At 66.0% G+C, this 206,385-nt stretch carries 187 protein-coding genes, 3 tRNA genes, 1 pseudogene and 2 riboswitches (1 of these 193 cut by a window edge); of the genes and pseudogenes, 65 read left to right on the forward strand and 126 right to left on the reverse strand.

Annotated features, from left to right (window positions below):
* The 7 genes from DW2_RS03280 to DW2_RS03310 all read left to right on the forward strand — a co-directional run.
* Window positions 1-378: the 3' portion of a glyoxalase superfamily protein gene (locus DW2_RS03280; RefSeq protein WP_038143816.1), read on the forward strand. The gene continues 78 nt to the left of window position 1, outside the view; 378 of the gene's 456 nt are visible here — the last part of the coding sequence; its start codon lies beyond the left edge, outside the window; it ends in the stop codon at window positions 376-378.
* Between the two features lie 104 nt (window positions 379-482).
* Complete coding sequence (locus DW2_RS03285; RefSeq protein ID WP_038143817.1) at window positions 483-1,766, forward strand: NAD(P)/FAD-dependent oxidoreductase; 1,284 nt, start codon at window positions 483-485, stop codon at window positions 1,764-1,766.
* Between the two features lie 149 nt (window positions 1,767-1,915).
* On the forward strand, window positions 1,916-3,346 hold the full coding sequence (locus DW2_RS03290) for a UbiA family prenyltransferase (protein WP_038143819.1): 1,431 nt from the start codon (window positions 1,916-1,918) through the stop codon (window positions 3,344-3,346).
* Window positions 3,343-3,765: a GtrA family protein gene (locus DW2_RS03295; RefSeq protein WP_038143821.1), complete on the forward strand. Its 423-nt coding sequence runs from the start codon at window positions 3,343-3,345 to the stop codon at window positions 3,763-3,765. The genes DW2_RS03290 and DW2_RS03295 overlap by 4 nt, the downstream gene beginning before the upstream one ends.
* Window positions 3,762-5,087 (forward strand): FAD-binding oxidoreductase, encoded by a 1,326-nt coding sequence (locus DW2_RS03300; RefSeq protein ID WP_038143827.1) that lies wholly within the window; start codon window positions 3,762-3,764, stop codon window positions 5,085-5,087. Before DW2_RS03295 ends, DW2_RS03300 begins: the two co-directional genes overlap by 4 nt.
* Window positions 5,084-5,821 carry an SDR family oxidoreductase gene (locus tag DW2_RS03305; protein ID WP_038143828.1) on the forward strand — a complete coding sequence of 246 codons (738 nt, stop codon included), beginning with the start codon at window positions 5,084-5,086 and terminating at the stop codon, window positions 5,819-5,821. The genes DW2_RS03300 and DW2_RS03305 overlap by 4 nt, the downstream gene beginning before the upstream one ends.
* Before the next feature lie 160 nt (window positions 5,822-5,981).
* Entirely contained in the window at window positions 5,982-7,055 is a 1,074-nt protein-coding gene (locus DW2_RS03310) for a site-2 protease family protein (protein ID WP_038143829.1), read from the forward strand.
* Window positions 7,056-7,178: 123 nt separating this feature from the next.
* Here DW2_RS03310 and DW2_RS03315 read toward each other — a convergent pair.
* A tRNA-Ser gene (locus DW2_RS03315) sits at window positions 7,179-7,268 on the reverse strand.
* Between the two features lie 185 nt (window positions 7,269-7,453).
* Between DW2_RS03315 and DW2_RS03320 the strand changes: the two genes are divergently transcribed.
* A complete protein-coding gene (locus DW2_RS03320) occupies window positions 7,454-8,545 on the forward strand; it encodes an AI-2E family transporter (protein WP_081874844.1) in 1,092 nt (363 codons plus the stop codon).
* Between the two features lie 205 nt (window positions 8,546-8,750).
* On the opposite strand, the gene DW2_RS03325 is transcribed toward DW2_RS03320, so the two are convergent.
* Together DW2_RS03325 and DW2_RS03330 are read right to left on the reverse strand one after the other, a co-directional pair.
* A complete protein-coding gene (locus DW2_RS03325) occupies window positions 8,751-9,350 on the reverse strand; it encodes a peptidylprolyl isomerase (protein WP_038143830.1) in 600 nt (199 codons plus the stop codon).
* Complete coding sequence (locus tag DW2_RS03330; protein ID WP_038143831.1) at window positions 9,343-9,849, reverse strand: peptidylprolyl isomerase; 507 nt, start codon at window positions 9,847-9,849, stop codon at window positions 9,343-9,345. Before DW2_RS03330 ends, DW2_RS03325 begins: the two co-directional genes overlap by 8 nt.
* Window positions 9,850-10,031: 182 nt before the next feature.
* On the opposite strand from DW2_RS03330, the gene DW2_RS03335 reads away from it, so the two are divergent.
* The 11 genes from DW2_RS03335 (at window position 10,032) to DW2_RS03385 (ending at window position 22,033) form a co-directional block, all read left to right on the forward strand.
* Window positions 10,032-11,225 (forward strand): phosphoglycerate kinase, encoded by a 1,194-nt coding sequence (locus DW2_RS03335; RefSeq protein WP_038143832.1) that lies wholly within the window; start codon window positions 10,032-10,034, stop codon window positions 11,223-11,225.
* Window positions 11,226-11,229: 4 nt separating this feature from the next.
* Window positions 11,230-12,030 (forward strand): SDR family NAD(P)-dependent oxidoreductase, encoded by an 801-nt coding sequence (locus DW2_RS03340; protein WP_038143833.1) that lies wholly within the window; start codon window positions 11,230-11,232, stop codon window positions 12,028-12,030.
* A 98-nt stretch (window positions 12,031-12,128) separates the two neighbouring features.
* Window positions 12,129-13,022, forward strand: coding sequence for a fructose bisphosphate aldolase (locus tag DW2_RS03345; RefSeq protein ID WP_038143834.1), 894 nt, complete (start codon window positions 12,129-12,131; stop codon window positions 13,020-13,022).
* A gap of 225 nt (window positions 13,023-13,247) precedes the next feature.
* On the forward strand, window positions 13,248-14,345 hold the full coding sequence (dctP, locus tag DW2_RS03350; RefSeq protein ID WP_038143835.1) for a TRAP transporter substrate-binding protein DctP: 1,098 nt from the start codon (window positions 13,248-13,250) through the stop codon (window positions 14,343-14,345).
* 90 nt (window positions 14,346-14,435) lie between these two features.
* Window positions 14,436-15,749: a TRAP transporter small permease subunit gene (locus DW2_RS03355; protein ID WP_038143836.1), complete on the forward strand. Its 1,314-nt coding sequence runs from the start codon at window positions 14,436-14,438 to the stop codon at window positions 15,747-15,749.
* A 3-nt stretch (window positions 15,750-15,752) separates the two neighbouring features.
* Complete coding sequence (locus DW2_RS03360; protein WP_038143837.1) at window positions 15,753-17,108, forward strand: TRAP transporter large permease; 1,356 nt, start codon at window positions 15,753-15,755, stop codon at window positions 17,106-17,108.
* Between the two features lie 253 nt (window positions 17,109-17,361).
* Window positions 17,362-17,658, forward strand: a complete 297-nt coding sequence (locus tag DW2_RS03365; protein WP_038143839.1) for an FtsB family cell division protein — start codon at window positions 17,362-17,364, stop codon at window positions 17,656-17,658.
* Between the two features lie 146 nt (window positions 17,659-17,804).
* Window positions 17,805-18,830 (forward strand): pyruvate dehydrogenase (acetyl-transferring) E1 component subunit alpha, encoded by a 1,026-nt coding sequence (gene pdhA / locus DW2_RS03370; protein WP_038143841.1) that lies wholly within the window; start codon window positions 17,805-17,807, stop codon window positions 18,828-18,830.
* A gap of 13 nt (window positions 18,831-18,843) precedes the next feature.
* Window positions 18,844-20,226, forward strand: coding sequence for a pyruvate dehydrogenase complex E1 component subunit beta (locus DW2_RS03375; protein WP_038143842.1), 1,383 nt, complete (start codon window positions 18,844-18,846; stop codon window positions 20,224-20,226).
* Between the two features lie 12 nt (window positions 20,227-20,238).
* Window positions 20,239-21,552, forward strand: a complete 1,314-nt coding sequence (locus DW2_RS03380; RefSeq protein WP_038143843.1) for a pyruvate dehydrogenase complex dihydrolipoamide acetyltransferase — start codon at window positions 20,239-20,241, stop codon at window positions 21,550-21,552.
* A 142-nt stretch (window positions 21,553-21,694) separates the two neighbouring features.
* On the forward strand, window positions 21,695-22,033 hold the full coding sequence (locus DW2_RS03385; RefSeq protein WP_038143844.1) for a carboxymuconolactone decarboxylase family protein: 339 nt from the start codon (window positions 21,695-21,697) through the stop codon (window positions 22,031-22,033).
* A 72-nt stretch (window positions 22,034-22,105) separates the two neighbouring features.
* Here the strand turns inward: DW2_RS03385 and cysE are convergent, their stop codons facing one another.
* From cysE to DW2_RS03520, 27 genes and pseudogenes are all read right to left on the reverse strand, one after another.
* Complete coding sequence (gene cysE, locus DW2_RS03390) at window positions 22,106-22,912, reverse strand: serine O-acetyltransferase (protein ID WP_038143847.1); 807 nt, start codon at window positions 22,910-22,912, stop codon at window positions 22,106-22,108.
* Between the two features lie 104 nt (window positions 22,913-23,016).
* Window positions 23,017-26,976 (reverse strand): baseplate multidomain protein megatron, encoded by a 3,960-nt coding sequence (locus tag DW2_RS03395; RefSeq protein ID WP_038143849.1) that lies wholly within the window; start codon window positions 26,974-26,976, stop codon window positions 23,017-23,019.
* Entirely contained in the window at window positions 26,977-27,429 is a 453-nt protein-coding gene (locus tag DW2_RS03400) for a C40 family peptidase (protein ID WP_202900080.1), read from the reverse strand.
* Window positions 27,426-28,316, reverse strand: a complete 891-nt coding sequence (locus DW2_RS03405) for a DUF2163 domain-containing protein (protein ID WP_038143850.1) — start codon at window positions 28,314-28,316, stop codon at window positions 27,426-27,428. The genes DW2_RS03400 and DW2_RS03405 overlap by 4 nt, the downstream gene beginning before the upstream one ends.
* Window positions 28,316-28,948 carry a DUF2460 domain-containing protein gene (locus DW2_RS03410; protein ID WP_038143851.1) on the reverse strand — a complete coding sequence of 211 codons (633 nt, stop codon included), beginning with the start codon at window positions 28,946-28,948 and terminating at the stop codon, window positions 28,316-28,318. The genes DW2_RS03405 and DW2_RS03410 overlap by 1 nt, the downstream gene beginning before the upstream one ends.
* 10 nt (window positions 28,949-28,958) lie before the next feature.
* The gene (locus tag DW2_RS03415; protein ID WP_081874845.1) at window positions 28,959-29,612 is read right to left on the reverse strand and encodes a phage tail tape measure protein; all 654 of its coding nucleotides are present in this window, start codon (window positions 29,610-29,612) and stop codon (window positions 28,959-28,961) included.
* 5 nt (window positions 29,613-29,617) lie between these two features.
* Window positions 29,618-29,833 carry a rcc01693 family protein gene (locus DW2_RS03420; RefSeq protein WP_081874830.1) on the reverse strand — a complete coding sequence of 72 codons (216 nt, stop codon included), beginning with the start codon at window positions 29,831-29,833 and terminating at the stop codon, window positions 29,618-29,620.
* Window positions 29,830-30,159 carry a gene transfer agent family protein gene (locus DW2_RS03425; protein ID WP_038143854.1) on the reverse strand — a complete coding sequence of 110 codons (330 nt, stop codon included), beginning with the start codon at window positions 30,157-30,159 and terminating at the stop codon, window positions 29,830-29,832. Before DW2_RS03425 ends, DW2_RS03420 begins: the two co-directional genes overlap by 4 nt.
* Window positions 30,160-30,166: 7 nt before the next feature.
* Complete coding sequence (locus DW2_RS03430) at window positions 30,167-30,580, reverse strand: phage major tail protein, TP901-1 family (protein ID WP_038143855.1); 414 nt, start codon at window positions 30,578-30,580, stop codon at window positions 30,167-30,169.
* Between the two features lie 79 nt (window positions 30,581-30,659).
* Window positions 30,660-31,067: a DUF3168 domain-containing protein gene (locus DW2_RS03435; protein WP_038143857.1), complete on the reverse strand. Its 408-nt coding sequence runs from the start codon at window positions 31,065-31,067 to the stop codon at window positions 30,660-30,662.
* Window positions 31,064-31,402 carry a head-tail adaptor protein gene (locus tag DW2_RS03440; RefSeq protein ID WP_038143859.1) on the reverse strand — a complete coding sequence of 113 codons (339 nt, stop codon included), beginning with the start codon at window positions 31,400-31,402 and terminating at the stop codon, window positions 31,064-31,066. Before DW2_RS03440 ends, DW2_RS03435 begins: the two co-directional genes overlap by 4 nt.
* A complete protein-coding gene (locus DW2_RS03445) occupies window positions 31,399-31,995 on the reverse strand; it encodes a head-tail connector protein (protein ID WP_038143860.1) in 597 nt (198 codons plus the stop codon). Before DW2_RS03445 ends, DW2_RS03440 begins: the two co-directional genes overlap by 4 nt.
* Before the next feature lie 193 nt (window positions 31,996-32,188).
* A complete protein-coding gene (locus DW2_RS03450; protein WP_156102876.1) occupies window positions 32,189-33,388 on the reverse strand; it encodes a phage major capsid protein in 1,200 nt (399 codons plus the stop codon).
* A 38-nt stretch (window positions 33,389-33,426) separates the two neighbouring features.
* The gene (locus tag DW2_RS03455) at window positions 33,427-33,984 is read right to left on the reverse strand and encodes an HK97 family phage prohead protease (RefSeq protein WP_038143861.1); all 558 of its coding nucleotides are present in this window, start codon (window positions 33,982-33,984) and stop codon (window positions 33,427-33,429) included.
* A 10-nt stretch (window positions 33,985-33,994) separates the two neighbouring features.
* On the reverse strand, window positions 33,995-34,228 hold the full coding sequence (locus DW2_RS03460; RefSeq protein WP_038143862.1) for a GTA head formation protein, RCAP_rcc01685 family: 234 nt from the start codon (window positions 34,226-34,228) through the stop codon (window positions 33,995-33,997).
* A gap of 3 nt (window positions 34,229-34,231) precedes the next feature.
* Window positions 34,232-35,411 (reverse strand): annotated as a pseudogene (locus DW2_RS03465) (phage portal protein).
* 161 nt (window positions 35,412-35,572) lie between these two features.
* Window positions 35,573-36,931, reverse strand: a complete 1,359-nt coding sequence (locus tag DW2_RS03470) for a DNA-packaging protein (RefSeq protein WP_051855272.1) — start codon at window positions 36,929-36,931, stop codon at window positions 35,573-35,575.
* A complete protein-coding gene (locus DW2_RS19965) occupies window positions 36,870-37,208 on the reverse strand; it encodes a hypothetical protein (protein WP_238321242.1) in 339 nt (112 codons plus the stop codon). Before DW2_RS19965 ends, DW2_RS03470 begins: the two co-directional genes overlap by 62 nt.
* Before the next feature lie 185 nt (window positions 37,209-37,393).
* Window positions 37,394-38,560 carry an endolytic transglycosylase MltG gene (gene mltG / locus DW2_RS03480; protein WP_038143863.1) on the reverse strand — a complete coding sequence of 389 codons (1,167 nt, stop codon included), beginning with the start codon at window positions 38,558-38,560 and terminating at the stop codon, window positions 37,394-37,396.
* Window positions 38,560-39,822 carry a beta-ketoacyl-ACP synthase II gene (gene fabF / locus DW2_RS03485; protein WP_038143864.1) on the reverse strand — a complete coding sequence of 421 codons (1,263 nt, stop codon included), beginning with the start codon at window positions 39,820-39,822 and terminating at the stop codon, window positions 38,560-38,562. Before fabF ends, mltG begins: the two co-directional genes overlap by 1 nt.
* A gap of 189 nt (window positions 39,823-40,011) precedes the next feature.
* On the reverse strand, window positions 40,012-41,250 hold the full coding sequence (locus DW2_RS18965; protein WP_156102864.1) for a GGDEF domain-containing protein: 1,239 nt from the start codon (window positions 41,248-41,250) through the stop codon (window positions 40,012-40,014).
* Between the two features lie 213 nt (window positions 41,251-41,463).
* Complete coding sequence (gene thpR, locus DW2_RS03495) at window positions 41,464-42,033, reverse strand: RNA 2',3'-cyclic phosphodiesterase (RefSeq protein ID WP_038143865.1); 570 nt, start codon at window positions 42,031-42,033, stop codon at window positions 41,464-41,466.
* Between the two features lie 78 nt (window positions 42,034-42,111).
* Window positions 42,112-42,345, reverse strand: coding sequence for an acyl carrier protein (locus DW2_RS03500; RefSeq protein ID WP_038073067.1), 234 nt, complete (start codon window positions 42,343-42,345; stop codon window positions 42,112-42,114).
* A 216-nt stretch (window positions 42,346-42,561) separates the two neighbouring features.
* Window positions 42,562-43,299: a 3-oxoacyl-ACP reductase FabG gene (fabG, locus tag DW2_RS03505; protein WP_038143867.1), complete on the reverse strand. Its 738-nt coding sequence runs from the start codon at window positions 43,297-43,299 to the stop codon at window positions 42,562-42,564.
* A 95-nt stretch (window positions 43,300-43,394) separates the two neighbouring features.
* Window positions 43,395-44,324 carry an ACP S-malonyltransferase gene (gene fabD / locus DW2_RS03510; RefSeq protein ID WP_038143868.1) on the reverse strand — a complete coding sequence of 310 codons (930 nt, stop codon included), beginning with the start codon at window positions 44,322-44,324 and terminating at the stop codon, window positions 43,395-43,397.
* A 166-nt stretch (window positions 44,325-44,490) separates the two neighbouring features.
* Window positions 44,491-45,897 (reverse strand): type I glutamate--ammonia ligase, encoded by a 1,407-nt coding sequence (glnA, locus tag DW2_RS03515; RefSeq protein ID WP_038143869.1) that lies wholly within the window; start codon window positions 45,895-45,897, stop codon window positions 44,491-44,493.
* A 68-nt stretch (window positions 45,898-45,965) separates the two neighbouring features.
* Window positions 45,966-46,304 carry a P-II family nitrogen regulator gene (locus DW2_RS03520; protein ID WP_038143870.1) on the reverse strand — a complete coding sequence of 113 codons (339 nt, stop codon included), beginning with the start codon at window positions 46,302-46,304 and terminating at the stop codon, window positions 45,966-45,968.
* Window positions 46,305-46,488: 184 nt separating this feature from the next.
* On the opposite strand from DW2_RS03520, the gene DW2_RS03525 reads away from it, so the two are divergent.
* The 3 genes from DW2_RS03525 (at window position 46,489) to tig (ending at window position 49,749) form a co-directional block, all read left to right on the forward strand.
* Complete coding sequence (locus DW2_RS03525; RefSeq protein ID WP_038143871.1) at window positions 46,489-48,054, forward strand: bifunctional ADP-dependent NAD(P)H-hydrate dehydratase/NAD(P)H-hydrate epimerase; 1,566 nt, start codon at window positions 46,489-46,491, stop codon at window positions 48,052-48,054.
* Between the two features lie 87 nt (window positions 48,055-48,141).
* Window positions 48,142-48,226 (forward strand) — tRNA-Leu (locus tag DW2_RS03530).
* A gap of 194 nt (window positions 48,227-48,420) precedes the next feature.
* Window positions 48,421-49,749: a trigger factor gene (gene tig, locus DW2_RS03535; protein ID WP_038143873.1), complete on the forward strand. Its 1,329-nt coding sequence runs from the start codon at window positions 48,421-48,423 to the stop codon at window positions 49,747-49,749.
* Window positions 49,750-49,820: 71 nt separating this feature from the next.
* On the opposite strand, the gene DW2_RS03540 is transcribed toward tig, so the two are convergent.
* The 5 genes from DW2_RS03540 to DW2_RS03560 all read right to left on the reverse strand — a co-directional run bounded on the left by DW2_RS03540 (window position 49,821) and on the right by DW2_RS03560 (window position 52,585).
* Entirely contained in the window at window positions 49,821-50,147 is a 327-nt protein-coding gene (locus tag DW2_RS03540) for a hypothetical protein (RefSeq protein ID WP_038143874.1), read from the reverse strand.
* Between the two features lie 172 nt (window positions 50,148-50,319).
* Complete coding sequence (gene rplI / locus DW2_RS03545; RefSeq protein WP_038143875.1) at window positions 50,320-50,925, reverse strand: 50S ribosomal protein L9; 606 nt, start codon at window positions 50,923-50,925, stop codon at window positions 50,320-50,322.
* A gap of 12 nt (window positions 50,926-50,937) precedes the next feature.
* The gene (gene rpsR / locus DW2_RS03550) at window positions 50,938-51,162 is read right to left on the reverse strand and encodes a 30S ribosomal protein S18 (protein WP_038073027.1); all 225 of its coding nucleotides are present in this window, start codon (window positions 51,160-51,162) and stop codon (window positions 50,938-50,940) included.
* A 23-nt stretch (window positions 51,163-51,185) separates the two neighbouring features.
* Complete coding sequence (gene rpsF / locus DW2_RS03555) at window positions 51,186-51,539, reverse strand: 30S ribosomal protein S6 (protein WP_038143877.1); 354 nt, start codon at window positions 51,537-51,539, stop codon at window positions 51,186-51,188.
* Between the two features lie 164 nt (window positions 51,540-51,703).
* Entirely contained in the window at window positions 51,704-52,585 is an 882-nt protein-coding gene (locus DW2_RS03560) for a DUF1223 domain-containing protein (protein ID WP_238321243.1), read from the reverse strand.
* A gap of 256 nt (window positions 52,586-52,841) precedes the next feature.
* Here DW2_RS03560 and acnA point away from each other — a divergent pair, with 256 nt between their 5' ends.
* Window positions 52,842-55,592 (forward strand): aconitate hydratase AcnA, encoded by a 2,751-nt coding sequence (gene acnA / locus DW2_RS03565; RefSeq protein ID WP_038143878.1) that lies wholly within the window; start codon window positions 52,842-52,844, stop codon window positions 55,590-55,592.
* A 248-nt stretch (window positions 55,593-55,840) separates the two neighbouring features.
* Here acnA and DW2_RS19645 read toward each other — a convergent pair whose 3' ends face one another.
* Window positions 55,841-56,794 (reverse strand): hypothetical protein, encoded by a 954-nt coding sequence (locus tag DW2_RS19645; RefSeq protein WP_156102865.1) that lies wholly within the window; start codon window positions 56,792-56,794, stop codon window positions 55,841-55,843.
* Window positions 56,795-57,165: 371 nt separating this feature from the next.
* On the opposite strand from DW2_RS19645, the gene DW2_RS03570 reads away from it, so the two are divergent.
* The gene (locus DW2_RS03570; RefSeq protein ID WP_202900081.1) at window positions 57,166-57,780 is read left to right on the forward strand and encodes a thioredoxin family protein; all 615 of its coding nucleotides are present in this window, start codon (window positions 57,166-57,168) and stop codon (window positions 57,778-57,780) included.
* A gap of 102 nt (window positions 57,781-57,882) precedes the next feature.
* On the opposite strand, the gene DW2_RS03575 is transcribed toward DW2_RS03570, so the two are convergent.
* Complete coding sequence (locus DW2_RS03575; protein WP_038143880.1) at window positions 57,883-58,089, reverse strand: cold-shock protein; 207 nt, start codon at window positions 58,087-58,089, stop codon at window positions 57,883-57,885.
* A gap of 233 nt (window positions 58,090-58,322) precedes the next feature.
* Here DW2_RS03575 and DW2_RS03580 point away from each other — a divergent pair, with 233 nt between their 5' ends.
* Window positions 58,323-58,901 (forward strand): ImuA family protein, encoded by a 579-nt coding sequence (locus DW2_RS03580; RefSeq protein ID WP_038144036.1) that lies wholly within the window; start codon window positions 58,323-58,325, stop codon window positions 58,899-58,901.
* An 11-nt stretch (window positions 58,902-58,912) separates the two neighbouring features.
* On the opposite strand, the gene DW2_RS03585 is transcribed toward DW2_RS03580, so the two are convergent.
* The 13 genes from DW2_RS03585 to speB form a co-directional block, all read right to left on the reverse strand.
* Complete coding sequence (locus DW2_RS03585; protein WP_038143882.1) at window positions 58,913-59,653, reverse strand: DUF6969 family protein; 741 nt, start codon at window positions 59,651-59,653, stop codon at window positions 58,913-58,915.
* A gap of 71 nt (window positions 59,654-59,724) precedes the next feature.
* Window positions 59,725-60,435 (reverse strand): protein tyrosine phosphatase family protein, encoded by a 711-nt coding sequence (locus DW2_RS18970; RefSeq protein WP_051855277.1) that lies wholly within the window; start codon window positions 60,433-60,435, stop codon window positions 59,725-59,727.
* Between the two features lie 39 nt (window positions 60,436-60,474).
* Window positions 60,475-61,128, reverse strand: a complete 654-nt coding sequence (locus tag DW2_RS03595; protein ID WP_081874831.1) for a DUF6691 family protein — start codon at window positions 61,126-61,128, stop codon at window positions 60,475-60,477.
* Window positions 61,125-61,640 carry a YeeE/YedE thiosulfate transporter family protein gene (locus DW2_RS03600; RefSeq protein WP_038143883.1) on the reverse strand — a complete coding sequence of 172 codons (516 nt, stop codon included), beginning with the start codon at window positions 61,638-61,640 and terminating at the stop codon, window positions 61,125-61,127. The genes DW2_RS03595 and DW2_RS03600 overlap by 4 nt, the downstream gene beginning before the upstream one ends.
* A gap of 322 nt (window positions 61,641-61,962) precedes the next feature.
* Window positions 61,963-63,573 (reverse strand): FMN-binding glutamate synthase family protein, encoded by a 1,611-nt coding sequence (locus tag DW2_RS03605; RefSeq protein WP_038143885.1) that lies wholly within the window; start codon window positions 63,571-63,573, stop codon window positions 61,963-61,965.
* A 77-nt stretch (window positions 63,574-63,650) separates the two neighbouring features.
* The gene (locus DW2_RS03610) at window positions 63,651-64,442 is read right to left on the reverse strand and encodes a cobalamin-binding protein (protein WP_038143887.1); all 792 of its coding nucleotides are present in this window, start codon (window positions 64,440-64,442) and stop codon (window positions 63,651-63,653) included.
* Window positions 64,442-65,188, reverse strand: a complete 747-nt coding sequence (locus DW2_RS03615; RefSeq protein ID WP_081874832.1) for an ABC transporter ATP-binding protein — start codon at window positions 65,186-65,188, stop codon at window positions 64,442-64,444. The genes DW2_RS03610 and DW2_RS03615 overlap by 1 nt, the downstream gene beginning before the upstream one ends.
* Window positions 65,188-66,171, reverse strand: a complete 984-nt coding sequence (locus DW2_RS03620; RefSeq protein WP_038143890.1) for a FecCD family ABC transporter permease — start codon at window positions 66,169-66,171, stop codon at window positions 65,188-65,190. Before DW2_RS03620 ends, DW2_RS03615 begins: the two co-directional genes overlap by 1 nt.
* Window positions 66,168-67,046, reverse strand: a complete 879-nt coding sequence (locus tag DW2_RS03625; protein WP_162178882.1) for an ABC transporter substrate-binding protein — start codon at window positions 67,044-67,046, stop codon at window positions 66,168-66,170. Before DW2_RS03625 ends, DW2_RS03620 begins: the two co-directional genes overlap by 4 nt.
* Window positions 67,033-68,865 carry a TonB-dependent receptor plug domain-containing protein gene (locus DW2_RS03630; RefSeq protein WP_156102866.1) on the reverse strand — a complete coding sequence of 611 codons (1,833 nt, stop codon included), beginning with the start codon at window positions 68,863-68,865 and terminating at the stop codon, window positions 67,033-67,035. The genes DW2_RS03625 and DW2_RS03630 overlap by 14 nt, the downstream gene beginning before the upstream one ends.
* Window positions 68,866-69,003: 138 nt before the next feature.
* Window positions 69,004-69,195: riboswitch (cobalamin riboswitch) on the reverse strand.
* Window positions 69,196-69,224: 29 nt separating this feature from the next.
* The gene (locus DW2_RS03635) at window positions 69,225-70,289 is read right to left on the reverse strand and encodes a DUF475 domain-containing protein (RefSeq protein ID WP_038143894.1); all 1,065 of its coding nucleotides are present in this window, start codon (window positions 70,287-70,289) and stop codon (window positions 69,225-69,227) included.
* Window positions 70,290-70,391: 102 nt separating this feature from the next.
* Window positions 70,392-70,817 (reverse strand): DUF1499 domain-containing protein, encoded by a 426-nt coding sequence (locus DW2_RS03640; protein WP_038143895.1) that lies wholly within the window; start codon window positions 70,815-70,817, stop codon window positions 70,392-70,394.
* Window positions 70,814-71,788, reverse strand: a complete 975-nt coding sequence (gene speB / locus DW2_RS03645) for an agmatinase (protein WP_038143896.1) — start codon at window positions 71,786-71,788, stop codon at window positions 70,814-70,816. Before speB ends, DW2_RS03640 begins: the two co-directional genes overlap by 4 nt.
* A gap of 204 nt (window positions 71,789-71,992) precedes the next feature.
* On the opposite strand from speB, the gene DW2_RS03650 reads away from it, so the two are divergent.
* From DW2_RS03650 to DW2_RS03655, 3 genes are all read left to right on the forward strand, one after another.
* On the forward strand, window positions 71,993-72,481 hold the full coding sequence (locus tag DW2_RS03650) for an RrF2 family transcriptional regulator (RefSeq protein WP_051855282.1): 489 nt from the start codon (window positions 71,993-71,995) through the stop codon (window positions 72,479-72,481).
* Window positions 72,482-72,682: 201 nt separating this feature from the next.
* Window positions 72,683-72,817, forward strand: a complete 135-nt coding sequence (locus DW2_RS20265; RefSeq protein ID WP_272944419.1) for a hypothetical protein — start codon at window positions 72,683-72,685, stop codon at window positions 72,815-72,817.
* 192 nt (window positions 72,818-73,009) lie between these two features.
* Window positions 73,010-73,357, forward strand: a complete 348-nt coding sequence (locus DW2_RS03655) for a TfoX/Sxy family DNA transformation protein (RefSeq protein WP_038143897.1) — start codon at window positions 73,010-73,012, stop codon at window positions 73,355-73,357.
* A gap of 6 nt (window positions 73,358-73,363) precedes the next feature.
* Here DW2_RS03655 and ndk read toward each other — a convergent pair whose 3' ends face one another.
* Entirely contained in the window at window positions 73,364-73,786 is a 423-nt protein-coding gene (gene ndk, locus DW2_RS03660) for a nucleoside-diphosphate kinase (protein ID WP_038143898.1), read from the reverse strand.
* Between the two features lie 271 nt (window positions 73,787-74,057).
* Here ndk and DW2_RS03665 point away from each other — a divergent pair, with 271 nt between their 5' ends.
* Complete coding sequence (locus DW2_RS03665) at window positions 74,058-75,911, forward strand: ABC-F family ATP-binding cassette domain-containing protein (protein WP_038143899.1); 1,854 nt, start codon at window positions 74,058-74,060, stop codon at window positions 75,909-75,911.
* Between the two features lie 19 nt (window positions 75,912-75,930).
* Here the strand turns inward: DW2_RS03665 and cysK are convergent, their stop codons facing one another.
* The 5 genes from cysK to DW2_RS19650 form a co-directional block, all read right to left on the reverse strand.
* Window positions 75,931-76,896 (reverse strand): cysteine synthase A, encoded by a 966-nt coding sequence (cysK, locus tag DW2_RS03670; RefSeq protein WP_038143901.1) that lies wholly within the window; start codon window positions 76,894-76,896, stop codon window positions 75,931-75,933.
* Window positions 76,897-76,927: 31 nt separating this feature from the next.
* On the reverse strand, window positions 76,928-78,394 hold the full coding sequence (locus DW2_RS03675; RefSeq protein ID WP_038143903.1) for a carboxypeptidase M32: 1,467 nt from the start codon (window positions 78,392-78,394) through the stop codon (window positions 76,928-76,930).
* Window positions 78,391-79,545: a heme A synthase gene (gene ctaA / locus DW2_RS03680; RefSeq protein WP_038143904.1), complete on the reverse strand. Its 1,155-nt coding sequence runs from the start codon at window positions 79,543-79,545 to the stop codon at window positions 78,391-78,393. The genes DW2_RS03675 and ctaA overlap by 4 nt, the downstream gene beginning before the upstream one ends.
* A gap of 108 nt (window positions 79,546-79,653) precedes the next feature.
* Window positions 79,654-80,334, reverse strand: coding sequence for an FAD-binding oxidoreductase (locus DW2_RS03685; protein ID WP_038143905.1), 681 nt, complete (start codon window positions 80,332-80,334; stop codon window positions 79,654-79,656).
* Window positions 80,335-80,458: 124 nt separating this feature from the next.
* The gene (locus DW2_RS19650) at window positions 80,459-81,397 is read right to left on the reverse strand and encodes a hypothetical protein (protein WP_051855286.1); all 939 of its coding nucleotides are present in this window, start codon (window positions 81,395-81,397) and stop codon (window positions 80,459-80,461) included.
* Between the two features lie 276 nt (window positions 81,398-81,673).
* Between DW2_RS19650 and infC the strand changes: the two genes are divergently transcribed.
* Complete coding sequence (infC, locus tag DW2_RS03700; protein ID WP_238321244.1) at window positions 81,674-82,165, forward strand: translation initiation factor IF-3; 492 nt, start codon at window positions 81,674-81,676, stop codon at window positions 82,163-82,165.
* Window positions 82,166-82,592: 427 nt separating this feature from the next.
* Here the strand turns inward: infC and DW2_RS03705 are convergent, their stop codons facing one another.
* Window positions 82,593-84,815, reverse strand: a complete 2,223-nt coding sequence (locus tag DW2_RS03705) for a hypothetical protein (protein WP_038143906.1) — start codon at window positions 84,813-84,815, stop codon at window positions 82,593-82,595.
* Between the two features lie 152 nt (window positions 84,816-84,967).
* On the opposite strand from DW2_RS03705, the gene DW2_RS18980 reads away from it, so the two are divergent.
* From DW2_RS18980 to DW2_RS03720, 3 genes are all read left to right on the forward strand, one after another.
* A complete protein-coding gene (locus DW2_RS18980) occupies window positions 84,968-87,286 on the forward strand; it encodes a glycosyltransferase family 2 protein (RefSeq protein WP_051855289.1) in 2,319 nt (772 codons plus the stop codon).
* A 325-nt stretch (window positions 87,287-87,611) separates the two neighbouring features.
* Window positions 87,612-88,649 carry a glycosyltransferase family 2 protein gene (locus DW2_RS03715; RefSeq protein WP_038143907.1) on the forward strand — a complete coding sequence of 346 codons (1,038 nt, stop codon included), beginning with the start codon at window positions 87,612-87,614 and terminating at the stop codon, window positions 88,647-88,649.
* A 184-nt stretch (window positions 88,650-88,833) separates the two neighbouring features.
* A complete protein-coding gene (locus DW2_RS03720) occupies window positions 88,834-89,775 on the forward strand; it encodes a hypothetical protein (protein WP_038143908.1) in 942 nt (313 codons plus the stop codon).
* Between the two features lie 4 nt (window positions 89,776-89,779).
* Here DW2_RS03720 and DW2_RS03725 read toward each other — a convergent pair whose 3' ends face one another.
* Both DW2_RS03725 and DW2_RS03730 read right to left on the reverse strand, forming a co-directional pair.
* Window positions 89,780-90,082, reverse strand: coding sequence for a hypothetical protein (locus tag DW2_RS03725; RefSeq protein WP_038143910.1), 303 nt, complete (start codon window positions 90,080-90,082; stop codon window positions 89,780-89,782).
* A 91-nt stretch (window positions 90,083-90,173) separates the two neighbouring features.
* Window positions 90,174-90,383 (reverse strand): hypothetical protein, encoded by a 210-nt coding sequence (locus DW2_RS03730; protein ID WP_038143911.1) that lies wholly within the window; start codon window positions 90,381-90,383, stop codon window positions 90,174-90,176.
* 173 nt (window positions 90,384-90,556) lie between these two features.
* Here DW2_RS03730 and pyrC point away from each other — a divergent pair, with 173 nt between their 5' ends.
* From pyrC to DW2_RS03745, 3 genes are all read left to right on the forward strand, one after another.
* Window positions 90,557-91,597, forward strand: a complete 1,041-nt coding sequence (gene pyrC / locus DW2_RS03735) for a dihydroorotase (RefSeq protein WP_038143912.1) — start codon at window positions 90,557-90,559, stop codon at window positions 91,595-91,597.
* 109 nt (window positions 91,598-91,706) lie between these two features.
* Window positions 91,707-92,384 carry an orotate phosphoribosyltransferase gene (locus DW2_RS03740; RefSeq protein WP_038143914.1) on the forward strand — a complete coding sequence of 226 codons (678 nt, stop codon included), beginning with the start codon at window positions 91,707-91,709 and terminating at the stop codon, window positions 92,382-92,384.
* A 239-nt stretch (window positions 92,385-92,623) separates the two neighbouring features.
* A complete protein-coding gene (locus tag DW2_RS03745; RefSeq protein ID WP_038143916.1) occupies window positions 92,624-94,123 on the forward strand; it encodes a replicative DNA helicase in 1,500 nt (499 codons plus the stop codon).
* 152 nt (window positions 94,124-94,275) lie between these two features.
* Here the strand turns inward: DW2_RS03745 and DW2_RS03750 are convergent, their stop codons facing one another.
* The 3 genes from DW2_RS03750 to DW2_RS03760 all read right to left on the reverse strand — a co-directional run bounded on the left by DW2_RS03750 (window position 94,276) and on the right by DW2_RS03760 (window position 97,477).
* Window positions 94,276-95,667 carry a peptidoglycan -binding protein gene (locus DW2_RS03750; protein ID WP_038143917.1) on the reverse strand — a complete coding sequence of 464 codons (1,392 nt, stop codon included), beginning with the start codon at window positions 95,665-95,667 and terminating at the stop codon, window positions 94,276-94,278.
* 3 nt (window positions 95,668-95,670) lie between these two features.
* The gene (locus DW2_RS03755; RefSeq protein ID WP_038143918.1) at window positions 95,671-96,867 is read right to left on the reverse strand and encodes a biopolymer transporter ExbB; all 1,197 of its coding nucleotides are present in this window, start codon (window positions 96,865-96,867) and stop codon (window positions 95,671-95,673) included.
* 61 nt (window positions 96,868-96,928) lie between these two features.
* A complete protein-coding gene (locus DW2_RS03760; RefSeq protein WP_238321245.1) occupies window positions 96,929-97,477 on the reverse strand; it encodes a gamma-glutamylcyclotransferase in 549 nt (182 codons plus the stop codon).
* A 51-nt stretch (window positions 97,478-97,528) separates the two neighbouring features.
* On the opposite strand from DW2_RS03760, the gene DW2_RS03765 reads away from it, so the two are divergent.
* On the forward strand, window positions 97,529-98,584 hold the full coding sequence (locus DW2_RS03765) for a DUF2125 domain-containing protein (protein WP_038143919.1): 1,056 nt from the start codon (window positions 97,529-97,531) through the stop codon (window positions 98,582-98,584).
* Here DW2_RS03765 and DW2_RS03770 read toward each other — a convergent pair.
* The 5 genes from DW2_RS03770 to DW2_RS03790 form a co-directional block, all read right to left on the reverse strand.
* Window positions 98,572-99,192 (reverse strand): extensin-like domain-containing protein, encoded by a 621-nt coding sequence (locus DW2_RS03770; RefSeq protein WP_081874838.1) that lies wholly within the window; start codon window positions 99,190-99,192, stop codon window positions 98,572-98,574. The two genes, DW2_RS03765 and DW2_RS03770, sit on opposite strands and share 13 nt — an antisense overlap.
* The gene (locus DW2_RS03775; RefSeq protein WP_038143921.1) at window positions 99,189-100,115 is read right to left on the reverse strand and encodes a prephenate/arogenate dehydrogenase family protein; all 927 of its coding nucleotides are present in this window, start codon (window positions 100,113-100,115) and stop codon (window positions 99,189-99,191) included. The genes DW2_RS03770 and DW2_RS03775 overlap by 4 nt, the downstream gene beginning before the upstream one ends.
* A complete protein-coding gene (gene hisC, locus DW2_RS03780) occupies window positions 100,112-101,212 on the reverse strand; it encodes a histidinol-phosphate transaminase (protein ID WP_038143922.1) in 1,101 nt (366 codons plus the stop codon). Before hisC ends, DW2_RS03775 begins: the two co-directional genes overlap by 4 nt.
* Window positions 101,213-101,389: 177 nt before the next feature.
* Window positions 101,390-102,010 (reverse strand): 30S ribosomal protein S4, encoded by a 621-nt coding sequence (rpsD, locus tag DW2_RS03785; protein WP_038143923.1) that lies wholly within the window; start codon window positions 102,008-102,010, stop codon window positions 101,390-101,392.
* 168 nt (window positions 102,011-102,178) lie between these two features.
* Complete coding sequence (locus tag DW2_RS03790; RefSeq protein WP_038143924.1) at window positions 102,179-102,766, reverse strand: tetratricopeptide repeat protein; 588 nt, start codon at window positions 102,764-102,766, stop codon at window positions 102,179-102,181.
* A gap of 95 nt (window positions 102,767-102,861) precedes the next feature.
* Between DW2_RS03790 and DW2_RS03795 the strand changes: the two genes are divergently transcribed.
* From DW2_RS03795 to DW2_RS03815, 4 genes are all read left to right on the forward strand, one after another.
* Entirely contained in the window at window positions 102,862-103,791 is a 930-nt protein-coding gene (locus DW2_RS03795) for a PHP domain-containing protein (protein ID WP_038143926.1), read from the forward strand.
* 241 nt (window positions 103,792-104,032) lie between these two features.
* Window positions 104,033-105,220, forward strand: a complete 1,188-nt coding sequence (locus DW2_RS03800; protein ID WP_051855291.1) for a sugar ABC transporter substrate-binding protein — start codon at window positions 104,033-104,035, stop codon at window positions 105,218-105,220.
* A gap of 3 nt (window positions 105,221-105,223) precedes the next feature.
* Window positions 105,224-107,314, forward strand: a complete 2,091-nt coding sequence (locus DW2_RS19205; protein ID WP_063137142.1) for an ATP-binding cassette domain-containing protein — start codon at window positions 105,224-105,226, stop codon at window positions 107,312-107,314.
* Window positions 107,315-107,492: 178 nt separating this feature from the next.
* A tRNA-Ser gene (locus tag DW2_RS03815) sits at window positions 107,493-107,582 on the forward strand.
* A gap of 279 nt (window positions 107,583-107,861) precedes the next feature.
* Here the strand turns inward: DW2_RS03815 and DW2_RS03820 are convergent.
* Together DW2_RS03820 and DW2_RS19655 are read right to left on the reverse strand one after the other, a co-directional pair.
* Window positions 107,862-109,067 carry an IS256 family transposase gene (locus tag DW2_RS03820; protein ID WP_038143927.1) on the reverse strand — a complete coding sequence of 402 codons (1,206 nt, stop codon included), beginning with the start codon at window positions 109,065-109,067 and terminating at the stop codon, window positions 107,862-107,864.
* A 192-nt stretch (window positions 109,068-109,259) separates the two neighbouring features.
* Complete coding sequence (locus tag DW2_RS19655) at window positions 109,260-110,177, reverse strand: hypothetical protein (RefSeq protein ID WP_156102868.1); 918 nt, start codon at window positions 110,175-110,177, stop codon at window positions 109,260-109,262.
* Window positions 110,178-110,819: 642 nt separating this feature from the next.
* On the opposite strand from DW2_RS19655, the gene DW2_RS03835 reads away from it, so the two are divergent.
* A complete protein-coding gene (locus tag DW2_RS03835; RefSeq protein ID WP_156102869.1) occupies window positions 110,820-112,085 on the forward strand; it encodes a hypothetical protein in 1,266 nt (421 codons plus the stop codon).
* 645 nt (window positions 112,086-112,730) lie between these two features.
* Here DW2_RS03835 and DW2_RS03840 read toward each other — a convergent pair.
* From DW2_RS03840 to chvE, 10 genes are all read right to left on the reverse strand, one after another.
* Window positions 112,731-113,660: a Gfo/Idh/MocA family protein gene (locus tag DW2_RS03840; RefSeq protein ID WP_202900082.1), complete on the reverse strand. Its 930-nt coding sequence runs from the start codon at window positions 113,658-113,660 to the stop codon at window positions 112,731-112,733.
* Complete coding sequence (locus DW2_RS03845; protein ID WP_038143932.1) at window positions 113,660-114,541, reverse strand: SMP-30/gluconolactonase/LRE family protein; 882 nt, start codon at window positions 114,539-114,541, stop codon at window positions 113,660-113,662. The genes DW2_RS03840 and DW2_RS03845 overlap by 1 nt, the downstream gene beginning before the upstream one ends.
* Entirely contained in the window at window positions 114,538-115,161 is a 624-nt protein-coding gene (locus DW2_RS03850; protein WP_038143933.1) for a 2-dehydro-3-deoxy-6-phosphogalactonate aldolase, read from the reverse strand. Before DW2_RS03850 ends, DW2_RS03845 begins: the two co-directional genes overlap by 4 nt.
* Window positions 115,158-116,057 (reverse strand): 2-dehydro-3-deoxygalactonokinase, encoded by a 900-nt coding sequence (locus DW2_RS03855; protein WP_038143934.1) that lies wholly within the window; start codon window positions 116,055-116,057, stop codon window positions 115,158-115,160. Before DW2_RS03855 ends, DW2_RS03850 begins: the two co-directional genes overlap by 4 nt.
* Window positions 116,057-117,568 carry an aldehyde dehydrogenase (NADP(+)) gene (locus DW2_RS03860; protein ID WP_038143935.1) on the reverse strand — a complete coding sequence of 504 codons (1,512 nt, stop codon included), beginning with the start codon at window positions 117,566-117,568 and terminating at the stop codon, window positions 116,057-116,059. The genes DW2_RS03855 and DW2_RS03860 overlap by 1 nt, the downstream gene beginning before the upstream one ends.
* A 60-nt stretch (window positions 117,569-117,628) precedes the next feature.
* Entirely contained in the window at window positions 117,629-119,380 is a 1,752-nt protein-coding gene (gene araD / locus DW2_RS03865; protein ID WP_038143936.1) for an L-arabinonate dehydratase, read from the reverse strand.
* 14 nt (window positions 119,381-119,394) lie between these two features.
* Window positions 119,395-120,360, reverse strand: coding sequence for an AraD1 family protein (araD1, locus tag DW2_RS03870; protein ID WP_038143937.1), 966 nt, complete (start codon window positions 120,358-120,360; stop codon window positions 119,395-119,397).
* Between the two features lie 4 nt (window positions 120,361-120,364).
* Window positions 120,365-121,600 carry a multiple monosaccharide ABC transporter permease gene (gene mmsB, locus DW2_RS03875; RefSeq protein WP_038143938.1) on the reverse strand — a complete coding sequence of 412 codons (1,236 nt, stop codon included), beginning with the start codon at window positions 121,598-121,600 and terminating at the stop codon, window positions 120,365-120,367.
* A gap of 10 nt (window positions 121,601-121,610) precedes the next feature.
* The gene (gene mmsA / locus DW2_RS03880) at window positions 121,611-123,128 is read right to left on the reverse strand and encodes a multiple monosaccharide ABC transporter ATP-binding protein (protein ID WP_038143939.1); all 1,518 of its coding nucleotides are present in this window, start codon (window positions 123,126-123,128) and stop codon (window positions 121,611-121,613) included.
* Between the two features lie 130 nt (window positions 123,129-123,258).
* Window positions 123,259-124,323, reverse strand: a complete 1,065-nt coding sequence (gene chvE / locus DW2_RS03885) for a multiple monosaccharide ABC transporter substrate-binding protein (protein WP_038143940.1) — start codon at window positions 124,321-124,323, stop codon at window positions 123,259-123,261.
* Window positions 124,324-124,458: 135 nt separating this feature from the next.
* On the opposite strand from chvE, the gene DW2_RS03890 reads away from it, so the two are divergent.
* Window positions 124,459-125,400 (forward strand): LysR family transcriptional regulator, encoded by a 942-nt coding sequence (locus tag DW2_RS03890; protein ID WP_038143941.1) that lies wholly within the window; start codon window positions 124,459-124,461, stop codon window positions 125,398-125,400.
* Window positions 125,401-125,483: 83 nt separating this feature from the next.
* Here the strand turns inward: DW2_RS03890 and DW2_RS03895 are convergent, their stop codons facing one another.
* From DW2_RS03895 to efeU, 5 genes are all read right to left on the reverse strand, one after another.
* Entirely contained in the window at window positions 125,484-127,094 is a 1,611-nt protein-coding gene (locus tag DW2_RS03895; protein WP_202900083.1) for a hypothetical protein, read from the reverse strand.
* A gap of 69 nt (window positions 127,095-127,163) precedes the next feature.
* Window positions 127,164-128,726, reverse strand: a complete 1,563-nt coding sequence (locus DW2_RS03900) for an alkaline phosphatase PhoX (RefSeq protein ID WP_038143942.1) — start codon at window positions 128,724-128,726, stop codon at window positions 127,164-127,166.
* A gap of 171 nt (window positions 128,727-128,897) precedes the next feature.
* A complete protein-coding gene (locus DW2_RS03905; RefSeq protein WP_038143943.1) occupies window positions 128,898-130,193 on the reverse strand; it encodes a Dyp-type peroxidase in 1,296 nt (431 codons plus the stop codon).
* 13 nt (window positions 130,194-130,206) lie between these two features.
* A complete protein-coding gene (gene efeO, locus DW2_RS03910) occupies window positions 130,207-131,412 on the reverse strand; it encodes an iron uptake system protein EfeO (RefSeq protein ID WP_038143944.1) in 1,206 nt (401 codons plus the stop codon).
* 47 nt (window positions 131,413-131,459) lie between these two features.
* Window positions 131,460-133,019 (reverse strand): iron uptake transporter permease EfeU, encoded by a 1,560-nt coding sequence (gene efeU / locus DW2_RS03915; protein WP_038143945.1) that lies wholly within the window; start codon window positions 133,017-133,019, stop codon window positions 131,460-131,462.
* A 340-nt stretch (window positions 133,020-133,359) separates the two neighbouring features.
* Here efeU and DW2_RS03920 point away from each other — a divergent pair, with 340 nt between their 5' ends.
* Window positions 133,360-134,247 (forward strand): Crp/Fnr family transcriptional regulator, encoded by an 888-nt coding sequence (locus DW2_RS03920; RefSeq protein ID WP_038143946.1) that lies wholly within the window; start codon window positions 133,360-133,362, stop codon window positions 134,245-134,247.
* A 67-nt stretch (window positions 134,248-134,314) separates the two neighbouring features.
* The gene (locus DW2_RS03925) at window positions 134,315-134,992 is read left to right on the forward strand and encodes a phosphoribosyltransferase (protein ID WP_038143947.1); all 678 of its coding nucleotides are present in this window, start codon (window positions 134,315-134,317) and stop codon (window positions 134,990-134,992) included.
* Window positions 134,993-135,046: 54 nt separating this feature from the next.
* On the opposite strand, the gene DW2_RS03930 is transcribed toward DW2_RS03925, so the two are convergent.
* Window positions 135,047-135,274 carry a hypothetical protein gene (locus DW2_RS03930; RefSeq protein WP_038143948.1) on the reverse strand — a complete coding sequence of 76 codons (228 nt, stop codon included), beginning with the start codon at window positions 135,272-135,274 and terminating at the stop codon, window positions 135,047-135,049.
* A 207-nt stretch (window positions 135,275-135,481) separates the two neighbouring features.
* On the opposite strand from DW2_RS03930, the gene DW2_RS03935 reads away from it, so the two are divergent.
* On the forward strand, window positions 135,482-136,216 hold the full coding sequence (locus DW2_RS03935) for a Crp/Fnr family transcriptional regulator (RefSeq protein WP_051855294.1): 735 nt from the start codon (window positions 135,482-135,484) through the stop codon (window positions 136,214-136,216).
* Between the two features lie 44 nt (window positions 136,217-136,260).
* Here DW2_RS03935 and DW2_RS03940 read toward each other — a convergent pair whose 3' ends face one another.
* From DW2_RS03940 to DW2_RS03975, 8 genes are all read right to left on the reverse strand, one after another.
* The gene (locus DW2_RS03940; RefSeq protein ID WP_156102870.1) at window positions 136,261-138,156 is read right to left on the reverse strand and encodes a heavy metal translocating P-type ATPase; all 1,896 of its coding nucleotides are present in this window, start codon (window positions 138,154-138,156) and stop codon (window positions 136,261-136,263) included.
* A 176-nt stretch (window positions 138,157-138,332) separates the two neighbouring features.
* The gene (locus DW2_RS18985; RefSeq protein WP_051855298.1) at window positions 138,333-138,752 is read right to left on the reverse strand and encodes a hypothetical protein; all 420 of its coding nucleotides are present in this window, start codon (window positions 138,750-138,752) and stop codon (window positions 138,333-138,335) included.
* Between the two features lie 118 nt (window positions 138,753-138,870).
* Window positions 138,871-139,932, reverse strand: a complete 1,062-nt coding sequence (locus tag DW2_RS03950; RefSeq protein ID WP_038143950.1) for an ABC transporter ATP-binding protein — start codon at window positions 139,930-139,932, stop codon at window positions 138,871-138,873.
* The gene (locus DW2_RS03955; protein ID WP_038143951.1) at window positions 139,929-140,855 is read right to left on the reverse strand and encodes a carbohydrate kinase family protein; all 927 of its coding nucleotides are present in this window, start codon (window positions 140,853-140,855) and stop codon (window positions 139,929-139,931) included. The genes DW2_RS03950 and DW2_RS03955 overlap by 4 nt, the downstream gene beginning before the upstream one ends.
* A 2-nt stretch (window positions 140,856-140,857) precedes the next feature.
* Complete coding sequence (locus DW2_RS03960) at window positions 140,858-141,877, reverse strand: SIS domain-containing protein (protein ID WP_038143952.1); 1,020 nt, start codon at window positions 141,875-141,877, stop codon at window positions 140,858-140,860.
* Window positions 141,874-142,719, reverse strand: a complete 846-nt coding sequence (locus tag DW2_RS03965) for a carbohydrate ABC transporter permease (RefSeq protein WP_038143953.1) — start codon at window positions 142,717-142,719, stop codon at window positions 141,874-141,876. Before DW2_RS03965 ends, DW2_RS03960 begins: the two co-directional genes overlap by 4 nt.
* Window positions 142,719-143,582, reverse strand: coding sequence for a carbohydrate ABC transporter permease (locus DW2_RS03970; RefSeq protein WP_238321249.1), 864 nt, complete (start codon window positions 143,580-143,582; stop codon window positions 142,719-142,721). Before DW2_RS03970 ends, DW2_RS03965 begins: the two co-directional genes overlap by 1 nt.
* 132 nt (window positions 143,583-143,714) lie before the next feature.
* Window positions 143,715-144,953 (reverse strand): extracellular solute-binding protein, encoded by a 1,239-nt coding sequence (locus tag DW2_RS03975; protein WP_038143955.1) that lies wholly within the window; start codon window positions 144,951-144,953, stop codon window positions 143,715-143,717.
* Between the two features lie 220 nt (window positions 144,954-145,173).
* Between DW2_RS03975 and DW2_RS03980 the strand changes: the two genes are divergently transcribed.
* Complete coding sequence (locus tag DW2_RS03980; RefSeq protein ID WP_156102871.1) at window positions 145,174-146,337, forward strand: ROK family protein; 1,164 nt, start codon at window positions 145,174-145,176, stop codon at window positions 146,335-146,337.
* Between the two features lie 55 nt (window positions 146,338-146,392).
* Here DW2_RS03980 and DW2_RS03985 read toward each other — a convergent pair whose 3' ends face one another.
* Entirely contained in the window at window positions 146,393-147,370 is a 978-nt protein-coding gene (locus DW2_RS03985) for a PAS domain S-box protein (RefSeq protein WP_051855307.1), read from the reverse strand.
* Window positions 147,371-147,686: 316 nt separating this feature from the next.
* Between DW2_RS03985 and DW2_RS03990 the strand changes: the two genes are divergently transcribed.
* The 7 genes from DW2_RS03990 to DW2_RS04020 all read left to right on the forward strand — a co-directional run bounded on the left by DW2_RS03990 (window position 147,687) and on the right by DW2_RS04020 (window position 155,492).
* Window positions 147,687-149,297: a BCCT family transporter gene (locus tag DW2_RS03990; protein WP_038143957.1), complete on the forward strand. Its 1,611-nt coding sequence runs from the start codon at window positions 147,687-147,689 to the stop codon at window positions 149,295-149,297.
* Between the two features lie 492 nt (window positions 149,298-149,789).
* On the forward strand, window positions 149,790-150,146 hold the full coding sequence (locus DW2_RS03995; protein ID WP_051855310.1) for a hypothetical protein: 357 nt from the start codon (window positions 149,790-149,792) through the stop codon (window positions 150,144-150,146).
* Window positions 150,147-150,226: 80 nt separating this feature from the next.
* Window positions 150,227-150,646 carry a hypothetical protein gene (locus DW2_RS18990; RefSeq protein WP_051855313.1) on the forward strand — a complete coding sequence of 140 codons (420 nt, stop codon included), beginning with the start codon at window positions 150,227-150,229 and terminating at the stop codon, window positions 150,644-150,646.
* Between the two features lie 140 nt (window positions 150,647-150,786).
* On the forward strand, window positions 150,787-151,080 hold the full coding sequence (gene csgH, locus DW2_RS18995) for a curli-like amyloid fiber formation chaperone CsgH (protein WP_156102872.1): 294 nt from the start codon (window positions 150,787-150,789) through the stop codon (window positions 151,078-151,080).
* A gap of 198 nt (window positions 151,081-151,278) precedes the next feature.
* Entirely contained in the window at window positions 151,279-152,391 is a 1,113-nt protein-coding gene (locus DW2_RS19000; RefSeq protein ID WP_051855319.1) for a helix-turn-helix transcriptional regulator, read from the forward strand.
* A 15-nt stretch (window positions 152,392-152,406) separates the two neighbouring features.
* Entirely contained in the window at window positions 152,407-153,714 is a 1,308-nt protein-coding gene (locus DW2_RS04015) for an autotransporter outer membrane beta-barrel domain-containing protein (protein WP_038143958.1), read from the forward strand.
* 326 nt (window positions 153,715-154,040) lie between these two features.
* Window positions 154,041-155,492 (forward strand): MFS transporter, encoded by a 1,452-nt coding sequence (locus DW2_RS04020; protein WP_038143959.1) that lies wholly within the window; start codon window positions 154,041-154,043, stop codon window positions 155,490-155,492.
* A 133-nt stretch (window positions 155,493-155,625) separates the two neighbouring features.
* Here DW2_RS04020 and DW2_RS19970 read toward each other — a convergent pair whose 3' ends face one another.
* The 6 genes from DW2_RS19970 to DW2_RS04055 all read right to left on the reverse strand — a co-directional run bounded on the left by DW2_RS19970 (window position 155,626) and on the right by DW2_RS04055 (window position 161,579).
* On the reverse strand, window positions 155,626-155,931 hold the full coding sequence (locus tag DW2_RS19970) for a DUF6525 family protein (RefSeq protein WP_051855322.1): 306 nt from the start codon (window positions 155,929-155,931) through the stop codon (window positions 155,626-155,628).
* Window positions 155,928-157,124: a GTP-binding protein gene (locus tag DW2_RS04030; RefSeq protein ID WP_038143960.1), complete on the reverse strand. Its 1,197-nt coding sequence runs from the start codon at window positions 157,122-157,124 to the stop codon at window positions 155,928-155,930. The genes DW2_RS19970 and DW2_RS04030 overlap by 4 nt, the downstream gene beginning before the upstream one ends.
* A gap of 207 nt (window positions 157,125-157,331) precedes the next feature.
* A complete protein-coding gene (locus DW2_RS04035) occupies window positions 157,332-159,476 on the reverse strand; it encodes a pyrroloquinoline quinone-dependent dehydrogenase (RefSeq protein ID WP_038143961.1) in 2,145 nt (714 codons plus the stop codon).
* Window positions 159,473-159,844 (reverse strand): hypothetical protein, encoded by a 372-nt coding sequence (locus DW2_RS04040; protein WP_051855325.1) that lies wholly within the window; start codon window positions 159,842-159,844, stop codon window positions 159,473-159,475. Before DW2_RS04040 ends, DW2_RS04035 begins: the two co-directional genes overlap by 4 nt.
* A 324-nt stretch (window positions 159,845-160,168) precedes the next feature.
* Window positions 160,169-160,909 carry a sulfite exporter TauE/SafE family protein gene (locus DW2_RS04050; protein WP_051855328.1) on the reverse strand — a complete coding sequence of 247 codons (741 nt, stop codon included), beginning with the start codon at window positions 160,907-160,909 and terminating at the stop codon, window positions 160,169-160,171.
* Between the two features lie 4 nt (window positions 160,910-160,913).
* Entirely contained in the window at window positions 160,914-161,579 is a 666-nt protein-coding gene (locus DW2_RS04055) for a TetR/AcrR family transcriptional regulator (RefSeq protein WP_202900084.1), read from the reverse strand.
* A gap of 64 nt (window positions 161,580-161,643) precedes the next feature.
* Here DW2_RS04055 and DW2_RS04060 point away from each other — a divergent pair, with 64 nt between their 5' ends.
* Genes DW2_RS04060 through DW2_RS04075 form a run of 4 tightly spaced genes read left to right on the forward strand, consistent with a single transcriptional unit; the run spans window position 161,644 to window position 165,600 of the window.
* On the forward strand, window positions 161,644-162,963 hold the full coding sequence (locus tag DW2_RS04060) for a flavin-containing monooxygenase (protein ID WP_038143964.1): 1,320 nt from the start codon (window positions 161,644-161,646) through the stop codon (window positions 162,961-162,963).
* The gene (locus DW2_RS04065) at window positions 162,960-163,862 is read left to right on the forward strand and encodes a bile acid:sodium symporter family protein (RefSeq protein WP_038143965.1); all 903 of its coding nucleotides are present in this window, start codon (window positions 162,960-162,962) and stop codon (window positions 163,860-163,862) included. The genes DW2_RS04060 and DW2_RS04065 overlap by 4 nt, the downstream gene beginning before the upstream one ends.
* Window positions 163,859-164,797, forward strand: coding sequence for an SDR family oxidoreductase (locus tag DW2_RS04070; RefSeq protein WP_038143966.1), 939 nt, complete (start codon window positions 163,859-163,861; stop codon window positions 164,795-164,797). The genes DW2_RS04065 and DW2_RS04070 overlap by 4 nt, the downstream gene beginning before the upstream one ends.
* Window positions 164,794-165,600, forward strand: coding sequence for an SDR family NAD(P)-dependent oxidoreductase (locus DW2_RS04075; protein ID WP_051855331.1), 807 nt, complete (start codon window positions 164,794-164,796; stop codon window positions 165,598-165,600). Before DW2_RS04070 ends, DW2_RS04075 begins: the two co-directional genes overlap by 4 nt.
* Before the next feature lie 619 nt (window positions 165,601-166,219).
* Here DW2_RS04075 and DW2_RS04080 read toward each other — a convergent pair.
* From DW2_RS04080 to DW2_RS04095, 4 genes are all read right to left on the reverse strand, one after another.
* Window positions 166,220-167,425: an ABC transporter permease gene (locus DW2_RS04080; RefSeq protein WP_038143967.1), complete on the reverse strand. Its 1,206-nt coding sequence runs from the start codon at window positions 167,423-167,425 to the stop codon at window positions 166,220-166,222.
* Window positions 167,425-168,129 (reverse strand): ABC transporter ATP-binding protein, encoded by a 705-nt coding sequence (locus tag DW2_RS04085; protein WP_038143968.1) that lies wholly within the window; start codon window positions 168,127-168,129, stop codon window positions 167,425-167,427. Before DW2_RS04085 ends, DW2_RS04080 begins: the two co-directional genes overlap by 1 nt.
* A complete protein-coding gene (locus DW2_RS04090) occupies window positions 168,126-169,385 on the reverse strand; it encodes an efflux RND transporter periplasmic adaptor subunit (protein WP_038143969.1) in 1,260 nt (419 codons plus the stop codon). Before DW2_RS04090 ends, DW2_RS04085 begins: the two co-directional genes overlap by 4 nt.
* 283 nt (window positions 169,386-169,668) lie before the next feature.
* Window positions 169,669-172,161, reverse strand: a complete 2,493-nt coding sequence (locus tag DW2_RS04095) for a S8 family peptidase (protein WP_038143970.1) — start codon at window positions 172,159-172,161, stop codon at window positions 169,669-169,671.
* A gap of 411 nt (window positions 172,162-172,572) precedes the next feature.
* Window positions 172,573-172,766, forward strand: a riboswitch (cobalamin riboswitch).
* Window positions 172,767-172,868: 102 nt separating this feature from the next.
* Between DW2_RS04095 and nrdH the strand changes: the two genes are divergently transcribed.
* From nrdH to nrdF, 4 genes are read left to right on the forward strand one after another with little or no spacing between them, the layout of a single operon-like run.
* Complete coding sequence (gene nrdH, locus DW2_RS04100; RefSeq protein ID WP_038143971.1) at window positions 172,869-173,090, forward strand: glutaredoxin-like protein NrdH; 222 nt, start codon at window positions 172,869-172,871, stop codon at window positions 173,088-173,090.
* Between the two features lie 32 nt (window positions 173,091-173,122).
* Window positions 173,123-173,533: a class Ib ribonucleoside-diphosphate reductase assembly flavoprotein NrdI gene (gene nrdI / locus DW2_RS04105; RefSeq protein WP_156102879.1), complete on the forward strand. Its 411-nt coding sequence runs from the start codon at window positions 173,123-173,125 to the stop codon at window positions 173,531-173,533.
* A complete protein-coding gene (gene nrdE, locus DW2_RS04110; protein ID WP_038143973.1) occupies window positions 173,515-175,659 on the forward strand; it encodes a class 1b ribonucleoside-diphosphate reductase subunit alpha in 2,145 nt (714 codons plus the stop codon). Before nrdI ends, nrdE begins: the two co-directional genes overlap by 19 nt.
* A gap of 8 nt (window positions 175,660-175,667) precedes the next feature.
* Window positions 175,668-176,645 (forward strand): class 1b ribonucleoside-diphosphate reductase subunit beta, encoded by a 978-nt coding sequence (gene nrdF / locus DW2_RS04115; protein WP_038143974.1) that lies wholly within the window; start codon window positions 175,668-175,670, stop codon window positions 176,643-176,645.
* Between the two features lie 106 nt (window positions 176,646-176,751).
* Here the strand turns inward: nrdF and DW2_RS04120 are convergent, their stop codons facing one another.
* The 8 genes from DW2_RS04120 to DW2_RS04155 all read right to left on the reverse strand — a co-directional run bounded on the left by DW2_RS04120 (window position 176,752) and on the right by DW2_RS04155 (window position 187,821).
* Window positions 176,752-177,369, reverse strand: coding sequence for a carbonic anhydrase (locus DW2_RS04120; protein WP_038143975.1), 618 nt, complete (start codon window positions 177,367-177,369; stop codon window positions 176,752-176,754).
* Window positions 177,370-177,380: 11 nt separating this feature from the next.
* On the reverse strand, window positions 177,381-178,178 hold the full coding sequence (locus DW2_RS04125) for a peptidylprolyl isomerase (RefSeq protein ID WP_038143976.1): 798 nt from the start codon (window positions 178,176-178,178) through the stop codon (window positions 177,381-177,383).
* A 4-nt stretch (window positions 178,179-178,182) separates the two neighbouring features.
* Window positions 178,183-178,947: a respiratory nitrate reductase subunit gamma gene (gene narI / locus DW2_RS04130; RefSeq protein ID WP_063137143.1), complete on the reverse strand. Its 765-nt coding sequence runs from the start codon at window positions 178,945-178,947 to the stop codon at window positions 178,183-178,185.
* Between the two features lie 11 nt (window positions 178,948-178,958).
* A complete protein-coding gene (gene narJ / locus DW2_RS04135; RefSeq protein WP_038144063.1) occupies window positions 178,959-179,663 on the reverse strand; it encodes a nitrate reductase molybdenum cofactor assembly chaperone in 705 nt (234 codons plus the stop codon).
* Between the two features lie 14 nt (window positions 179,664-179,677).
* A complete protein-coding gene (narH, locus tag DW2_RS04140; protein WP_038143977.1) occupies window positions 179,678-181,201 on the reverse strand; it encodes a nitrate reductase subunit beta in 1,524 nt (507 codons plus the stop codon).
* Complete coding sequence (locus tag DW2_RS04145; RefSeq protein WP_038143978.1) at window positions 181,198-184,926, reverse strand: nitrate reductase subunit alpha; 3,729 nt, start codon at window positions 184,924-184,926, stop codon at window positions 181,198-181,200. The genes narH and DW2_RS04145 overlap by 4 nt, the downstream gene beginning before the upstream one ends.
* Before the next feature lie 69 nt (window positions 184,927-184,995).
* Window positions 184,996-186,390: a NarK family nitrate/nitrite MFS transporter gene (locus DW2_RS04150; protein ID WP_038143979.1), complete on the reverse strand. Its 1,395-nt coding sequence runs from the start codon at window positions 186,388-186,390 to the stop codon at window positions 184,996-184,998.
* Between the two features lie 66 nt (window positions 186,391-186,456).
* A complete protein-coding gene (locus tag DW2_RS04155) occupies window positions 186,457-187,821 on the reverse strand; it encodes an MFS transporter (protein ID WP_038143980.1) in 1,365 nt (454 codons plus the stop codon).
* A gap of 242 nt (window positions 187,822-188,063) precedes the next feature.
* On the opposite strand from DW2_RS04155, the gene DW2_RS04160 reads away from it, so the two are divergent.
* On the forward strand, window positions 188,064-188,774 hold the full coding sequence (locus tag DW2_RS04160; RefSeq protein ID WP_038143981.1) for a cyclic nucleotide-binding domain-containing protein: 711 nt from the start codon (window positions 188,064-188,066) through the stop codon (window positions 188,772-188,774).
* A 285-nt stretch (window positions 188,775-189,059) separates the two neighbouring features.
* On the opposite strand, the gene DW2_RS04165 is transcribed toward DW2_RS04160, so the two are convergent.
* The 11 genes from DW2_RS04165 to uxaC all read right to left on the reverse strand — a co-directional run bounded on the left by DW2_RS04165 (window position 189,060) and on the right by uxaC (window position 200,268).
* Complete coding sequence (locus tag DW2_RS04165) at window positions 189,060-189,938, reverse strand: sugar kinase (protein WP_038143982.1); 879 nt, start codon at window positions 189,936-189,938, stop codon at window positions 189,060-189,062.
* On the reverse strand, window positions 189,938-191,458 hold the full coding sequence (locus DW2_RS04170; RefSeq protein ID WP_038143983.1) for a UxaA family hydrolase: 1,521 nt from the start codon (window positions 191,456-191,458) through the stop codon (window positions 189,938-189,940). Before DW2_RS04170 ends, DW2_RS04165 begins: the two co-directional genes overlap by 1 nt.
* Entirely contained in the window at window positions 191,451-192,641 is a 1,191-nt protein-coding gene (gene uxuA / locus DW2_RS04175) for a mannonate dehydratase (protein WP_038143984.1), read from the reverse strand. The genes DW2_RS04170 and uxuA overlap by 8 nt, the downstream gene beginning before the upstream one ends.
* Entirely contained in the window at window positions 192,638-194,077 is a 1,440-nt protein-coding gene (locus DW2_RS04180; RefSeq protein ID WP_051855385.1) for a mannitol dehydrogenase family protein, read from the reverse strand. Before DW2_RS04180 ends, uxuA begins: the two co-directional genes overlap by 4 nt.
* Window positions 194,055-194,798, reverse strand: a complete 744-nt coding sequence (gene kduD / locus DW2_RS04185) for a 2-dehydro-3-deoxy-D-gluconate 5-dehydrogenase KduD (RefSeq protein WP_038143985.1) — start codon at window positions 194,796-194,798, stop codon at window positions 194,055-194,057. Before kduD ends, DW2_RS04180 begins: the two co-directional genes overlap by 23 nt.
* Window positions 194,795-195,619, reverse strand: a complete 825-nt coding sequence (gene kduI, locus DW2_RS04190; protein WP_038143986.1) for a 5-dehydro-4-deoxy-D-glucuronate isomerase — start codon at window positions 195,617-195,619, stop codon at window positions 194,795-194,797. The genes kduD and kduI overlap by 4 nt, the downstream gene beginning before the upstream one ends.
* Before the next feature lie 11 nt (window positions 195,620-195,630).
* Window positions 195,631-195,936, reverse strand: coding sequence for a cupin domain-containing protein (locus DW2_RS04195; protein ID WP_081874840.1), 306 nt, complete (start codon window positions 195,934-195,936; stop codon window positions 195,631-195,633).
* Window positions 195,937-195,947: 11 nt separating this feature from the next.
* Window positions 195,948-197,228 carry a TRAP transporter large permease gene (locus tag DW2_RS04200; protein ID WP_038143988.1) on the reverse strand — a complete coding sequence of 427 codons (1,281 nt, stop codon included), beginning with the start codon at window positions 197,226-197,228 and terminating at the stop codon, window positions 195,948-195,950.
* Window positions 197,229-197,232: 4 nt separating this feature from the next.
* Window positions 197,233-197,790 carry a TRAP transporter small permease gene (locus DW2_RS04205; RefSeq protein ID WP_038143989.1) on the reverse strand — a complete coding sequence of 186 codons (558 nt, stop codon included), beginning with the start codon at window positions 197,788-197,790 and terminating at the stop codon, window positions 197,233-197,235.
* Window positions 197,791-197,854: 64 nt separating this feature from the next.
* Window positions 197,855-198,835 (reverse strand): TRAP transporter substrate-binding protein, encoded by a 981-nt coding sequence (locus DW2_RS04210; protein ID WP_038143990.1) that lies wholly within the window; start codon window positions 198,833-198,835, stop codon window positions 197,855-197,857.
* A 26-nt stretch (window positions 198,836-198,861) separates the two neighbouring features.
* Window positions 198,862-200,268, reverse strand: coding sequence for a glucuronate isomerase (uxaC, locus tag DW2_RS04215; RefSeq protein WP_038143991.1), 1,407 nt, complete (start codon window positions 200,266-200,268; stop codon window positions 198,862-198,864).
* A 100-nt stretch (window positions 200,269-200,368) separates the two neighbouring features.
* On the opposite strand from uxaC, the gene DW2_RS04220 reads away from it, so the two are divergent.
* Window positions 200,369-201,076, forward strand: coding sequence for a GntR family transcriptional regulator (locus DW2_RS04220; RefSeq protein ID WP_038144065.1), 708 nt, complete (start codon window positions 200,369-200,371; stop codon window positions 201,074-201,076).
* 195 nt (window positions 201,077-201,271) lie between these two features.
* Here DW2_RS04220 and DW2_RS04225 read toward each other — a convergent pair whose 3' ends face one another.
* Both DW2_RS04225 and DW2_RS04230 read right to left on the reverse strand, forming a co-directional pair.
* Window positions 201,272-202,390: a CapA family protein gene (locus DW2_RS04225; protein ID WP_038143992.1), complete on the reverse strand. Its 1,119-nt coding sequence runs from the start codon at window positions 202,388-202,390 to the stop codon at window positions 201,272-201,274.
* Window positions 202,387-203,043, reverse strand: coding sequence for a dienelactone hydrolase family protein (locus tag DW2_RS04230; protein WP_081874841.1), 657 nt, complete (start codon window positions 203,041-203,043; stop codon window positions 202,387-202,389). The genes DW2_RS04225 and DW2_RS04230 overlap by 4 nt, the downstream gene beginning before the upstream one ends.
* Before the next feature lie 509 nt (window positions 203,044-203,552).
* Here DW2_RS04230 and DW2_RS20270 point away from each other — a divergent pair.
* The gene (locus DW2_RS20270) at window positions 203,553-205,697 is read left to right on the forward strand and encodes an OmpA family protein (protein ID WP_051855338.1); all 2,145 of its coding nucleotides are present in this window, start codon (window positions 203,553-203,555) and stop codon (window positions 205,695-205,697) included.
* Window positions 205,698-206,138: 441 nt separating this feature from the next.
* On the opposite strand, the gene DW2_RS04240 is transcribed toward DW2_RS20270, so the two are convergent.
* Window positions 206,139-206,385 (reverse strand): SDR family oxidoreductase (locus DW2_RS04240; RefSeq protein ID WP_038143993.1); only part of this gene is annotated, 247 nt, incomplete at its 5' end.

Below are 206,385 nucleotides of genomic sequence, written 5' to 3' on the forward strand. Positions count from 1 at the left end.
GTCGAGATCTCGCATGCCAAGGCGCTCGAACGCATCGCCCATCGGCTTGGCTTTCGTGACTGGAACGCCTGTCATGCCGCCATCGCCGACCGCACGCCGGACGCGTTCACGCCTGGCGCGCGGGTGCGCGGCCGGTACCTCACGCAGCCCTTCACCGCCACGGTGCGCAACGCGCAGAACCTCGGCGCGGGCTGGTTCCGGATCGAGCTCGATCTCGATGCGGCGGTGGATGTCGTGACCTCCGCGCATTTCTCCAATTTCCGCAAGAGGGTGCGGGGCGATGTCGGGCCCGACGGCCATTCGCGCGAGCGCACCTCCGACGGCACCCCGCATCTCGAGATCGTGTTGCGGAGCCGATCCGAGCGCGCCCCTGATTGACCTGCATCAATCTCATGCCCTGCGCCGGATGGTAGCGTTTCCTAATGCGACACCGGAAATGCGCCTATTCCGGCGCAACCCGGGCAAGGAGGAGAACACAGCGCATGGCACATGTCGTCGTTTTGGGTGCGGGGCTTGGCGGGGTGATCATGGCCTACGAGGCCAAGGATCACCTCGGCGCGCAGCATCAGGTCACCGTCATCAATCAGGGGCCGACCTACAGCTTCGTGCCCTCCAACCCTTGGGTGGCCGTGGGATGGCGCAAGAAGGAGGAGATCGAGGTCGACCTGACCAAGGTCATGGCCAAGCGAGACATCGCGTTGCGCCCCGAAGGCGCGGCGCGGGTCCATCCGGCCGAGAACCGCGTCGAGCTGACCAATGGCGAGAGCGTCTCCTATGATTATCTGGTGATCGCCACCGGTCCCGAGCTCGCCTTCGACGAGATCGAGGGGCTCGGCCCGGAAGCCAATACCCAGTCGGTCTGCCATGTCGATCATGCCTTGCAGGCCAAGGCGGCCTTCGACGAGCTTCTGAAGAACCCCGGCCCCGTCATCGTGGGCGCGGTCCAGGGCGCGAGCTGCTTCGGCCCCGCCTACGAGTTCCTGTTCATCCTCGAGACCGCGCTGCGCCGGGCCAAGATCCGCGACCGCGTGCCGATGACCTTCGTCACCTCCGAACCCTATATCGGCCATCTCGGGCTCGACGGGGTCGGCGACACGAAGGGCCTGCTCGAAAGCGAGATGCGCGAGCACCACGTCAAGTGGATCACCAATGCCCGCGTGAGTTCTGTCGAACAGGGCATGATGCATGTCGAGGAAGTCGGCGAGGATGGCGCGGTCAAGAAAACCCATGACCTGCCCTTCGCCTATTCGATGATGCTGCCCCCCTTCCGCGGCGTTCCGGCGGTGCGCGACATCGAGGGCCTCGTCAATCCGCGCGGCTTCGTCATCGTCGACAAGTATCAGCGCAACCCGACCTACCCGAATGTCTTCGGCGTCGGCGTGGGCGTGGCGATCCCGCCGATCGGCCCGACCCCCGTGCCCGTCGGCGTTCCCAAGACCGGCTTCATGATCGAGAGCATGGTGACGGCCACCGCGGTCAACATCACCGCGCTCATCGAAGGCAAGGAGCCCCACGAAGTCGCGACATGGAACGCGGTCTGCCTGGCCGATTTCGGGGATTCCGGCGTCGCATTCGTGGCGCAGCCGCAGATCCCGCCGCGCAACGTGAACTGGTCGTCTTCGGGAAAATGGGTGCATTTCGCCAAGATCGGCTTCGAGAAATACTTCCTGCGCAAGATCCGCATGGGCAAATCCGAGCCGTTCTACGAACGCGCGGCGATGCAGGCGCTCGGCATCGACAAGCTCAAGGACACCCATAGCGAATAAGCGCCGCCCTACCGGCGATCCGCGCGATTATGCAACAGAAACCAGCGCTTGAAGCCCCAAGCGCTGGTTTTTTCGTCACCTGTCGGGTAGCACTGTGCCCAGATACGAAAAAAGACCTTATCGGCTTGGCAGGAACGAGGCTCCTTCGCGTGCCCGACACATCTCGTGAAATTCTCATCGTCGACCTCGACGGTACCCTTTTGCGCAGCAACATGCTGTTCGAGAGCTTCTGGTCGGCCTTCGGCCGGGACTGGCGCACCCCATTCTTCTCGGCGGCCGCGCTTCTGGGCGGGCGCGCGGCGCTCAAGCGCCACCTCGCCACGGCGGCCGAGGTCGATGCGACCACCCTGCCCTATGATCAATCCGTCGTCGCCTTCATCGAGGAGTGGCGCCAGGCGGGCGGGCGCGCGGCGCTCGTCACGGCCAGCGATCAGGGATTCGCGGAGGCGATCGCCGCCCATCTCGGGATCTTCGACGAGGTGCATGGCTCGGACGGCAAGCTCAACCTGAAAGGCGAGAACAAGGGACGCTTTCTTGAGGAACGCTTTGGCACGAAGGGCTTCGCCTATATGGGCGATGCGCCCGCGGATCTCCCGGTCTGGAAACGCGCCGCGAGAGCGGTGACGGTGAACGCGAACGGCGGGCTGCGGCGCGGCGCGGAAGGCGTGTGCGACGAAGTCGAACATCTCACGACCGGCAAGCGCGCGATCCGACCCTATCTCAAGGCGCTGCGGCCGCATCAATGGCTCAAGAACACGCTCGTCTTCCTGCCGATGCTGGCGGGCCATCAATTCGACGCCGCGACGGTCCTCGCCTCCGTGCTGGCCTTCATCTGCTTCAGCCTCGTAGCCTCGAGCGTCTACGTGCTCAACGACCTGCTCGATCTGGGCGCCGACCGCGCCCATCCGCGCAAGCGCAGACGCCCCTTCGCCTCGGGCGACATTCCGCTCGGATACGGGACGTGGCTGGCGGGCACGCTGATCCTGCTGGGCGTGCTCACGGCGGCGATGATCGGCCGGGAATTCCTGTTCGTGATGGCGGGTTATTACCTGCTTACCACGGCCTATTCGCTCCATCTCAAGCGGCGGATCGTGCTCGATATCTGCGTCCTTGCGGGGCTCTACACGATCCGGATCATCGCGGGCGGTGTCGCGACGGGGATCCCGCTCTCGGTCTGGCTGCTCGCCTTCTCGGTCTTCTTCTTCCTGTCGCTCGCCGCGGTGAAACGTCAGGCCGAGCTGATCGACAGCGCCGAGCGCGGCAAGCTGCAGGCGAGCGGGCGCGGCTATCATGTGGACGACCTGCCGATCATCTCGATGATCGCGATCGGGGCGGGTTATGTCTCGGTTCTGGTGATGGCGATGTATGTCAACGCGCCCTCCACGATCGAGCTCTACGCGCGCCCGGAGGCGCTCTGGGGCGTGTGCATCGTGCTGCTCTACTGGATCTCGCGCACGGTGATGGTCGCCCATCGCGGCCAGATGCATGACGACCCGGTCGTCTTCGCGGCCAAGGACCGGACCAGCCAGATCTGCCTGCTGATCATCATCGCCTTCATCGTGGGAGGGGCGCAGGCATGACCTTGCACGGCCTCATCCTGCGCTATGGCGCCTTCGCGGCGATCGCGACGGCGGTCAACCTCGCGATCCAGCGGGCGGTGCTTCAGTTCGGCGAGGAAGGCCTGGTCTTCGCCGCCGCGATGGGTGCGGGAACCATTGCGGGGCTCGTGGTGAAATACCTGCTCGACAAGCGCTGGATCTTCTACGACCTGTCGGCAGGCGTGAAGGATCACGGCCGGAAATTCACGCTCTACACCGCGATGGGAATCGTCACGACCGCGATCTTCTGGGGCAGCGAAACCGCGTTCTGGCTGATCTGGCGGAGCGATCTCATGCGCGAGCTCGGCGCGGTGATCGGTCTCGCGATCGGCTATGTGGTGAAATACAATCTCGACCGGACCTTCGTTTTCACCGACAGCCGCCTGAGGGCCGCGGGATGAAGCTCTCGGGCTGGGGACGCTACCCGGTTCTCGAGGCCAGGGTCCACGCGCCGCGCAGCGTCGAAGCGCTGCAGGCACTCGTGCGCAGCGAACCCAGCGTGATCGCGCGCGGCAATGGCCGGGCCTATGGCGACAGCGCGATCAATCCCGCCGCGACGCTCGACATGCGTCATCTCGACCGGATGATCGCCTTCGATGCGGGCACGGGGCAGGTCGTGGCCGAAGCCGGGGTCCTGCTGGGCGATGTCATCGCCTCCTTCCTGCCGCGCGGCTGGTTCCCGATGGTCACGCCGGGAACCAAATTCGTCACCCTCGGGGGCGCGATTGCGGCCGACGTGCACGGCAAGAACCACCACAGGGATGGCAGCTTCCGCGAATGCGTCGACTGGATCGACCTGATCGGCGCGGAGGGCGAGATCCGGCGCTGCTCGCGCGAGCAGAACCGCGCCCTGTTCGAACACACGATCGGCGGGATGGGCCTGACCGGGATCATCGCGCGTGCGGCGATCCGGCTGCGCCCGGTCGAAAGCGGCTGGATCCGGCAGACCACGATCCCCGCCCCCAACCTGCGCGCGGCGATCGCCACTTTCGAGGAGTCCCAGGACGCGACCTATTCGGTGGCCTGGATCGACTGCCTGGGGCGCGGCGAGACGCTGGGGCGCTCGCTCGTGATGCTGGGCGAACATGCCACACGCGCCGATCTGTCCCCCGTCCAGGCGCGCCGCCCCTTCGAGACCGGCGCCAAGCGCAAGCGCAGCGTCCCCTTCGACTTCCCTTCCTTCACCCTCAACCGCCTGAGCGTGACGGCGTTCAACAAGCTCTATTACTGGCAGGGCGCGCGCAAGGCGGGCGTCGAGATCGTCGACTGGGACAGCTATTTCTACCCGCTCGACGCGATCCTCGGCTGGAACCGGATCTACGGGCGCAAGGGCTTCGCGCAGTTCCAATGCGTCCTTCCCCTCGCGGAAGCGGAACGCGGTCTGTCGGCCCTTCTCGAAGAGATCGCCGAGACAGGCGCGGGCTCGTTCCTCGCGGTGCTCAAGCGCTTCGGCGCGCAGGAAAGCCCGTTCTCCTTCCCGATGGAAGGCTACACGCTCGCCCTCGATTTCCCGATCACGCGCAAGACCCTCGCCCTGATGGAGCGCCTCGACCAGATCACCATCGATTTCGGCGGCCGGTTCTATCTGGCCAAGGACAGCCGGATGACGGCCGCGACCTTCCGCGCCTCCGAACCGCGCCTCCGCGATTTCCGCACCCAACTCGACGCGCAAGGGGCGGCGCGCCACTTCCGTTCGGCCCAGTCAGAAAGGCTCGAGATATGACACAGCCCCCGGTTCTCATCCTCGGCGCGCGCTCGGACATCGCGAAGGCCACCGCCCGCGCCTTCGCCGCGCAGGGACATCCGATCCAGCTCGCCGCCCGCAATGCCGAGACCCTCGCCGCCGAGAAGACCGATCTCGAGACGCGCTACGGTGTCGCGGTCACCCTGCACGAGTTCGACGCGCTCGAGACCACGCGCCACGAGGCCTTCCTCTCCGCGCTCCCCGAGCTGCCCCGGATCGCCATCTGCGCGGTGGGCCATATGGGCGAGCAGGAGGAAAACGAGCGCGACACCGCCGCCGCGATCCGCGTGATGCGCTCCAATTACGAGGGCCCCGCGAGCATCCTCGCCCTGCTCGCGAACCGCTTCGACGAACGCGGCTCGGGGACCCTTGTCGGGATCAGTTCGGTCGCGGGCGAGCGCGGACGCGCGACGAATTACGTCTACGGCTCGGCGAAAGCCGGATTCACCGCTTTCCTGTCGGGCCTGCGCAACCGGCTCGCCAAGCGCGGCGTCCATGTCGTGACCGTCCTGCCGGGCTTCGTCGCCACCCAGATGACCGAGGGAATGGATTTGCCCGAGAAACTGACCGCGCACCCCTCCGAAGTCGCCGACGCGATCGTGAAAGCGGTCGCGCGCCGCCGCGACGTCATCTATGTCCGCCCGATCTGGCGCCTGATCATGACCATCATCCGCGCCATTCCCGAGCGGATCTTCAAGGGGATGCGGATTTGATCGCCCCGCGCGGATTTACCGCTCGCGCCCGATCGCGCCCTTCCAAAATTTGATTCAGGTCCTGTCCGCGCGCTCCGGAATGTGCACACTTGGGGTCGAAGGCCTCCCGGTCGCGGAGGCATTTCACGGCTTGGGCGCGCAAGGGGGGTCCGGAGAGAACATGAATTGGTCCTATTCCATCGGCAAGGTCCGGGGCACCGAGCTCCGGGTGCATATCACCTTCTTCATCCTGCTGATCTGGATCACGGTCGCGGCCTGGACCGCGGACGGGATGCAGGCGGCAGTGACGAACCTCCTCTTCATCCTCGCGGTCTTCGCCTGCGTCGTGCTGCACGAGCTGGGCCATGCGACGATGGCCGCGCGCTTCGGCGTGAAGACGCCCGATATCACCCTGCTGCCGATCGGCGGCCTGGCGCGGCTCGAGCGGATCCCGGAGAACCCGAAACAGGAAATCCTCATCGCCGTCGCGGGCCCGGCGGTCAATGTCGTGATCTGGCTCGTGCTGACGCTGGTGCTCGGCGCGGTCACGCAACAAGGCGCGCTGCAATCGCTCGAGGACTACACGCAGAATTTCTGGGGCCGGCTGGCGGCGGTCAATCTCCTGCTCGTCGCCTTCAACCTGATCCCGGCCTTCCCGATGGATGGCGGGCGCGTGTTCCGCGCCGTGCTCGCGCTCTTCATGGACCGGGTGAAAGCGACGCAGGTGGCGGCGCGCACCGGCCAGGTCATCGCCTTCCTCTTCGGCTATTGGGGTCTCGTCGGCGGCGGCCCGATCCTGGTGCTGATCGCGGTGTTCATCTTCCTGGCCGCAGGCGCGGAAAGCTCCGACGCGACGATGCGCAGCCTCGCCCACGGTGCGCGGGCGCGCGATGCGCTCATCACCAGCTATCTCTCGGTCGCCCCCGACGACACGCTGCAGACGGCGGTGAACGCGATCCTGCACTCCTCCCAATCCGAGTTCCCGGTTCTCACGCCCGAGGGCCGGTTCGCGGGCATCCTGACGCGCGAGAGCGTCATGGCCCATCCCGAACCCGAACATCGCCAGCAGCCGGTCTCGGCGCTGATGATCCGCGACCTGCCCAGCGTGACGCCCGAAACCGAGATGGAGACCGTTCTCGACGCCTTCACCGGAAAATATGTCCCCGCCGTCGCCGTCATCGACCGGACCGACCGTTTCATGGGATATATCAACCGCGAGAATATCGGCGAGTGGTTCATCCTGTCGCGGAAATAGAGCGCAAAGCGAGCGCCGCCCGCGCGCAGCCTTTGGTGCAAGCCGCCATCGCCCGTTCGCGCAGGCGAGCAAGCGCAGCGGAGCTAGGGTGATGGGACGCAGCCGGGAGAAATCTGGGGGTTGTGGCGGAGAGGAAGGGATTCGAACCCTCGAGACGGTTTCCCGCCTACACACTTTCCAGGCGTGCGCCTTCGACCACTCGGCCACCTCTCCGCCGGCGGGTGTAGCCGCAAATCCGGGGCGGATGCAAGAGCCCTTCCCGAGAAATGCTGCGCAGCACGAAAACGGCCCGAACCGGACGCCGCGCCGCTTGCGCCGGTGCGGCGGGCCTCCTAGCATGTGAGCGGTGCGGCGTCTCCTTGGGGCCGCGCCAGCGACGGATCAGGAGCGCAATGAAGATGAAGGACAATTCCGAACAGGGCAGCCCTGCCCTGCTCGACCAGCCGCCGCGGCAGCTGACCAATGTGCTGCTCGGGATCATCGCCTTCGCGCTGGTGCTGTTCCTCATGGTTCAGGCGCGGTTCATCCTGATCTCGCTCGCCATCGCGATCATCCTGTTCTCGCTCACCTCCGAGGCGATCAATGCGGTCGGACGGCTCCGGATCGGCCCGTTGCGCATTCCGCCGCGCCTGGCCTCGCTGGTGGCCCTCGCGCTGATCGCGGCGGGGCTCCTGACGCTTACCGCGGTGCTGATCAGCCAGGTCAACACGGTGGTGACGATGATCCTCAACTATGCCGGCCCGGCGCAGCGTGCGATTGCGGAGCTGTTCAGCTGGATGGGCCCCGAGGTCGAGCAATCGGTGCTCGCCTCGATGCAGAGCATCCAGGTCGCGGGCTATCTGACGACGCTGGCGAGCCAGGCCTCGAACCTGCTCTCGGCCACCATCCTGATCATCCTCTTCGTCGGCTTCCTCTTCGCCGAGCGGATCTGGTTCGACGCGAAGCTGCTGAGCCTGATCGGCGATTCCGAACGGGCCGAACAGGTGGCGCGGATGGTCGGCACGATCATGCGGCGGGTGAATCACTACCTGCTGGTCAAGGCGATCGTCAGCGCCGTCACCGCGCTCGCGGTCTACGGGGTCTTCCAGGTGGGCGGGTTCAACCTCGCGGTGCCGGTCGCGATCATCACCTTCGCGCTCAACTTCATCCCGTCGATCGGCTCGATCATCGCCACGATCATCGCCGCGCTCGCGGTCTATGTGCTCACGCAAAACCCCTATTCCGCGGGATCGGTACTGATCGCGGTGGGGGTGCTGCAATTCGTGATCGGCAACGTGATCGACCCAATGCTGATGGGCCACGCGCTGCGGCTCTCGAGCTTCGGGATCATCATCTCGCTGGCCTTCTGGGGCGCGGTCTGGGGGCTGCCGGGGATGTTCCTCGCAGTGCCGATCATGGTGGCCTTGATGATCATCTGCGCGCAAAGCCCGCGCCTGCGCCCGCTGGCGGTGCTGCTCTCGCGTGAAGGCCTGCCCGAAACCGATCATTGAGGCAGACAGGAGGGGGGCGCTGCCTCCGTCGCCGGACGGCGACAATTAACAGGAAAAGAGGGGGCGCTGCCCCCGTCTCTTGGCAGAGACTCCCCCGGGATATTTTCGTCAAGAGGAAGGAAAGACAGACTCTTCCTCTTGATCCAAATATCCCGGGGGGTGAATTCGCGGATGCGAAGAGGGGGGCAGCGCCCCCCTGCCCGCGTCAGTTCTGCTCGACCGTCGCCTTGGCGATGTAATCGGGATCGGTCACGACCCCGTTCTTGTTCGCATCGCCCTTCTTGATCTGGTCGACGACATCCATGCCCTCGATCACATGGCCGACCACCGTGTACTGCCCGTCGAGATAGGGCGCGGGGGCGAACATGATGAAGAATTGCGAATTGGCCGAGTTCGGATCGGCAGAGCGCGCCATTCCGACGATGCCGCGCTGGAAGGAGCGGTTCGAGAACTCCGCCGGCAGGTCGGGCAGATCCGAGCCGCCCATGCCCGCCATCGAGGTATCGCCGCCCTTCTTGCCGAACTGCACGTCGCCGGTCTGGGCCATGAACCCGTCGATCACGCGGTGGAAGACCACGTTGTCGTATTTGCCGTCCTTGGCCAGGGTGATCAGCCGCTCGGTCGCCTTGGGCGCGACATCGGGGAGAAGGTCGATCACGACCTTGCCCTGGGCCTGACCCTCGATCTGCAGCACGAGCTTCGGCCCCCCCGTGTCGGGCACGCCGGAATTGCCCTGAGCGAAGGCCGCGGGCGCTGCGAGCGCGAGCGCTGCGGCCAGAACGGTGCGGCGGGCGATGTTACGCATCGGCGGCCACCTTCACCGAGATCATCCGGTCGGGAGTCGCCGGCGGCTCGCCGCGCGCGATCTTGTCGACATGTTCCATGCCCGAGATCACGCGGCCATAGACCGTGTATTGCCCATTGAGGAAATGGTTGTCCTTGAAGTTGATGAAGAACTGCGAATTGGCCGAATTCGGGTTCATCGAACGTGCCGCGCCGAGCGTGCCCCGGTCATGCGGGAGCTTCGAGAATTCCGCCGGGAGATCGGGATATTGCGACCCGCCGGTGCCGGCGCGGCCGGGATTGTAATCCTTTTCCATATTGGCGTTCTCGACATCGCCGGTCTGCGCCATGAAGCCTTCGATCACGCGGTGGAAGGCGACGTTGTCATAGGCGCCGTCGCGGGCAAGCTGCTTCATGCGCTCGACATGTTTGGGCGCGATATCGGGCAGGAGCTCGATCACAACCGGCCCGTCCTTGAGTTCGATGATGACGGTGTTTTCAGGGTCCTTGATCTCGGCCATGAGGTCCTCCTTTGAGATTTGCGCCCGACCATAGGGACGGGGAAGAAGCGCAGCAAGGACAAAGCGCCGCACTCGGCGGGCTCCCGTTGACGCGACCCATCGCCGCAGGGCAAGAATGCGGACAAAGACGGTCGGCGGCGCATTTCGCGCCGCGCGCCGCTTCGATTAGGGAGACAGTGAACATGGCATGGAAAACCCTCGACGAGGTCGATCTTGCGGGCAAGGTCGTGCTGGTGCGCGTCGACATCAACGTACCGGTGGAAAACGGAAAAGTGACCGACGCGACGCGGATCGAGAAGATCGTGCCGACGATCCGCGACATCCTCGACAAGGGCGGCAAGCCGGTGCTGCTGGCCCATTTCGGCCGCCCCAAGGGTCAGGTCGTGCCGGAGATGAGCGTGAAGCCGCTGGTGCCCGCGCTCGAAAGCGCGATCGGCGCGCCGCTCAGGTTCGCCGAGGACTGCGTGGGCGGCCCCGCGAAAGAGGCGGTTCGCGCGCTTCAGCCCGGCGAGGTTCTGTTGCTCGAGAATACCCGTTTCCATGCCGGCGAAGAGAAGAACGACCCCGAGCTGGCGGCCGGGATGGGCGCGCTCGGCGAGGTCTATGTCAATGACGCCTTCTCGGCCGCGCACCGGGCCCATGCCTCGACCGAGGGCATCGCACGGGTCCTTCCCGCCGTGGCGGGCCGGCTCATGGAGGCCGAACTCAAGGCGCTCGAAGCGGCGCTTGGCGACCCCGAGCGCCCGGTCACCGCGGTCGTGGGCGGGGCGAAGGTCTCGACCAAGCTCGACCTGCTGGGCAATCTCGTGACCAAGGTCGATCACCTCGTGATCGGCGGCGGCATGGCCAATACCTTCCTCGTGGCCCAGGGCATCGACGTGGGCAAATCGCTCGCCGAGCGCGACATGGCCGAGACCGCGCGCGAAATCATGGTCAAGGCGAAGGATGCGGGCTGCCAGATCCACCTGCCCTCCGATGTCGTCGTGGCGCGCGAGTTCAAGGCCGGGGCCGAGAACGAGACCGTTCCCGCCGATGCCTGCCCGGCCGATGCGATGATCCTCGATGCCGGCCCGGATTCGGTCGAACAGATCGCCAAGGTCTTCGGCAACTCGAAGACGCTGATCTGGAACGGCCCGCTGGGTGCCTTCGAGATCGCACCGTTCGACGCGGCGACCAACGCGGCGGCGGCGAAGGCGGCGGAGCTCACCCGCGACGGCAAGCTGATCTCGGTCGCGGGCGGTGGCGACACGGTGGCTGCGCTCAACAAGGCCGACGCGGCGAAGGACTTCACCTATATCTCGACCGCGGGCGGCGCCTTCCTCGAATGGATGGAAGGCAAGGAATTGCCCGGCGTCGCCGCGCTCGAGCGGGGCTGAGGCGGTGAGCGGCCCGCGCGGCTGGGCGCTGGTGACCGGGGCCTCGTCGGGCATCGGGCGTGAACTGGCGCGGCTGGCGGGGGCCGAGGGCTACAATCTGGTGCTCTCCGGGCGGGATGTGACGGCGCTGGCCGATCTCGCCCGGGAGATCGAGACCGCCTCGGGGGTGTCCGCCCGCCCCTGCCCGGCCGATCTGTCGCAACCGGGCGCGGCGGCCGCGCTGTGGACGCGCGCCTGCGAGGCGGCGGACGGGCCGATCCATGTGCTGGTGAACAATGCGGGGCTCGGGCGGCACGGGGCCTTCGCGAGCGACGCGGGGGGCGATGCGCGCGAGGACGAGGTGATCGCGGTCAATGTGAGCGCCGCGACCGAGCTGATGCGGCTCGCGATCCGCACCATGCGCAAGCGCGGCGCGGGGCGGATCCTCAACGTCGCCTCCGCCGCGGGCTACATGCCGGGACCGGGCATGGCGGTCTATCACGCCTCGAAGGCCTATCTGCTGCATCTCAGCGAGGCGGTGTCGGAGGAACTCTCGGACACGTCGATCACCGTCACCGCGCTGTGCCCGGGCGTCACCCGCACCGGCTTCTTCGAGCGCGCCGAGATGGGCACGACCTGGCTGATGCGGATCGCCCCGGTTCCAGACGCGGCCCGTGTCGCGCGCGCGGGCTGGCGTGCCTGCATGGCCGGACGCCGGGTGGCGGTCACGGGCATCGACAACAAGATCTTCACCTTCCTCGCCCGGATCTTCCCGCGCCGCCTCGTGGTCAAGATCACCGGTTTGATGCTGCGCCGGACAGGCTGAAAGCCGCGAAGTTTCGGCGTGTTAGCGTCACCAGCGTTGCATCGGCTCCGCGCTGATCCTATGCCTTCGTCCATCCCACATCTCCCAGGAGGACCCCCATGCCCAATGCCAAGCAGACGGAACAGATTCGCGAAGGCAACGGCTTCATCGCCGCGCTCGATCAGTCCGGGGGATCGACCCCGAAAGCGCTGCGGCTCTACGGCATCGGCGAGGACGCCTATTCGAACGAGACCGAGATGTTCGACCTGATCCATCAGATGCGCACGCGGATCATGAAATCGCCCGCCTTCACCGGCGAGAAGGTCGTGGGGGCGATCCTCTTCGAACAGACGATGGACCGCGCGGTCGATGGCGTGCCCACCGCCACCTATCTGTGGGAGACCCGCGGCGTCGTCCCCTTCCTCAAGATCGACAAGGGTCTCGAGAAGGAAGCGCATGGCGTGCAGCTGATGAAACCGATCCCGGGGCTCGACGATCTGCTCGCGCGCGCGGCGAAGGCCGGCATCTTCGGCACCAAGGAGCGTTCGGTGATCTCGGCGGCCAATCCGGGCGGGATCAAGATGGTCGTGGATCAGCAGTTCGAGCTGGGCGCGCAGGTGCTCGCGCACGGGCTGGTGCCGATCATCGAGCCCGAGGTAACGATCTCGATCGCCGACAAGGCCGAAGCCGAGGAGATGCTGCTGGCCGAGATCGTGAGCCATCTCGACGCGGTGCCCGAGGGCCAGCAGGTCATGCTCAAGCTGACGCTGCCCGAGCAGCCCAATCTCTACAAACCGCTCGTCGATCACCCCAAGGTGCTCAAGGTGGTTGCGCTTTCGGGCGGCTATTCGCGCGACGAGGCCAATGCGAAGCTTGCGCAGAATACCGGGATCATCGCCTCGTTCAGCCGCGCGCTGACCGAGGGGCTTTCGGCGCAGCAGCCGGATGCGGCGTTCGACGCCATGCTCGCCGAGGCGATCGACAGCATCTACGCGGCCTCCGTGGCGGGCTGATCCGGCCCGCGAACGGCCACTATTACCGATCTCGATCAATCAGGGGGCGTTCGCGCCCCCTTTTGCATATGAAGGCCCTGCACGGCCCATCCCCGGCGGCCGCGGCCGATCAATTTTTGCCAAAATGTAAATTTTTCTCTCGCTTTCAACACTTTTTCGCGATTTCTATGTGAGGTGGAGGAAGTTCCGAAAATCGCAAGACATACGGAAAAGGGAGGAACACCGATGTCGAAACTCATTTCCCGCCGCAAGGCGTTGAGCGGGGTTGCGCTGGCGGGTGCCGCCAGCCTGGCCGCGCCCCATGTCGCGAGCGCTGCGGCCGAAGGCACGACCTGGAAGATCCAGACCAGCTGGCCCGGCGGCGCCGGCCTGCAGATCTTCAAGGACTGGTGCGCGACGATCCAGGAAAAGTCGGGCGGCGAGCTCGCGTTCCAACCCTTCGGCGCCAATGACGTCGTGGGCGATTTCCAGCTCTATGACGCGGTGAAGAACGGCGTGCTCGACGCGGTGAACCCGTTCACCATCTATGCGCAGGGCATCATCCCGGCCGCCACCTTCCTGACCTCGATCCCGCTCGGCATGCGCAACCCGCATGAATTCGACGTGTTCTATTACGGCCTCGGCGGTATCGACATCGCGCGCGAACTCTATGCCAAGCAGGGCATGTATTTCGTGGGCCCGGTCCATCACGGCCCGAACATCATCCACTCGAAGGTGCCGATCCGCTCGATCGACGACTTCCGCGGCCGCAAGATGCGCCTGCCCGGCGGCATGGTGGCCGAGGTGTTCAACGAGATCGGCGCCGAAACCACGGTTCTTCCGGGCTCCGAGATCTTCCCGGCGCTCGAGAAGGGCACGATCGACGTGGCCGACTATGTGGGCCCGGCGGTGAACTACGCGCTCGGCTTCAGCCAGGTCACCAATTACATCGTGATGGGCCCGCCCGGCTTCATGTCGCTCTACCAGCCGGTGGACATCATGGACATCACGGTCGGCCAGACCGCCTGGGACAAGCTCAGCCCGCAGATGAAGCAATTCGTCGAAATGGAGACCCACGTCTATTCCGACATGCATCACGCGGCGATCCAGAAGGCCGACCAGGAAGCCTGGGGCAAGTTCGAGGCCGATGGCACCGAAGTCACCCGCCTGACCCAGGACGACGTGGAGCTGATGACCGAGGTCGCCGTGCCGATCTGGTTCAACTACGCCAACCGCGACCCGGATGCCGCGCGCGTCTTCAAGATCCAGCTCGACTACATGATGTCGGGTTCGCTCGGCTATGTGGACCCCGCGCTCACCGAAGGGCTCGAACTCAAGCTCTGATCTCGGGCTCCCCGAGTAAGACACCCGCCCGGCGCCTTCGAACAGGGCGCCGGGCGATTGCCGGATTCAGAAAAACAACAGGACGACACCATGCCCGGTCTCAGCTTTACGCTGCCACACTGGCTCTACTGGGTCGGGCTGATCGTCTTTCCCCTCGTTGCGATGGTGCTTTCGCGCCGCCCCGCCCCCGAGGAAAGACGCTACAGCCTGCCCCTGGCCTATCTGATCGCCGTCACAGGCGGCATCCTCGGATTGCACCGTTTCTATCTCAAGAGCCTGCTCGGGCTCGTGTATCTGCCGATCTTCCTTTTCGTGCTCTACGCGAACGGGCAGGAAAGCGCGGCACGCACGCAGTTTTCCGATTACGCCAACCAGGTCCGCGTGGCCGAGCGCACCGTCGCGCGCGAAGAGGAGCGGGTCTCCGAAGCCGAGGCCAGCCTTGACGGGCTCAAGGCGGCGGTGACCGAAGCCGAACCGGGCTCCTTCGCGGCCAAGAGCGCGCAGCGACGCGTCGACCGGGCCGAGGCGGCCATCGAGACCGGCCGCGGCCGCGTCGAGGAGGCGCGCGCCACGCTCGCCGAGTTCGGTCCGATGCAGGGCGAGGCCGCGCAAGAGCGGCAGTTCTGGAACAACATGGCGGGCTATGCCTTCTATCTCATCCTCGCGCTGCTGCTGATCGACTTCGTGCTGCTGCCCGGCATGGTGCGCCGCGCCAACGCCGCCCTGCCGGTGCATGAGGAGATGTCCGAGGCCGAACGCGCCCTGCGCGCCGCCGAGGCCGAGGAAGAGCTCAAGCATGACCGCGACTATGCCGAGAACTGGATCGACCGGCTGTCGCTCTTCTGCGGCGAATTCGTCAGCTACTGGGCGGTGATCGCGGTCTTCGTCTACTATTACGAAGTGATCGCGCGCTACGTCTTCAACTCGCCCACCAACTGGGCGCATGAGGCGATGTACCTGATGTTCGGGATGCAATACCTGATCGCGGGCGCCTATGCGATGCTCACCGAGAGCCATGTGCGCGTGGACATCTTCTACGCGCCGATGTCGCGACGGAGGAAGGCCTGGGTCGATCTCGGGACCTCGATCTTCTTCTTCATCTTCGCAGGCACGCTGCTCTTCACGTCCTGGATCTTCGCGATGGACGCGATCGCCGTGCCCTCGGGCAATTCGGTGGTCTCGGACTGGGCGCGCGGCCAGATCGGCTTCGGCGAGATGCTGGGCTCCTTCGGTTTCAACCAGTGGTCCGATCCGAACATCCGTTGGGGCGAGATCAGCTTCAACGAATGGGAAGTGCCGCTATGGCCGATGAAATGGGTCATGGTGATGGGCGGCCTGCTGCTGGTGCTCCAGGGCATCTCGAAGCTGGGCAAAGACATCCGTGAAATCGCGCGGGGGAACTGAGGCATGGGTATCGAAATCGGAATCGAGTGGCTCACACTCATCATGTTCGGGAGCCTGCTGGTGCTCCTGATGGCGGGGCTGCCGCTGGCCTTCGTCACCGGGGGCCTGGCCTGCGTCTTCCTGTTCATCCTGGGCGACGCGCGCGCGCTCAACATCGTGCCGAGCCGGATCTTCCCGCTGATGACGAATTATCAGCTATCGGCGATCCCGCTCTTCATCTTCATGGCCGCCATGCTCGAGAGGGCCGGGATCATCAACGACATGTTCGATGTGATCTACAAGGTGCTCGGCGGCGTGAAGGGCGGCCTCGCCTCGGCCACGATCATCGCCTCGACGATCCTCGCCGCGATGGTCGGCGTGATCGGCGCGGCGGTCGTGACGATGGGCATCATCGCCCTGCCGGCGATGCTCAAGCGCAAATACGAGCCGAAGATCGCGATGGGGTCGATCATGGCGGGCGGCACGCTCGGCATCCTGATCCCGCCCTCGATCCTCGCGATCATCTACGCGGTGGTCGCCGAGCAGTCGGTGGGCGAGCTGTTCATCGGCGCGGTGATCCCGGGGCTGATGCTCTCGAGCATGTATATCGCCTATGTGACGATCCGCAGCTACATCAACCCCGAGCTCGGCCCGGCGATCCCCGAGGAGGAGCGCGTGACCACCGCCGAGAAGTTCCGCCTCATCGGCAAGATGACCGCGCCGATCACCCTCGTGGTGGTCGTGCTCGGGATCATCTTCTCGGGCGTGGCGACGCCGGTGGAAGCGGCCGGCATCGGCACCTTCGGCGCCTTCATCGTCGCGGCGATCCACCGCAAGCTGGACTGGCCGACGGTGCGCGAAGCCTGCACCACGACGCTCAAGGCCAGCGCGATGGTCATCTGGATCATGTTCGGCGCGACGATCTTCGTCGGGCTCTACGTGCTCGAGGGCGGCCAGCAATTCGTGCAGGAGGCGCTCGCCGCGACCGGCCTGGGCCCCTGGGGCATCCTGATCCTGATGCAGATCCTGCTGGTGATCCTGGGGATGTTCCTCGACTGGGTCGGCATCCTGCTGCTCTGCGTGCCGATCTTCGTGCCGATCATCAAGGCGCTCGGGGCGCAGGCTTTCGGCCTGTCGAGCCCCGAGGATCTGGTTCTGTGGTTCGGCGTGCTCTACCTCGTGAACATGCAGATGAGCTTCCTCAGCCCGCCATTCGGCTACGCGCTGTTCTATCTGCGCGGGGTCGCGCCGCCCGAGATCCCGATGGGGGAGATCTTCCGCTCCGCCCTGCCCTTCCTCGGGCTGCAGGTGCTAGGGCTGGTGCTGTGCATGCTCTTCCCCGAGATCATCACCTGGCTGCCGAGCCTCGTCTACGGTTGATCGTCGCCTCGCGGGCGTGACGCCCCGAGCGGCCCCGCCCTCCCCAAGCCCGCGCAACGCGCGGCGACGGGGTGGCGGGGCCGTTTTCGTTTCGGGGCATGGCATTTGCGACATCGCGCGCGGTTTCGTCGCGATTTGATCGCAAGGGGGATTCCCTTGGCGAATCGCTTGTGTCATGTTGGTCCCAGAACGGCCCGAAAGAGGCCCCGGCGCGTCCGCGCAATCGGCACGACCGGACAGAACGAGGCAGGATATGACGACGCGACGCCCCACGATCGGGCCCCTCATCTTTGTGACCATCGCCGTTGTTCTCGGCGCCTATTTCGCCTTCGCCGCGGTGCAGGGCGAATACGGCATCCTGCAGCGCGTCCAGATCGAGGCGGAGATCGCGCAGCGCAGCTCCGAGCGCGACGCATTGCGCGCCAAGGTGGACCGGATGGCCAACCTCACCCGGCGCCTGTCCGACGACTATCTCGATCTCGACCTGCTCGACCAGCAGGCGCGCGAGGTTCTGGGCGCCATGCGCTCGGACGAAATCGTGATCCGCTGACCCCGCTTTCCAAGCGCCCTCGCCGCCCTAGTTGAAACGTGATCCCCATTCCTGCCCCGTCATGCCGCGGGGTCATTGCCTTCGCCCCGGCTTTGTTATAGGGAATGGTTTAACGTTGAACTATTCCGGCCAAGGGAGGTCTAGCCATGGCAGCACGGAAAGGCTCGGCGAGCGGCGCCAAAGCAGGCGCGAATGTCTCTGCCGACGAACTCAAGAGCTACTATCGCGACATGTTGCTGATCCGGCGCTTCGAAGAGAAGGCAGGTCAGCTCTACGGGATGGGCCTGATCGGCGGCTTCTGCCACCTGTACATCGGGCAGGAAGCGGTGGTCGTGGGCCTCGAGGCGGCGGCGAAAGAGGGCGACAAGCGCGTGACCTCCTATCGCGACCACGGGCATATGCTCGCCTGCGGGATGGATCCGAAAGGCGTGATGGCCGAGCTCACGGGCCGCGAGGGCGGCTATTCGAAGGGCAAGGGCGGCTCGATGCACATGTTCTCGAAAGAGAAGCATTTCTACGGCGGCCACGGCATCGTCGGCGCGCAGGTGCCGATCGGCGCGGGCCTTGCCTTCTCCGACAAGTACAAGGGCAATGACAACGTCACCTTCGCCTATTTCGGCGATGGCGCCGCCAACCAGGGCCAGGTCGCCGAGACCTACAACATGGCCCAGCTCTGGGATCTGCCGGTCGTCTTCGTGATCGAGAACAACCAGTACGCGATGGGCACGAGCGTCCAGCGCGCGACGAAATCGCCCGATTTCTACGAACGCGGCGTCGCCTATGGCATCCAGGGCGAGGAAGTGGACGGCATGGACGTGCTCGCGGTCAAGGCCGCGGGCGAGAAAGCGGTCGCGCATTGCCGCGCCGGCAAGGGTCCCTACATCCTCGAGATCAAGACCTACCGCTATCGCGGCCACTCGATGTCGGATCCGGCGAAATACCGGACCCGCGAAGAGGTGCAGAAGATCCGCGAGGAGCGCGACGCGATCGAGCATGTGCGTCAGCTGCTGCTGACCGGCAAGCATGCGAGCGAGGACGAGCTCAAGGACATCGACAAGGAAATCAAGGGCATCGTGAACGAGGCCGCCGATTTCGCCAAGGAGAGCCCCGAGCCCGCGCTCGAAGAACTCTGGACCGACATCTACACTGACGTGGCGCCGCAGAACGCCTGAGGGGGGAAGTAACATGGCAACGAAAATCCTGATGCCCGCGCTCTCGCCCACGATGGAAGAGGGCACGCTCGCGAAATGGCTCAAGAAAGAAGGCGACACGGTTTCGGCCGGTGACATCATCGCCGAGATCGAGACCGACAAGGCGACGATGGAATTCGAGGCGGTCGACGAGGGCACGCTGGGCAAGATCCTCGTGGCCGAAGGCACCTCGGGCGTGAAGGTCAACGAACCGATCGCGGTCCTGATCGAAGAGGGCGAGGACGCCTCGGCGATCGAGGAGGCCGAAGCGCCCGCGACCGGCGAAAGCGCCGAAACCCCGGCCCCGGCCTCCGTTCCGGCGGCGGCCAAGGCGGACGAGCCCGCCGCGGAGGCGCCGAAATCGAATGCCAGCCCCGACTGGCCCGAAGGCACGCCGATGAAGACGCAGACCGTGCGCGAAGCGCTGCGCGACGCGATGGCCGAAGAGATGCGCCGCGACGAGAGCGTGTTCCTGATGGGCGAGGAGGTGGCCGAGTATCAGGGCGCCTACAAGGTCAGCCAGGGCCTGCTCGATGAATTCGGCGCCAAGCGCGTCATCGACACCCCGATCACCGAACACGGCTTTGCCGGTCTCGGCGTCGGCGCGGCCTTTGGCGGCCTGCGTCCGATCGTCGAATTCATGACCTTCAACTTCGCGATGCAGGCGATCGACCAGATCATCAACTCGGCGGCGAAGACGCTCTACATGTCGGGCGGCCAGATGGGCGCGCCGATGGTCTTCCGCGGTCCGAACGGGGCGGCCGCCCGCGTCGCGGCCCAGCACAGCCAGGATTACGGCGCGTGGTATGCGCAGATCCCGGGCCTCAAGGTCGTCCAGCCCTATTCGGCGGCCGACGCCAAGGGTCTGCTGAAATCGGCGATCCGCGATCCGAACCCGGTGATCTTCCTCGAAAACGAGATCCTTTACGGCCGATCCTTCGAGGTGCCGGATCTGGAAGATTTCACCATCCCCTTCGGCAAGGCGAAGATCTGGCGCGAGGGTGCGGACGTCACCATCGTCAGCTGGGGCATCGGCATGAGCCACGCGCTGGAAGCGGCTGAAAAGCTTGCGAAAGAGGGGATCGAGGCTGAGGTGATCGACCTGCGCACGCTGCGCCCGATCGATTACGACACGGTGCTCGCCTCGGTGATGAAGACCAATCGCTGCGTCACCGTCGAAGAGGGCTTCCCCGTCGCCTCGCTGGGCAACCACATCTCGGCGGTGATCATGGAGCGCGCCTTCGACTATCTCGACGCGCCGGTGATCAACTGCACGGGCAAGGATGTCCCGATGCCCTATGCGGCGAACCTTGAGAAGCTCGCGCTCGTGACCTCCGACGAGGTCGTCGAGGCGGTGAAAAAAGTGACCTACCGCTGAGGAGACGGAAAGATGGCAACCCAGATCCTGATGCCCGCCCTGTCGCCCACGATGGAGGAAGGCACGCTCGCGAAATGGCTCGTCAAGGAGGGTGACACCGTCTCCTCCGGCGACATCATCGCGGAAATCGAGACCGACAAGGCGACGATGGAGTTCGAAGCCGTGGACGAGGGCACGATCGGCAAGATCCTCGTGGCCGAGGGCACCTCGGGCGTGAAGGTCAACGAACCGATCGCGGTGCTGCTGGAAGAGGGCGAGGATGCCTCGGCGATCGACGAGGCCGAAAGCCCCGCCGCCGCGCCCGCGGCCGAAGCCGAGGCGAAAGACGCACCGAAGGAAGCCCCTGCTGCTCCGGCAGTCGCGAGCCCGGCCCCGGCCGCCCCGCAGGGCACCGACGGCAAGCGTATCTTCGCCTCGCCGCTCGCTCGCCGGATCGCCGCCGACAAGGGCGTCGATCTCGCCTCTCTTTCGGGCTCGGGCCCGAAGGGTCGGATCGTGAAGGCTGATGTCGAGGCCGCCGAGGGTGGCAAGGCCGCGCCCGCGAAAGCGGAGGCCCCGAAATCGGCCGCCGCGGCCCCTGCCCCGGCCGCTCCGAGCGTCTCGGCCTCCACCATCGCCAAGATGTACGAGGGACGGGAATACGAGGAAATCTCGCTCGACGGCATGCGCAAGACGATCGCCGCGCGCCTCACCGAGGCCAAGCAGACGATCCCGCATTTCTACCTGCGCCGCTCGGTCAAGCTCGACAGCCTGATGAAGTTCCGCGCTCAGCTCAACAAGCAGCTCGAGGGTCGGGGCGTGAAGCTCTCGGTCAACGACTTCATCATCAAGGCCTGCGCGCTGGCGCTGCAATCGGTACCCGATGCCAATGCGGTCTGGGCGGGCGACAAGGTCTTCAAGATGAAAGCCTCCGACGTTGCCGTGGCCGTGGCGATCGAGGGCGGTCTCTTCACGCCCGTGCTGAAGGATGCCGAGAACAAGTCGCTCTCGGCGCTGTCCGCCGAGATGAAGGACCTCGCCACCCGCGCCCGCGACCGCAAGCTCGCACCGCACGAATATCAGGGCGGCAGCTTCGCGATCTCCAATCTCGGCATGTTCGGGATCGAGAATTTCGACGCGGTCATCAACCCGCCGCATGGCGCGATCCTTGCCGTCGGCGCCGGGATCAAACAGCCGGTGGTGAATGACGCTGGCGAGATCGAAGTCGCGACGGTGATGTCGATGACACTCTCGGTCGATCACCGCGTGATCGACGGGGCGCTCGGGGCGGAACTGCTCAAGGCGATCTGCGAGAATCTCGAAAACCCGATGCTGATGCTCGCCTGATCCCATCGCGGCAAACGCAATTAAGAAGCCCTCCGGATCCGATCCGGGGGGCTTTTTTCGGTCTGCGTTGATCTCGGTCACCGACGCCTGAGATCGGCACGCTACACTCGGGGCGCTCTCATATCTGCAACAGGAGTCGACCATGGAGTGGAAGAAAGAAATTGCGGCAGCCAAGGACAACATGGCCGATTACGGCACCAAGCAGGAAGCGAGCGCGCAAGGCTTCGGCGCCCTGCACGAAGCCGCGCTGGCTCCCGGTGCACTCGACAAGAAGCAGAAGGAGTTGATCGCGCTTGCGATCGGGATCGCCAAGCAATGCTCCTACTGCATCGGGTTCCACGTGGAGGCCTGCATCGCAGCGGGTGCAAGCCGGCAGGAGATCGAGGAGACGGTCAACGTCTCGGTCCTCATGGGCGGCGGCCCGGCGATGATGTACGGAATGAAGACGCTCGAATGCTACGATATCCTCGCCAAGGGCTGATGCAAGCCGGGCTCGAGACATGAAAAAAGGCGGGCACCGAAGCGCCCGCCTTTCTCGAATTTCCTGGAGAGTTTACTTACTGCGCAGGAGCTGATCCATCTCCGACGCCGGACGGTCGCAGCCCGCCTCGCCCACGACCCGCGCGGGCACTCCCGCGACGGTCTTGCAGCACGGCACCTCCTCGAGGACCACCGAGCCCGCGGCGATGCGGCTGTTATCGCCCACCTTGATATTGCCGAGCACCTTTGCCCCGGCGCCGATCAATACGCCATTGCCGATCTTCGGGTGGCGATCCTCGTCTTCCTTCCCGGTTCCGCCAAGTGTCACCGAATGCAGCATCGAGACGTTGTTGCCCACCACTGCGGTCTCGCCGATCACGATCGAATGGGCATGATCCATCATTACGCCGCGGCCGATCCGCGCGCCGGGGTGAATATCCACGCCGAACAGCTCCGAGGCACGCATCTGCACGAAATAGGCCATGTCGCGTCGGCCGTTGGTATAGAGCCAATGCGCCACGCGGTAGGCCTGCAGCGCCTGGAAGCCCTTGAAGAACAAGAGCGGCTGGATGAGGCGGTGACATGCCGGATCGCGCTCATAGACCGCCACGAGGTCGGCGCGCGCCGCCTGCCCGATTTCCGGATCGGAGCGATAGGCCTCATCGGCGATCTCGCGCAGGATCTGTTCGCTCATCTCGCCCGAGGCGAGCTTCATCGAAAACCGATAGGCCAGCGCGCGCTCGAGCGTGGGATGATGCAGCAAGCCCGCGTGAATGAGCGCGCCCAGAAGCGGCTCGTCGCGCACCGCCGCCCGCGCCTCGTCGCACAGACGCGTCCAGACCGGATCGACCGTCGCCACTTTCGCCTGTTGTCTCGTCATCGGGCATCTCCCTCTTCGCGTTCGAGCCTAACACATAGGCTTTTAGTCGGATAGAGGAAGGGCAGCCACTCACTTTCGTACCATCCCGATGCCGCCCGCCGGAGTTAGGTCCCGGCTAGGCTGCGCGCGTAGAGCCCCGGCCCGTAGATATCCGAGATCTGCGCAACCTCGACCGAGAACGCCCCTGGAAGCCCGTCGGCGATTTTCGCGGTCTGGGAATAATGCCATTCGGGCGCGCTCGTCACGATCTCGCGGCGGATCGCCTGCCCTTCCAGGATACGCAGCAGGTAGCGCTCCGAGGCCTCGCCCAGCGCCACATCCATCGCCTCCCAGTCATCGCCGCCGATCCGCGTGCGGCGCACCCAACGGATCTGCCAGCCCTCCGCATCCGGTCTCACCCGCAAGTGACACGGCGAGAGCGGACGCAGCCCGTTGCCGGAAAATGCCTGCACCGTGTGTCGATAGGAAGGGTCATCGTAGGGCCGCGCCGCCGAGCCGATCCGGTAATGACGCGCCTGGTTGCGCGCCGCCGGTGGCAGCGCGATCTGTTCGGGGCTGCCATCCAGCAACACGACGACCGACCCCTCAGGCCAGACGGGCGGCATGAGCGCATCGGTTCCCAGCTGGCCCCGCAGCCTCAGGCTCAGATCCCAAATCCCCGTCCCGACCGGTTCGGCCCGCGCGAACTGAAACACCTCCCAATTGTCCGACGATCCGTCCCCGATCGCCATCGCGTTGAGCCCCGCGAGGACACCCCCTTCGCTCACGCTCTCGAGCTCGCCTGCAACGAGCCGCACTCGAAGCGGTGCCCCGCGATCCCAAAGCCCCGACTGCGCGGCCTCGAGCCGGTTCAGCGTCGCACCGATGACCGCACGCTTCTCCAGCCGCGAATTGAGTTCGTAGCCAGCATCCTGAAGCGCGGAAAAAACTGCGACCGCGCCGGGCCAGGGGCTCGCACTCACCGCGAGATGCGGCGCATAAGGATCCTCCGCCCCGCTCAGGAGTGGCAGGTCGAGAAAAACCGGCGTGACCGGTACAGGCGGGGCGAAGGCAGCAAGCCTCGCCGTCTCCTCGTCCTCCTCGCCCGGCTCATAGATCCCAGGCTCGACCCGCGTCGCCTCGACCGCGATTGCCTCTCCCCGCTCCATCCGGTCGATCCGATAGCGTCGCGTCGCCTCCTCGGTCTCGAGCGCAACGACATCCCCCGACGCAAGCCAGCCAAGCGACGGAGGGAGGGTGAACTGGGCGCTGTCGCGCGCGACCCGCGCTTCCGACAACCAGCGCGAGACGATCCGCAGCCCTTCCGCACGTGTGAGACCCAAGGGGATCTCGCTCGCCGCTGCGGGCCCTCCCTCTTCGTCGGGGAAGACCGTTTCGACCGCGCGGGCCTCGAAACTCCCATCCGCCTCGACATAGGCCAACCGCACCCGCCCCGCGATCTCCGCTTCGGGAACACGGCGCGTTTCGAGGCTCCGTCCCTCTGCGTCCAGCGCAAGCCCCGGCGCCGTGAGCACCGCATCGATCGAGGCATCACGCATCCGGAAAACGAGCTTGCCGTCACGCTCGACCGCGTCGAAGCCATAGGCGAGCGAGAGCGACTGCAGCGCGCCGCGCGGACTCACGCCGCCCTGCACTGAAAATCCGCGCACCACGCCATGAAGGCCGCCCACGTCGAAATCATGCAGACCCGCCTCCTCGCAAAGCTCGGCCACGACATTCGCCAGGGGCTGGGCGCTCGTTCGCCCCGAAATCCAGTGTCCACGCGCATAATTTTCCGCATCGCGCCAGACCTCCGGAAGACCGGGAAATTGCGGATAGGGCCGCGCATCCCAAGCCCAGACATACGCCCGCGACATATCGATCATCGGGCCGCCATAGAGGTCCGAAACCGGGTTACGCGCCGGATCGCTCCAATAGCCGGTCATCGCCCGCAGGTATTGCATCTGGATCGTGTCGTCGCGCCGCCCGTCAGAATAATGCGGGAGCGCACTTTCCGAACTCTTGGGATCGAGGAACTTGTTGGGCTCGTTCGTTCCCTTGTCCACCGCCGCGCACCCCAGTTCGGTGAACCAGATCGGTTTCGAACGCGGCACCCAGGCCGTAGGCGCCTCGCTCCTCACCCCGTCTATTCGCTCGTGATGGTCGTTCTCCCACCAGCCGCGAATATCCTTGTAGCGCCAGATCCAGGGCTCGTCATCGGCACCATCACTGATCGGCGTTCGGATCTGCGCATCGCGATGCTCGCGGGAGGCGTAATACCAGTCGTAACCCTCGCCACCCTCGATATTCGAACGCAGATATTCGAGATCGTAGATCGCGCCCCAATGCGCATCCGCATGATGCTCACCCGCCCGCCAATCCGAAAGCGGCATGTAATTGTCGATCCCGATGAAATCGATATTCTCGTCGGCCCAGAGCGGATCGAGATGGAAGAACCGGTCCCCATTGCCCGGCTGATAACCGAAATACTCCGTCCAATCCGCCGCATAGCCGATCTTGCAGTCGGCACCGAGAATGGCGCGCACATCCGCGGCGAGCCGGCGGAACTCCTCGACGGCCGGGAAGCTGTTGGCCATGCCCCGGATCTGGGTCAGTGCGCGCATCTCCGAGCCGATGCAGAAGGCATCCACCCCGCCCGCGCGTTTGCACAGATGGGCGTAATGCAGGATGAACCGCCGCAGCGACCATTCCTCGGGCCCCGAATAGAGGATGGTCTCTCCCGAAGCCACGAAATCTCCCGGAGCGGCCGCGCCGAAAAACGCAGCGACTTCCTGTGAGGCGATATCCGACCCGTCGGGCGAGCCGGCGCGCCCCGGCGCCTGCGACAAGGAGATCCGCCCCCGCCACGGCAAAGTCGGCTGCTCGGTCGCCTCCCCCCACGGATCCGGCAACCCGTTGCCCGCAAGCTGGTCCATCAGGATGAACGGGTAGAACGTCACCGCCTTCCCCGCCCCCCGGAGCGCCGCGATCGCTTCGATCACAGAAGCATCGGCCGGCGTCCCGCCATAGACCGAGTTCCCCTCGAGCCTAGGCACTTCCGCGACCGCCTCGCGCCCGGCACCCGAGACCTGCCAGCGCATTTCGCGCCCCTCGACCTCGCGCGAGCCGACCTTGGGTTGGACATGGCAACTCGAACAGCGCAGATCGTCCCCGAACCACGACACCACAAGCGAGACCGCGCCACATTCGGGCAACTCCTCATCCAGCATCCGCAGGCTGACGAGAAAATCCGTCTCGCCCCCGGGCGCGTGCTGGTTGACCGGAACCGCTTGTCCGTCGATCCCCCATCCGTTGAACGCCGAGAGCGAGGATCCTTCCGGGTAGACGGCGCCCGACCGCACCGCCGCCTCGCTCACCCGTCGCGTCGCAAGCGCATACTCGCCGGTGCCGGGGATCAGCGCCACCGCACTGATCGCCCGCGTCAGATCAGGAACCGCCTGCGCGCGCTCCCCTTGAGCCGGACGCACCACCTCGAAGGTGAATTGCGGCACGCGGTTTCCGAATGGCGCCAGTTCGAGATCCTCGAAGACGACATAGGCAATGCCGCGATAGCTCGGCGCCTCTCCCACGCCCTCGACCGCCTCGATCTTCGGGTCGGGCAGTTGATCTTCGCTGCCGGAATAGACGCGCATGTTGAGATCGTTCGGGTCAAGCTCCGCGCCATCCGCCCAAACGCGCCCGACCCGGAGGATTTCCCCCTCTCCAAGGGCGATCGCGAGGCTGACCGAGTAGCTGTACTCGACGACCTTCGGCTTGCCCTTCCCGCCGCCGCGCTTGCGCTTGCTCTCGACGAAGCGCGTGGCCCAGATCACTTGCCCGGCCGCGCGCACTCGGCCCCAGCTGCGCATCAGCCCCTCGCCTTCTGACGCACTCGTCAGGCGCAGCCGGTCGACCCGTCCGGTCTCCACCGACCCCGACCCGCCCCCCAGCAATTGCTGGTCGATCACGCGTCCCAGCGTCGCGCCCACCGCGCGCCCGATCACCGCTCCGGAAAGCCCCAGAACGGTCCCGCCGAAACCGGCTCCGAGCGCCGCGCCTGCCGCCGAAAGCAAAATCGTCGCCATCTACCCGACCCCTTCGTGAAATTGAAATCGCGCCACGATCCGACGCTGCCAGGGACGCGAAAGCGGGCTTTCGACGACACCGTGGCCGACATAGGCATGGATGAAGCGCGGCGCGGCCCCGACCTGCGTCACGAGGCCAAGATGCTTGGCAACCGCTCCTTCGCGCATCCGGAAGAGGAGGACATCCCCCAGCGCCAACGGCGCGTTAGCCGTTTTCAGATGCCGCGCGAGCCCATCCCAAAGCACCTCGTTGCGCCCCGCCTCCGACCAATCCGCTGTATAGGGCGGCACGATCTGCGGCTCGCTGCCGTAAAGCTCGCGCCAGACGCCCCGCAGGAGCCCGAGACAATCCGCCCCGCCCCCTTTGCGCGATGCCTGGTGCAAATACGGCGTGCCATTCCAGCGCCGTGCAATCTCGACCGCGCGCAGGGCCTCCTCCGATGGCGGGCTCACCGGAACAGGCTCCCGCCATCATTCGCCCCGCCCTGAACCGGGTAGGAAACCAGCCAATCCTCTCCGGGGATATGCGGAAAGCCCCGGAAATTCGCGAAATTGGCGAATTTCGCGCGGCAGGTCGCGGCTCGCTTGTCGCAGCCCGCCTCGAGCCGGACCTGATCGCCCGGCGCGACCTCTGCCGCGATCCGCTGCCACAGCTCGATCTCACGGATGCCGTCCGTGCGGGTTCGGTCGGCCTTGATCACACCGACCAACCCGGCTGCGGCACCGCTCAGCACCGTCAGTCGCCCTTTCTCGAACCAGCGCTCGGAGAATCCAGCCAACGCTCCAAAGCCGAAGCGCGCAGTCTCTTCGACGAAGGCGACCGGTCCCTCATGGGCGAAACCCGGCTGGCTCAGGTCGAACCGGCAGTCCGCGTCGCCCAGAACCGCCGCACAGCGCGGATGATAGATCCGCCCGCGCTCGGCCCCGAGCGCCTCGCTCAGCCCCCGCAACTCCGCCGTGAAGGCGCCCGCGCCGCGCGTGATCTCTCCCAGATGGCCCCGGAACAAAAGCGCCCGCTGGGTGACATCGGTCCAGTTGACGATCCAGGCGCGGACCTCCGCCCGGTCGTAGCGGCCTGCAAGAATCTCGCTCTCCGAGATCGCCTCGGAGCTCAGCGCTCCATAGACTTCGCTATTGTCGACCGCGAGCCCCGTTCCCTGAGCAAGCGCCTTCGCGGTCATCCCGCTCTCGGGTTCGAAGGCGATCCCCTCGAAATTCAGTCCCGCATCGTGATCGGTGAACCCGAGCACTTTTCCGTCGCGCCGTGTCACCGCCCAGGCCCGCGCGATCGTCGTCGTCCCGGTTCCGAGATGGGCGCGCAATTCCTCCGGATAGCTCATCAGACCCGCACCTCCACCACCGGAACCTGCGGCATCTCGCCCGCCTGGAAGGACTGAACCGAAACCTGGATCCGATCGGTGTCGAAACGCACCGGCACGTCGAATTCGAAGCCTGCCGTGATCGGCGCACCTTCAGCAGGCGGATCGACGAACGTCACCGTCCCCGCCCCGGTATCGAGCGACCAATGCACCGCCTCGGCCTGATACCCGCCCTGCACGCCCACCTTCACCGTGCCCGCGACCGGCTTGGAGACTGGGCGACGATACTCGACGCCCCCCGACACATAGGCTTTCGAGAGCTGGAACACCCGGCGCACGCCATCGCCATGCCCGATCAGCTGATCCTCATACGCGACCTCCTGCGAGGGCGCGCAACTCTTGTAATCGGCCCAGTCCTTCCAGCGAAACCCGTGCAACTGGCCGCCCCGCGCCTCGAAAAATGCCAGCAAGCGCTCGACATCGTCGAGCGAACGCAGCCCCACCCCCGCATCATAGCGGCGGCGCGAATGCGCCCAGGGCGAATTGCGTTCCTCGAACCCGTTGGTCAGCGTCACGATCTCGGTGCGCCGCTCGGGCCCGCCGACCGAGCCGAAACTCAGATTGGCGGGAAACCTCACCTCGTGAAATGCCATCTTCTCCTCCTCAGCGGTTGCGCTCGCCGCGCGCCAGCGCCCGGCTGACCTGCGCCGCGACCTGGCTCGAGCTGCGCTGGAAGCCGGCGATGTCAGGCGTGGAGATGTTCATCACCACATGCACCGCGCGTCCACCGCCCTGCGCCGCGACCCCAAGCCGTCCATCCGCGCCGCGGGTCAGCGGCATGATCGCCTCCGGCCCCGCCTCGCCCATCAAGCCGGTGGCGCCGCGCATCGGAAAAACCGTCGGGCTCGTGACCACGCCTCCCTTGGCAAACGGCATCACGCGGTCCTGCGTGAACGCTCCTCCCTGCGCGAAGGGAAAGACGCCGCCGAGAAGACCGTTGAGCCCATTGGCGAGGGCCCCGCCCGCCGCCTGCTGGACGGGTTTCATCGCGACATTGTAGACGCTGTCGGCCATGCTCTGTACGACCTGCCGGAGTGCATCCGACAGCCTCAGACCGTCAAAGACCACGCCATCGAAAGCCTTGCGCAAGCCATGCCCGAAGGAGGTGCTCAAGCTGTTCACCTCGCGCCCGGTGAAGATCAGGCTCTCTCGCATCGCGGCCAGTTCCTGGTTGAACGCCTCCGCGACAGCTCCCGCGCCGCCCAACTGACGTTCCAGCTCGGCCGCGCGCTCCGCCAACCCGTCGAACCCGTCCATTTCGGTCATCCTTCGCTCCTTTCATCGTCCCGCGCTCGGTCCGGGAACCGCGCAAGCAACGCGTCGAGCCGCGCCCGCACCATCGGTCGCGACGCCGTTCCGCTCTCGCCCGCGATCAGCGCCAGTTCCGCCGGCGTGAGCGCCCAGAAATCGGCGGGCCTCAGCCGCAAATGCTGCAGCCCGAGCCGCATCAGCCCCGGCCAGTCGAGGCCGCCGCTCACGTGCGCTCCTCGCCGGGCATCGAGAAGGCCCGCGCCAGAAGCTCCGCCGCCTTTCGCGCCGCCCCGAGCGGCCCCCCGCCGATCTCGACCGCGCGCAAATCCGCGGTCCGTCCCTGCCAGCCACCGCCGCGCAGCCCGGCCACGATCACCGCAAGCACGTCCCGGCTCGAGAACCTGCCCGCCTCGAACCGCTCCACCAGCGCAATCATTCCGCCCTCCGCACCGATCTCCGCCTCGAGTTCGGCGAGCGCCCCCAAGGTCAACCGCGCCACGTGCTCCACCCCGTCGAGCAGGATCTCGACCTCGCCCGCATATGGATTAGCCATGGCCACCTCAGATCGCCGTGAAGCTCAGCGCACCCGCCGAGGCCATTGCGATCTCGTAGCTCGCCTCGCCGTCATGACTGCCCGCATAGTCGATCGAAGTGATCATGAACGGCCCCTGCACGATGCCGAAATCGGGAATGATCACCTGGAAATGCGGCACTTCGCCGTCGAAGAAGATCTGCCGCGCGCGCTCATCGGTCCCCGCATCCTTGAACACCCCCGCACCCGAGATCTGCGCCGAGCGCACGCCCGCCCCCCCCAGAAGCTCGCGCCAGCGCCCTTCGCTTTCTAGGGAGGTCACATCAACGGTTTCCGCATTGAAGGTGATCCGCGTGGCGCGCAGCCCCGCGATCGTCTCGAAACTCTGGTCCCCGTTCAGGTCCAGTTTGATCAGAAGATCCTTGCCGTTCTGCGCCACCATGGCCAATTCTCCGATATTGGAAAGACTGTCTCCGTTAGGGCGACACTGGCCCGCCGGAATGTTCGATTCGTGAAAGGGGTCAGACCTCGACGCGGGCCCGGAAGGTGAGGTCGATGCGCCGCGAGGTCCCCTTGTCCACGCGCCGAGCCCGGGCCTTGCGAAACCACAGGCCCACGAGCTGGCCGCGCGAGAGCGTAAGCGGGTTGGTCAGAAGCGTGTCCGAGATCGCCTCGCCCACCTCCTTCGCCACCTGGAACCCGGCTGCATTGGTGATCACCGACACGGTGAAATCATGCACCGCTCCGTCGCCCGTCATGTCCGAAGCATCGCGCGCCTCCTCGGGCCCGAGGCTCACATAGGTGCCCGTCAGACTGCCCGAGGGCACCGCGTCGTAGATGGCCGTCCCGACGAGAGCGGCCAGCACCGGATCGCCCTGAAGCCGCGCATAGACCGCCGCCTGAAGGGCCGCTGAGATCGCATAGCTCATGCCGCCACCTCCTCACGCGCGAAACAGGTCAGGTAATGCCCGCCCGGATCTGCCTCGGCCACGGCGAGGATCCGAAACAACCGCGCCCCCTCGCGAAACCGCTGCTCGGCGCGGGGCCGGCGCGGAGATCCCTGCGGCGCGGCGCGCACCGTGATCTTCCAGGGCACCGAGGCCAGCGTCACGAATTCACCCGCGCGCTCGACCCCGGTACCCGGCTTCATCTGCGCCCACAGTTCACCAAGCGCGACCCAGGCTTCCGCGAACCCGCCCGCGCCGTCGGGCACCCGCTCCGGCGTTTCGAGCACCAGCCTGCGATTGAGACCCGGCGCGCTCATGCCCGGCCTCCGATCATCCGGACCGTCCGCCAGCGTTCGATCAGGGCCATCACCCCGAAGGACATCGCGCTCACCTCGGCGCCACCGGCCTGACGGCATTCGTAATATTGCGCGGCAAGCAGAAGGACCGCCTGCGCGAGATCCACAGGGACCTCCGCCCAGTTCGCACCGAACCCCGCGCTGAACCGGATCTCTGCCACGCCTCCCGCGGGGATCTCGGGCAAAGCCGTCCCCCGCGCCGCAAGGCGGGGCCGTTGGAGATCCGCGATCAGCCGGTAGTTTTCGGCAGGAAGCAGCGTGGCCTGCCCCGCCGCGTCGACCAGCCGAAGTTCGGAAACGCTCCGAACCGGAGCCACCGGCAGAGGCTGCTCGCATACCCCGCGCCACGCCGTGAGCGTCAGGGAGTAATCGCGCGCGAGCAGGACTTTCCCCGTGCGCCCCTCGATCGCCGCAATCGCCGCGCGCAGATAGGCCTCGAGCGCACCATCCTCGGCCCCCAGATCGGAAAACCCGGTTCCCAGGCGCACATGTTCGCGGAACGCGGTCAGCGGAAGTGTCTCCGCGCCGACCACCGTTTCTTCTTTCAACATCATGGATTTTCTCCGAAATTCACAAGGCGGCACCCCCAGCTCCAAGGGATGCCGCCCGTTCGGTCGGGCGCAGGCCCGGCCGCCGCTCGAACGGAGGGAGCAGCTAGTCGACGACCTTCAGCCCACGCCCGCCTCGGAACCGGTCTCCCGGCCCAAGCTCCCGACGCCCGCGACACTCCGGCCGCGGTCAGTCGCCTCAGGCGATGGCGAATTTCAGCAGCTTGATCGCGGCGAAGTCGCTTACGTCGCCGCCCACGCGTTTCGAGGCGTAGAACAGAACATGCGGCTTGGCCGAGAAGGGATCGCGCAGCACACGCAGGTCCGGGCGCTCCGCCACCGTGTAGCCCGCATCGAAATCGCCATAGGCGATCGCGAAACTGTCCGCCGCGATGTCGGGCATGTCCTCGGCGATCAGCACCGGATACCCCATCAGGCGCGGAGGCTCGCCCGCAGCCAGCCCGTCGGTCCACAGGAAGCGCCCATCCGCATCCTTCATCTTGCGCACCGCCCCGGCCGTCTTCGAGTTCATCACGAAGCTCGCATTGGCGCGATATTCCGCCTCGAGCGCATAGACCAGATCGACCACCGCATCGGCCGGGCTCGACCCCGCGAAATCACCCGCCGCGCCGGTCGCCACATAGCCGAGCGATCCCCAGTTCCAGGCGTCGTTCGAGATCTTCGGATGGGTCAGGAAGCCCGTGGGTTTGTCCACGCCATCACCCGAGATGAAGGCCGCCGCCTCGGCGCGAGAGAATTTCTCTGCGATGCGCTGCGCGAGCCAGCCTTCGACATCGAAAGCACTGTCGTCGAGCAGGCGCTGCGAGGCTTTCGGCATCGCCGCGAGTTCGTGCAGCGGGATCGAGATCCGGTCGATCAGCGGCGTCACCGTCTCCGTGAGGCTCGCGGTCTCGGTGGCCCAGCCGGTGCCCAGCTCCGAGCGGTCCACCAGCACGTCGAAGGAGGTCGCCTCGACATTCACCACATTCGCGATCTGGCGGATCGAGGCGGTCGCCTTGAGGACCGAGCGGATCGTCTCCGAGGTCTGCGGATCGACGAGGTAGCCCCCCTCGGCAGCCACCGCCGTGTTGAGCGCCTTGCCTTCGAGGCTGAGCCCGCGCAGCGCGTCGTCATCGCCCGAGCGCAGATAGGCCGCGAAGGCCTTCTGATGCGGCGCCTCTTCATGGGCGGCGGCGGAAAGGGCGGGTCGCCCGGCGGTCATCGTCTTGGTCTGCAGCATGGTCAAACGCTCATCCTGTTTTTGCATCTTCACCTTCACATCCTCACGGAAATACTTGACTTCCTTCACGAATCCGGCCAGCGCGGTTTTCACCTCAGCCGCCGGATCCGGGCCGTCGGACATACCCGTCCCGGCCCGAGCCTTGGTCTCGGTCTTCATGCTCACTCCATCTCCATCGGGTCAGAGGCCGCGCCGCGTCAGCGGTCAGCCAGTTCCGCCGCCGCCTCTCGCAAGGCCTCGGCCAGATCGCGCAAGCTGCCCTCTAGGCTCTCGCCCTTGGACGCCACCCGCGCCTCGCGAAGCATCGGAAAGGTCACCAACGACACCTCCCACAGCTCCAGTTCCGCAAGCAGCCGCTGGCCTTTCGCGTCCTTCTCCGCCGCCACCGTGCGATAACCGATCGACAACCCGTCGATCGCGCCCGCCGCGATCAGCGCCGCCGCCTCGCGCGCCCGCGCCACATCCGGCAGCAGCCGTCCCTTCACCCAGAGCCCGCGCGCATCCTCGCGGATCTCGTCCCAGATGCCGATCGGCTCGGCCGGGTCGTGCTGCCAGAGCATCTTCACCGAACCGCCGCGCGCCTTCAGCCGCTCGAGCCCTTTCGCGTAAGCACCCTTGCACACGATATCGCCGCCCTGATCGGGCAGTCCGAACAGGCTCGCATACCCCTCGATCACCGAACCGTCGCGTACCTGAACGGGTTGGGTGTCGCTTGCACAGAACTTCAACTCCAGTCCGTAATCTTCTGCTTTCATGTGATTTTCCTTATCCGGGGGCAAAATCCAGAACGCCCTGTATGGCTTGCGTGAGGATCACCGCGATCACGCCATAGACGGTCATCCAGAGGCGCCGCTCCAGCCCCTCGATCATCTTCTCGATCCGCCCCAGCCGCTGCTCGACCTGCGAGAATTGCAGCTCCATGATCTTCTCGGTCGCCACCATGCGCTGCTCGTGCGCGGCGAAGGGTTCCTTGAGATAGCGCGACCCGCCCGCCGTCATCGCTCAGCCCTCCGCGATCGGCGGCAGACCCAGCAGGCTCCGTTTCTCCGCCTCGGTGAGAAACCCCGCCTCGCCCACGCGCTTCCATTGCTGATCGCGCTCTGCGGAAAGCGCGGGGATCTGGTCGGGATCGGGCTTGAGCAGTACCCGCTCGCCCGCCCAGGTCGACAGCCACCAGGCGATATCGGCGGCGACCTTCGACGCCAGTGGCAGCACGGTGAGCCGGTAGAAGGCCCGATGCGCCTCGGCGTAATTGGCATAGGTCGCGTCGCCCGGGATCCCGAGCAGCATCGGCGGCACGCCGAAGGCCACCGCGATCTCGCGCGCGGCCGCCACCTTCGTCTGGTGAAACTCCATGTCCGAGGGGCTGAACCCCATCGGCTTCCAGTCGAGCCCGCCCTCGAGCAGCATCGGCCGTCCCGCATTGCGCGCGCCCTGATGATGGGTTTCCATCTCGAAGACCAGCCGGTCATATTGTTCGGGGCTCAGCGTGCCCTGCCCGTCCGCCCCCTTGAAGATGATCGCCCCAGAGGGCCGCGCTGCATTGTCCAGAAGCGCCTTCGACCAGGCGCTCGCCGCGTTATGCACGTCGACCGCCACCGCCGCGGCCTGAAGCGGCGAGAGCCCGTAATGATCGTCTTGCGGATGAAAACTCTTCAGATGACAGATCGGGTCGGGACTTCCCGTCATGTCGAAGCGGTGCTTGCGCCCCGCCACCGTGTAGTCATAGGCGATCGGCCAGCCATCGGTCCCCGGTACGATGCTCATCCGCTCCGAGCGCAGCACATGCAGCTCGCGCGGCAGGCCCGGTTCGAGCGCAACCGCCTCGAGATAACCATTGCCCGACAGCAGGATCTGCCCGTAGAGCGCCTCGAAGAAAGCCGCCCGCCCCTGCGACGCATTGGGCCGCGCGATCAGGTCGAGCACGGGATGGATATCGTAGCGCCGCTCCGCATCCTGGCAGACCAGCGGGATCGCCGCCGCGGCCTCGGCAATCAGCTTCACGCAGCGAAAGCCCACCGGATTGCCGGTGAACGCCTGCCGCGTCAGCGAGCCGGTATCGCGCGGGCTCCAGACCACCCGCCCCCCCCCCGCTCGCCATCGCCACGATCCGGCCCGTCGCCGAGGCCTTCACTTCCGGCGCGCCCGCCGCATCGGTCTTGCGAAAGATGTTCCAACCCATTCCCGTCTCCTTCTCGCGGCCCCGCGCGCGGCACCGGCTGGCAAAGAAAAAGGGCCGAGGATGCCCTCAGCCCTTGCTCTCGATGTCGTCTGGCGCGCGCCGGGGGTTTTGCACCCCCGGACCCCCGCAGGATATTTGGATCAAGAGGAAGAGACCTTTCCTCAAAGCCCGCGCAATTGCGGCCTGCGCCAATGTGCGGCGGGCTCGAGGATCAGCTCGGTGATCGCCCAGACCAGCGCATCGACCCGGTCGGGCGACCCCCGTCCCTGATAGCCCTGCAGGCCCATCCGGCACATCTGGTCTTCGAGCGGCCCAAGATCGCTTGCCCGCAGGTGTCTCACCCGCCCCTGCTCGTAGAGCGCCGCGACCGGTTCGGCGCGTGCGCCCTTACCCCGGCTCGCCCGGAGCGCCCGGAACGGGATCAGCGGATCGATCTGGCGCAGCACGCTCTCGATGAGATCGCCGCCCTGGTTGACCTCGGCCACGAGCCTCTCGGCGCCCCATCGCTCCATCGCCGCAATCGCCGCGCGCGCCCAGTCGGTCGGGCTGCCCCGCACGCTCGCATCTTCGAGCACCACCGCGCGCCAGTCCTGCACCGCGCCCTGCAGCCGCGCGCCCACGACCACGATCCCGCATTCGTCCGAGGCCGCCTTGCCGGTCACCGACGGATCGAGCGCGACCACGATCCGGTCGAGCGGGCCCGGCCTCTCGACCCGCGCCCCTTCCAGCATCGCCGTGGTCCAGAGGGCCCCCTCGACATCCTCGAGCAGCACGCCCTCGAGTTCCTGACGCCCGAGCCGCGTGCCCGCATAGCGCGCCTGAACCTCGGAGAGGAAACTCTCGGCCAGATAGGCCCGGTTCGCCTCGGTCGGCGCATGGGTCTCGACCGTCGAGGGGTTGTTCAGGATCGCCTTCAGGACGCCCACATTGCGCGGCGTCGTCGTGATCACCTGCTGCGGATGATCGCCCAGACGCAGCGCGAATTGCAGCATGTCCCAGACCTCCTCCGCCTTCTTCCATTTCGCCAGCTCGTCGACCCAGGCGGCGTCGAATTGCGGGCCGCGCAGCGCCTCGGGCTCATGGGCCGAAAAGGCCTGCGCGCTTGCCCCGTTGGGCCAGACCAGCCGCCTGCGCCCCGCCTCCCAGTCGGGTCTGCGATCCGGCGGAGAGCAGGCCAGGATCCCGCTCTCGCCGAAGACCATCACGTCGCGCACCTGATCGAAGGTCTCGCCCACCAGCCCCACGCGCCGCGCCTTGCCGGGGTCGAGCGGGCGCGGCCCTTCGACCTGCGCGCGCACCCATTCGGCCCCGGCCCGCGTCTTGCCCGCGCCGCGCCCGCCCATGATCACCCAGCTCTTCCAGTCCCCCTCGGGCGGAAGCTGATGCGGCAGGGCCCAGAACTCGAACAGCCACGGCAGGGCCAGAAGCGCGTTCTCGTCGAGCCCCTCGAGAAAGGCGTCAACATCGTCCTGCGTCGCGCAGGCGAGCCAGGCGGCGCCCGATTTCAGCTCGGGCGGCATCGAAATCGAGGGCGGCGGCGCGCCCTGCGGCTGCGCCAGCCAGCTGTTTGCGGAGTTTCTCGACACGAGACCGCTCCTCCATCACCAAATGAAAAGCGGTGCGGAGGTCCTTGACCGCCTGCACCGCTGCCCTGGCCTCGGCAAGCTCGCCGCGCCGCACCCCCTGCAGCGCCATGGCGAGTTCCCCGGCCACCTCCTTGTAGAGCGCCTCGGTCTGATCCAGAAGATCGACCGCTGCGCCGTCCCGCTTGTCCCTTGTGTTCACCTGCGAACCCACCCTTCCAAGTTGGTCCGTCCGAGCGAAACGAAAAAGCGCCGTCGGGTTTCCCCGCGGCGCTTGCCCACTTCTCCTAGCATGCCAAATCTCTACCCTGAAGCGTTCGCAAAGTCAAGCGCTAAATTTCAGGTTGTGCGCCGCGAAAAAATAAAACCCCGGCGCGAACCGGGGTTTTCCATTTTATATCAATTAGCTGAGGACCCGTCCTGACGCTGTTTTTCGAGTTCGCGCCACTTCGCGACGTTCCTGTTATGCTCCTCGATCGTGCTCGCGAAGGCATGGCCGCCGGAGCCGTCCGCCACGAAGAACAGGTAATCCGTCGAATCGGGATGAAGCGCCGCTTCGATCGCCGCCTTGCCCGGATTCGCGATCGGGGTCGGTGGCAGCCCGTCGATGACATAGGTGTTGTAGGGCGTGGCCTTGCGCAGCTCGGATTGCCGCAAGCCGCGGCCGAGCACGCCCTTGCCGTCGGTCACGCCATAGATCACCGTCGGGTCGGTCTGCAGCTTCATTCCTTTCTCGAGACGGTTGATGAAGACGCTCGCCACCTGCGCGCGCTCGCTCGGCACGCCGGTTTCCTTCTCGACGATCGAGGCCATGATCAGCGCCTGTTCGGGGCTGTCATAGGGCAAGCCCTCGGCGCGGCCGTCCCAGGCCGCCGCAAGGATGCTCGACTGGCGGTTCTTCATCAGATCGACCAGCGCCTGACGGTCGGCCCCGCGCTTCACCTCGTAGCTGTCGGGCGCGAGCGAGCCCTCGGCAGGCACCCCGTCGATCTTGCCCGACAGGAAGCTCGCCTCCTTCAACCCCTCGACGATCTGCCAGCTCGTCACCCCGTCCACGATCGTGACGCGCGTGCGCACATCGGCCCGGTCCGCCTTCTCCTCGAAGCCTTCCGGGGGCTTTTCGGTCTCGGGATTGTATTCCGCGACCTTCTGGTAATCGCCCGTGGTCGGATCCAGCTCGCGCAGGAGCACGTCATTGCCATTCACGCCGACCCGGAACACCAGCTCGGTGCCGCAGGTCGAGGGACCGCCCGAGGTGATCTGGTCGACGATCTGCTGCATCGAGGTCTTGGGTTCGATCAGGTAGGAGCCGAATTTCAGCTTCCCCGCCTTCTCCTCGTATTGCGCGCCGGTGCGGAAGATATAGGCGTTGCTCACCGCACCGCGCGAGGCCAGATCCTTCGACACCGCCTGGATGCTCGCGCCGGGAGCCACACGCAGGCACATCGCTTCGGCAAGCGGACCCGGATCGACATATTGCCGCTTCGCCCAGGCCACCAGCCCGCCGAGCCCGATCAGGATGACGATCAGGAGGGTGAGGAAATTCGAGACAATGTTACGCCACATCAGCCCTGCACCTTGCCCAGCACGAGGCTTGCATTGGTGCCGCCGAAGCCGAAGCTGTTCGACAGGGCCACGTCGATCTTGCGCTTGACCGCAGTTTTCGGCGCGAGGTCGATCACCGCCTCTTCGGGTCCGTTCTCGAGGTTCAGCGTCGGCGGCGCGATCTGGTCGCGGATCGCCAGCACGCAGAAGATCGCCTCGACCGCTCCAGCCGCCCCCAGAAGGTGGCCGACCGAGCTCTTGGTCGAACTCATCGTGGCGGTCTTCGCCGCATCGCCCAGCAGGCGCTGAACCGCACCCAGCTCGATCACGTCGGCCATGGTCGAGGTGCCATGCGCGTTGATGTAGTCGATCTGCGAGGGCGCGATATCGGCCCGCTCCAGCGCCGCTTTCATGGCCCGGAACCCGCCATCGCCATCCTCGGAGGGCGCCGTGATGTGATATGCGTCACCCGAGAGGCCATAACCCAGCACCTCGGCATAGATCTTCGCCCCGCGCGCCTTGGCATGCTCGTATTCCTCGAGCACCACGACACCCGCGCCCTCGCCCATCACGAAGCCGTCGCGATCGGCATCCCAGGGGCGGCTCGCCGCCTCGGGTTCGTTACCGCGCTTGGTCGAGAGCGCCTTGCAGGCATTGAAGCCCGCGATCCCGATCTCCGAGATCGGGCTTTCGGCCCCGCCCGCGACCATCACATCGGCATCGCCCAGCATGATCAGCCGCGCCGCGTCGCCGATCGCATGCGCACCGGTCGAGCAGGCGGTGACGACCGCATGGTTCGGCCCCTTGAAGCCGAACCGGATCGAGACCTGCCCCGAGACGAGGTTGATCAGCGCGCCCGGGATGAAGAACGGGCTCACGCGGCGCACGCCCTTTTCCTTGATCAGCACGGCCGTGTCCGCGATCGAGCTCAAGCCCCCGATACCCGAACCGATCATCACGCCGGTACGCAGGCGGCCTTCCTCATCCTCGGGCATCCAGCCCGAATCCCGCACCGCCTGATCGGCCGCGGCCATGCCGTAGAGGATGAAATCGTCGACCTTGCGGCGCTCTTTCGGCTCCATCCAGTCATCGGGATTGAAGGTGCCGTCCGAACCGTCGCCGACCGGGATCTCGCAGGCATATTTCGTCGTCACATTCGCAGCGTCGAAACGCGAGATCGGACCCGCGCCCGACTGTCCCGCGACAAGCCGGCTCCAGGTTTCCTCCACCCCGCAAGCCAGCGGCGTGACCATACCAAGACCCGTGACAACTACCCGGCGCATGCCCGACCTCTTTCGCTGATAAATCTCAAAGAGACCTGATACACGGCGTGGCGCATCGGCGCAATCACAACGGCTTGTTATTGCAGGGGGACAGGCGGCCCCTGCCTGGCCATCGGCATGGCTTCGCCACCGATCCGACTTTTCACCGCGGCATCCCTTGACCCGGACATCCGGCCCGGCGCCCCGATTTCAGCGCGAGCGCGGGTCTCCGACGATCCGGGTGGGCAGCCCCAGATCCTCGCAGGCATCGGCCACCGCCAGCATCACCCGGTTGCGCCCATGCTCCTTGGCCTCGTAGAGCGCCGCATCGGTTCGCATGTAAAGACCCTGAAGGCTTTCCCCGGCATGCCATTGCGCAAGCCCGACCGAAACGGTGAGCGGAAGCCGCGCGCGTCCATGCACGACCCGCATCTCGCTGATCGTCTTCCGGATCCGCTCGGCCACCTCGAACCCGCCCTCCAGATCCGCCCCGGGCAGGATCACCGCGAATTCCTCCCCGCCCACCCGCGCCAGCGTGTCGTCAATCCGCAGGTTCTCCCGGATCGTCAGCGCCACCTGCCGCAAGGTCCGGTCGCCCAACTGGTGTCCGCCCAGATCGTTGATCCGCTTGAAATGGTCGAGATCGAACATCAGGAAGCTGAATGGCACCCCATATTTCGCCCCAGACTGCGCCGCTCGCTGAAACCGCTTTTCCAGCATCGACCGGTTGAACACTCCCGTGAGCCCATCCCGAAACGCCTGACGGGTCAGGAACCGCTCGAGATTGCGCCGCGCCCGGTCGGTTCGCTCGATCGAGACCGCAATGAGCGAGATCAGCCCGGCATTGAACCCCGCGATCGCCATCACGATCAGCAAGGCCTCCGCGCGCGCCTCGGCCTCGGCTTCGACGACAAGAAAGAACAGCCCGAAGCACAGGGGTCCCAGGACGCCGATCACGGTGAGCATCCGCGCCTGCCGTCCGGAGGCATAGGGATTGAGCAGAACCCGCATCACGCCGCGCTCCGCGCGCAACACCAACCCCGCGGCCGACAGGAGCAGCACCATCAGGGCCGTGGCCACCGACATCGCGCCGGTGATCGTAGGGATCTCGAAGACATTCGCCATCAGCTGCATCAGCGCAAAGCCGAAGGTGACGAAGAAAGCGCCGATCGCGGGCGCCGAGTATCCGGCCTCCTGCGAGAAGATCCCCACCGCCAAGATCCCGAGGATCGCGGCCGAATGCAGCGCCATGCGGTAGGGACCGCCCGCGCCGTAGAACTCCGAGAGCCCGGAGACGAACCGCCCGAGCACGATGATCAGCGCAAAAACCGAAAGGGCCATCGCAACATGCGGGGCGCGCCGCGCCAGCCCGAGCGCCGCGGCCAGGGCGAGCACCGCCAGAGAGGTGGTCTCATGGGTGCCGTAGCTCCAGGGAAGCAGGCGGAACATCCAGACCTGCTGTCCCAGATGCCCGATGAGCGGCCACAAGGCCAGCAAGGCCGCTGCGAGAGCGCAGGGCCGGATCAATTGCTGGGTGGCGCGAAACAGCGTCAGAACGAAACTCCCTAGCGGGCAGAGATTCCCCTGTGTCTTCCGACACGCGAACGCGTGAGAGCCTAGCCCAAAACCCCACGCGAATCCCGAAGATTTTCGCACCGGCGCCTAGGGCGCGCCCGGCTCTTCCGCCTCGGGGCCGTAGAGCGCGAGGACCTCATGCCGCGGCGGCCCGGAACCGAGGGTCGAACGGATCATCGCCACACGCTGCGCGGCGAAGTCCGGCAGCGCCACATCTCCCGCCCCGCTCAGGAACCGTCCCACGCGCGCAAGCTCCGCGGGGCCCGCATTGCGCCCGAACCGCGCGAGCGTCACATGCGGCCGGAAGCGTCGGCGCGGCAGCGATATCTCCGCCCGGCGCGCGGCGCGCATCACCGCCCCGTGCCAGCGCACAAGATCGGGATCGGGTCGGACGCCAAGGGCCAGCGCCTCGGGGCGTTCGGGCGCGCCGAACAGTTCCAGCCCCGCCAGCCCCACCCGCGGACCGGGGTGCCAGACGATCGCCTCGAGCCCATCATGCAGCGCCATCGCCTCCGCCTCGTCGATCTCGCCGAGAAAGGCCAGGGTCAGATGCAGGTTGTCGCGCGCGACGAGACGCCCCGCGCCCAGCTCGCCCTGGAGACGCTCCACCGCGTCGCAGACCGCCTCGGGCAGTTCGATCACCACGAAAATCCGCATCGCGCCCTCCCCGCCGCACAAATGAAAACGGCGCCCCGGTTTCCCGAAGCGCCGCCCGCAAAAGCGATCTCGAAAGGCTTACGCAGCTTCCGAGATGAATTTCACCGCGTCGCCAACGGTCTGGATGTTCTCGGCGGCGTCGTCCGGGATCTCGATACCGAACTCTTCTTCGAAGGCCATGACCAGCTCGACCGTGTCGAGGCTGTCGGCGCCCAGGTCGTCGATGAACGAGGCGCTTTCGGTCACCTTGTCCTCTTCCACGCCAAGATGCTCCACAACGATCTTCTTCACGCGATCAGCGATGTCGCTCATGTCAATTCCTCAAAGTTTCTAAGGGCCTTCGCCCGTTCCTGCTTGCTCGTTCGAGCGTCTCAACCCGCGCGCCCCCGAATAACCCGAAGGACCGCAATCGAAACCGGGGCGTGTCCCGCCCGGCCCGTTCTCTGCGCTCATAGCGACTGCGATGGCGCATGGCAAGCCGTTTCTCTCGCCCCTGACCCGGTGAATTGCCCTCAGGTCACGCGATCGTCAGACCATCGTCATGCCGCCATTCACATGCAGCACCGACCCGGTGACGTAACCGGCCTCGGGGCTCGCGAGATAGCGCACGGCGGCGGCGATTTCCTCGGGCGTTCCCATCCGGCCCGTCGGGATCTGCGTCAGCAGCGCCGCCTTCTGGTCGTCATTGAGCTTGTCGGTCATCGCGGTCTGGATGAAGCCCGGCGCGACGCAGTTCACGGTGATGCCGCGGCTCGCCACTTCCTGCGCGAGCGATTTCGACGCCCCCACAAGCCCGGCCTTCGCCGCGGCATAGTTCACCTGGCCCGGATTGCCCGACTGGCCGACGATCGAGGTGATGTTGATGATCCGCCCCCAACGCGCCTTCATCATGCCGCGCAGCACGCCGCGCATCAGACGCACCGCCGAGGTCAGGTTCACGTCGATCACCGATTGCCAGTCCTCGTCGGACATCCGCATCAGCAGCCCGTCGCGGGTGATGCCGGCGTTGTTGACCAGGATATCGAGCCCGCCCATCGCCTCGAGGGCCGCTTTCGGCAGCGCCTCGACCGAGGCCGGATCGCCCAGATTGGCGGGGCAGACATGCGCGCCCTCGCCCAGCTCCGCCGCCAGAGCCTCGAGCGGCTCGACCCGCGTGCCCGACAGCGCCACCACGGCGCCGCCCGCATGCAACGCTCGCGCGATCTCGGCCCCGATGCCGCCGGAGGCGCCCGTCACAAGCGCGCATTTCCCTTTCAGATCAAACATCTGCAAGCCCTTCCTCTCTCCGGACGCCTGCGCGCCCTCTTCCTCTTGATCCAAATATCCCAGGGGGGTCCGGGGGAGGATCCCCCGGTGCCGCCTCAGGCCTTCAGCGCCGCGATATCCTCGGGCGTGCCGATCGCGCGGCAGCTCGCCTCTTTCGCGATGCGCCGGATCATCCCCGACAGCGCCTTGCCCGCGCCGATCTCCCAGAATTCCTTCACGCCCTGCCCGGCCATCCAGGCGACGCTCTCGCGCCAGCGCACCGAGCCGGTGACCTGCTCGACCAGCAGGCGGCGGATCTCTTCGGGATCGCTCACCGCCGCGGCGCGCACATTGGCCACGACCGGCACCGCGGGCGCCTTGATCGCGGTGCCCGCGAGCGCCTCGGCCATCGCGTCGGCCGCGGGCTGCATCAGCGCGCAGTGGAAGGGCGCCGAGACCGGCAGCAGCACCGCGCGTTTCGCGCCCTTCTCCTTGGCGATGACGGTCGCGCGTTCCACCGCCTCCTTGTGGCCCGAGATCACGACCTGGCTCGGATCGTTGTCATTGGCGGCCTGGCAGACCTGACCTTGCGCGGCCTCCTCGGCGACCGCGGCGGCGGTCTCGAAATCGAGCCCCAGCAGCGCGGCCATCGCCCCCATGCCGACCGGCACCGCCTCCTGCATCGAGCGGCCGCGCAGGCGCAGCAGTTTCGCCGTGTCGGCAAGGCTCAGGCTGCCGGCCGCGCAGAGCGCCGAATATTCGCCCAGGCTGTGGCCGGCCAAGAAGGCGGCATCGGTGATCGCGAAGCCCTCGGCCTCGAGCGCCCGCATCGCCGCGATCGAGGTCGCCATCAGGGCGGGCTGGGCATTGGCGGTCAGCGTCAGCTCCGCGATCTCGCCCTCCCAGATCAGCGCCGAGAGTTTCTCGCCCAGGGCCTCGTCCACCTCGGCGAAGACCGAGGCAGCGGCCGGATAGGCATCTGCGAGCGCCTTGCCCATCCCGATGACCTGCGCGCCCTGACCGGGGAATACGAATGCTCGGCTCATGGCCTGTCCTCCTGAACGTTCTTTCTTTGCGCCTCCCATAGCGCGCGCACGCCCTTGGGGCAACCTGTGCAAGCGGCCAGCCCTCCGGGGACGCCCGGACCCTGTCTATCACAGCAAGAAGGGGCGCCGAAGCGCCCCTTCCAATCCCTGTCCCTTCGTTTCCTGTTCAGCAGGAATAGTAGAGCTTGTATTCCACCGGGTGCGGCGTGTGCTCGTAGGCGTAGACCTCGTCCCACTTGAGGGCGAGATAGCCTTCGATCTGGTCCTTGGTGAACACGTCGCCGGCCAGCAGGAAGTCGTGATCCTGCTGCAGGCTCTCGAGCGCCTCGCGCAGGCTCGCGCAGACGGTCGGGATCGAGGCCAGCTCTTCCGGCGGCAGATCGTAGAGGTCCTTGTCCGAGGACGGACCCGGATCGATCTTGTTCTTGATGCCGTCGAGGCCGGCCATCAGCAGCGCCGAGAACGCCAGATAGGGGTTCGCCGAGGGATCGGGGAAGCGGGCTTCCACACGCTTGGCCTTCGGCGACTCGGCCCACGGAATACGCACGCAGCCCGACCGGTTGCGGGCCGAATAGGCGCGCAGAACCGGGGCTTCGAAGCCCGGGATGAGACGCTTGTAGGAGTTGGTCGACGGGTTGGTGAAGGCGTTGAGCGTCTTCGCGTGCTTCAGGATGCCGCCGATGAAGTAGAGCGCTTCCTGGCTGAGATCCGCGTATTTGTCGCCCGCGAAGAGCGGCTTGCCGTCTTTCCAGATCGACATGTTCACATGCATGCCGGTACCGTTGTCGCCCGCGATCGGCTTCGGCATGAAGGTCGCCGACTTGCCATAGGCATGCGCCACGTTGTGGATGACGTACTTGTATTTCTGGATGTCATCGGCCTGCTTGGTCAGCGTCCCGAAGATCAGACCCAGCTCGTGCTGGCACGAGGCCACTTCGTGGTGGTGCTTGTCGACCTTCATGCCCATGCGCTTCATGGTCGAGAGCATCTCCGAACGCAGGTCCTGCGCGTCATCGATCGGGTTGACCGGGAAGTAGCCGCCCTTGACGCCCGGACGATGGCCCATGTTGCCCATCTCGTAGGACGTGTCGGTATTCCAGGCGGCGTCGATCGCGTCGACCTCGTAGGAGACCTTGTTCATCGAGACCGAGAAGCGCACGTCGTCGAACAGGAAGAACTCGGCTTCCGGGCCGAAGAAGGCCTGATCGCCGATGCCCGAGGACTTCAGGTAGGCCTCGGCCTTCTCGGCGGTGCCGCGCGGGTCGCGGGCATAGGGTTCGCCGGTGTCGGGCTCGACCACGGTGCAGTGCACGCACATGGTCTTCTCGGCATAGAAGGGGTCGATATAGACCGATGCGGGATCCGGGATCAGCTTCATGTCGGACTGATCGATCGATTTCCAGCCCGCGATCGAGGAGCCGTCGAACATGAAGCCTTCGTCGAAGAAATCTTCATCGACTTCGGTATGCATCAGCGTGACGTGCTGCAGCTTGCCGCGCGGATCGGTGAAGCGGACGTCGACATATTCGACCTCTTCGTCCTTCATCAGTTTGAGAGCGTCCTTAATGCTCATGTGACATTACCCTTTCGTTCAGCATGGGTTTTGCCCGGGCCCCGCCGGCCCGGAATGTGTTGCCGCAATTACAGCGCGTCGTCGCCGCTTTCGCCGGTGCGGATGCGGATCGCCTGCTCCATCGGAGAGACGAAGATCTTGCCGTCGCCGATCTTCTCGGTGCGTGCGGCCTGGGTGATCGCCTCGATCGCCGCCTCGACGAGATCGTCGGGCAGGACCATTTCGATCTTCACCTTGGGAAGAAAGTCCACGACATATTCGGCGCCGCGATAAAGCTCGGTATGGCCCTTCTGGCGCCCGAACCCTTTCACTTCGATCACCGAGAGGCCTTGAATGCCGACCTCCTGAAGCGCCTCCTTCACCTCGTCCAGTTTGAAGGGCTTGATGATCGCTTCCACCTTTTTCATGCCGCCGACTCCCCCGTCAGTTCTGGTTCCGACCCCCTCAGACCACTTTCCCAAAGCCCCCGCAATCGGCTAGGGTGAACGGGTGCGGAAGGGGATCGGAAATCCGAAAGCCGCGCCCGTTTTTCGAGCGGGTAGCACAAAAACTGGGCAGTTTGAAAACAATTCGCATCGAGGCTCCGATAGAATGAGCGAAATCCTCACCGCGGCGCAGATGCGCGCCTGCGAGATGGCCGAGATCGAAAGCGGCGCGGTCACCGGACTGGAACTGATGGAACGCGCGGGCGCAGGCGTGGTCGAGGCGATCTTCGCGCAATGGCCCGAGTTCTCGCCGGGCCGCGCTATCGTCCTGTGCGGCCCCGGAAACAATGGCGGGGATGGCTATGTGATCGCGCGCCTGCTGGCCGAACGGGGCTGGTCGGTGGACTGTCACGCCTTTGGCGACCCGTCGGGCCTGCCGGCCGATGCGCGCACCAATCACGACCGTTGGAAGAGAATGGGTGCGGTGCACCCTTGGGATGATTCTGCGATCGCGGCGCGGATCGACTCGCTGGAAGGCGGCCTCGTGATCGACGCGCTCTTCGGCACCGGCCTCACCCGTGCCTTGCCCGAGCAGATGGATCAGACCGGCCGCGCGATCGCGACCCGCCATTCCGCCGCCCCCGCCGATGCACGGCCCCACCTCGTCGCGGTCGATATCCCGAGCGGCATTTCCTCCGATAGCGGGCGCGACCTCGGCGGCGCGCTCCCCGCCGATCTGACCGTCACCTTCCACCGCGCGAAATGCGGCCATTATCTCGACCCCCGCTCCGGCCCCTCCCGCCCCGCGGGCGGCGCGACCCTGAGCGGCAGAATCGCCATCGTCGATATCGGCCTACCACAGACGCCGCTGCCCGATGCGGCGGCGCTGATCACGGCCCCGACCCATTCTCTCGCCAAAGGGTCGGGCGGGCACAAATACGGCCATGGCCACGCACTGGTGCTCTCGGGTAGGGCCGGAAAGGGCGGAGCCGCGCGCCTCGCCGCCCGTGCGGCGCTGCGGATCGGCGCCGGGCTCGTCACCCTCGCCTGCCCGCAAGCGGCCTTGCCGGAGAACGCGGCGCAACTCAACGCGGTGATGCTCACCCCCCTGCCCGACGCCTATGCGCTGCGCGGGCTGATGAAGGACGAGCGGCTCAACGCGCTCTGTCTCGGCCCCGGCCTCGGCGCCGCACGGGCGCAGGAGATGGTGCCGGCCGCGCTATGGGGCAAGCGCGCCACGGTCCTCGACGCCGATGCGCTCACCGCTTTCGAAAGCGATCCGGAGCTTTTGTTCGGGCAACTCCACCCCGATTGCGTCCTGACCCCGCATCTGGGCGAATTCGCACGGCTTTTCCCCGACCTCGCCGGCAAGCTCTCCGATCCGGACCAGCCGGGCTACTCCAAGCTCGACGCGACGCGCGAGGCCGCCGCCCGGGCGGGCTGCACGGTCCTGCTCAAGGGGCCCGACACCGCGATTGCGACCCAGGACAGCCGCGTCGCACTTCATTCGGCGACCGGGGCGCGCGCCGCGCCCTGGCTCGCGACGGCCGGCTCCGGCGATGTTCTGGCGGGGCTGATCGCAGGGCTTCTCGCGCGCGGGGCCACGCCCTTCGATGCCGCCTGCTCCGCCGCCTGGCTGCATGCCGAGGCCGCGCGCAGCTTCGGCCCCGGCCTGATCGCCGAGGATCTGCCCGAAGAACTCCCCCGGGTCCTGCGCGGCTTGGCACTCTGAGAACACGCCCGGCCGCGACAGGAAAGCCGCCCAAAAAGCGCGCGCCCTCTTCCCCCGCCCGCGGGCTGTTGCTATTACGCCTCCGATGCGGGTGTGGCGGAACTGGTAGACGCACCAGATTTAGGTTCTGGCGCCGAGAGGCGTGGGGGTTCGAGTCCCTTCACCCGCACCACTCATTGCATATCGCCCCCGGCGCGCCGCCGCTCGGCGCTCGCGCCATGCGCCGGGCCCCGCTCACTTTCGCCTGTGCGCGCCCCCTGCGCCCCCGATTTCGCCTTGCCACCAAGGCCCGCGCCCAATAGAAGGGCGCCTGAAATCGAGAACCCGGCCGCGATCCGCGCGGCGCCAAGACACAAAGGACATCCAATGCAGGTCACCGAGACCCTCAACGACGGCCTCAAGCGCGGCTACGAGATCACCATCACCGCCAGCGAGCTCGACGACAAGGTCACCGCGAAGCTCGAAGAAGCCCAGCCCGAGATCGAGATGAAGGGCTTCCGCAAGGGCAAGGTTCCGATGGCGATGCTGCGCAAGCAGTTCGGCCCGCGCATCCTCGGCGAAGCGATGCAGGAAGCCGTCGACGGCGCGATGAGCGAGCATTTCGAGAAGTCCGGCGACCGCCCCGCGCTCCAGCCGAAAATCGAGATGAAAGACGGCGAGAACTGGAAAGAGGGTGACGACGTGGTCGTGACCGTCGAGTACGAAGCGCTGCCGGAAATCCCGGAAGTCGACCTCTCGGGCGTCACGCTCGAGCGTCTGGTCGTGAAGGCCGGCGACGACGCGATCAACGAGGCGCTCGAGAACCTCGCGGGCACCGCGAAGAATTTCGAAGCCAAGGACGGCAAGGCCGAGAACGGCGACCAGGTCGTGATCGACTTCGAAGGGTTCGTCGATGGCGAGGCGTTCGAAGGCGGCAAGGGCGAAGGCTACCCGCTCGAGCTCGGCTCGGGCTCCTTCATCCCGGGCTTCGAGGAAGAGCTCCTCGGTGCCAAAGCCGGTGACGATGTCGAGGTGAAGGTCACCTTCCCCGAGCAGTACGGCGCCGAGCATCTCGCCGGCAAGGACGCGGTCTTCAAGTGCAAGGTGCACGAGGTGAAAGCCCCGAAAGCCGCAGAGATCAACGACGAGCTCGCCAAGCAGTTCGGCGCCGAGGATCTCGCCGCGCTGAAAGCCCAGATCGCCGAGCGTCTCGAAGCCGAATACGCGGGCGCGGCCCGTCAGGTGATGAAGCGCGGCCTGCTCGACCAGCTCGACGACAAGGTGAAGTTCGAACTGCCGCCGGCGCTCGTGGAAGCCGAGGCCCAGCAGATCGCCCACCAGCTGTGGCACGAGGAAAACCCGGAAGTTCACGATCACAACCACGGTGAGATCGAGACGACCGAAGAGCATCAAAAGCTCGCCGAGCGCCGCGTGCGCCTTGGCCTGCTGCTCGCCGAGATCGGCCGCAAGCAGGAAATCGAGGTCACCGATGCCGAGATGACCCAAGCGGTGATGAACCAGGCTCGCCAGTATCCGGGCCAGGAGCGCGCCTTCTTCGAATTCGTGCAGCAGAACCCGCAGATGCAACAGCAGCTGCGCGCGCCGATCTTCGAGGACAAGGTCATCGACCACATCGCGGGCGAAGCGACCGTGACCGACAAGGAAGTGTCGAAAGAAGACCTGCAGAAAGAGATCGAGAAGCTCGACGAGGCGTAATCCCCGTCAGCGATCCTTTGGATCGAAAGGCCGCTCCTTCGGGGGCGGCCTTTTGCATTGCGCGCGGGCGATCAGGGCGTGACCTTGAGAAACCGCGCCGAAGCGACCGGGCGTCCATCGACGATCAGGGGAGCCGCGGGCGCCCGCGGCGAGGTGGCGGGAGCGATGGCGAAATCGCGGGGGATCGGGCGCGGAGCCGGCGCCTCGGGCGCGGCTTCGGCCGCCACATCCACGCCAACCCCCTGCCCCTGAACCTGGGCGAGCACGACCTGCGTCACCACATCCCGGGTGAGCGCGAAGCGCGCCCTCCAGGCCTCGGGATCGTGCAGATAGAGCAGGCCCGACGTGACCAGCCCGGTCATCGCGAGCGTATTGCGAAGGATCGACAGGAGCTGCATCTCTTTCCCCTAAACCAGCAGACCGGGGCAGCCTGTCACGCGAAAAGGGCAATTTTGCGACGTCTCCGCCCCACGCCCCGCGCCACCTCATCGCAAAAAGAAAAGCAGCGCGAAGGTCTCCCCTCGCGCCGCGATCCTGTCACTCCTCGGGGCCGGAGCCCGGAGAGAGATATCACTCTTCGGTTTCGGGCGTGGCCACCGGGCCTTCGTCCTCGTCCGAGGTCGCGCCGCCGATATCGTCGAACAGCTCGGCGATCTCGAACTCGGCAGCCGCTTCTTCTTCGGCGGCCAGGTCCTGGATCGACTTGCCCGACGCCTGCAGTTCGGCCTCTTCGGGCGAGCGGGCGACGTTGAGCGTGACGTAGCAGACGACCTCGGGGTGCAGGTGCACCTCGACCTCGTGCAGGCCGAGAACCTTGATCGGCTGACGGATGATGACCTGCTTGCGGTCGATCGAGAAGCCCTCTTCGGTGGCGATGTTCGCCGCGTCGCGGGTGGTGACCGAACCGTAGAGGTTGCCGCCGTCGGATGCCGAACGGATCACGACGAAGGTCTGACCGTCAAGCTTCGACGCCAGATCTTCGGCCTCTTTCTTGGTTTCGAGGTTGCGGGCCTCGAGCTGGGCCTTGCGCTCTTCGAAGCCCTTGATGTTGGCTTCGTTGGCGCGCAGCGCCTTGCCCTGCGGCAGCAGGTAGTTGCGGCCATAGCCGTCCTTGACGGTGACCACGTCACCCATCTGGCCGAGCTTGGCCACGCGTTCGAGAAGGATCACTTCCATCGGTCGGTCTCCTTATTTCACGGCGTAGGGGAGCAGCGCGAGGAAGCGGGCGCGCTTGATCGCGCGGGCCAGTTCACGTTGCTTCTTGGCCGAAACGGCGGTGATGCGGGCGGGGACGATCTTGCCGCGCTCGGAGATGTAGCGCTGCAGAAGACGGGTGTCCTTGTAGTCGATCTTCGGCGCGTTCTCGCCCGAGAACGGGCAGACCTTGCGGCGACGGAAAAACGGTTTTGCCATGGGTACTACTCCTTAGCTCGGGATCAACGGCGCTCGCGACGGGTGTCGCGTTCGTCGCGTTTCTGCATCTGGACCGAGGGGCCCTCTTCGTGGGCGTCGACCTTGATGGTCAGGACGCGCATCACGTCGTCATGCAGACGGGCCAGACGCTCCATTTCCTGAACCGCGGCCGAGGGCGCGTCGGTTTTCAGGAAGGCGTAGTGCCCCTTGCGGTTCTTGTTGATCTTGTAGGCCATGGTCTTCACGCCCCAATACTCGGACTCGACGACTTTGCCGCCGTTATCGGAGAGGACCGTGGAGAAATGTTCGACAAGGCCTTCGGCCTGCGCGTTGGACAGATCCTGACGCGCGATGAGGACATGCTCGTAAAGCGGCATGCGAACTCCTGTTTTTTCAAGGCGGCTTCATAGGTGGGCGGTTCACTCTTCCGCATCCCACCACGAGAGGCTCTGCCGGTTCATGCAAAAGCGGAAGATGGGGCCTTATAAGGGATCAGATCGCGGATGCAAGGAAAAACCCGTGCCCCGAGCGCCCTGCCCGCTCAGTCGAGACGGGTCGCCGCGAGGATCTGGCCCGGCAGCGGCCGGTTGCGGCCCTCATGCACCGACTGGACGATCAGCACGGCGGGCTCGTCCCCTTCGATATCGAGCGCGAGCCGGGTCGGCGACACCCCGTCCCAATTGGCGATGTCGCGCCATTCGGTGACGATATTGGTATATTCGACCGTCTTGCCCGCGTTCTCGCCGCGCAGGATGTCGACGGTGGCCTGCGGCCGGTAGCGCACGAGCTGCACGACCGCGGGATCCGCAAGCGGCTTGACCGGGCGCAGTACCACCTCGAAATGACCTTCGCTGCCGTTGACCTCGAGCGTGACCGGACGCGCCTGGTCGAGCTCGTGCTCGATCGCGGCGACCAGATCGTCATGGCCCGGTCCGACAAGTGCCTCGCGGCCCTCGACGATCATCTGCGGCGTGTAGACGATCCGTTCTCCCGTCGCGAGCGCATAGGCTTTCTGCCGGGCGGTGAATTCGGGCTTCCCGAACGGGTCCTTCCAGCCGAGATAATCCCAGTAATCGACATGAAGCGCGAGCGCGATCACATCGTCACGCTTGGCGATCCGGGCAAAGAGCGCATCGGCGGGCGGACAGGAGGAGCAGCCCTGCGACGTGTAGAGCTCGAGCACAACCGGCCCGTTGGTCGGTGCCCCCGCCGTCTGGACCTGCCCGGCTTCGGCGACATCCATCTGCTCGACCATCGCCGCGCTCGCGCGCGCGCGCATGCCAGGAGGTGCATCCGGAACGCTCACCGCGTTGCCGGAGGACATGGTCGCATCGCCCGCAAAGGCGACCCCGGTGGACACCAGGTCGCCTGCGACCATCAGGCAAAGACCAAACCAGACTCCGGTGAAACGTGCAGCGAACAACTTCGAGACCTCTTTGAACCCCTGCTCCAAGCCTATCGTCGCCCTGCATATCACCGCCAATCAAGGTTTTGCGAGAACCAATTCCTTGTCGCTACGGAAAGCGAAATGCTGTGTCCCCGGTGCATTTTTCCGGGCGTGGCGGCAATTTCAGTGTGCAATGGTATACAAATTTGCGTTCACCCCTCTTGAACGCATCGCCGGCTTCGGGCAAACACGCGCCAGCGACACCCTCTGACCCATCAAGGGAGGCCATCAGATGCCCATCGTTACCGGTAAGGATACCGCCAAGACCCGCCGCGAGCTCAGCGTCGGCGGCAAGAGCTTTTCGTATTACTCGATCCCCGCCGCCACCGAAGCGGGTCTCGGCGACTTCTCGAAACTGCCCGCCTCGCTGAAGGTGGTGCTCGAGAACCTGCTGCGCTTCGAAGATGACGGCTTCACCGTTTCGGTGGACGACATCAAGGCCTTCGGCGAATGGGCCGAAAAAGGCGGCAAGAACCCGCGCGAGATCGCCTATCGCCCGGCCCGCGTGCTGATGCAGGACTTCACCGGCGTTCCCGCCGTGGTCGACCTCGCCGCGATGCGCGACGGCATCAAGGGCCTCGGCGGCAACGCCCAGAAGATCAACCCGCTCGTGCCCGTCGACCTCGTGATCGACCACTCGGTGATGATCGACGAATTCGGCAACCCGCGCGCCTTCCAGATGAACGTGGACCGCGAATACGAGCGCAATATCGAGCGCTACAAGTTCCTCAAATGGGGCCAGACCGCGTTCGAGAACTTCCGCGTCGTTCCCCCGGGCACCGGCATCTGCCACCAGGTGAACCTCGAATATCTCGCCCAGACCGTCTGGACCGACCGCGACCAGGACGGCAATGAAGTGGCCTATCCGGACACGCTCGTGGGCACCGACAGCCACACCACCATGGTCAACGGCGCCGCCGTTCTCGGCTGGGGCGTCGGCGGGATCGAGGCCGAGGCCGGCATGCTCGGCCAGCCGATCTCGATGCTGATCCCGGAAGTCGTGGGCTTCAAGCTGACCGGCGAGATGGTCGAGGGCACCACCGGCACCGACCTCGTGCTCAAGGTCGTCGAGATGCTGCGCGCCCATGGCGTGGTCGGCAAGTTCGTCGAATTCTACGGCCCCGGCCTCGACAAGCTGCCGCTGGCGCAGCGTGCGACGATCGCCAACATGGCGCCCGAATACGGCGCGACCTGCGGCTTCTTCCCGGTCGATGACGAGACCCTGCGCTATCTCGAGCAGACCGGTCGCGACAAGGACCGCATCGCGCTGGTCGAAGCCTATGCCAAGGAAAACGGCATGTGGCGCGGCGCCGATTACGAGCCGATCTACTCCTCCACGCTCGAGCTCGACATGGGCACGATCGTCCCGGCGATCTCGGGTCCGAAGCGCCCGCAGGACTACCTGCCGCTGACCGGCGCCGCCCATGCCTTCACCAATGTCGTCGCCGACTATCGCGGCATCGACATCTCGGACGAGGCCAAGGACATGGCCGACGAGGGCCCGGTCGCGACCAAGCCGGTCACCATCGGCAAGACCGCCAAGGTCGAGGGCGCGGATTACGAACTGCGCGACGGCTCGGTCGTGATCGCCTCGATCACCTCGTGCACCAACACCTCGAACCCCTATGTGCTGATCGGCGCGGGGCTCGTGGCACGCAAGGCACGCGAGCTCGGCCTCACACGCAAGCCGTGGGTGAAGACCTCGCTCGCACCCGGCTCGCAGGTCGTCTCGGAATATCTCGAGGCCGCCGACCTGCAGGAGGATCTCGACGCGCTCGGGTTCAACCTCGTGGGCTATGGCTGCACCACCTGCATCGGCAACTCGGGCCCGCTCCAGCCCGAGATCTCGAAGGCGATCAACGATAACGACCTGATCGCGACCTCGGTGCTCTCGGGCAACCGCAACTTCGAGGGCCGGATCTCGCCGGACGTGCGCGCCAACTACCTCGCCTCGCCGCCGCTCGTCGTGGCCTATGCGATCGCGGGCGACATGAACATCAACCTGACCTCGGAACCGCTGGCGCATACCGAGGACGGCAAGCCGGTCTATCTCAAGGACATCTGGCCCACCGACAAGGAGATCGCCGATCTCGTCGAGAAGGTCGTCACCCGCGAGAAGTTCCAGTCGAAATATGCCGACGTGTTCAAGGGCGACGAGAAATGGCAGGGCGTCGAGGTTTCGGGCGGCGAGACCTATGACTGGCCGGCCAGCTCGACCTACATCCAGAACCCGCCCTATTTCCAGGGCATGTCGCCCGAGGCCGGGTCGATCTCGAACATCAAGGGCGCGGGCATCCTCGCAGTCCTCGGTGATTTCGTGACCACCGACCACATCTCGCCCGCGGGCTCGTTCAAGCCCGATACCCCGGCCGGGAAATACCTGGTCGAGCGTCAGGTCGCTCCGAAAGACTTCAACAGCTACGGTTCGCGCCGCGGCAACCACGAAGTCATGATGCGCGGCACCTTCGCCAATATCCGCATCAAGAACGAGATGCTCGATGGCGTCGAGGGCGGCTTCACCAAGGGTCCCGATGGCCAGCAGACCTCCATCTACGACGCCGCGATGGCCTATGCCGAGCAAGGCAAGCCGCTGGTGATCTTCGGCGGCGAGCAATACGGCGCGGGCTCCTCGCGTGACTGGGCCGCGAAGGGCACCAACCTGCTCGGCGTGAAGGCCGTGATCGCGGAGAGCTTCGAGCGCATCCACCGCTCGAACCTCGTCGGCATGGGCGTCATCCCCTTCGAGTTCACCGAAGGCATGACCCGCCGGGATCTGGATCTGACGGGCGAGGAAGAAGTCTCGATCGAGGGGCTCGAAGGCGATATCAAGCCGCAATCGACCGTGCCCTGCACCATCACCTACAAGGATGGCTCGACCAAGACGATCTGCCTCAAGAGCCGCATCGATACCGCGGTCGAGATCGAATACCTGCGCAACGGCGGCGTGCTGCACTACGTGCTGCGCAACCTCGCCAAGGCCTGATCGGTCTGACAGAATTGGAAAAGGCCCCGCGATTGCGGGGCCTTTTTCGTATCGGCAAATATCGCCGGACTGCTAATACCGCGGGGGGCTCTCCGAGAGCCGGAGCGGGATTGAGCCCAATGGTGCCATTCACTCGCATTCCAAAATGCGTCCGCAGACAACCCAGTTATAGACTGTGTGCGGGTAAGCGACGCTGCCGGCAACCTGCCTATTATTCAGCTTATCGTTATGCCGGGGAATAACACTCACTAATTCCAAATGCTATCGTATGCTGCCCTAAAACTGGGGTCGACTCGTTTCGCAAGAATTTCCATCACCTCATGCACTCTTTGGATGTAATCCTCATCCTTATTGTAATCTGATATGCTCAAACGAACTCGTGACCATAAATGCTCCTCAGATGAATATTTTTCCCAAGAATCAAGAAGTATATCCAATCCTCTATTTACGCTTTCCTCATCAGTGAGGACTTCGTCAGCAGCCACCTGCATGATGCCAGTCGTTCGCCTCTTTTTCCATACGGCGAGTCGCTCCAAAGTTCGGATAGCGGGGGGGCGGCAGTAGTCCTCATAGACCAAAACAGAATATGCAACTAACTTGAGTAATTCATCTGACACCTTGGAGTCGATCTTCTCACCAAACCGAGCACGCGCAGCCACATAGTGACTATTAACAAAAATGTTTCTCCTGCGTGCTCCAGGACCGCCTGAAAGTGTAATCTTGTTTGCAACGGCGTACAGGAACGCTAGCAGCGCGAGCCATAATTCGTTTCCTGCTGTCTCTAGGTCAGGAATTAGTGAGCGATTAGGCAAAATTAGATAAATATAAGCCAATGTCGCAAGCGCTATTCCGAATAACGAATGGAAAATGTACCCCGGCCAGCTTATGAGGCGATGACGATTAAACAGGAATATAATGACGGCGCGCAACACATAGTAATATGGCACCACATTGATTATTCCCAAGCGTAATTCAGGTCGAGAAACAGCTACCGCTGCCGATGAAACAAGTATGATGAAGACCGCCGGAGATAGAGCGCGAATGAAAAAATTTAGAGCAACGCTTTCATTCGGCTCTTCGAACAGAGAGGTGCTGACGTAACCGAATTCTATGGCATGCTTGCCAATCCAGTTGACCAAGAAAAATAACATCAGCGCTAGTGCGACGTGCATCGGAAGCGTTGCCCAAATTACATAGTCCATATTACCTCTCACGGAAATTGACCCACTCGGCGCCCCGGCTGTGGAACTTCAGCAGATCTACTTAACTCATACGGCAGGGTTTTTCTATATCTAGGTCTTGTTAGAGATACTCCTTTCTTGGAACACTGCGCAGCAGCCGTGACCAGCGTCACACCCCGCAATACCAAGGTGTCAGCTTTGCATCGCAAAGTAGATATCTTTCGCTATCCAAATGAACGGCAGCCCCGTCCCGCATAGCAGACCTTCTCCTCAGCAACGGGAGCGTGTCGCCAAAACGGGCATGCGTTACCGGAACGCTCAATCCACCCCAGCATCGCCGATCCCCGCCTCGTTGTGCTATACTTCCCGCCATCACAAGGGAGGACGGCGCGATGAACAGGCGCGAGATGTTGGCCCTGACGGGCGGCGCGATGGTCGCAAGCGGGGCGATGGGAGGCGCGGCGCATCCGGCGCGGGCGGAGGCCGTGATGGGCGATGGCGGGCTTTACCAGCAGGGCTTCTTTCACGACAGTTTCCTCGACCTCGGAGAGGATCTGAGCGAGGCCGCGGATCAGGGAAAGGGGCTGCTGGTGCTCTTCGAGCAGCGCGGCTGTCCCTATTGCCGCGAGATGCATCTGGTGAATTTCGCACGCCCCGAGATCACGGATCTGATCGCGACGAATTTCCTGGTCCTGCAGCTCGATCTCTGGGGCGCGCGGGAGGTTACCGATTTCGATGGCGAGGAGTTGGAAGAACGCGCACTCGCGCAGAAATGGTTCGTGAACTTCACGCCGACGCAGGTGCTGATCCCGGCTCAGAACGCGGGCGCAGCCGATCTGCGCGCGGCCGAGGCCTTCCGCATGCCGGGCTATTTCAAACCCTTCCACCATCTGTCGGGGCTGGAATATGTCGCGAGCGGCGCCTATCGCGACCAGCCCTTCCAGCGGTTCCTGCAGGACAAGTTTTCGGCCTTGCAGGAGAAGGGTATCGACCCGGATGTCTGGTGAGTGACCGCGGCGCAACCAAGCTGATCAAGCAGTCCGGGACGGCGCCCAAACAAAAACGGCCCGCGCGAGGCGCGGGCCGTTCTCGATCTCGTTCGCTCAGGCTCAGGCCAGGGCGAGATTGCTTGCCGACTGGCGGCCGTCACGGCCGGTTTCCAGATCGTAGGTCACTTTCTGACCGTCATCGAGACGGTTGATCCCGGCGCGCTCAACCGCCGAGATGTGCAGGAAGATGTCCTTGCCGCCATCGCTCGGTGCGATGAAGCCATAACCTTTGGTGCTGTTGAACCACTTCACGGTGCCTTCGGCCATCGTGAGTCTCCTTCAAGTAGTGTGCTGCCTGCGGAATGCGTCAGCTCGGCCGTGTCAGTTCTTTAAAGCAAACTGAAGCCGTAAAGGAGACAGTGCATCTGGGAATCAAACGTAGCAGAATGATAGATAGGGCCTCATGGGGAGAAAGACAAGCCCGAAGGTGGAGCGCCCCCCCGGGGAGCCGTGGCGAGAGCCTATTTCGTTCCCTTTTTGTTTCGCCTATGCTGGGCCCCATGTCCACGCCCCTGCCCTTCCCCTTGCGTCCCGGCCGCACCCATGAGGTCTGCGGCCCCGGTGCGACCAGCTTCGCCTGCGCGGTCGCGGCGACGACCACGGGGCCGATCCTGTGGGTCAACGAGCGCCACCGCCGCGAGGGGCTGTTCCCGCGCGGGCTGGCCGCCTTCTTCGATCCCGACCGGCTGCTGATGGCGAGGGGCAAGGACCAGACCGACACGCTCGCGGTCATGGAAGAGGCGCTGCGCGACGGCTCGGTGCCCTTGGTGATCGGCGAGATCCGCAGCCCGATCGGCCTGACCGAGGGGCGGCGGCTGCAGCTCGCGGCGAAGACCGGGCCGGCCACGGGGTTGTGCCTGGTCGCGCAAGGGGTCGGATCGAACGCGGCGGAGACGCGCTGGCACGCCGCTCCCGCCTTGCAAAAGGGGCTGCGCGAGGGTGTCAGCGCGCCACGATTGCGCTGGCGTCAGATCAAGAACAAGTCCGGCCCCTGCCGGGTCTGGGAAGTCCGCTGGAATGCGCGCGACCGGGCCCCGGAGATCCTCGACGTGACCGACAGCGCCCCCGAGCCGGTCTGACCGGCCCGCGTTCAAAGGTCGAGCTGATCCTCGATCGCACCCACCTGAGCCACCGGATCGACGACCCATTCGGTGACGTTCTGCAACCCGCGATCCTCGAGCACCTCGGAGCCCGGATGCTCTGCCATCCAGGCCTCGATCCGGGCGTCGCGCGCGCGCAGGAGCGCCTCGAGCTGCGGCCGGTAGAGCGTGACCATGCCGCTCAGCCACAGGTTCACCGCCCAGTTCGGATGCGCCAGCTCGATCGAGAAATGCTCCAGCAGCCGGATCATGTCCCCGGCGCGGTAGAAGCACTCGTCGGTGACCCAGCGATTGGTGGTGAAGAGGCGCAGCGCGTGCCCCCGCCCGTCCACGCTGATCGCGCCGATATGGGTGAAGCGCTGGCCGCGTTCGGGGATCCGCGCGCCGGGCAGCGCCCAGGGCTCGAGCCCCGCGATCACCGCGTCGGGCCGCATGAAGAGGTGGAAATGCCCGTTCTCCCCCTCGGTCATCTCGCGCGGGTCGTGGGCATGGTAGAAATAGTGGCAATGGGTCTCGGTATCGAAGACATCGCCCTTGGGATAACGCTCCCAGGTCAGGAAATCGCCCTGCCCGCGCAAGACCTCGGAGACCACGCTCATCCCCGACTTCGCTAGCACCGTCTCGCATTCGAGAACCGTCTCAGCGGCATCGTGCATTTCCTCGAGCCGCCCGCGCGGCAATCCGGCAATCGGGATATCTTCGAGAATGGTAGCCTCGGTCTTGAGCGTCATGGGGGCTCCGGGAAAGTGAAAACGGGGCCGACCGGATCGGCCAGCCCCACGAGATCAGACTAGCCGCACGATCAGAGCGGCGCCATGCCCAGCTGTTCGCGCACGGCCGGCTCGCGGCTCGTCTTGAGCCCGATCTGGCGACCTTCCTCGACCGCGATCTCGGGCGGGACCCCCTTCGAGGCCCGGTAGAGCGCCCACATCGCGCCGACCCGGTTGGAGCTCTCGCAATGCAGCAGGATCGGGTAATTCGCCGGGTCTTCGACGATCTTGGCGAATTCGGCGACCTGCTCGGCCGTCGGCGCCTTGGTCGGCACCGAGATCTGGATGTAGTTCATCCCCGATTTCTTCACCAGATCCCCTTCGTTCGGCGCACCCTCGTCCGGCTTGAGCAGGCTCACGACGGTCTTGAAGCCGAGCTGCTTGAGCATCGGGATGCCGGTCGGGTCGATGAAACCGCCGGTGCCGACATAGGGCGTCGCGCGCAGGTAGTTATCGACGATCGGCGGCATCTTGTCGCCATAGGGCGCCTGGGTTGCCTTGACGGTGGTGTCATAAGGCCCTTTCGCCATCGGCGCGGCTTCTGCCGTCGTGGCGGGCGCTGCGCTCGGGGCGCAGGGGTTGGCGGGCATCGCGGCGGGGGCGCAGGGATTGACCACCGCGGCCGGGGCGCAGGGGTTGGTCGCCTGCGCTCGGCTCGCGGCCGGCACTGCCGCCGACATCGCCACCGCCGTCACCGGCACCATCGCGGCACGCAGCAAGCTCTTGCGTTTCTTCGTCTTCATCGAACACTCCTCCCAAAATGTGCTCAGGTCGAAACAGGCTCAGCCATGCATCGCGGAGCGGCCGGAACCGCGCAGCGCATGGTCATCGAGTTCGTCGTCGGGGGCGCAGACCTCCTCGGCGGTAAGCGGACCGCCGCGCGAGCGCTCGACGATCGTTCCGAGGCGGAAACCGACCGCCGCGATGATCACCAGCGCCAGCAGCACCACCCATTCCGGCACCCCGAAGAGCTGCGGCAGGGTCTGTGCATCGGGCCCCTTGGCCGCGAAGTAGAAGCTGGTCAGCGGGTCGAAGACCGCCGCGAATACGGTGGTGCCGAGCACCATGCCGATCGCGAAGACCACCGCGTCGATCCGGCCCGAGGCGATCCCCACGACCGAGGTGCCCGGGCAATAGCCGCCCATCGCGAAACCCGCGCCGATCAGGGCGCCGCCCGCGAGAATGGCCCAGTAGAAGGTGGTCGGGATATAGACCGCGTTCACCCCGATCACGCCCGCGCTGCGCAGCACGTAAAGCCCGATCGCGGCGACGATCACGGCGGTGAACATCACCTTGAACACCGCGAAATCGCGCAGGCTGAACTGCGCGGTGAGCTTGCGCGAACTGCCGAAGCCCGCCGCTTCGAGCGCATAACCGAAGAGCACGCCCGAAAGCAGCCCCGAGGCGATCCCGCTGTCATAGATCGGAAAGGTCATTGCCACATCCTCCGCATCATCATCGAGACCGCGAACCCGGCCGCGAAGAACCCGATCAGGAAGACGAAGCCGGCGACGGCCAGCACCGCGCTGCCCGAGAGCCCGACGCCGCTGGTGCAGCCCCGCGCCATCCGCGCGCCGAAGCCCACCAGCGCCCCGCCCGCAAGCGCGTAACCGATGCGCCGGGTCGGCGTGATGCTGGGCCCGCGCTCGACCTTGACCGAGATCCGGCCCGCGCCGCGCGCGCCGAGCCAGGCGCCGATCAGCACGCCCAGCACCTCCCAGGTGATCCAGGACATCAGCGGCGCGCCCGCCTTCATGAACGGCCCGAAATAGGAATTCTCGGCCGTCGCCTGCGGCGCGACCCAGTCACTCGACTGCGCCGCGAGACGGGTGATGAAGCCCGACGCGCCCAGACCGTGACCGCTGATGACGAAGGTCACAAGCAATGCAAGGCCCAGAACGGTGCCCGCCGCCAATGGTGACCAGAATGGTTTCGGAGTCTCTCTCATGGCAGCCTCCCTCTCTCCCATGAACAAATTCGCAAATGATGATATCAAAAGCGCGAAACCGATCAACGGAGTTGCGCGGCACGCTCCGAAAGGCCGAAAACCTCAACGCAGACACGCGATTTCGTGATTTGACCTTCGCGAGGCGACGTCCGCCGAAGCGCGGACGCCGCGCCCCGGACTCCCCTTCGCGTTGCAAACGCTGCCATCCGATTCGCCCGGATGGCGGTTTTGGCGGATTTCCCCGCGAGGCCCGCGCGCGAACGAAAACCGGGCGGCGCCTTTCGGTCGCCGCCCGGTCGGAAATCGTCAGGCTCAGCCTCGTTCAGACGCCGCTGTCGAAGGGTTCGAACGCGTCCGCGCGGGCGCGTTTCCAGCGCTTGAGATAGCCGAAGCGATCGTCATCCTCGCGCAGCAGGAACCCTTCGGGCATGTAGTGATAGATCTCGTCGCCGACCTTGAAGTCGCGTTCGCGGTCGCGCACCAGCAGATGATGCGGCAGGAACTGGCCCGGATGGGTGAGCCCCGCAGCCCCCGTCATCTCGGCCAGCGCCTTCATCGTGTTGCGGTGGAAATTGGCGACGCGCTGCGCCTTGTCGGGCACCACCAGCGCGCGCTGACGGATCGGGTCCTGCGTCGTCACCCCGGTCGGGCATTTGTTGGTGTGGCAGGACTGCGCCTGAATGCAGCCGATCGAGAACATGAAGCCGCGCGCCGAGTTCGCCCAATCCGCCCCGATGGCGAGCACCTTGGCGAGGTGGAAGGCGGTCACCAGCTTGCCCGAGGCGCCGATCTTGATCCGGTCGCGCAGCCCCGCACCGCGCAGCGTGTTGTGCACGAAGCTCAGCCCCTCGACGAGCGGGAAGCCCATATGGTTGGCGAATTCCAGAGGCGCCGCGCCGGTGCCGCCCTCCTTGCCGTCCACGACGATGAAATCGGGGGTCACGCCGGTTTCCAGCATCGCCTTGACGATGCACATGAACTCGCGCCGGTGACCGACGCAAAGCTTGAAGCCCACCGGCTTGCCGCCCGAGAGCTCGCGCAGCTGCGAGATGAAACCCATCATCTCGAGCGGCGTGTCGAAGGCCGAATGCGACGCCGGCGAGACGCAATCGACGCCCATCGGGATGTCGCGCGCCTCGGCGATCTCGGGGGTGATCTTGGCGGCCGGCAGCATGCCGCCATGGCCCGGTTTCGCGCCCTGGCTGAGCTTGATCTCGATCATCTTCACCTGCGGATCGGCGGCCCGCTCGGCGAATTTCTCGGGATTGAAGGAGCCGTCATGATTGCGGCAGCCGAAATAGCCCGAACCGATCTCGTAGATCAGGTCGCCGCCTTCCCGGTGATAGCGCGAAATCCCGCCCTCGCCGGTGTCATGGGCGAAACCGCCCATCTTCGCGCCGCGGTTCAGCGCCATGATCGCATTGGCCGAGAGCGCCCCGAAGGACATCGCCGAGATGTTGTAGATCGAGGCGCTGTAGGGCTGTGTGCAATCCGGCCCGCCGATTTCGACCCGGAAATCGCTGTTCTCGATATGGCGCGGCTTCACCGAATGGGTGATCCACTGATACCCCGATTCCGAGACCCTCAGCCGGGTGCCGAAGGGCTTGGCGTCCTCGATATCCTTCGCACGCTGATAGACGATCGTGCGGGTGGCGCGCGAGAACGGCACGTCCTCGTCATCGCCCTCGATCAGGTATTGCCGGATCTCGGGGCGGATCTCCTCGAAGAAGAAACGCAGATGGCCGAGGATCGGATAGTTGCGGGTGATCGCGTGGCGGGTCTGGATCAGGTCGTGAATGCCGACCAGCGTCAGGAAACCGAAGAGGATCAGCCCGATCAGGAACCAGTCGCTCAGCAGCAGCCCGAGAAGGGATACGACGGCGAGGAATGCGGACAGGGCGAGCGGCGAAAAGCGAACGAAGCGCGTGAACATGTCCCCTCCCACGGGGTTGTTATCATTTGTTCTTGCGCGGCCAGTCTAGCGCGCGTGGCCTCTATGTCGAGGCCCGCTCATGCATGCAACCCCGGATCGGACCAGAGCGCGTTTTCGATCGCATCGAGCCCGTCGGTCAGGCAGGCGGGCCCCGGCTGGAGGATGAGTGTCGATTTGATCTCGTGGAGCCGTCCGCGCGCAACAGCCGGAATGCTTTGCCATCCCGGACGGGAAGAAACTTTTTCGGGCCGGAATTTCTTGCCGCACCACGAGCCGAGGATGATATCGGGCGCGGCCGCGATCACTTGTTCGGGAGTGGCGATGCGATCCTTCGCCTTGCCTTCGCGGCCGAGCTCGGCGAACACGTCCCGACCTCCCGCGATGGCGATCAGTTCCGAGACCCAGCCCACGCCCGAGATCAGCGGATCGTCCCATTCCTCGAACCAGACGCGCGGCCGTGCGGGGCGCGGTTTGGCGGCGATGCGCGCGAGCCGCGCCTCATATCCCGCCGCAAGCGCATCGGCCTTCTCGGGACAGCCCACCAGCGCTCCGAGCGTGCGGATCATGTCGAGAATACCCGCGATGGAACGCTGGTTGAACGCATGGACCGCGACACCCTCGCGCACCAGCCCCACCACGATCTTCGCCTGCAGATCCGAGAAGGTCAGCACGAGGTCGGGTTCGAGCGCGAGGATCTTCGGAATATCGGCGCTGATGAAGGCCGAGACGCGCGGCTTCTCGCGGCGCACCCGGGCGGGACGGACCGCATAGCCCGAAACACCGACGATGCGGTCCTCCTCGCCCAGAAGATACAGGGTCTCGACCGTCTCCTCGGTGAGGCAGACGATCCGCTCGGGGGGAAAAGCCATCAGGTATCCAGCGTCGAAAGCGGTTGGAAAACAGGTCCTTGCGGGGTGATCTTGAAATGCGCCCGGATGTGGAAGACCTCGGCCAGAAGCGCCTCGCTCAGCACCTCGCCCGGCGGCCCGTCCGCCACCATCCGCCCTCGGTCCATCACCCAGAGCCGCGTGCAGTGGCGCGCCGCGAGCCCCAGATCGTGCAGCGAGGTGACGACCGCGCCGCCCGCGCGCGCATGGGCCTCGAAGACCTCCATCGTCGCGATCTGCGCCGCCGGATCGAGCCCCGCGATCGGCTCGTCGGCCAGGATCAGCGGGCTTTCCTGCGCCAGCGCGCGGGCGATCAGAACCCGCGCCTGCTCGCCGCCCGAAAGCCGCGTGGCGATGCGGTCGCGATAGGTCTCGAGCCCCATCCGGCCAAGCGCCGCCTCGACCGCCGCCTCTCCGGCCGCCGCCTGATCGCGCCCATGCGGCAGGCGACCGAGCGCGACCAACTCGGCCACCGACAGTCCCCAGGCGATCTCGCGCGCCTGCGGCAGCCACGCCGCCGCCCGTGCCCGCGCCAGCGGATCGAGCCCCGCCAGAGAGCTTGTCCCGCGATGGTCCAGAAGCCCGAGCGCCCCGCGCATCAGTGTCGTCTTGCCCGCCCCGTTGGGGCCGATCAGCCCGATCACCTCGCCTTCGCGCACCGAGGCGGAAACCCGATCGACGACCGGGCATGCGCCCCGCAGAACGGTGAGGTCGGCAAGTTCCAGCATCATCCCTCGCGCCCCAGCTTGCGGATCATCGACAGGAAGAACGGCGCGCCCACGAGAGCCGTCAGCACCCCGAGCTTCAGGTCCCGTTCGGGCGCGATGACCCGCGTGGCGATATCGGCCGCCATCAGCATCGCGGCCCCTCCGAGCGCGGAGGCCGGCAGAAGCCGCGAGGGCCGCGCCCCCATCGGCTCGCGCAACAGGTGCGGCACGACGAGCCCGACGAAGCCGATCGCGCCCGCGACCGCCGTCGCCGCCCCCACCATCAGCGCGGTGCCGAGCACGATCTCGAGCCGCAATCGCTTGAGCGAGATCCCCATCGAGGCCGCCGCATCCTCGCCCAGCGAAAGCGCATCGAGCCCCGCGCCGGTGCGCAGCAGGATCAGCGCACCGAGCCCGAGGAAGGGAGCCGCGAGCGCCACATGGGTCACCGAGCGGTCGGCAAGCGAGCCCATCATCCAGAACACGATCTCGGCCGCGGCATAGGGCGAGGGCGCGAGGTTGAGCACCATCGCGGTCGCCGCCGCCGCGAGCGCCGAGACCGCGATACCGGCGAGGATCAGCACCAGCGCCCGCCCCTCGCGCCCCGCAAGGATCAGGATCAGCGCCACGGCGACGCCCGCGCCCGCCAGCGCCGCGAAGGGCAGCGCCAGCGCGAAGGTGGCATAAAGCCCGGTCTGGATCGCGATCACCGCGCCAAGCGCCGCGCCCGCAGAGGTGCCGATCAGCCCCGGTTCGGCCAACGGGTTGCGCAGGAAGCCCTGCATCGCCGCCCCCGACAGCCCGAGTGCCGCCCCGACGCCAAAGCCCAGGACCGCGCGCGGCAGGCGCAGCTCGCGCATCACCAGCCCCGCCGCGCCATCGCCCGAGATCAGCGCGCGCAGCCCCTCGAGCGGGCCGATGCCCGACGGCCCGATCAGCAGCGAGGCGAGAAACAGCGCGGCGCAGGCCAGCGACAACCAGATGAGGATCGCCCGGTAACTCATTGCGTGAGCTTCTCCTTTTCGATCCTGCGCCCGAGCGCGGCGAGGTCCTGCACCGCATTGAGCATCGCCGGCGCGCCGCAGGTCCAGCTCGCGTCGCGCAAGCCCCGCACCACCGGAAGATCGCGCAGGACCGGATGGGCCAGCACCTCCTGCGCGCGGCTTGTCCCGGTCTCGCCCTGCGAGCCGCCGACCACGACCAGATCGGGCCGGTCCATCACCAGATCCTCCATCGGCAGCCGCCCGCCCCAGTCCAGCCCCGGCCCGCTGACGACATTGGTGAACCCCGCCATCGCGAGGATCTGCCCTTCGAGCGTGCGCGGCCCGTAGCCATATCCGCTCGGGCCGATGATCGCCGCGCGCAGCCCCGGCGCGGGTTTCTCGATCGCGGCGAGACGGGCATCGAATTGCGCGAGCATCGCCGCCGCCCGCCCGGGGTGACCGAGCAGCCGCCCCATCGTGGTGATCCGCGCCCGGATCTCGGACAGAGAAGTGCCAGGCGGAAGCTGTTCGACCCGGATCCCCAGCGTCCTGAGCATCCGGATCGTGTCCGGGTTCGACCAGGTATCGGCGAGCACGAGATCGGGATGAAGGATCGAGATTTCTTCGGCCCGCCCGTGGTTTGCGCGGTAGTCTTCAGCCTGTTTCCAATGCACCGACATGCCCGGATCGGTGGCGAAATGGCTCAGCGATACGATCTGGCCCGGATCGGCCAGCGCCAGTGCCAACTGATCGGTGCACAGGTTCATCGAGACGACGCGATCCGGCATGTCGGCATTGGTCTGCGCGGGCGTCTGGGCCCGCGCAGGAACCGCCGCCCAGAGAGCGGCGGCGATGAGGGCGACACGCGCCCCCGCTCTGGGATCAGAACTGCGCACGCAGCCCCACATAGGCCGCCCGGTCCGACGTGCCATAGCCCGGCCAGAGCTGATACTGCGCGTCGAAGAGGTTCTCGATACGCAGATAGGCCTCCTTGCCCTCGCCCAGATCGTAGCGGAGCTGCGCATTGACGACACCGTAATCGGGCTGGCTCTGGCGGTCGGCGACCACGCGCAGATCGGCGCCCGCGGTGATCCGGTCAGTCAGCTTCGCATCGAGCCCGGCGGTCAGAGTATGACGCCCGAAAGCGGTGTTCCAGGTGGAGCCGCTCGACAGACCCGCCGGGTTCGACCAGTCGAGATAGGTATAGCCGAGGCGATAGTCGATCCGGTCGCTCAGCGGCCCTTTCAGGCCGAGTTCGAGGCCCTGCCGCGTCGCGGTGCCCGAGGTCTGGTAGTAGCTGTAGGTGCTCGAGGAATAGTCGATCAGATCCTCGACCTCGATCCTGAACAGCGTCGCGGTCAGGGTCTGCGCCCCGAACTTGCGCTCCACGCCGAGATCGTAGCTGAGCGATTTCTCAGGCTGCAGGTCGGGGTTGCCTGCGCCGTAGCCGGCGTAAAGCTCGTAGCCCGAGGGCGCGCGGAAGCCGTTGCCGATCGAGCTGCGGACCAGCGTCTGCGCATCGGCCTGCCAGGTCACCCCGAGACGGCCCGTGGTGAAGCCGCCGAATTGCGAATGCTCGTCATGGCGCGCCGAGGCGACCACGTTCACGTCCGTCACCGGCTCGAAGGCATATTCCGCGAAGACCCCGGTATCGGCGGTCAGCACCTGCCCGGTGACATAGGTCCCGGTATAGGTCTCGAGCTTGCGGTCGGCGCCGAAGGTCAGACGCCCCTGCCCGAGATCGGTCGCAGCCTTCCAGTCGAGCGTGCGGCGTTTTCCCTGATAGTAAAACGGACCGTAGGGACCGCCCCGGTTATCACGTTTTGTGGTGAAATAGCTCAGCCCAAGCTCGTGGTTGAAGCGTCCTGTGGAGAATTGTCCGAAAAGACGTGCGCCCCGCTCCTTGTGAATTGTGTATTCTCCATCATCCGAGGGGAGAGAGCCTCCCTTGTCAAACTCGCCGCGATCGTTCTGGGCAAAGCCCGCGAAACCGATCAGCAGGCCCTCGCTGACGCGTTTCTGGGCGCGCAGGCTCAGACGCTCGGCGCTGTAGCCGTCGGCCTCGGTATTGCCGTTACGCTTGTCGGCGGCCGAGAAGCCCGCCGTGTAGATCTTCGACAGCTGCACCGCGAGCTCGTCCTCGCCCTGCTTCCAGCCGAAGCTGTAGGCCGCGTTCGCGGTGTGGTAGGAGCCCGCCTCGAGATCGACGCGCTGGCTGAAACCGTCCTTGGTGGGGCGCGGCGTGTCGAGGTTGATGACCCCCGCCACCGCCTGCCCGCCATAGACCGCCGATTGCGAGCCGCGCAGGATCTCGACCCGATCGTAGTTGAAGCTGTTGAACCGGCCCAGATCGGGCAGAACCTGCGTCGCCGAGGGGTCGGAGACGTCGATCCCGTCGACCAGCACCTTGACGTAGTTCTGCGACACGCCCCGGATCGTGAACCCGGTCTGCGCGCCCATCGGCCCGCGGGCCAGGATACCGACGCCGGGCGCCTGGGCGATGAGTTGGGCAAGCCGGGTCTCGCCGGTCTTTTCCATCTCCTTCTTCGAGATCACGGTCACCGATTGCGCGGTCTCGTCGGACGAGCGCGGCTCGAGCGCGCCGTAATAGATGACGATCTCGTCGAGCGCGTAGGGTTGGCTGTCTTGCGCGAAGGCCGGGGCGGCGAGCGCGGTGGTGAAGAGAAGGGTTGCGGCAATTCGTGAGTGCGCCATTTCCAAAATCCCTCGAAACACGGCCTTGAGGCCGTTGAGCTTTTGTTTGCAAGTCTTTGGAAAGATGCCCTTTCCGCCGACGGTGAAGAATGTCACCACTGACGGAAATCCGCCTCTCCCGCGCACCCCGCACGGGCAGAAAGGATGAGCGCCTCGGCAGGTCTCCTGACTCGCGGGTCGTCGCTCTGGCTGGCCTTCCCGGGAATGTCCCAGTGGCGTGTCAGCCGTCGCTCGCCGCTCACAGTTGCGGGGGCAGCCCCGGAATAGGCAGATGCCGCACCGGGTTCCCTTTTCATCCGCTCACGCGGAACCGAAGTGCCGCCGATGTGCCGCGACGGCAACCTCCTGTCAAGGAAAATTCAGCTTTCGTGAGACACCCGTATCCGCTTGTTGAAGCGGATCGAGGAGAGGAGCGCGAGCCCGATCAGCCCCGCGCCCAGGAGGCCGGTGATCACTTCAGGCACCTCCATGAAGGTCTGCGCGAACATCACCACCGAGAGGATCAGGATCGACCAGAAGGCCCCGTGTTCGAGATAACGGAACTCGTTGAGCGTGTTGCGCTCGACCAGCATCAGGGTCATCGAGCGGACATAGACCGCGCCAATCCCCAGCCCGATCGCGATCAGGAACAGGTTCTGGGTCAGCGCGAAGGCCCCGATCACCCCGTCGAAGCTGAAGGAGGCGTCGAGCACCTCGAGATAGAGGAACGCGCCGAGCCCGGCCTTGGCGGTCTCGGCCACCATGCTCTTGCGGTCGAGCACATGGCCCAGCACCTCGACGCCGAGGAAGGTCGCGAGCCCCGCCACCGAGGCGAAGAGGAAATCGCCATCGCGCCCCTCGGGCAGGAACCAGGTGAAGAGCATGATCAAGCCGAGCACGAAGCCGATCTCGAGCCCACGGATCGAGGCGCAGGCGCGCAGCCGGCATTCGAGCGTGTGGATCCAGTCCACTTCCTTGCCCTCGTCGACGAAATAGGTCAGCGCGACCATCATCAGGAACGCGCCGCCGAAGCCCGCGATCGAGAGATGCGCCCCCTCGATGATATGCGCGTATTGCTGCGGGTGGCGCGCGGCCAGCTCGATCGCTTCCCACGGCCCGATCCCCGCGGCGATCACGACGATCAGAAGCGGAAACAGGATCCGCATCCCGAAGACCGCGATCAGGATCCCCCAGGTCAGGAAGCGCCGCTGCCATTGCGGCGTCATCTGCTGGAGCTTGTTGGCGTTGACGATGGCGTTGTCGAAGCTCAGCGAGATCTCGAGCACCGCGAGGATCGCCGCGACGAACAGGAAGGAAAGCGCGCCGCCGAGCGTTCCGCTATGCTGGAACCCTAGGACGAAGGCGCCCACGAGCCCCGCGAAGGTCAAAGCGAAGGCCCAGGAGAAATAACGTAACGGGGTTTGGATGATGGCTCCGGCTGGCATCAGCGCTCAGATAGGGGTCGGGACGCGGCTTCGCAAGGGAGGCCCCGCGCGCAGCCCTGCGCTTTGACGGGACGCAGGCGCGCAACGCGACGTCACGAAGGGTCAGAGCCCGGCCTCGCTCAGCCAGCCCTCGATCCGGGCCTTGTTCACCCCGAGATCGGAGCGTCCGAAGACGAGATGGCCGCGGATCTGAAGGGTCTTCCCATCGACCCAGAGCAGCGTGACATCGGGAAAGCCCCAGAAGGCGGATCGGGTGACATAGGCCGCGCGGCCCTCGGCCACCGAGCCCGCGACGCGCCGGGTGCGGGCGGTGGCGCGGATGATCTTGTCGAGGGCGGCCATCTGCGCCCCCGGGTCGCCCAGCTCTCGCGCGGCCTGGAAGCCCCCCGTTAAAGGGTAGTCCCCCGGTGCCTTGGCGAGCCCTTCGATCTCGTAGCGCTGCGGGTCGATCGGAGCGAGCCGCACCCAGGCATCGGCCGCGACCACGGCGACCGCCACCAGCCCGAGAAGCAGCCCGAGGGTCTTCATTCCGTGCCTCCCGCGCGCATCTTCCATCCGGCCAGCGCGATCAGCTCGGACGCGACATGCGCGCCCGCGATCGCCGTGGCCCCGGTCGGGTCATAGGGCGGCGAGACCTCGACCACGTCGCCGCCGATCAGGTCGATCCCCTTGAGCCCGCGCAACAGTTCCGCCGCCTGCCAGCTGGCCAGGCCGCCCCAGACCGGCGTGCCGGTGCCCGGCGCGAAGGCCGGATCGAGGCAATCGATATCGAAGGTGATGTAGCAGGGCCGATCCCCCACCACCTCGCGGATCCGCGAAAGCGTCGCGTCGATCCCGTCGCGATGGACCGAGGGCGCATCGAGGATCCGCACGTCGAGCGTATCGGGATTGTCGGTGCGGATGCCGACCGAGACCGTCGTCTCGGGCGCAACTACGCCCTGCTTGATCGCCTTGTAGAGGAAGGTCCCGTGGTCGATCCGGCTCATGTCGTCATCGGCCCAGGTATCGGAATGGGCGTCGAACTGGATCAGCGCGACCGGACCGTGCCGGGCGGCGACCGCCCGCAGGATCGGCAGGGTGATGAAATGATCGCCGCCCAGCGTGACCGGCACCACGCCCGCCTTCAGGATATCCGCCAGATGCGCCTCGATCCGGCCGGGCACCTCGGGGACGTTCGCATAGTCGAAGGGCATGTCGCCGCAATCGATGATGGCAAGCTCGGTGAACGGGTCATAGCCCCAGCCATAGGGCGCATCGAAGGCCTGCAGGGTCGAGGCCTCGCGGATCGCGCGCGGCCCGAAGCGCGTGCCGGGCCGGTTCGTCACCGCCTGATCGAAGGGAATGCCGGTGACGGCGATCTGCGCACCGGTCAGGTCCTTGGAGTAGCGCCGGCGCAGGAAACTGGTGGCCCCGCCAAAGGTGTTCTCGAAGCTCAGCCCCCGCGCCTCCTTGCGCGTGAAGGCCTGATCCACCTGTGTCTTCGCGTCTTCCAGAGCCATCGGCTTCCCCTGCTATGTCCGGCTTCAAGATGTGGCTCCCGGCGGGTGCAAGGTCAAGCACGCGACGCGCCCGCCCCTTTCCCCGGCGCAGCGCCGCCTCGGAAAAGCGGAGCCGCGCATATATCCTCTTGCCGAACTGACCTATGTCAATTCGCTGACTGGCGAACTCCTCTATTACGCCTCCAGGAGAGCGAAGGAGATCCCATGCGTCTGACCACCCGTACCAATCTCGCGATGCGCGTCTTGATGTTCTGCGCCGTCAATCCGGGCCGGATCGTCCGCAAGCACGAGATCGCCGAAGTCTGCAATGCCTCCGAGAACCATCTCGCGCAGGTGATCCACACCCTCGCCCAGAAAGGCTATGTCGACACGCAGCGCGGCCGCGCGGGCGGGATGCGGCTCGCGCGCGACACCGACGATATCCGCGTGGGCGAGCTGATGCGGACCTTCGAGGGCGTCGTCCCCTTCGCGGAATGCTTCGACCCGGCCGCGAATACCTGCCCGTTGCGCAAGGTCTGCCTTCTGCGCGATGCGCTCTCCGAGGCGCTCGAGGCTTTCTATGCCGCGCTCGATCGCAAGACACTGACCGATCTGGTGCAGGATAACGGGGGGCTCGAGGCGATCCTGCGCCTGCCGGGCGGGGCGAAACTGTCCTTCTGCGCACCGGGCGGGGCGATCACCACCCCGGCCTGACGCCGCTTTTCTCAGCCGATCTGCCTTGTTTTGCGGGCGTTCGTGTCGCTTGCGTCACAGTTTCATGACGCCCGCTCACGGAAAAGCGAACAAAATTCAGTTTCGCTTGACCCCCCCTTTTCTCCGCGAGAGCCTGTGACTACCTGTCGCAGCACGTCGGGGCGTGACCCCGCGAACGCGACTCACAACGAGGCAAATGAGATGCAACAGCAATCGGGCAGCCAATCGGGCCAACAACAGCAGGGCGGAACGCCCCGTCCCGGCCAGCAGCAGGGACAGTCCGGCACGTCCAACCAGCAGGGCGGCACGGTGTTCAACGACTGGGCGTCGATCTGACCCCCGACCGGCGCGGTTTCCCCGCGCCCTTGTGAAACGACCTTGCGGCGCATGGCGTCATCTGCCGCAAGACCCCGCGCCCCACACCGGGCCGGATCTCTTGCGCCTCGCGTCGGTGTGGCTCAAACTGTTTTGCGGTTCACGGATCTGAGGGCGTCACCCGCGCCTTCCTGAACCCGCGGGACGGATCAGATGACGCAGCCCCTCACCTCGATCAGCGGCATCGGCCCGGCGACGGCCGAAGGATTCGTGCGCGCCGGGATCACCACGGCCGAGCAGCTGCGCGAGATCGGCGCGGAGGCCGCCTATGGCGCCTGGATCGCGGCCGGAAATCCACCCCATTTCATCGGTTTCTATGCGCTGCACATGGCGCTTCAGGGCCGTCCCTGGAACGATTGCCGAGGCGCGGAAAAGGCCGCGCTGCGCAAGCGGTTCGACGCGCTCAAGGCGGGTATCGCCGGCAAGGCCGCGCTCAAAGACAAGGGCCGCGCCCGGCTGGACGCGGCCCTCGATGAAATCGGTCTGCGCGCGAAGCGCTAGATCGGGTCAGCCGACGATTTCGAGACCCGAGAAGAAGAACGAGATCTCCTGCGCGGCGGTCTCGGGCGCATCCGAACCGTGCACCGAGTTCTCGCCGACCGAGAGAGCGAATTCCTTGCGGATGGTGCCGTCAGCGGCATCGGCCGGGTTGGTCGCACCCATCACTTCGCGGTTCTTTGCGATGGCGCCTTCGCCTTCGAGCACCTGAACCACGACCGGCTCGGACGCCATGAACTCGCACAGTTCGCCGTAGAAGGGGCGTTCCTTGTGGACTTCGTAGAATTTGCCGGCCTGCTCGAGGGTCAGCTTGATGCGTTTCTGCGCGACGATGCGCAGGCCCGCTTCCTCGAACTTGGCGTTGATCTTGCCGGTGAGGTTGCGCTTGGTCGCGTCGGGTTTGATGATGCTCAGAGTGCGTTCGATGGCCATGTCTGACTCTTTCCTTGTATATCGCGGCCGGGCGATCCCGGGCCGAAAAACATGACGCGCCTGCTATCACGCGGGGCTTTCGTTGAAAAGCCCTCTAAAACGGCCATGTCCCCAGCTTGCGCGCCCGATATGGCAGTCGCGTGAAACCCGGCTTCGCGCCCCGGATATGCGGCGCCGGGCGGTCGCGCGGGGGCTGCCTCCGGCGGGGGTATTCGGGGCCAGGTGAAGGGAGCGATTGACTGTTCCCCTGCCCTGCGCCAAGTCAGGCCCCATGTTGCGCATTTCCGATATCTCCTTCTCGATCGAGGGGCGTCCGCTGTTCCAGGGCGCCTCGGCGACCATTCCCGAGGGCCACAAGGTCGGGCTCGTCGGGCCCAATGGCGCGGGCAAGACCACCCTGTTCCGGCTGATCCGTGGCGAGTTGACGCTCGATGGCGGCGAGATCTCGCTGCCCTCGCGCGCCAAGATCGGCGGCGTGGCGCAGGAGGTGCCCTCCTCCTCGACCTCGCTTCTCGATACGGTGCTGGCCGCCGACGAGGAGCGCGCGGCGCTGATGGCGGAGGCCGAAACCGCGAGCGATCCCGCCCGCATCGCCGAGGTGCAGACCCGGCTGGCCGATATCGACGCCTGGTCGGGCGAGGCGCGGGCGAGCGCGATCCTGCGCGGGCTGGGGTTCGACACGGAGGCGCAGCAACGCCCCTGTTCGGATTTCTCCGGCGGCTGGCGGATGCGGGTGGCGCTTGCGGGGGTGCTGTTCGCCCAGCCCGATCTCCTGTTGCTGGACGAACCGACCAACTATCTCGATCTCGAAGGCGCGCTCTGGCTCGAGCAATATCTGGTGCGCTATCCGCACACCGTCATCGTGATCAGCCACGACCGCGACCTGCTGAACCGGGCGGTGGGCGCGATCCTGCATCTCGAGGACAAGCAGCTCACGGTCTACCAGGGCGGCTACGACACTTTCGCGCGCACCCGCCGTCTGCGGCGCGAGGCGCAGGCGGCGCAGGCCAAGAAGCAGGAGGCGCGGCGCGCCCATCTGCAAAGCTTCGTCGATCGCTTCCGCGCCAAGGCCACCAAGGCCAAGCAGGCGCAGGCGCGGGTCAAGATGCTCGAGAAGATGGAGCCGATCACCGCGCCCGAGGAAGCGGCGAAGCAGGTCTTCACCTTCCCCGAACCCGAGCAGCTCTCGCCCCCGATCATCGCGATGGAAGGGGCCGCCGTGGGCTATGGTGGACCGGCGATCCTGAAGCGGCTGAACCTGCGCATCGACCAGGATGACCGGATCGCGCTTCTGGGGCGCAATGGCGAGGGGAAATCGACGCTTTCCAAGCTATTGGCGGGCAAACTTGATGTGATGGAAGGCAAGATCACCCGCTCGTCCAAGCTGCGTATCGGCTATTTCGCGCAGCATCAGGTGGACGAGCTGAATCTGGGCGAGACGCCCCTGACCCATCTGCAGCGCGAGCGGCCCGAAGAGCACCCTTCGAAGCTGCGCGCACGCCTGGCGGGGTTCGGCCTTGGCGCGGATCAGGCGGAGACGGCGGTCGGCAAGCTCTCGGGCGGTCAGAAGGCGCGGCTTTCGCTCCTGCTGGCGACGCTCGACGCGCCGCATCTGCTGATCCTTGATGAGCCGACCAACCACCTCGATATCGAAAGCCGCGAGGCGCTGGTCGCCGCGCTCACCGAATATTCCGGCGCGGTGATCCTGGTCAGCCACGACATGCATCTGCTGGGGCTGGTGGCGGACCGGCTCTGGTTGGTGAAGGGCGGCGCGGTGGCGCCTTATGCGGGCGATCTGGAAAGCTACCGGGCGGAACTGCTCGCCCCCGACCCGGAGGAGAAAGCGGCGAAGGCCGCCGCACCGAAGCCGGCCAGGCCGTCACGCGATGCGATGAGCGCGCTCAAGCGCGAGGTCCGCGAGTGCGAGGCGCGGGTCGAGAAGCTGAGCGATATGCTCGAGAAGCTCGACGCAAAGCTGGCGGACCCTGCGCTTTACGAGGCGGGCAAGGCCTCCGATCTCGCGGTCTGGCAGGCCAAGCATGCCGAGGCCACGCAGGCGATGGAGCGTGCGGAAGCGCTGTGGATGGCGGCACTGGAAAAGCTGGAGGCGGCCGAACGGGGCTGAGCGCGTTCGGCGCTTTCGCTCACGCCTCGTCGAACATGCCCTCGAACAGCGTTGAGGACAGGTAGCGCTCGCCCGAGTCCGGCAGCACGACGACGATCGTCTTGCCCGCGTTCTCGGGCGCATGGGCGAGGCGCAGCGCCGCCGCCGTCGCCGCGCCGCAGGAGATGCCCGAAAGGATCCCCTCCTCGCGCGCGAGCCGCCGCGCGGTCTCGATCGCCTCGTCATTGCTGACCGTCTCGATCCGATCCACCAGATCCATGTCGAGCACGTCGGGAACGAACCCCGCCCCGATGCCCTGGATCTTGTGCGGGCCGGGTTTGATCTCCGCGCCGGCGCGGGCCTGGCTGAGCACCGGGCTCGCCTCGGGCTCGACCGCAACGGAGATCAGCGGCAGACCCTTCACCTCCTTGAGATAGCGCGAGACGCCGGTGATCGTGCCCCCCGTTCCGACACCCGCCACGAAGATATCGACCTGCCCGCCGGTATCCTCGAAAATCTCCGGCCCGGTGGTCTTCTCGTGGATCGCCGGGTTGGCGGGGTTCTTGAACTGCTGCAGAAGCACATAGCGGTCGGGTTCGGAGGCGGCGATCTCCTCGGCCTTCGCGATCGCGCCCGCCATGCCCTTCGCGCCCTCGGTCAGCACCAGTTTCGCGCCATAGGCGAGCAGCAGCTTGCGCCGCTCGATGCTCATCGTGTCGGGCATGGTCAGCGTGATCGGGATCCCGCGCGAGGCCGCGACGAAGGCCAGCGCGATACCGGTATTGCCCGAGGTGGGCTCGACGATTTCGCGGCCGGGGCCGAGGATGCCGCGCTCCTCGGCATCCCAGATCATGTTCGCGCCGACCCGGCATTTCACCGACCAGGCGGGGTTGCGGCCCTCGATCTTGGCGAGGATCGTCGCGCCCGCCCCTTCCGCGATCCGGTTCAGCCGCACCAGCGGCGTGTTTCCGATGCTGAGCGAGTTGTCCTCGAAGATGCGGGCCATGCGGCTCTCCTCTCTTGCGAGCGCGGCGCGCTCAGAGCTTGTAGATGGTTTCGAACTTCTCGGTGAGATAGGCCAGAAGCGGCGCCTCGCTCGGAGCTGCGCCGCAGGCATGTTCGATCGTCTCGCGCGGCGGGCGCAGGCCGCCGAAGCGGCGCAGGTTCTCGTCGAGCCACGCCTTGGCCGGGCCCGCATCGCCCTGCGCCAGCCGGTCGTCGATCTCGGGGACCGCCGCGCGCATCGCCTGATTGAGGCAACCCGCATAGACATTGCCCAGAGCATAGGTCGGGAAATAGCCGAAGAGCCCGACCGACCAGTGCACGTCTTGCAGGAACCCGTCGCTGGGCTTGGTGACCTTCACGCCGAAATCCTTCTCGAAGCGGGCATTCCACGCCTCCTCGAGATCGGCCACTTCGAGCTTTCCGGTGATCAGATCGCGCTCGAGATCGAAGCGCAGCATGATGTGCAGGTTGTAGTTCAGCTCGTCCGATTCCGTGCGGATGAAGCCCATCTCGACGCGGTTGACGAGCGCGTGGAACGCCTCCGGATCCATCCCGAGATCGCCGAACGTGTCCGTCATCCGTGTATGCAGCCAGCCGGTGAAGGGGGCCGAGCGGCCGAGCTGGTTCTCGCAGATCCGGCTCTGGCTCTCGTGAACGCCCATCGACACGCCATGGCCGATCGGGGTGAAGCGGTAGGCCGGGTCGATCGCCTGTTCGTAGGTGGCGTGGCCGACCTCGTGGATCGTCGAGTAGATATTGCCGAACGGATCGGTCTCGGAGATCCGGGTGGTGATGCGCGCATCGTCCCCGCCGCCCGAGGAGAAGGGATGGACCGACATGTCGAGCCGCCCGCGCGTCCAGTCATAGCCGAAGGCCGAGGCGCAGATCCGCGCGAGCCGCATCTGGGCGTTTTCGGGAAACACCATCGAGAGCGGCTGCGACGTGACCTCGGAGCCCAGCACCCGGTCGCGCAGCGCCACCAGCGGGCCGCGCATCCGGTCGAAGACCGTGGCGATCTCCTTCGCGGTGGCGCCCGGCTCGTAATCGTCGAGAAGCGCGTCATAAAGATCGCCCTCGGAGAGGCATTCGGCCTCCTCGCGCTTGAGGCGCACCACCTCTTCGAGCGTGGGCAGGAAGGCCGACGCGTCCTCGTTCGCGCGCGCCTCGGCCCAGATCCCCTGGCTCAGCGAGGTGATCCGCGCCAGTTCCGTCGCCAGACGCGCCGGGATACGGGTCGCGCGGTTGTAGCTGCGCCCGATCAGGTCGAGGATACGGGCGCTCGCCGGGTCGGGTGCCTCGGCCCGCGCGAGCCAGACCTCGATGCGCGGATCGGTGCGCCGGGCATGCAGCACGCTTTCGAGCGCGGCGACCTCCTCGGCGCGCTGATCGGCGGCGCCGCGGGGCATCATCACCTCCTGATCCCAGCTCAGCAGGCCCGCGATATTGCCCAATGCCTCGGTTTCGCGCTGATGCGCGAGCAGATCCTGATACGCGGTCATGCGCGGCCCTCCCGAATGGAACGGATGATGGGGTAGCGCGCATGGTGGCGCGCGCGGATCACGAGAACCCAGGTCACCACCGCGCCGAACTGGTGGATCAGGCCGAGTTCCCAGTAATGGACGAGCTCGAGCGCCGTGGTGATGCCGAGGATCATCTGGAAGAAGATCATCGCGGCGGCGAGCGCGAAGGCCTCGCGCGTGCGCTGATGGGCCGAACTGCGCGCGCGCCATGCCGCGTAGAGGCCGGTGAGGAAGACGAGATAGCCCAGCATCCGGTGATTGAATTGCACCAGCGCCGGGTTTTCGAAGAAGTTCCGCCACAGCGGCGTGTAATCGAAGCTCTCCGACGGCAGGAACTGTCCGTTCATCGAGGGCCAGGTCGGGAAGGCGAGCCCCGCGTCGATCCCGGCGGTCAGCGCGCCGAGAAGGATCTGCACGAAAACGAGCCCGATCAGGACCGAGCCGATGCGCCCGATCCTGGGCTCGGACAGGCGCCGCGCCTGCAGGAGGGCGGATTGCGGGCGCGAGAGCTGGGCTGCGAACCAGGCGATCAGACCGAGGATGATGAAGGCGAGCCCCAGATGGGTCGCGAGCCGGTAGGAGGCGACCGAGGTCATGCGCCCGACGAGGCCCGAGGACACCATCCACCAGCCGATCGCCCCTTGCAGACCGCCGAGCACGCCCAGCGAGAACAGCCGCCCCGTCCAGCCCGGCGGGATCTTCTTCGTCAGCCAGAAGCCGACGAAGCCCACGAACCAGACCATGCCCACGAGACGGCCGAGCTGGCGATGGCCCCATTCCCACCAGAAGATGCCCTTGAACTCGGGCAGCGTCATGTTGGGGTTCATGTACTTGAACTGCGGGCTGGCCCTGTAATTGTCGAACTCGGCCTGCCAGTCCGGCGCGGAGAGCGGCGGGATCGCCCCCGAGATCGGCTTCCATTCGGTGATCGAGAGCCCGCTATCGGTGAGCCGCGTGGCGCCGCCCACCGCGATCATCGCCACGACCAGCGTGAAGAGCACGAAGAGCCAGAGCCGGATCGCCCGGCGTGCGCCGCGGGGTTTCGCGTCGATCATGCCGCCCTGCGGCGCCGTCCGCTCTGTGGCGCCGTCCGAGCCGACCTCTTCGAAGATGCTGCGTTTCTGGCTCATGCGTGCGGGCCTCCGGACCTGTCATTTTGCCCGGCAAACTAGGCCGCCCCTTGCCCCGGGGCAAGAGGGCGAGCCCGGCAGGACCCGCATGTCACGCGATCGCGTGGATCAGTCGAAATCCTCGCGGATGATCCGCCCCGCGTCAACGCCGAGATCCTTGAGCGTGGCCTCGATCTCGTCGACCATCTTGGCGGGCCCGCAGATATAGAACTTTCCGCGCTCGGCCTCGACGTAGGGCGCGAGGAAATCGCGGTCGATCTTCGCGCTGCGAACGCCCGCGCCGGGATCGTCCTGATCGGTCACGGTCCACACCGTCTCGAGCCCTGTCATCGCCTCGAATTCGTCGCGCAGGATGATGTCGGCCTCGGTCTTGTTCGAGAAGATCAGCCGGCAACCCTCGAGCGTGCCCTCGCGGGCAAGCCGCGCGCGCAGGATCGCGATGAAGGGGGTGACGCCCGCCCCGCCCGCGATGAAGGTGCCCGCGCCCTTGTCCTCGATCGCCCCCCAGGGATCGGAGATCTCGACCGGCTCGCCTGGCGTCAGCGTCGCGATCTGCTCGGTCACGCCCTCATGGTCGGGATAGCTCTTGATGACGAATTCGAGCGTCTCGCCATTGCCCGGATTGGTGAAGGTGAAGGGGCGCTGCTCGGTCTGCCAGCCCTCGCGGGTCAGGTTGAGATCGACCGCCTGACCGGGCGTGAACGCGAACCCGTCGGGGCGCGCGAAGGTCAGGTGGTGAGTGTCATGGGTGACCGGTTCGATCGCTTTCAGGGTCAGTCGGTTGGTCATCACAAATGCTCCTCTCGTTGTGACGCCGAACGCCCGAGCCGCGGGGCCCGTTCCGAGAAAACCAGCCGCAGCCGGCCGTCGGGGCGGTGCGGAGCGAAAGCCCGCGCAGCCCCGACGGATCCCCTCAGAGGCCGAGCGCGGCGCGCACCTGATCGAGCACTTCCTTGACCTTGTCGGGATTGGCGCGCGCGCCCTCGACGGCGGTCTTGAGCTGCACCCGCGTCGCTTCGGGGAGCGCGGAGGCGTCGATGATCTTCTCGACCTTGTCGGCATCGAAACCCGACACGGTGAGCGCCTTGGCCGCGCCCATCACGCTCTCAAGCGCCCCCTGCCCGGTGACACTGGCCTGCGTCTGCGCATTGGCTGCGGTGGTATCGGCGGTCTGGCTCGCGGTCTGCGCGGCATTGGTCGCGGCGGCAGCGGCATCGGCGGCGGCACTGGCGGCCTTGCTCGCGGCATCGGCGGCCGATTGCGCGGCGCTCGCGGCCCCTTTCGTGGTCTCGGTATCGGCATTGACCTGCGCCTGCGCCGCCGCATCGGCTGCGGCATTGGCGGCCTCGGTCGCCGCCTGGGCCGCCTGCGTCGCTGCATCGGCGGCCCTGGAGGCGGCATCGCTCGCGGCCTGGCTGGAGGCATCGACGGTCGCCTGCGCCGCGTCGGTGGCGGCCTGAGCGGCCGCGGATGCAGCCGTTCCCGCCTTGTCGGCCGCGGCCTTCGCGGCCTCCACCGAGGCATGGGCGGCATCGGTGGCGCTCTGGGCCGCTTCATTGCCGGTCTCGACGGCCTGCGAGACGCCCTCCTGAGCCGCCTGCTTGGCTTTTTGCGCGGCATCCGCGGCGGAGCGGCTTGTTCCGTCGACCGCATCGCTCGCCGCCTGCTTGGCTTTGTCGAGCGCCTCGGTCGCCGCCTGTCCTGCCTGTTTGAGCTTTTCGCCCGCCGCTTGCGTCGCGCTCGGCGGCGCAGCCGCTTCCGGCGCGGGCGTCTCATTGCCCGAGGTCGTGAGATAAATCGCCAACGCTGCGAGCGCGAGTACGGCGACGACCGCGGCTGAAATCCTGTTCATAACCAATCCCCTATGCCTGTTGCCCGAGGACGGCGCCCGGCTGCGCCAGCCCACGCTGCCCGCGCCCGCGCGCGCATCCGCAGATGCCCCGCGAGCCGCGGCTGCAAGATGGGAGGAAACGCGGGAAACATCCGCCCGGTTCCCTGCGCTTTGCGGTTGAAAGAGCGCACCGGCCCGTCTATCTTCTGCGCCTGAATTACTCTTGGCTACAGAAGGATTTCGACCATAGCCCGCAGACCTCACAATGCCCCGCCGACCCGTGACACCGGACCTCGCGTGAACGGACGGATCCGCGCCCCCGAAATTCGCCTGATCGGCGCGGACGGGGAGAATGTCGGAGTCGTGACGCCCCGCGAAGCCATGTCCATGGCCGAGGAGGCCGGGCTCGATCTCGTGGAAATCTCGCCCAACGCCAATCCGCCGGTCTGCAAGATCATGGATTTCGGCAAGTTCAAATACGAACAGCAAAAGCGCGAAGCCGAAGCCCGCAAGAAACAGAAGACGATCGAAATCAAGGAAGTGAAATTCCGTCCCGGCACGGACATTCACGACTACGAAGTGAAGATGAAGAACGTCATGCGGTTTCTCGAAGGCGGCGACAAGGTGAAGGTGACCCTGCGCTTCCGTGGCCGCGAGATGGCGCACCAGGATCTCGGTCTCGAACTGCTCAACCGCGTCAAGGCCGATGTCGGCGAGGCCGGCAAGGTCGAGAGCATGCCCAAGCTCGAAGGGCGCCAGATGGTGATGATGATCGCACCGACGAAGTAAGCTCTTCCGGCGATCCGACAGCTCGAAACCCTCCCCTCAGCGGGAGGGTTTTTTCGTTGTGCTGCGCTTGCACGAAGGCGCGGGAGACCGAAGAGGCGACCGGTGAAAATTAAAGCGCCGCGGGAGGGAGACCCGCGGCGCATTTGGGATGAGACGAGGGAGAACGTCTGATCCTCTGTCCGGGCTTGTTGCGGCTGTGCCGCGTCAGGGAGATCAGAGCCCGGTGCACGTTTCATATGGGAGTATTCGCGTGCTGAGATTGACTTAGGTCAAAAGCGGGTCGGGTTAAACTGCGACATGTTGAACACCCGGTCACGTTTCAGCCAGAAGCCGGTGAGATTTGCGTGATTTTCAAGGGGTTTCGCGCATCTCCAGGGGGCCGCCCGCCGCAGATGCGGCATCGCGCCGCAGTGCGGCACTCGGCGGATCAGAGCCCGCGCAGGGCCTGGCGGATCGCCCGGTTGTCATTGCGCCGCAGAACCGACTCGCCCATCCGCCGCGCGAGGCTCTCATGCCCCCGCGCCAGAGCCCGCTGAAACAACTCGCGCTGGTAGCGCGGGAAATCGCGCCGGGCCCGAAGGTGGCGGTGAAACTCGGCCTCGCTCAGCCCTCCGTCGAGCGCGGTCAGAAGGATCGGGCTGAGGATCCCCATCTGGTGCAGCGACGACCCCAGCCGATGCCCCAGAAGCGGCGTGCGCAGTTTCATCACATTGGGCGCCGTGAAGCGGTTCACATGGCCCGCGTCGAGCGGTTCATAGGGATCGTAGAGGATCGTCACCCGTCGCGCCGCGCGGCTCGCCTCGGCCGCATCGCCGTACCTGCCGGAGAAATCGCGGTCCCAGGCGACCTTGTAGCGCGTCTCCCAGGGCACGACGGACTTGTCGAGCGTCGATTGCGGCGAGATCGCCACCACCTCCGCCCCCGGACAGGCGGCCGAGAAGGCGCAGGCCGCATAGCCGCCCATCGACGCGCCGTAGAACACGACACGGCCGAACTGCGCGAAGAAGCCCTCGGATGCGAGCCGGTCGAATTCCTGCGCCACCCAGTCGTCGCGATACCAGGTCCAGCCGCCTGCCATCGCGCCCAGCATCGACCAGCCCTGTTTCTCGATGAACTCAAAGCCCCAGGGCCGGCGCGTGTCGCGCTTGTTCATCGCGATATCGAGATTGTCGAAGGTCACGACGAGCGTGTCCTTGGCGCGTGGGATATAGAGGAAGCTGTGGCTGCCATTGTCGCGGTAGAACCCCTCCGGCCCGGCCAGCCGCGTCGCGAGTTCCGCCCAGCCCGGATCGCTGACCGTCTCCGCGGGCGGGTCGGGCACGAAGACGATCCGGGTGCGCTTGCCCCCTGCCCCGTCGCCGATCTCCGCGATCACCTCATTGGAGCCGAAATCGCGCAGGAAGGGGAAACTGCCCGAGCCCTTGCGGATATCCATCACCATCCGGCTGTCGGCGTGAAGCGCGCGCTCGAGGATCGGTCCGAGATGCTTGACCTTGTTCACATCCCCGAAGCCCGCGAGGTTGAGCACCAGATCGACGGGCCGCAGATCCTTTTCCGCGCCGACATGGCGGATCCGGGCCGGATCGACGCCGTTTTCGGCGAGAAACGCGCGATAGCCCGCCACCCAGTCCGATTCCGCTTCGGGCCAGGCCCCGTCCGCGCGCAGGTCGATCAAGGTGATGTCGCAGTCCCAGCGGTGATGCGCGGCCAGCACCAGCGCGGGCGCGGTGCCGCCCAGATCGGCGATCGAGGAAAGCTCGGCGATGCCGGCCGCCGCGAGCTGTGAAAGATTGGCCTCCCTGTCCTCGAAAACCAGCTTCGCGCGGCCCTTGATCGGCGCGAATTCGGGGCGGATATCGTGTTTCTTCAAGAGCGTGTCGAGAAAGCTTCCCTCGCGCGGGATGCCGTTGAACCGCAGCCCCAGCTCGCGCTTGTTCGAGGCCCAGAGATGCAGCGCGGTGGTGTTCCCGGTCAGCCGCGCCTCGACTTTGGACGCGCGCCGGATCATCCGCGTGCGTTCGGGGAACGGGATCGGGTAGAAGGCGTCGAGCGGCTGAACCTTGTCCTGAAGTCCGTGTTTCGCGACGAAATGGGTCAGCATCATCGGCCCCCAGACGCCCCAGGGGTGCTGACTGACATGGACCGGGTGACCGGCCTTCGCGGCGGCCGCGTACTCCTCGCGCAGCTTCGGCTTCACGAAGGGCGGGATCGCGTAGCGGTCGGACATGAACTCCAGGATGTCATGCACGATCGCGCTGTCGGCCGGCAGGCCCAGAACCGCGTTGTTCACCCGGTCGCTGTCGGGCAGCTCGTAGCCCAAGACGTAGTCGCTGTCATAGTCCATCGGGCGCCAGCAATAGACATCCGTATCGACCCAGATCAGCCCGGGATTGCGCGCGATCATGTGGATGCGGAAATAGTCGGCGAAGAGGGCGAAGCTGTCCTTCTTCTCGTATTTGATGAAGTCGTCGGTATCGAGCACCTCGCGCCCGTCGCGCCGGATCACGCCCTCGGGGACATTGGGGATCTCCTCGTAGGAATAGAGCGTGATGCGCTGCCCGGCATCGACGAAGCTCTTCAGGCAGAGCTGTTCCATCCAGCTCAGCGCTCCGCCGATCCAGAGCGTGCCGACCTCGCGCACCCGTGCCATTCCCCGCCCCTTGCCGCTTTTCCTTGCTTTTGCCGCATCGTGCCCGAGAAAAGGCCGGTTTCCAATGGAAATCAGGCGCTTCGGCGCGGCGATCCTTCACCGGGCGGAAACGGCGTGCTAGCAGGGACGCAAGGGACAGCGATGAGGAAACAATGGGCGAACGGCAGGTGATCCGGCGGCAATTGCGCGCGCAAGCTGGCGCGCCTGCCCTGCTCGACGCGGTCGGATGGACGCAGGACACCGCCGAAGGCCCGCGCCATCGCCTGCGCGCCTTCTTCGCCAATCCCTCGCACGCCGATCAGCTTTGGCCCGAACCGCGCGAGGGCGTGGCGCGGCTGATCGAGGCGCGCGACGTCTCGGGGGCCGCAATGGGGATCTACGAGACCGACGCCCCCGGCCCGGCCCGGCTCGCGCTTCGCGACGCGGCGGGCGCCGTCACCTTGCGCGAGGTCACCCCCGATGCGCCCGACTGGGCTCTTTTCGAAGGCCGCAACTGCCTCTTCGGCCAGCGGCTGGGGGAAAGCATCGAGACGGTGCTCGACTGGCTGAGCTGGCATCACGATCATCACGGCGCGACCGGCGCGGTGATCCTCAACCGCGCGCCGCCCGGCGACGACGGCGAAACCGGTGCGGAGTTCGCACAGGCGCTGGCCGAGGGCATGGCCTTGCGCGAACTCGCGATGCCGGTCGTCCTGCTCGAGAGCCCGACGCCCCTGGGCAAGCCGGATCTGGGCCCCGAAAACCATATCTTCCTCGCCCCCGACGCGCCGGGCAAGGACCGGATGGAGCCCCCCGCCCCCGATCCCTGGCGCAGTCCGCAGGGGCAGGGGCTGATCTTCGAGATCGTGAAATGGCGGTTCTTCGCCCGCGCCGCCGGCCTCCTGATGCTCGATGTGAGCGATCTTCTGATGGAGCGCGAGCCCGATCAGCCGAGCGCGTTCGAAGCGGTGCAACGTGCCGCGACCGGGGTGATCCTGCTTGTCGGACGGCGCAGCTATCCCTGGCGCGTGCGCAAGGGCGAGCCCGCGCGCTTTCCCGATCATGTCTGCCGCCAGTTCGACGCGCGACGGGGCATCGCGCGATGGGGCTGCGCGCCGCGAAAGGCCGGGCTCGAGAATACATGGCGGATGCTGCGGGTGAGCTATTGCAAGCCCGATCCCGGCCTGACCTACGGGTTCTGGCGCGCGATGGCGCTGCGGGTGCCGGGCCATGCGCCCGCCGAGCTCGCGCCCAAGACCTCGCTGATCGAGGACGAGCGCCTGCTCCACCTGTCGCGCGACATCTGGGGGTTCAAGCCGATCCGCCCGCCGGTCTCGAAACCGAAACCCGCACCGAAACAGGCCGTGGATGCGGGCCGCACCGCGATCGTGACCACGATGAAGAACGAGGGGCCCTTCATCCTCGAATGGCTGGCCTATCACCGCGCGATCGGGGTGGATGATTTCCTGATCTACACCAATGACTGCACTGACGGCACCGACGCGATGCTCGACCTGTTGCAGCGCAAGGGGCTGGTGCAGCATCGCGACAACCCGTTCCGCACGATGGTGGACATGAAACCGCAGCACGCCGCGCTGGCGGCCGCCGAGAACGAGCCGGTGATCCAGCGGGCGGGCTGGTCGATCTGCATGGATGTCGACGAGTTCATCACCGTCAAGATCGGCGACGGCACGCTGGGCGCGCTCTACGCGGCGATGGGCGAGGCGAACATGATCTCGCTCACCTGGCGGCTCTTCGGCAATGCGGACATCCATCACTACGAGGACCGCTTCATCACCGAGCAGTTGACCCGCTGCGCCCCCGAACTCGTGCGCAAGCCGCATCAGGCCTGGGGCTTCAAGACGCTGTTTCGCAATATCGACATCTACAAGAAGCTGGGCGTGCATCGGCCCAAGGGGCTCAATCCCGACCTGTGGGACCAGGTGCACTGGCTCAACGGCTCGGGCAACCGGATGCCGCGCGAGATGTTCCGCAACGGCTGGCGCTCGACGCTCGAGACCTATGGCTATGACTGGGTGCAGCTCAACCATTACGCGGTGCGCTCGGCCGAGAGCTTCCTCGTCAAGCGCGACCGCGGCCGGGTCAACCATGTCGATCGCGACCAGGGGCTCAATTACTGGTTCCGGATGAATCACAACGCGGTCGAGGACCATGCGATCGCGCGCATGCTGCCCGCCGCGCGCGCCGAGTTCGACCGGCTGATGGCCGATCCCGAGATCCGGGCCGCGCATGACCATTGCGTCGCCTGCCACCGCGCCAAGATCGCCGAGCTGATCGCGCGGCCCGATCAGCGCGAATTCTACCGCACGCTCACCTCCGGGCGCTTCGAGAAGCTCTCGCGAATGCTGCATCATTTCGGCTCCGCCGTCTTCAATGCGGGCCCCGAGGTGATTCCTGCCGATCTGCACGAACGCGACCTGCCGCCCGATTTCTTCTTCACCCTGCGCCATGTGGGCGAGGCCCGGCACTGAACGAGCGCGCGCCCGTGGCGGGCTGGGGATGCCTCCGGCGGGGGTATTTTCATCCAGGTGAAAGAGAATTTCCTTAACCCTTCATTTACCCCTCTTTGCGAGTTTGGCCGGGCAGTACAGGCTGGGGAGCCGATGGCTGCCTAGGTGAAGCGCGCCCCGCTCCCGCCGGGGGGCCGGATGCGGGGCGCGTGGACACCTTTTCATCTCGCCGGGACAGTTTTCCTCTGGTCGAGACAACCCCGCCGCAGGCGCCTCCCGCATGAAGCGAGTAAGGGGCCCGGCATTCCCGCTTGCCTGCCATCGGGCGCCCATGCAAAGTCGCCCCATGCGCATTCTCGCCATCACCTCGGTCAAGAACGAAGGGGCCTTCCTGATCGAATGGCTGGCCCATCACCGTGCGGTCGGCTTCACCGATTTCCTTGTTTTCTCAAACGATTGCAGCGACGGGACCGATGCGATGCTCGACCGTCTCGCGGCGCTCGGCTGGCTCACGCACCTGCCCAATCCCGGCCCCTGGAAGGAAGGGCCGCAATGGGCCGCGCTGAAACAGGCCCGGGACCATCCGCTCACCACGGGCGCCGACTGGATCGCGGTGATCGATGTCGATGAATTCGTCGCCATCAAGACCGGGGACGGCACGCTGCAGGCCCTGTTCGACGCCGTGCCCGCCGCGACCGCCTTCGCCCTCACCTGGCGGCTTTTCGGCAATTGCGGCGTGGTGCGTTACGAGGACCGCCCGGTGACCGCGCAGTTCCCGCGCTGTGCGCCTGCAGCGATGCTCTGGCCCTGGCGGGCCTCGATGTTCAAGACGCTGTTCGCCAATGACGGCACCTATGAGAAGCTCGGCGTGCACCGCCCCCAAGCCCCGCGGGAGGCGGGGCTTGCCAACTCTCTCTGGGTCGACGGCTCGGGGCGCAAGCTGCCCGCCCTCTACCAGCGCCAGCGCCTCTTCACCCCGCCGGGCAGCGCGCCCTACGATCTGGTGCAGCTCAACCATTACCCGCTGGGCGCGATGGAGAGCTATGTCGTGAAATGCGAACGCGGGCGCTCGAACCGCCAGCAGGGCGGGTTCGACATGGGGTATTGGGTGGAGCGCAATTTCTGTACCGAGGAAGATGATGCGGTGCGCCGCTATGACACGGCGGCCGGGGCGCTGCGCGCGGAGCTGATGCGCGACCGGGACCTCGCAAAGCTTCATGCCGACGCGGTGGCGTGGCGCCGCGCCCGGTTCGAGGCGCTGATGCGCGACGAACCCTATCGCGCGCTTTTCGGGCGCCTGTTGCTCTGCCCGCCGAGTCAGCCCCTGTCGGAGGCGGCGGCCCGGGCGATGGTCGGATATGGTCAACGCGCGCAAGAGGCTTGAATGGAAACAAAAATCGAGAATGGGTTGACTCGTTTCCAGATCCCGCCCCTGACCGGGAAATTCCCAACCGATCCCTCAATTGTGCCGCTTTCCTCGGGACAAAGGGACCCATATTGATGAATGATGAGCGTTCGCCCCGCAAAGGCCGGGACGGGCGCCAGAAGATCGGGAAATTGAAGCGACCATGGCCAGGCACGGCGACATCGGATGGAAAGAGCAGCTCGGCGAAATCGCCGAGGAGAACGGCTATTACGAGCCGCTCGGCGCATCGCATGAGGTGCTGTTCAACGATGACGGGCCGGTCCTGCTGGTAACCTTCGAGAATAGCGGCGCGATCGAGGCCGAGCGTGCGGATGCGCTGCCGCGCGGCTACCGGATCGCGAACGAGCATGGCTGGTCCTCGCTCACGCTGATCTGCAACAGCGACACCTGGTACCGCGATCCCGCGGTTTATGCCTATTTCGACCGTCTCGTCGACGAGGCCTTCTTCGAGGATTTCGACCGCGTCGTGTTCTACGGGGCGGGCCCGTGCGGCTATGCGGCGGCGGCTTTCTCGGTGACCGCTCCCGGCGCGACGGTGATCGCGCTGCAGCCGCAGGCGACGCTCGATCCGGCGCTCACGGTCTGGGATGACCGCTTCGCTCATATGCGGCGCATCTCCTTCACCGATCGCTACGGCTATGCGCCCGAGATGCTCGACGGCGTGGGCCAGGCCTTCGTCTTCTACGATCCGTTCGAGCGCCATGACGCGATGCATGCGGCACTCTTCGCGCGGCCCTGCGTGACGCTGATGCCCTGCCGCAATCTCGGCCGCTCGGTGGAATGGATGCTGCGCGAGATGGACATCCTCGACGAGATCCTGATCGCCGCCTGCAAGAACGAGTTCGAGCCGGCACAGTTCTGGCCGCTCTTTCGCGCCCGCCGCAACCTGCCGCGCTACGCGCGCAACATGGCCGGCCGGTTGCAGGCCGCCGGGCGCCCCTATCTCGAGGCGCTGGTCTGCCGCAACATCGCCGAACGGCTCAACGGGCCGCGCTTCCGCGCCCGGTTCGAAACGCTCGAGCAGGTGCTCGCGGAACGCCGCATCACCCTGCCTGCCTCGAAGAACCGGTCGGCGCCGGACTAGAATCTCACGCGTTCGACGAGGGCCCGTGCGGCTCGATCGCCTCATCCCCTTCATCGGGAGGAATCGAGCCATGGGTCACGACACGGCGCGCGGGCGCCGGGGTCTCGGTCGGGGTGAAATCTTCAGAAACCGGGCTGGGGCTGAAGCCGAGCGCGCGCAGGGCGTCGAGAAGGGCTGCATCGGCCCGCACCAGGAGCCGGTCCGGGGCGATCTGGCACGGGGCGTGGAAGCGCCCCACGCAAAGCGCGGCGAGGGTCAGGTCGCCGCGAAGTTCGATCAGGGTCGTTTCGTGAGCGTCTTGTTGCATGGGGCCTCCGGCACGCGTTTCATCCAACTATCGCGCCGCGGCCCGGTTCGGGCAAGCCCGCGCAAGCGGGCCCGCCCCGAAAATCGGCCGCTCAGAGGTAGAAGCGGTCGCGGAAGACGTGACGCACGATGCCGTCGCGGGTCAGGCCCATCGCGGCAAGTTGGGCATCGGTCTTCGCCTCGAGACGTGCGATCTCTTCCTGGCGCGACTGGCGCTCCATGAAGCGGGTGAACGCGGCGGCGAGACGCTGGCCGAAGCTCTGGTGATCGGCGTGACGGTGGTCAGCAGTAATGAAAGCCATTGGAAACCTCCTGCGAGAAGATGTGTCAGGTCGTTTCCTCCCTTGCCGCCCAATCTAGGTCAGCATCACTGTCCGTACCACTTCCATTCGCGCATCCCCGCCATGCACATGCTGCAGCGCAGCATGCGCGCGGGTACTGGATTTGCGCCCCGCCCCGCGCTAATGACATCGCCATGAGCACGATCACCATTCCCCGTCCCGACGACTGGCACCTGCATCTGCGCGACGGCGCGATGCTGGAAGGTGTCGCCCCCGAGAGCGCGCGCGATTTCGCCCGCGCGATCATCATGCCCAATCTCGTGCCGCCGGTGGTGACCGGCGCCGAGGCCACCGCCTATCGCGAGCGCATCCTCGCAGCCCTGCCCGAGCGCGCCGAGTTCGAGCCGCTGATGACGCTCTACCTCACCGAAAGGACCGATCCCGAAGACGTGGCCCGGGCCGCCGCCTCGGGGCTGGTGCGCGCGGTGAAGCTCTACCCGGCGGGAGCCACGACCAATTCCGATTCCGGCGTGCGCGATTTCGACCGCGTGCGCGGCGTGCTGGAGAAGATGGCCGAGATCGGCCTGCCGCTCTGCGTCCATGGCGAGGTGACGAGCCCCGAGATCGACATCTTCGACCGCGAAGCGGTGTTCATCGAGACCGTGCTCGACCCGATCCGCCGCGCGACCCCGGGCCTGCGCGTGGTGATGGAACATGTGACCACGAAAGACGGTGTGGATTACGTCAGATCCCAGGGCGACGACATGGGCGCCACGATCACCACCCATCACCTGATCATCAACCGCAACCACATCCTCGTGGGCGGGATCAAGCCGCATTACTATTGCCTGCCGGTCGCCAAGCGCGAGGAGCACCGGCGCGCCCTCGTTGCCGCCGCCACCTCGGGCGATGCGCATTTCTTCCTCGGCACCGACAGCGCGCCCCATGCCGACCCGGCCAAGGAAAGCGCCTGCGGCTGCGCGGGCTGTTTCACCGCGACCCACACGATGCCGCTTCTGGCCCATGTCTTTGAGGCCGAGGGCGCGCTCGACAAGCTCGAGGGTTTCGCCTCGCGCAACGGGCCGCGCTTCTACAAGCTTCCGGTCAACGAGACGACGCTGACGCTCGAGAAAACCGATGAGCCCGCCAGCTGGCCCGCCAAGATCGAGACCGGCGCCGGCCCCGTCACCCTCTTCGACCCGGGCTTCCCGGTCCATTGGCATGTGAAACGCTGATCTTCCTCTTGACCCAAATATCCCCGCCGGAGGCTCCCGGCCCAACCGATGGCAGCTCCGCGGGGAAGATTTGCCGCAGTTGGAAGCCAGACATGATAAGGACGAACCGATGATCCCCAACTCCTTCCCCAGCAAAGACGAAATCGCCCGGCTCACCGCCCGGATGCTTCTGGAAATCGGCGCGGTGCATTTCAATGCCGACGAGCCCTTCACGCTCGCCTCGGGCCTGCCCTCGCCCACCTATATCGACTGCCGCAAGCTGATCTCCTACCCGCGAATCCGTTCGACGCTGATGGATTTCCTCGCCGTCACGGTGATGCGCGAGGCGGGCTTCGAGGCATTCGACAATATCGCGGGCGGAGAGACGGCGGGCATCCCCTTTGCCGCGATGGTCGCCGAGCGCCTCGCGCTGCCGATGACCTATGTGCGCAAGAAGCCGAAAGGCTACGGGCGCAACGCGCGCATCGAGGGCGCGATGAGCGAGGGCCAGCGCGTGCTGCTGGTCGAGGATCTGACCACCGATGGCGGCTCGAAACTGAGCTTCGTCGACGCGATCCGCGACACCGGCGCGACCTGCGGGCACACGGCGGTGATCTTCTATTACGGCATCTTCCCCGAGACCGTGCCGAACCTGCGCGACCATGGCGTCGAACTGCACCACCTGTGCACCTGGTGGGACGTTCTGGCCGAGGCGCGCGAGCAGGGCAGCTTCTCGAAGGAGACGCTCGACGAGGTCGAGGCCTTCCTGAACGCGCCCCGGCCCTGGCAGGAGGCGCGCAAGGGCTGAGCCGCGGGCTCACGGAAATTTCTGTGGATGAAGCTGTGGATGGGTTGGGGAGCATTTTCGCTCCCCGCTCGCGCCGCTCGAGCCCATGGTCAAGATATGGTAGGCTCGCCCCGTCGAGCCCACCAGATTCCCTGAAACACGGCATGAAACAGTCCGGTTTTCCCCGGACTTATCCAGATTCCGTTCACCCCCGCCTTCCGCTAGAAGAGCCAGGGGCGGACAGTTGAAAGAGGCAGGATATGAACGATCAGGCACAACGTCCCGACGAGGGTCAGCCGGGCAACCTTCCCGCCGAAGGGACCGCGCTGCCGCACAATATCGAGGCCGAGCAGCAGCTTCTGGGCGCGATCCTCACCAATAACGACATCTATGACCGGATCGCCGCGGTCATCAAACCGGAGCATTTCTACGAGCCGGTCCACCAGCGGATCTACGAGGTCGCCTCGGCCAAGATCCAGAAGAACGCGCTGGCCTCGCCGGTCACGCTCAAGGCCTATCTCGAGGACGATGCGGGGCTCAAGGAACTGGGCGGCCCCGCCTATCTCGCACGGCTCGCGGGTGCTGCGATCTCGGCCTATGCGGCGCGCGACTACGCGCTGATGATCTATGAGATGGCGGTGCGGCGCGGGCTCATCGAGCTCGGGCAGGACATCTCCACGCGCGCGTCGAAACCCACGATCGACGACGACCCCAAGGAACAGATCGCCTCGGCCGAACAGCGGCTCTACAACCTCGCCGAGGAAGGCCAGGCGCAGAAAGGCTGGACCTCGTTCCTCTCGGCCGTCACCGATGCGGTGCAATCGGCCAACGCCGCCTATCAGCGCGATGGCGGTCTCGCGGGGGTCTCGACCGGCCTGACCGATCTCGACAAGAAGCTGGGCGGCTTCCACCCTTCCGACCTTCTGATCCTCGCCGGCCGTCCCTCGATGGGGAAGACCTCGCTCGCGACCAACATCGCCTTCAACATCACCAAGGCCTACAAGCGCGGCATCCGCCATGACGGCGTCGAGGGCGCGGTCGAGGGCGGTGTGGTCGGCTTCTTCTCGCTCGAGATGAGCGCCGAGCAGCTGGCCGCGCGTATCCTCTCGGAAGCCTCGGAGGTGCCCTCGGAACGCATCCGCCGCGGCGACATGACCGAGAGCGAATTCCGCCGCTTCGTCGAGGCCGCGAAGGCGCTGGAAGCCTGCCCGCTCTATATCGACGACACGCCCGCCCTGCCGATCGGCCAGGTCGCGGCGCGCTGCCGGCGCCTCAAACGCACCCACGGGCTCGACGTGGTGATGGTCGACTACCTGCAGCTCCTGCGCGGCTCGGGGCGCGGCGACAACCGGGTGCAGGAGATCGGCGAGATCTCGATGGGCCTCAAGGCGATCGCGAAAGAGCTCAACATCCCCGTCATCGCGCTCTCCCAGCTGAGCCGGACGGTGGAAAGCCGCGAGGACAAGCGCCCGCAGCTCTCGGATCTGCGCGAATCCGGCTCGATCGAGCAGGATGCCGACGTGGTCATGTTCGTCTATCGCGACGAATACTACCATGAACGCCTCAAGCCGCCGGAAGACGATCCGAAATTCGCCGAATGGATGCAGAAGGCCGAGCGCGTGCATGGCAAGGCCGAGGTCATCCTCGGCAAGCAGCGCCACGGCCCGATCGGCACGGTCGAGCTCGCCTTCGAAAGCCAGTTCACCCGCTTCTCCGATCTCGCGAAACCCTGGCAGGGCGACGGGTCCGAAGGGTTCTGAACCCGCAAAGGGCGGGGGCGCCGCCCCCGTCGCCTCCTCGGCGACTCCCCCGGGATATTTACGCAGGCCCGAAGACCGGATTCGGGCCTGAAAAATATCCCGGGGGTGAATTTCCGTCAGGAAAGAGGGGGCAGCGCCCCCTTTCCCCGCTCTCAGCGTTCTGTGAGCTTCAGCTCGATCCGGCGGTTCTGGGCGCGGGCTTCGGGTGTGTCGCCGGTGGCCACGGGATCGTATTGCCCGAAGCCCGCGGCGGCTAGGCGCTGCGGCGGGAAGCCCAGATCGTCGACCATGTAGCGCACCACCGAGAGCGCGCGGGCCTGGCTGAGCTCCCAATTGTCCTTGAACTGCCCCTGCCCCGAAAGCGGCGTGTCGTCGGTATGGCCGTCCACGCGGATGATCCACGGGATCTCCTTCGGGATCTCGCCGCGCAGCTGGTCGAGCAGGTCGGTCACCTGCTTGATCTGCGCCTTGCCGGCATCGGAGAGCGTGGCGGAGGCCGGCGGGAAGAGCACCTCGGAGGAGAAGACGAAACGGTCGCCCTCGACCTTCACGCCCTCTTTGCCCTTGAGCACCTGCGACAGCTTGCCGAAGAATTCCGAGCGGTAATTCTGCAGATCCTTCGCCTTGGCCTCGGCCTCCTTGCGCATCTGCTCCTCTAGATCGGCGCGCTTCTTCTCCTCGGCGGCGGCACGCGCCAGCGCGGCGTTGAGCTGCTGGCCCAGATTGTCGATCTGGACCTTGGCATCGGCATCCTTCTGCTGCGCCTCGTCGAGCACGTTCTGGAGCTGGGCAAGCTGCGTGCGCAGCGCCGCGACCTGCTGATTGAGCAGGGCCACCTTCTTCGCGCCCTGATCCGAGATCGCTTTCTGCTGCTCGAGCGCCTTCTGCGCGGTCGCCTTCAGCGCGGCCTGTTTCTCCGCCTCGCTCAGCTGGCTGTCGAGCTGCGCCTGGAGGTCCTTCTTGGCGGCCTGCGCGGCGGCGAGCAGGGTGAGCGTCTCCTCGGCCTGCTTGCGCGCCTCCTCGAGCTGAAGCGTCATCGCCGCCACCTCGTCGCCGGACTTGGTCAGCTTGTCGCGCAGATCGGCGATGGTCTGCTTGCTCAGGCGGATCTCGTCGGCCCTGGCCGTCGCATCCTGCCGCGCCGCGTCCCGCTCGCCGATCAGCTGGGCCACGCGGGCCTCGAATTCGGTGATCTTCTGGGTCGCGCTGTCGAGCGCGGCCTTGCGGTCCTGCAATTGCGAGGTCAGCGTCGCGATCAGGGTCTGCTGTTCGTCCGCCTTGTCCTTCGCATCCTCGAGCTGGCCGGTCAGCGTCTGGCTGCGGGTCTGCTCGAGCGAGAGCGCCTTGGCGAGGTTGGCGACCTGCTCGTTGAGCGAGGACAGCTCGGTTTCCTTGGTGCTCAGCGTGTCGCGCAGCACCGATTGCACGATCATGAAGATCGACAGCACGAACATCAGCACCAGCAGGAGCGCCGTCATCGCATCGACGAAACCGGGCCAGATATTCGTCGAGAAGCGATTGTTGCTGCGACGGGCGAGCGCCATGGATCAGTCCTCGATGCGCGGCTTGTAGCCGAGAATGGCACGGGTGAGCGCCGCGAAATCATGGCGCAGGTCGGCCATGCTCTCCTGTCGGCCGGCCGAGACCTCCTCGAGCATCCGCATCATCTGCTGGTCGATCGAGCGCAGCCGCATCCGGGTCTCCATCAGCGCCTCGGCCTCGGGCGCGCCCTCGGCGGTGCGCGCGGCGAGCATGTCGAGTGAGCCGATCAGCCGCTCCTGCCCGTCCGCCATCTGCTGGAGCGCGTGATATTGCTGCGCACGCGCGTCGAGCTCGGAGCCCAGACGCTCGGACAGGTCGTGGATCGCATTCGACAGATGGGCGATACGCGCCTCGGTCTGCACCCTGCCCGCATCGGAGCGCACGAACAGGGTCTGGATCTGCTCCATCTGCTCGGACATGTGATCGAGGATCCCCGCGATCATCGAATTCTCGCCCTCGTCCCCTTCGAGCGCGGTGAAGCTCAGCCGGGTGATCGAGGAGATCCATTCCTCGAGCTCGCGGTAGAAACGGTTCTGCCCGTGGGTCACGAAGAGTTCGAGAAGCCCGACGACGAGCGACCCCGCAAGGCCCAGCAGCGAGGAGGAGAACGCCGTGCCCATGCCGCCCAGCTGCGCCTCGAGCCCGGTCATCAGGTTGTCGAAGACGCCCATCGCGCTCTCGCCCGGCTTGGGTGCGAGCGCGCGGATCGTCTCGACCACGGCGGGCACGGTCGTGGCGAGGCCGTAGAAGGTGCCGAGCAGACCGAGGAAGATCAGAAGGCTCGCGATGTAGCGCGTGATGTCGCGCGCCTCGTCGATCCGGGTCGCGACGGATTCGAGGATCGAGCGGCCCGAGGAAGACGACACCGCGCGGCGTGCCTCGCGCGAGCCCAGCAGGGCGGCAAGCGGGGCGAGCATCGAGGGGGCGGTGTAATGCGGGCGCCCCGGGCGGTCGGCCGCGAAGCTCTCGATCCAGTTCACCGCCTTGACCAGCTGCACCACCTGCCAGAAGCAGGCGAGGATACCGATCACGAAGACCGCCGCGATGACCCCGTTGAGCCAGGGATTTGCGAGGAAGATCGGGAAGATGCGGGAATATGCGAAATAGCCGCCCGCGCCCACCAGTCCGAGGACCAGCAGCATCAGGAGAACCTGACGCACGGGTTGCGAAAATTGCGGCTCCAGCCGGTCCGGCTCGTGCATGGATTGTCTCTCTTGCCTGTTTCGACGGGAGCCTAGCCGCGCACTCCCGTTTCGCCAAGGGTTAACGCATCAATTCGCGCACCCGTGCCGCCAGTGCATCAAGGCTCGGATCGGGAATCCCCAATTCGTGCAGATGTGCTGCCGTATTGAACAGATATTCGTGGTTCGGACCGCGCCCGCCATGGGCCTGGGCGATGATCGCGGCCTGCTCCTCATGGGTGAGCCCGCCGCAATACTGGTCGTGATGGCGGTCGATCACATAGGTCACCGCGTGCACGCGCCGCCCATCCGCCAGATCGAGCGCCACCTCGCGTTCGAGATAGGCCGCGGTCACGAGTTCGCGCTTGCGCAGATAATCCATCACCTCGGCTTCCTGCCCGGCGCGCACCGAGAAGGCGAGCCCCGCGCAGGTCCCCTCCCCCTCGTCGAGCGCCAGAACCAGACCCGGCGCCTCGGGCCTGCCGCGATGGACGAGCGAACGCATGCAGAAAGACCGCTCCCATCCCGGCGCGCGGGCGAGAAGACGCTCGGCCGGGTCGAAGCCCGGGTCCCAGATCAGCGAGCCGTAGCCGAAGATCCAGATCGTGTCTTGCATGGACTGGTTCTGCATCGCGCCACGCCTTACATGGGTGACGACGTTTTTGCAAAGGGGCCGCAGGCGATGCGCAAACTGATCTGGCTGGTGGTGATCCTGACGCTTGCCTATGGCGGGTACTGGTTCATGGGCGCGCGCAAGATCGAGGCGGGCGCGCAGGCGATGGTCTCGCAGGCGCGCTCGGAAGGCTGGGGCGATGCGAAATCGGTCTCGCTGGCGGGATTCCCGTCGCGCTTCGATCTGACCTTCGACGAACCGCAACTCACCGGGGGCGACGGGCTGTGGCACTGGCAGGCGCCTTTCGCGCAGCTCTTCGCACTCGGTTACCGCCCGAACGAGGTGATCGCCTATCTGCCCTCGGGGCAGGAACTCGACATCGGCGATCGCAGCTACCGGCTCGACCTCGCCGATATGCGCGCCTCGGCACGCGTGAGCTATTCCCCTGCCCTGCCTCTCGAAGACGCGGTCGCGGTGCTCAGCAAACCCGTCCTGATCCCGAAAACCGGCAGCACCCCCGAGGTCTCCGCCGACCAGATCCGCCTCGCGATCTCGCGCGAGGACAAGGCGCAGGGCGCGCTCGGCTCCTCGGCCAGCGCGAGCGATCTGGTGATGCCGGGCGCGGCCTACCGGCTCGGCGCGGAGGCGGTGAACCTGACCCTGCCACCCGAGATCGCGCAGGATCTGGAAACCAAGGCGGGGCTGCCCACCACGCTTGCGCGGCTCCATTTCGACGCGGTCACCGGGCTGCAGGCGCCGATCACCCGCGCCGCGCTCCAACGGGGCCTGCCCGGGGTGATGACCTTCTCGCTCTCCGACCTTTCGCTCAGCTGGGGCGGCAACGACCTCTCGGCCAAGGGTGACCTGCGCATCGACGCGAGCGGCTATCCCGAGGGCACGATCGAGATCCGCTCGGCCAGCTGGCGCAAATGGGTCGAGGTGGCGCAGAAGCTCGGGCTGATCGGCCAGGACGAGGTGAAGGTGGTGACCAGCGTGGGCACGATGCTGGCCGCGCAGGACCCGGGCAATGCGGTGACCGTGCCGCTGATTTTCCAGAACGGGATGATGCGGCTCGGGCCGATCCCGCTGGGCGCGGCGCCGCAGCTCCCGGTTCAGCGGCAGTAAGGACCCGAGCGGTAACGCGCCACATCGACATGGATGTGGTCCTGATGGAAGCGGTCGGATTTCGGCCCGAGCACGGTGCCGAAGGGGCCGCAGGCCGAGCGGTGCATCTTGCGCATCACCCGCCGCCCGTCGCCGCGCCAGTTCTCGAGCACGCTCAGCCGTGTCCCGTCGCGCAGGATCACCCCGGAGACGTCGATCGCATTGCCCTTCGCGTGCTCGGAAAGCTTCGCGCCGCGCTGCGAATTGCGCGACCGGCAGGAATAGGAGGCGGCGATGCGGATCGCCTCGATGCCGCCGCCGCGCCGCCCGACCGCCGGGCGGATCCCGCGATCGACCCACCGCTTGAAGGACCGCGCCGCGGAACAGTTCACCCGCGCGGGCGTCGTCAGCCGGATGCCCGAGACGGCCGTGATCTGGACGGGGTTCTCGATCCCGCAGGCGCCCGGACCGTCGATCGGCGCGATGACCTGCCCTTCGAGGCCGGGAATGCCGCACAGGCTGCCGGAAGAGGAATAGCGCGCCGCGCGCGGCTCACGCTCTTCGCCGCCACGGCCGCACGAGCCCAGGGCCACCAGCGCCGCGAAGGCGATGAGCGCGCCCGCCCTCATCCCTCGCCCTTCTTCGGCACGCGCCCGAAATCGGGTGCATCGGTATCCTGCCCCGCCTCGATGATACCGCGCCGGATCTCGCGGGTGCGCGAGAAGTAATCGTGCAGCATCTGCCCGTCGCCCATCCGGATCGCCCGCTGGAGCATGAAGAGCTCCTCGGTGAAGCGCCCGAGAATGTCGAGCGTGGCTTCCTTGTTCGTCAGGAACACGTCGCGCCACATGGTCGGGTCCGAAGCCGCGATCCGGGTGAAGTCGCGAAAGCCCGAGGCCGAATACTTGATGACCTCCTGCTGGCTCACCCGGCGCAGGTGATCGGCCACGCCCACCATCGTATAGGCGATCAGATGCGGCGTATGCGACACGACCGAGAGCACGAGATCGTGGTGATCGGGCTCCATCTCGTCGACATTCGCCCCCATCGCGGTGACGAGCGACTTGAGCCGATCGAGCGCGGCCGGATCCGTCCCCTCGAGCGGCGTGAAGAGCCACCAGCGGTTCACGAAAAGCGAGGCGAAGCCCGAGCGCGGGCCCGATTGCTCGGTCCCGGCCAGCGGGTGGCCCGGAATGAAATGGACATGGGCGGGCATATGCGGCCCGACCGCGTCGATCACCGCACGCTTGACCGAACCGACATCGGTGACCGTCGCGCCCTCGGCCAGATGCGGAGCGATCTCCTCGGCGATCTGCCCCATCACGCCCACGGGCACGCAGAGCACCACCAGATCGGCGCCGTCCACCGCCTCGGCGGCCGTGTCGAAGACCTTGTCCACCAGCCCGATCTCGAGCGCGGTCGCGCGCGTCTCGGCCGAGCGGGCATGGCCGGTGATCTCTCCCGCGAGCCCGTGCTCGCGCATCGCGCGGGCCATCGAGGAGGCGATCAGCCCGAGCCCGATCAGCGCGACCTTCTGGTAGATCACGCTCATTCCTGCGGTCCCGCGCCGCCCGCCTTGAACACGCCGATGAGATGCGCGACCCGGCGGCAGGAGGGCTCGTCGCCCACCGTGATGCGCAGGCAGTTGGGCAGGTTGTAGCCCGCGACCCGGCGCACGATGATGCCTTCGGTCTTGAGATAGGCGTCACAGGCCGTGGCCTCCTCCTCGGAGGCGAAGCGTGCGAGGATGAAGTTCGCCGTCGAAGTATCTGACGGAACGCCCTTTTCAGCCAGCGCCTCGGCCAACCACGCGCGCAGGCGGGTGTTGTCGTCGCGGCACTTGTTGACCCAGTCCTGATCGCGCACCGCGGCCTCGGAGGTCTCGAGCTGCGCGGTGGAGAGGTTGAACGGGCCACGGATGCGGTTGAGGATGTCGATCACCTCGCGCGGGCCGTAGCCCCAGCCCACGCGCAACCCGCCCAGCCCGTAGATCTTCGAGAAGGTCCGGGTCATGAACACGTTGGGCAGGCGCGTGGCAAGTTCCGCCCCGCCATCATAGCCCTCGACATATTCCGCATAGGCCCCGTCGACCACCAGCAGCACGCCCTTGGGCAGACCGGCGGCGAGATGTTCGAGCTCGGCCAGACCGATCATCGTGCCGGTCGGGTTGTTCGGGTTGGCAAGGAAGACGAGCTTGGTCTTCTTGGTGCAGGCCGCGAGGATCGCGTCGACATCGGTGGTGCGCTCGCGCTCGGCCACCTGCACCGGGGTGCCGCCCGCCGCCTGCGTCGCGATCCGGTACATCAGGAAGCCGTGCTCGGTGAACACGACCTCGTCGCGATGGCCCACGAAGGACTGGCACAGCAGGTGGATGATCTCGTCCGAACCCGCGCCGCAGATGATCCGGTCGGGATCGAGCCCGTGCACCTCGCCGATCGCCGTGCGCAGCCGCGCGTGGTCGGTCGAGGGGTAGCGATGCATCGTATGCGCGCATTTGACGAAGGCATCCTTGGCCTTGTCGGAGGGGCCGAACGGGTTCTCGTTCGAGCTGAGCTTGATCGCGTCGGTGCGCCCCGCCACATGCGAGGCCCCGCCCTCGTAAAGGGCGATGTCCATGATGCCGGGCTGGGGACGGATATGCGTGGTCATTGAGCTCTCCTGAATCTTGACCGACTTCTATCCGCCAAGCCCGCGCAGGGCTAGTGAGAAGATCACCCGTCCGCGACGACGCGGCAGGGATGCAACGCCGCCCGCCTGTTGGTCCGAGAATCGAAAAAGGCCGCACCCGGAGGTGCGGCCTTTCCCGAAGATCGGCGAAGAACGGGATCAGTTCTTCGCGTAGAATTCGACGACCAGGTTCGGTTCCATGACGACCGCGTAGGGCACGTCCGACAGAGCCGGGGTGCGCACGAATTTCGCGGTCAGCTTGTTGTGGTCGACTTCGAGGTAATCAGGAACGTCGCGCTCGGCCGACTGGACGGCTTCGAGAACCAGAGCCATCTGCTTCGACTTCTCGCGAACCTCGACCACATCGCCTTCTTTCAGGCGGTAGGAGGGGATGTTCACTTTCTTGCCGTTCACCAGCACGTGGCCGTGGTTGACGAACTGACGCGCGGCGAAGACGGTCGGCACGAACTTGGCGCGGTAGACCAGCGCGTCGAGGCGGCGCTCGAGCAGGCCGACCAGGTTTTCACCGGTGTCGCCCTTCACACGCTCGGCTTCGGCGTAGATGCGGCGGAATTGCTTCTCGGTCAGGTCGCCGTAGTAGCCCTTGAGCTTCTGCTTGGCGCGCAGCTGGATACCGAAATCCGACAGCTTGCCCTTGCGGCGCTGACCGTGCTGACCGGGGCCGTATTCGCGGCGGTTCACCGGCGACTTGGCGCGGCCCCAGATGTTTTCGCCCATGCGGCGGTCGATTTTGTACTTGGCAGACGTGCGTTTGGTCACGGCTGATCTCCTTCTTAGCGTGTCGAAGGGCGTTGTCCTCCTCCCTCAACCCCATCCGAGAGGTTTCGGGCGACAGGTTTCCCCTCGCGGGGTCCACCAACACCAATGAATAACCCCGGCAACTCTCGTCACCGGGATGGCGGGCTTATACAGGCTGCGATCGGGGTGTCAACCGCTCTGGCCCCCGTTTGCCCCGGCGGGCGGAAGATGCATCGGCAGCTGGCCGCGCGCGACGCGGGTGAGCGCCTTGAGCGCAAGCGCCCGGTTCGCGGGATCGTGCAGCAGGGAGGCGCGTAGATGGGCCGCCTCCTCGTCATGGCCCAGCTCGCAGGCCACGCGGTAGCGGGCGGCGAGCGCCTCGGGATCGGCGCCGAGACGATGCGCCGCCCCCGCCGCTTCCTCCCAGTGGCCCAGACGCAGCGCGAGCCGCATCAGGTTGCGCGCCGCATCGCCATCCTGCGGGTCGAGCGCGAGCGCCTTGGCGAAAGCCGCGCGCGCCTCCTCGAGCTGATCGGCGGCGAGCCGCACGCGTCCAAGCTCGAACCAGGCGATCGCGTAGCGCGGATCGCTCTTGACCGCCCGGGTGAGCCAATGGCCCATCTGCTCGGGCCGGCCCGCAGCTTCGAGAACCTTCGCCAGATTGTAGAAGATCGGCGCCGAGGCGTCCTTGCGCTTCGCCTCGCGGCGCAGCAGCGCCTCCGCCCCCGCCCAGTCCTGCGCGGCAATCAGATGCCCGAGTTTCGCCAATCCGCTCATGCGCGCACCATCCGCGAAAATCGTTGCGGATGCACGCGGATTGTCACATCGCTGTTGCGCGATCCTGCGAAGGGGTGCGCGCAAACTGACGGAGGATGCTCTTGAACGCTCTTTTCGATACCGGCCTGCCCTTCTGGCGCGGCAACCTGCATACCCATTCGAACCTCTCGGACGGCTGCCTCGACCCCGCCGAGGTCTGCCGCCGCTACAAGGCGGAAGGCTATGACTTCCTCGCGCTGACCGATCACTTCATCGGCCTCTTCAACTACCCGATCGCAGACACCCTGCCCTTCCGTGATGACGATTTCACGACGCTTCTGGGCGCGGAGCTGCATTCCGGTCCGATGGAGAACGGAGAGCTTTGGCATATCCTCGCCGTCGGCCTGCCGGCCGATTTCGAGCCCGCCAACGCTCCGCATTTCAACCCGGTCGAGGGGCAGGAAACCGGCCCCGAGATCGCGAAACGCGCCGTCGATGCCGGGGCGTTCGTCGCGATCGCCCACCCGCAATGGTCGGGCATGACGATGAACGATGCGCGCTCGATCGAATCGGCGCATGCGGTCGAGACCTACAACCACGGCTGCGCGACGGGCTGCGACCGCGCGGACGGGTTCCACACGCTCGACCTGCTCCTGAGCGAAGGCAAGCGGCTGAACCTGGTCGCGACCGACGACGCACATTTCACCGAGCCCGACCATTTCGGCGGCTGGGTGATGGTGGGCGCGGCCGAGAACACCCCCGAGGCGCTGCTCGAGGCGCTCAAGGCGGGCCACTACTATTCGAGCCAGGGCCCGCAGCTGCGCCAGATCAGCTGGGACGACAAGAAGATCACGGTCGAATCCTCCTCGGCCGCCACGGTGATCGTTCAGGGGCACGGATGCGCGGCGGTGGCGAAACACGGCAATTCGCTCACCCGTACCGAGATCGCGCTCTCGCGCTTTGCCAAATCGCCCTGGATCCGCGTCTCGGTGATCGACGCAGCCGGGCGCCGCGCCTGGTCGAACCCGATCTGGCGCGAGGCCTGATCGGGCTGCGCCCCACCTTCAACAATCGATCGCGCCCGCGTCACACGGGCGCGATCAAAATTGATCCCCCGCCCCCTGTTCAGCCCGGTCCGGCGCACCATGATTGCGCTAACGGGATGCGTGCTCCGGGCGGCGCATCCTGCCCTCCCCGACCTGCGGTATTGCGCGCAGGACGGGCGATCGGCGGCAGGTCACGATCCTGAGGCCGAATGGAGGAGACGCCCGGTCCAGGAGGATCCAGATGACACATTCCAAACGCCCCTCGGCCGCGATGAAAGCGGCCGGCTTCGCGGGCACCAGTCTTCTCGCGCTCGGCCTCGTCGCGGGCGCGGCGCAGGCGGCCACCATCAAGGCCTCGGATTTCGGCGCCGATTTCGCCGCGATGGCGAAGCTCAAGGACATCACCGCGAAGGGCAAGGGCAAGGTCGGCGTTCTGCTGCCCGACACGGCAAGTTCGGCGCGCTACACCTCGTTCGACGCCCCCTATCTGAAGAAGGCCTTCGCCGCGGCGGGGCTCGCGGCGAGCGACCTGATCATCACCAATGCGCAGGGCTCGGAGGCCGATCAGCTCACCCAGGCCCAGACCGATATCAGCCAGGGCGCGACCGTGCTCCTGCTCGACCCGATTTCCTCGGGCGGCGGCGCCGCGGTCGAAAAATATGCGAAGGATCATGGCGTCGCCGTGATCGACTATGACCGCCTGACCGTGGGCGGCCAGCGCGACTACTATATCAGCTTCGACAACGTCTCGGTCGGCAAGCTGATCGGCAAGGGCATGGAGCAGTGCCTCGCCGACTGGAACATCAAGAGTCCCGACATCCTCGTGATGGCCGGCTCGCCCGACGACAACAACGCCACGCTCTTCAAGCAGGGCTACATGGACGTGCTGCAGCCGCAGTTCAAAGGCGGCAAGTACAAGAATGCGGGCGAGCCCGCGGGCACCTGGGACCCGTCGGTGGCGCGCACCACCTTCGAGCAGCAATTCACCGCCCATCCCGACATCAACGCGGTCGTGACCCCCAATGACGACAACGCGAACGCGGTGATCTCCTATCTCAAGACGCTGCATGTCCCGGCCAAGAGCTTCCCGACCACCGGTCAGGACGCCACGCTGACCGGTCTGCAAAACGTGCTGAGCGGCTATCAGTGCGGCACCGTCTACAAGCCGATCTATCTCGAAGCGCAGGCGGCGGCCGCGCTTGCGGTCTATCTGCGTGCGGGCGAGACCCCGCCGGCGGGCCTCGTGAACGGCAAGACGATGGACAGCTCGCAAAACAAGGAAGTCCCCTCGGTTCTCGAGGTGCCGATCTGGGTCACGCCGAAGAACATGGCGAAGACGGTGGTGAAGGATCACTTCGTCGATCAGGCCAAGCTGTGCACCGGCGCGACCGGCAAGGCGTGCAAGGCCGCCGGCATCGGGCAGTCGTAAGCGATGCGCGATATGGGTAATGGCACCGGGTCCCGCGATGCGATCCTCCGCATCCGGGGCCTGGAGAAGCGTTTCGGCGCGGTGCAGGCGCTGAGCGGGGTGGATTTCGAGGTCCGCCCCGGCGAGGTGACCGCGCTGGTGGGAGACAATGGCGCGGGCAAATCCGTGCTGACCAAGACGATCGCGGGCATCCACGAAGCCGATGGCGGCGAGATCTTCTGGGAGGACGCGCCAGTCCGCATCCGCAGCCCGCGCGAGAGCGCCGAACTGGGGATCGAAGTCGTCTATCAGGACCTCGCGCTGTGCGACAATCTCGACGTGGTGCAGAACATGTTCCTCGGCCGCGAGATCCTGACGAACGGCACGCTCGACGAGGACGCGATGGAACGTGCCGCGGCCGAGACGCTGGCCGGGCTCAGGGTCACCACCCTGCGCTCGATCCGCGCGCCGGTCTCGGCGCTCTCCGGCGGTCAGCGCCAGTCGATCGCGGTCGCCAAGGCGGTGATGTGGAATTCAAAGCTGGTGATCCTCGACGAACCCACCGCGGCTCTGGGCGTCGCCCAGACCGGGCAGGTGCTGCAACTGGTGCGGCGGCTGGCCGATCAGGGGCTCGCGGTCGTGATGATCTCGCACAACCTCAACGACGTCTTCGCGGTCGCCGACAACATCGCCATTCTGCGTCTGGGCAAGATGGTCGGGCAGGCCCCGGTCGAGGAATTCGACACGCAGCGCGTGGTCGAACTGATGACCACCGGCAAGTCCGACCATGTCGTCGAACCGGGCAAGGGTCGGGCCGCGCCGTCGATCGCGGCCGAGAACGCCCGGGAGGTCGCGGCCGAGCGCGCGGCCTCGGGCGAGGAAGGCCCCTCCGCCGTCGTGGGCGCGGGCGAGAGCGAAAGCTTCTCCAGCTACATCGCGCGCAGCTGGTCGCGCATCAAGGCGGGCGAGAGCGGCGTGCTGCCGGTCGTGCTCGGCTTCGTGCTGATCTCGGCGATCTTCCAGATCGAGAACGCGAAATTCCTCTCGCCCGGCAACCTCGTGAACCTGCTCGTGCAGGGCTCGGTCTTCATGATGATCGGGATGGGCCAGGTCTTCGTGCTGCTTCTGGGCGAGATCGACCTCTCGCTCGGCTTCGTGGCCGGGATCGGGGCGACGGTGGCGACGCTTCTCGTCGCGCCGGGGATCGGCTGGCCCTGGTGGGCGGCGCTGATCGTCGCGCTCGGGGTGAGCGCGCTTCTCGGGCTCGTGCAGGGCTCGCTCATCACCCGGCTCAAACTGCCGTCCTTCGTGGTGACGCTGGCGGGCCTTCTGGGCTTCAACGGGTTGATGATCCAGCTTCTGGGCGCGGGCGGCACGGTGCCGATCGCGGACGAGACGCTCAACAACTTCGCCAATGGCACGCTGAGCCCCACCGCGGGCTGGGTTCTGACCGGGCTCGTCGTGGCGGTCTATGCGGCGCTGATCTACCGCAAGGACGCGGTGCGGCGGAAGCACGGACTCGTCGCGCCGCCGCTCGGGCTGACGCTGATGAAGATCGGGGCGGCGGTGCTGGCGGGCGTGGTGCTCGTGGTGATCTCGAACATGAACCGTGGCATCGCGCGCTTCCCGCTCTCGGGCATGCCCTGGGGGATTCCGATCGTCTTCGCGGTGCTGCTGGCCTGGTCCTTCCTGCTCGGCAAGCTGCGCTTCGGGCGCTATGTGCTCGCGATCGGGGGCAATGCCGAGGCGGCCCGGCGCGCAGGCATCAACCTGCGCCTGATCCGCACCGCAGCCTTCACGCTGGCCGCGACGACGGCGGGGCTGGGTGGCGTGCTCTACGCCTCGCGGCTGCGCTCGATCTCGACCAGCTTCGACGGCGGCACGATCGTGCTCTATGTCGTGGCGACGGCGGTGATCGGCGGCACGTCGCTCTTCGGCGGGCGCGGTCATCCGCTCCATGCGGTGCTGGGCGGCGTGGTGATCGCGGCGATCGTCAACGGCATGGCGCTTCTGGGGCTGCCGGCGGCGGTGCAGCTGATGGCGACCGCGCTGGTCCTGCTGGCCTCGATCACGGTCGATGTCGTCGTGCGCCGGCGCGGTGAAACCACGCGCTGAGACCGAACCACCGACCCTCAAAGGCGCGCGCGGACACCCATCCGCGCGCGCCTTATTCATTCCCGCCCCCTTCCCCTCACCCTGCCCCGGCACCTCCCGCACGGCAATTTGCGAGACCTGCGAAAATCGCTCGAAAAACCGCTTGTTTCCCCCTGCCACGATCCCTATACGGGTCGGCGGAGACGTGGCCGAGTGGTCGAAGGCGCTCCCCTGCTAAGGGAGTAGGCGGGAAACCGTCTCGAGGGTTCGAATCCCTTCGTCTCCGCCATCCACCTAGCGACGAAAACAGCGTAGCATTCTGAAGCTTAGCTGTGGTGCAAATTGAACATCTCCACACGCCATCACGACACGCATATGGGAAAGCGGTGCGGCCCTCGCGGTTCTTCCATGCCTCCGAGCGAGTTCAAGCAGCGGAAATGAAGCGCGGCGCAGCTCCAACTGGGAGCGGGTCCGGGAAGTGTTATCGAAGCCCTGGATAGACTATCGTTGAGTTGGATGGTCACGTCCGTCAAGGTGGTGTAAATTCCCGTGTGGCCTGAGGTCATGATCAGGCGGCCTTCGTTGTTATGCTGAGAATGGGGTCGATCTCCTCCTTGTCGATCTGCGTGAACGCCTCGACCATCATGTAGCGGCTGGCGGTCTGCCATTCGTCGTTCTGCTCGAACAACACCGCGCCGATCAGACGCATGATTGAGGCCTCGTTCGGGAAGATCCCGACGACATCGGCGCGGCGTTTCACTTCCTTGTTGAGGCGCTCGATGGGGTTCGTGCTGTGCAGCTTGGTGCGGTGCTGACGTGGGAAGGACATGTAGGCCAACACGTCGTGTTCACTTGCGTCCATCAGGTCTGCCAACTTCGGCCACCGCGGGCGCAGTTGCTCGGACACCTTGCGCCAAGTCTCGCCGGCATGACCGCGGTCGGGCTGATCAAAGGCCTGCCGGATTGCGGCGGCGACGACGGTGTGCTGGCCGCGCGAGACATGGGCCAGTGCGTTACGCATCCAGTGAACGCGGCACCTTTGCCACGTTGCCTCGAAGACCCGGGCAATGGCGGCCTTGAGGCCGGTGTGGGCGTCGCTGATCACCAGCTTGACCCCGCCAAGGCCTCGGGCGCGCAGGGAACGCAGGAACTCGGTCCAGAAGGTCTCAGCCTCGGAGGGGCCGATACCAAGACCGATGATTTCCCTGCGCCCTTCAGTGTTGGCCGCCACGGCGATTATGGCCGCGACTGGCACGATCCGGCCGCCTTGGCGCACCTTGAGATAGGTCGCATCCAGCCAGACATAGGGCCATTCCCCGGTCAGCGGGCGGTTCAGGAATTCGCCGACCCGTTCATCGATGTCCTTGCATAGCTTGGAAACGGTGCTCTTTGAGATGCCGCCCAGACCCATGGCCTGCACCAGTTCGTCGACGCGTCGGGTGGACACGCCCCCAATCCATGCCTCCTGCATCACGGCAACGAGCGCCTGTTCCGAGGTCTTGCGGACTTCGAGAAAGCCCGGGAAGTAGCTGCCCTGCCGCAGCTTCGGAACCCGCAGGTTCAGTGTGCCCAAACGGGTATCGAGAGCGCGCTCTCGATACCCGTTTCGCCAGGTTGTGCGTTCGCCGCTGCGTTCGTGCCTGCCAGCACCGATCAGGCCATCCACATCCGCCTCCATGATCAGCTGAAGGACGGCCTCTGCAATGTTGCGCAGCAAATCACCCTGATCGTGCTTGGCCAGAAGCGCAGACAGGTCCATGTTGGTCTTGGTCATCGGGGTCTCCGTAAGGTTCGTGGTTGAAGCGTCGAAACTCCACCTCGACCATACACCTCGATGGCCACCCGGGATTACACCTTTGACGGCGCAGAAATTACACCACGTGCGCGGACACTAACAGTTGGATCGCTCAGCGGTTCTTTGCTGGATGAAAGAACCATGGCAGACTAATTGCCTTTTCCCTACGCATTAGTTTCGGTGGCTCTCGAACAACGGAGCAATGCTAGGGTTCCACTTTCTGCGGGCGCTTTCAAAAGAACCGAGGAAGTGCTTTTCAGAGGCCGCATCTAGCTGCAAGGCTATGTGGCGCGATCTCTGGAGTGGAATGCGCCTCGCGATGCGTCCTGCTCTCTTCCACCCAGGGAGACTGCGCAACCCCAGACAGTCTATGATCGCCTTCACGCTGCGTGTCTCCCCTAACAGCGCGAGATTTGAACCCGGCAAGAAACGCAACTCTCCATCATTGGAAACCTTGCTGACATTGGCTTTGGGTAACTGCAATGTCGCATCAAGTTCGGATGATGGGCCAAGAATGCGAGAAAGTGCCATCTCGCTCACCATTAGCAAACGGAAATCAATTAAATGAAGATCGACGCCAAGAGACTCAATGAAAGAGCACAGGGCGTTGTAGTCAAAGCAGTAGGTTCGTCCGTCCCTGGTGAAACGATCGAAGTCGCGCACCAGGTCAAATGGGAGCGAGCGATAGATCTCTTGATAATAAGAGGGAATTGCTTTTCGGGGGTCACGAAGGGCGACAATCACTGTAGTCGGCAATCCTTCGAGAAATGCGACCAATCTACGGAGTTGGTCTTTGATCGTTTCCTCGCTGTCTCCGACGACGAACATCTCTTCCGACACAATGACGGTTTCGCCTCGCGCGACGCGTCCCTCCAGTGAGGCGCGAAGAAGCTGCGCTTCTTCGGTGCAACCGGGGTCCGCACGGGACACACGAATGAGAACATTGCTTTCGGCATTTTGCGCTGGCGATCTCGGCTGAGAGGTCCCGAGGTAAGATGCCCCCTCGATATGGAGTCCCTGTAGCCCGATCTGTAGGGATGTTGTTGCGGTCTTCGGCGGGCCGATATGCAGGAAAATTCGCCCGCTCATCGCGTTCCGAACCCTGTCAGCTGCATCAAGCGGAAAACTTCACTCGAACTAAAATGCGATCTCGTCGGCAAGCTTAAAACCTCGTCGGCTGACAAACTCGCTAGAGGTAGCACTCGCAGACACCCCTGTCTCTAGCGGATGGTGAGGTTGAAGATCTAGCGCACGATGGGCTTATCGTCCATCATGATTTATTCTCTTCAAATGGTTGGCGAAACAGATGGAACTCTGCGGTCCGGACGTGTTCGTCGTGGGGCAGGTCACCGCCCATCTCAGGGTCTTCCGGACGCATCTCTTCCCGCTGATCACGGGCGTCGGAATTTCTGCAAAGCAGAAGGTTCTTGGTCGGGAAATTCCCCGTTCCGGCAGGGTCCCCCGCAGCACGCCCTCAGCCTCAGCGCCTTCAAGCTGTACGCGAGCGCAGATCCGTGCGCTCGAGGCGGGCTTTCGGTTCTCAATCTGATGTGAGCTATGGCGCACGGTTGCCGACCGCTGTGCCTTGATTACACCTTCCGTAGGTTATAAGCCGCTCAGGTACGCCTCCACCTCTATTGGACGTCACCAGTGCTTTCTGTCGAACAGATTGTCATGCTTGCCCGGATTACTGCGAGTCCGTAACATTTTTTGAAGTCTGAGGTACACTGGATGCAAGAAAAAAGAAGTGATCCCGTGAGAGGCAGAGGCAGCGTCTTGCTCTTCAGCGGAGTCTTTTTTCTTTTCGCTGCGATTGCAGTGATCGGGTACGTTTCAGCCAACCCTCACGCATGTTATGGAGCGGGCGATTGCGTCCATTACACTGCGATGACCGAGGCTTTTCGTGCATGGACCCCCACTACGATTCCTTTTCCCTTCAATACGCGGGTACTCGCTCCGTTTCTTGCCTCCTTATTCCCGTACGAAATTACCGACTCGTTTCTGATACTTAATTTGATCTGCGTTATTCTATTCCTTGTGTTCCTGGCGCTGATAATCTGGGAATTGGAACTGGGAAGCGTCGACTATCTTCTGATCGGACTGTGGTTTCTCCTGCACCCGTCCGGATTCCCAACATACTACGCCAATCCGAAGTTAGTGGATCCGCTTGCTTACGCGATTTTTGCGCTGGTCATCCTTTGCTATATCAAAAATTGGCGTTTCTTCTTGGTGATTTCACTCATTGCCGGCTTGCTGACCAAGCAGACCTTCTTAGTCCTCGCACTTCTTATTACCCTAGCGGATCTGATGTTTTCTTCCAAGGTTCGATTCGCAAAGGATTTTGACTGCGACGCAAAACGAAACTTTTGCTTCTTTGTTGGGATCGAGAAACGTACGGTGTATTTCTTGATTGGCCTGTATTTCGCGATCTACTTAACGCTGGATTTCTTGAAGGCGGTAGAAAAGGAAGCCTTTCCGCTTCCGTTTTATCCGGCCCCCTCTTCTCTCGGAACAATTATTCACTTCCTCAAGGAGAGCCTAAGGGAACCCTTCAGAATAATAGTTTGGTTCGGATCGATTTTCTCCGCAACGGGATTCTTTCTCGTTTACGTATATCCGGCGAAGAGGGCTCTTCAGTTCGCCTTGAAAAGCAAGGTGGCGTTTTTCTTATTTATTGGCTCTCTCGCGTTCCTCGTTTTGGGCCTGCTGGGCGGGAGTGACATGACAAGGATTATATTCAACGGGAACCTGCTCATTCTTCTTTTTGTCTCCCTTCTTGCGAAGGCGGGCACATTTTCGAAAACCTTTCATTTCGCAGCGGTTACGCTTTCAGCGGCGATGATGCTACTATATACACACTTCTTTCCGACGGCCTTTGAATACGCCTATTATGTCGGCCATGATGTTTCGGGCATCTCTATATTTCTAATGATAATGAGCCTTTTTAGCCTGATGCTTGTCTTCGCGCGTCATCACCTCTTGGACGAGGCCCAATAGAGATGGATCGGTTTTTTCCCATCACGCATTTGGAAATTCTCCCCTTCTGAGCCCGACGTCCAATAACGGCGCACAGTGCATACGCGAAGGTTTCTTCGAGAAAAGCGATCGCGCGCCGCCCCATCATCGGCACGAACCGACCTCGGGGCGTGTGAATCCCACAGGCGGAGGGGAAGCGCGACGCAAGTTACCCCGCCAACGAGCGCATCTTGGGCATGGCTCGCCCATGTCGCAATCGCGAGACACGTGCCCGCGCCGAAAAAGGCCTCACCAAAGCCTTCCGTTCCGTCCACGCTTTTCCCATTTGCGCCTCCGCTTTCATGCGGCGAGAAGCAACACGCATCCTCTCCACGTGCGAGGCGTGGGGACCACTCCGAAGGTGTTGCCTTGGGTCGCCGCTTTCGCATCAGGGTCGGTTCAAGCCTCGCGCGCCGCTCGCGAAGAAGACACGCCTTTGGTCTGAGGCGATGCAATTTAGACAAGGTCCATTGGCAGAGCGCGTCGGGGCCAGGGCGGGCACCTTCCCGATAGGGTCTCGAGACCGCCGTCGCGAGGAATCGGCCAACTCCAGCGTTCGGTGCCCCAAATCGGTCGGCAGAGCAGAACCTGGCGCACGCGCCCAAGATCAACCGGTGCGCGCTGTGCTCACTCGTGGAAGGGCTCGACCGCGCGCTGCGCGCCGAGGAGGAACGCATCGGCCACGAGCTGCAGGGGCGCGAGGTCGACATCGGAGCGTCCCGCCCCGATCAGTTCGGCGAAACGCGCATAGAGCCTGCGATATTCGCGATCCTCGGCGGCGATCCTCTCCTGCCCGTCGACATAGAGACGCGCCCCGCCTTCGCGCAGCAAGACCTCGGGGCCCTCGGTCTCGACCCGGATATCCCAGGTCTGCGGCCCGGTCTGGCGCCAGTCGAACTCCGCCGCGATCGGCGCGCCCGAGGCGGTCTCCATCGCGAGTTGCGCCGCGATCGGGGCCTGCTTGTTCGAGGGGATCTCGAGCTCGGCGCGTTCGAGCCGCACCGGATCGCGCAGGATCCGCGTCAGCACCGACAGCGCATTGATGCCCGGATCGAAGACGCCGAGCCCACCCGGCTCCCAGATCCATTCCTGGCCGGGATGCCAGTGGCGCACATCTTCCTTCCAGGTGATCTCGACGCGCCGGATCGCGACATCGGAAAGCAGCGCGCGCGCCAATTCGACGGCGGCGGCCTCGCGCGAATGCCATGTCGCGAAGAGCGTCACGCCCTTCTCCTCGGCGAGCCGGGCCAGCGCCTGCACCTCGGACACGCCGGTTCCGGGCGGCTTTTCGAGCATCACGTGACGGCCCGCGCGGATCGCGGCGACGGCCTGGGCGAAGCGGCCCTGCGGCGGGGTGCAGAGCGAGATCGCGCCCAGCCCCGCCTCGCCTGCCAGCATCGCGTCGATATCGTGATAGGAGGGCAGATCGTCGAGCGTCGCGTTGCGGCTCGCGATCGCGGCCAGGCGCAGCTCCGGAACCTCCTCGAGCGCGGGAAGGTGCTGGTTGCGGGCGATCGTGCCAAGCCCCACGAGGCCGAGCTGGATCGGATCACTCATCATTCGTCTCCTGCGGTTGCGATGCGGAAGGCGGGTTCGGCCCGGCCCTGCCCGGCATCGGATAGGGTGAAAACTGCGCCCGAAAGCGGCGCCGCGGCCAGCGCGTCGGGGCCCATCCCCTCCTGCGCGCTGGTGCAGTAAAGCGTGGTAAAATCGGGACCGCCCATCGCCGGGCAGGACGGCTGCGGCGCGGCCAGCGCGATGCGCTCGCCGAGCTCGCCCTCGGGCGAGACCGCGATCACCGCGCCCGCGCCCCAGAGCGCGACCCGAAGCGAGCCGTCCGCGAGCGTCACCGCCCCGTCGGGAGAAAGCCCGTGCGCGGCGAAATCGACGAAGCTCTCGGGCGCGGCTGCGGGCCAGCCCTCCGCATCGAGCGCGACCCGGTAAAGCTGCCCCGTGGCGGTATCGGCGAAATAGGCCAACTCGCGCGCGGGCGAGAAACAGATCGCATTGGGGATCGTGATGCCCTCGACCAGCCGGCGCAGCTCGCCTCGTGCATAGCGATAGAGCGATCCGGCCTCGCGCGCGGCACTCTTGCCCATCGTGCCGATCCAGAACCCGCCCCAGGGATCGGCGCGCCCGTCATTCGAGCGTGTCCCGGGCTGATCCGCCTCGAGCGCGACGAGCCGCTTTTCCAGCCGCCCCGCCGCGATGTCGAAGATCCGGAGCCCGGTCTCGGAGGCCACGAGCAGATGCCCGGCATCGATCCAGGCGGCGGCCGAACAGATCTCGGGGAGCGCGACCTCGCGGGTCTCGTGGGTTTCGGGGTGACGCGACAGCAGGTGCCGGCCGAGGATGTCGAACCAGAAGAGCTCGCCCCGTAGCGGATGCCAGAGCGCCCCCTCCCCCAGTTCGCACAGGCGGGTATCGAAGGGCGTCATCGGGCGATCTCCGCGCGCGCGGCATCATAGGCGGCGACGATTTCGGCGGCGCGCCGGGCGACCTCGTCGATGTCCATTCCCGGCTTGTAGAGCGCCGAGCCGATGCCGAACCCGTCCGCACCGGCTGCGAACCAGGCGCCGAAATTCTCGGGCCCCGCGCCGCCCACCGCATAGACCTGCGTGCCCTTGGGAAGGACCGCGCGCATCGCCCGCAACCCCTCGGGACCGGCCATCGAGCCGGGGAACAGCTTGAGGCCCGTCGCCCCGGCGGCCAGCGCCGCGAAGGCTTCGGTCGGCGTGAAGATACCGGGCCAGGACAGCAGCCCGCGCGACGCCGTCTCGGCGATCACCGCCGGATCGGCATTGGGTGAGACGATCAGCCGACCGCCCCGCTGCGCGACCTGCGCGACCTCCTCGGGCGTGAGCACCGTGCCCGCGCCGATCTCGATCCCGGGGTGCTCCGCGAAGCGCGCGGCCATCGCCCCGATCGAGTCGAGCGGGTCGGGGGAATTGAGCGGTACCTCGATGCGGGTGATCCCGGCCTCCACGAGCGCCTCGGCGCAGGCCACGGCTTCCTCGGGGCGGATCCCGCGCAGGATTGCGATGATATTGCGGCTCATGTCGCCTCCTCCTCCTCTGCGGCCCGGGCGGCGATCAGGCCGCGGCGAACCAGTTCGGCCCCGTCATGGACCGCAGCCGCGATCCCCAGCAGCGCCAGCGCCTCGCGGTAGCGCGCTGCCAGCGCCCCTGCCCCGATGATCGCGACCGCCGCGCCGCTTGCGGGAAGCTGGGCCAGTTCGGCCCCGATCAGCAAGCCCGAGAGGCGCGCGCGCGCCTCCTCGGGCGAAAGTCCTGAAAGCAAGGCCTCGGCCCGCAGCCCGAACAGGCGCGACAACGCCTCGCCTGCCCGACCCATGCGCAGACCTTCGGCAAAGGCTTCGGGCGCCGTGCCGTCGAGCTCGGCAACCGAGTGACGCAGGACGGTATGCTGCGCGAGGGTCGCGAAGAGTTCGCCCGTCATATGGGTGGCAAAGCCCGTCACCTCGCCGCCCGCGATACGGACATGTTTCGAATGGGTCCCCGGCAGGATCAGCGTGCCTTCGAACTCGGGATGGAGCGACAGGAAGCCCGCGATCTGGGTTTCCTCGCCGCGCATCACGTCTGCCGGATCGGCCTGGCACAGCCCCGGCAGGATCGACACGTTCAGCCGAGGATCGCGCGCGGCGACCGGCATCAGGGCACCCGGCGCGACCGGTGCGCAGGGCACCGTGCGATACGGTGCCTCCGCCCAGCCCTGCCGCGCACCGACCATGCCGCAGGCGATCACCGGCGTGACGCCCGAACCCAGCCACGGCTCGATCAGGCGCAGCAGCGCGGGTTCGAAGGCATCGGGCGCAAGCCGCCCCATGCCCTCGTCCGAACTGGCCTCGGCCAGCACGCGCTCTCCGCTCATCGCGAAGGCGCGCAGCTGCGAGGTGCCCCAATCGACCGCGATCCAGTCGGGCGCCTCGTGCATCAGCGCAGATCCTCGGGGAGAAGATCCTCGGCGATGTTCTGGTAGCAGACCGGGCGCAGGAAGCGCCGGATCGCCATCGTGCCGACCGAGGTCGCCCCGAAATTGGTCGAGGCCGGATAGGGCCCGCCATGCACCATCGCATCGCACACTTCGACGCCGGTCGGGAAGCCATTTGCCATGACCCGGCCCGCCTTGCGCTCGAGCACCGGCATCAGACGGCCCGCCAGCGCGGCGTCGCCCTTGTCCATATGCAGCGTCACCGTGAGCTGGCCGCGGAAGCTTTGCGCGACCTTCGCCATCTCGTCGACGCTCTCCACGGTCACCAGCAGGCCGAGCGGGCCGAAGACCTCGTCGCTCAGCACATGGTTGCCCAGCCAGTCCTTGCCCGAGACGACGAAGAGATTGGGCTGTGCCTCGCGCCCCGCACACATCGAGGTCAGCACCTCGCGCACGCCCGGCGCCCCGGCGATCTGGCCGGTGCCCTTGCGGTAGGCCTCGGCGATGCCTTCGGTCAGCATCACCTGCGCCCCGGTCTTGGCGAGCACCTCGCGCGCGCCTTCGATCACCGCCTCGGCCTGTTCCTCGAGCACCACGGCGATGCCGGGATTGGTGCAGAACTGGCCCACGCCCATGGTCAGGCTGCCCGCCCAGCCGGCGCCGAGCTCGGCACCGCGCGCGGTGACCGCCTCGGGCAGAAGGAACATCGGGTTGACCGAGCCCAGCTCACCGAAGAAGGGGATCGGCTCGGGACGCTGGGCGCACAGATCGAACAACGCGCGCCCGCCCGCGAGCGAGCCGGTGAAGCCCGCCGCCGCGATCAGCGGATGGGTGACGAGCGCCCCGCCGACCTCGCGCGAGCCGCCCTGAACGAGGCTGAACACGCCGCCCGGAAGGCCGCATTTCGCAACCGCCGCCGCGATCGCCTCGGCCACCAGCTCGCCGGTGCCCGGATGCGCCTCGTGGCCTTTCACGACGACCGGGCAGCCCGCGGCGAGCGCCGAGGCCGTGTCCCCGCCCGCGACCGAGAAGGCCAGCGGGAAGTTCGACGCGCCGAAGACCGCGACCGGGCCGACCGGGCGCTGCATCAGGCGCAGATCGGGGCGCGGCAGCGGCTGACGGTCGGGAAGCGCGGGATCATGGCGCCGATCGAGATAATCGCCCTTGCGGATATGGTCGGCGAACATGCGCAACTGGCCGGTGGTCCGGCCGCGCTCGCCCTCGAGGCGTGCCTGCGGCAGCCCGCTTTCGGCCATCGCGATCTCGGTGATGTCGGCGCCGCGCGCCTCGATCTCCTCGGCGATCGTCTCGAGCAGGACGGCGCGGTCCTCGCGGCTGGTATAGCCGAAGGTCCAGAACGCCTCCTCGGCGGCCTGCACCGCGCGATCGACCAGATCGGCCGAGCCGCAGGAGACCTCGAGCCCCGCGCCGGTCACCGGATGCGAGGTGAAGCGGGTCTCGCCCGCGAGGCGTTCGCCGGCGATGAGATGCTGTCCGTGAGGTTGATAAGTCATGCAAAATTCCTTTCCTGTCTGTGCGGCCCCGCGAGGGGGAGGATGCGGGGCCGCTTCGGATCAGTGGCTGTCGCGGCCCACCGGGTTGCCGCGGCACCCCTTGAGGAAGTCGAGATCGGCGCCGGTATCGGCTCCCTCGACATGTTGCTGGTGAAGCCAGGCATAGCCGCTTTCGGGCCGCTCGTGGCCGGGCTGCCATTGCTCCAGCCGAGCGGCGAGCTCTTCGTCCGAGATCTCGAGGGTGATGCTCCGGTTCGGCACGTCAAGCGAGATCATGTCGCCATCGCGCACCACCGCCAGCGGGCCGCCGGCCGCCGCCTCGGGCGAGGTATGCAGCACCACCGTGCCGTAAGCCGTGCCCGACATCCGCGCATCCGAGATCCGCACCATGTCGGTGATCCCCTTGCGCAGGACCTTCGGCGGCAGGCCCATATTGCCGACCTCCGACATGCCCGGATAACCCTTGGGCCCGCAGTTCTTCAGCACCATCACGCAGGTCTCGTCGATGTCGAGATCCTCGTCGTTGATCTTGGCCTTGTAGTCGTCGATATCCTCGAACACGACCGCGCGACCGCGATGGGTCAGCAGATGCTCGCTGGCCGCCGAGGGTTTCAGGACCGCCCCTCTCGGCGCGAGGTTGCCGCGCAGCACCGCGATCCCGCCATGTTCGGTCAGCGGCTTGTCGGCGGGCAGGATCACGTCCTCGTTCCAGTTCACGACGTCCTTGACCTCGTCCCAGACCGCGCCGCCCGAAACGGTGAGCGCATCCTTGTGAAGCTGTCCGGCCTCGCCCAGACGCTTCAGCACGACCGGCAGGCCGCCTGCATAGAAGAACTCTTCCATCAGGTATTTGCCCGAGGGCATCAGGTTCACGATGGTCTTCACATCGCGCCCGCAGCGGTCCCAGTCGTCGAGCGTCACATCGACGCCCACGCGACCGGCCAGCGCCAGCAGGTGGATCACCGCATTGGTCGAGCCGCCGATCGCGCCATTGGTACGGATCGCGTTCTCGAAGGCCTCCTTGGTGAGGATGTCGGAGGGCTTGAGGTCGTCCTTGACCATCTGCACGATGCGCCGGCCCGAGAGCTGCGCCATCACGCGGCGGCGGCTGTCGACGGCGGGGATCGCGGCATTGCCCGACAGCGCCATGCCGAGCGACTCGGCCATCGAGGCCATCGTCGAGGCGGTGCCCATCGTGTTGCAGGTTCCCGAGGAACGCGACATCGAGGCTTCGGCCTCGAGGAATTCCTCCTGCGTCATCTCGCCCGCCTTCACGGCTTCGGAGAATTTCCACAGATGGGTACCCGAGCCCACGCGCTCGCCGCGGAAATAGCCGTTCAGCATCGGCCCGCCGGTCACCACGATCGAGGGGATATCGCAGCTCGCCGCCGCCATCATCAGCGAGGGCGTGGTCTTGTCGCAGCCCACCAGCAGAACCGCGCCGTCCATCGGCTGGCCGCGGATCGTCTCCTCGATCGAGAGCGCGGCGAGGTTGCGAAACATCATCGCGGTCGGGCGGAAGGTGTTTTCCGAGGCGGAGAAGACCGGCACCTCGACCGGGAAGCCACCGGCCTCCCAGATGCCCGCCTTCACCTTCTCGGCGAGTTCGCGCAGATGCCCGTTGCAGGGCGTCAGCTCGGACCAGGTATTGAGGATGCCGATGATCGGGCGCCCGTCGAACAGGTCGTGGGGGTAGCCCTGGTTCTTCATCCAGCCGCGATGATAGATCGTGTCGCGGCCATTGCCGCCATACCATTCCTGCGAGCGCAGTTTGCGCGGCCAGGCGGCAGGGGTGAAATTCTTCGCGGACATTGGGGAACTCCGGGTCACAGGGTACGGACCGTGGCGGGCCCCTCATCGGGCGCCACGGCAAGCGGGTTACGAAGGGCAAGGCCGAAAGCCGGGCTCGAGATCTCGAAGATGTCGCCCTGCTGCGGCTTGATGCCGGCGGCGAAGCTCAGCGTCGCGGTGCCGAACATGTGGACATGCAGGTCCCCCGGACGCCGGAACGGCGCGTATTTGAAATGGTGGTGTTCGAGGTTCGCGATGGTGTGCGACATGTTCTCCTCGCCCGACAGGAAGGGCTCGTCGAAGATCACCTCGCCACCGCGCACGATGCGCGAACGGCCCTCGATATGCGCGGGCAGTTCGCCGATCAGCAGTTCCGGGCCGAACGAGGCCGGGCGCAGCTTGGAATGCGCGAGGAAGAGGTAGTTGATCCGCTCCGTCACATGGTCGGAAAACTCGTTGGCGAGCGTGAACCCGATCCGGCAGGGCACGCCATCGGCCCCGTTGAGATAGAAGCCCGCGATCTCGGGCTCCTCGCCGCCATCGAGCGCGAAGCCCGGCGAGGTGAGCGCATCGCCCGGCGCGACCGCCTCGGTGCCCGGCCCCTTGTAGAACCATTCGGGCTGCACGCCGATCTCGCCCGGCGCGGGCTTGCCGCCCTCGAGCCCCATGCGGAACATCTTCATCGAGTCCGAGACATGCTCCTCGGTCTGCGCATGCATCGCGTTGCGGGTCGAGGCCGAACCGAGATGTGTCAGCCCCGTGCCGCACAGATACATCCGCGCGGGCTCGGGATGGCGCACCGGCACGTCGAGCTTGCCCTGCGCCGCGAGCGCCTCGAGATCGACGCTCTCGCCGCCCTGAGGGATCAGATCGGCGAGTTTCGCGCCTTTTCCGATCGCCTCCTCGGCTAGGGCGAAGATCGTCTCGATCCCCGGAAGCAGCCGTGCGGTCTCATTTTCGCGGACGATCACGCCGCCCGATTTCAACTGGCTCAGATGCATCTGCTCAGCCCTGTTTCTGCTTGTTGTAGACGTCGAAGACCACGGCGGCCAAAAGCACCAGCCCCTTGATCATCTGCTGGTAGTCGATGCCGATACCCATGATCGACATGCCGTTGTTCATCACGCCCATGATGAAGGCACCGACGACCGCCCCCACGATCTTGCCCGAGCCGCCCGACATCGACGCACCGCCGATGAACACGGCCGCGATCACGTCGAGCTCGAGCCCGAAGCCCGCCTTCGGCGTCGCGGTGTTCAGACGCGCGGCGAAGATCAGGCCCGCCAGCGCGGCCAGCACGCCCATGTTGACGAAGGCGAGGAAGGTCAGCCGCTCGGTCTTGATCCCCGAGAGCTTCGCGGCCTTAGCATTGCCGCCAAGGGCGTAGATGCGGCGACCGATCACCGTGTTCTGGGTGATGAAGGCGTAGATCACGATCAGCACGCCCATCGTCACCAGCACGTTCGGCAGGCCGCGGAAGGTGGCGAGCTTGTAGGTCAGGAACAGCATCGCGCCGAGCACGATCACGTTGCGCGCCCAGAAGAAGTTCGACGGTTCGCTCTCCATCCCGTAGGCCTTGTCGCGCGCTCGCGCCCGCAGCCCGAGCCAGATCACCACCACCGCGGCAATCAGACCGACCGACATCGCGAGGATGTTGAAATTGTGCGAGCCCACCATCGCGGCGAGGCCGGAGGTGACGTCGCGCGGCAGGATATCGGGCACGAAGCCGGTCGAGAGCAGCTGGAAATCGCGCGGGAACGGGCCGACCGACTGCCCTTCGAGCAGCAAGAGCGACGCGCCGCGGAAGACCAGCATCCCGGCCAGCGTGACGATGAAGGACGGAATTTTCCAATAGGCGACCCAATAGCCCTGCGCCGCGCCGATCGCCGCGCCCATCACGATGGAGGCCAGGAAGGTCAGCCAGACCGGCATGTGCCATTGCACGATCATCACTGCCGCGAACGCGCCCACGAAGCCCATCACCGAGCCGACCGAGAGGTCGATATTGCCCGAGACGATGACGATCAGCATCCCGAGCGCCATGATGATGATGTAGCTGTTCTGCAGGAACAGGTTGGTGATGTTGACCGGCCGCATCAGCGTGCCCCCGGTCACGATCTGGAAGAAGGCCATGATCGCGATCAGGGCAAAGAGCAGCCCGTATTCGCGCATGTGGGTCTTCAGGTAGGTCTTGAGCCGCGACGGCTCGGTTTCGGCAGCGGCGGTTTCGCTCGATTGCATCGGTTCCCCCTCACTCGGTGACAATGAGCGACATGATGCGCTCCTGGCTGGCTTCGGCGGCGGTCAGTTCGCCCACGAAAGCCCCTTCATTCATGACGTATATGCGGTCGCACATGCCCAGCAGTTCGGGCATCTCCGACGAGATCATCACGACGCCTTTGCCCTCGGCGGAGAGGTCGTTGATGATCGAGTAGATTTCGTATTTCGCGCCGACATCGATCCCGCGCGTGGGCTCGTCGAGGATCAGCACCTCGGGCCCGGCAAAGAGCCACTTGGCGAGCACCACCTTCTGCTGGTTGCCGCCCGAGAGGTTCTCGACCTTCTGCATAACCGAGGGCGTGCGCGTCCCGAGCGCCCGGCGATAGCGTTCGGCGACCTCGGTCTCGGCGCCCTCGCTGAGGACGCCGCGCGAGGAGACCTGCTCGAGATTGGCGAGCGTGGTGTTGAAGCGGATCGACTCGTCGAGCACCAGCCCGAGGCTCTTGCGGTCCTCGGTGACATAGGCGAGCCCGGCATCGATCGCGCGGTCCACCCGGCTCACATCGACCGGCTTGCCATGCAGTTTCACCTGCCCCGAGATGTTGCGCCCCCAGCTCTGCCCGAAGATCGACATCGCCAGTTCGGTGCGGCCCGAGCCCATCAGGCCCGCGATGCCCACGACCTCGCCGGCACGGACATGGAAGGAGATGTCTTGGATCACCTGACGGCCGGCATGTTCGGGATGCCAGACATTCCAGCCCTCGACCTCCATCACCACCTCCCCCGCGCGGCGGGTGCGGTCGGGGAAGCGGTGCGTCATGTCGCGCCCCACCATGTCGCGCACGATATGGTCTTCCTCGAGCCCTTCGCGGGCATCGAGCCGGGAGACGGTCGAGCCGTCGCGGATCACCGTCACCGTATCGGCGACATAGCGCACCTCGCCGAGCTTGTGGGAGATGATGATGCAGGTGACGCCCTGAGCCTTCAGCTCGAGCATCAGGTCGAGCAGCTTGCGCGAGTCGTTTTCCTGAAGCGCGGCGGTCGGCTCGTCGAGGATCAGCAGCTTCACGTCCTTCGAGAGCGCCTTCGCGATCTCCACGAGCTGCTGCTTGCCCACGCCGATACTGTCGACCATCGTGCCCGGCGCGTCGCGCAGGCCCACCTTGGCCAGAAGCTCCTCGGTGCGGCGGAAGGTTTCCTGCCATTGCATCACGCCGCCGGTGGCGCGCTCGTTGCCCAGAAAGATGTTCTCGGCGATCGAGAGCTGCGGCACCAGCGCGAGTTCCTGGTGGATGATGACGATGCCGCGCGCCTCGCTGTCGGAGAGCGACCGGAATTCGGCCAGCGCGCCATCGTAATAGATCTCGCCGTCATAGCTGCCCGCCGGGTAGACGCCCGAAAGCACCTTCATCAGCGTGGACTTGCCGGCGCCGTTCTCGCCGCAGATCGCGTGGATTTCGCCTTTTTCGACCGAGAGGTTCACCCGATCGAGCGCCTTCACACCCGGAAATTCCTTGGTGATGTCGCGCATCTCCAGAAGAGTTGTCATGTCGGATTCCTGGAATTCGTCCTGCCCCGTCCCCTGACGGGCGAGGTCAGCCCCTCCGGCGACACGCGGCCGCCGGAGCGGGAGACCGGCCCGCACGAGCCGCGAGGGCTCGGGGGCCGGTCGGCCTGCGTTACTTCAGCTGGTCTTCGGAGTAGTAGCCCGAGTCCACCAGAACCTTCTTGACGTTCTCCTTGTCGACGAGCTTCGGCTCGAGCAGGTAGGAGGGAACGACCTTCACGCCGTTGTCATAGGTCTTGGTGTCGTTGACCGGGACTTCCTTGCCCGACTGCATCGCGTCGACCATCTCGACGGTGACCTTCGCGAGTTCGCGGGTGTCCTTGAACACGGTCGAATACTGGTCGCCGCGCTCGATCGCCTTGATCGAGGGGATCTCGGCATCCTGGCCGGTGATGATCGGCATCTTCATGTCGCCCGAACCATAGCCCACGCCCTTGAGCGAGGAGATGATCCCGATCGAGAGGCCGTCATAGGGCGAGAGCACGCCCTGCACCTGCTTGTCGGTGTAGTTCGCCGAAAGGAGGTTATCCATCCGCGCCTGCGCCACCGCGCCGTCCCAACGCAGCGTGCCGACCTTGTCCATGCCGGTCTGACCCGAGGGGATGACGATGTCGCCGCTGTCGATCAGCGGCTGGAGCACCGACATCGCGCCGTTATAGAAGAAATAGGCGTTGTTGTCGTCGGGCGAACCGCCGAACAGTTCCACGTTCCACGGATGGACGTCGGGGAAGCGCTGCTTGAGCCCCTGCACGAGCGATTCCGCCTGGATCACGCCGACCTTGAAGTTGTCGAAGGTCGCGTAATAGTCGACATTCCCCGAGTCCTTGATCAGGCGGTCATAGGCGATGACCTTCACGCCCGCCGCGGCAGCGTTCTCGAGCGCGTTGGACAGCGTCGTGCCGTCGATCGCGGCGACGACGAGCACGTTCGCACCCTTGGTCACCATGTTCTCGATCTGCGCGAGCTGGTTGGGGATATCGTCCTCGGCATATTGCAGGTCGGTCTTGTACCCGGCTTCCTGGAACTGCTTGACCATGTTCTCGCCATCGGCAATCCAGCGCGCCGAGGATTTCGTCGGCATCGCGATCCCGATCAGGCCCTTGTCCTGGGCGTGGACGGGCGCGGTCAGTGCCGCAAGGCTCACGGCGAGTGCACCCGCCAGCTTCAAGATTCTCATCTTTTCCTCCCTTCACGGCGCACCTGCGCCGTTCACTCTTCCCCCGAAAAGGCGGGGACGGCTCCTTATAGCGACGGGTGACATACCATCCAAATACCATTAACATCATTTTGCATAACAAAATTGGAATGCCGAATGTCCGACCCTTTCCTGCATATGCGGCCCCGCCAGATCCGCCTGATTTCCGAGATCTTCAGCCACGGAAAGCTGCAGATCGCGGCCGAGCTTTGCGGGATGACCCAGCCCGCCGCCTCGCGGATGCTCGGCGAGGTCGAGGCCCTTCTCGGTGCGAAACTCTTCAATCGCGGACCCAAGGGGATGGAGGCGACACCCACCGGGGCGCTGGTGGCGCGCCATGCGCGGCGGATGGTCAATGACCTGTCGCAGCTCTCCGCCGAGTTCACCGAATTGCGCGCGGGCCGGGGCGGGATCGTCCGGATCGGCGCGGTGACCGGCCCCGCGCTCGGCGAGATCGTTCCCGCGATCCAGGCCCTCAAGGCCGAGGCGCCGCTGGTGGACGTGTCGGTCGAGGTTGCGCCCTCGGCGACGCTGGTGCCGCAGCTCGAACGCGGCCATCTCGATTTCGCGCTCGCCCGGCTGCCGCCCTGGATGGAGGACCGCGCCTTCGATATCGAACCGGCGCGCACCGAAATCGTCCGGCTTCTCGTGCGCGACGGCCATCCGATGCTCGAGCGCGGCCCGCTGAAGGTCTCGGCGCTGCACGATTTCCCGTGGATCCTGCAGAGCCTCGGCACACCGATCCGGCGCGCGGTCGAGGAGGCGTTTCACGAAGAGGGGCTGAGCAGCCCGCCCAATGTCACGACCACCTCCTCGCTGCTCGCGGTCATCGCGCTCCTCCGGGACTCCGACGCGATCGCGCCTATGGCGCAGGAAGTGGTCGATCTCATGCTCGAGCCCCCCGTCTCGGCCGGGTTCCGCCATCTCGAACTCAAGCGTCCGATGAGCGTCGAGCCCTACATGATCCTGTGCGCGCGCGACCGCGAGCTGTCGAAGGCGGCCGAGACATTGCTGACGATGGTACGCAAATCGATCCGGATGCGCGGCGCGCGGTTCTGACATTGGCCTTCCCCGCGTCAGACCGCACGCCGCCGCTCGGGGCGAGGGCGCGCACCTGCGGGATCGGGGCCGCCCTGCCCCGCCTAGTCCGCCCAGTTCAGGCGGATGTCATGCTCGTAGCGATATTGCGGCGGCAGGGTCGGCGCGGTCGCCTCGTCGATCTCCGAATGGACGTTGCGCGGCGGCGTGACCGTCGCGTCGCGACCGAAGAGGAAGCTCTGCTCCGCGACCAGCACACGGTAAGCCTTGTTTAGCGTCAGGGCGCGCTCGCGGCTCGGGGCGATGAGGTCATAGACCGTCTTTCCCTCCAGCGCCGCGTGATTCACGCTCCCATCCGCGTCGAACCAGCGCGCGATCATCTCGTCATTGGAGCGGAACTCGTCACCGCCACCCGCGCGCGAGAGGTAGAGCGCGATCTCGCCCATCTCCTCGCCGCGATTGGGCACGTCGCGCTGCGATCTGAGATCGAGATAGCCCCACCCCTCGGCCCCGGTGATCTTGCGCGGGAACGCCCATGTCTGGTCGATATTCGCGCCCACCGTTGCGTGACAGCCCCGGCAGAAGAACAGCTCCTCGTTGGTCTGGCGGCGCAGGTTGCCTGCCTTGTCCTCGATCCAGGCGAGCATGGTCCAGCCCTGCCCGTTATCCATGCCCTTGTCGCCAAGATCGACATAGCGCGGCAGGTTGCCGTCGATCTTCTCCTGCCGCTCATTGCCGTAGCGCGAGGCGATCTGCGGCACCGAAAGACGGCGCGTCTTGACCATGTAGCGCAGCTCCTTCATCCGGCGCGCGGTCTCGATCCGGTCGCCCTCGCCGACCCCGACATAGCGGACCGAATGGAGAAATTCCGTCCCCTCGGGATAGGACATCCGGCGCACTTCCACCCCGGAGGCCGCGCCGAGAAAGCGCGCGCGCCGCACGATCTGCGAGGTCCGACCCAAGACACCGTCGCCATCGAGATCGGTCCCGATCGCGGCCTCGTCCACCTCGGGCAGCGTCACCCGGTCGAGATCCTGAAAGGCGATCTCGATCAGCGCGAGATTGGCGAAGTAGAGATCCACGCTCTGTGCGCCCGTCTCGGTCGTGTAGAACGGCGCGGGCAGCCGGATCAGCACATCGTCGGTCGAGCCGTTGGTGGGCCAGAAGGTCGAGGGTTGGGGCTTGTAGTTGAAGGCCACCCACCAGGAGCCGTCCTTCGCAAGGCCGTTCTCGTCGAAGGCGGCCGCGGCATCCTCGTAATTCGCGATATCGGGGATCCACCCCGCGAAACCCTCGGCTTCGAGACGTCCGGCAAGATCGGAGTAATTGTCGTCGTCGATCCAGTCGAGGATCGCCGCGTCGGAAATCTCCGCGACCTGCTGCGAGCGATCGAGGAACAGGTTGGCGTAGTGATTGGTGAGGCCCGCCTCCGAGAAGGCATATTCCGCCTGCAGGCCGCCATCTTGCATGAAATTGGGCCGGGTGCGGTCATCATTGGACTGGTGACACACATAGCACGGATTATAGCGCCCCTCGATCCGCGTGTAGCACTGGGGCGGAACCGGCGCCTCGGCATTGTAGCGCCGCCCGGCTTCCGCGAGCGCCGTGGCTTCGGGGCGGAAGATCATCATCTCGGCCTCGATCATCTCCGAGAGGCCACCGGCCGAGCTGGAGGGCGGGCACGCGAGCAGCAACAGAAGGAGGAGGCGTTTCATCGGCTGTCTTCTTTATGAAAAGGGGGCGGACTGGCGCCCGCCCCCGTGACTTCAGTGAGGCGTCGGCGATCACATCGCGGCGCGCTCGGGCTTCCAGAGCCACATCGCGTTGTTCTCGTGATGGCCGGTATCCTCGCCGATCAGCACGTTGCCGTTGCCCAGCACGACGATGTTGTCCGGGTTCGAGATGCCGTTCAGATCGCAGGCATTGGCCTCGTTGTTCTTGTCATAGGCGCCGCCCGCGACAATCGGCTTCATCATCGAGACATTGAAGTTGCTGTCGAGGCGCATCTCGTAGACGACACCGCATTTGTTGGTCTCGACCTGGATGTCGCCCTGGTCGTCGGCCATGCCCTTCGCCACTTCCGACATCGCCATATACATGAACGGTACCGAACCGTCGGCGGCGGCGGCGTGGTTGATGTTCACGCCTTCCATCTTGCGGAACTCGGCCGTCGCGCCCTTGGCCTTGGCAGCCTTGCGGCTTTCGAGGAAGGCGACGCGGTTGTCGGCAGCCTCGCCGCGCGCCCAGGCGGCGACGTCCTCGTCGGAGATGTAGGAGGTCTTGTCGGCCTCGAACTTGTCCTGGGTGATCCCGTCATATTCCGCGATCCAGCCGGCGATCTCGCCGTTGGAGCCGTGGGCGAGCTCGATCCAGCTGATCTGGAAGGAGGCGTCCGCGGCGGGGGTGCCCGGCTCGGCCATCTGGGTCATCTTCGCGGCATAGAGCGTGCCCGAGGTCAGATCGCCCGCGCGGTCCGCGACGAATTTGTAGAAGACCACGTCGGTACCGTCATCCGACAGATAGACGGTGCGCTGGTCGGGCATGACCACGCTGTTCTCATGCGAGAAGCGGCCCATCGAGAAGAGCTTGTTCGGCGTGGCCGATCCGGTCGGGTTGGTGATCTCGACGATATAGCCGTAGCGATAGGGGTTCGGGTAATGGCCCAGATAGCTCTCGAGCGCCGCGACATCGCCGATGTCTTCGTATTCGGGGTTGTTCCAGTCGGCGGTGTTGTCGAAATAGAGTTCTTCCGAGGAAAGCGGCGTACCCCAGGGCGAGAGCGAGCCGAAGCAGTTCACCCAGGTGCCTTCGACACCGGTGAAGTCGAGCATCTTGGCATCGGCCTCGTCGACTTTCCACATGCCGCCCTCGTCACGGGTCATCTTGACGCGCGACATGCCGCCGGGACGGTCTTCCCAGTTGGTGAAGAGGAAGCCCTCGTTTGCGCCGGTGCGCACGAAGGCGTTGAAATCGGGATCGTTCGAGACCTTGATCTCGCCCTTGCTGCCCGCGATATGGCCGATCTTGTCGAAATCGCCTTCCTGCACCAGCACCTGATATTTCCCGAAGGCCGATTTCACGACCTTCTTGTCGTCGCCTTCCGCCGCGGCCAGTTCCGAGGCTTCGAAATCGGCGTTCGAGATCACGCCGACCGTGGCGCGGGCGAACTCGTTGCCCAGATCGTCGGCGGGGTGCTGAACGTTGAAGAACAGATCGTCGCCCTCGAGGAACATGCCGGTGATCTCGGCGCCGAGCGGAACGGTGACGACACGGGTCAGCGATTCCGCGGCCGCCGGCATGGCGAGAGCGGTGGACAGGAACAGGGCGGTGAGGCCGGTGAACTTCATGATCAACTCCTTTGGCTGTCCGGGCGCGAATTGCCCGGTGCTGTCAGGGGTCGATATTTCCGGCACACGACAATTTGATAACAAAGTCGCGAAGGATTGATGAATGCTGAGCGGCCGTGATCGCGGGGGCCCGGCCCTGGGCCGGACCCGACCGCGGGTGAGCCGGGCGCCTCAGCCGAACAGCTCGGCTCCGATATAGGAGCCTTCCTTCGGGGCGGGCGGCACGAAGAACACACCCGATCCGATATGGGAGACATATTCCCCGAGCGCGTCGGACGTGCCCAGCCGCCGCTGCAGGCGTTCGAAATGCGCCGGATCGTTCTGGTAGCTGACGAAGAGCAGCCCGGCATCGAGCCGTCCCACCGCGTTCAGCCCGTCGGTGTAGTTGTAGGAGCGGCGCAGGATCTTCACCCCGTCATTCTCTTCATGCGCCATCTGCCGCATATGCGAATCCACCGGGATCACGGGGCTGCCCGCCGCATCGCGCCGCGCGAAATCCGGGGCGTCGAATTCGTGCTGCCCGGTCAGCGGCGCGCCGGTGACCTTGTGGCGTCCGAAGACGGCGTTCTGGACCGAGACCTGCGCATTGTCCCAGTTCTCGATATGCATCTCGATCTTGCGGACGACCTGATAGGTCCCTCCATGCGACCAGTCAGGCCCGTTCTCCACCCAGACATGCTGGTTGAAGTCCTGCGCCTCGCGGATGTTGCGGGTCCCGTCGCGAAATCCGAAGAGGTTGCGCGGCGTCTCCTGCCCCTTGCCAGCCGAGGCGCGGCCGAAGCCCATCTGGGTCCAGCGGGTCGCGGCCGCGCCGGTGCGCTTGGCGATCCGGGCCAGATCGCGGATCGCGTGATAGGCCACCTGCGGATCCTCCGCGCAGGCCTGAAGCGAAAGATCCCCGCCCCTCAGACCGGGACGCAGCGCATCGGACGGCAGCGTCTCGAGTTCGCGCAGATGCGACGGGCGTTTATCCGCGAGCCCGAAATCGGGCCCGAAGACCCGCGGGCCCAGCCCCAGCGTCACCGTCAGCGCGGCCGTCCCGAGATCGAGCGCCTCGCCGGTATCGAGCCCCACCGCGGCGGTGCGTTCCGGCTCCACCTGCCCCACGGGCCGCCCCTTCATCAGCAAGCCGATCGCCGCCGACCAGCGCGCGAGCAGGACCTGCAGATCGCGCGGATCGCGCGTCGTCAGATCGAAGCTCATGAACATCGTGTATCGCTGTGGTGGCGTCTCGATCCCCGCTTGCGGCGCGGTCTCGTCCGCAGCGCTGTAGAAGGGATATTCCAGATGCATAGCGGGATTGGCCGCGTCGCTCATCGCCTCTGCCGGGGTCATGGGCTCGGCGGAGCCGGCATGCCCCGCCCCCGGAAGCGCCGCTCCCAGCCCGCCGGCGGCGGCGCCGAGGAAGAGCCCCCGCCGCGTCAGGGCGGGAGCCTCCTTGTGTTGCCTGTCTTGCCTCTTCGTCATGGCGTGACCTCTCTTATCCGGCCGTCGCGACCTTCTCGGCGATCTGCGCGAGCGGCTCCTGCAGGCTCTGGATCGCCTGGCTGATCTTCTTCCCGTCGCGCGCGCGCAGCTCGGCCGTGTAGACCTTGTAGCCGCCGAGCGCCTGCGGATCGCGATAGGTGTCGAGCAGCGCCCGCACGTCGGCGAAACGGGCGTTGATCCGCTCCGCAAGCTCGGGCGAGATCTTCTTCATCCCGGGCTCGAGGAAGGCGAAGGCCTGTTGGGCGCCTTCCAGATTGCCCGCGATATCCACGAGATCGATATGGCTGTAGGCCTCTTCCTCGCCGGTGATCTTGCCGCTTTGCACCTCTTCGAGCAGCGATGCCGCGCCATTGGCGAGATCCTCGGGGCGGTAGGTCAGCCCCTTCGCGAGATCGTCGAGCCGCGCGACATTCGCCACGAGTTCGGCCGCGAATTCCTTCGTTCCGGCGTCGATCGCCTGTTTCTCGAAGAGGTCGCGCTCGACCGCGTGATACCCGTGCCAGCCGGCTTCGGGATCGAGATTGGAGGCGCGCATGTCGATCAGATAATCGAGATTGCCCGAGCTGTCGGTCGGATCGGTGCCGGGCAGCACGAAGCCTTCGACATCGGATTCGATCCGCTCGTAGAAGGGCCGCGCATTGGCATAGGCCGCCTGCGCCGCTTCCAGATCATCCGCCTCGACGGCCTCTTTCAGCCGGGTGACCGCGACCAGCATCGCGTCGACCGTTTGCTCGACATAGGCCGCATACCCGGCGGTCCCTTCGGCGAGGAGGTCGGCCACTTCGCCCTGCGGCCGGGCCGCGAGCTTGCCGGTGACGGTGAAGTCGATCATCTGCTGCGCCGCCGCCGGGCAGTAGATCTGGTAGGTGCCGCCGTCGAGGGTGAGCGTGAAGCGCGCGGGCGGAAGCCCCGGCGCGAGGTTTTCCTTCTCGCCGAGGATGCGCGACCCGGCGAGCACCTCGAGCTCCGAGATCGCGGGGGCGGACACGTTCGTCACGGTGAAGGTGACGGGCCCCGCCGCGGCGCTGTCGGCATCGAGCTGGCAGGTGCCGCCATCATCGCCGGTCAGCGTGATCGCGACCTGCGCGACGCCGTCCTTGATCGTCGCGGGATCGGCCAGCGCGGGCTGGGCCCCGAGCATCAGAAGGCCGAGCACGGCCTGGGGCGCCACGGAACGGGTCAGGAAAGAACGGGTCATCGAAAGACTCCTTTTGGGATTTTGCTTGAGGGTCGATGGCTCGGTCATCACGACCTGGCTTCTTGGAAGGTGGAAAGGCTCCGGCGGCGCGCGGCGCGCAGGGCCGGCACGATCAGCGCCAGCGCCCCGAGGAGCAGGAAGAGAGGAAGGGCTCCGGCCCAGAAGCGGGCCTCGATCCGGGCCTGTTCGGCCGTTCGCAGCGCACGGGCATTCTGCGCGACGACGGCAGGGTCGATGCGCCAGGCTCCGGCGGTCTCGCCGTCCGGCATGCGTTCGATCCGCAGTACCCGGGAGGTCTGCAGACCGCCCTGCGACAGGGTCAGCACGAGATCCGTCCGCCCCTCGGCATCGAGCAGCGCCCCGGAGGCGGTCCAGAGATCGACCTTGTCGATCCGCTGCCAGGTGGCCGCATAGGGCCCGGGATGACGCGCGGGGTTCAAGCCGACCGGTAGGCGCCCGCCCGTGAGCGTCACGAGTTCCTGCAGACCGATCCGCGCGGGCAGATCGCTCAGCTCCCGAGACGATTTCAGATAGCGGTGCGTGGCGGCGAGCCCCTGATGGCGCTCGGGCGTGACCTCGGCCTGCGAGAGCGGCAGGCTCAGGCGCTGCCCCGCGACGCTCAGGATTGCGTCACGGGAGGAAAGAGAGAATTGCGCATCCGACAGGGTCTCGCCATCGGCTGTGACCATCGGTGCCTGCATCCTCACGGCCGGCTCGGCCTTCGGCCAGCCAAGCGCCAGCCCGGCGGCCAGCAGAACCAGCGCCCCTGCCCCGCCAAGACGCAACCGCAGCGCCCCTTGCGCATCGGGGCGCAACCGGCGCGGCCAGAACACGATGAGGGTGACCGGGATCAGATAGGCAGCCCAGCCCAGGACCTCCACGAGCCGCGGATCAGCGGGAATGCCGAGCACTCCGGTGATCAGCGCCGATTGCACCGATCCGGGCGCGACCAGCGCCGCGAGATCCGCGACCTGACGCTGCCCGGCCAGAAGCCAGCCCGCCTCATGCGCGGTCCGCAGCGCCTGCAAGGTCAGCCCCGCCGCGACGAGGATCAGGAAAGCCCCCGTCCAGCGGAAGAACCGCCCGAGATCGAGTTTCACCCCGCCGAGATAGATCCCCCAGCCGATCGCGACCGAGAGCGCCAGCCCCAGAGCCGCGCCGAGCGACGCGAGAAACCCGGATTGCGCCGCCGAAAGCGTGGCGAGCAGGAAGACGCTGGTCTCGAAGCCTTCGCGCAGCACCGCGAGGAACGCCATCACGGCCAGCGCAAGGCCCCCGCCCTTGCCCAGGGCCGCACCGATATCGCCTTCGAGATTGCGTTTGAGATCGCGTGCATGGCGATGCATCCACAAGATCATGCCGGTGACGAAGACCACCGCGATCACGCCGATTACCGTCTCGAGGGCTTCCTGTTCGCGCTGCGGCAGGGCGTGCTCCAGCGCCTTGAGCGCCAGGCCGACCGCGAGCGAAAGCGTCAGCGCCGTTCCGACCCCGATCCACATCGCCCCGAGCCCTTGCCCGCGCTGACGCAGGAAGGCGGCGATGATCCCGACGATCAGGGCCGCTTCGAGCCCTTCTCTCAACCCGATAATGAATGTCGGCAGCATGGTTTTATCCTCGCGCGGGGGGCGGCGCCCCGATTCCTTATCGTTTTACTCGGGCTTCCCTAACGCCCGCGTATCCCCGGCGCAAGGGTTTTTCCGACTAATTAAGTCATCTATTTCCTGTAGCACGCACATGATGGGGCCGCGCGCACCGACCGGTGTCCTGAAACAGTGTCCACCAGCGCAGGGCGCGGCGTAGGATTTCGGGTGCCCTTCGGATCTCGGGCATTGCCGATCGGTGGAATACCGCTGAAACGCCGCGCCTATATCCTTCGATCAATCGACGGGGTCCTGCCGGTTGCTAGAGTGGAGCGGAGATCCGTTTCCATCAGGCGCTCTTGCCATGACGAAGCTCACGCCCCTCGCACCGCCCCGCGATTGCATTGGCTGCCCCACCCGCCGGAGCGGCGCCTGCGCCGAACTGCCCCCACGCACGCAGGCGCGCCTCGGGGCGCTCGCCCGATCCCGGAACTATCCGCGAAATCACCGTTTCTGGAGAGAGGACAGCCCGCCCGCATTCTACGCCGTCGTGACGCGGGGCTTCGTGCGGATCCAACGCCACTCCCCGGATGGCCGGCGCCAGATCGTCGGCATAGCGCATCCCGGCGAGCTGATCGGCGCAGGCATCGAGTCGCGCGCGGGCTATGCGCTCGAGGCGGCGACGCCGGTCGCGCTGTGCCGGTTCGACAGAGGCGCATTCGAGCGCCTCGCGCGCACACTTCCCGACCTGCGCAAGCTGGTCACGCGGCAGGTGCTCCGCCAACTGCACGAGATCCGGAGCATGAGCTGGATGCTGGCCCGGCTCTCGCGAGAGGAACGATTGCGCCTGTGCCTGAACGACATGCGCGATCTCATGCCCTGGCAGCCGCAGCCCGACGGGTCCGGCATCCTCACCGTCGAATGGTCCCGCGCCGACATTGCCGACCTGCTCGGGACCACACCGGAATCGATCTGCCGCGTGCTTCGCCAGCTCGAGAAACGCGGGCTGTTGGGCCTCCTCGATCCCTATCACATCCGGATCGACGACATGGCGGCGCTTACCGAGGGGCTCCCCGTGGGCCCGGGCATCGCGCTGCTCCGACCCGCAGAGACCGGCTCCCCGCCCTGCGCATCCTCGCTCCGAAGCGCGGATCAGCCGGGTTCGGAGCAACGCCTTGATGGGGATCAATGCCCGCGATCCCTTCGCGCGCCACGCTCGCAACGTGAGCGGGAGGCTCCCGACGGGCGCTGACGCAGGCGGGCCTCATCAGCACAGGGGCTGGCCGGGGGCATGCCGGCAAGTTCTCAGGGAGGGCAAGATGGACGAGATTGACCGTTTCGAAGATCGCGAGGAGGCTGGAAAAGCGCTTGCCGACCGGCTGTCGCAGTATCGCGGACAGGATGCGGTGGTGCTCGCCCTGCCGCGCGGAGGTCTTCCGGTCGGCGCCGAAATCGCGCGCGCGCTCGCCCTGCCGCTCGACCTCGTCTTCGTGCGCAAGCTCGGCACGCCGCACAATCCCGAACTCGCGATGGGAGCGATCGCCGGGCCGCAGGGCGAGGTCGTCGTGCGCAATCCCGACGTGTTTCGCGCCGCGGGCTGCGAAGAGGCGGAGTTCACCCGCATCGCCGAGCGCGAAAAGGCGGAAATCCTGCGAAGGCGCGAAGCCTATGGCGCGCCGGATCTGCCCTTGCAGGGCAAGATCGCGATCGTGGTCGATGACGGCATGGCGACCGGGGCGACCATGCGCGCGGCGCTGCGCGCAGTCCGCCAGAGCGGTCCCGAAAAGACGATCTGCGCGATCCCGGTCGCCTCCCGCTCGGCGCTTGAGGAAATGAGGGGCGAGGCCGACGAGGTGATCTGCCCGCTCGTGCCGAGCCATCTTTATGCGGTCGGCGCGCATTACATCCATTTCGATCAGGTCCCGGATTCCGAGGTGACCGCGATCCTCGCCCGCGCGCGTTCGGAGGCTTCCTCGGCGGAGAACCCGGCGAAGTGACCGGACCCCTTGCACGAGGCGCTTCAGCGAGGAAACGCCCCTGCCCGCTGCGCCTCAAGCAAGGCGAAGGCGCGCGGACCAGCAGGCGATGTCACGCGGCGAAAGCCGGAAATAGCGGGCGATCTCGGCATCGCTCAGCCCGAGATCGATCAACGCCGCGAGCGTCCGCCGCGGATGTGGTCCGAGGACTGCCGGATAAGCGGGCCCGAGGCCGGTCAGGGTTGCGGATGTGGTCGCCTTCGATGCCTGAACTCGCGGGGGTCGTTCGCACACGTCGCTCATCCTGCCCTCCATCGCTAGGAAACAAGAGCCAACATAGGGTCCGCGGCCCCGCGCGCATTGACGCCACGCAAAACGACGGGCCGGGTCTCGCCCTGCCGCCCCCGCACCGGCAGGAATTGGCCTGCCGGCGCTCCGGCAGCAGCCGAGCGGCGCCGGGGGACCGACAGCACCGCGCGCCGACCGCTCTGCTGCCCAATGGAGGACGCCATGAGAAAGACCCAGCGGTTTCCGGACAGCCGCGGCACCGGATCGCGGGGGGAGTTTCCCGAACGGCTCCAGCGGGTTTTCGATGCGCTCTCGCCCGGGCAGCGGAGCGCGCTCGCGAAGCTGTGGAAGACCCGGGCGCTGAAAGCGGGGGACATCCTCTGGCGCGAAGGCGAGAGCAGCGAGGATCTGGGTTTCCTGCGCGACGGCGTGCTGGCGCTGGTGAAGACCCTGCGCGACGGTCAGCGCCATATCGTCGGGTTGCGCGTCCCGCCCGCAATGGTCGGCGATGCGTCCGGAGGGGAGGAGGCTTTCGCCGTCGAGGCGCTGAGCGATGCGACGCTTGTCACCTGCAACCGCGCCGCATTCGAGGAGATTCTCTCCCGCTCCGCCGAAGCCTCCGATCTCTTCATGCAGATCACCCTCGACGACATCGAGGCGGCGCGGGAATGGAACCTCGTCCTCAGCGCACCGAAAGCGGCACAGCGGGTCGCCGCCTTCCTCGCCATCCTGTGCCGGTCGGAGACAGGCGACGCGGTGCCGATCCGGCTCGCGATCACGATCAGGCGCAAGGACCTCGCGCAATATCTCGGCATGCGGCAGGAATCGCTCAGCCGCGCCTTTCACGACCTCGAGGCGCGCGGGATCATCCGCCTGCGCTCCCCTTCGGAATTCGACGTGATCGACCGCGCGGGTGTTTTCGGGATCGCGGGAGATGTCGTGACGCGCGACCTCTGAGCAGCGGGGATGTCCGATCCCTTGCCACGGGCCGCACCCGGTCCCTACGAGGCCACGGGCTCCGCCCCGGCTTCGGGTTCGGCCATCGGCACCGCACGCGGCGCGATCCGCAGCGCCCGCAGCGCATTGAGAATGACCGCGACGTCGATCAACTCCTGCAGCAAGGCCCCCTCGACGGGCGTCAGATACCCGAAAGCCGCCACGATCATCCCGATCACCGACAATCCGATCCCGGCGACGACGCTTTCGAGCGCGATGTGGCGCGAGCGGCGCGCGATCTCGATCCCCGGTCCGAGCCGGTCGATCTGGTCGACGAGGATCACCACATCCGCCGCCTCTGCCGACGCCGCCGCCCCTCGCGCGCCCATCGCGACGCCGACATCCGCCGCGGCGAGCGCGGGCGCATCGTTGATACCGTCGCCCACCATCATCACCGGGCCGTTCTTGCGCTCGGTCAGCACCAGCAGAACCTTCTGATCGGGCGTCAGGCTGGCGCGCAGCCCGTCAAGCGGGAGCCCCTCGGTGACGCGCTCGGCCACCTCGGTCCGGTCCCCCGTGGCCAGAAGGATTCGCCCGACCCCCTCGCCGCGCAGCCCCGAGAGCATCACCCCCGCGCCCTCGCGAAGCGGGTCGGCCATCACCAGATGCCCCGCCAGTTCACCGTCCACCGCAAGCGCCACGAGCACCGATCCTGCCGAGAGCGCGGGATGGTCGTTCGCCCCCTCGCCGACCCGCGCGGCGACGAAACCGTTGCTGCCGACGATGACTTCATGCCCCTCGACATGGCCGATAAGCCCTTCGCCGGGGATTTCGGTGACCTCGGAGGGCACGGGGAGACCGAGCCCGCGCGCGCGCGCCGCCACCACGATCGCCTGGGCCACGGGATGTTTCGACGCCTGATCGAGCGCGGCGGCGAGCCGGAGGATCTCGTCCTGCTCCAGCTCGCCATGGCTGTCGATCGCGACGATCTGCGGCCGCCCCTCGGTCAGGGTCCCGGTCTTGTCGAGGATCAGCGTGTTGATCCGCGCCATCGTCTCGAGCGGTCCCACCCCCTTGATGAGAACACCGAAATGCGCCGCCCGCGACAGCCCCGCGACCAGCGCCACGGGAACCGCGAGGATCAGCGGACAGGGCGTGGCCACGACGAGCACGGCGACGGCGCGGATCGGGTCGCCGGTGAACCACCAGGCGGCGGAGGCGATGACGAGCGTGACCAGCAGAAACCCGAGCGACCAGCGATCGGCGAGCCGCGACATCGGCGCCTTCGAACGCTGCGCCTCCTCCACCAGCCGGACGATGCCGGCATAGGTGCTTTCCTCGGCGCGGCGCATCGCGGTCAGGTCGAACGCGTCGCCGGCATTGGTCGAGCCGCTCATCGCCTCGGTCCCATGCGCGAGCCGGACCGGCAGCGACTCCCCGGTCAGCGCCGAGGTGTCGAGAAAGACCCCGTCCGACAGCACGACCCCGTCCACGGGCACCACGTCGCCCTGCCGGATCAGGAGCCGGTCGCCGGGCTCGATCCGGTCGAGCGGGATCTCCTCGAGCCCGCCGTCGCGATGTCGGGTCGCGGTGCGGGGCACCCGTGACAGGAGATGATGCATCTCGCGCCGGGCGCGGCCCTCGGCGAAGCTCTCGAGGAACGTGCCCCCGGTATACATCACCGCGACGACCGCGGCGGCCAGCTCCTCGCCGAAGAGCAGCGCAGCGCTCATCGACAATGCCGCGACGAAATCGAGCCCGACCTCGCCGCGCAACAGGCTGCGGATGATCTCGAGGAAAAGTGCGGCCAGGGCGGGAAGGACGCCCGCGATCCAGACAAGCTCCGCCAGATCGGCGCGCCCGACCGCCAGCAAACCGAGCCCCGCGACCAGACCGGCAAGCGCCAGCAGGAAAATGGCCGTCTTCAGACGTCCGAAGCTCGATTGTTCCACGCGGCGCATCCCCTCCTGCCCGTGCGAGCGCCGCGCATGAAGCGGGCGCCTGCCTCGGCCCCTACTCTTGCGCAGATCGCTTCAGGCGTCGAGCCCGGCAGACGGCCCCGAATGTCGCAGGCGCACCGGGCCCGGCAGCCCGAAACGGGATCCGGTAGGGACCGCGCCGCGCGGATCTTGCCTCCTCAATTGCCGCGGCAGCGGTCGCGCATGCTCTGAAGCGCCTCGAGGCCGAGGTCGATGCGGTCCTGACAGCTGCCGTCGCGGGCCCTGTCCTGCGTCAGGCAGGAGCGGATCACCGCAAGCATCTCGTCGGTCGCGGCAACGACGTCCTGGCAGCTTCCGTCGCGCAGCCGGTCACGGATGCGGTCGCGATCCGCATCGCTCCAGTCCCGATCCCGATCCTGATCCTTGTCCTGATCGCGGTCCTTGTCGCGGTCCTGATCGCGATCCTGGGATTGCCCCTGCGCGAGGACGAGTGGCTCATCCGCGGCAAGGGCGGGTGCTGCCGGGAGAACCGTGCAGGCCAAGGCGAAGGTGAATGCCGCCGAAACTGCGCGCACGGGCTGCAGGGGCGAAGTCGAACGTGAAAGAATTCCAGCCATCTCTTTGCTCCATGAATGAGTGTTGCTCGATCACGGTGGCGTGAGATTGCCGCGCGCGCATTGTCGGAAAGCAACAGCGCGCGTTCCGCCCGATTCCCGACCGGCCCGCAGTTGCGCCCTAGCTTTCCAGACGGAGCCCCGTCTCCGGGTCGAACAGCGACAACCGCGCGGGATCGACATGGAGCGTGAGTTCCTCGTTCAGCGCCACCGGATGCTCCGCCGGGATCGTCGCGATGACCTTTTCCCCGTTGCCGATATCGAGGCTCACGATGAATTCCGGGCCTGTCAGTTCGATCAGGTCCACCTTTCCGGTGAGCGGCAAGCCCCCCTCCATCGGTGCGAGCTTCAGCGCCTCGGGCCGAAAGCCCACGACGAAGGGGCCGCGGGGCGCCTTGCGGGGCCAGATCACGCCGGACTTCCCCAAGCTGATCTGGCCGTCGATCGCGGTCGCGTCGAGAATGTTCATCGGCGGGGCGCCGATGAATTCCGCCACGAAGCGCGAGGCGGGCCGGTTGTAGATCTCTTCGGGCGTTCCGAGTTGTTCGATCCGGCCCGCATTCATCACCGCGATCCGCGTGGCCAGCGTCATCGCCTCGATCTGGTCATGGGTGACATAGACCACGGTGACCCCGAGCCTCTGATGAAGCCGCTTCAATTCGCTGCGCATCTCCATCCGGAGCTTCGCGTCGAGATTGGAGAGCGGCTCGTCGAACAGGAACAGCTTCGGCTTGCGCACGAGCGCGCGCCCGATCGCGACGCGCTGGCGCTGGCCGCCCGACAGATCGGCGGGCTTGCGGTCGAGAAGATGCTCGATCTGCAGGATCTTCGCCGCCTCCAGCACCGCGCTGTCGCGTTCGGCCCGGGGCACGTTGCGCATCTCGAGCCCGAAGCCGATATTCCGCGCGACCGACAGGTTCGGATAGAGCGCATAGGACTGGAACACCATCGCGATGTCGCGGTTCTTCGGATGCACGCCGTTGAGCCGTTTGCCGTCAAGGATGACATCGCCCTCGGTGGGGTCGACAAGGCCGGAAATCGTGCTCAGAAGCGTCGATTTCCCGCATCCCGACGCACCCAGGAGCACGAGAAATTCTCCGTCCTCGAGGGTCAGGTCGATCCCCTTGAGCGTTTCGATCGCCCCGAAGGATTTTCGGATGCTTTTCAACTGCAGCGCGCTCATGCCTGCACCTCCGGCGCTTCTTGCAACAGATACTGACGCGGCTCGGTGGAAATCGCGCGCGACGCGCAACCCACCGCAGAGCCCAACGCCTCTCCGACCGCGCGGCCGTCGGCGAGCGCGACCAGGAAAGCGGCATTGAACACGTCGCCCGCGCCGATCGTGTCACGGACCCGGACCGCGGGCGCGGCCGCGCGGTGTGTCGTGTCACCTGCGCGCGCGATCGCGCCTTTCGGGCCGATCTTGACGACCGCGATACCCGCCTCGGGTTGCAGCGAGCTCAGCGCGGTCGCGGCTTCGAGCGGATCGGCGAGGCCGGTGAAGCTGGTGGCTTCGGCCTCGTTGAAGAGCACGATGTCGCTCTGGGCGATCCAGTCCCGCACCCGGGCAAGGACCGCATCGCTCCATCCCTCGGGCGGCCATCCGGTATCGAGGGCGACGGAAATCCCGAAGCGCCGCGCCTTCGCGAAGAGCGCCTCGTAATCGCTGCACAGCGCATCGGTCAGAAAGGACCCGCAGAGCATCACGATGCCCCCGCGCAGCGCCTCCCAGTCGAGCATCGCATCGACCTGCGGCCAGTCAAGCGCGGGAAGATGCCCCGCCGTCGTGAGAAACGTGCGCTCGTCATTGGGATGAATGAGCCCCACAGAGACCGTCGTCGACCCCGTCGTGCGGGGCCAGCGCGCGGCCAGGGGGCCGAACTCTTCGCAAAGCCAGTCGCCGAACTTGTCCGAGCCCGCATTGGCCGCGATCTGGAAGGGCCGCCCCATGCCGCGCCAGGCTTGCGCGACGTTCCCGGCGGCTCCGCCCACGCGTAGCTCATCGCGCGCACACAGCACCTCCGAACCGGGTTTGGGCCAGGGCGCGAGCGGCCCGAGGATGAAATCGACATTCACGTTGCCGACGGTTGCGAGGGGTCGGGTCATCGTCATTCCACCCGGGTAACCTTGGAGCTGCGCACCGGCACGCCCGCATCGGGCACGCGCGAGGCCGCGAAATCGACCATGAAGCGCTGCGCGCTCGGCAGGATCGAAAACGCCGCGGCCAGCCCCGAAGCTTTCGCGCAAGGCACGCAGAGCGCGCCCTCCACCGGCGGGCGGCCCGAGGCGTCGAACAGGATCAGAGGCGCGTCGCTTTCCGCCACGAATTGCGCGAGGCTCGTGACCTTGTCGGCGCTCGGATCGTCGCCGCGGAACATCACCACCCCGACCGATGGCGCGAGCATCTCGACCGGGCCATGGCGCAGCTGACCGCCTTCGAGGCTGAAACAGGGAAGGCGCGACAGCTCGGTCAGCCCGAGCGCGATCGCCTCCGCGACGCCCTGCAGCGCCCGCCCCGACGTCACGATCGCGGAGACGGAGTTGAACCGCACCACGGCCGCATCGACATCGGCGAGAGAAGGATTGCGCAGGATCTCGAGCGTGGGCGCCAGATCGAGACCGAGCTCGCCGAGAATGGCCGCGTGCAGCGCCAGCGTGACGGTCAGGGACCGGGTCGCCGCGAAGGGGATCTCGGAGCCCCCTGCCCCGATCAGCGACGGCGCGAGCCGCGCGAGGCTCGAATTGGGCTCCATCGTCGAGCCGAACGTGTCGGCGGGCGCGTGCCCGTCCGCAAACCAGCGCAACACCTCGGCGCTTTCGCCCGATTGCGAGGTCACGATGACCGTCCGACCTTCGAGCGGCACGGGCGCGTCGAGCTGCTCGGAGAGCGGCAGCGCGATCGCGTCGATCCCGAGCGCGCGATAGCTCGGCTCGAGCGCGCGGCCCACCGCATGCGAGCCCCCCATGCCAAGGAGAACCAGGCGCTTCGTGCGCCGCAACGAGCCGGCGATCGTGCGGGCGAGATCGCGCGCGCCTTCAAGGCTCGCCTGCGCATCCCCCATCTGTCGGGCCATCTCGTCATAGAGCGCCGAGATCGGGTCATAGCTGGGGTTCGACACGGTGGTCATCCTTTCACACCTCCATTGGTGAGGCCCGATATCAGGGCACGTTGCATCAAGATCCCGATCGCGACGGGCGGCAGGGCGGCAAGCACCCCGGCCGTCGCGATCAGGCCGTAATCGGAAACACGTCCCCCCGCGAGATCGGCGATCGCCACGGGGAGGGTCTTGGCGTCCTGCGTCGAGGTGAAGAGGAGCGCGTAGAAGAACTCGTCCCATGCCAGCAGGAAGGCGAAGATCAGCGCCGTCGCGATGACCGGCAGCGCGAGCGGCAGGATCACGATCCGCAGCAGCTGGTCGAGACGCGCGCCATCCATCGACGCCGCCTGCTCCAGCTCCCGCGGGATCGGATCGAAGCCGGACTTGAGCAGCCAGGTCACGAAGGGCGCGAGGATGCTCAGATAGACCAGCGCGAGGCCGAACACCTTGTTGAGCAGGCCGAATTTCGCGAGGATCAGGTAGAGCGGGACCGACAGCGCGACGGGGGGCAGCATGTAGGTGCCCACGACGAGCCCGAGAGACCAGCCAAGCCGCGGGTTGCGCGACGCCGCCCAGCCTGCGGGAATACCCACGCCAAGCGCCGCGAGCGTCGCCATGGAGGCGACCTTCAAGCTGTTGAAGAGCGAGGCGAGGAATGCCGCGCCGGCGGAGTTCTCCTGACGCGACAGCAGGGTCACGTAGCGCGAGAGATCGAAATGCTCGGGCCACCAATGCAAGGGCTTGGCCGAGAGATCCGCGTTCGACGAGATGCTCATGATGAAGAGCCAGGCAAGCGGCGCGAGAATGATCAGCGCAACGAGCAGCGCCATCACATGCACGAAGACCGAGAAGGTGCGAGACTGGCGTTCCATCACTTCCCTCCCCCGGCGAAGGACCGCATGATCTTGAGATAGGCGACCGCGAGAACGGTGATCATCAGGGTCACGATCAAGGCCAGCGAGGCGCCCGATCCGGCCCGCTGGAAGGCGAAGGCTTCCTGGTAGACGAGGATCGACAGCGTGCGGGTGGAATTCGCGGGACCGCCGCGGGTCATGATCCAGATCAGGTCGAAGACCTTGAACGCCTCGATCGTGCGCAGGACCAGCGCCACCATCAGCGGCCCCATCAGATAGGGCAGCGTCACATAGCGGAAGCGCCGCCAGACATTGGCGCCGTCGCTGATCGCGGCGGCCCGGATCTCGTTCGGCACGGATTGCAGCGCGGCCAGCGCGATCAGCGCGACGAGCGGAAAGTTCTTCCAGACGTCGGCCACGATAAGCGCGGCCATCGCGCTCCCCGGCAGGCCGAGCCAGGACCGGTAGGCGTCGATCAGGCCGAACTGGGTGAGCGCTGCATTGAGCGCACCGTATTCGGGATTGTAGATGAGCCGCCACAGGGTCGCGTTCACCACGGTCGGAAGCGCCCAGGGCAGGATCATCAGGGCGCGCAGCAGCGTGCGGCCATAGAAGCGCTGATTGAGAAGCAGCGCGACGAGAACGCCGACCACCATCTCGGTCGAGACCGAGTAGAAGGTGAAGGACAACGTGGTCCGGAAGGCACTCTGGAAGTTCCGGCTCGAGAACATCTTTGCGAAATTCTCGAAGCCGACGAACTGGCCTCCGGTCCCGACGAGACGGGCATCGGTGAGCGACAGCCGCACGGTATCGGCAAGCGGCCAGCCGATCACGGCGATCATCACGGCGAGCAGGGGCAGCATCAGCAGCCAGGCCCGCAAGTTTCTGCGCTCGGAGAACATGGGTCGGGAACCTCGGGACGGAGGGGAACGGCGGCGAAAGCCGGGAACGGGGGAGTTCGGTGCGAGGGGAACGACCGGGAGCGTCCCCCTCGCGATGCCGGACGGAACGGGTCAGAGACCGCTGTTTTCCGCCGCAGCGCCGAGCGCATCTTCCGGGGAGTTCATCCCCAGAAGCGCTTCCTGGATCCCCTGTTGCAGGGCCATCGACATTTCCTGGTAATGCGGGGTCATCGGGCGCGGATACATCGCCGCCAGCCCTTTCTGGGCCGCGGTGATCAGCTCTTCCTGACCCTTGGTGACCGCCGGATCGTCATAGGAGCTCTTCCAGATCGGAAGGCTGAGACGTGCGAATTCGTCCTGCACCTTCTGCGAGGTCATGTAGGTGATATAGGCCCAGGCCTCGTCGGGATGTTTCGACGTGGTCGGGATACCGAGCCCCATCGAACCGTTGACGGCCGAGACATCGCTCACCCCCTCCACGCCCGGCGCGGCTACGACACCCACCTGCCCCGCGACCTTGCTCTCCTTGGGATCGTTGGCGAGGTTGTACATGTAGGTCCAGTTCAGCGCGAACGCAGCATCGCCATTCTGGAAGATGTTGCGGACGTCCTCTTCGAGAAATTCCTTCGAGTTCGGGTTCGTCAGGCCCGACTTGTAGCTATCGACCATGTATTGCAGCGCCTCGAGACCGCCTCCGTTCTGGAAGTCGGGCTTGCCGTCCTTGATGAAATCGCCGCCATAGGCGCTCAGCAACGTCGTGTAGTCGCAGATCGAGGCCTCGGCCTGCGCCCAGCTCCAGACGATCGGATATTCGACGATGCCCGCATCCTTGATCTTCTGCGCATCCGCCTTCAGCTCGGCCCAGGTCTTCGGCGGGGTCTCGATTCCGGCCTTGGCGAGCATGTCCTTGTTGTAGAACAGGTATTTCGTGTCTAGAATCCACGGCATTCCGTAGCTGCGGCCGTCATACTGGACGGTCGTCCACGCCCCCGGAAGGACACCCGACTTCATGTCGTCGGTGATCCGGTCCGAGACATCGACGAGCACCTTGTTCTGGGCGAATTCCGCAGGCCAGATCACGTCGAACAGAACGACGTCATAGCCGCCGCCCGCGCCCTGCGAGAGCACCGTCTTGTCGTGCAGCCCTTCATAGGGAACGAATTCGAGATTGATCTTGACGTCGGGATGGGCCTCTTCGAACCCTTTCGTCATAGCCCGGATATCGTCCTCGCTATAGGCGGCCTGCGCCATGAACAGCGCGTTCAGCGTCGTTTCCGCCTGGGCGATCATCGGGGTCAGCCCGCCCAGAACGGCGGTCGCCCATAATGCGGCAGTCTTCTTGAGTCTCATCTTTCCTCTCCTGTCATCGTTGAATGAGGCGGGATGCCTCGTTTCTCTTTTGCAGTGCAGGCATCCCGTCGCCTCGCTCCCTGCCGGTGCGGAGGGGGCGAAAACCGCGCGATGCTGCTGTCAGGCTTTTTAGTCCACCTGTTGGACTTAATGATTGCGGAGAGAGGTTTCTCCTGTCAATCTCTTTTTTATGGACAACCGATCCTCACGAATCCGCGCCATGTTCGGCACCAGTTCCGGTGCAGCCGGCGTCCACAACCGGCGCGTCGTGATCGACGCGATCCGGGTGAACGGGGCGCTCTCGCGCGCGGCCCTCGCGCGGGCCACCAAGCTCGCGAAGCAGACGCTGTCGAACATCATCGACGATCTCGAGCGCGAAGGTCTGGTGATTGCACGCGAGGTGGTGAAGGAAGGGCGCGGCAAACCGGCGATGCCCTATGACCTCGCGCCTTTCGGGGCGTTCTCGATCGGGCTTCAGATCGACCGGCATCTCGCCCATTGCGTCGTCGTCGACTTCCTGGGCCGCGTGGTTCTGCGCCGGGAAACCTCGCTGGCCGTGCGCGATCCCGAAACCGGCTTCCGGACGCTGTGCACCCTGATCGGCGAGTCTCTGGAAGAGCTTGCGCGGCTCCATCCGAAGGGTGACGAGCGCGTTCTCGGCCTCGGTGTGGCAATGCCCGGCCCGTTCGGTTTGCGCGGCGCGAACATGACCGATGACGACTACACGATGGCGCGCTGGCAGGAATACCCGCTGATCGCCAATCTCGAGAAGGAAACCGGCCTCGAAGCGAGCCTCCAGAACGACGCCGGAGCTGCAGCGACGGCCGAGAAACTGACCGGGCGCGCGCATGGGCTGCGCAGCGCGGCCTGCATCTATCTCGGCTACGGCCTCGGCGCCGGGCTGATCATCAATGGCGAGCTCTTCTCGGGCCGCGACGGCAATGCGGGCGAGATCGGCATGATACCGAGCCCCTTCGCGAAGCGGCGCGGAACGACGCTCGAACAGAATGTCTCGCTCAATGCGCTATGCGACGCCTTCGCGCTCGACCGCAAGGACATGCGGCTTTTCGCGCGGATCGAGGATCTGCTCGCAAACGGCGGAGAGCAGGTCGAGGACTGGATCGTCTCGGCGGCGAACCATCTCGACTGGGCGGCGGATCTTCTGCAGCTCACCCTTTCGCCCGAGGGAGTGATCCTGTGCGGCACCGCGCCGCCGGCCCTGATCGAGAGGCTCGTCGCGCATGTGAACGCGCGCCGGAAACCGGCCGGCAAGCAGGGCTTGCTGAGCGGAAAGGCTGACCCGTGGATCGTCGCGATCGGCGCGGCGGCCGAACCGATCAGCCGCAGCTTCGACCCGCGCTATTCGGCTCTGCTCAAGAACTAGGGCCGGGAAGGTGGTCCAGGTGCCGCGAGGCTCTGCGCCGCACGCGCGTCCTCACTCAGTTCGTGAGTTTTCCCAGATCCAGATCGATCACCGCCTTCATGCCCGAAGGGTCGAACTGGCGTGACATCGTGCCGCCGAGCGTCGCTTCGACGGCGCTTTGCGACAGCCGGGTGCCGAACCCGTCCCTGAGCTCGTCACATGCGGCGAGGCTGCAATGCTCCACCCATTCGATCACGAACCGATCGCCGCGCCGACGGGCCCGGATCGAGACCGTCCCGCCCGGTTGACCGAGGGCGCCGTATTTCACCGCATTTGTGCCCAGCTCGTAGAAGACGAGGCAGATCGGCGTGATGGCGGCCGGGGCCACGCGGAGCTCCTCGATCTCGAACTCGCGCAAGGCATCCCTCGCGAACGGGTCGATGATTGACGCGAGGAGCTCGCGCAGATCCGCGCTCTCGCTGAGCTCTCCCGAAGGATCTCTGACCGCCATCTTGTGCGCGGCGGAGAGCGCCATGAGACGCTCGCGCATCAGGTTCGCGAGGTCGCCCGCGGTCTCCACCTGTCGCGCGGTGACGGTGAGCAGGCTGCCGGCGATGGCGAAGGAATTCGCGACCCGGTGGCGCATCTCCGCGAGCAGAACCCGCTGTTGCTCGGCCGCCTGGTGCTGAAGGCTGATGTCGCGCGCGATCTTCGACGCGCCGACGATCTTCCCCGTCGCGTCGCGCACCGGAGAGACCGTCAGCGAGACCGGGAGGAACGAGCCGTCCTTGCGCTGCCGGATCGTCTCGAAATGATGGATCCGTTCACCCCGGCTGAGCTTGGCGATGAATTCCACCTCTTCCTGCTGCCGGTCCGCAGGGATGAGCATGGTGATCGACTGACCGACGGCTTCCTCGGCGGTATAGCCGAAGAGACGCTCCGCCGCCTTGTTCCAGCTCTGGATGATGCTGTCGAGGTTCTTCGTGATGATGGCATCATCGGAGTTCTCGACGATGGCGACGAGATGCTCTTTGAGGCTTTCCGGCGAATCCATGCGCACGAACCTTTCATGAGCCCAGGTGAAGCCCGAAAAGAAAATGAATCAATTTGCGGTCGCGCACCAGCGGTTTCAATCGGATGTGGCGGCCTTCCTGTTCAGACAGTTCTCTGACGCGCCCGTCGGGTCTTTGCAACATGTTTTGACGTGCGGGTCATGCGCGTCCTCCCCTGCCCACATGGCGACAGACGCCCATGCGCGGTGTCGCCACCGTCAGGCGGTGGCAGCGCTCCCGCCTGAGGGAAACGAAGCCGGAACCACCTCCCCCCTTGCTCGTTTAGCTTCACGATCATAGCGCGACAGGGGAGAGACAATGCACGCATTCGCCAAGCGGCTCGGTCTGCGGACGGACCCGACGATTTTCTTCGTATCAGCCGGAGCCACGATCCTGTTCGTGATCGCGCTCGTCCTCTTTCCAAAGCAGATCGGCGATGCGTTCGCGGCCGGGCGCGCCTGGATCGTCACCGATCTCGGCTGGTTCTTCATCCTCGGGGTGAATATCTGGCTCGGCTTTCTGATCTGGGCCGCGATGTCGCGCCACGGGCATATCCGGCTGGGCCCGCGAGACTCGCGCCCCGAATACGGAAACCTGTCCTGGTTCACCATGCTCTTCGCGGGCGGCATCGGCACGGTGCTGATGTTCTGGGGGGTGGCCGAACCGATCAGCCATTTCTCGAAACCGCCCCTGCCCGGCGTCGAGCCCTATTCGGACCGCGCGGCGAAGGACGCGATCTCGATCGCGATCTACCATCTGGGCCTGCATACCTGGGCGATCTTCACCCTGCCGGGCCTCGGCTTTGCCTATTTCATCAACCGCTATGACCTTCCCGTCCGGGTGAGCTCGGTCTTCTACCCGCTGTTGAAGGAGGGCATCCACGGCCCGATCGGCAAGGCGATCGACATCGTCTCCATTCTCGGCACGCTATTCGGCGTCGCCGTGTCGCTCGGCCTCGGCTCGAGCCAGATCGCCGCGGGTCTGAACGCGCTGACCGGGATCGGAGACGGTACTGTCGTGAAGATCGGGATCCTCGCCGTCCTCACGGTCGTCGCGATCTCGTCCATCGTGGCCGGGCTCGACAAGGGGGTGAAGCTGCTCTCGAACATCAATATCGGCATGGCGGTCGGGCTGATGGTCTTCGTGCTGGTTTTCGGGTCCACGCTCTTCCTGCTGCGCGGGATCGTGCAGACCTTCGGGCTCTATTTCGACAACCTGTTCCACCTCGCCTTCTGGAACGACATGCTCGCGGACGAGAACCCGAAGACCCCCGGCTGGGGCTGGCAAGGGTCGTGGACGGTGTTCTACTGGGCCTGGACTGTGACCTGGTCGCCCTTCATCGGCCTCTTCGTGGCGCGGATCTCGCGCGGGCGCACGGTGCGCGAATTCGTCTTCGGCGTGCTCCTCGCGCCCTCGCTCTTCACCCTGATCTGGTTTGCGATCTTCGGCTGGCAGGCTATGGAGTTCGACGGGATCGGCGCGGCCGCGCGCGCCGCGATGGGCGAGCAGGCGGGGCAGCTGAGCCAGGCGGTCTCCGACAGCGTGCCGCTTGCCATGTTCGCCTTCTTCGAGCACTTCCCCTTCGTCCATGTCGTGCAAGGCATCGCCGTGATCGTGGTCGCGATCTTCTTCGCCACCTCGTCGGATTCCGCCTCGCTCGTGGTCGACATGCTCTGCACCGGCACGCCGACGCCCGGCCCGGTTCATCAGCGCGTCTTCTGGGGCGCGGCCGAAGGGCTGGTCGCGGCGATGCTGATCGTTCTGGCCGGGGATGCGGGCCTGAGCGCGCTGCAACAGGTGATCACCGTGGTCGGCCTTCCGATCTTCGTGCTAGTCTCGATGATGATCCCCTCGATCATCCGCGGCTTCACGCTCGAAGAGATCGACCATGTCAGCATCGGCAAACGTCCCGATCTCGAAGAGTTCTGATCGAGCGGAGGGCCCGGTGGACACCGGGCCCTCTCGCATAGCTCCTTGTGGCCTCTGACCGGGCGCCCCGGAAGACGGCAGACCGCCCGGCCACGAGCGCCAGTGCCCGCGTCGCCCTCCAAACGAACATCGGGGCGACGCCACACGGCAGGCGGAGCACGCCACGACGGGCTCCGCCGCGAGCGACCGAGCCGCCCGGCATGGTACGAATGGGTCACAAACCGGCCCGGATGAGCGAAGGATGACCCGAATGAGCCGATCGCTGCCCCGTTTGCCCGGTCCGTAGCCCCGGACGGGCCTCGCTCCCGCGCAACCGGCGCGTCCCTTCCCCGCATGCAATGAAAATTCCCGCCCCGCCCCCGCTTCGCGTGCCGAACGGGCCGTTTCGCATGACGCTTGCCCGCACCCGGGACGCGGTGCGCCGGCGTAGCCTTTCCTCACGGTCGGACAAGGAACCCGATCAACCCAGACCTTCAAACCAGGAGACTCAAGATGAAAAAGTTTGTCATCGCTGCCGCATTCGTCCTCGCCGGAGCCGGCGCCGCGCTTGCGGGCGGGAACCTGTCCGTCGTCGACCAGGCGGGCGCCTTCAACTCGCAGACCACGGGTCAGCTCGGCCGGCACAACACCGCCATGACCATCCAGCGTGATTTCGGCAACTCGAGCTTCACCGGCCAGGTCGGTCGCGGCAACTTCTCCGGCACCGCGCAGTCGGGGGTCGGCAACAGCTCGGAGACCAACCAGACGGGCCGCCACAACTTCTCGGGCACCGTCCAGGGCGGCTGGGGCAACGTCTCCTCGACGACCCAGCAGGGCGTCGGGAACGTGTCGAACACCTACCAGCACTGAGCCGAGCGCGCTTTGGCGAGGGGCGGTCGCGAGGCCGCCCCCCTCCCCGCCCTCAACCCATCAAAACGAGGAGACTGACGATGACACCGAAGATCAAGAGACCCCGCTCGTTCCCCGCGGCAGGTTGCGCTCTCGCGACCTGCCTGGTCGCGACGCTGGCGCTTTCCGATATGGCGGCGGCGCAGAATTTCTCCTTCACCCGGCAGGAGGGCTGGCGAAACCGCGCCACGACCTCGCAGGCGGGCCGCGGCAACATGTCGTTCACCCAGCAGAGCGGCAGCGGCAACAGTGCGGCGACCAGCCAGACCGGTCAGAGCAACTTCGCCGCGACGGTGCAGTCGGGAACCGGCTTCAGCCACGAGATCACCCAGACCGGCAACATGCAGTCCGAGACCAGCTTTCAGGCCGATACCCATATCGCCGGGCATACACCCGTCTCGGGTCAACGCAGCGGCGGATCGGCGCTGACCTCGGCGACGGTCGGATTCGAGATAAAATGATCACCATCTGGGTGGGCGGGAGAGCGGCCATGACCCAACTTGCGCAATATGCCTGTCGCAGATCCGGCGGCCCGGTTTCCCTGATCGTGGGAGCCGTGCTCGCGCTCTTGACGGGTTTCTCAGGAGGGCGCGTTCAGGCCATGACAACTTCGTCCATCGAATGCGAAATACGCAGCAGACATGTCGCGGCGGGGGTCGAACTGACCGGCATCATCCGCGCCCTGCGCCCGGTGCGGGGCGATTACAGTTTCTCGGTCCTCTCCGAGGGCTCGGGCGGCGCCTCGAACGTGCATCAGAACGGCCTCTTCGCCGCCTCTCCCGATGAGCCGGCGGTCGTCGGTGCGGTGGTGGTGAATTCGGGGGCGGGAAGCAGTGTTTCGGTGCGGCTTCTCGTGCATTCCGAGGATGGCGAGCTTTGTGAAGCAGCACAGTGATCGCGCCTTTACAATGAGTCGCCTATTTCGACAAATCACCTTTATTTGTTGGTCTTTCTGCGGCCGACACATGGCCGAAATTGTTGCGAGAACCCCCTGACTGGCGGTATTCTGCCGATGGGCTGTTGGTGCGAACGGGATGGATTAAGGATTTTCATAATGCCTTTTCCTTCGCGTCCTCGCACGTCTGATGAATCCGTGCCGCTTTTTGCCGCGGCGTTCGAAGACGACATCTTCCAATCCGCGCTGAACGTGATCTCCGCCGCCTTTCCCGGCACCGCGGTGCTGATCGTCGGACAGGACAGCAGGCGCCTGGCCGGCAATTTCCTTTTGCACGAGGGCGGGAGCGCCGAACTGACCCGCGCCTTCCAGGCCGAGCTTGGCCGGAGCGAGGGATGGGCCCAGCACCAATGGACGATGGATGTGGGCCAGGTCTACCAGGACCGCGATCTGGGCGGCAGCGACGCCTCGGCCGGGCATATGGCGCGGGCATTCGCCGCGGCCAGCCCTGCCCTCGAATGCTTTGCCGGCATCGTCTTCTGCCGCTCGGGCAGCCGTCAATTCGCGATCGAAGTGCGCTACCCGCGCCATCGCGAGGCGGAATTGCGCCAGCCCTTGCGCGACTACCTGCACCGGATCGCCGCGCAGCTCGAACTGGCGGTGCGCGTCGCCCGCCTGCGCGATCAGGTCAGCGAGGCCGAGCAGCTTGCGTCCAACCTCCTCGATCTGATGCCCTTCCCCGTCGTGCTGCTCAACGGCGCGCAGCGGGTGCTGCGGATGAACAGCCGGGCGCAGTCGATGATCCGTGTCGGCATGGTCCTCGGGGTGGGACCAGACGGCATCCTGCACATGACCGATCCGGGCGCGGGCCTCGAATTCGTCGACCAGTTCGCCGCGCTGCGCGACAGCCTGAGCCAGCGGGTCGCGATCATGACGGTCCCGCATCATTCGGGCGAACTGCGCGAGATCCTCACGCTGGTGCGGCTCAAGGGCGCCCCCCTGGTCGGGCAAGGCCCCCTCGCGGGCGAGACCGGACCGCTCTTCGCGGTAGTCTGCGAGAACCTGTCGATGCCGATGGAATTGAGCCAGGACATCCTGTGGCGCGTCTTCGGACTGTCGGCCAAGGAAGCCGATCTCGCCGTGTCGCTTCTGGCCGGAGAGTCGATCGGCGATCTGGCGGTGCGGCGCAAGGTCTCGAAGGAGACGCTGCGCAACCAGCTCGCCGCGGTGATGCGCAAGACGGATACCGCCCGCCAGCAGGAGCTGATCGCGCTCCTGACCCGCCTTGCCACGGTCCACGCGACGGTGTGATGGAGGCGGTGGCTCATGACACGACGTGGCTGGCAGTGGGTTTGGGGACTGGCGGCCATCGCGGCAAGCGCCGGGCCGGCCGCGGCGGGGCCGCAGATCCGCTTCGTGGGGATCGGCGCTGCGGCCGGGTTCGGCATGACCCGGGGGGCGCAGAGCGAGGCCGTCCCCGAAGCCGGCGGCGGGCGCTTGCCGCGCGCCTCGGGCTCCACGCTCTCCGAGGGCGCCGCCTGCACGCTGGGCAAGGACGGCTTCCTCGAATGGGAGGGCTCGATCGGTCATTTCCGGGCCAAGCGCACCAGCGAGAGCCTCGTTCCCTCCGGAAGCACCTTCTCCGCCAGCACCGGCACCCTGCCCTCCGGCACGATCAAGATCGACACCGCCCCCTCGACCTTACCGCCCGGGGCGCAAGGCACCGCGGTGGTGACGGCGCCGGGACCGAGCGGGACCACCGTGAGGATCGACAGCAGCTCCTTCTCGCCGCAGGATCCGCCGGGCAACCGGACCACCGTCTTCGCCTATTCGCCGACCGCAGGGGGCGGAAGCTATATCGCGATGGCGCTGGACGGCCAGTCGCTGACGGCGGCCGGCTTCGGGCTCATCTATGACGGGCAGGGCATCGTGGTGGCCGGTCTCGGCGGACCGGGCTGGACCCGCAAGAGCACGATGCTGCGCGACACCACCACGAGCTGGAGCCAGAGCCTGCGGATCGGGCGGCGGATCGACACCTCCGGCCCCTGGACGCTGACGCCGCGTGTCGGGCTCGAAACCCTGGCCCTCGACCGCAGGATCTCGCAGCAGGTCAGCTACCGGCTCGATCCCTTCTCCGACGGCGCCACGCTTCCCGCGATCACGCTCGGCCAGACCGAGCGGCTGCGCAGCCACTATCTCGCGCTCACTCTGGGTGCCGGGGCAAGCCGCGATCTCGGCGACGGCTGGCGGCTGGCCGTGTCGCTCGATGCGGGGCGCGGCCGGATGCACGGGACGCTGTCAGGCTGGCACAACGCGACGATCGAAGGTATCGCGGCGCAAAGCTTCGCCGACCCGGAGCAGCGCTATTCCACGATGACCTGGACCGGGCGCGTCACTCTGGGGCTGAGCCGCGAGATCGGATCGGACACCACCCTCTCGATCGGGCTCTACGAGGACTACCTCTCGGCGGTCCCGACGATGGTGACCGAGCTCTCGCCCGCAAGCGGCGACATCACCACAGGCGCGGACAGCGTGAGCGTCGATGGCGGGGGGACGGAGCTCTATACCCGCCGCGTCGCGACCCGCCCGCAATTCGGCACCGGCGTCTCGCTCAGCATCGTTCATCGCTTCTGAAAGAAGATCGCGGCTGGCGGACCGGGCGGCGGCCGCGGTCATGTGCCATCGCCGAACCGAAGGGATGGTCGCGCGGACAGGCGAGACGTCCGCCGCCGCGTCCCGATGAAGCCGTGAAGACGCCGGCGCGGCAGGGGGAAGCGGCTTGGGGCGTCTTGCGGATCGCCCCGCCATCGCGGCACCGCCGACGCTCCCGCCCCCCTTTCCTCATGGCAATCATGCGCCGCTAGCCTATCGGAACGGGCGCGTGATTTCCTTGCGGCGAAGGAACATTCTCGACCGAACCGTGTTGTCCAGAAACGCATATGGCCGGGGAGGAAGCTGTCATGGCTGGCGAGACTGGAAAGACAATTCAGACCGACATTCCCGCCCGGATGGACCGGCTGCCATGGTCGCGTTTTCACCTGACCATCCTCATCGCGCTCGGCGTCACCTGGATCCTCGACGGGCTGGAAGTCACCCTGAAAGGTGCCGTGTCCAGCGTGCTCCAGGAACCCGAGAGCCTGGGCTTCTCGAGCACGCAGATCGGCATGATCGCGTCGTTCTACATAACCGGCGCGGTGATCGGCGCCCTGCTCTTCGGCTATCTCACCGACCGCTTCGGGCGGCGGATGTTCTTCTTCATCACGCTGGCCGTCTACCTCGTGGGGGCACTGGCCACGGCGTTCTCGTGGAACCTGTGGAGCTTCGTGGCCTTCCGCTTCATCACCGGGCTCGGCATCGGCGGCGAATATGCCGCGATCAATTCGACCATCGACGAGATGATGCCGGCCCGGGTCCGCGGTCAGGTGGCGCTCGGCGTGAACGGGTCCTACTGGATCGGCGCCGCCCTGGGGGCGCTGTCGACCATCGTGCTGCTCAATCCCGATTTCTTCCCGGTCGATCTGGGGTGGCGTCTCGGCTTCGGCATCGGCGCGGTTCTGGGTGGCATCATCCTCTTCATGCGCCGCCATCTGCCCGAAAGCCCGCGCTGGCTCGCCACGCATGACCGGATGGACGAGGCCGAGAAGATCACCGCCGAGATCGAGGAGCGCACGAAAGAGCAATCCGGCGAGGCCCTCGCGGAGGTTCCGGACGAAGAGAAGATCGAGATCCGGCCGCAGAAATACTTCTCCCTCCTGCAGATCATGAAGGCGATGTTCTCGACGCATCGGAAACGGGCTCTGCTCGGGCTGGTCCTGATGGGCTCGCAGGCCTTCCTCTACAACGCGATCTTCTTCACCTACGCGCTGGTCCTGTCGAACTTCTTCGATGTTCCTTCGAAAAACACGGGGCTGTATCTGGTGCCGTTCGCGGTGGGCAACTTTCTGGGCGTGATCGTCCTGGGACGCCTGTTCGACACGATCGGACGCCGGACGATGATCTCCCTGACCTACGGTTTGTCCGCGATCATCCTGATGGTCACCGGCTTTCTCTTCGCCCAGGGCGTTCTCTCCGCAGTGACGCTGACCGCGCTCTGGTCGGTGATCTTCTTCTTCGCCTCGGCCGCGGCGAGTTCCGCCTATCTGACCGTGAGCGAGGTCTTCCCGCTCGAGACGCGCGCGCTCGCCATCGCCATCTTCTATTCGATCGGCACGGCGGCCGGCGGCATCGTCTCGCCCTGGATCTTCGGAATGCTGATCGACACGGGCTCCGCCTGGAACGTGTTCTACGGCTACCTCTTCGCCGGGGCGCTGATGTTGGTCGCGGCGATCACCGAGGCTGTCATCGGGATCGATGCGGAACAGAAATCCCTCGAGGAGGTTGCCGACCCGATTTCCGCCGAAAGCGCAGGCTAACGGGGCCCTGTCGAGGACGCCCCGGGAAGGATCGCGGGCGCAAGAACGTCCCGGCAGATCCGGTCGCTCGGCGGGCCAGCACTTGGAGAACCCGAGCTGCGTTAGGCGCACCCGGCCTGCGGGCAGACTGAGATTATCGCGGCGGCGCCGCACGCCTTTCGCGCGCGGAACCGCTTTCCCCTTCCACGCACCCCCCGGAACGGTCCATCCGGTCGCGCTCAAGCGTGCGCGCCTCGGCTGAATCCAAGCGGGCCAGCGCCGCGTCCACGCTTTCGGTTTCGCGCAAGGCGCGCGCCCAGATCCGCGCAACCGAAACCGCCGACCAGGGGAGCGCCGCGCGCGCCACCCAGGCACGCGCGGCAGACGGCAGCCGATCATAGGCGGCCATCGGATCGGAGCGGGCGCGTTTGCGCAACCCGGTCGCGAGGTTGTGCCTCACGCCGCGCGGCCCCAGCGGGGAAAAGGATCGTCGAGATCGCGCCAGAGATCCGGGACGAAGCGGGTTTCCGGCACGAGGCAGCGGGTCAGCATCGTCTCGATCCGGGCGCGGTTCATCTCTCCGAGCATGCCGATGAAAACCATCTCCTGGCGCCGGTCGCCGAACTCCCGGGCGACGCGATCGGCCATGCGTTCGCGGGCCTCCTCGGGCCAATGCGCTTGCGGGACCGCCGCCCACCAGAAGCCGAGCCCGCGCACCTCGAGCATGGGCCCGGCGACAGAAAACTCACCCGCCCAGTCGGGTCGCGTGGCGAGCCAGAAATGCCCCTTCGCCCGGATCACGCCGGGCAGCGGCGTCTCGAAGAACTCCGCGAGCTTTGCCGGATCGAAGGGACGCTCCGCGCGAAACACGAAAGACGTGATGCCGTATTCGGCGTCTTCGGGGGTATGGTCGGCGAAGCCGTAGAGTTCCTGCATCCAGGTCGGGTGGCGGTGTGCGGCCTCGAAGGAGAAACGGCCGGTGCCCAGGATGTCCTCCGCCGCGACCTGTCCGTAATCCGTTTCGATGACCCTCGCATCGGCATTGAGCGCGCGGATGATGGCGCGGGCGTTCGCGCGGTCCTCTTCGCTCGCCGCGCCGATCTTGTTCAGCACGATCACGTCGGCGAACTCGATCTGCTCGGTCAGCAGCTGCACCAGCGAGCGGTCATCTTCGGGGCCCAGTTCGACCCCGCGGTCGGCAAGGAAATCCTGAGCACTGAAATCCCGAGTGAGGTTCGCGGCGTCGACCACGGTCACCATCGTGTCGAGCCGCGCGATATCGTCGAGCGAAGCGCCGCGCTCGTCCCGGAACTCGAAGCTCGCCGCGACCGGAAGCGGTTCGGCGACCCCGGTGGATTCGATCAGCAGGTAGTCGAAGCGCCCCTCTTGGGCGAGACGGCGCACCTCGATCAGGAGGTCCTCGCGCAGGGTGCAGCAGATGCAGCCATTGGTCATTTCGACGAGCTTCTCCTCGCCCCGCTGGAGGCTGCCGCCGTTGCGAATCAGCTCGGCGTCGATATTCACCTCCGACATGTCGTTGACGATCACGGCCACAGGCAGGCCGGACCGGTTGGCGAGGACGTGATTGAGAAGCGTGGTTTTTCCGGCCCCGAGGAAACCGGAGAGCACGGTGACGGGAAGACGATCGGTCATGGCAACTCCTGTTACTTTATAACTGGCGTTACAAAGTAACAATTACCGATCGCAAGTCCCCAAGTCCCTGTGCCTTCGAACCTCGATCTGGCGAAGGGCTTACCGCTCAGGCGGGCAATTGGTGTTCTGCTCTCCCTACGCGGATGATCTGCCGCGAAGGCGCGCCGCGGCGGGCGGCGCGCCTTTCCCCTCATTCCTGAGGCCCCCTCACTCCTGCGGCAGGGCGTAGACGGCGACCTGATCCCCGACGGCGGGCTTGAGGATGGAGTTGCCGCCCGAGACGAAGGCCACGTATTCCCGGCCCTTGTATTCGTAGATCGCAGGGTTCGCGACGACCGGCGCCTGCAGCTGCGACGACCACAGTTCCTTGCCGGTCTGGATGTCATAGGCGCGGGCCTTGGCGTCCATCGTCGCGCCGATGAAGATCAGCCCCGATTTGGTCACTGCCGGGCCGCCGATCGTGGGCGAGCCCATGCTCTCGGGCATGAAGAACCCGTATTTCTGGGAGCTTCCCAAGGGCTTGCGCCACTTCACGTCGCCCGTATGCATGTCGATCGCGACCAGTTCGCCGAAGGGCGGCTTCCAGCAGGGCATACCGGCCCAGTTGAGCGCATTGCCGAGGCTCATCCCGTAGGGCGCGCCCTTCTGCGGGTAGAAGCCGTTCTCGTTGCCCGACCCGCCCGCGTTCTTGTCGTAGTCCTGCCGGTCCCAGAGCTTGATATATTGCACGATATGCGACGTATTCACGACCGCGATCTGCGCATCGGGATCGAAGGCCACCCCGCCCCATTGCACGCCGCCCGCGCTGTCGGGATAGGCGAGCGTGCCCTCGCCCTTGGTGGTGGGCGGCGTATACATCCCGTCATAGGTCAGGTTCTCGAACAGCTTCGAACAGGCCCCGCCCGAAACCAGATCGGCGATGCCCCAGACCTCGGGTTTCTTCGACTGGTCGAGCAGCGGCGCGGGCTTCGTCGGGAAGGGCTGGGTCGGTGCATAGACCTCCCCCTTGACCGAGCCGTCGCCCTGGGGAACGGGACGCTCCTCGATCGGCCAGACGTCTTTCCCGGTCTCGCGGTTCACCACGAAGAGGAACCCCATCTTCGTGCCCTGCATCAGCGCCGGGATCTGCTTTCCGTCCACGGTGATATCCATCAGCGTCGGCGCCGAGTTGATATCGTAATCCCAGATGTCGTGATGCACCCATTGCCGCGACCAGACGACCTTGCCGGTATCGAGATCGAGCGCGGTGGTCGAGGTGGCGTAGGGAATTTCCTCGGTCCGGTTGCCGCCCCAGTAATTCGGCGAGGGCGAGGCCACCGGCAGATAGACCATGTTCAGCCCCAGATCGACCGACATCGCGGTCCAGACATTGGCGGTGCCGGTCTTGCGGCGGATGCTCTCCGGCAGCGTCTCGAACGCCCATTGCAGCTTGCCCGTTTGCGGATCGACCGAGAAGACCGCACCGGGAGGGGCCTCGGCCCATTCCCAGTCCTGCCCGGCCCAGCCGAGGATCAGGTGGTTGCCCGCGACGGTGGGCGGTTGCAGCACCGAGAGCGGGAAGCGGTCATTGACCGTGTTCCACTGGTTCACGTCGAGCACGCCATCCTTGCCGAAATCCGGGCAGGGCTTGCCGCTATCGGCATCGACCGCGAAGAGCCGCGCATCCATGGTGCCGATGTAGACGATCTTCTGACAGAGCTTGCCCGCGACCGGGTTCTTCGCCTGCCAATAGGCGACGCCGCGGTTCTTGAGCGCAGGCTGAGTCAGCGCCTTGAGCGTCGATTTCGTATCGAAGGCCCATTTCTGCTTGCCGGTCGCCGGATCGAGCGCGAGGATCCGGTAGAACGGCGTCCCGATATAGAGCGTGTCATTGGCGAAGATCGGCGTCGCCGACCACACGGTTGCTGGCTTGTCGCCCGACCCGTCCGAGACATCGCCGGTATGGATCTGCCAGACCTTCTGCAGCTTGCCGACATTTTCGGGGGTGATCTGGGTCAGCGGCGAATATTTCTGCGCGCTGAGCTGGCCGTGAAAACTGTCCCAGACCGGTTGATCGGGGACCAGCGGCGTGCCGTCGCGTTGGCGCGGGCCGGATGCGTAGATCGGGTCGGCCACGCCGGGAACCGTGTCCTGCGCGCCTTGCTGCGGGGCTGCGGGACTTTGCGCATCGAGGTTGGGATTGTCGGTCTGGCCCGCTCCGGCTCCGTTCGCTTGCGGCACGGCCGAGGCGGCACCATCGGTGCCGGCTGGCTGCGTGGTATTCGAAGACGTCTGCCCGCTCGTGTCCTGAGCCTGTCCTGCGGTGCCCAGAAGAACCAGCGCGAGCGCGAGTGAGATAGTTGTGCGGATCATGCGTAGGCTCCATGCGCGTTGGCGGGCCGGCTTGACGCGACGTCGTAGATCAGACCGATCAGCACGACGCCCATCGCCGCGATCAGCCACCATTCGTGAAGGAAATACCCAGCCGCCACGGTGCCCAGAAGCCCGAGGCCCACGAGCACGCGCAAGGTGATGCGCAGCCGCCCGGGCCGCGTCATCTGGATCGCGAGCCCCGCGAGCGCGATCAGCACGCTCGAGGCGATCACCAGCCCCGCGCCGAACGTGCCCGTCACGCCGGTCAGCGGCGTCAGGAAATTCCAGATTGCCACGCCAGCACCCGCCAGTCCGCCGAGGACGATCAGGATGGTGCGCGGCCTTGTCGCTGCATTCGGATCAGTCAACGATCTACCCTCCCTGTGACCGTATCTGTGGCCCAACGCGGGCCTTGCAGGACGGGTCCATGAAAACGTGATGGATCGCGAGCTCGTGTTCGAGGAACGTTTCGACGCCGGGATCGTTCCTCGAGGTTTTCGTCTCGCAAGCACCGTCGGCACGCGGCACCGCCGGAGCCTCGGCCGGATGGCGCACAGGGTCGTTCGGAGCCTGCCGAGCAATCTTTGGGTCTCCATAGGGCCTTCGGACTTTGCTCGCAAAAACCTGCGCGGCTTCTTCGACCGGCCCCACGCCACCGGGTGCCCCGAAGTGCCCCCCCGGGAGAACGCCGCCTAGAGATAGACCGCCAGCCCACGCCCCCCGGCGAGGAGGGCCGAGAGGGCCATCACCGCGATGGCGAGCTTGCGGTATTGCGCGCTGTCGAGCCGCGTGAAGGCCGCCGACCCCGCCCATGTCCCGAGCGCGAGCGCGGGGATCGCTATCAGTGTCAGCGAAAGCGTCTGCGCATTCACCGCGCCTGCCAGGATCAGGCCGGGCGTGGCGAGCAGCGAGGCGACGAAGAAGAACAGCAAGAGCGAGGCCCGCGTCTGAACCGCGCTCGTCCCTGCGCCGAGGTAATAGGCCACGGCGGGCGGACCGGGCATCGCCGCGAGCCCCGAAAAAGCCCCCGAAGCGACACCCGCGATCAGCGCGAGCCTTCCATTGGGGTGCGGATGGGCGGGCTTGTAGCGCATCAGGAGCGCAAGCCCCGCCAGTACCGCCAGCGCGATCAGGATCCGCGCCGCATCGGGAGAGACCGCGGTGAGCGCGAAGATCCCCAGCGGCGTGCCCGCGATCGCCCCGAGCGACAGCCTCGCGAGCGACGGGCGGTGCACATGCCCGTGCAGCGTGAAGAGATCGCGGCACCCCACCGCGACCTGCAGCAGAACCGCGAGCGTCACCGCCTCGACAGGCGGCAGCATCAACGAAATGATCGGCACGGCGGCGAGCGCGAAGCCAAACCCGGCGATCCCGCGCAGGAAGGCGGAGCCGAACACCGCAGCGATGACAAGAAAAGTAGTGGTGCTCAGCATCTCTCTAGCCCTCCGCCTGCGCGATCCGCGCCGCGCATCCCGCGGCACAGAAGGCGACAAGCCCCTCGATCGAGGCCGTCGCTCCCTCTTGCGCGGCCAGCGCCGCGATCCGCCATTCCGAGGTCAGAAAGGCCAGAAGTGCCGCGACCGAATAGACGAACGCCTCCGCGACAACAGCGCGGCCCACGCCCGGATGAAGCGTACAGATCTCGTCGAGGAAATGCTGCGCGGTCGGGTCGAAGAGATCGGTCGAGACATCCGCCCAATCGTGATCGGCCGAAACCGTCGCCACGAGGCGCGCATAGGCCAGCCATTGCGGATCGCTGCCCGCGGCCTTCTCGAGATAGGGGCGGAAGAAACAGCCCAGGATCGCCGTGAGGTCGAGCGCCCCCTGCGCCTTCGCGCGCTCGAGCGCCTCGAGACGCAGCCGTGTCAGCTCCTCCGCGCGCCGCTCCACCACTTCGCGAAACAACGCCTCCTTGCCGCCGCCGTGATGGTTCACCAGCCCCAGCGGAACCTCGGCCAGCGCGGCGATTTCGCGCACCTTCGCTCCCTCGAATCCATCCCGCGCGAACACCCTTTCGGCGGCATCGAGAATCCGTGATCGACTCTCGAGAGAGCGCTTCGATGGCGCCCTAACCCGTTGTTTCTCTGTCGTCTTTTTCGTCATCACACGGGGGCTTGCTTATTTTGAACATTGGTTCAATTTAAGAGGGTCTGGGAGGAGACGCAACATGAGAGATACGAGGGGCAAGTTCGCCCTGATCGGCGCGGGCCCGATGGGTCTGGCCGCGGCCAAGGTGCTGGGCGAACAGGGAGTGGACTATCAGGGGTTCGAACTGCACAGCGAGGTGGGCGGGCTCTGGGACATCGAGGGCGCGTGCTCGACCATGTACGAGACGGCGCATCTGATATCCTCGAAACGGATGACGGAATTCGCCGATTTCCCGATGCGCGAGGAGGTGGCCGAATATCCCAGCCACCGCGAGATGGCACAATATTTCCGCGATTTCGCCGATCACTTCGACATCCGCCGCCATTACCGGTTCGGCGCGGAGGTGACGAAGGTTGAACCGCTCGGCGGCGATGGCGAGGGCTGGCGGTTGAGCTGGCGCGATGCCGAAGGCGAGCATTCGGAAATCTATGCCGGCGTGCTGATCGCCAACGGCACGCTCTCCGAGCCGAACATGCCGGAATTTCCCGACCATTTCGACGGCGAGATGATCCATTCCTCGGCCTATCGCGACCCCGCGCAGTTCCACGGCAAGCGCGTGCTCGTCGTCGGCGCGGGAAATTCGGGCTGCGACATCGCGGTGGACGCGATCCATCACGGGCAAAGCTGCGATCTCTCGATGCGGCGCGGCTATTACTTCGTGCCGAAATATGTCTTCGGCAAACCCGCCGACACGCTGGGCGGGGCGATCAAGCTGCCGATGTGGCTCAAGCGCAGGATCGACGGAGCACTGCTGAAATGGTTCGTGGGCGATCCGCAGAAATACGGCTTCCCGAAACCCGATTACAAACTCTACGAGAGCCATCCGATCGTGAACTCGCTCGTGCTGTTTCACGCGGGCCATGGCGATCTGAAGGTGCGCCCCGATATCGAGCGGCTCGACGGCAAGACGGTTCATTTCAAGGACGGATCGCAGGCCGATTACGACATGATCCTCGCCGCGACCGGCTACAAGCTGCACTACCCGTTCATCGCGCCTGAGCTGCTGAACTGGCAAGGCGATGCGCCGCATCTCTATCTCAACGCGATGCACCCCCGGCGCGACGACCTCTTCGTGCTCGGCATGCTGGAGGCGAGCGGGCTCGGCTGGCAGGGCCGTCACGAACAGGCCGAGATGGTGGCGCGCTACATTCGCGGGCTGCGCGATGGCACCGAGGCCGCGAAGAGTCTGAAGGCGAAGAAATCCGAAGGGTTCGAGCGCGCGACCGGCGGCATGGCCTATCTCAAGCTCGCGCGGATGGCCTATTACGTGGACAAGGCGACCTATCGCAAGGCGGTCACCGGCTGGATCAAGGCGCTCGGCGGGAAGGCCGCGGCATGACCGGGCTCGACGCGGTTCGGCTGAATTTCAGCCCCGGCGCCCTGCATCTGCTCAACGCGATCCTCGGCATCGTCATGTTCTCGGTCGCGATCGACCTGAGCCCCCGCGATTTCCGCCCGCTGGTGCGCAGGCCCTGGGCGCTGATCGTGGGGTTCGCCTCGCAATTCCTGGTACTGCCGGCGCTGACCTTCGCGCTGGTGCTGGCGCTGCAGCCCAGCCCGTCGATTGCGCTCGGGCTGATCCTCGTCGCGGCCTGTCCGGGCGGAAATGTCTCGAACTTCTTCACCCATCGGGCGGGCGGGAACACGGCGCTGTCGGTCTCGCTGACCGCCTTCGCCACGGTGGCGGCGATCGTGCTGACGCCGCTCAATATCGCCTTCTGGGGCAGCCTTTACGCGCCGACCCGTGCGCTGCTGCACGCGACCCATATCGACCCGGTGAGCGTGGCGATCACCGTCGGCGTGATGCTTCTGCTGCCGCTCATCGCGGGGATCACGCTGAACCATTACCGCTATGACCTCACCACGCGCATTCGCGACCCATTGAAATGGGTGTCGATGGCGATCTTCGTGGGGTTCGTGGCCCTCTCGCTGAGTGCCAACTGGCAGTATTTCGTGCAATTCGTCGGGCTGATCGCGGGGATGGTGGCGCTCCATAACGCGTTGGCCTTCGCGGGCGGGTACGGGGCGGCGACGCTGGCGCGTCTCTCGCCTTACGACCGGCGCGCGATCACCATCGAAACGGGCATCCAGAACTCGGGCCTCGGGCTGGTGCTGATCTTCGCCTTCTTCGGCGGACTGGGCGGCATGGCGATCGTCGCCGCCTTCTGGGGGATCTGGCACATCATCGCCGGTTTCACGATCTCGAGTGTCATGAGCCGAAAGGAGGCCGCACGATGACCCGGATCCTGATCACCGGTGCCAGCGGCATGATCGGCCGAGTGCTGACCGCCGAGCTTGCCGCGAGCGGCCACGAGATCATCGCGACCGATCTGGCCGCCCCCAAAGACCTGCCCGCGGGTGTGCGTTTCGTCGCGATGGATGTGACGACCGATGCGCCTGCCCAAGTGATCGCACAGGAGCGGCCCGAGGTGATCGTGCATCTCGCCTCCATCGTCACCCCCGGCCCCGGCATGGGCCGCGATCTGGCCTACCGGGTCGATGTCGAGGGCACGCGCAAGGTGCTCGATGCGGCTCTGGCAAACGGCGTGCGGCGGCTTGTCGTGACCTCGTCGGGCGCGGCCTATGGCTATCACGCCGACAATCCCGTGCCTTTGCGCGAAACCGATCCCCTGCGCGGCAATCCCGAATTTGCCTATGCCGATCACAAGCGGCAGGTCGAGGAGATGCTGGCCGAGGCGCGCGCCACCCACCCTGCTCTCGAACAGGTCGTGCTGCGGGTCGGCACGGTTCTGGGCGCGGGCACCGACAACCAGATCACGGCGCTGTTTCGCAAGCCGCGCCTGCTCGCGATCCGGGGCAGCGAGAGCCCCTTCGTCTTCATCTGGACCCGCGATCTGGCCCGCATCCTGAGGCGGGCCGCGACCGATGGCCCGCCGGGTATCTTCAACGTCGCGGGCGATGGGGCACTGGGCGTGAGCGAGCTGGCGCGACGTCTGGACAAACCCGTGCGCCGCCTGCCCGCGCTCGGGATCAAGGCGGCCCTGGCGATCGCCCATCCGCTGGGCCTCAGCCGTTACGGGCCCGAACAGGTGCGCTTCCTGCAATACCGCCCCGTGCTGGCCAATGACGCGCTGAAGGAGGTGTTCGGCTACACGCCCGAGCTGACCAGCGCCGAGGTCTTCGATCTCTGGGCCCGCGAGGCAGGGCTATGAGCGCGCGGGTCGCAGTGATCTCGGGCGGTGCCGGGGGGCTGGGACAGGCGCTCTCGACCGAACTGCGCTCGGAAGGCTGGCATCTCATACTTCTCGACAGGGATATCACCGCGCTCTCGGCCAAGCCGGATCAAGAGGCCATCGCCTGCGACCTGACCGATCGGGTCCAGCTCGCCAGCGCCTGCGCCGACATCCTCGCACGCCATCCCCGGATCGATCTCGTCATCTACAATGCAGGCGTCACCCAGATCGGGCCTTTCTCTGACCTGACCGAGGCTGCGCATCGCAAGGTGTTCGAGATCAACTACTTCGCGGCGACCGCGATGGCGCGGCACTTCCTGCAACCGCTCCGGCAAAGCCACGGCACGCATCTGGCGATTTCCTCGGTCGCGGGGTTCTCGCCGCTCTATCACCGCACCGCCTATGCGGCGTCGAAACATGCGCTGGAAGGGTTCTTCAAATCGCTGCGCTCCGAGGAAGCCCCGCATGGCGTGCGCGTCCAGATCGCCGCGCCGTCCTTCGTGGCTACCAATATCGGCCGGACTCAGCGGCAGGCGGATGGCATCGCCCGCCCCGGCGCCGCGGCAGACGGGGTGGATTATCTGACCCCGGAGGCCGCGGCGCGGATCATCGTGACCGGCCTGAAACGGGGCCACCCGATGATACCTGTCGGGCGTGTCGCGCGGCTGGCCTGGTGGATCAACCGCGCCTCGCCGCGCCTCTTCCAGCGCCTGATGGAACGCAACATCGCGGATCGGGACCGCAACCGGGTTGCTGATCGGGAAGGCGAAGGGACCTTATGACCGCAAAGGGACTTTCCTGGGCCTGGCCTTCACTCGCGCGGCGTTGAGTAACCGAAAATCGAGCGGAAGGGCTGCCCATTCGCGGCGTCGCTCCCGCATGAGAAAAGCAGCCGGACCGGGATCCGACTGCTTTCGTTCTTGACCTGACGGGGCAGGAAGCTCCGTCAGGAAAACCGGCGGTTTGCCTTCAAAGGGGATGACTGCAAGGAGCGCCGATCGCGTCGGGGCGGGAAGCCATTGTTGCGCTGCAGGGCATCGAGGCGAGCCTCGACGATAGGATCACAGCGCGGGCAGAAAAAGGCGATCAAAAGGGCCAAAAATCGTGGCATTTACTTGGGGGGTCCTCGTAAAAAGCTATATCCTAGGTTCACCAATTATTGATTTTCCGTGAAATTGAGGCGCTGAGGCGGCAAACAGAGGGAATATCGAGGGCCGAGAAAGGGTATTTCTGTGTGGGAACAGCGGATGGCTCCACAATCACGAATCCCAAGGGCTGATTGTCCCCAACTGCTCTACAGCCCTGCGCGTGCTGTCCTCGCCGAGTGCCAAATCCGGCTTCCTTCGCCAGCGCCCCCGGTAAAGCCACGGCGATCCCGGGCCTGACGAAGCAGGGCGCGGGTCACTGGTAGCGCAAAGCCTCGATCGGATCGAGACGCGCCGCGGCCCGGGCCGGGAAATAGCCGAAGACCATGCCGACAAGGGCCGAGAAACCGAAGGCGAGCGCGATCACTCCCAGGCTCGGAGAGAACGGGATCGCCATGATCTGGGCGCCGACATAGGCCAGCGCCAGACCGCACAGAATGCCGATCACCCCGCCGAGAACCGACAGCACGACCGCCTCGACGAGGAACTGCATGAGAACCTGCCGTGCCTGCGCGCCCACCGCGAGGCGGATCCCGATCTCGCGCGTGCGCTCGGTCACCGAGACCAGCATGATGTTCATGATCCCGATCCCGCCGACGAGCAGGCTCACCGCCGCGACCGAGGAGAGCAGCCCGGTCAGCACCGCGTTCACCGAATTGAGCATCGAGGCCAGTTCCCGCATGTCGAAGACGGAGAAATCGTCCTCCTCGCCGATCGCGATCCTGCGGCGATCCCGCATCAGCCCTTCGATGTCGGAGGTCGCCCGGCTGACCGAGACGTTCCGCGCGACCTGAACCGAGATCGACGCGACATCCTGATCGCCCAGAAGACGGCGCTGCACGGTGCGGATCGGCATGAGGATCAGATCGTCCTGATCCTGCCCGAAAGACCCCGCGCCCTTGGCGCTCAGAAGGCCGATCACCTCGCAGGAGATCGACTTCACGCGGATCTTCTCTCCGATCGGGTCGGTGGCTCCGAAAAGCGCGGTCCGCACGGTTTCGCCGATGATGCACAGATTGGCGCCGCTGCGATCCTCCGCCCTCGTGAAACCGCGCCCGCGCGCGATCTCCCAGCCGCCCACCGCGAGATAATCGGAGGTGGTCCCGATGATCGAGGTCGTGCGGTTGGCATTGCCGTAGACCGCCGTTTGCGCAGTCGAAACCGTGGGGGCCACCGCAGACAGGCTGCCCAGATCCTGAAGCGCCTGATAGTCGGAAAGCTTGAGCGCCGGCGCGGTGTCGCGCGCGCCCGGCCCCATTCCGCTCGTGCCGGAGCGCAGCACGAGAACATTCGCGCCGAGCGCCGAGACATCGGCCGAGACCTGCTCGGACGAGCCCTGCCCGATCGTCAGCATCGCGATCACCGCGGCGACACCGATCACGACGCCCAGCACCGTCAGGAAGGAGCGCAATACGTTGCGCCTGATCGCGGTGAGCGCGAGACGGACGGTTTCCCACAGCATCAGGCCGGCTCCCTCCGCGCGGCGGTATCGCGCACCACGCGGCCATCGGTGAAGACGACCAGGCGCGAGGCGAAGGCGGCCATGTCCTCCTCATGGGTGACCATGATGATCGTCAGCCCCGCCTCGCGGTTGAGCCGCTGGATGAGCTCCATGATCTCGAGGCTGCGTTTCGTGTCGAGATTGCCCGTCGGCTCATCGGCAAGCACCACCATCGGATCGCCCGCCAGAGCGCGGGCGATCGCGACGCGCTGCTGCTGGCCGCCCGAGAGCTGCGAGGGGGTGTGATGTTCGCGCCCTTCGAGACCGACCCGCGCCAGCACCTCGCGCGCCCTCGCGATCCGTTCGGCCTTGCCCTGCCCCTTGTAGATCAGCGGCAGTTCGACATTCTCCAGCGCCGTGGTGCGCGCCAGAAGATTGTACCCCTGAAAGACGAAGCCGAGATAGTGGCGGCGCAAAAGTGCGCGCTGGTCTTGATCGAGCGTGCCGACCTCGACCCCGTTGAAGAGGTAATGTCCCGCACTCGGCCGGTCGAGACAGCCGATGATGTTCATCGCCGTCGACTTGCCCGAGCCCGAGGCCCCCATGATCGCCACGAATTCCCCTTGCTCGACCCGCAGATCCACGCCGTCCAAGGCGCGCACGAGCGCCTCTCCCGAGCCGTAGGTACGGGTGATGCCGCGCAGCTCGATCAGCGGCGCGCTCATCTTGCCGCCTCGCTCTGATCGGTGATCACCTGATCGCCTTCGGAGAGATCTCCGCCGGTGATGATGGTGAACCTGCCATTCGAGGCGCTCGGCGTGACGGCGACCTCGACCGGGACGTCATCGCGCAGGACCCAGACCGATTTTCCGGTCGCGCTACCGCTCGCGCTGTCCGAGCCCGAGCGTCTGGGGATGATCAACCCGATGAGCCCGCCCCCTGTATTGCCGCCGGTCTCTTCCACCTCTTGCGGGGGCGCATAGCGGAGCGCCGCATTGGGCACCTGCAGCGCGTCCTTCGCCTCTTCGACCGTGATCGTCGCGGTCGCCGTCATCCCCGGGCGCAGGAGCAGACCGGAATTGTCGACCGCGAGCACCCCCTTGTAGGTGACCACGTCCTCCGTCGTCTCGGGCGCGTAGCGAAGCTGGGTGATGGTCGCGGGGAAGGTTCGTCCGGGATAGGCGTCGACGGTGAAGACCGCCGCATCGCCGACCGCGACCTGCCCGATATCCGCCTCGTCTATATCGACGAGCAGCTGCATCTTGCGCAGATCCTCGGCCAGCGTGAACAGCGTCGGCGCCGAGAGCGAGGCCGCGACGATCTGCCCGGCGGACACGTCGCGATCGAGCACCACGCCCTTGATCGGCGAGCGGATCACAGATTTGTCGAGGTCATCCTTCTGAAGCGCGAGATTGGCCTGAGCCAGCGTGAGCGATGCCTGCGCCGCCTCGACCGCCGCCTCGGCGCGTTCCTTCTTCGCGACATAGGTCACGAAATCGCTGTGCTTCACGACGCCCCGCCGTTCGAGCTCGGCCTGTGCGATGTAGAGCTCGCTCGCCTCGCGCAAGGTCGCCTCCGCCTGCGCAACCTGCGCCTTCGCATTGGCGAGCGCGGCTTCGGCATTGGCGACCTGCGCCTTGAATTTCGTGTCGTCGAGCCGGGCGAGCACCTGCCCGACCTCGACCTCGTCATTGTAATCGACCTCGATACTGGCAAGCGTGCCCGAAAGCTCCGAGGACACCTCGACCTCGGTCGTGGGCTGCACGGTGCCGGTGGCCGTGACGGTCACCGTCAGATCGCCCCGTGTCGCGGCCTGCGTGACATAAGTCGTGCGCTGCGCTTCCTGCGTGCGTCCGATCCAGAGCCACGCACCGACACCCGCCAGAAGCAGGAGCACCGCGAGCCCCCAGATCCACCCTTTCCGGCCCCGCTTCGCCGTCGCGAGCATCTCTTCGATATCTTCCCGGGTCTTCTCCGCCATCTCGCATCCGCTCTTTTCGCGCCCGTTCCCGACGCATGGTCATGGATGATACGTCCCAAGAGGTCGCATCCGTCGCGGTGGCGCGCCTTGCGTTAGGACAAAGCGGCCCCAAAAAGCCGGGTTTCACGCTCGAATTTGGCTTTTGGCAGGCAAGGTTGGGAGGCGAAGCGAACAGCGCCGCCCCCCATGGCTGAGCATGGTCAGCGGGGCGGCAAGGGAGCCGTGGGTTTCGCGGCCCGAAGGCATCCTGCAAAGAGAGATGCTTCCCGGCCCCTCGCGAGGGTCAGAAGGTGAACTTCCAGGAGACGCTGGCGTAAGGCGCGACATCCCCACCGACGCTGCGGACCCCGGCGGCCCCTCTGAGATCGGGCCTGATTTGGCCGCCAAGCTGACGATTGAGCGAGAAGGCGAGATCGACGGGCCGATCGGCGGCGTGGAGCGCGATGGTCTCCGCGCTTCTGGTGACCCCCGTGCTGACCTTCCCGTCCACCGATGCGGTGCGCGCGGTGGGGACGCTGGTGGCGATCGAGCCGCTCCCGACCGTCAGCGGGGTCGAAAGCGACATGCCGAAGGTGCCGCCCGCGAAGTCCCGCTCGAAGCCGATGCCGAAGCCCTGCGCCGCGAGCCCCTGCCCGGATTCGAACATCCCGCCTTGCGTGAAATCGCTGCTCGACATCCCGGCCACGAGGGAGATCCGCGTCTGCGGCGCGACCGGCAGGCTCAGCGCGAGATGGGCGAAGGTCGTATCGGCGCGGGCCTGCCCCCCCGCCGCCCCGGTGAAGACCGTGCCGAGCACCGATCCGCCTTCGACGATGCGCCCCGCGGTCAAGGACAGGCTGAGCGCGTCATGGTGCATCTCGAGGCTCAGCGCCTGAAGCGACCCGCTATTGCCCGCGGCATTGCCGCTCGCGGTATCGAAGCCGAGGGAGAGCGTCGGCGAGAGAGGAACCGAGATCGCGGAGGACGCGGTCGCGGCAAGCGCGCTCACCGGGTCCACCAGCGACAGCGCCGAGGTCACCGGACGCCGCGCGGTGCTGAGATCCTGACCCGCCGAGCCGTCGGCATTGAAGGCGAAGGAAAAGGAAGCGCTCCGGTGGCGAATGCCCGAGAGCACGCCTTCGGTGGTCTCGGCCTCGTAGCCCGGCGCGATCGGGACATAGGCGCTGGTGGCGCGAAGAAGATCGTAGGGAGACGCGTCATGCACGATGCCCGTGAGATGCGTCGAATAGCCGCGGTCGTAGCGATCGGTCACCATCAAGGTCCGGTCGCCAAGCGAGGCAGGCAACGCGGCGGCGAGCGGGCCGCGGGCCACCACCGCGGTCCGGGTCAGAGGGACCGAGCCGTCCTGGGTCGAGCTTCCGGTCATCACGCTCAGGGTTCCCTGCGGCGTGACCGCCTTGGAGAGATCGAGCAGCCCCGCCCCGTAGACCGGATCGACGCCCGCCGCGCCGAGATCGTCGGCCGTGTCGAGCAGGATCCGCGAGATCTGCGGCGCGGTCAGTTCGGGAAACTGGCTCTTGAGAACCCCGGCCGCACCGGTCACCAGGGGGGCTGCGAAGGATGTCCCGCTCATCGTGCCGACCGGCGAAAGGGCGGTGCCTCCGAGCCGGGACGAGGTGACGTTCACCCCCGGCGCGACCAGGCAGAAATTCATGGCCGTGCCGCAGCGGTTCGAAAACGAGGCGATGGTATTGGTCTGATCCACGGCGCCGACCGCGAGGATATAACCCTGCATCTGCGTCATCAGCGTGGGAATGCCGGCCGTGACGGAGACGTCCGAGTTGCCGGCATTGCCGGCCGCGAACACCTGCAGAAGATCGTTGTTGCGCGTATCGTTCAGCGCGGAGACCACGCTCGATCCGAGAAACGCCTCGAGTTCGGATTGACTCGCGAAATCGCTGATCGAGATCTCGTTGCCCTGGCTGTCCACATAGGCCCAGCTGTTGTTGAGCGCGGTGACATTCGCCGCAACCGACCCACGCATCGCACCGACCCAGGGATCGGTCGCAGAGGCGACCCCGGCCCCGTCGGAGCCCGGAATGCCGCGATAGACGACGAGTTGCGAGCCGAAGGAGACGCCATGGGTCCCGATGTCGTTCTTCGCGCCCGCGATCAGCCCCGCGACGAAGGTGCCGTGCCCGTCCTGGTCCTGGATGCCGTTCGCGTCGTCGATGTAGTTGCGGCTGTCTGCCGTATCCACATTCGCGGCGAAATCGGGATGATCGAGGTCGATACCGGTGTCGAGTAGCCCGAGCCTCACCCCCTGCCCCTGCGCCCCCATCGCATAGCGATCGGCCGCGCCTATAGCCTCGAGCGCCCAGTTGGTGTTGTATTCGGGCGTGCGGAAGCTTGCCGCGCTTCCGCTCAGGGGCGGGCTGCCCGGGATGGGCGAGGAACTCGCCTCATTCGAACTCGCCCCCGAGGATCCGCCGCCTCCCGCCGCCGCGGCGAGACCCGCCGCGCCAACCACGCCGAGGATCATCGGCAGAGGCAAAGCCGGGGCGGCTGCGACGTTGCCTGCGACGCGCGGCGCGGTTTGCGTGCCGCTCAGGAAGGCCGTGATCAGCTCGGGATGGTTGAGCGTGAGATATCTGTAGGACGCATCGAAGCTCGTAGGGTCCTGGCGATAGCGCTCGATGAGAACTCTCAGGACGTCCCGGGGCGACAGGGCTTCGGAAATCGGGGCCCAGGGGCGCGCGGAGGCCGTGAGGGGAAGCGAAATGCAAAGAGCCGTCGCGAGGAGGAAGGCGATTTTGGAGCGCGGCGGAAGCTGCATGAAGGAATCTCTATTTTGCGGCGCGGGACCGTCGCGCGGGTAAAGGGGGGATATTCGGGGCTGACTGCCACCGGTGCGTGTTCGCCACGCAACCGCAGGAGGAGTCGACCGGGTTTTACCCTCCTACCAAGTTTGAACCCGCCTTGGACAGTTTTTTCACGCATCCCGCAGGATCGGGGGTGAGTGATGCCCTACGATCTCACTCAGGCGATCGGGACCTTGTGCGCGATCGCCCTGCCCTCGAATTGCTCCGGACGGGTCGGAAATCGCGGCCCGCATGGCAAGGGGGAAGTTTGCCCGCCCCTCTCTGCGCGTTTGGCGAACGGCCAGGCGCGACGCGAGCGCCTCTTGCCGCGTGAGAAACCCACACGCTGAGAACAACAAGATATTGACAATCCGACCCCGAAGACACCAACATGATGACGCTTTGGTTCCTGCGATTCACGTCGTGGGTGAAGAGGGAAGCCGGTGCAAATCCGGCGCTGCCCCCGCAACTGTAAGCGGCAAGCCGAGGTCCGATGCCACTGGTGCGACATGCGCCGGGAAGGCGGACCGGAGGCGTTCGAGCCGCGAGCCAGGAGACCTGCCAGAGCATGATAGACGACGACCGCGGCGGAGGGCCCGGGCGCGTGGCAATGCCGCGTCCGTGCGGCTGCCCACGAGCCTGCTCCCGTCTGCCGCAAGATCTGGCGAAAGGGACAGGACCAATGACCATCACCGTGTATTCGAAACCCGCCTGCGTGCAATGCACCGCGACGACCCGAGCGCTCGAGGCGCGCGGCCTGAGCTTCGAGCTGGTCGATCTGACCGAGGACGATGCCGCGATGGAGCGGGTGCAGGCGCTCGGCTATCGGCAGGCGCCGGTCGTCATCGCGGGCGAGGATCACTGGGCGGGCTTCCGGCCCGACATGATCGGCAAGCTGACCTGAACGGCAGCCGCACGATGGGCACGCCCCGGCCGATGCTGGTCTATTACTCGTCGCGCTCGGGCAACACGCTGCGTTTCGTGGAACGGCTCGGCCTGCCCGCTTTGCGCATCCCGATCTCGCCGAAAGCCGCGATGCCGGACCCGCGCGCACCTTACGTCCTGATCTGCCCGAGCTATGCCGACGGGTCCGGGCGCGGTGCCGTCGCCAAGCAGGTGATCCGCTTTCTCAACGATCCGCAGCGGCGCGCGGGGATCCGGGGCGTGATCGCCTCGGGCAACCGCAACTTCGGATCCTACTTCGCCTGCGCCGGCGATCTTCTGGCGCGCAAGTGCAATATCCCCGTGCTCTATCGCTTCGAGCTGGCGGGGCTGGACAGTGACATTGCCCGCGTGCGCGCCGGGCTCGACAAATTCTGGGAGATGGAATGCTCGACAGCGACCTGAAGACAAACGATCTGGCGGGGCTCGATCACCACGCGCTCAATGCCATGCTGAACCTCTACGATGCGCAAGGGCGCATCCAGTTCGAGACCGACCGGATGGCCGCGCGGCAGTATTTCCTGCAACATGTGAACCAGAACACGGTCTTCTTTCACTCGCTCGACGAGAAGCTCGGCTATCTCGTGGAGGAAGGCTATTACGACGCCTCCGTTCTCGATCAGTATTCGCGCAACTTCCAGCGCGCCATCTGGGACGCGGCCTTCGCCCGAAAGTTCCGCTTCCCGACCTTCCTCGGCGCGTTCAAATACTACACCTCCTATACCCTCAAGACCCGCGACGGTCAGCGCTATCTCGAACGCTACGAAGACCGCGTGGTGATGGTCGCTCTGACGCTGGCGCGCGGCGACGAGGCGCTCGCGATGCGGCTGATGGAAGAGATGCTGGAAGGACGGTTCCAGCCCGCGACGCCCACCTTCCTCAATGCGGGCAAGAAGGCGCGCGGCGAGTTCGTCTCGTGCTTCCTGCTGCGGCTCGAGGACAACATGGAAAGCATCGGGCGCGGCATCAATTCGGCGCTGCAACTGTCAAAGCGCGGCGGCGGCGTCGCGCTGATGCTGACCAATATCCGCGAACACGGCGCTCCGATCAAAGGCATCGAGAACCAGTCCTCGGGGGTGATCCCGGTGATGAAGCTGCTCGAGGACAGCTTCTCCTACGCCAACCAACTCGGCGCGCGGCAAGGCGCGGGCGCGGTCTATCTGCACGCCCATCACCCCGACATCCTGCGCTTTCTCGACACCAAGCGCGAGAATGCCGACGAGAAGATCCGGATCAAGACGCTCTCGCTCGGCGTGGTGATCCCCGACATCACCTTCGAATTGGCGAAGAGGAACGAGGAGATGTACCTCTTCTCGCCCCATGACGTCGAGCGCGTCTACGGCTGCGCCTTCTCGGAGATCTCGGTCAGCGAGAAATATCACGAGATGGTCGACGATCCGCGCATCCGCAAACGCAAGATCAACGCGCGCGCCTTCTTCCAGACGCTGGCCGAGATCCAGTTCGAGAGCGGCTATCCCTACATCATGTTCGAGGACACCGTGAACCGCGCCAACCCGATCGCGGGCCGCGTGACCATGTCGAACCTGTGCTCGGAAATCCTGCAGGTGGCCGAACCCTCGGAATTCGACGAGGATCTGGGCTATGCGAAAATGGGCACCGACATCTCGTGCAATCTCGGCTCGCTCAACATCGCGAAGGTGATGGATGGCGGGGATCTGGGCGCGAGCGTGGGCGTCGCGATCCGCGCCCTCTCCGCGGTCTCGGAGATGAGTGCGATCAACGCGGTGCCCTCGATCCGCAAGGGCAACGAGGAAAGCCGTGCGATCGGGTTGGGGCAGATGAACCTGCATGGCTTTCTCGCGCGCGAGCGCATCCATTACGGCAGTCCCGAGGGGATCGATTTCACCCGCGCCTATTTCGCCGCCGTCGCCTATCACGCGCTCGCCGCCTCGAACGCGCTGGCGCGCGAGAGAGGCCGCAGCTTCAGGGGGTTCGAGGCCTCGAGTTATGCCGATGGCACATTCTTCGAGAAATACGTGACCCGCGACTGGCTGCCCGAGACCGAGGCCGTCGCGGCGCTCTTCGCGCGGTTCGGGATCGACCTGCCCACCCGCGAGGACTGGGCCCGGCTGCGCGACAGGGTGATGCGGGACGGGCTGTGGAACCGCAACCTCCAGGCCGTGCCGCCCACCGGCTCGATCAGCTACATCAACAACGCCACCGCCTCGATCCATCCGGTCACCGCGAAGATCGAGATCCGGAAGGAGGGCAAGATCGGCCGGGTCTACTACCCCGCGCCCTACATGACGAACGACAATCTCGAATTCTACCGCGACGCCTATCAGATCGGCCCCGAGGCGATCATCGACACCTATGCCGCCGCGACCGAGCATGTCGATCAGGGGCTCTCGCTGACGCTGTTCTTCCCCGCCGAAGCAACGACCCGCGACATCAACCGCGCGCAGATCTACGCCTGGCGGCGCGGCATCAAGACCATCTACTACATCCGCCTGCGCCAGTCGGCCCTCGAAGGGACCGAGGTGCAGGGCTGCGTTTCCTGTTCCCTGTGAGGCCCGCCATGAAAGATCTGAACGCCCCCCGCCCCGTGCCGCGTGCGGTGAACTGGAACCGGCTCGAAGACGACAAGGATCTCGAGGTGTGGAACCGTCTGACCTCGAATTTCTGGCTGCCCGAGAAGGTGCCGCTGTCCAACGACATCCAGAGCTGGTCGCAACTGACCGCGCAGGAACAGACCCTCACGATCCGGGTCTTCACCGGGCTGACCCTGCTCGACACGATCCAGAACTCCGTGGGCGCGCCCGCGCTGATGGCGGATGCCGCGACCCCGCATGAAGAGGCGGTCCTGAGCAATATCGCCTTCATGGAGGCGGTGCATGCGCGCAGCTATTCCTCGGTCTTCTCGACGCTGTGCAACACGGCCGAGGTCGACGAGGCCTTCCGCTGGTCGAGCGAGAACCCGCATCTTCAGGCCAAGTCGCGGCTGATCCTCGACGAATACGACGCAAGCGCTACACCGCTGCGCCGCAAGGTGGCGAGCGTCTTCCTCGAGAGCTTCCTCTTCTACTCGGGCTTCTACCTCCCGATGCACTGGTCGAGCCGCGCGCGCCTGACCAACACCGCCGACCTGATCCGGCTGATCATCCGCGACGAGGCGATCCACGGCTATTACATCGGCTACAAGTTCCAGCGCGCCTTGGAGAGCCGGAGCGCGGCCGAACGCGCCGAGATCAAGGATTTCGCCTTCGCGCTGATGTTCGACCTCTACGACATCGAGGCACGCTACACCGAACAGCTCTACGACCCGCTGGGACTGAGCGAGGAGGTCAAGCATTTCCTGCATTACAACGCCAACAAGGCGCTGCAGAATCTCGGCTATGAAGCGCTGTTCCCCGAGGATGCGGCACGGGTGAACCCCGCGATCCTCGCGGCGCTGTCGCCCGGCTCGGACGAGAACCACGATTTCTTCTCCGGCTCGGGTTCGAGCTATGTGATCGGGAAAGCCGTCGCCACCGAAGACGAGGACTGGGCGTTCTGAGCCCGCCTCCGTCTTCGGGGGGGCGGCCGGTGGAGAGATTCCAACTGAGCGCGCGACCGCGGGGGAGAGGCTTCGACTGTCCACCCGCGGGATGCCTTCGGTCAGCTCACGCGTCCTTTCTGTCGCACACGCTCGCACGGGTGATCGTGCAGTCGAGATCGGTGAGGCGACCGTCCTTGAGGCCGTAGATCAGCCCGTGCACCTTCACCGGCAGATCTGCTCCCCAGGCGCGCTGCAGGATCGGGGTTTCCGCGATCCGGCGCACGCCCTCGATCACGTTGAGTTCCGCCAGCCGGTCGCGCCGGGCCTCGGTGTCGGGCAGTTGCGCCAGGTCGATCGCGTAGGCGCGCGCGAGCCGCCGGATCGGTTCCAGCCAGTGATCGGTGAGACTGCCGAGCATCTCCTCGGTCGCCGCGCGCACGCCGCCGCAGCCGTAATGGCCGCAGACGATCACCTCGCGGATGCCGAGGCTCTCGACCGCGAATTCCAGCGCCGAGAGCAGGTTCATGTCGCTCGAATGCACCACATTGGCGACATTGCGATGGACGAAGACCTCGCCGGGATCGAGGCCCGCGACGACATTGGCGGGCACGCGGCTGTCCGAACAGCCGACCCAGAAGAATTCCGGGCTCTGCCGGGTGGCGAGCCGGGCGAAATAGCCCGGCTCCTCCGCTTTGCGGCTCTCGGACCAGGCGCGGTTGCGCGCAAAGAGATCGCTGAGCATTTCTCCTCCCGTTACGCCGCGGCCAGATCGGCGCCGGAGATCTCGGCCCGAGCGGCGAGCCCGGCGACGAACGCGCGCACCGCGCGGCTCCAGGCGGTTTTTTCCATCGCCTCGGCGATGCGGGGGCGGACGGTCTCATAGGGCAAGGCCGCGCCTTCGGCGACGGCATCGAGCCGGATGATGTGCCACCCGAAGCGGGTCAGGACCGGTTCGGCGGTGATCTCGCCTTCCGACAGCTCGCGCAGGGCGGCTTCGAATTCCGGAACCGTGTCGCCGGGGCCGAGCTGGCCCAAGACACCGCCCTTGCCGCGCGAGGAGCAATCGCTCGCCTCCTTCGCGAGACGCGCGAAGCTCTTTGGCTCGGTGCGGAGTTTTTCGGCCAGCGCGCGGGCGCGCGCCTCGCCTGCCGCGCGGTCCTCGCCATTGCGGGGATCGCAGGCGATCAGGATATGCGCGGCCTCCCAGAGCGGCGGGGCGCGGAAGCGCGAGGGATCGCGCGCCCATTCGGCCCGGATCTCGGTCTCGGAAGGCGTCTCGATCTCGACCGCGTCTTCGAGAAGCGCGCGGATCAGCGCCTCCTCGTCGGTCTCGACCTGGGCGGGTGCGAGTTCGACCGGCTCCGCGGCGAGGCCGCGTCGCGCGGCCTCCTGCAGCAGGAGCGCGCGCACGGCAAGGGCGTTGGCGGCCTTGCGCCAGGCGACCCCCGGCTTGCCGCTGGGGCCGTCGTGATGCTGGGCCTCTGCGGCGATCGCCGCAGAGGGAATGACCTGATCGTTCACCACGACCTCGGGAAAAAGCGGTTTCGTCATCGCATCACTCCGCCGGTTGCGGCCGTTGGCGCGACTTCGCGGCCGCGACCCGCGCCTGCTTGATTTCCGCGTCGCTATGGGCGGGAAGCGGCGCGCTCCGGCGCGAGCGCACGACCTGGTAGCCGGGGCGCCAGAAATAGCGCAGCGGAACCGAAAGCATGTGCACGAGGCGGGTGAAGGGGAAGAGCAGGAAGATCGTCAGCCCCAACACGATATGCAGCTTGAAGATCAGCGAGACATCCGCGATCTGCGCCGCGGCCCCCGAGCGGAAGGTCAGGATGCCCTGGGCCCAGTGCATGAACTTGACCATCTCGTGCCCGTCGAGATGCTGGGCCGAGGCGAAGATCGTGCTCACCCCCAGGACAAGCTGGGCAAGAAGCAACCCGAGGATCCCGATATCGGCGACCGAGGAAGTCTTGCGGATGCGCGGATCGGTCCAGCGGCGGTGAAAGAGGATACCGCCCCCCACCAGCGCCATCACGCCCGCGATCCCGCCCACGGCCATCGCGAGGACCTGCTTGGCGGAATGGCTGATGCCGAGTGCGTCGATGATCCAGAGCGGCGTGAGCAAGCCGAAGAGATGGCCGAAGAAGATCGTCAGCACGCCGACATGGAACAGGACCGAGCCGAGCCGGAGCTGCCTGCGGCGCAGAAGCTGGCTCGACGAGCTCTTCCAGGTGAACGGGTCGCGCTCATAGCGCGCGATCGAACCGAAGATCAGCACCGAGAGCGCGATATAGGGATAGATGCCGAAGAAGAAGTTGTTCATCTGAGCCTCCGTCATTGTGCCGCGGGTTCCGCCGGGCGCGGGTTCGGCCTGTCCATCTGCGCGAGCATGTCGCGCACCTGGGGACAGCCGGCATTGGGATCGGGGCCGAAGGTCACCTCGGTCTCCTCCCAGATCTTGTCGATCGCCTCGAGATCGTTCGGGTCGGTCTCGGGCTGGGCGAGGATCTCGGCCACCGCAGCGTCATCCGCTTGCGCGCCCGAGAGCTGCACCAGGGCCGCGAAGACCGCCGCATAGGGGCTTTCGCGCGTCACCAGCCGCTCTCCGACCGCGCTGAGGATATGCGCGGCATCCTGCAGCATCTCGCGCGCCTCGGCCTGCGGCCGGGTGGCGAGAAATTCGAGCAGGACCGGCAGGTGATCGGGCAGCTCCGAAGTGGCGGGTTCGAAGCCCCCCGCGCGGTAGGTCTCGAGCAGGTCCACCATCGCCCCGCCCCGGTCCCGGCTCTCGCCATGGACATGCTCGAAGAGGTTGAGCGAGAGGCTGCGGGTGCGGTCGAAGAGCAGCACGTAGCGCTCTTCGAGATCGTAGACATCCCCCTGCCCCAGATCCTCGACGAGCGGGCGCAGAGCGCGCCGCGCCGCCGCCGTGAGCCGGGGTTCGGCGGCGAGAACGCCCCCGATCTCGGGCATCGCCTGCTGCAGTTCCACCGTCGGGTAGCTGAGCAGCAGCGAGAGCGCCTTGAGCGTGCGATCCATCGAAAGGTCCTCCATCACTTCACCTCCTGCGGCATCTTCAGCGGCCGCTTCTGCCCGCCGAAGAGCGAACCTTTCGAGATCCCCGTCGAACAGCCGTTGCAATCGGTGAAGCCCTCGCCCACGCGCAGGTCGTAGGCATCCTCGACCTGTTCGCGATGCGTGGTCGGGATCACGAAACGGTCCTCGTAATCGGCGAGCGCCATGATCTTGTACATGTCCTCGATGACCCGGCCCGAGAGGCCGACACGCGTGGCAATGCCCTCGTCCTTCACCCCGTCCACCGTCTTGGCACGCATATAGGCGCGCATCGCCAGCATCCGCTCGAGCGCCGCGGCGATCGGGGCCTCGTCGCCCGCGGTCAGCATGTTCGCAAGATACCGCAGCGGGATCCGCAGGCTTTTGACATCGGGCATCGCGCCGTCCATGCCGATCGCGCCCGCCTCGGCGGCGTTCTGGATCGGCGAGAGCGGCGGGATGTACCACACCATCGGCAGCGTCCGGTATTCGGGATGGAGCGGGAAAGCGACCTTCCATTCCATCGCCATCTTCCAGATCGGACTTTCCTGCGCCGCCTTGATCCAGTCTTCGGGAACGCCATCGGCGCGGGCGGTCTCGATCACCACCGGATCGTTCGGATCGAGGAAGACGTCGAGCTGCGCATCGTAAAGCTGTTTTTCGGAAGGCACATTCGCCGCCGTCTCGATCTTGTCGGCGTCATAGAGCATCACCCCGAGATAGCGGATGCGCCCCACGCAGGTTTCCGAACAGACCGTCGGGTTGCCGCTCTCGATCCGGGGATAGCACAGCGTGCATTTCTCGGATTTGCCGGTCGACCAGTTGTAATAGACCTTCTTGTAGGGACAGCCGGAGACGCACATCCGCCAGCCGCGGCATTTCTCCTGGTCGATCAGCACGATCCCGTCTTCCTCGCGCTTGTAGATCGCGCCCGAGGGGCAAGAGGCGGCGCAGGCCGGGTTGAGGCAATGCTCGCACAGGCGGGGGAGATACATCATGAAGGTGTTCTCGTATTCCCCGTAGATCTCCTTCTGCACGCCCTCGAAGTTGTAATCCTGCGAGCGCTTGGAGAACTCGCCGCCCAGGATCTCCTCCCAGTTCGGCCCCTTCTCGATCTTCTCGATCCGCTCGCCGGTGATCTTCGATCGCGGCCGCGCCGTCGGGAAGGCCTTCATCTCGGGGGCCGATTTCAGGTGGTCGTAATCGAAATCGAACGGCTCGTAATAGTCGTCGATCTCGGGCAGGTCGGGATTGGCGAAGATATTCGCCACGATCCGCCATTTCGAGCCCTGCCGCGGGACCAGCTTGCCCGAGCGCGACCGGGTCCAGCCGCCATTCCAGCGCTTCTGGTTCTCCCAGTCGGTCGGATAGCCGGTGCCGGGCTTGGTCTCGACATTGTTGAACCACGCGTATTCGACGCCGTCGCGGCTCGTCCAGACGTTCTTGCAGGTGACGGAGCAGGTGTGGCACCCGATGCATTTGTCGAGGTTCAGCACCATGCCGATTTGTGCGCGCACTCTCATTCTGCGGCCTCCTGTTTGGCCGGCTGGTCGAGCCAGTCGATCTTCTTCATCTTGCGGACGATGACGAACTCGTCGCGGTTCGAGCCCACGGTGCCGTAATAGTTGAAACCGTAGGATTGCTGGGCATAGCCGCCGATCATGTGGGTGGGCTTGAGCGTGGCGCGGGTGACCGAGTTGTGGATCCCGCCGCGCAGGCCGGTCTTCTCGGAGCCCGGCGTATTCACGATCTTCTCCTGGGCATGGTACATGAAGACCGTGCCCTCCTTCATCCGCTGCGAGACGACCGCCCGCGCGGTGAGGGCCCCGTTCACGTTATAGGCCTCGACCCAGTCGTTATCCTCGATCCCGGCCGCCTGCGCGTCGGTCTCGGAGAGCCAGACCACCGGCCCGCCCCGGTTGAGCGTGAGCATCAGCAGGTTGTCCGAATAGGTCGAGTGGATGCCCCATTTCTGGTGCGGCGTGATGAAGTTCAGCACGACATGCTTCTCGTCGCCGTCGAGCACCTCCTGCGTCACCGTCTTCAGGTCCACCGGCGGGCGGTATTGGACGAAGCCTTCGCCGAAGGCGCGCATCCACAGGTGATCCTGGTAGAGCTGCTGACGTCCGGTCAGGGTGCGCCACGGGATCAGTTCGTGAACGTTGGTATAGCCCGCATTGTAGCAGACCTCCTCGCTCTCGATCCCCGACCAGGTGGGCGAGGAGATGATCTTGCGCGGCTGCGCGGCGACATCGCGGAAGCGGATCTTGGTGTGCTCCTGCCCCTCGGCAAGGTGCTTGTGCTCCCGCCCGGTGGGTTTCTCGAGCGCCTCCCAGGCCTTCACCGCGACCTCGCCATTGGTTTCCGGGGCGAGCATCAGGATCACCTCGGTCGCGTCGATATCGCTGAGGATCTTCGCGCAACCCTCGGCCGGGCCATCCTGCCAGACGCCGTTGAGCTTGCGCAGCTCCTCGACCTCGTGCCTGGTGTCCCATCCGATGCCCTTGCCGCCATTGCCGAGCTTGTCGAGCAGCGGCCCGAGCGCGACGAAGCGATCGTAGAGCGCGGTATAATCCCGCTCCACCGCGACATAGTTGGGCGCGGTCTTGCCCGGGATCAGGTCGCATTCGCCCTTCTTCCAGTCGCGCACGTCCGGTTGGGCCAGTTCGCCCGCGGTGTCATGCAGGATCGGGACCTGGACGATATCGGTCTCGACGCCCAGGACCTCCGGCGCGACCTCCTGGAATTTCTTCGCGATCGCCTTGAAGATCTCCCAATCCGATTTCGACTCGTAGGCCGGATCGACCGCCGCCTGAAGCGGGTGGATGAACGGGTGCATGTCCGAGGTGTTGAGATCGTTCTTCTCGTACCAGGATGCGGTGGGCAGCACGACATCCGCATAGACCGCCGTGGTGGACATCCGGAAGTCGATGCACACGAGCAGGTCGAGCTTCCCTTCCGGGGCTTCGTCATGCCAGACCGCCTCGACGGGTTTGGCGCCGCCCTCCTCGCCCAGATCCTTGCCCAGCACGCCGCTATCGGTGCCCAGCAGGTGGCGCAGGAAATACTCGTGCCCCTTGCCCGACGATCCGAGCAGGTTCGAGCGCCAGACATAGAGGTTGCGCATCCAGTTCTCGGGCGCGTCGGGATCCTCGCACGACATCTGCAGCTCGCCCGATTTGAGCTTCTGCGCGACGTAGTCCTTCGGCTCCATCCCTGCGGCCTTGGCGGCCTTGGCCACCTCGAGCGGGTTGGTCTTGAGCTGCGGGGCGGAGGGCAGCCAGCCCATCCGCTCGGCGCGGATATTGTAGTCGATCAGACTCACGTCCCAGTCGCCCTCGGGCGCGGTCGGCGACAGGATCTCGCCCGCGCCGAGCGTCTCGTAACGCCATTGATCGGTATGGGCGTAGAAGGCCGAGGTCGAGTTCATGTGCCGCGGCGGACGGTTCCAGTCGAGCGCGAAGGCCAGCGGCAGCCATCCGGTCTGCGGGCGCAGCTTCTCCTGGCCGACGTAATGGCTCCAGCCGCCGCCCGATTGGCCGACGCAACCGCACATCACCAGCAGGTTGATGATGCCGCGATAGTTCATGTCCATGTGGTACCAGTGGTTCAGACCGGCCCCGAGGATCACCATCGACTTGCCCTGCGTCTTCTCGGCATTGGTCGCGAATTCGCGCGCCACGGCGATGATCTTGTCGGCCGAAACGCCGGTGATCTTCTCGGCCCAGGCGGGCGTGTAGGGAAGATCGTCACCGTAATCGGCACTGACCCACTCGCCGCCCAGACCCCGGTCGAGCCCGTAATTGGCGCAGAGCAGATCGAAGACCGTCGCGACCATCGCCTCGCGCCCGTCGGCAAGGGTGACGCGTTTCACCGGCACGTTGCGGGTGAGAACCTCGGGATGCTCGCATTTCACGAAATTCGCGGTCGCGGCGCCCCCGAAATAGGGGAAGTCGACGCCCACCACATCGTCGTGATGCTCGTCGAGGATCTGGCTCAGGCGCAGCTTGGCCTCGGTCTCGCCTGCCCGCTCCTCGAGGTTCCACTTGCCTTCCTCGCCCCAGCGGAAGCCGACCGAGCCGTTCGGCACGATCATCTCGCCGTCCTTCTCTCCGACGGCGACGGTCTTCCAGTCGGGATTGTTCGTCTCTCCCAGCCCCTCGGCGAGATCGGAGGCGCGCAGGAGCTTGCCCGGAATATGGTGGCCGTCCTTTTCGTCGAGCGCCACCAGCATCGGCATGTCCGAATAGCGCCGCGCGTAATCCTCGAAATAGGCGGCCTGCCGGTCGAGATGGAATTCGCGCAAGATCACATGGCCCATCGCCATCGCAAGCGCACTGTCGGTGCCCTGTTTGGGGTTGAGCCAGATATCCCCGAATTTCGAGGCTTCCGAGTAATCGGGCGAAATCACCGCGGATTTGGTGCCGCGATAGCGCGCCTCGGTGTAGAAATGCGCGTCCGGCGTGCGCGTCTGCGGCACGTTCGAGCCCCAGATCAGCAGGAAGCCCGCATTGTACCAGTCCGCCGATTCCGGCACGTCGGTCTGCTCGCCCCAGGTTTGCGGGCTGGCCGGCGGCAGGTCGCAATACCAGTCGTAGAAGGACATGCAGGTGCCGCCCAGAAGCGACAGGTAGCGCGAGCCCGCGGCATAGCTGACCATCGACATCGCGGGGATCGGCGAGAAACCGAAGACCCGGTCGGGGCCGTAGGTCTTGGCGGTATAGGCATTGGCGGCGGCGGCGATCTCGGTCGCCTCGTCCCAGCTCGCGCGGACGAAGCCGCCCTTGCCGCGGGTGCGGGTATATTCGGCGCGCAGGATCGGATCGTTCTGGATCGCGCTCCAGGCGGCCACGGGGGCCTTCGTCTTGCGCATCTCGCGCCACATCTTCAGCAACCGGCCGCGCACGAGCGGGTTCTTGATCCGGTTCGCGCTGTAGAGATACCAGCTGTAGGAGGCGCCGCGCGCGCAGCCCCGCGGTTCATGGTTGGGCAGATCGGGTCGGGTCCGGGGGTAATCGGTCTGCTGGGTTTCCCAGGTCACGATCCCCGATTTGACGTAGATCTTCCACGAACACGATCCGGTGCAGTTCACGCCATGGGTCGAGCGCACCACCTTGTCGTGGCGCCAGCGATTTCTGTAGGTGTCTTCCCAGTCGCGGTTCTCCCGGGTCACCTGTCCATGACCGTTGGCGAACTGCTCCAATTCCTTGGACTGAAGGAAGTTGAGTCTATCGAGCAGATGGCTCATCTCGCGTCTCCTAGCGAAAAAGAGGTATCGAGGCGCGCGCCAAGGGACGCGAGGCGCGCGCCGGTCGCATCAGCAGGGAACGGAGGCGCCCTTGCGGCTGTAGAAGAACCAGGTCACCACCACGCAGATCGCGTAGAAGGCCATGAACCCCCACAGCGCCGCATTCGGAGCCCCGGTCAGGCTGATCGACGTGCCGTAGAATTTCGGGATGAAGAAGGCGCCGTAGGCCGCGATCGCCGAGGTGAAGGCGATGATGGCCGAGCTCTCGAGTTCCGACTGCTTGAGCGTGGCAGCATCGTCGAGCCCCGGGTTCAGGCGGGGCACCTCGCGGCGCATGATCGTCGGGATCATCTGGAAGGTCGAGGCATTGCCGACGCCGGTCAGGAAGAACAGCGCCATGAAGCAGGCGAAGAAGCCCCAGAAGTTGCCCGCATCGCCCGCCGACGGCAGGAACTGCAGCACGCCCCAGACCGCGACGATCATCCCGAGGAAGGTCCAGAAGGTCACCCGGCCGCCGCCGAACTTGTCCGAAACCCAGCCCGTCGCCGCCCGGCTCAGCGCGCCCACGAGCGGACCGAGGAAGGCGTATTGCAGCGCGTTCACATCCGGGAACTGGGTCTTCATCAGCAGTGGGAAGCCCGCGGAATAGCCGATGAAGCTGCCGAAGGTGCCGGTATAGAGCAGGCACATCACCCAGTTGTGAAAGCGCGAGAAGATCACCGATTGCTGCTTGAACGAGGCGCTCGCCGAGGCGATGTCATTCATCCCGAACCAGGCGACAAGCGCCGAGATCACGATGAAGGGCACCCAGATGAAGCCCGCATTCTGCAAGAAGAGCTCGCCGCCGGCGCTGAGTTGCTGCGGCTCGCCGCCAAGCGCGCCGAACACACCCGTGGTGATGACGATCGGCACCACGAACTGCATCACCGAGACGCCCGCATTGCCCAGACCCGCATTCAGCGCAAGCGCGTTGCCCTTGGTCTTCTTCGGGTAGAAATAGGCGATATTGGCCATCGAGGAGGCGAAGTTGCCGCCGCCGAAGCCGCACAGGAGCGCGAGCAGCAGGAATACGACATAGGGCGTGTTCGGGTTCTGCACCGCAAAGCCGATCCCGAGCGCGGGAAGCAGCAGCGAGGCGGTCGAGAGCGCCGTCCATTTGCGCCCGCCGAAGATCGGGATCATGAAGCTGTAGAAGATCCGCAGCGTCGCCCCGGAGAGGCCCGGAAGCGCTGCCAGCCAGAAGAGCTGGCCCGTCGCGTAGTTGAACCCGATCGCGGGCAATTTGGCGACGACGACCGACCAGACCATCCAGACCGAGAAGGCGAGGAGAAGGTTGGGGATCGAGATCCAGAGGTTGCGGGTCGCGATCGCGCGGCCGCGTTCTTTCCAGAAGGCCGGATCTTCGGGCCGCCAATCGGTCAGAAGGTGTCCGCTCTGGCCGGAGGTTGCGACAGTGGTGGCCATGGCTTTGTTCCTTTGAAAGCTCTTTGGGAAGGGGCGGGCCGAGCACCGGCCCGCCTGGGCGCAAGATCAGCGCGCCGGATGCGGGACGACGCGGGGTTCGCGCTCGGGCGCGTCCTGCGGAGCCGCAAGCGGCGTCTCCGGCAGATCGGACAGATGCGTTTCCTCGGCGAGAGCCGGGTGACGGGCGCGCTCCATCCGACGGATCGCGACATGCATCCAGATCGTGGAGACCAGAACCAGCACGAACATCAGCATGAAGGGCGCGGTCCAAACCCCGGTACGGTCGAGCAGGAAGCCGAAGGCGATCGGCAGGAAGAAACCGCCCAGGCCGCCGATCATCCCCACGAGGCCGCCCACCGCGCCCACATGGTGCGGGTAATAGACCGGGATATGCTTGTAGACTGCCGCCTTGCCGAGGCTCATCACGAAGCCCAGCACCACGGTCATCAGCATGAACATCGTCGCGTTCAATCCGAAGGTGAAGGCGATCGGTCCGTGGATGCCCGCGACCGTGTAGCTGGTCTCGGGATAGCTCATGACGAAGAGCAGCACGAGCGAGACGAGGAAGGTCAGATACATCACGAAGCGTGCGCCCCATTTGTCCGACATCCAGCCGCCCAGGGCGCGGAAGACGGAGCCGGGCAGCGAGTAGAAGCCCGCGAACACGCCCGCCGTGGTCAGCGGCAGCCCGTAGGCGCCCACGTAATAGCGCGGCAGGAAGGAGGCGAGCGCGACGAAGCCGCCGAAGACGAAGAAGTAATAGGTCGCGAAACGCCAGACCTGCATGTTCTTCAGCGGTTCGAGCTGCGTGCCGGCGGAGACGGGCTTGGCCTTGGTTCTCTTGCGCTCTTCCTGCACCGGGTCGGTCTTGGCGAGCAGGTAGAAGAGAACGGCGGTCGCGGCCAGAACGACCGCGTAGACCTTCGCCGTGCCGGTCCAGCCGAGCGCGACGACGAGGAAGGGGGCCGCGAAGTTGGTGACGGCCGCGCCCACATTGCCCGCGCCGAAGATGCCCAGCGCGGTGCCCTGGCGCTCTTTCTCGAACCAGCGCGACGTGTAGGCGACACCGACGATGAACGACCCGCCCGCAAGGCCGAGGCCGAGCGCGGCGATCAGGAAGACTTCATAGCTGTGCACCGTCGCGAGCAGCCAGACCGCGACGGAGGTGATCAGCATCTGCAGGGGGAACATGATCCGGCCGCCGAACTGCTCGGTCCAGACACCGAGAAAGATCCGGCTGATCGAGCCGGTGAGAACCGGCGTCGCGACCAACAGGCCGAACTGGGTGTCCGACAGGCCCAGTTCCTGCTTGATCCGCACGCCGATGATCGAGAAGATCGTCCAGACCGCGAAACAGACGGTGAAGGCGAAGGTGCTGAGCCCTAGCGCCCGATACTGGTCGGAGCGTGTGACTCCATCGAGTGTGTGCATGATGTCCCTCCAGAATTCCGTTCCGACTTCGCATCGGAAGGTTCTGCGGGAACCGGAACATGAGTAGCGGCACGAGGAGCTTGATTTCGATCAAATCCTGAATGCACGCGCAGCGAAAAAAACGGCGGCTCAAGATCGGTCATACTAACCTGACGTCAAGATCAAGTTTCCGTTATGGTCGCATCAATTCGACGCTTGACATTTATCAATTATAGGGGCGTCTTGGATCCCGGAGGTGCAGGATGACTATTCGGGTAACAGACGAGGAAGCCGCCGAGATTCGTTCGCTCGAACTCTTCTCGGGTCTCGATGACGCGCATTTCGCCGCCCTGATGCGGGGCGCCTATGTGCAGAATTTCCCGCCGCTGATCGAACTCATCAGCGAAGGGGAAACGAGCGATTTCCTGCATGTGGTCATCTCCGGCTCGGTGGAGCTCTTCGCCTCTTGGAACGGCCGCGAGACGACCATGGCCACAGTGGAGCCCGTCGCGACCTTCATCCTCGCGGCGACGATCCGCAACGCGCCCTATCTGATGTCGGCCCGCACGCTCGAGAAATCCCGCATCGTGCTGGTGCCCTCCGAGGACGTGCGCGCGATCTTCGATGTCGAGCCGACATTCGCGCGGGCGGTGGTGGGCGAACTCGCCAACGCCTATCGCCGGGTCGTGAAGAACACCAAGAACCTGAAGCTGCGCACCTCGCTCGAGCGGCTCGCGAATTACTTCATCTACCGCAGCGAGGCCGCGGGGGGCGTGGCCTCGTTCGATCTGGGGATCGAGAAGCGGCGGCTCGCCTCCTATCTCGGCATGACCCCGGAAAACCTCAGCCGCGCGCTACGGCAAATCCAGCCCTACGGCGTGGAGGTCGAGGGAAGCCACGTGACGCTCACGAATATCGACGAGCTGCGGCAGTTCGCGAAACCGACCCATCTGATCGACGATCCCTTCGGGTAAGTCTCTCGCCCCGTCGAAGGTCGAGGGCGATCTGGCCTTGCGACGCGCTGCGCGCCTCGGGGAAGACGACATGGCCCGCCTTTACCGGCGAGCCGTGACGGCCCGGCACCGGCAGATCATCACGATCTGTCGTGGCGTTTCCCAAACGCCCCGCCCGTTGGCGCTTGAACTCGTCGGAGAGGTCACCGCATCGCGCGCAGTTGGAGCGGAATCCTCCCCACAGGACGGCCTCACCCTATCCTGCACGCTCCGTCGCGTTGAGGCTCGCGCTTTGGATCATCGCGCTCAGCGCGGAAGGATCGCGCCCGGCCGTGCGATGACGTCAAGCGCGCGCGCATGGCCCCGAAGCAGACATTCCGCATCCGTAAGCTGGTTGAGATGGGCGGCCAGCCAGGCTCCGTTGAAACTGTCGCCCGCCGCGGTCGTGTCCACCACCGTCTCGGCCGCCTGCAGATCGGGGCAGGTGACCGCCGGATCAAGCGGCAACGCCCCGCGCGCGCCCATCTTCAACGCGCCCTGACGCGCACCCCAGCCGTTGAGACGCGCCCGCACCGCCTGCGCGTCGGCATCACCAAACAGCGCCATCTCGTCATCGAGCGAAGGCAGCGCGATATCGGTGATCCGCCAGGCGGCTTCCGTCACCTCGCGGGCCGTCCGTGCATCTTCCCACAGCCGCGGCCGATAATTGGAATCGAAGGCCACCCGCGCCTCGTGAGCGGCCAGATGATCCAGAAGCGCATACCGGCGTTCGGGCGGCAGGATCGCCAGCGTGATGGCGCTGAGATAGATCAGGTCGGCACCCGCCAGCTGCGCGAACCCGTCCTCGAACAACGTGCGCGCCGCCGACTGGTCGCGCCAGTAGGAGAAGCTGCGCTCGCCCTGCGCGTCGACCGCGATGGCATAGATCCCGGGCAGGCGCTCGGGATGGCGGCGGATGCGCGCCGTGCCCACGCCCTCCGCCTCGATAAAGGCGATCATCCGGTCCGAGACGCCGTCACGGCCCAGAGTGGTCACGAATTCGACCTGCCCCGCCTTGCCGATCTCCCGCGAGAGATAGACCGCGGTATTGAGCGTATCGCCCGCGAAGCCGATCCGTCCCTCGGCACGGTCGAAGGACAGTTCCACCATCGCCTCGCCGACACAGGCAATCACCGGTCTTCCCATTACATCACCGCTCCCAGTTGCCAGGGTTGGAATTCATTATCGCCCAGCTCCAGGATCTCCGATTTCGTCCGCGCACCAGAGGCCACGCGCAGGATCGCCTCGAAGATCTCCTTTCCCTTGTCCTCGATCGCCACCCCTCGGCTCAGGATGTCGCCGCAGCCCAGATCCATGTCATCGGGCATCGCCGCCATCAGCCGGTCCGAGGTCGCCAGCTTGAGCGTCGGCGCGGGTTTCGACCCGAAGGCGGAGCCGCGCCCGGTGGTGAACACGACGATTTGCGCGCCGCCCGCGATCTGGCCGGTCGCCGAGACCGGATCGTAGCCGGGACTGTCCATGAAGCTCAATCCCGGCGTGGTGACCTGCTCGGCATAGTCGTAGAAGGCGCGCAGCGGTGTCGCCCCCGCCTTGGCCACGGCGCCGAGGGATTTCTCGAGGATCGTGGTGATGCCGCCCTGCTTGTTGCCGGGGCTGGGATTGTTGTCCATCGAGCCGCCGCCCTGCGCGGAATACTCTTCCCACCATTGCAGGCAGTCGGTGAGTTGTCGCGCCACTTCGGGGGTGGTGCGCCGCAACAGCAACTCCTCGGCGCCGTGGATCTCGGGGGTTTCCGACAGGATCACGCCGCCGCCCTGCCCCACGATCAGGTCCGAGGCGACGCCGAGCGCGGGGTTCGCGGTGATCCCGGAAAATCCATCCGAGCCGCCGCATTGCAGGCCGATCCGCAAGGCTGAGACCGGACAATCGCTGCGGCCCGTGGCGTTCACCTGCGGAAGGATGTCGCGAACCTTCGCCTTGATCGCCTCGATCGTGGCACGGGTTCCGCCGGTCTCCTGAATGGTGAGCGCGTGGAACCGCTCGGTCCCGGCTTCTCCGAAACGGGCCTGCATCCGGCCGATCTGCATCACCTCGCAGCCCAGGCCGACAAAAATCGCGGCGCCGACATTGGGATGGGTGGCATGGCCCCAGAGCACCCGTTCGAGAATTTCGGCACCGCGGCCGGTCGAAGCCATGCCGCAGCCAGTGCCATGCGCGAAGGCCGCAATCCCGTCGACATCGGGATAACCGGCAAGCGTGCCCTCCGCCTCGATCTCGGCCGCCGCGCGTCTGATCACGGTGGCCGAGCAATTGACGGTGGCGCAGAGCGCGATGAAATTGCGCGTTCCCACCCGGCCATCTTCCCGCACATAGCCCTTGAAGCTTCGGGCCTTCCCCCTCGGGATTGCAGCCTCGGCGCGGGCCAGATCGGCCCCGACACGATGGCTGCGGTCGTGACCGGAAAAGGCGCAATTATGGGTATGGACATGCTCGCCGATCGCGATCGGCCGGCTCGCGCGCCCGATGATCTGGCCGAACTTGATCACCGGATCGCCCTGCCCCATCGCCTTGCGGGCGATCTTGTGGCCAGCCGCCACCGGCGCCCCGAGCGGAACGCCCGAGCCGAGCGGCGCGCTGCATGCCTCGGCCCGCGCGGGCAGGACGGCGACGGTATCGCCGGGATGCAGGACGATCACGTCAGACATCGGCCCGCCCCTGTGCGCGCAGGGCGGCGATCACCCCGCGCAGTTCGGCCAGCCCGCGCATCCGTCCGATCAGCGGATAACCCGGAAAGGCCGCCCGGTCGACATCGTCGAGCAGGACATGGCCGTGATCGGGGCGGAACGGGATCGCGGCATCGCCACGCCCCAGCGCACGCCGACGCGCCTCTTCCTCGAGGAGCACCGCGATCACCGCGACCATGTCCGTATCGCCCTCGAGATGCGCAGCCTCCTCGAAACTCCCATCGGCATCCTTCACCACATTGCGAAGATGCGCGAAATGGATGCTATCCGCAAAGCGCCGTGCGATCGCGGGCAGATCATTGGCCGGGTTCGCCCCGAGCGAACCGGTGCACAAGGTGAGCCCGTTGGCGGGGCTGTCATGGGCGGTCAGGATCCACGCGATGTCCTCCGCATCCGAGACCACCCGCGGCAGGCCCAGAATGTCGCGCGGCGGATCGTCGGGATGCACCGCGAAGCGCAGGCCCAGATCTTCCGCGGCCGGAATGACCTCATCGAGGAAACGCTTGAAATTGCGCCGGATCTCATCGGGACCGATCCCGTCATACAGCGCGATCTGTTGCCGCAGCCCGGCGATGTCATAGCGGTCGAAGGCACCGGGCAGCCCCGCCATGATCGCCTGCAGCAACGCGTCGCGCTCGCCTTCGCTTGCCGACTGGAACCAGCTTGCGGCGCGCGCGCGTGTGGGTGCGTCATAGGCATCTTCCGCCGCCTCGCGTCCCAGCATGTGGATCTCGAAGGCGGCCATCCGGTAGGCCTCGAAGCGCAGGCAGGAGCCGCCGCGCGGCAGCGGATGGGCCAGATCGGTGCGGGTCCAATCGAGCACCGGCATGAAATTGTAGCAGATCGTCGTGACGCCCTCGGCGGCGAGATTGGCCATCGACTGGCGGTAATTGGCAAAGAGCGGCCCGAGATCCCCCTCGCCCCGCTTGATGCGCTCGTGGATCGGCAGGCTCTCGACCACCTTCCAATGGAAACCCGCCTTCTCGAGCTGCGCGCGGCGCGCGGCGACCGCCTCGCGCGGCCAGATCTCGCCATAGGCTATCTCGTGAAGCGCCGTGACGATGCCCGACGCCCCGGTCTGCGCGATTTCGGGCAGCGAGAGCGCGTCGAGATCAGGGCCATACCAACGCCAGCTCTCGATCATCGCGCGACCTCCGCACAGGCGGCACGGGCGCCGTTTTGCACCAGACCCTCATAGGCGCGCGTAACCGGTTCCTGGAGTTGCCCGGCCAGAGCCTCGGGAAAGACCGCGCGCAGCGACAAGAGCGCCGCGACCTTGGCCGCTGGATCTTCCGCACTGTCGGAGAGCGCGCGCAGTTTCGCGGCGAACGGGTCCTTCACCTCGATCGGTGCGCCCCGTTCGTCGATGCCGCCCACATAGCGCATCCAGGCGGCGATCGCGAGCATCAGCCCCCGGCAGCTGCGCCCCGCGGCCAGGTTCTCGGCGACCGTGCCCAGAAGACGTTGAGGCAGTTTCTGGCTGCCATCCATCGCGATCTGCCAGGTCCGGTGGCGAATGCCCGGATTGGAATAGCGCGCCGCCAGCGCCGCGGCATATTCGGCGAGACTGACACCCGGCGGCGGGGTCAGCACGGGGATGATCTCATCGGTCCACAGATGGCCCGCGAAGCGCGCGAGCACCGGGTCGGCCATGGTATCGGCGATGGTCTCGTGCCCGGCGAGGTATCCCAGATAGGCGAGCGCGGAATGCGTGCCGTTGAGCATGCGCAGCTTCATATGTTCATAGGGAGTGACGTCGTCGACGAGTTCGGCCCCGGCCGAGCCCCAGTCGGGCCGTGCGCCATCGACGAAATCATCCTCGATCACCCATTGGCTGAACGGCTCGCACATCACCGGGGCGGCATCGTGCCAGCCTGCGATCTCTTCGAGCCGCGCGATATCCTCGGGCTTGGTCGCGGGGACGATCCGGTCGACCATGGTGGCCGGAAACCGCGCCTCGGCCTCGATCCAGGCGGCCAGATCGGAGTCGATCCGCCGCGCGAGGTCCAGCACCACGCCGCGCACCATCCGACCGTTCTCCGGCAGGTTGTCGCAACTCAGAACGGTGAAGGGGCGCAGCCCACGCGCCCGGCGCAACTCCAGCGCGCGCACCAGATAGCCCGGTGCCGAACGCGGCAACGGCTCGCTCAGGTCATGCGCGATATCGGGATGTGCGGGATCGAGCGCACCGCTCGCGGGTTCGTGGCAATAGCCCTTTTCGGTCACGGTGAGCGTGACGATCCGGATCGCGGGATCGGCCATGGCTTCGAGAACGCGCGCGGGATCTTCGCGCGCGACGAGAACATCCGTGACCACCTCGACGCGGCTCGCGGTCTCGCCCTCGGGGCCCAGTTCGAGCACCGTATAGCAGCCCTCCTGCGGCGCCAGCCGGTCGCGCATCCCCGGCGATTGCAGCGAAACGCCGATGATCCCCCAATCGCCGCCCGAAGCCGCGATCGCCTTCTCCGTATATACGGCGCCATGGGCGCGGAAGAACGCGCCCAGCCCGAGATGGACGATGCCGGGTTTCGGCGCGGGTCGCGTGCGGGTGAGACGTTCAGCGGGCAAGCCAACCTCCATCGACATTGAGCACCGCGCCGTGGATGTAGCGCGCGGCGGGCGAACACAGGAAGGCGGCCGTGGCACCGATATCGTGCGGCTCGCCCCAGCGCCCGGCAGGGATGCGTTCCAGAATTGCGGCATTGCGCGCGCCATCGGCGCGCAGGGCCTCGGTATTGTTGGTGGCGATATAACCGGGCGCGATGGCGTTGACGTTGATCCCCTTGGCTGCCCATTCATTGGCGAGGATCTTGGTCAGCCCCGCGACGCCATGTTTCGACGCGGTGTAGGAAGGCACGCGGATCCCGCCCTGAAAGGACAGAAGCGAGGCGATATTGACCACAGCCGCGGGGGTGGTCCCGCCCTCCAGCGCGGCGCGCGCGAATGCCTGCGTGGTGAAGAACAGCGCCTTGAGGTTCACATCCATCACCGCGTCCCAGTCGGCTTCGGTGAAATCGAGGCTGTCTTCGCGGCGGATGATGCCCGCATTGTTGACAAGGATCGAATAGCCCTGCCCCTCGAACACGCCCTGCCCCGCCATCGGGTCGGCGAGATCGAGACGCAAACCCTCGGCCTCCCCGCCCGCATCGCGGATCGCGGCGATGGTCTGCGCGCAGTCGCGCCGGCCCGCGCAGGTCACCTGCGCGCCTTGCGCGGCAAGCGAGATCGCGATCGCCTGCCCGATCCCGGTATTGGCGCCGGTCACCAGCGCGCGACGTCCTTCGAGCGAAAACGGGGTCATTTCAGCTCCGCCGGTTGCACGAAATCCATATCCGTGTAGTCGACATTGTCGCCCGCCATCGCCCAGATGAAGGTATAGCCCCCGATCCCGGCCCCCGAATGGATCGACCAGGGCGGCGAGAGCGCAGCCTCTTCGTTGGCGATCACCAGATGGCGGGTTTCCTGCGGCTCGCCCATCAGGTGCATCACCCGCGATTCCGGCGCCATGCCCCAGTAGAGATAAGCCTCCATGCGCCGGTCGTGGGTATGGGCGGGCATCGTGTTCCAGACCGAGCCCTCGACCAATTGGGTATAGCCCAGCACGAGCTGGCAGCTCTCCATCACGGTGGGGTGGATGAACTGGTTGATGATGCGCTTGTTCGAGGTTTCGGCCGCGCCCAGCTCGACCCGGTTCGCGTCCTCGAGCTTGATCAGGCGGTTGGGGAAGGTCCGGTGGGCGGGCGCGGAGGTCAAGTAGAACCGCCCCTCGCCCTCGAATGTCACCGGCCCCGCCCCCATGCCGAGGTAAAGCACGTCGCCGCGCCCCATCTCCCAGCTCTCGCCCGACGCGGACACCTTGCCCGGCCCGCCGATATTGACCACGCCCAGCTCACGACGCTCGAGGAAGGTGGCGGTCCTGGTCTCCTCGACCTTGTCGAGGGTCAGCGGAGCCCCGTCCGGCACCGCCCCGCCAAGGGTGAAGCGGTCGTAATGGGTATAGATCAGGCGGATCTCGCCCGGCGCGAAGAGGCCCTCGCCGAGAAAATGGCGGCGAAGCTCCTCGGTGCCCATGGTGCGCGCGTGCTCGGGGTGGATCGCGTGACGGGTCTCGACACTCAGCATGGTCAATCCTTTCAAAGAAAATCGTCGCGGCGCGGGGTGAAGCTGTCGATCAGCTCGCCCGCCTCGAGGCACAGGCAGCCATGTTCGACCCCGGACGGGATCATCAGGCTGTCGCCCGCGCGCAGTTCGTGCTCGGCCCCGCCGAGACGGAACCGGAACCGCCCCGAGGCGCAGTAGCTGGCCTGAACATGGGGATGCGAATGCAGTGCGCCCTCGGCTCCTTCCTCGAAGCGGACGGAGACCAGCATCAGCTCCGGGCTCTCGGCCAGAACCTGGCGCGCGACGCCGCGATCGGGATAGGTGACGGGATAGGCCATCGGCGCCCTCCTCAATGGAACATATGCGGCAGCCAGAGCGACAGCGCGGGGATGTAGGTCACCAGCATCAGCGTCGCGAAGGCGGCGAGGTAGAACGGCCAGATCGACTTCATCACCGTCGAGATCGGCACCTTGCCCACCGCGCAGCCGACGAACAGCACCGCACCGACGGGGGGCGTGCACAGGCCGATGCCGAGATTGAGCACCAGGATCACGCCGAAATGCACCGGGTTCACGCCGAAGGCCTCGGCCACCGGCAGGAAGATCGGGGTGGTGATCACGATCAGCGGCGACATGTCCATGAACGTGCCCAGCACGAGCAGCAACAGGTTGATCAAAAGCAGGATCACGATCGGGTTGTGCGAGAAATTCTCGAGCACATGGATGAGTTTCGCGGGAACCTGCAGATAGGCGAGCAACCAGCCGAAGGCGGCCGCGCAGCCGATCACCATCAGCACCATCGCGGTCGTGCGCACCGCCGCCTTGGTGGCCTCGACGAATTCCGGGAAGGTCATCGTGCGGTAGAGGAACACGGTGACGAGCAGCGCGTAGACCACCGCGATATTCGAGCTTTCCGATGCCGTGAAGATGCCGGAGCGCACGCCGCCGAAGATGATCAGGATCATGATCAGACCGGGCACCGCGTTCCAGAACAGCCGTCCCAGCGCCCGGCGACCGGGGAAGGGTTCGGTCGGGTAGCCGCGGCGCTTGGCGACGAAATAGGCCGCCACCATCAGCGAGAGCGCGAGCAGCAGCCCGGGGATGATACCGGCGGTGAACAGATCGGCGATCGAGATCTTCCCGCCCGCCGATATCGAATAGATGATCATGTTGTGGCTGGGCGGCAGCATCAGGGCGATGATCGCGGCGGTGACGGTGATGTTGACGCCGTAATCCGCGCCATAGCCGCGCTCTCGCATCTGCGGGACCATCAGGCCCCCGACCGCCGAGGCATCGGCCGCCGCCGATCCCGAGACGCCGCCGAACATGACCGAGGCGAGGATGTTCACCTGCCCCAGACCGCCGCGGATATGCCCGACCAGCGCGCCGGCAAGCGCCACCAGCCTGCGCGCGATATCGCCGCGCACCATCAGGTCGCCCGCATAGATGAAGAACGGGATCGCCATGAGCGCGAAGACCGACACGCCCGAGTTCAGGCGCTGGAACACCACCACCGGCGGCAGGCCGATATAAATGATCGTCGCGAAGGAGGCGACACCGAGGCAGAACGCCACCGGCGTGCCGATCAACAGCAATACCGTGAAGGTGCCAAAGAGGATCCAGAGTTCCATAAGATCAGTTCTCCCCGCTGGTCTGGGCGCGGCCTTCGGGCTCGTCCGCCTCGTGATCGTCGCCGAAGCGCACCGTCGTCATCCCTGCCAGCCTTCGCAGGATCCGCTCCGCGCAGAAGATCATCAGCAGCGCCCCGCCCGCCGCGACCGGCATGAAGCGGAAGGCGCCGGAGATGCCGATTCCCGAAATTGTCGTGGGCGCCATCTTGTCCGCCAGTTGCCAGCCGTATTTGAGCATTCCGAAGCCGAAGGCGCCGACCACCAGATCGGAGATCGAATGGCAGAGCAGCCGCAGCTTCTCGGGCAGGACATAGAGCAGCACATCGAAGCTCAGGTGATACCCCTCGCGAATACCGACGGCCGCCCCCAGAAAGATGAACCACCCCATGAGGATGACGCTTGCCGGTTCGGCCCAGAACAGGCTCGAGGACAGGACGTAGCGGTAAAAGACCTGGGCAAAGACGAAGGCCGTCATCAGCACCAGACCGATGCCCGACAACCACAGGGCAAGCTGTCCAAGCCAGCCGGTGAAGACGGCCAGTTTCTCCAAGACGTCGCGCATTGGAAGGATCTCCGAAGCAAGGGATAGCCCTCCGCCGTCAGCCGGCGGAGGGCCGCAGGTCAACTCACTTGGTCGCCTGAATGCGCGCCACCAGATCCTTGGCCTTCGCCGTGGTGACGTATTTGTCGTAGACCGGCTTCATCGCGTCGATGAAGGGCTGCTTGTCGATATCCGACACGACCTCCACGCCGGCGGCCACGACCTTTTCCTCGGATTTCTTCTCCTGCTCGGCCCAGAGCTTGCGCTCGAGCGTTTCGGAGTTCTTCGCGGCCGCCTTGATCACCGCCTGATCCTCGGGGCTCAGCTTGTCCCAGGTCATCTTCGACATCGCCACGAGTTCGGGCACCATGAGGTGCTGGTCGAGGGTGTAGTATTTCGCCACTTCGTAATGGCCCGAGCTGTCATAGGAGGGCCAGTTGTTCTCGGCCCCGTCGATCACCCCGGTCTGGATCGCGGAATAGACCTCGCCATAGGGCATCGGCGTCGCATTGGCCCCGAGTGCCTTCATCATGTCGACGAAAACGTCGTTCTGCATGACGCGGAACTTCATCCCCTGCAGGTCGGCGATCGATTTGATCGGGTGCTTCGAGTTGTAGAAGCTGCGCGAGCCGGAATCGTAATTCGCCAGCTGCACCAGGTCATGCGACTCGAAGGCCTTGCCGACCTCGGCGCCGATCGGGCCGTCGAGAACGTGGTGTTGATGCTCGACCGAGCGGAACAGATAGGGCAGCGAGAACAACTGCGTTTCCGGAACGATGTCGTTGAACGTGCCGAAGGAGGCGCGGACCATGTCGATCACCCCCAGCTGGGTCTGCTCGATCGTGTCCTTCTCCTCGCCGAGTTGGGCCGAGGGATAGACCTCGATGCAGATCCGGCCATCGGTCTTGGCCTCGACCTCCTTGGCCATGGCTTTCACCGCCTCGACGGTCGGGTAACCGTCGGGGTGGGTGTCCGACGAGCGCAGCGTCATGTCGCAGGCCGATGCGGCGCCGGCGAAAGCGACCGAGGCCAGCATCGCGGCGAGGGTTGTCAGGGTTTTCGTCATTCTCTCTCCTCCCAGAAAGTGCTCTCTCAGAGCTTGTAGGCTTGGCGCGCAAGCCTGTGCGCGAGGTCTTGGATGACCTCGTATGCTTCCTCCTCCGTCAGCCGCCCCGTGGCGACCAGCGTTGCGAGGAATCCGGCATCGACCCGGCGTGCGACGTCGTGGCGCGCGGGGATCGACAGATAGGCACGGGTGTCGTCATTGAAGCCCACGGTGTTGTAGAACCCCGCGGTTTCGGTGGTCATCTGGCGATAGCGCCACATGCCCTCGAAACTGTCGTGGAACCACCAGGCCGGACCGAGCCGCAGGCAGGGATAGACCCCCGCGAGGGGCGCCAGTTCGCGCGCATAGGATGACTCGTCGAGCGTGAACAGGATCACGCGCAGATCGGTCTCCTCGCCCACCGCCTCCAACAGCGGGCCGAGCGCGCGCACATAGTCGGTCCGCGTCGGAATGTCATACCCCTTGTCGCGCCCGAACCGTTCGAACACGGGGCCGGAATGGTTCCGCGCGGCGCCAGGATGGATCTGCATCACCAGCCCGTCCTCGACCGAGAGTTTCGCCATCTCGGTCAGCATCTGGGCACGGAAGGCCTCGCGTTCGGCCGCATCAGCCCTGCCGGAGAGCACCTTGTCATAAAGCGCCTCGGTCGCCGCGCGATCGAGATTGAGCGTCGCGGCCGTCGCATGGCCGTGATCGGTCGAGGTCGCCCCGAAGGACGCGAAATAGGCCCGCCGGTCGCGATGCGCGTCGAGATAGGCGGCAAAGGACGTGCTGGATTGCCCACCCAGTGCACAGAATTCCTCGACATTGCTCGCGAAGCCGCTGAAATCGGGATCGACCACCGGATCGGGGCGATAGGCGGTGACCACGCGCCCGCCCCAACCGCTCTCGCGGATCTTGCGGTGCCATTTCAGATCGTCGAGCGGGCTTTCGGTGGTCGCGATCACCTCGATGTTGAACCGCTCGAAGAGTGCGCGCGGGCGCATCTCGGGGCGCTCGAGCGCCTCCGAGATCCGGTCATAATACATATCGGCATTGGCCGCACTCAGCCGTTCGGTGAATCCGAAGACGGTTTCGAACGCATGATCGAGCCAGATCCGCGAAGGCGTCGCCCGGAACAGATGATAATTCTGCCCGAAGAGGCGCCAGATCTTGCGGCCGTCGGTTTCGCTCACCCCGCCATCGGCGCGCGGAACGCCCAGATCCTCGAGCGCGACGCCTTGCGAATGCAGCATCCGGAACACGTAGTGATCGGGCGTCACGAGGAGCTGCGCGGGATCGGGAAACGGGGTGTCCTCGGCATACCAGCGCGGGTCGGTATGTCCATGCGGGGACACGATCGGCGCGTCCTTGACCGCGGTGTAGAGATCACGCGCGAGGGTCCGAAGCCCCGGCTCTACCGGCAAGAGTCGATCCTCGTGCAAGAGCGTCATGGTGTCTCTTTCCCCCCGTGTGTATCGTTTCGGTGGTGGACTTTCGCCAGCCTGATAAACTAATATGCTAGTATGCTCTTGTCGTCAATGAGGAGTAATGATGCCCGCGCCCGTGTTCCTGCCTCCGCTTGAACTGACCAATCGCCCGACGGTTTCGGATCAGGTTTTTGCCCATCTCCACAGGCAGGTACTGTCGCTGGAACTGCCTCCGGGCACGAAGCTCTCCGAGGTCGACGTCGCCAAGCAGATGGGGGTGTCACGCCAGCCCGTGCGCGACGCGTTCTACCGCTTGTCCAAGCAGGGTTTCCTCGTGATTCGACCCCAGCGCGCGACGACGGTTTCGCTGATTTCCGCGGTGGCGGTGATGCAGGCGCGCTTCATCCGCACCGCGCTCGAGGTGGAAACGGTACGGGTCGCGACCGAGGCGCTCACCGAGGGTGATCTGGCCGCCTTGCGCGACCTCATCGAGGAGCAGCGCAAGGCGATGGAGCAAGGCGACAAGGTCCTGTTTCACAAGCTCGACGACCAGTTCCACCGCGAGATCTGCATTCGCTCGGGGCTCGATTTCACCTGGGAACTGATCGCGGAGAACAAGGGCCACATGGACCGGGTGCGTATGCTCTCGCTCTCCTTCGCCTCGCGAGACGCGTTCGACGACCACCAGCAAATTCTGGCTGCGCTGGAGGCGCGCGACCTCGAGCAAGCTACGCAGGCGATGCGCGATCACCTCGCCCGCATCCTCGACCAGATCGGCCGTATCCGGAGCGATCACGCCGAGCTCTTCGACCCCGAACCCGAGCGGGAGTGAGCACCGCAGCGCAGGAAGAACGATCCTCCTGAAAGGACACGGCGCAGGTGAGGCGCGACAGGTGTCCCAAGAAAAATTCGGAAAAGTAGCGAATGCGGGGGCCGTAGTCTCCCGGCACTTTCCCCGCCACGAGCGCGAGACCCACACGATCGCCACCGTATCGACCCCCAGACAGTGCGCCCGGATACGCCTCGCCTATGGCTCATCCCATTCGAACCGGAGCGTGTCTTGCGCCGTTGCTCTCACCCGCCCGCCGAACGCCCTCGCCTCGCGGTCCATTCGGCCAGCCAGCCAGTCCCGCGCCTCCCGGTCCGCGCGTTCGAGCCGGAACCGATGGAGCCGATAGGGCAACATCTCCAGCGCGACCAACGCGCCGCCGTCGCGCCGGAAGTCGGCGACATAGCCCAGCACGAGTTCGGGGCGGAAATCTTCCTGCCCTCCGATCCCCTCGTAATCGTTGACCAGATCGCCGGCCCCGTAGAGCAGCAGCCGGCCCCGCATCACCGCTGCCGCGCGCGGGTGGTGCGCGGAATGACCGAAAATCAGATCGACCCCCTGCCCCACCACCGCCTCGGCCAGCGCGCGATGGGCCGGAGCGACCCGATAGCCCCAGTTCTCGCCCCAGTGGATCGACACGGCGACGATATCGCCGGGCTGCCGGATCTCCGAAAGCTGCGCTGTCAGCCGGGCGGCCACATCGCGCGGCTCGGCACAGGCCACCCCCGGCTGGTCCGGCGTGGCTGCCCATGAGGCGGGCACTCCGCTGTCGCCCAGCGCGACGCTGAACACCACGAACCGACCGCCGCCCGCGAGCGGCATCCGCAGGGGCGCAAAGGCCTCCGCCTCGTCCCACCCCGCCCCGGCTCGGGCGATGCCGGCCCGATCGAGCGTGGCGAGCGTCTCGGCGAGACCTCCCCGCCCCCAGTCCAGCATGTGATTGTTGGCAAGCGTCACCGCATCGACCTTCGCGGCGGTGAGCAGGGCGACATTGGCGGGGTGCATCCGGTAATGGATCCCCTTGCGCGGATCGTTTTCGCCGTCCGAGGTGATCGTCGTCTCCAGGTTCACCAGCCGCAGATCCACCGTGCGCGCCTCGAGGTCCTCCAGGAGGTCGCCCCAGACGTAATCCGGCCCGACGCCGCGCGGGATCTCGCCGCTCGTGCGTTCGGCCAAGGTGACGTAATCCTGTGCCGATGGGACAAAGCGCTCGAAAAGCTGCGGATCGCAGGACTGCGCCTGGATCTGGTCAATGCCCCGGCCGAGCATCACGTCGCCCGCGAGAAACAGGCGCAGGCAGTCGGGGGGTCGGCTCACCTGCGCCGCCCCAGATGATCGGTGAACCAGTTGGCCGCAAGATCCATCACGGTTTCCAGCGTGCCGGGTTCTTCGAAGAGATGCGTGGCGCCGGGCACGATATCGAGCCGCTTTTCGCATTGCAGATGCGCATAGGCCGCCCGGTTGAGATCGATCACCGCGTGATCCGCCCCGCCGACAATGAGCAGGGTCGGCGCGGTCACCTGCTCAAGGGCGTCACCCGCCAGATCGGGACGGCCGCCGCGCGAGACTACCGCTCCGACATCTTCGGCCAGCCGCGCCGCAGCCACCAGCGCCGCGGCCGCACCTGTCGAGGACCCGAAGAGACCGATCGTGAGGCCGGACAGCCGTGGATCGCCCAGGGCCCAGGCGACCGCGTCCGCGACCCGGCCCGCGAGAAGGGGAATGTCGAAGACATTGGCCCGGTCCGCCGCTTCGGGCTCGGTGAGCAGGTCGAACAGCAGGGTCGCGAGCCCCGCCTGCGCCAGAGCGCGGGCGACGGCGCGGTTACGCGGGCTCATCCGGCTCGACCCCGAGCCGTGGGCGAAGATCACGAGCCCCGTGTCCGTGCCGGAGACCGTCAGATCACCGGGCAACGGCGTTTCGAGATCCGTCACCGGGATCTTGATCGGGATGGTGCGGTGGTTTTCCATGAGGAGATGTTCCCATCCCTCGGCGCGCTACGACATGACCGCGATCAATAGAAGCACGGGGATGTTGCGCTCAGACGCCGAAATTTGGCGTCGGCGACGAGGTTCTCCGCATCCCGAAGCCCTCGGGTTCTGCGCACCACTGGAGCGCCACACGCGGCGACGCTGCCTCGGCTGAACAGCGCTGCCGCCCCACAATCCACACTCGTCGGAAGCAGGCAAACGGGTCCACACGCCCAAGATCTGCTTCAGGAAATGCGCCATGCTCAGTAGCGCCATAGCCTCTCGGAGCGTTTCCTTGAGAAGGCTATGAGGAGAATGCTCAGGGTCGACCAGATCGAGCAGGCGAAGCAAACCGCATGAGCCGCCTTCACCCAGCGATACGCGGAGCGGAACTGCGCGACCGCAATTCGCCGTTTTCCGCCGGTCCGGCGCGTCACAGGGAACGCACAGAGCCGTGACACGTTCTTATCCCCGACCTGCGGCCAGTTGCCGCGATGAAGGGAGTTACCATGAAGAAGCTCAAAACGACCACTGCTCTCGTGGCGGGCCTTGCCGCCCTCAGCCCTGCGGTGATCCCGGTTCAGGTTCTCGCCCAGACCGCCGCCGATACCGGCTGCGTCGCGAGCGAGATGGCGAATGGCAAGACGATGGAGGAGGCGACGGCCTCCTGCGAAGGCACCGCGACGACCACCCCGGAAAGCGACACCCAGGCCAACGGCTCTGCGGAGACCGACGGCAGCGTGAACGCCGATACCAGCGCGGGCACCGAGCCCGCCCCGGATGCGAATACCTCCACGGATGGCTCCGCCTCGACCTCCGGCGACGGGTCCACCGCGCCGATGAGCGACAGCGACGCCGATCAGGCTGCGAAGGCCGCGATCGAGGGCGCGAACCCGCCCGCCGAGCAGGACCCCGCAGCCACGAGCGATGCCGCGACGACCACCGACAGCGGCTCGGAAGACGCTGCGGCGAAAGCCGCGATCGAAGGCGGCTCGGAAACGAGCACGACGACGGTGGCCCCCGAGGGCGACACCGCTTCCGGCACCGCGGCGACCGATACCAACACTGACGCCGCGGTCCAGACGGACACCACCGAGAACGGCAATGGGGCCACCGACGCGGGCACCTCGGATGCGGTCCCGCTGCAACCCGAAACCAGCGGCTCGGATATCGCGAACGAGGAAATCACGCCGGACACGACGTCGCAGGACGCCCCTGTTCCGGTGGACCAGACCACCGATCAGGCGACCGAGACTCCCGAAGCGTCCGCGAGCAGCGAGCCGCAGGCGGCACCGATGGATCAGACCGATGCTGCCACCGCGACCGACACGGGGACGGACGCTGGCGCCGATGCCGGCACGACGTCGAATACCGAAGTGACGCAGGACGGCAGCGCGGCCACGGGCGCCGAGTCCGAAGCCAACTCCACCCAGACGAATGACACGGCCGCGACCGACGGGTCGGCCAAGGCCGACGCAACCGCCTCGAGCGACACGACCGCCCAGGACCCCAATGCGACCGAAGCCGCCAAGACGCTCGAGAATGCGCTGAGCGACACCCAGCAGGCGATCGAAGGGGAAGCCGTTCAGAACGAAGCGCTCAAGGCCCCGACCGATGGCGCGGCCGATGAGGTCAATACGACCGAGGAGACCGTGACCGAGGAGAACGCGCGCAGCGCCTCGCAGGATTTCTCGACGCAGGTGGACGCGCAGCCCTCCGCACAGGCACAGACCACTGCGACCGCCTCGGGTGACACGGCGAAGAAGAAAGACGGGATGAGCGCGCTCGAAACCGCAGCGATCGCTGGTCTCGGCGCCCTCGCCGTCGGCGCGATCCTGAACAACGGCTCGAAAGTCGCGGTGAACTCGGGCGACCGGGTGGTGGTGCAGAACCCGGACGGGTCCTACCAGCTGGTGAAGGACGACAACACCCTCCTGCGTCAGCCGGGTTCGACGATCCGCACGCAGGACTTCGCCGACGGCTCCTCGCGCACCATCGTGACCAAGCAGGACGGCAGCCAGATCGTGACCGTCTATGACGCGCAGCGCCGGATCCTCAAGCGCACGCTGATCCAGCCCGATGGCAGCAAGTACCTGCTCATCGACGACGCGGCCGGCGGCCAGCCGGTGGTGGTCTCGAAACTGCCGAAGGCAAAGCCCGTCGCGACGATCTCGTCGAGCAACCAGCAGGCCCTGCGTGACGCGCTCGCCCGCCAGTCCGGCGTCGACCGTGCCTTCACCCTCTCGCAGGTGCGCAACATCCCGCAGGTGCGAGCCCTCGCCCCCGCCGTCTCGGTCGAGAACATCACCTTCGAGACCGGGTCGGCCGCGATCCAGCCCGACCAGGCCCGCGCCCTCTCGGCGCTCGGTCAGGCGATCCAGCAGCGCATCGCGGAGAACCCGCGCGAGCTGTTCCTCGTCGAGGGCCACACCGACGCCGTGGGCAGCGCCGCCTACAACCTCGCGCTTTCGGACCGCCGTGCGGAATCGGTCGCGCTGGCTCTGAGCGAGTATTTCAACGTCCCGGCGGAGAACCTCGTGGTGCAGGGCTACGGCGAGCAGGACCTGAAGGTGCAGACCGACGGGGCCTCGGAGGCCAACCGCCGCACCGTCGTGCGCAACATCACCGACCTGCTCCGCGTCGCTTCGAACTGATACCGAGGCCGACGAGCAAAGCGAAGGGCGCCCCGCGGGGCGCCCTTTTCGCATGGTCTCCCGACTGCGGGATGACGCGGTGGCCATGAGGCGCGAGCCGCCCTCCATCGGAAGGAACTCGGCATACTCCCGCGTCCGGCGGCCCAAACTCGGCAGACAGAGCACACCAACCGGGCTCCATCCGCGGCTGGATGAAAGACATGTGGCGTCTCATGATCGCAAAGAAGCCTCCGCATCGGAGGGCGGGGGCTCAAGATTGAAACAGGAAATGGGGTCAACTCAACTCCGCCTGACGAGACGAACCTCAATCGCCTTGCGGACCTGACTGACAGCCGTTTGGGAGGCTGCCGCCTCCTCATCGGCATCGGTCGCGAATGATCGTGCGAGTTCCCGGCGCGAACCGCACGTTATGCATCGAGACATCCACCTGGATCAAGAGGATCAGAGAACTGCGGTCATGCCGCCATCGACATAGAGGATCTGGCCGTTCACATAATCCGAGGCGGGCGAGGCGAGGAAAACCACCGCGCCCTGCAGTTCCTCGGGATCGCCCCAGCGCCCGGCCGGGGTGCGGCCACGAACCCAGCCGTCGAAGGCCGGGTCGTCCTGCAGCACCTGCGTCATGTCGGTCTTCATGTAGCCCGGCCCGATCGCGTTGGCCTGCACGTTCGCCCCGGCCCATTCGGCG

This window comes from Thioclava atlantica, from assembly GCF_000737065.1.
Lineage (GTDB): Bacteria > Pseudomonadota > Alphaproteobacteria > Rhodobacterales > Rhodobacteraceae > Thioclava > Thioclava atlantica.

Coding starts and splice junctions, on each gene's coding strand:
- DW2_RS03285 (WP_038143817.1), top strand. CDS start 483: ATGGCACATGTCGTCGTTTTGGGTGCGGGGCTTGGCGGGGTGATCATG.
- DW2_RS03295 (WP_038143821.1), top strand. CDS start 3,343: ATGACCTTGCACGGCCTCATCCTGCGCTATGGCGCCTTCGCGGCGATC.
- DW2_RS03300 (WP_038143827.1), top strand. CDS start 3,762: ATGAAGCTCTCGGGCTGGGGACGCTACCCGGTTCTCGAGGCCAGGGTC.
- DW2_RS03305 (WP_038143828.1), top strand. CDS start 5,084: ATGACACAGCCCCCGGTTCTCATCCTCGGCGCGCGCTCGGACATCGCG.
- DW2_RS03310 (WP_038143829.1), top strand. CDS start 5,982: ATGAATTGGTCCTATTCCATCGGCAAGGTCCGGGGCACCGAGCTCCGG.
- DW2_RS03320 (WP_081874844.1), top strand. CDS start 7,454: ATGAAGGACAATTCCGAACAGGGCAGCCCTGCCCTGCTCGACCAGCCG.
- DW2_RS03325 (WP_038143830.1), bottom strand. CDS start 9,350: ATGCGTAACATCGCCCGCCGCACCGTTCTGGCCGCAGCGCTCGCGCTC.
- DW2_RS03330 (WP_038143831.1), bottom strand. CDS start 9,849: ATGGCCGAGATCAAGGACCCTGAAAACACCGTCATCATCGAACTCAAG.
- DW2_RS03335 (WP_038143832.1), top strand. CDS start 10,032: ATGGCATGGAAAACCCTCGACGAGGTCGATCTTGCGGGCAAGGTCGTG.
- DW2_RS03345 (WP_038143834.1), top strand. CDS start 12,129: ATGCCCAATGCCAAGCAGACGGAACAGATTCGCGAAGGCAACGGCTTC.
- dctP (WP_038143835.1), top strand. CDS start 13,248: ATGTCGAAACTCATTTCCCGCCGCAAGGCGTTGAGCGGGGTTGCGCTG.
- DW2_RS03355 (WP_038143836.1), top strand. CDS start 14,436: ATGCCCGGTCTCAGCTTTACGCTGCCACACTGGCTCTACTGGGTCGGG.
- DW2_RS03360 (WP_038143837.1), top strand. CDS start 15,753: ATGGGTATCGAAATCGGAATCGAGTGGCTCACACTCATCATGTTCGGG.
- DW2_RS03365 (WP_038143839.1), top strand. CDS start 17,362: ATGACGACGCGACGCCCCACGATCGGGCCCCTCATCTTTGTGACCATC.
- pdhA (WP_038143841.1), top strand. CDS start 17,805: ATGGCAGCACGGAAAGGCTCGGCGAGCGGCGCCAAAGCAGGCGCGAAT.
- DW2_RS03375 (WP_038143842.1), top strand. CDS start 18,844: ATGGCAACGAAAATCCTGATGCCCGCGCTCTCGCCCACGATGGAAGAG.
- DW2_RS03380 (WP_038143843.1), top strand. CDS start 20,239: ATGGCAACCCAGATCCTGATGCCCGCCCTGTCGCCCACGATGGAGGAA.
- DW2_RS03385 (WP_038143844.1), top strand. CDS start 21,695: ATGGAGTGGAAGAAAGAAATTGCGGCAGCCAAGGACAACATGGCCGAT.
- cysE (WP_038143847.1), bottom strand. CDS start 22,912: ATGACGAGACAACAGGCGAAAGTGGCGACGGTCGATCCGGTCTGGACG.
- DW2_RS03395 (WP_038143849.1), bottom strand. CDS start 26,976: ATGGCGACGATTTTGCTTTCGGCGGCAGGCGCGGCGCTCGGAGCCGGT.
- DW2_RS03405 (WP_038143850.1), bottom strand. CDS start 28,316: ATGAGCTATCCGGAGGAATTGCGCGCCCATCTCGGAACCGGGACGACG.
- DW2_RS03410 (WP_038143851.1), bottom strand. CDS start 28,948: ATGGCATTTCACGAGGTGAGGTTTCCCGCCAATCTGAGTTTCGGCTCG.
- DW2_RS03415 (WP_081874845.1), bottom strand. CDS start 29,612: ATGGACGGGTTCGACGGGTTGGCGGAGCGCGCGGCCGAGCTGGAACGT.
- DW2_RS03425 (WP_038143854.1), bottom strand. CDS start 30,159: ATGGCTAATCCATATGCGGGCGAGGTCGAGATCCTGCTCGACGGGGTG.
- DW2_RS03430 (WP_038143855.1), bottom strand. CDS start 30,580: ATGGTGGCGCAGAACGGCAAGGATCTTCTGATCAAACTGGACCTGAAC.
- DW2_RS03435 (WP_038143857.1), bottom strand. CDS start 31,067: ATGAGCTATGCGATCTCAGCGGCCCTTCAGGCGGCGGTCTATGCGCGG.
- DW2_RS03440 (WP_038143859.1), bottom strand. CDS start 31,402: ATGAGCGCGCCGGGTCTCAATCGCAGGCTGGTGCTCGAAACGCCGGAG.
- DW2_RS03445 (WP_038143860.1), bottom strand. CDS start 31,995: ATGATGTTGAAAGAAGAAACGGTGGTCGGCGCGGAGACACTTCCGCTG.
- DW2_RS03450 (WP_156102876.1), bottom strand. CDS start 33,388: ATGAAGACCGAGACCAAGGCTCGGGCCGGGACGGGTATGTCCGACGGC.
- DW2_RS03455 (WP_038143861.1), bottom strand. CDS start 33,984: ATGAAAGCAGAAGATTACGGACTGGAGTTGAAGTTCTGTGCAAGCGAC.
- DW2_RS03460 (WP_038143862.1), bottom strand. CDS start 34,228: ATGACGGCGGGCGGGTCGCGCTATCTCAAGGAACCCTTCGCCGCGCAC.
- DW2_RS03470 (WP_051855272.1), bottom strand. CDS start 36,931: ATGCCGCCCGAGCTGAAATCGGGCGCCGCCTGGCTCGCCTGCGCGACG.
- mltG (WP_038143863.1), bottom strand. CDS start 38,560: ATGTGGCGTAACATTGTCTCGAATTTCCTCACCCTCCTGATCGTCATC.
- fabF (WP_038143864.1), bottom strand. CDS start 39,822: ATGCGCCGGGTAGTTGTCACGGGTCTTGGTATGGTCACGCCGCTGGCT.
- DW2_RS18965 (WP_156102864.1), bottom strand. CDS start 41,250: ATGTTCCGCCTGCTTCCCTGGAGCTACGGCACCCATGAGACCACCTCT.
- thpR (WP_038143865.1), bottom strand. CDS start 42,033: ATGCGGATTTTCGTGGTGATCGAACTGCCCGAGGCGGTCTGCGACGCG.
- DW2_RS03500 (WP_038073067.1), bottom strand. CDS start 42,345: ATGAGCGACATCGCTGATCGCGTGAAGAAGATCGTTGTGGAGCATCTT.
- fabG (WP_038143867.1), bottom strand. CDS start 43,299: ATGTTTGATCTGAAAGGGAAATGCGCGCTTGTGACGGGCGCCTCCGGC.
- fabD (WP_038143868.1), bottom strand. CDS start 44,324: ATGAGCCGAGCATTCGTATTCCCCGGTCAGGGCGCGCAGGTCATCGGG.
- glnA (WP_038143869.1), bottom strand. CDS start 45,897: ATGAGCATTAAGGACGCTCTCAAACTGATGAAGGACGAAGAGGTCGAA.
- DW2_RS03520 (WP_038143870.1), bottom strand. CDS start 46,304: ATGAAAAAGGTGGAAGCGATCATCAAGCCCTTCAAACTGGACGAGGTG.
- DW2_RS03525 (WP_038143871.1), top strand. CDS start 46,489: ATGAGCGAAATCCTCACCGCGGCGCAGATGCGCGCCTGCGAGATGGCC.
- tig (WP_038143873.1), top strand. CDS start 48,421: ATGCAGGTCACCGAGACCCTCAACGACGGCCTCAAGCGCGGCTACGAG.
- DW2_RS03540 (WP_038143874.1), bottom strand. CDS start 50,147: ATGCAGCTCCTGTCGATCCTTCGCAATACGCTCGCGATGACCGGGCTG.
- rplI (WP_038143875.1), bottom strand. CDS start 50,925: ATGGAAGTGATCCTTCTCGAACGCGTGGCCAAGCTCGGCCAGATGGGT.
- rpsR (WP_038073027.1), bottom strand. CDS start 51,162: ATGGCAAAACCGTTTTTCCGTCGCCGCAAGGTCTGCCCGTTCTCGGGC.
- rpsF (WP_038143877.1), bottom strand. CDS start 51,539: ATGCCGCTTTACGAGCATGTCCTCATCGCGCGTCAGGATCTGTCCAAC.
- acnA (WP_038143878.1), top strand. CDS start 52,842: ATGCCCATCGTTACCGGTAAGGATACCGCCAAGACCCGCCGCGAGCTC.
- DW2_RS19645 (WP_156102865.1), bottom strand. CDS start 56,794: ATGGACTATGTAATTTGGGCAACGCTTCCGATGCACGTCGCACTAGCG.
- DW2_RS03570 (WP_202900081.1), top strand. CDS start 57,166: ATGAACAGGCGCGAGATGTTGGCCCTGACGGGCGGCGCGATGGTCGCA.
- DW2_RS03575 (WP_038143880.1), bottom strand. CDS start 58,089: ATGGCCGAAGGCACCGTGAAGTGGTTCAACAGCACCAAAGGTTATGGC.
- DW2_RS03580 (WP_038144036.1), top strand. CDS start 58,323: ATGTCCACGCCCCTGCCCTTCCCCTTGCGTCCCGGCCGCACCCATGAG.
- DW2_RS03585 (WP_038143882.1), bottom strand. CDS start 59,653: ATGACGCTCAAGACCGAGGCTACCATTCTCGAAGATATCCCGATTGCC.
- DW2_RS18970 (WP_051855277.1), bottom strand. CDS start 60,435: ATGAAGACGAAGAAACGCAAGAGCTTGCTGCGTGCCGCGATGGTGCCG.
- DW2_RS03595 (WP_081874831.1), bottom strand. CDS start 61,128: ATGACCTTTCCGATCTATGACAGCGGGATCGCCTCGGGGCTGCTTTCG.
- DW2_RS03600 (WP_038143883.1), bottom strand. CDS start 61,640: ATGAGAGAGACTCCGAAACCATTCTGGTCACCATTGGCGGCGGGCACC.
- DW2_RS03605 (WP_038143885.1), bottom strand. CDS start 63,573: ATGTTCACGCGCTTCGTTCGCTTTTCGCCGCTCGCCCTGTCCGCATTC.
- DW2_RS03610 (WP_038143887.1), bottom strand. CDS start 64,442: ATGGCTTTTCCCCCCGAGCGGATCGTCTGCCTCACCGAGGAGACGGTC.
- DW2_RS03615 (WP_081874832.1), bottom strand. CDS start 65,188: ATGCTGGAACTTGCCGACCTCACCGTTCTGCGGGGCGCATGCCCGGTC.
- DW2_RS03620 (WP_038143890.1), bottom strand. CDS start 66,171: ATGAGTTACCGGGCGATCCTCATCTGGTTGTCGCTGGCCTGCGCCGCG.
- DW2_RS03630 (WP_156102866.1), bottom strand. CDS start 68,865: ATGGCGCACTCACGAATTGCCGCAACCCTTCTCTTCACCACCGCGCTC.
- DW2_RS03635 (WP_038143894.1), bottom strand. CDS start 70,289: ATGCCAGCCGGAGCCATCATCCAAACCCCGTTACGTTATTTCTCCTGG.
- DW2_RS03640 (WP_038143895.1), bottom strand. CDS start 70,817: ATGAAGACCCTCGGGCTGCTTCTCGGGCTGGTGGCGGTCGCCGTGGTC.
- speB (WP_038143896.1), bottom strand. CDS start 71,788: ATGGCTCTGGAAGACGCGAAGACACAGGTGGATCAGGCCTTCACGCGC.
- DW2_RS03650 (WP_051855282.1), top strand. CDS start 71,993: ATGCGTCTGACCACCCGTACCAATCTCGCGATGCGCGTCTTGATGTTC.
- DW2_RS20265 (WP_272944419.1), top strand. CDS start 72,683: ATGCAACAGCAATCGGGCAGCCAATCGGGCCAACAACAGCAGGGCGGA.
- DW2_RS03655 (WP_038143897.1), top strand. CDS start 73,010: ATGACGCAGCCCCTCACCTCGATCAGCGGCATCGGCCCGGCGACGGCC.
- ndk (WP_038143898.1), bottom strand. CDS start 73,786: ATGGCCATCGAACGCACTCTGAGCATCATCAAACCCGACGCGACCAAG.
- DW2_RS03665 (WP_038143899.1), top strand. CDS start 74,058: ATGTTGCGCATTTCCGATATCTCCTTCTCGATCGAGGGGCGTCCGCTG.
- cysK (WP_038143901.1), bottom strand. CDS start 76,896: ATGGCCCGCATCTTCGAGGACAACTCGCTCAGCATCGGAAACACGCCG.
- DW2_RS03675 (WP_038143903.1), bottom strand. CDS start 78,394: ATGACCGCGTATCAGGATCTGCTCGCGCATCAGCGCGAAACCGAGGCA.
- ctaA (WP_038143904.1), bottom strand. CDS start 79,545: ATGAGCCAGAAACGCAGCATCTTCGAAGAGGTCGGCTCGGACGGCGCC.
- DW2_RS03685 (WP_038143905.1), bottom strand. CDS start 80,334: ATGACCAACCGACTGACCCTGAAAGCGATCGAACCGGTCACCCATGAC.
- DW2_RS19650 (WP_051855286.1), bottom strand. CDS start 81,397: ATGAACAGGATTTCAGCCGCGGTCGTCGCCGTACTCGCGCTCGCAGCG.
- DW2_RS03705 (WP_038143906.1), bottom strand. CDS start 84,815: ATGGCACGGGTGCGCGAGGTCGGCACGCTCTGGATCGGCGGAGCGCTG.
- DW2_RS18980 (WP_051855289.1), top strand. CDS start 84,968: ATGGGCGAACGGCAGGTGATCCGGCGGCAATTGCGCGCGCAAGCTGGC.
- DW2_RS03715 (WP_038143907.1), top strand. CDS start 87,612: ATGCGCATTCTCGCCATCACCTCGGTCAAGAACGAAGGGGCCTTCCTG.
- DW2_RS03720 (WP_038143908.1), top strand. CDS start 88,834: ATGGCCAGGCACGGCGACATCGGATGGAAAGAGCAGCTCGGCGAAATC.
- DW2_RS03725 (WP_038143910.1), bottom strand. CDS start 90,082: ATGCAACAAGACGCTCACGAAACGACCCTGATCGAACTTCGCGGCGAC.
- DW2_RS03730 (WP_038143911.1), bottom strand. CDS start 90,383: ATGGCTTTCATTACTGCTGACCACCGTCACGCCGATCACCAGAGCTTC.
- pyrC (WP_038143912.1), top strand. CDS start 90,557: ATGAGCACGATCACCATTCCCCGTCCCGACGACTGGCACCTGCATCTG.
- DW2_RS03740 (WP_038143914.1), top strand. CDS start 91,707: ATGATCCCCAACTCCTTCCCCAGCAAAGACGAAATCGCCCGGCTCACC.
- DW2_RS03745 (WP_038143916.1), top strand. CDS start 92,624: ATGAACGATCAGGCACAACGTCCCGACGAGGGTCAGCCGGGCAACCTT.
- DW2_RS03750 (WP_038143917.1), bottom strand. CDS start 95,667: ATGGCGCTCGCCCGTCGCAGCAACAATCGCTTCTCGACGAATATCTGG.
- DW2_RS03755 (WP_038143918.1), bottom strand. CDS start 96,867: ATGCACGAGCCGGACCGGCTGGAGCCGCAATTTTCGCAACCCGTGCGT.
- DW2_RS03760 (WP_238321245.1), bottom strand. CDS start 97,477: ATGCAGAACCAGTCCATGCAAGACACGATCTGGATCTTCGGCTACGGC.
- DW2_RS03765 (WP_038143919.1), top strand. CDS start 97,529: ATGCGCAAACTGATCTGGCTGGTGGTGATCCTGACGCTTGCCTATGGC.
- DW2_RS03770 (WP_081874838.1), bottom strand. CDS start 99,192: ATGAGGGCGGGCGCGCTCATCGCCTTCGCGGCGCTGGTGGCCCTGGGC.
- DW2_RS03775 (WP_038143921.1), bottom strand. CDS start 100,115: ATGAGCGTGATCTACCAGAAGGTCGCGCTGATCGGGCTCGGGCTGATC.
- hisC (WP_038143922.1), bottom strand. CDS start 101,212: ATGACCACGCATATCCGTCCCCAGCCCGGCATCATGGACATCGCCCTT.
- DW2_RS03790 (WP_038143924.1), bottom strand. CDS start 102,766: ATGAGCGGATTGGCGAAACTCGGGCATCTGATTGCCGCGCAGGACTGG.
- DW2_RS03795 (WP_038143926.1), top strand. CDS start 102,862: ATGCTCTTGAACGCTCTTTTCGATACCGGCCTGCCCTTCTGGCGCGGC.
- DW2_RS03800 (WP_051855291.1), top strand. CDS start 104,033: ATGACACATTCCAAACGCCCCTCGGCCGCGATGAAAGCGGCCGGCTTC.
- DW2_RS19205 (WP_063137142.1), top strand. CDS start 105,224: ATGCGCGATATGGGTAATGGCACCGGGTCCCGCGATGCGATCCTCCGC.
- DW2_RS03820 (WP_038143927.1), bottom strand. CDS start 109,067: ATGACCAAGACCAACATGGACCTGTCTGCGCTTCTGGCCAAGCACGAT.
- DW2_RS19655 (WP_156102868.1), bottom strand. CDS start 110,177: ATGAGCGGGCGAATTTTCCTGCATATCGGCCCGCCGAAGACCGCAACA.
- DW2_RS03835 (WP_156102869.1), top strand. CDS start 110,820: ATGCAAGAAAAAAGAAGTGATCCCGTGAGAGGCAGAGGCAGCGTCTTG.
- DW2_RS03840 (WP_202900082.1), bottom strand. CDS start 113,660: ATGAGTGATCCGATCCAGCTCGGCCTCGTGGGGCTTGGCACGATCGCC.
- DW2_RS03845 (WP_038143932.1), bottom strand. CDS start 114,541: ATGACGCCCTTCGATACCCGCCTGTGCGAACTGGGGGAGGGGGCGCTC.
- DW2_RS03850 (WP_038143933.1), bottom strand. CDS start 115,161: ATGAGCCGCAATATCATCGCAATCCTGCGCGGGATCCGCCCCGAGGAA.
- DW2_RS03855 (WP_038143934.1), bottom strand. CDS start 116,057: ATGCACGAGGCGCCCGACTGGATCGCGGTCGATTGGGGCACCTCGCAG.
- DW2_RS03860 (WP_038143935.1), bottom strand. CDS start 117,568: ATGACTTATCAACCTCACGGACAGCATCTCATCGCCGGCGAACGCCTC.
- araD (WP_038143936.1), bottom strand. CDS start 119,380: ATGTCCGCGAAGAATTTCACCCCTGCCGCCTGGCCGCGCAAACTGCGC.
- araD1 (WP_038143937.1), bottom strand. CDS start 120,360: ATGCATCTGAGCCAGTTGAAATCGGGCGGCGTGATCGTCCGCGAAAAT.
- mmsB (WP_038143938.1), bottom strand. CDS start 121,600: ATGCAATCGAGCGAAACCGCCGCTGCCGAAACCGAGCCGTCGCGGCTC.
- mmsA (WP_038143939.1), bottom strand. CDS start 123,128: ATGACAACTCTTCTGGAGATGCGCGACATCACCAAGGAATTTCCGGGT.
- chvE (WP_038143940.1), bottom strand. CDS start 124,323: ATGAGAATCTTGAAGCTGGCGGGTGCACTCGCCGTGAGCCTTGCGGCA.
- DW2_RS03890 (WP_038143941.1), top strand. CDS start 124,459: ATGTCCGACCCTTTCCTGCATATGCGGCCCCGCCAGATCCGCCTGATT.
- DW2_RS03895 (WP_202900083.1), bottom strand. CDS start 127,094: ATGAAACGCCTCCTCCTTCTGTTGCTGCTCGCGTGCCCGCCCTCCAGC.
- DW2_RS03900 (WP_038143942.1), bottom strand. CDS start 128,726: ATGAAGTTCACCGGCCTCACCGCCCTGTTCCTGTCCACCGCTCTCGCC.
- DW2_RS03905 (WP_038143943.1), bottom strand. CDS start 130,193: ATGACGAAGAGGCAAGACAGGCAACACAAGGAGGCTCCCGCCCTGACG.
- efeO (WP_038143944.1), bottom strand. CDS start 131,412: ATGACCCGTTCTTTCCTGACCCGTTCCGTGGCGCCCCAGGCCGTGCTC.
- efeU (WP_038143945.1), bottom strand. CDS start 133,019: ATGCTGCCGACATTCATTATCGGGTTGAGAGAAGGGCTCGAAGCGGCC.
- DW2_RS03920 (WP_038143946.1), top strand. CDS start 133,360: ATGACGAAGCTCACGCCCCTCGCACCGCCCCGCGATTGCATTGGCTGC.
- DW2_RS03925 (WP_038143947.1), top strand. CDS start 134,315: ATGGACGAGATTGACCGTTTCGAAGATCGCGAGGAGGCTGGAAAAGCG.
- DW2_RS03930 (WP_038143948.1), bottom strand. CDS start 135,274: ATGAGCGACGTGTGCGAACGACCCCCGCGAGTTCAGGCATCGAAGGCG.
- DW2_RS03935 (WP_051855294.1), top strand. CDS start 135,482: ATGAGAAAGACCCAGCGGTTTCCGGACAGCCGCGGCACCGGATCGCGG.
- DW2_RS03940 (WP_156102870.1), bottom strand. CDS start 138,156: ATGCGCCGCGTGGAACAATCGAGCTTCGGACGTCTGAAGACGGCCATT.
- DW2_RS18985 (WP_051855298.1), bottom strand. CDS start 138,752: ATGGCTGGAATTCTTTCACGTTCGACTTCGCCCCTGCAGCCCGTGCGC.
- DW2_RS03950 (WP_038143950.1), bottom strand. CDS start 139,932: ATGAGCGCGCTGCAGTTGAAAAGCATCCGAAAATCCTTCGGGGCGATC.
- DW2_RS03955 (WP_038143951.1), bottom strand. CDS start 140,855: ATGACCCGACCCCTCGCAACCGTCGGCAACGTGAATGTCGATTTCATC.
- DW2_RS03960 (WP_038143952.1), bottom strand. CDS start 141,877: ATGACCACCGTGTCGAACCCCAGCTATGACCCGATCTCGGCGCTCTAT.
- DW2_RS03965 (WP_038143953.1), bottom strand. CDS start 142,719: ATGGAACGCCAGTCTCGCACCTTCTCGGTCTTCGTGCATGTGATGGCG.
- DW2_RS03975 (WP_038143955.1), bottom strand. CDS start 144,953: ATGAGACTCAAGAAGACTGCCGCATTATGGGCGACCGCCGTTCTGGGC.
- DW2_RS03980 (WP_156102871.1), top strand. CDS start 145,174: ATGTTCGGCACCAGTTCCGGTGCAGCCGGCGTCCACAACCGGCGCGTC.
- DW2_RS03985 (WP_051855307.1), bottom strand. CDS start 147,370: ATGGATTCGCCGGAAAGCCTCAAAGAGCATCTCGTCGCCATCGTCGAG.
- DW2_RS03990 (WP_038143957.1), top strand. CDS start 147,687: ATGCACGCATTCGCCAAGCGGCTCGGTCTGCGGACGGACCCGACGATT.
- DW2_RS03995 (WP_051855310.1), top strand. CDS start 149,790: ATGAAAAAGTTTGTCATCGCTGCCGCATTCGTCCTCGCCGGAGCCGGC.
- DW2_RS18990 (WP_051855313.1), top strand. CDS start 150,227: ATGACACCGAAGATCAAGAGACCCCGCTCGTTCCCCGCGGCAGGTTGC.
- csgH (WP_156102872.1), top strand. CDS start 150,787: ATGACAACTTCGTCCATCGAATGCGAAATACGCAGCAGACATGTCGCG.
- DW2_RS04015 (WP_038143958.1), top strand. CDS start 152,407: ATGACACGACGTGGCTGGCAGTGGGTTTGGGGACTGGCGGCCATCGCG.
- DW2_RS04020 (WP_038143959.1), top strand. CDS start 154,041: ATGGCTGGCGAGACTGGAAAGACAATTCAGACCGACATTCCCGCCCGG.
- DW2_RS04030 (WP_038143960.1), bottom strand. CDS start 157,124: ATGACCGATCGTCTTCCCGTCACCGTGCTCTCCGGTTTCCTCGGGGCC.
- DW2_RS04035 (WP_038143961.1), bottom strand. CDS start 159,476: ATGATCCGCACAACTATCTCACTCGCGCTCGCGCTGGTTCTTCTGGGC.
- DW2_RS04050 (WP_051855328.1), bottom strand. CDS start 160,909: ATGCTGAGCACCACTACTTTTCTTGTCATCGCTGCGGTGTTCGGCTCC.
- DW2_RS04055 (WP_202900084.1), bottom strand. CDS start 161,579: ATGACGAAAAAGACGACAGAGAAACAACGGGTTAGGGCGCCATCGAAG.
- DW2_RS04060 (WP_038143964.1), top strand. CDS start 161,644: ATGAGAGATACGAGGGGCAAGTTCGCCCTGATCGGCGCGGGCCCGATG.
- DW2_RS04065 (WP_038143965.1), top strand. CDS start 162,960: ATGACCGGGCTCGACGCGGTTCGGCTGAATTTCAGCCCCGGCGCCCTG.
- DW2_RS04070 (WP_038143966.1), top strand. CDS start 163,859: ATGACCCGGATCCTGATCACCGGTGCCAGCGGCATGATCGGCCGAGTG.
- DW2_RS04075 (WP_051855331.1), top strand. CDS start 164,794: ATGAGCGCGCGGGTCGCAGTGATCTCGGGCGGTGCCGGGGGGCTGGGA.
- DW2_RS04080 (WP_038143967.1), bottom strand. CDS start 167,425: ATGCTGTGGGAAACCGTCCGTCTCGCGCTCACCGCGATCAGGCGCAAC.
- DW2_RS04085 (WP_038143968.1), bottom strand. CDS start 168,129: ATGAGCGCGCCGCTGATCGAGCTGCGCGGCATCACCCGTACCTACGGC.
- DW2_RS04090 (WP_038143969.1), bottom strand. CDS start 169,385: ATGGCGGAGAAGACCCGGGAAGATATCGAAGAGATGCTCGCGACGGCG.
- DW2_RS04095 (WP_038143970.1), bottom strand. CDS start 172,161: ATGCAGCTTCCGCCGCGCTCCAAAATCGCCTTCCTCCTCGCGACGGCT.
- nrdH (WP_038143971.1), top strand. CDS start 172,869: ATGACCATCACCGTGTATTCGAAACCCGCCTGCGTGCAATGCACCGCG.
- nrdI (WP_156102879.1), top strand. CDS start 173,123: ATGCTGGTCTATTACTCGTCGCGCTCGGGCAACACGCTGCGTTTCGTG.
- nrdE (WP_038143973.1), top strand. CDS start 173,515: ATGCTCGACAGCGACCTGAAGACAAACGATCTGGCGGGGCTCGATCAC.
- nrdF (WP_038143974.1), top strand. CDS start 175,668: ATGAAAGATCTGAACGCCCCCCGCCCCGTGCCGCGTGCGGTGAACTGG.
- DW2_RS04120 (WP_038143975.1), bottom strand. CDS start 177,369: ATGCTCAGCGATCTCTTTGCGCGCAACCGCGCCTGGTCCGAGAGCCGC.
- DW2_RS04125 (WP_038143976.1), bottom strand. CDS start 178,178: ATGACGAAACCGCTTTTTCCCGAGGTCGTGGTGAACGATCAGGTCATT.
- narI (WP_063137143.1), bottom strand. CDS start 178,947: ATGAACAACTTCTTCTTCGGCATCTATCCCTATATCGCGCTCTCGGTG.
- narJ (WP_038144063.1), bottom strand. CDS start 179,663: ATGGATCGCACGCTCAAGGCGCTCTCGCTGCTGCTCAGCTACCCGACG.
- narH (WP_038143977.1), bottom strand. CDS start 181,201: ATGAGAGTGCGCGCACAAATCGGCATGGTGCTGAACCTCGACAAATGC.
- DW2_RS04145 (WP_038143978.1), bottom strand. CDS start 184,926: ATGAGCCATCTGCTCGATAGACTCAACTTCCTTCAGTCCAAGGAATTG.
- DW2_RS04150 (WP_038143979.1), bottom strand. CDS start 186,390: ATGGCCACCACTGTCGCAACCTCCGGCCAGAGCGGACACCTTCTGACC.
- DW2_RS04155 (WP_038143980.1), bottom strand. CDS start 187,821: ATGCACACACTCGATGGAGTCACACGCTCCGACCAGTATCGGGCGCTA.
- DW2_RS04160 (WP_038143981.1), top strand. CDS start 188,064: ATGACTATTCGGGTAACAGACGAGGAAGCCGCCGAGATTCGTTCGCTC.
- DW2_RS04165 (WP_038143982.1), bottom strand. CDS start 189,938: ATGGGAAGACCGGTGATTGCCTGTGTCGGCGAGGCGATGGTGGAACTG.
- DW2_RS04170 (WP_038143983.1), bottom strand. CDS start 191,458: ATGTCTGACGTGATCGTCCTGCATCCCGGCGATACCGTCGCCGTCCTG.
- uxuA (WP_038143984.1), bottom strand. CDS start 192,641: ATGATCGAGAGCTGGCGTTGGTATGGCCCTGATCTCGACGCGCTCTCG.
- DW2_RS04180 (WP_051855385.1), bottom strand. CDS start 194,077: ATGGAGGTTGGCTTGCCCGCTGAACGTCTCACCCGCACGCGACCCGCG.
- kduD (WP_038143985.1), bottom strand. CDS start 194,798: ATGACCCCGTTTTCGCTCGAAGGACGTCGCGCGCTGGTGACCGGCGCC.
- kduI (WP_038143986.1), bottom strand. CDS start 195,619: ATGCTGAGTGTCGAGACCCGTCACGCGATCCACCCCGAGCACGCGCGC.
- DW2_RS04195 (WP_081874840.1), bottom strand. CDS start 195,936: ATGGCCTATCCCGTCACCTATCCCGATCGCGGCGTCGCGCGCCAGGTT.
- DW2_RS04200 (WP_038143988.1), bottom strand. CDS start 197,228: ATGGAACTCTGGATCCTCTTTGGCACCTTCACGGTATTGCTGTTGATC.
- DW2_RS04205 (WP_038143989.1), bottom strand. CDS start 197,790: ATGCGCGACGTCTTGGAGAAACTGGCCGTCTTCACCGGCTGGCTTGGA.
- DW2_RS04210 (WP_038143990.1), bottom strand. CDS start 198,835: ATGACGAAAACCCTGACAACCCTCGCCGCGATGCTGGCCTCGGTCGCT.
- uxaC (WP_038143991.1), bottom strand. CDS start 200,268: ATGACGCTCTTGCACGAGGATCGACTCTTGCCGGTAGAGCCGGGGCTT.
- DW2_RS04220 (WP_038144065.1), top strand. CDS start 200,369: ATGCCCGCGCCCGTGTTCCTGCCTCCGCTTGAACTGACCAATCGCCCG.
- DW2_RS04230 (WP_081874841.1), bottom strand. CDS start 203,043: ATGGAAAACCACCGCACCATCCCGATCAAGATCCCGGTGACGGATCTC.
- DW2_RS20270 (WP_051855338.1), top strand. CDS start 203,553: ATGAAGAAGCTCAAAACGACCACTGCTCTCGTGGCGGGCCTTGCCGCC.